The organism is Neorhizobium petrolearium, assembly GCF_017873175.1.
GTDB classification, from domain to species: Bacteria; Pseudomonadota; Alphaproteobacteria; order Rhizobiales; family Rhizobiaceae; genus Neorhizobium; species Neorhizobium petrolearium.
In genome coordinates this window covers 1-222626 of the sequence record NZ_JAGGJW010000009.1, presented here as the reverse complement: position 1 = coordinate 222626, position 222626 = coordinate 1, and the positions used below count along the sequence as shown (strand labels likewise).

General features: G+C 60.7%; 220 protein-coding genes, 1 tRNA gene and 8 pseudogenes (1 of these 229 running past the window's edge). 104 read left to right on the top strand and 125 right to left on the bottom strand.

The genetic code is table 11. The features are described 5' to 3' along the window. Both J2046_RS18685 and argH read right to left on the bottom strand, forming a co-directional pair. Window positions 1-112, bottom strand: the 5' end (the start) of a protein-coding gene (locus tag J2046_RS18685) for an amino acid ABC transporter permease (RefSeq protein WP_210054397.1). It extends 761 nt beyond the left edge of the window; only the first 112 of its 873 coding nucleotides appear in the window; it begins with the start codon at window positions 110-112; its stop codon lies off the left edge, out of view. Further along, window positions 109-1563 carry an argininosuccinate lyase gene (argH, locus tag J2046_RS18680; protein ID WP_210054396.1) on the bottom strand — a complete coding sequence of 485 codons (1455 nt, stop codon included), beginning with the start codon at window positions 1561-1563 and terminating at the stop codon, window positions 109-111. The genes J2046_RS18685 and argH overlap by 4 nt, the downstream gene beginning before the upstream one ends. A gap of 193 nt (window positions 1564-1756) precedes the next feature. Between argH and J2046_RS18675 the strand changes: the two genes are divergently transcribed. Next, complete coding sequence (locus J2046_RS18675) at window positions 1757-2656, top strand: LysR substrate-binding domain-containing protein (RefSeq protein WP_210054394.1); 900 nt, start codon at window positions 1757-1759, stop codon at window positions 2654-2656. A gap of 1 nt (window position 2657) precedes the next feature. On the opposite strand, the gene J2046_RS18670 is transcribed toward J2046_RS18675, so the two are convergent. Together J2046_RS18670 and J2046_RS18665 are read right to left on the bottom strand one after the other, a co-directional pair. Beyond that, the gene (locus tag J2046_RS18670; protein ID WP_210054392.1) at window positions 2658-3164 is read right to left on the bottom strand and encodes a GNAT family N-acetyltransferase; all 507 of its coding nucleotides are present in this window, start codon (window positions 3162-3164) and stop codon (window positions 2658-2660) included. A 460-nt stretch (window positions 3165-3624) separates the two neighbouring features. Beyond that, the gene (locus tag J2046_RS18665; RefSeq protein ID WP_210054391.1) at window positions 3625-6663 is read right to left on the bottom strand and encodes an adenylate/guanylate cyclase domain-containing protein; all 3039 of its coding nucleotides are present in this window, start codon (window positions 6661-6663) and stop codon (window positions 3625-3627) included. A gap of 247 nt (window positions 6664-6910) precedes the next feature. Here J2046_RS18665 and J2046_RS18660 point away from each other — a divergent pair, with 247 nt between their 5' ends. Both J2046_RS18660 and J2046_RS18655 read left to right on the top strand, forming a co-directional pair. Further along, window positions 6911-7501, top strand: a complete 591-nt coding sequence (locus J2046_RS18660; RefSeq protein ID WP_210054390.1) for a nuclear transport factor 2 family protein — start codon at window positions 6911-6913, stop codon at window positions 7499-7501. Continuing rightward, window positions 7498-9396 (top strand): hypothetical protein, encoded by a 1899-nt coding sequence (locus J2046_RS18655; RefSeq protein ID WP_210054388.1) that lies wholly within the window; start codon window positions 7498-7500, stop codon window positions 9394-9396. The genes J2046_RS18660 and J2046_RS18655 overlap by 4 nt, the downstream gene beginning before the upstream one ends. Window positions 9397-9773: 377 nt before the next feature. On the opposite strand, the gene atzF is transcribed toward J2046_RS18655, so the two are convergent. Genes atzF through J2046_RS18610 form a run of 9 tightly spaced genes read right to left on the bottom strand, consistent with a single transcriptional unit; the run spans window position 9774 to window position 19116 of the window. After that, window positions 9774-11594 (bottom strand): allophanate hydrolase, encoded by a 1821-nt coding sequence (gene atzF, locus J2046_RS18650; protein ID WP_210054386.1) that lies wholly within the window; start codon window positions 11592-11594, stop codon window positions 9774-9776. Beyond that, complete coding sequence (locus J2046_RS18645) at window positions 11582-11944, bottom strand: cupin domain-containing protein (RefSeq protein WP_210054384.1); 363 nt, start codon at window positions 11942-11944, stop codon at window positions 11582-11584. The genes atzF and J2046_RS18645 overlap by 13 nt, the downstream gene beginning before the upstream one ends. Further along, the gene (locus J2046_RS18640) at window positions 11937-12620 is read right to left on the bottom strand and encodes a cysteine hydrolase family protein (protein WP_210054383.1); all 684 of its coding nucleotides are present in this window, start codon (window positions 12618-12620) and stop codon (window positions 11937-11939) included. The genes J2046_RS18645 and J2046_RS18640 overlap by 8 nt, the downstream gene beginning before the upstream one ends. Then, entirely contained in the window at window positions 12620-14173 is a 1554-nt protein-coding gene (locus tag J2046_RS18635) for an ABC transporter ATP-binding protein (protein WP_210054381.1), read from the bottom strand. The genes J2046_RS18640 and J2046_RS18635 overlap by 1 nt, the downstream gene beginning before the upstream one ends. Next, window positions 14170-14871, bottom strand: a complete 702-nt coding sequence (gene biuH / locus J2046_RS18630) for a biuret amidohydrolase (protein ID WP_210054379.1) — start codon at window positions 14869-14871, stop codon at window positions 14170-14172. The genes J2046_RS18635 and biuH overlap by 4 nt, the downstream gene beginning before the upstream one ends. Window positions 14872-14882: 11 nt before the next feature. Further along, window positions 14883-15899, bottom strand: a complete 1017-nt coding sequence (locus J2046_RS18625; RefSeq protein ID WP_210054377.1) for a formamidase — start codon at window positions 15897-15899, stop codon at window positions 14883-14885. A 12-nt stretch (window positions 15900-15911) separates the two neighbouring features. Continuing rightward, on the bottom strand, window positions 15912-16838 hold the full coding sequence (locus J2046_RS18620) for an ABC transporter permease (RefSeq protein ID WP_210054375.1): 927 nt from the start codon (window positions 16836-16838) through the stop codon (window positions 15912-15914). Further along, window positions 16838-17968: an ABC transporter permease gene (locus J2046_RS18615; RefSeq protein ID WP_210054373.1), complete on the bottom strand. Its 1131-nt coding sequence runs from the start codon at window positions 17966-17968 to the stop codon at window positions 16838-16840. Before J2046_RS18615 ends, J2046_RS18620 begins: the two co-directional genes overlap by 1 nt. 20 nt (window positions 17969-17988) lie before the next feature. After that, window positions 17989-19116: a BMP family ABC transporter substrate-binding protein gene (locus J2046_RS18610; RefSeq protein ID WP_210054371.1), complete on the bottom strand. Its 1128-nt coding sequence runs from the start codon at window positions 19114-19116 to the stop codon at window positions 17989-17991. 337 nt (window positions 19117-19453) lie between these two features. On the opposite strand from J2046_RS18610, the gene J2046_RS18605 reads away from it, so the two are divergent. Together J2046_RS18605 and J2046_RS18600 are read left to right on the top strand one after the other, a co-directional pair. Beyond that, window positions 19454-20143, top strand: coding sequence for a GntR family transcriptional regulator (locus J2046_RS18605; RefSeq protein ID WP_210054369.1), 690 nt, complete (start codon window positions 19454-19456; stop codon window positions 20141-20143). Between the two features lie 241 nt (window positions 20144-20384). Then, a pseudogene (locus J2046_RS18600) lies at window positions 20385-20712 on the top strand (LacI family DNA-binding transcriptional regulator); the annotation flags it as partial. A gap of 271 nt (window positions 20713-20983) precedes the next feature. Here the strand turns inward: J2046_RS18600 and J2046_RS18595 are convergent. Continuing rightward, entirely contained in the window at window positions 20984-21685 is a 702-nt protein-coding gene (locus J2046_RS18595; protein WP_210054366.1) for a FadR/GntR family transcriptional regulator, read from the bottom strand. A 276-nt stretch (window positions 21686-21961) separates the two neighbouring features. Between J2046_RS18595 and J2046_RS18590 the strand changes: the two genes are divergently transcribed. The 6 genes from J2046_RS18590 (at window position 21962) to J2046_RS18565 (ending at window position 28753) form a co-directional block, all read left to right on the top strand. Then, window positions 21962-23575, top strand: coding sequence for an ABC transporter substrate-binding protein (locus tag J2046_RS18590; protein WP_210054364.1), 1614 nt, complete (start codon window positions 21962-21964; stop codon window positions 23573-23575). Between the two features lie 109 nt (window positions 23576-23684). Beyond that, window positions 23685-24629, top strand: a complete 945-nt coding sequence (locus tag J2046_RS18585; RefSeq protein WP_210054362.1) for an ABC transporter permease — start codon at window positions 23685-23687, stop codon at window positions 24627-24629. A gap of 3 nt (window positions 24630-24632) precedes the next feature. Continuing rightward, window positions 24633-25517, top strand: a complete 885-nt coding sequence (locus tag J2046_RS18580; protein ID WP_210054360.1) for an ABC transporter permease — start codon at window positions 24633-24635, stop codon at window positions 25515-25517. Next, window positions 25504-26553, top strand: coding sequence for an ABC transporter ATP-binding protein (locus J2046_RS18575; RefSeq protein WP_210054358.1), 1050 nt, complete (start codon window positions 25504-25506; stop codon window positions 26551-26553). The genes J2046_RS18580 and J2046_RS18575 overlap by 14 nt, the downstream gene beginning before the upstream one ends. Continuing rightward, window positions 26550-27530, top strand: coding sequence for an ABC transporter ATP-binding protein (locus J2046_RS18570; RefSeq protein WP_210054356.1), 981 nt, complete (start codon window positions 26550-26552; stop codon window positions 27528-27530). Before J2046_RS18575 ends, J2046_RS18570 begins: the two co-directional genes overlap by 4 nt. Window positions 27531-27547: 17 nt before the next feature. Next, on the top strand, window positions 27548-28753 hold the full coding sequence (locus J2046_RS18565) for an amidase (RefSeq protein WP_210054354.1): 1206 nt from the start codon (window positions 27548-27550) through the stop codon (window positions 28751-28753). Here J2046_RS18565 and J2046_RS18560 read toward each other — a convergent pair. Continuing rightward, window positions 28722-29387 carry an aspartate/glutamate racemase family protein gene (locus J2046_RS18560; protein ID WP_210054352.1) on the bottom strand — a complete coding sequence of 222 codons (666 nt, stop codon included), beginning with the start codon at window positions 29385-29387 and terminating at the stop codon, window positions 28722-28724. The two genes, J2046_RS18565 and J2046_RS18560, sit on opposite strands and share 32 nt — an antisense overlap. Window positions 29388-29436: 49 nt before the next feature. On the opposite strand from J2046_RS18560, the gene J2046_RS18555 reads away from it, so the two are divergent. Then, entirely contained in the window at window positions 29437-29928 is a 492-nt protein-coding gene (locus J2046_RS18555) for a RidA family protein (RefSeq protein ID WP_210054350.1), read from the top strand. 252 nt (window positions 29929-30180) lie between these two features. Here the strand turns inward: J2046_RS18555 and J2046_RS34145 are convergent, their stop codons facing one another. The 4 genes and pseudogenes from J2046_RS34145 to J2046_RS34255 form a co-directional block, all read right to left on the bottom strand. Then, window positions 30181-30309: a hypothetical protein gene (locus J2046_RS34145; RefSeq protein WP_267950849.1), complete on the bottom strand. Its 129-nt coding sequence runs from the start codon at window positions 30307-30309 to the stop codon at window positions 30181-30183. A 290-nt stretch (window positions 30310-30599) separates the two neighbouring features. Further along, window positions 30600-30958: pseudogene (locus J2046_RS18550) on the bottom strand (ATP-binding protein); the annotation flags it as partial. Between the two features lie 102 nt (window positions 30959-31060). After that, complete coding sequence (locus J2046_RS18545) at window positions 31061-31270, bottom strand: plasmid pRiA4b ORF-3 family protein (RefSeq protein ID WP_233469983.1); 210 nt, start codon at window positions 31268-31270, stop codon at window positions 31061-31063. A 156-nt stretch (window positions 31271-31426) separates the two neighbouring features. Continuing rightward, a complete protein-coding gene (locus J2046_RS34255) occupies window positions 31427-33652 on the bottom strand; it encodes a methyl-accepting chemotaxis protein (protein ID WP_210054347.1) in 2226 nt (741 codons plus the stop codon). A 284-nt stretch (window positions 33653-33936) separates the two neighbouring features. Between J2046_RS34255 and J2046_RS18535 the strand changes: the two are divergent. Further along, window positions 33937-34038, top strand: a pseudogene (locus tag J2046_RS18535) (IS6 family transposase); the annotation flags it as partial. 209 nt (window positions 34039-34247) lie between these two features. Here the strand turns inward: J2046_RS18535 and J2046_RS18530 are convergent. Continuing rightward, entirely contained in the window at window positions 34248-35033 is a 786-nt protein-coding gene (locus J2046_RS18530) for an AraC family transcriptional regulator (RefSeq protein WP_233469974.1), read from the bottom strand. Between the two features lie 59 nt (window positions 35034-35092). Here J2046_RS18530 and J2046_RS18525 point away from each other — a divergent pair, with 59 nt between their 5' ends. Then, entirely contained in the window at window positions 35093-35629 is a 537-nt protein-coding gene (locus J2046_RS18525) for a peroxiredoxin-like family protein (protein WP_210054343.1), read from the top strand. Here J2046_RS18525 and J2046_RS18520 read toward each other — a convergent pair. Continuing rightward, window positions 35626-35841, bottom strand: a pseudogene (locus J2046_RS18520) (DNA-3-methyladenine glycosylase I); the annotation flags it as partial. The gene J2046_RS18525 and the pseudogene J2046_RS18520 sit on opposite strands and share 4 nt — an antisense overlap. Between J2046_RS18520 and J2046_RS18515 the strand changes: the two are divergent. Continuing rightward, window positions 35841-36016, top strand: a pseudogene (locus tag J2046_RS18515) (DDE-type integrase/transposase/recombinase); the annotation flags it as partial. The pseudogenes J2046_RS18520 and J2046_RS18515 sit on opposite strands and share 1 nt — an antisense overlap. Before the next feature lie 33 nt (window positions 36017-36049). On the opposite strand, the gene J2046_RS18510 reads toward J2046_RS18515, so the two are convergent. From J2046_RS18510 to J2046_RS18500, 3 genes are all read right to left on the bottom strand, one after another. Beyond that, window positions 36050-36646, bottom strand: coding sequence for a mobile mystery protein B (locus J2046_RS18510; protein ID WP_210054341.1), 597 nt, complete (start codon window positions 36644-36646; stop codon window positions 36050-36052). Beyond that, window positions 36643-37104, bottom strand: a complete 462-nt coding sequence (locus J2046_RS18505; RefSeq protein ID WP_210054340.1) for a mobile mystery protein A — start codon at window positions 37102-37104, stop codon at window positions 36643-36645. The genes J2046_RS18510 and J2046_RS18505 overlap by 4 nt, the downstream gene beginning before the upstream one ends. A 294-nt stretch (window positions 37105-37398) precedes the next feature. Continuing rightward, window positions 37399-37983: a GNAT family N-acetyltransferase gene (locus J2046_RS18500; protein WP_210054338.1), complete on the bottom strand. Its 585-nt coding sequence runs from the start codon at window positions 37981-37983 to the stop codon at window positions 37399-37401. A 468-nt stretch (window positions 37984-38451) separates the two neighbouring features. Between J2046_RS18500 and J2046_RS18495 the strand changes: the two genes are divergently transcribed. After that, on the top strand, window positions 38452-38877 hold the full coding sequence (locus tag J2046_RS18495) for a VOC family protein (RefSeq protein WP_210054336.1): 426 nt from the start codon (window positions 38452-38454) through the stop codon (window positions 38875-38877). Window positions 38878-39117: 240 nt separating this feature from the next. Here the strand turns inward: J2046_RS18495 and J2046_RS18490 are convergent, their stop codons facing one another. Genes J2046_RS18490 through J2046_RS34250 form a run of 7 tightly spaced genes read right to left on the bottom strand, consistent with a single transcriptional unit; the run spans window position 39118 to window position 44621 of the window. Then, window positions 39118-39888, bottom strand: coding sequence for an SDR family NAD(P)-dependent oxidoreductase (locus tag J2046_RS18490; protein WP_210054334.1), 771 nt, complete (start codon window positions 39886-39888; stop codon window positions 39118-39120). A 22-nt stretch (window positions 39889-39910) separates the two neighbouring features. Further along, window positions 39911-40879, bottom strand: a complete 969-nt coding sequence (locus J2046_RS18485) for an NAD-dependent epimerase/dehydratase family protein (RefSeq protein WP_210054333.1) — start codon at window positions 40877-40879, stop codon at window positions 39911-39913. Then, the gene (locus J2046_RS18480; protein WP_210054331.1) at window positions 40876-41556 is read right to left on the bottom strand and encodes an amino acid ABC transporter permease; all 681 of its coding nucleotides are present in this window, start codon (window positions 41554-41556) and stop codon (window positions 40876-40878) included. Before J2046_RS18480 ends, J2046_RS18485 begins: the two co-directional genes overlap by 4 nt. Before the next feature lie 9 nt (window positions 41557-41565). Then, window positions 41566-42237 carry an amino acid ABC transporter permease gene (locus tag J2046_RS18475; RefSeq protein ID WP_210054329.1) on the bottom strand — a complete coding sequence of 224 codons (672 nt, stop codon included), beginning with the start codon at window positions 42235-42237 and terminating at the stop codon, window positions 41566-41568. A gap of 55 nt (window positions 42238-42292) precedes the next feature. Beyond that, on the bottom strand, window positions 42293-43156 hold the full coding sequence (locus J2046_RS18470; RefSeq protein ID WP_210054327.1) for a substrate-binding periplasmic protein: 864 nt from the start codon (window positions 43154-43156) through the stop codon (window positions 42293-42295). 32 nt (window positions 43157-43188) lie between these two features. Further along, window positions 43189-44097, bottom strand: coding sequence for a polysaccharide deacetylase family protein (locus tag J2046_RS18465; RefSeq protein ID WP_210054325.1), 909 nt, complete (start codon window positions 44095-44097; stop codon window positions 43189-43191). A gap of 2 nt (window positions 44098-44099) precedes the next feature. Continuing rightward, window positions 44100-44621 carry an ureidoglycolate lyase gene (locus J2046_RS34250; RefSeq protein WP_210054323.1) on the bottom strand — a complete coding sequence of 174 codons (522 nt, stop codon included), beginning with the start codon at window positions 44619-44621 and terminating at the stop codon, window positions 44100-44102. 139 nt (window positions 44622-44760) lie between these two features. Here J2046_RS34250 and J2046_RS18455 point away from each other — a divergent pair, with 139 nt between their 5' ends. Continuing rightward, on the top strand, window positions 44761-45426 hold the full coding sequence (locus tag J2046_RS18455) for a GntR family transcriptional regulator (protein ID WP_210054321.1): 666 nt from the start codon (window positions 44761-44763) through the stop codon (window positions 45424-45426). A gap of 181 nt (window positions 45427-45607) precedes the next feature. Here the strand turns inward: J2046_RS18455 and J2046_RS18450 are convergent. Further along, a pseudogene (locus J2046_RS18450) lies at window positions 45608-45832 on the bottom strand (urocanate hydratase); the annotation flags it as partial. Continuing rightward, a pseudogene (locus J2046_RS18445) lies at window positions 45825-46166 on the bottom strand (N-formylglutamate amidohydrolase); the annotation flags it as partial. The pseudogenes J2046_RS18450 and J2046_RS18445, both read right to left, overlap by 8 nt. A gap of 164 nt (window positions 46167-46330) precedes the next feature. Between J2046_RS18445 and J2046_RS18440 the strand changes: the two are divergent. Both J2046_RS18440 and J2046_RS18435 read left to right on the top strand, forming a co-directional pair. Next, a pseudogene (locus tag J2046_RS18440) lies at window positions 46331-46441 on the top strand (carboxymuconolactone decarboxylase family protein); the annotation flags it as partial. Window positions 46442-46742: 301 nt separating this feature from the next. Then, on the top strand, window positions 46743-47480 hold the full coding sequence (locus J2046_RS18435; RefSeq protein ID WP_210054319.1) for an SDR family oxidoreductase: 738 nt from the start codon (window positions 46743-46745) through the stop codon (window positions 47478-47480). On the opposite strand, the gene J2046_RS18430 is transcribed toward J2046_RS18435, so the two are convergent. Next, window positions 47431-48366: a LysR family transcriptional regulator gene (locus tag J2046_RS18430; RefSeq protein ID WP_210054317.1), complete on the bottom strand. Its 936-nt coding sequence runs from the start codon at window positions 48364-48366 to the stop codon at window positions 47431-47433. The two genes, J2046_RS18435 and J2046_RS18430, sit on opposite strands and share 50 nt — an antisense overlap. 211 nt (window positions 48367-48577) lie before the next feature. Here J2046_RS18430 and J2046_RS18425 point away from each other — a divergent pair, with 211 nt between their 5' ends. After that, window positions 48578-48832, top strand: a complete 255-nt coding sequence (locus tag J2046_RS18425) for a FitA-like ribbon-helix-helix domain-containing protein (RefSeq protein WP_210054315.1) — start codon at window positions 48578-48580, stop codon at window positions 48830-48832. A 715-nt stretch (window positions 48833-49547) separates the two neighbouring features. Further along, entirely contained in the window at window positions 49548-50045 is a 498-nt protein-coding gene (locus tag J2046_RS18420; protein WP_210054313.1) for a hypothetical protein, read from the top strand. Window positions 50046-50406: 361 nt separating this feature from the next. Here the strand turns inward: J2046_RS18420 and J2046_RS18415 are convergent, their stop codons facing one another. Further along, on the bottom strand, window positions 50407-51294 hold the full coding sequence (locus J2046_RS18415; protein WP_210054311.1) for a LysR family transcriptional regulator: 888 nt from the start codon (window positions 51292-51294) through the stop codon (window positions 50407-50409). Window positions 51295-51402: 108 nt separating this feature from the next. Between J2046_RS18415 and J2046_RS18410 the strand changes: the two genes are divergently transcribed. Together J2046_RS18410 and J2046_RS18405 are read left to right on the top strand one after the other, a co-directional pair. Next, window positions 51403-51741, top strand: a complete 339-nt coding sequence (locus J2046_RS18410; protein WP_210054309.1) for an antibiotic biosynthesis monooxygenase — start codon at window positions 51403-51405, stop codon at window positions 51739-51741. Further along, window positions 51738-52907, top strand: a complete 1170-nt coding sequence (locus J2046_RS18405) for an MFS transporter (protein ID WP_210054307.1) — start codon at window positions 51738-51740, stop codon at window positions 52905-52907. The genes J2046_RS18410 and J2046_RS18405 overlap by 4 nt, the downstream gene beginning before the upstream one ends. A gap of 74 nt (window positions 52908-52981) precedes the next feature. Here J2046_RS18405 and J2046_RS18400 read toward each other — a convergent pair whose 3' ends face one another. The 3 genes from J2046_RS18400 to J2046_RS18390 are packed head-to-tail and all read right to left on the bottom strand — an operon-like array spanning window position 52982 to window position 56134. Further along, complete coding sequence (locus J2046_RS18400) at window positions 52982-53869, bottom strand: efflux RND transporter periplasmic adaptor subunit (RefSeq protein WP_210054305.1); 888 nt, start codon at window positions 53867-53869, stop codon at window positions 52982-52984. Next, entirely contained in the window at window positions 53866-54081 is a 216-nt protein-coding gene (locus J2046_RS18395; RefSeq protein ID WP_210054303.1) for a DUF1656 domain-containing protein, read from the bottom strand. Before J2046_RS18395 ends, J2046_RS18400 begins: the two co-directional genes overlap by 4 nt. Then, on the bottom strand, window positions 54071-56134 hold the full coding sequence (locus J2046_RS18390) for an FUSC family protein (protein ID WP_233469968.1): 2064 nt from the start codon (window positions 56132-56134) through the stop codon (window positions 54071-54073). The genes J2046_RS18395 and J2046_RS18390 overlap by 11 nt, the downstream gene beginning before the upstream one ends. Before the next feature lie 116 nt (window positions 56135-56250). Between J2046_RS18390 and J2046_RS18385 the strand changes: the two genes are divergently transcribed. The 6 genes from J2046_RS18385 to J2046_RS18360 all read left to right on the top strand — a co-directional run bounded on the left by J2046_RS18385 (window position 56251) and on the right by J2046_RS18360 (window position 62131). Beyond that, window positions 56251-57087 (top strand): AraC family transcriptional regulator, encoded by an 837-nt coding sequence (locus tag J2046_RS18385; RefSeq protein WP_210054299.1) that lies wholly within the window; start codon window positions 56251-56253, stop codon window positions 57085-57087. A 32-nt stretch (window positions 57088-57119) separates the two neighbouring features. Further along, window positions 57120-57257, top strand: coding sequence for a hypothetical protein (locus tag J2046_RS18380; RefSeq protein ID WP_210054297.1), 138 nt, complete (start codon window positions 57120-57122; stop codon window positions 57255-57257). Between the two features lie 319 nt (window positions 57258-57576). Beyond that, window positions 57577-58668 (top strand): formylglycine-generating enzyme family protein, encoded by a 1092-nt coding sequence (locus J2046_RS18375; protein WP_210054295.1) that lies wholly within the window; start codon window positions 57577-57579, stop codon window positions 58666-58668. 30 nt (window positions 58669-58698) lie between these two features. Further along, on the top strand, window positions 58699-59136 hold the full coding sequence (locus tag J2046_RS18370) for a hypothetical protein (RefSeq protein WP_210054293.1): 438 nt from the start codon (window positions 58699-58701) through the stop codon (window positions 59134-59136). Window positions 59137-59278: 142 nt separating this feature from the next. After that, on the top strand, window positions 59279-61117 hold the full coding sequence (locus J2046_RS18365; RefSeq protein ID WP_210054291.1) for a hypothetical protein: 1839 nt from the start codon (window positions 59279-59281) through the stop codon (window positions 61115-61117). A 117-nt stretch (window positions 61118-61234) separates the two neighbouring features. Beyond that, the gene (locus tag J2046_RS18360; protein ID WP_210054289.1) at window positions 61235-62131 is read left to right on the top strand and encodes a hypothetical protein; all 897 of its coding nucleotides are present in this window, start codon (window positions 61235-61237) and stop codon (window positions 62129-62131) included. Between the two features lie 671 nt (window positions 62132-62802). Here the strand turns inward: J2046_RS18360 and J2046_RS18355 are convergent. The 4 genes from J2046_RS18355 to xylF all read right to left on the bottom strand — a co-directional run bounded on the left by J2046_RS18355 (window position 62803) and on the right by xylF (window position 66423). Further along, window positions 62803-62879, bottom strand: a tRNA-Arg gene (locus J2046_RS18355). 182 nt (window positions 62880-63061) lie between these two features. Next, a complete protein-coding gene (locus J2046_RS18350) occupies window positions 63062-63847 on the bottom strand; it encodes an ATP-binding cassette domain-containing protein (RefSeq protein ID WP_210054287.1) in 786 nt (261 codons plus the stop codon). Between the two features lie 27 nt (window positions 63848-63874). Beyond that, window positions 63875-65200 (bottom strand): sugar ABC transporter permease, encoded by a 1326-nt coding sequence (locus tag J2046_RS18345; RefSeq protein ID WP_210054284.1) that lies wholly within the window; start codon window positions 65198-65200, stop codon window positions 63875-63877. Window positions 65201-65382: 182 nt separating this feature from the next. Next, complete coding sequence (xylF, locus tag J2046_RS18340) at window positions 65383-66423, bottom strand: D-xylose ABC transporter substrate-binding protein (RefSeq protein WP_210054282.1); 1041 nt, start codon at window positions 66421-66423, stop codon at window positions 65383-65385. 202 nt (window positions 66424-66625) lie between these two features. Here xylF and J2046_RS18335 point away from each other — a divergent pair, with 202 nt between their 5' ends. Both J2046_RS18335 and J2046_RS18330 read left to right on the top strand, forming a co-directional pair. Beyond that, a complete protein-coding gene (locus tag J2046_RS18335; RefSeq protein WP_210054281.1) occupies window positions 66626-67852 on the top strand; it encodes an ROK family transcriptional regulator in 1227 nt (408 codons plus the stop codon). Between the two features lie 4 nt (window positions 67853-67856). Next, the gene (locus J2046_RS18330; RefSeq protein ID WP_210054279.1) at window positions 67857-68069 is read left to right on the top strand and encodes a DUF3329 domain-containing protein; all 213 of its coding nucleotides are present in this window, start codon (window positions 67857-67859) and stop codon (window positions 68067-68069) included. A 3-nt stretch (window positions 68070-68072) separates the two neighbouring features. On the opposite strand, the gene J2046_RS18325 is transcribed toward J2046_RS18330, so the two are convergent. The 4 genes from J2046_RS18325 to J2046_RS18310 are packed head-to-tail and all read right to left on the bottom strand — an operon-like array spanning window position 68073 to window position 71835. Further along, window positions 68073-68543, bottom strand: coding sequence for a hypothetical protein (locus tag J2046_RS18325; protein ID WP_210054277.1), 471 nt, complete (start codon window positions 68541-68543; stop codon window positions 68073-68075). Between the two features lie 60 nt (window positions 68544-68603). Then, entirely contained in the window at window positions 68604-69449 is an 846-nt protein-coding gene (locus J2046_RS18320; protein WP_210054275.1) for a transglutaminase family protein, read from the bottom strand. A gap of 16 nt (window positions 69450-69465) precedes the next feature. After that, window positions 69466-70407, bottom strand: a complete 942-nt coding sequence (locus J2046_RS18315) for an alpha-E domain-containing protein (RefSeq protein ID WP_210054273.1) — start codon at window positions 70405-70407, stop codon at window positions 69466-69468. Between the two features lie 18 nt (window positions 70408-70425). Next, window positions 70426-71835: a circularly permuted type 2 ATP-grasp protein gene (locus J2046_RS18310; RefSeq protein WP_210054270.1), complete on the bottom strand. Its 1410-nt coding sequence runs from the start codon at window positions 71833-71835 to the stop codon at window positions 70426-70428. Window positions 71836-72157: 322 nt separating this feature from the next. Between J2046_RS18310 and J2046_RS18305 the strand changes: the two genes are divergently transcribed. After that, window positions 72158-73066: a DMT family transporter gene (locus J2046_RS18305; protein WP_210054268.1), complete on the top strand. Its 909-nt coding sequence runs from the start codon at window positions 72158-72160 to the stop codon at window positions 73064-73066. 40 nt (window positions 73067-73106) lie between these two features. Here the strand turns inward: J2046_RS18305 and J2046_RS18300 are convergent, their stop codons facing one another. From J2046_RS18300 to J2046_RS18290, 3 genes are all read right to left on the bottom strand, one after another. Further along, on the bottom strand, window positions 73107-74867 hold the full coding sequence (locus J2046_RS18300) for a DEAD/DEAH box helicase (RefSeq protein WP_210054265.1): 1761 nt from the start codon (window positions 74865-74867) through the stop codon (window positions 73107-73109). 381 nt (window positions 74868-75248) lie between these two features. After that, entirely contained in the window at window positions 75249-75599 is a 351-nt protein-coding gene (locus tag J2046_RS18295) for a hypothetical protein (RefSeq protein ID WP_210054264.1), read from the bottom strand. A 203-nt stretch (window positions 75600-75802) separates the two neighbouring features. Continuing rightward, a complete protein-coding gene (locus tag J2046_RS18290) occupies window positions 75803-77389 on the bottom strand; it encodes a trimethylamine methyltransferase family protein (protein ID WP_210054262.1) in 1587 nt (528 codons plus the stop codon). Window positions 77390-77641: 252 nt separating this feature from the next. Between J2046_RS18290 and J2046_RS18285 the strand changes: the two genes are divergently transcribed. Next, entirely contained in the window at window positions 77642-81364 is a 3723-nt protein-coding gene (locus J2046_RS18285; RefSeq protein ID WP_210054260.1) for a PAS domain-containing hybrid sensor histidine kinase/response regulator, read from the top strand. A gap of 84 nt (window positions 81365-81448) precedes the next feature. Then, window positions 81449-82222: a pyrroline-5-carboxylate reductase gene (locus J2046_RS18280; protein ID WP_210054258.1), complete on the top strand. Its 774-nt coding sequence runs from the start codon at window positions 81449-81451 to the stop codon at window positions 82220-82222. Window positions 82223-82246: 24 nt separating this feature from the next. On the opposite strand, the gene mnmD is transcribed toward J2046_RS18280, so the two are convergent. Continuing rightward, on the bottom strand, window positions 82247-82987 hold the full coding sequence (gene mnmD / locus J2046_RS18275) for a tRNA (5-methylaminomethyl-2-thiouridine)(34)-methyltransferase MnmD (protein WP_210054255.1): 741 nt from the start codon (window positions 82985-82987) through the stop codon (window positions 82247-82249). Here mnmD and J2046_RS18270 point away from each other — a divergent pair. From J2046_RS18270 to J2046_RS18210, 13 genes are all read left to right on the top strand, one after another. Next, a complete protein-coding gene (locus J2046_RS18270; RefSeq protein ID WP_210054253.1) occupies window positions 82986-84194 on the top strand; it encodes an NAD(P)/FAD-dependent oxidoreductase in 1209 nt (402 codons plus the stop codon). The two genes, mnmD and J2046_RS18270, sit on opposite strands and share 2 nt — an antisense overlap. 122 nt (window positions 84195-84316) lie before the next feature. Next, on the top strand, window positions 84317-85024 hold the full coding sequence (locus tag J2046_RS18265; RefSeq protein ID WP_210054251.1) for a DUF1045 domain-containing protein: 708 nt from the start codon (window positions 84317-84319) through the stop codon (window positions 85022-85024). Between the two features lie 47 nt (window positions 85025-85071). After that, entirely contained in the window at window positions 85072-85929 is an 858-nt protein-coding gene (locus J2046_RS18260) for an AraC family transcriptional regulator (RefSeq protein ID WP_210054249.1), read from the top strand. Between the two features lie 106 nt (window positions 85930-86035). Next, window positions 86036-86704 (top strand): AzlC family ABC transporter permease, encoded by a 669-nt coding sequence (locus tag J2046_RS18255; RefSeq protein WP_210054532.1) that lies wholly within the window; start codon window positions 86036-86038, stop codon window positions 86702-86704. Continuing rightward, the gene (locus J2046_RS18250) at window positions 86701-87003 is read left to right on the top strand and encodes an AzlD family protein (RefSeq protein WP_210054247.1); all 303 of its coding nucleotides are present in this window, start codon (window positions 86701-86703) and stop codon (window positions 87001-87003) included. Before J2046_RS18255 ends, J2046_RS18250 begins: the two co-directional genes overlap by 4 nt. Window positions 87004-87075: 72 nt before the next feature. Beyond that, entirely contained in the window at window positions 87076-88002 is a 927-nt protein-coding gene (gene puuE, locus J2046_RS18245; RefSeq protein WP_210054245.1) for an allantoinase PuuE, read from the top strand. Next, window positions 87999-88496 carry a 2-oxo-4-hydroxy-4-carboxy-5-ureidoimidazoline decarboxylase gene (gene uraD, locus J2046_RS18240; protein ID WP_210054243.1) on the top strand — a complete coding sequence of 166 codons (498 nt, stop codon included), beginning with the start codon at window positions 87999-88001 and terminating at the stop codon, window positions 88494-88496. Before puuE ends, uraD begins: the two co-directional genes overlap by 4 nt. Beyond that, complete coding sequence (gene alc / locus J2046_RS18235; protein ID WP_210054242.1) at window positions 88497-89519, top strand: allantoicase; 1023 nt, start codon at window positions 88497-88499, stop codon at window positions 89517-89519. A 57-nt stretch (window positions 89520-89576) separates the two neighbouring features. Then, window positions 89577-89867, top strand: coding sequence for a nucleotidyltransferase family protein (locus J2046_RS18230; RefSeq protein ID WP_210054240.1), 291 nt, complete (start codon window positions 89577-89579; stop codon window positions 89865-89867). Continuing rightward, on the top strand, window positions 89864-90226 hold the full coding sequence (locus J2046_RS18225) for a HepT-like ribonuclease domain-containing protein (protein WP_210054238.1): 363 nt from the start codon (window positions 89864-89866) through the stop codon (window positions 90224-90226). Before J2046_RS18230 ends, J2046_RS18225 begins: the two co-directional genes overlap by 4 nt. Before the next feature lie 12 nt (window positions 90227-90238). Beyond that, a complete protein-coding gene (locus tag J2046_RS18220; RefSeq protein ID WP_210054235.1) occupies window positions 90239-90739 on the top strand; it encodes an ureidoglycolate lyase in 501 nt (166 codons plus the stop codon). Then, entirely contained in the window at window positions 90736-91092 is a 357-nt protein-coding gene (gene uraH, locus J2046_RS18215; protein ID WP_210054234.1) for a hydroxyisourate hydrolase, read from the top strand. Before J2046_RS18220 ends, uraH begins: the two co-directional genes overlap by 4 nt. Continuing rightward, on the top strand, window positions 91092-91841 hold the full coding sequence (locus J2046_RS18210) for a metallophosphoesterase family protein (protein WP_210054232.1): 750 nt from the start codon (window positions 91092-91094) through the stop codon (window positions 91839-91841). Before uraH ends, J2046_RS18210 begins: the two co-directional genes overlap by 1 nt. A 2-nt stretch (window positions 91842-91843) precedes the next feature. Here the strand turns inward: J2046_RS18210 and J2046_RS18205 are convergent, their stop codons facing one another. Further along, window positions 91844-91954, bottom strand: coding sequence for a type II toxin-antitoxin system HicB family antitoxin (locus J2046_RS18205; protein ID WP_233469965.1), 111 nt, complete (start codon window positions 91952-91954; stop codon window positions 91844-91846). A 75-nt stretch (window positions 91955-92029) separates the two neighbouring features. Between J2046_RS18205 and J2046_RS18200 the strand changes: the two genes are divergently transcribed. After that, window positions 92030-92797, top strand: a complete 768-nt coding sequence (locus tag J2046_RS18200; RefSeq protein WP_210054230.1) for a hypothetical protein — start codon at window positions 92030-92032, stop codon at window positions 92795-92797. Window positions 92798-92806: 9 nt separating this feature from the next. Here J2046_RS18200 and J2046_RS18195 read toward each other — a convergent pair whose 3' ends face one another. From J2046_RS18195 to puuD, 4 genes are all read right to left on the bottom strand, one after another. Continuing rightward, window positions 92807-93952: an alpha-hydroxy acid oxidase gene (locus tag J2046_RS18195; RefSeq protein ID WP_210054228.1), complete on the bottom strand. Its 1146-nt coding sequence runs from the start codon at window positions 93950-93952 to the stop codon at window positions 92807-92809. 107 nt (window positions 93953-94059) lie between these two features. Further along, window positions 94060-94965, bottom strand: coding sequence for an adenylate/guanylate cyclase domain-containing protein (locus J2046_RS18190; protein ID WP_210054226.1), 906 nt, complete (start codon window positions 94963-94965; stop codon window positions 94060-94062). A 35-nt stretch (window positions 94966-95000) separates the two neighbouring features. After that, complete coding sequence (guaD, locus tag J2046_RS18185) at window positions 95001-96308, bottom strand: guanine deaminase (protein ID WP_210054223.1); 1308 nt, start codon at window positions 96306-96308, stop codon at window positions 95001-95003. Next, window positions 96305-97543: a urate hydroxylase PuuD gene (gene puuD / locus J2046_RS18180; protein ID WP_210054221.1), complete on the bottom strand. Its 1239-nt coding sequence runs from the start codon at window positions 97541-97543 to the stop codon at window positions 96305-96307. The genes guaD and puuD overlap by 4 nt, the downstream gene beginning before the upstream one ends. A 300-nt stretch (window positions 97544-97843) precedes the next feature. On the opposite strand from puuD, the gene J2046_RS18175 reads away from it, so the two are divergent. After that, window positions 97844-98203 carry a hypothetical protein gene (locus J2046_RS18175; protein WP_210054219.1) on the top strand — a complete coding sequence of 120 codons (360 nt, stop codon included), beginning with the start codon at window positions 97844-97846 and terminating at the stop codon, window positions 98201-98203. A gap of 64 nt (window positions 98204-98267) precedes the next feature. On the opposite strand, the gene J2046_RS18170 is transcribed toward J2046_RS18175, so the two are convergent. Further along, window positions 98268-99164: a LysR substrate-binding domain-containing protein gene (locus J2046_RS18170; RefSeq protein WP_233469963.1), complete on the bottom strand. Its 897-nt coding sequence runs from the start codon at window positions 99162-99164 to the stop codon at window positions 98268-98270. Window positions 99165-99281: 117 nt separating this feature from the next. On the opposite strand from J2046_RS18170, the gene J2046_RS18165 reads away from it, so the two are divergent. Next, window positions 99282-99509: a hypothetical protein gene (locus J2046_RS18165; protein ID WP_210054215.1), complete on the top strand. Its 228-nt coding sequence runs from the start codon at window positions 99282-99284 to the stop codon at window positions 99507-99509. 14 nt (window positions 99510-99523) lie between these two features. Here J2046_RS18165 and J2046_RS18160 read toward each other — a convergent pair whose 3' ends face one another. Then, the gene (locus tag J2046_RS18160; RefSeq protein WP_210054213.1) at window positions 99524-100456 is read right to left on the bottom strand and encodes a LysR substrate-binding domain-containing protein; all 933 of its coding nucleotides are present in this window, start codon (window positions 100454-100456) and stop codon (window positions 99524-99526) included. 209 nt (window positions 100457-100665) lie between these two features. Here J2046_RS18160 and J2046_RS18155 point away from each other — a divergent pair, with 209 nt between their 5' ends. Continuing rightward, window positions 100666-100914 (top strand): hypothetical protein, encoded by a 249-nt coding sequence (locus tag J2046_RS18155; RefSeq protein WP_210054211.1) that lies wholly within the window; start codon window positions 100666-100668, stop codon window positions 100912-100914. On the opposite strand, the gene xdhC is transcribed toward J2046_RS18155, so the two are convergent. The 5 genes from xdhC to J2046_RS18130 form a co-directional block, all read right to left on the bottom strand. Further along, window positions 100888-101736 (bottom strand): xanthine dehydrogenase accessory protein XdhC, encoded by an 849-nt coding sequence (xdhC, locus tag J2046_RS18150; RefSeq protein WP_210054209.1) that lies wholly within the window; start codon window positions 101734-101736, stop codon window positions 100888-100890. The genes J2046_RS18155 and xdhC overlap by 27 nt on opposite strands. 26 nt (window positions 101737-101762) lie before the next feature. Then, the gene (locus J2046_RS18145; protein WP_210054207.1) at window positions 101763-102278 is read right to left on the bottom strand and encodes a GNAT family N-acetyltransferase; all 516 of its coding nucleotides are present in this window, start codon (window positions 102276-102278) and stop codon (window positions 101763-101765) included. Window positions 102279-102288: 10 nt separating this feature from the next. Next, window positions 102289-104628 carry a xanthine dehydrogenase molybdopterin binding subunit gene (xdhB, locus tag J2046_RS18140; protein WP_210054205.1) on the bottom strand — a complete coding sequence of 780 codons (2340 nt, stop codon included), beginning with the start codon at window positions 104626-104628 and terminating at the stop codon, window positions 102289-102291. Window positions 104629-104630: 2 nt separating this feature from the next. Beyond that, the gene (xdhA, locus tag J2046_RS18135) at window positions 104631-106103 is read right to left on the bottom strand and encodes a xanthine dehydrogenase small subunit (protein ID WP_210054203.1); all 1473 of its coding nucleotides are present in this window, start codon (window positions 106101-106103) and stop codon (window positions 104631-104633) included. Window positions 106104-106166: 63 nt separating this feature from the next. After that, window positions 106167-106943 (bottom strand): 3-hydroxybutyrate dehydrogenase, encoded by a 777-nt coding sequence (locus tag J2046_RS18130; protein WP_210054201.1) that lies wholly within the window; start codon window positions 106941-106943, stop codon window positions 106167-106169. A 184-nt stretch (window positions 106944-107127) separates the two neighbouring features. Here J2046_RS18130 and J2046_RS18125 point away from each other — a divergent pair, with 184 nt between their 5' ends. The 3 genes from J2046_RS18125 (at window position 107128) to J2046_RS18115 (ending at window position 110541) form a co-directional block, all read left to right on the top strand. After that, a complete protein-coding gene (locus J2046_RS18125; RefSeq protein WP_210054200.1) occupies window positions 107128-107610 on the top strand; it encodes a VOC family protein in 483 nt (160 codons plus the stop codon). A 119-nt stretch (window positions 107611-107729) separates the two neighbouring features. After that, window positions 107730-109223 (top strand): glycerol kinase GlpK, encoded by a 1494-nt coding sequence (gene glpK / locus J2046_RS18120; RefSeq protein WP_210054198.1) that lies wholly within the window; start codon window positions 107730-107732, stop codon window positions 109221-109223. A 112-nt stretch (window positions 109224-109335) separates the two neighbouring features. After that, window positions 109336-110541 (top strand): D-alanyl-D-alanine carboxypeptidase, encoded by a 1206-nt coding sequence (locus J2046_RS18115; RefSeq protein ID WP_210054196.1) that lies wholly within the window; start codon window positions 109336-109338, stop codon window positions 110539-110541. 10 nt (window positions 110542-110551) lie between these two features. On the opposite strand, the gene J2046_RS18110 is transcribed toward J2046_RS18115, so the two are convergent. From J2046_RS18110 to J2046_RS18090, 5 genes are all read right to left on the bottom strand, one after another. Continuing rightward, window positions 110552-111124: an SH3 domain-containing protein gene (locus tag J2046_RS18110; RefSeq protein WP_210054193.1), complete on the bottom strand. Its 573-nt coding sequence runs from the start codon at window positions 111122-111124 to the stop codon at window positions 110552-110554. Window positions 111125-111131: 7 nt separating this feature from the next. Then, window positions 111132-111623, bottom strand: coding sequence for an invasion associated locus B family protein (locus tag J2046_RS18105; protein ID WP_210054191.1), 492 nt, complete (start codon window positions 111621-111623; stop codon window positions 111132-111134). Between the two features lie 228 nt (window positions 111624-111851). Beyond that, on the bottom strand, window positions 111852-112283 hold the full coding sequence (locus J2046_RS18100) for a VOC family protein (protein ID WP_210054189.1): 432 nt from the start codon (window positions 112281-112283) through the stop codon (window positions 111852-111854). Window positions 112284-112374: 91 nt separating this feature from the next. Beyond that, window positions 112375-112830, bottom strand: coding sequence for a GFA family protein (locus J2046_RS18095; RefSeq protein ID WP_210054187.1), 456 nt, complete (start codon window positions 112828-112830; stop codon window positions 112375-112377). A gap of 45 nt (window positions 112831-112875) precedes the next feature. Beyond that, a complete protein-coding gene (locus tag J2046_RS18090) occupies window positions 112876-113580 on the bottom strand; it encodes a glutathione S-transferase N-terminal domain-containing protein (RefSeq protein WP_210054186.1) in 705 nt (234 codons plus the stop codon). A gap of 143 nt (window positions 113581-113723) precedes the next feature. Between J2046_RS18090 and J2046_RS18085 the strand changes: the two genes are divergently transcribed. The 4 genes from J2046_RS18085 to J2046_RS18070 all read left to right on the top strand — a co-directional run bounded on the left by J2046_RS18085 (window position 113724) and on the right by J2046_RS18070 (window position 116552). Then, window positions 113724-114098: a YciI family protein gene (locus J2046_RS18085; RefSeq protein ID WP_210054184.1), complete on the top strand. Its 375-nt coding sequence runs from the start codon at window positions 113724-113726 to the stop codon at window positions 114096-114098. After that, window positions 114095-115348, top strand: a complete 1254-nt coding sequence (locus J2046_RS18080; protein WP_210054182.1) for an RNA polymerase sigma factor — start codon at window positions 114095-114097, stop codon at window positions 115346-115348. Before J2046_RS18085 ends, J2046_RS18080 begins: the two co-directional genes overlap by 4 nt. Before the next feature lie 211 nt (window positions 115349-115559). Continuing rightward, window positions 115560-115802: a hypothetical protein gene (locus J2046_RS18075; RefSeq protein WP_210054180.1), complete on the top strand. Its 243-nt coding sequence runs from the start codon at window positions 115560-115562 to the stop codon at window positions 115800-115802. A gap of 279 nt (window positions 115803-116081) precedes the next feature. Beyond that, window positions 116082-116552, top strand: a complete 471-nt coding sequence (locus tag J2046_RS18070; protein WP_210054178.1) for an SRPBCC family protein — start codon at window positions 116082-116084, stop codon at window positions 116550-116552. Between the two features lie 95 nt (window positions 116553-116647). Here J2046_RS18070 and J2046_RS18065 read toward each other — a convergent pair whose 3' ends face one another. Next, entirely contained in the window at window positions 116648-117556 is a 909-nt protein-coding gene (locus J2046_RS18065; protein WP_210054176.1) for a LysR family transcriptional regulator, read from the bottom strand. Between the two features lie 127 nt (window positions 117557-117683). Between J2046_RS18065 and J2046_RS18060 the strand changes: the two genes are divergently transcribed. The 4 genes from J2046_RS18060 to map all read left to right on the top strand — a co-directional run bounded on the left by J2046_RS18060 (window position 117684) and on the right by map (window position 120791). Further along, window positions 117684-118316 (top strand): pyridoxamine 5'-phosphate oxidase family protein, encoded by a 633-nt coding sequence (locus J2046_RS18060; protein WP_210054174.1) that lies wholly within the window; start codon window positions 117684-117686, stop codon window positions 118314-118316. Between the two features lies 1 nt (window position 118317). Then, window positions 118318-118791: a nuclear transport factor 2 family protein gene (locus J2046_RS18055; protein WP_210054172.1), complete on the top strand. Its 474-nt coding sequence runs from the start codon at window positions 118318-118320 to the stop codon at window positions 118789-118791. A 162-nt stretch (window positions 118792-118953) separates the two neighbouring features. Then, a complete protein-coding gene (locus J2046_RS18050; RefSeq protein WP_210054170.1) occupies window positions 118954-120021 on the top strand; it encodes an LLM class flavin-dependent oxidoreductase in 1068 nt (355 codons plus the stop codon). Window positions 120022-120035: 14 nt separating this feature from the next. Next, complete coding sequence (gene map / locus J2046_RS18045) at window positions 120036-120791, top strand: type I methionyl aminopeptidase (protein ID WP_210054168.1); 756 nt, start codon at window positions 120036-120038, stop codon at window positions 120789-120791. Between the two features lie 31 nt (window positions 120792-120822). On the opposite strand, the gene J2046_RS18040 is transcribed toward map, so the two are convergent. Continuing rightward, entirely contained in the window at window positions 120823-121038 is a 216-nt protein-coding gene (locus tag J2046_RS18040; protein WP_210054166.1) for a hypothetical protein, read from the bottom strand. Between the two features lie 197 nt (window positions 121039-121235). Here J2046_RS18040 and J2046_RS18035 point away from each other — a divergent pair, with 197 nt between their 5' ends. Both J2046_RS18035 and sbmA read left to right on the top strand, forming a co-directional pair. Beyond that, a complete protein-coding gene (locus J2046_RS18035; RefSeq protein ID WP_210054164.1) occupies window positions 121236-122411 on the top strand; it encodes a YbfB/YjiJ family MFS transporter in 1176 nt (391 codons plus the stop codon). A 172-nt stretch (window positions 122412-122583) separates the two neighbouring features. After that, window positions 122584-123855 carry a peptide antibiotic transporter SbmA gene (sbmA, locus tag J2046_RS18030; protein WP_210054162.1) on the top strand — a complete coding sequence of 424 codons (1272 nt, stop codon included), beginning with the start codon at window positions 122584-122586 and terminating at the stop codon, window positions 123853-123855. A gap of 391 nt (window positions 123856-124246) precedes the next feature. On the opposite strand, the gene J2046_RS18025 is transcribed toward sbmA, so the two are convergent. Next, window positions 124247-125233, bottom strand: coding sequence for a polysaccharide deacetylase family protein (locus J2046_RS18025; protein ID WP_210054160.1), 987 nt, complete (start codon window positions 125231-125233; stop codon window positions 124247-124249). Window positions 125234-125427: 194 nt separating this feature from the next. Between J2046_RS18025 and J2046_RS18020 the strand changes: the two genes are divergently transcribed. Together J2046_RS18020 and der are read left to right on the top strand one after the other, a co-directional pair. Then, the gene (locus J2046_RS18020) at window positions 125428-126102 is read left to right on the top strand and encodes a tetratricopeptide repeat protein (RefSeq protein ID WP_037148165.1); all 675 of its coding nucleotides are present in this window, start codon (window positions 125428-125430) and stop codon (window positions 126100-126102) included. 31 nt (window positions 126103-126133) lie between these two features. Continuing rightward, window positions 126134-127564: a ribosome biogenesis GTPase Der gene (gene der / locus J2046_RS18015; protein ID WP_210054158.1), complete on the top strand. Its 1431-nt coding sequence runs from the start codon at window positions 126134-126136 to the stop codon at window positions 127562-127564. 209 nt (window positions 127565-127773) lie between these two features. On the opposite strand, the gene J2046_RS18010 is transcribed toward der, so the two are convergent. Beyond that, on the bottom strand, window positions 127774-128838 hold the full coding sequence (locus J2046_RS18010; RefSeq protein ID WP_210054156.1) for a glycosyltransferase family 4 protein: 1065 nt from the start codon (window positions 128836-128838) through the stop codon (window positions 127774-127776). A 166-nt stretch (window positions 128839-129004) separates the two neighbouring features. On the opposite strand from J2046_RS18010, the gene J2046_RS18005 reads away from it, so the two are divergent. Further along, window positions 129005-129427 carry an OsmC family protein gene (locus tag J2046_RS18005; RefSeq protein WP_210054154.1) on the top strand — a complete coding sequence of 141 codons (423 nt, stop codon included), beginning with the start codon at window positions 129005-129007 and terminating at the stop codon, window positions 129425-129427. On the opposite strand, the gene J2046_RS18000 is transcribed toward J2046_RS18005, so the two are convergent. Next, window positions 129402-130316, bottom strand: a complete 915-nt coding sequence (locus J2046_RS18000) for a sugar kinase (protein ID WP_210054153.1) — start codon at window positions 130314-130316, stop codon at window positions 129402-129404. The genes J2046_RS18005 and J2046_RS18000 overlap by 26 nt on opposite strands. A gap of 144 nt (window positions 130317-130460) precedes the next feature. Here J2046_RS18000 and bglA point away from each other — a divergent pair, with 144 nt between their 5' ends. Then, complete coding sequence (bglA, locus tag J2046_RS17995; protein WP_210054151.1) at window positions 130461-132110, top strand: beta-galactosidase BglA; 1650 nt, start codon at window positions 130461-130463, stop codon at window positions 132108-132110. 58 nt (window positions 132111-132168) lie between these two features. On the opposite strand, the gene J2046_RS17990 is transcribed toward bglA, so the two are convergent. Next, window positions 132169-133071 (bottom strand): AraC family transcriptional regulator, encoded by a 903-nt coding sequence (locus tag J2046_RS17990; RefSeq protein WP_210054149.1) that lies wholly within the window; start codon window positions 133069-133071, stop codon window positions 132169-132171. Window positions 133072-133282: 211 nt separating this feature from the next. Here J2046_RS17990 and J2046_RS17985 point away from each other — a divergent pair, with 211 nt between their 5' ends. Together J2046_RS17985 and J2046_RS17980 are read left to right on the top strand one after the other, a co-directional pair. Next, window positions 133283-133420, top strand: a complete 138-nt coding sequence (locus J2046_RS17985; RefSeq protein WP_161784744.1) for a hypothetical protein — start codon at window positions 133283-133285, stop codon at window positions 133418-133420. Then, on the top strand, window positions 133413-133763 hold the full coding sequence (locus J2046_RS17980; RefSeq protein ID WP_210054147.1) for an Atu4866 domain-containing protein: 351 nt from the start codon (window positions 133413-133415) through the stop codon (window positions 133761-133763). The genes J2046_RS17985 and J2046_RS17980 overlap by 8 nt, the downstream gene beginning before the upstream one ends. A 1-nt stretch (window position 133764) precedes the next feature. Here the strand turns inward: J2046_RS17980 and J2046_RS17975 are convergent, their stop codons facing one another. The 3 genes from J2046_RS17975 to J2046_RS17965 form a co-directional block, all read right to left on the bottom strand. Further along, window positions 133765-133932 carry a hypothetical protein gene (locus J2046_RS17975; protein ID WP_210054145.1) on the bottom strand — a complete coding sequence of 56 codons (168 nt, stop codon included), beginning with the start codon at window positions 133930-133932 and terminating at the stop codon, window positions 133765-133767. After that, a complete protein-coding gene (ade, locus tag J2046_RS17970) occupies window positions 133933-135627 on the bottom strand; it encodes an adenine deaminase (protein WP_210054143.1) in 1695 nt (564 codons plus the stop codon). A gap of 92 nt (window positions 135628-135719) precedes the next feature. Further along, entirely contained in the window at window positions 135720-136679 is a 960-nt protein-coding gene (locus J2046_RS17965) for a threonine ammonia-lyase (RefSeq protein WP_210054141.1), read from the bottom strand. Between the two features lie 98 nt (window positions 136680-136777). Here J2046_RS17965 and J2046_RS17960 point away from each other — a divergent pair, with 98 nt between their 5' ends. Continuing rightward, window positions 136778-137239, top strand: coding sequence for an Lrp/AsnC family transcriptional regulator (locus J2046_RS17960; RefSeq protein ID WP_210054138.1), 462 nt, complete (start codon window positions 136778-136780; stop codon window positions 137237-137239). Window positions 137240-137315: 76 nt separating this feature from the next. Here the strand turns inward: J2046_RS17960 and J2046_RS17955 are convergent, their stop codons facing one another. Further along, the gene (locus J2046_RS17955; RefSeq protein WP_210054136.1) at window positions 137316-138422 is read right to left on the bottom strand and encodes a branched-chain amino acid ABC transporter substrate-binding protein; all 1107 of its coding nucleotides are present in this window, start codon (window positions 138420-138422) and stop codon (window positions 137316-137318) included. Window positions 138423-138682: 260 nt separating this feature from the next. Further along, entirely contained in the window at window positions 138683-139129 is a 447-nt protein-coding gene (locus J2046_RS17950) for a MarR family winged helix-turn-helix transcriptional regulator (RefSeq protein ID WP_210054134.1), read from the bottom strand. Between the two features lie 292 nt (window positions 139130-139421). On the opposite strand from J2046_RS17950, the gene J2046_RS17945 reads away from it, so the two are divergent. Continuing rightward, window positions 139422-140261 (top strand): alpha/beta fold hydrolase, encoded by an 840-nt coding sequence (locus tag J2046_RS17945; protein WP_210054133.1) that lies wholly within the window; start codon window positions 139422-139424, stop codon window positions 140259-140261. Window positions 140262-140326: 65 nt separating this feature from the next. Here J2046_RS17945 and aptA read toward each other — a convergent pair whose 3' ends face one another. The 7 genes from aptA to J2046_RS17910 all read right to left on the bottom strand — a co-directional run bounded on the left by aptA (window position 140327) and on the right by J2046_RS17910 (window position 146927). After that, the gene (aptA, locus tag J2046_RS17940) at window positions 140327-141655 is read right to left on the bottom strand and encodes an omega-aminotransferase AptA (protein WP_210054131.1); all 1329 of its coding nucleotides are present in this window, start codon (window positions 141653-141655) and stop codon (window positions 140327-140329) included. A gap of 282 nt (window positions 141656-141937) precedes the next feature. Further along, on the bottom strand, window positions 141938-142258 hold the full coding sequence (locus tag J2046_RS17935; protein WP_037148133.1) for an ArsR/SmtB family transcription factor: 321 nt from the start codon (window positions 142256-142258) through the stop codon (window positions 141938-141940). Window positions 142259-142378: 120 nt separating this feature from the next. Beyond that, a complete protein-coding gene (locus J2046_RS17930; protein ID WP_210054129.1) occupies window positions 142379-143128 on the bottom strand; it encodes a HugZ family pyridoxamine 5'-phosphate oxidase in 750 nt (249 codons plus the stop codon). 99 nt (window positions 143129-143227) lie between these two features. Next, window positions 143228-144292, bottom strand: a complete 1065-nt coding sequence (gene choV, locus J2046_RS17925; protein WP_210054127.1) for a choline ABC transporter ATP-binding protein — start codon at window positions 144290-144292, stop codon at window positions 143228-143230. Further along, complete coding sequence (choW, locus tag J2046_RS17920; protein ID WP_210054125.1) at window positions 144289-145149, bottom strand: choline ABC transporter permease subunit; 861 nt, start codon at window positions 145147-145149, stop codon at window positions 144289-144291. The genes choV and choW overlap by 4 nt, the downstream gene beginning before the upstream one ends. Before the next feature lie 72 nt (window positions 145150-145221). After that, window positions 145222-146175: a choline ABC transporter substrate-binding protein gene (locus J2046_RS17915; RefSeq protein ID WP_210054123.1), complete on the bottom strand. Its 954-nt coding sequence runs from the start codon at window positions 146173-146175 to the stop codon at window positions 145222-145224. A gap of 293 nt (window positions 146176-146468) precedes the next feature. Next, complete coding sequence (locus tag J2046_RS17910) at window positions 146469-146927, bottom strand: carboxymuconolactone decarboxylase family protein (protein WP_210054121.1); 459 nt, start codon at window positions 146925-146927, stop codon at window positions 146469-146471. 223 nt (window positions 146928-147150) lie between these two features. Between J2046_RS17910 and J2046_RS17905 the strand changes: the two genes are divergently transcribed. The 4 genes from J2046_RS17905 (at window position 147151) to J2046_RS17890 (ending at window position 150626) form a co-directional block, all read left to right on the top strand. Further along, window positions 147151-147732, top strand: a complete 582-nt coding sequence (locus J2046_RS17905) for a thymidine kinase (protein WP_210054119.1) — start codon at window positions 147151-147153, stop codon at window positions 147730-147732. Between the two features lie 139 nt (window positions 147733-147871). Continuing rightward, a complete protein-coding gene (locus J2046_RS17900) occupies window positions 147872-148321 on the top strand; it encodes a pseudoazurin (protein WP_210054117.1) in 450 nt (149 codons plus the stop codon). Window positions 148322-148416: 95 nt separating this feature from the next. Beyond that, entirely contained in the window at window positions 148417-149358 is a 942-nt protein-coding gene (locus J2046_RS17895; RefSeq protein WP_210054115.1) for a hypothetical protein, read from the top strand. 119 nt (window positions 149359-149477) lie between these two features. Next, window positions 149478-150626 (top strand): DUF2333 family protein, encoded by a 1149-nt coding sequence (locus J2046_RS17890; RefSeq protein ID WP_210054113.1) that lies wholly within the window; start codon window positions 149478-149480, stop codon window positions 150624-150626. Window positions 150627-150642: 16 nt separating this feature from the next. Here the strand turns inward: J2046_RS17890 and J2046_RS17885 are convergent, their stop codons facing one another. From J2046_RS17885 to J2046_RS17875, 3 genes are all read right to left on the bottom strand, one after another. Further along, window positions 150643-151104: a PAS domain-containing protein gene (locus J2046_RS17885; protein WP_210054111.1), complete on the bottom strand. Its 462-nt coding sequence runs from the start codon at window positions 151102-151104 to the stop codon at window positions 150643-150645. Between the two features lie 37 nt (window positions 151105-151141). Then, window positions 151142-151867 (bottom strand): helix-turn-helix transcriptional regulator, encoded by a 726-nt coding sequence (locus tag J2046_RS17880; protein WP_210054109.1) that lies wholly within the window; start codon window positions 151865-151867, stop codon window positions 151142-151144. Between the two features lie 158 nt (window positions 151868-152025). After that, window positions 152026-152487 (bottom strand): Lrp/AsnC ligand binding domain-containing protein, encoded by a 462-nt coding sequence (locus J2046_RS17875; RefSeq protein WP_037148112.1) that lies wholly within the window; start codon window positions 152485-152487, stop codon window positions 152026-152028. A 110-nt stretch (window positions 152488-152597) separates the two neighbouring features. Here J2046_RS17875 and putA point away from each other — a divergent pair, with 110 nt between their 5' ends. Then, on the top strand, window positions 152598-155720 hold the full coding sequence (putA, locus tag J2046_RS17870) for a bifunctional proline dehydrogenase/L-glutamate gamma-semialdehyde dehydrogenase PutA (RefSeq protein ID WP_210054107.1): 3123 nt from the start codon (window positions 152598-152600) through the stop codon (window positions 155718-155720). An 89-nt stretch (window positions 155721-155809) separates the two neighbouring features. On the opposite strand, the gene J2046_RS17865 is transcribed toward putA, so the two are convergent. The 3 genes from J2046_RS17865 to J2046_RS17855 form a co-directional block, all read right to left on the bottom strand. Beyond that, window positions 155810-156277 carry a hypothetical protein gene (locus J2046_RS17865; RefSeq protein WP_210054106.1) on the bottom strand — a complete coding sequence of 156 codons (468 nt, stop codon included), beginning with the start codon at window positions 156275-156277 and terminating at the stop codon, window positions 155810-155812. Continuing rightward, complete coding sequence (locus J2046_RS17860) at window positions 156278-157459, bottom strand: hypothetical protein (protein WP_210054104.1); 1182 nt, start codon at window positions 157457-157459, stop codon at window positions 156278-156280. Between the two features lie 233 nt (window positions 157460-157692). Then, entirely contained in the window at window positions 157693-159924 is a 2232-nt protein-coding gene (locus tag J2046_RS17855) for a TonB-dependent hemoglobin/transferrin/lactoferrin family receptor (RefSeq protein ID WP_210054102.1), read from the bottom strand. Window positions 159925-160275: 351 nt separating this feature from the next. Here J2046_RS17855 and J2046_RS17850 point away from each other — a divergent pair, with 351 nt between their 5' ends. Beyond that, entirely contained in the window at window positions 160276-161955 is a 1680-nt protein-coding gene (locus tag J2046_RS17850) for a formate--tetrahydrofolate ligase (RefSeq protein ID WP_210054100.1), read from the top strand. Window positions 161956-161982: 27 nt separating this feature from the next. On the opposite strand, the gene J2046_RS17845 is transcribed toward J2046_RS17850, so the two are convergent. Then, window positions 161983-162885, bottom strand: coding sequence for an extensin-like domain-containing protein (locus tag J2046_RS17845; protein ID WP_210054098.1), 903 nt, complete (start codon window positions 162883-162885; stop codon window positions 161983-161985). Window positions 162886-163162: 277 nt separating this feature from the next. Between J2046_RS17845 and J2046_RS17840 the strand changes: the two genes are divergently transcribed. The 5 genes from J2046_RS17840 to queF all read left to right on the top strand — a co-directional run bounded on the left by J2046_RS17840 (window position 163163) and on the right by queF (window position 168099). Next, a complete protein-coding gene (locus J2046_RS17840; protein WP_210054096.1) occupies window positions 163163-165352 on the top strand; it encodes an anthranilate synthase in 2190 nt (729 codons plus the stop codon). A 2-nt stretch (window positions 165353-165354) separates the two neighbouring features. Further along, on the top strand, window positions 165355-165858 hold the full coding sequence (locus J2046_RS17835; protein ID WP_210054094.1) for a GNAT family N-acetyltransferase: 504 nt from the start codon (window positions 165355-165357) through the stop codon (window positions 165856-165858). Window positions 165859-165914: 56 nt separating this feature from the next. After that, window positions 165915-166523 (top strand): LysE family translocator, encoded by a 609-nt coding sequence (locus J2046_RS17830; protein ID WP_210054092.1) that lies wholly within the window; start codon window positions 165915-165917, stop codon window positions 166521-166523. Between the two features lie 194 nt (window positions 166524-166717). Further along, window positions 166718-167638 carry a cation diffusion facilitator family transporter gene (locus J2046_RS17825; RefSeq protein WP_210054090.1) on the top strand — a complete coding sequence of 307 codons (921 nt, stop codon included), beginning with the start codon at window positions 166718-166720 and terminating at the stop codon, window positions 167636-167638. Next, on the top strand, window positions 167635-168099 hold the full coding sequence (queF, locus tag J2046_RS17820) for a preQ(1) synthase (RefSeq protein ID WP_210054088.1): 465 nt from the start codon (window positions 167635-167637) through the stop codon (window positions 168097-168099). The genes J2046_RS17825 and queF overlap by 4 nt, the downstream gene beginning before the upstream one ends. On the opposite strand, the gene J2046_RS17815 is transcribed toward queF, so the two are convergent. Next, complete coding sequence (locus tag J2046_RS17815; RefSeq protein WP_210054086.1) at window positions 168100-168909, bottom strand: DUF2076 domain-containing protein; 810 nt, start codon at window positions 168907-168909, stop codon at window positions 168100-168102. A gap of 96 nt (window positions 168910-169005) precedes the next feature. Then, window positions 169006-169593, bottom strand: coding sequence for a HupE/UreJ family protein (locus J2046_RS17810; protein WP_210054084.1), 588 nt, complete (start codon window positions 169591-169593; stop codon window positions 169006-169008). Window positions 169594-169812: 219 nt separating this feature from the next. On the opposite strand from J2046_RS17810, the gene J2046_RS17805 reads away from it, so the two are divergent. After that, window positions 169813-170400, top strand: a complete 588-nt coding sequence (locus tag J2046_RS17805) for an ATP-dependent Clp protease proteolytic subunit (RefSeq protein WP_210054082.1) — start codon at window positions 169813-169815, stop codon at window positions 170398-170400. 65 nt (window positions 170401-170465) lie between these two features. Here J2046_RS17805 and J2046_RS17800 read toward each other — a convergent pair whose 3' ends face one another. Then, window positions 170466-171500, bottom strand: a complete 1035-nt coding sequence (locus J2046_RS17800; protein ID WP_210054080.1) for a MerR family transcriptional regulator — start codon at window positions 171498-171500, stop codon at window positions 170466-170468. 218 nt (window positions 171501-171718) lie between these two features. Here J2046_RS17800 and J2046_RS17795 point away from each other — a divergent pair, with 218 nt between their 5' ends. From J2046_RS17795 to J2046_RS17785, 3 genes are all read left to right on the top strand, one after another. Beyond that, complete coding sequence (locus J2046_RS17795; protein WP_210054078.1) at window positions 171719-172903, top strand: benzoate/H(+) symporter BenE family transporter; 1185 nt, start codon at window positions 171719-171721, stop codon at window positions 172901-172903. A gap of 325 nt (window positions 172904-173228) precedes the next feature. After that, a complete protein-coding gene (gene leuA / locus J2046_RS17790; RefSeq protein ID WP_210054076.1) occupies window positions 173229-174965 on the top strand; it encodes a 2-isopropylmalate synthase in 1737 nt (578 codons plus the stop codon). Window positions 174966-175189: 224 nt separating this feature from the next. Continuing rightward, window positions 175190-176344 carry a M20 aminoacylase family protein gene (locus J2046_RS17785; RefSeq protein ID WP_233469950.1) on the top strand — a complete coding sequence of 385 codons (1155 nt, stop codon included), beginning with the start codon at window positions 175190-175192 and terminating at the stop codon, window positions 176342-176344. A gap of 33 nt (window positions 176345-176377) precedes the next feature. On the opposite strand, the gene J2046_RS17780 is transcribed toward J2046_RS17785, so the two are convergent. The 3 genes from J2046_RS17780 to J2046_RS17770 all read right to left on the bottom strand — a co-directional run bounded on the left by J2046_RS17780 (window position 176378) and on the right by J2046_RS17770 (window position 178752). Beyond that, window positions 176378-177223, bottom strand: coding sequence for an anti-sigma factor family protein (locus J2046_RS17780; RefSeq protein WP_210054072.1), 846 nt, complete (start codon window positions 177221-177223; stop codon window positions 176378-176380). 2 nt (window positions 177224-177225) lie between these two features. Then, entirely contained in the window at window positions 177226-177702 is a 477-nt protein-coding gene (locus J2046_RS17775) for an RNA polymerase sigma factor (protein WP_210054070.1), read from the bottom strand. A gap of 96 nt (window positions 177703-177798) precedes the next feature. Further along, the gene (locus J2046_RS17770; protein ID WP_210054068.1) at window positions 177799-178752 is read right to left on the bottom strand and encodes a metallophosphoesterase family protein; all 954 of its coding nucleotides are present in this window, start codon (window positions 178750-178752) and stop codon (window positions 177799-177801) included. A gap of 66 nt (window positions 178753-178818) precedes the next feature. Between J2046_RS17770 and J2046_RS17765 the strand changes: the two genes are divergently transcribed. Then, a complete protein-coding gene (locus tag J2046_RS17765; RefSeq protein ID WP_210054066.1) occupies window positions 178819-179307 on the top strand; it encodes an NUDIX domain-containing protein in 489 nt (162 codons plus the stop codon). 12 nt (window positions 179308-179319) lie between these two features. Here the strand turns inward: J2046_RS17765 and J2046_RS17760 are convergent, their stop codons facing one another. Continuing rightward, window positions 179320-180309 carry a glutathione S-transferase family protein gene (locus J2046_RS17760; protein ID WP_210054064.1) on the bottom strand — a complete coding sequence of 330 codons (990 nt, stop codon included), beginning with the start codon at window positions 180307-180309 and terminating at the stop codon, window positions 179320-179322. 282 nt (window positions 180310-180591) lie between these two features. Between J2046_RS17760 and J2046_RS17755 the strand changes: the two genes are divergently transcribed. Then, window positions 180592-181092 (top strand): GNAT family N-acetyltransferase, encoded by a 501-nt coding sequence (locus tag J2046_RS17755; RefSeq protein WP_210054530.1) that lies wholly within the window; start codon window positions 180592-180594, stop codon window positions 181090-181092. 122 nt (window positions 181093-181214) lie between these two features. Beyond that, window positions 181215-182528 carry an MFS transporter gene (locus J2046_RS17750; RefSeq protein ID WP_210054062.1) on the top strand — a complete coding sequence of 438 codons (1314 nt, stop codon included), beginning with the start codon at window positions 181215-181217 and terminating at the stop codon, window positions 182526-182528. Between the two features lie 17 nt (window positions 182529-182545). Here J2046_RS17750 and J2046_RS17745 read toward each other — a convergent pair whose 3' ends face one another. From J2046_RS17745 to J2046_RS17720, 6 genes are read right to left on the bottom strand one after another with little or no spacing between them, the layout of a single operon-like run. After that, the gene (locus J2046_RS17745) at window positions 182546-182965 is read right to left on the bottom strand and encodes a GNAT family N-acetyltransferase (RefSeq protein ID WP_210054059.1); all 420 of its coding nucleotides are present in this window, start codon (window positions 182963-182965) and stop codon (window positions 182546-182548) included. 38 nt (window positions 182966-183003) lie between these two features. Next, window positions 183004-183420, bottom strand: coding sequence for a GNAT family N-acetyltransferase (locus J2046_RS17740; RefSeq protein WP_210054057.1), 417 nt, complete (start codon window positions 183418-183420; stop codon window positions 183004-183006). A 4-nt stretch (window positions 183421-183424) separates the two neighbouring features. After that, window positions 183425-185491: a hypothetical protein gene (locus tag J2046_RS17735; RefSeq protein WP_210054055.1), complete on the bottom strand. Its 2067-nt coding sequence runs from the start codon at window positions 185489-185491 to the stop codon at window positions 183425-183427. Window positions 185492-185503: 12 nt separating this feature from the next. Continuing rightward, complete coding sequence (locus J2046_RS17730; RefSeq protein ID WP_210054529.1) at window positions 185504-188347, bottom strand: DUF4159 domain-containing protein; 2844 nt, start codon at window positions 188345-188347, stop codon at window positions 185504-185506. Continuing rightward, window positions 188347-189282, bottom strand: coding sequence for a DUF58 domain-containing protein (locus J2046_RS17725; protein WP_210054053.1), 936 nt, complete (start codon window positions 189280-189282; stop codon window positions 188347-188349). The genes J2046_RS17730 and J2046_RS17725 overlap by 1 nt, the downstream gene beginning before the upstream one ends. 27 nt (window positions 189283-189309) lie before the next feature. Continuing rightward, the gene (locus J2046_RS17720) at window positions 189310-190323 is read right to left on the bottom strand and encodes an AAA family ATPase (protein WP_037148063.1); all 1014 of its coding nucleotides are present in this window, start codon (window positions 190321-190323) and stop codon (window positions 189310-189312) included. A 200-nt stretch (window positions 190324-190523) separates the two neighbouring features. On the opposite strand from J2046_RS17720, the gene J2046_RS17715 reads away from it, so the two are divergent. Genes J2046_RS17715 through J2046_RS17705 form a run of 3 tightly spaced genes read left to right on the top strand, consistent with a single transcriptional unit; the run spans window position 190524 to window position 193053 of the window. Further along, window positions 190524-191147, top strand: a complete 624-nt coding sequence (locus J2046_RS17715) for a DUF1285 domain-containing protein (protein ID WP_210054051.1) — start codon at window positions 190524-190526, stop codon at window positions 191145-191147. Then, window positions 191144-191779, top strand: a complete 636-nt coding sequence (locus tag J2046_RS17710) for a CoA pyrophosphatase (protein ID WP_233469947.1) — start codon at window positions 191144-191146, stop codon at window positions 191777-191779. Before J2046_RS17715 ends, J2046_RS17710 begins: the two co-directional genes overlap by 4 nt. A gap of 8 nt (window positions 191780-191787) precedes the next feature. Next, on the top strand, window positions 191788-193053 hold the full coding sequence (locus tag J2046_RS17705; protein ID WP_210054526.1) for a CCA tRNA nucleotidyltransferase: 1266 nt from the start codon (window positions 191788-191790) through the stop codon (window positions 193051-193053). Window positions 193054-193070: 17 nt separating this feature from the next. Here the strand turns inward: J2046_RS17705 and J2046_RS17700 are convergent, their stop codons facing one another. The 3 genes from J2046_RS17700 to hemF all read right to left on the bottom strand — a co-directional run bounded on the left by J2046_RS17700 (window position 193071) and on the right by hemF (window position 194688). Then, window positions 193071-193262: a DUF1059 domain-containing protein gene (locus J2046_RS17700; RefSeq protein ID WP_210054049.1), complete on the bottom strand. Its 192-nt coding sequence runs from the start codon at window positions 193260-193262 to the stop codon at window positions 193071-193073. Window positions 193263-193366: 104 nt separating this feature from the next. Further along, window positions 193367-193636: a hypothetical protein gene (locus J2046_RS17695; RefSeq protein WP_233469944.1), complete on the bottom strand. Its 270-nt coding sequence runs from the start codon at window positions 193634-193636 to the stop codon at window positions 193367-193369. A gap of 137 nt (window positions 193637-193773) precedes the next feature. Beyond that, a complete protein-coding gene (gene hemF, locus J2046_RS17690) occupies window positions 193774-194688 on the bottom strand; it encodes an oxygen-dependent coproporphyrinogen oxidase (RefSeq protein WP_210054047.1) in 915 nt (304 codons plus the stop codon). A 176-nt stretch (window positions 194689-194864) separates the two neighbouring features. Here hemF and J2046_RS17685 point away from each other — a divergent pair, with 176 nt between their 5' ends. After that, window positions 194865-195122 (top strand): hypothetical protein, encoded by a 258-nt coding sequence (locus tag J2046_RS17685; protein ID WP_037148052.1) that lies wholly within the window; start codon window positions 194865-194867, stop codon window positions 195120-195122. Between the two features lie 80 nt (window positions 195123-195202). Here the strand turns inward: J2046_RS17685 and J2046_RS17680 are convergent, their stop codons facing one another. Both J2046_RS17680 and soxR read right to left on the bottom strand, forming a co-directional pair. Beyond that, window positions 195203-196357: a hypothetical protein gene (locus tag J2046_RS17680; RefSeq protein WP_210054046.1), complete on the bottom strand. Its 1155-nt coding sequence runs from the start codon at window positions 196355-196357 to the stop codon at window positions 195203-195205. 117 nt (window positions 196358-196474) lie between these two features. Further along, entirely contained in the window at window positions 196475-196933 is a 459-nt protein-coding gene (soxR, locus tag J2046_RS17675) for a redox-sensitive transcriptional activator SoxR (protein ID WP_233470017.1), read from the bottom strand. Between the two features lie 77 nt (window positions 196934-197010). On the opposite strand from soxR, the gene J2046_RS17670 reads away from it, so the two are divergent. Both J2046_RS17670 and J2046_RS17665 read left to right on the top strand, forming a co-directional pair. Further along, complete coding sequence (locus J2046_RS17670; protein WP_210054042.1) at window positions 197011-197580, top strand: NADPH-dependent FMN reductase; 570 nt, start codon at window positions 197011-197013, stop codon at window positions 197578-197580. Continuing rightward, on the top strand, window positions 197580-198806 hold the full coding sequence (locus tag J2046_RS17665; RefSeq protein WP_210054040.1) for an MFS transporter: 1227 nt from the start codon (window positions 197580-197582) through the stop codon (window positions 198804-198806). Before J2046_RS17670 ends, J2046_RS17665 begins: the two co-directional genes overlap by 1 nt. A gap of 11 nt (window positions 198807-198817) precedes the next feature. On the opposite strand, the gene J2046_RS17660 is transcribed toward J2046_RS17665, so the two are convergent. After that, window positions 198818-200470: a Na/Pi cotransporter family protein gene (locus J2046_RS17660; protein WP_210054037.1), complete on the bottom strand. Its 1653-nt coding sequence runs from the start codon at window positions 200468-200470 to the stop codon at window positions 198818-198820. A gap of 124 nt (window positions 200471-200594) precedes the next feature. Continuing rightward, window positions 200595-201080, bottom strand: a complete 486-nt coding sequence (locus J2046_RS17655) for a tRNA (cytidine(34)-2'-O)-methyltransferase (protein WP_210054036.1) — start codon at window positions 201078-201080, stop codon at window positions 200595-200597. 384 nt (window positions 201081-201464) lie between these two features. Between J2046_RS17655 and J2046_RS17650 the strand changes: the two genes are divergently transcribed. Continuing rightward, complete coding sequence (locus J2046_RS17650; protein ID WP_210054034.1) at window positions 201465-203318, top strand: ABC transporter ATP-binding protein; 1854 nt, start codon at window positions 201465-201467, stop codon at window positions 203316-203318. Between the two features lie 113 nt (window positions 203319-203431). After that, window positions 203432-205294 carry an ABC transporter ATP-binding protein gene (locus tag J2046_RS17645; protein ID WP_210054032.1) on the top strand — a complete coding sequence of 621 codons (1863 nt, stop codon included), beginning with the start codon at window positions 203432-203434 and terminating at the stop codon, window positions 205292-205294. A gap of 2 nt (window positions 205295-205296) precedes the next feature. Here the strand turns inward: J2046_RS17645 and J2046_RS17640 are convergent, their stop codons facing one another. Continuing rightward, window positions 205297-206247: an endonuclease/exonuclease/phosphatase family protein gene (locus J2046_RS17640; protein ID WP_210054030.1), complete on the bottom strand. Its 951-nt coding sequence runs from the start codon at window positions 206245-206247 to the stop codon at window positions 205297-205299. Between the two features lie 391 nt (window positions 206248-206638). On the opposite strand from J2046_RS17640, the gene petA reads away from it, so the two are divergent. The 4 genes from petA (at window position 206639) to J2046_RS17620 (ending at window position 210044) form a co-directional block, all read left to right on the top strand. Beyond that, on the top strand, window positions 206639-207217 hold the full coding sequence (gene petA, locus J2046_RS17635) for a ubiquinol-cytochrome c reductase iron-sulfur subunit (protein ID WP_210054028.1): 579 nt from the start codon (window positions 206639-206641) through the stop codon (window positions 207215-207217). 13 nt (window positions 207218-207230) lie between these two features. Further along, the gene (locus J2046_RS17630) at window positions 207231-208484 is read left to right on the top strand and encodes a cytochrome b (protein ID WP_210054026.1); all 1254 of its coding nucleotides are present in this window, start codon (window positions 207231-207233) and stop codon (window positions 208482-208484) included. A gap of 28 nt (window positions 208485-208512) precedes the next feature. After that, window positions 208513-209388, top strand: coding sequence for a cytochrome c1 (locus J2046_RS17625; RefSeq protein WP_210054024.1), 876 nt, complete (start codon window positions 208513-208515; stop codon window positions 209386-209388). A 116-nt stretch (window positions 209389-209504) separates the two neighbouring features. Beyond that, a complete protein-coding gene (locus J2046_RS17620; RefSeq protein ID WP_210054022.1) occupies window positions 209505-210044 on the top strand; it encodes an adenine phosphoribosyltransferase in 540 nt (179 codons plus the stop codon). Window positions 210045-210083: 39 nt separating this feature from the next. Here the strand turns inward: J2046_RS17620 and J2046_RS17615 are convergent, their stop codons facing one another. From J2046_RS17615 to ychF, 3 genes are read right to left on the bottom strand one after another with little or no spacing between them, the layout of a single operon-like run. Beyond that, on the bottom strand, window positions 210084-210551 hold the full coding sequence (locus tag J2046_RS17615; protein ID WP_210054020.1) for a MaoC family dehydratase: 468 nt from the start codon (window positions 210549-210551) through the stop codon (window positions 210084-210086). Next, the gene (locus J2046_RS17610; RefSeq protein ID WP_210054018.1) at window positions 210548-211018 is read right to left on the bottom strand and encodes a MaoC family dehydratase; all 471 of its coding nucleotides are present in this window, start codon (window positions 211016-211018) and stop codon (window positions 210548-210550) included. The genes J2046_RS17615 and J2046_RS17610 overlap by 4 nt, the downstream gene beginning before the upstream one ends. A gap of 20 nt (window positions 211019-211038) precedes the next feature. Next, window positions 211039-212142 (bottom strand): redox-regulated ATPase YchF, encoded by a 1104-nt coding sequence (gene ychF / locus J2046_RS17605; RefSeq protein WP_210054016.1) that lies wholly within the window; start codon window positions 212140-212142, stop codon window positions 211039-211041. Window positions 212143-212323: 181 nt separating this feature from the next. Here ychF and clpS point away from each other — a divergent pair, with 181 nt between their 5' ends. Further along, entirely contained in the window at window positions 212324-212632 is a 309-nt protein-coding gene (clpS, locus tag J2046_RS17600; protein ID WP_210054014.1) for an ATP-dependent Clp protease adapter ClpS, read from the top strand. 31 nt (window positions 212633-212663) lie between these two features. Here clpS and prmB read toward each other — a convergent pair whose 3' ends face one another. The 5 genes from prmB to J2046_RS17575 all read right to left on the bottom strand — a co-directional run bounded on the left by prmB (window position 212664) and on the right by J2046_RS17575 (window position 218466). Beyond that, on the bottom strand, window positions 212664-213605 hold the full coding sequence (gene prmB, locus J2046_RS17595; RefSeq protein ID WP_210054013.1) for a 50S ribosomal protein L3 N(5)-glutamine methyltransferase: 942 nt from the start codon (window positions 213603-213605) through the stop codon (window positions 212664-212666). Between the two features lie 45 nt (window positions 213606-213650). After that, window positions 213651-214379 carry an aminoacyl-tRNA hydrolase gene (gene pth, locus J2046_RS17590; protein ID WP_210054011.1) on the bottom strand — a complete coding sequence of 243 codons (729 nt, stop codon included), beginning with the start codon at window positions 214377-214379 and terminating at the stop codon, window positions 213651-213653. Window positions 214380-214459: 80 nt separating this feature from the next. Further along, a complete protein-coding gene (locus tag J2046_RS17585) occupies window positions 214460-215185 on the bottom strand; it encodes a substrate-binding periplasmic protein (protein ID WP_210054010.1) in 726 nt (241 codons plus the stop codon). A 66-nt stretch (window positions 215186-215251) separates the two neighbouring features. Next, the gene (locus J2046_RS17580; protein WP_210054007.1) at window positions 215252-217630 is read right to left on the bottom strand and encodes an EAL domain-containing protein; all 2379 of its coding nucleotides are present in this window, start codon (window positions 217628-217630) and stop codon (window positions 215252-215254) included. 221 nt (window positions 217631-217851) lie between these two features. Next, complete coding sequence (locus J2046_RS17575) at window positions 217852-218466, bottom strand: 50S ribosomal protein L25/general stress protein Ctc (RefSeq protein WP_210054006.1); 615 nt, start codon at window positions 218464-218466, stop codon at window positions 217852-217854. Between the two features lie 239 nt (window positions 218467-218705). Here J2046_RS17575 and J2046_RS17570 point away from each other — a divergent pair, with 239 nt between their 5' ends. Beyond that, a complete protein-coding gene (locus J2046_RS17570; protein WP_210054004.1) occupies window positions 218706-220151 on the top strand; it encodes a hypothetical protein in 1446 nt (481 codons plus the stop codon). 16 nt (window positions 220152-220167) lie between these two features. Here the strand turns inward: J2046_RS17570 and J2046_RS17565 are convergent, their stop codons facing one another. From J2046_RS17565 to J2046_RS17550, 4 genes are all read right to left on the bottom strand, one after another. After that, window positions 220168-220425, bottom strand: coding sequence for a hypothetical protein (locus J2046_RS17565; protein ID WP_210054002.1), 258 nt, complete (start codon window positions 220423-220425; stop codon window positions 220168-220170). Between the two features lie 114 nt (window positions 220426-220539). Continuing rightward, the gene (locus J2046_RS17560; protein ID WP_233470011.1) at window positions 220540-220893 is read right to left on the bottom strand and encodes a Kazal-type serine protease inhibitor domain-containing protein; all 354 of its coding nucleotides are present in this window, start codon (window positions 220891-220893) and stop codon (window positions 220540-220542) included. 211 nt (window positions 220894-221104) lie between these two features. Further along, window positions 221105-222037 (bottom strand): ribose-phosphate pyrophosphokinase, encoded by a 933-nt coding sequence (locus J2046_RS17555; RefSeq protein WP_037148006.1) that lies wholly within the window; start codon window positions 222035-222037, stop codon window positions 221105-221107. A gap of 144 nt (window positions 222038-222181) precedes the next feature. Continuing rightward, a partial coding sequence (locus J2046_RS17550) for a transposase (protein WP_210054000.1) occupies window positions 222182-222626 on the bottom strand: 445 nt, incomplete at its 5' end.

Below are 222626 nucleotides of genomic sequence, written 5' to 3'. Positions count from 1 at the left end.
GCACCACGGCGGCTGCGACGGTTCGGCCGATGTGCCGTTTGGGCACCAGCGTGAGATGGGCAATCTCGTATTTGCCGATATCACCTGTGGTCCTGATCGTCGTGGCATTCATCGGGCGACCTGCTCCTTTCCCACCTTGTCGCCACGCGGAGACGGCGATGCGGCGGCGAAGGCGCGGCAGGTTTCGAGCGTCTCGGAGAAACGGTCGATCTGCTCCCGCACCCGTTGCGGTGCGGTCGAGCCGTAGCCGGTCCGGCTGGCGAGTGCATGTTCGAGCGTGACGGCTTTCAGCATATCAGGCGTCAGCCGCGGATCGATGTTCGGAAGATCTTCCGCAGTCAGGCCGGAGAGATCGTGGCCGCGCTCTTCACAATAGCGAACCACGGCGCCGGTGATCTCGTGCGCCTCGGCGAACGGGACGTTCTGTCCGACAAGCCAGTCGGCAACTTCGGTTGCCAGCGTGAAGCCGCGAGGCGCTTCCTGCCTAAGCCTGTCCACCTGGAAGTCCAGCGTTTCGACCATTCCGGCAAAGGCCGGCAGGATGAGTTGCAGGACGTCGATGGTCTCGAAGAGGGCGCGCTTGTCTTCCGCCAGGTCGCGATTGTAGGCAAGCGGCATAGCCTTCATCGTTGCCAGGAAGCCCGCGATGTTGCCGATCAGCGTCCCCGACATGCCGCGCGTGAGTTCGGCGATGTCGGGGTTCTTCTTCTGCGGCATGATGGATGAGCCGGTCGAATACGAATCGTGCAGGCGGACCCAGCTGAACTGTTTGGAGCTCCAGATGCAGATTTCCTCGGCGAGCCGCGACAGATCGACCGCGACGAGCGAGCAGATGAACAGGAATTCCGCCACGACGTCGCGCGAGGCGACGGCATCGATCGAGTTCTCGCACGCTGCCGAATAGCCGAGTTCAATGGCTGACAGGTCAGGGCGGCAGGCAATGCCGGAGCCGGCAAGCGCTGCAGCGCCGAGCGGCGACCGATCGAAGCGGCGGTCGAAATCGATGAAGCGCTGCAGGTCCCGAAGCAGCGACTGGGCATGCGCCATCAGGTGATGGCCGAGCACGACGGGCTGCGCCGGCTGCAGGTGGGTAAAGCCGGGCATCACCGTTTCGGTGTGCAGTATCGCCTGCTTCCGGATCGCCTCTTCGACAGCGATGATGCCGGCGCTCAACTCGCGCGCCATCCGGCGCAGGTAGAGGCGGGTGTTGTTGGCCGTCTGGTCGTTGCGCGAGCGGCCGGCCCTAAGCTTGCCACCGAGCGTGCCGAGGCGTGCCATGAGGAGGCGTTCGAGGAACGTGTGAACGTCCTCATCCCCCGGGATCGGTGTTTCGCGTCCTGCGGTAACGTCTGCTTCGATATCGTCGAGCGCCTTGCGGATCGCGGCAAATTCGCTTTCGTCCAGAACGCCGGCCCGCTTCAGCTCGGAAGCATGGGCTCGCGACCCTGCAATGTCTTCGCGGTAGAGGCGGAAATAGGAGACAGGTGCCCGAGACAGATTCGCCAAGGCTTCGGATGGTCCGGATTTGAAGCGTCCGCCCCAGAGCTGCGTGGGTTCAGCCATTCATCTTCCCCTGTTTGTCTAAACTTTTGGCAAGGCTTGCACGTGCTCCTTTGTTGAACAAGCGAAGTTATTTCGTGGTCCCTATGACGAAAGCGACTAGCTCCAATATGCCATTCGGCCTACTGTGATCCTTGGACGGATTTCCCTTGAGACGACGGAAGACGGCACGGGCAGACATGGCGTGGAGACAGGAATGACTTCGGGGCGGCAACTGCCTTCAACGACGGCGCTGAGGGTCCTGCTGGCGGTCGCGGAGCGCGGTTCGACCAGTGCTGCCGCAGACAGCACGAACCTTACGCAAAGCGCAGTCAGTAAACAGCTGTTATCGCTCGAGAGGCTGATCGGCAGTCCGGCTTTCGTCCGGACACCGCGTGGTATGGTTCCGACGGAGGTGGGAACCATCTATATCGAGCATGCGCGCACGGCGCTGAAAGCGATGGAGGATGCGGCGCTTAGGGTTGCGCGGCTGAAGCCCGGCCCGCGCGTCCTGCGCCTGCAAGTGCCGCCGATCTTCGGTGATCGCTGGCTCCTGCCGCGTTTTGCCGGATTTACCGCAGCCCATCCCGAAATCGAGGTGCAGTTCACGACCTTCGTGTCGCCGACACAGTCGGAAGTCCCTGACGGCATATTCCGTTTTCTCACCCAACCCTTGCCGGGCGAACACACACGCTACCTTTTTGGTCGCGACGTCCTGCTCGTGAGCGCGCCGTCCTACTGGCAACAGGTTGGGCACCCGCATACTATCGAGGAACTGGCGAACGGCGTCATGTTGGAGCATCCGCAGACGCCGCTGCATTGGCGCCATTTTGCGGCAAGCTCCGGCTATCCGGGGCTTGAAGTGCGGCATACGACAAGGTTTGGCTATTATACCATGGTCATCCGAGCGGCACTCGCGGGGCAGGGGATGGCGCTCATTCCCCGCGGCCTGATTCTCGAAGACCTCGCCGCCGGCCGGTTCGTCAATCCGCATGGATTCGCCTATCGAAGCGACTACGGTTACTGGTTCGCACGACCCGAAAACATCGCCTCGAGCGAATCCATGTGCATCTTCGAAAAATGGTTAGGCGCGATCGCGGAGGATATGCAGGACTAAGTTATGCTCGTTGTCTCTTTTCTGAATCGACGGCAAGGCCCGCGAGGTCATCTAGCGCCGATCCGTCGAGGCGATAGAACAGCTTATCGGGTTTTCGGGCTCCGCCGATGTCGTCGTAGAAAGACAGGAGTCTGAGGTTTTCCGGATCCGCCGTCCAGTCGATACGGGAAAGTCCCCGATCGCGGGCTATGCTGGCCAGGGCCTGCATGATGAGGCGACCAAAGCCCTTACCTCTATGCCGGTTGCCGACATAGAGTTCCTTCAGGAACAGGCCTGGCCGCAGGTACGGGCCAGGATAGATTCCGGAAAAAGCCGCGAAGCCGACAAGAGCGTCGTTTTCAGCTGCGATCAGGATTTCCGCCCCAGGCGGCCTTCCCTCAATGCCGGCGACTATTTCCGGATAGGCAGGGCTGGGTACCTGGTAGTGGTCCTGCATCTCCTGCATAACCGCGGCCAAGCTTGAGATGAAAGTATCTCCGGGCTCCAGCAAACGAATGACGACGGACATCGCGTCTCCTCCTGAGCAGTTTCGATTGTAACAGGAGGCCGGGTATTGCATTACCCTGCAGCCATCATGTCTCACTGAGGTCGGTACTGCTACCCTTGGCGCGGGCGAGGCGCAACCTGTCAAGTCGGACAGATCTGTCATCATCGACTACCAGCCAACTGTCGAGGTGATTTATGAGCTGTTCGATGTAGCGCGGGCGCAAATTCAGGTAGGCTGGTGAGAATTGCCGTCAGTTAATCAGCATGGTACACGAGCGATCACATCCATGACCGCACCTACTATCCAAGGCTTCAAGCAGAGCCTCATGATCGAGCCGGAGACTGCGTCCGAGATGAACAATGCTGGTTTCCTTGCGGCACCGCCGCGAAGAGGTCGGTTATCCAGCACAACCTCGGTCTCCGGCGGCGCGAGTCGCAGGCAGACAAGAATGTCCGTATCGGCCAAAATAGGTTGCCGAGGTTCAAGAGGTATCGCTTAGCTTTAACTCGCCCCTCAAGCGCAACAGTTCGGCGAAATAGTATCGCTCGCCCGTTTTCTTTGCGAGAGCAAGGGCCTGTTGCACCGTATCTGACGCTTCCGCAATCCGACCCAATCTAAGATAGGTTTCGGCAAGGACACCTAGATAACAGGTTTTATCGATCTCCTGCTCGCCCATGTTGTCGCAGATGTGCCGCATTTGATCGAGGCCAGATGCATCCTGGCGAGTCACCACGAGCATCCAGCCCTGAAAGAACGTCGCCATGTTCAGCCAGAGCTGAAATCCATTCTTTCTCGCCAACGGTATCAGTTCGTTGATCATCGGTTCGAGCATTGTGGCATCATGACGAAGGGCCATGAGGATACAGCCGTTGCCGAGACATGCCGCAAGTCGGTAGTCGGTTTGCTGACGTGCCTGCGCTTCGGCCTGCTGGAAGAGCGCCAAGGCTTCCTTTCCCTCGCCAAGAAGCTGCAGTGTCCAAGATAGATAGATCATCGACATGCTGGGGAAGTCGCTTCCTATCTCTTCGGCGGCCGCCTGATATGCCAGTGCTTGCTCCAGATATGGCCGGGCCTTATCGAACCGCCCCCGTGAGAATGCACACATGCCCAGAAACTGCATGCCCAGAACAAGGGCTCTGATGTTTTGCCGGTTTCTCCCTATGTCGACTAGCTGATTGCTTGCCCATTCTGCGTCATTGAAGCGGGCAGAATTAAATGCGGTGCCGAATAAACCATCCAATGCTCGGATAGCGGCCTCCGCGTCACCCAATGCCTCGCTAAGCCGCATCACATTGCGGTAGGCGGCACTTCCCTCGCGCGTGACGTACCCATATGTCGCATACAACACATCGCCGCGTTCTAGCTCCAACCGCAGTTCCCTGCGATCTCGATCGCTGGACGGCGGTAGCTTTTGCAGACAAGCCAGTCCTTTGGCAAACATGTTCGCAGCTTCAACTTTCGCCCACGTCTGCCCGAGTTTCAGTCCTGCATGCAGCCACTGATCGGCGGCGCGCTCGAATTGCCCCGCCTCATATAAATGCTGCGCCAGTACCTCCGGATGTTCAATGGCAGTGCTTGGCTCCGTTTCTTCGATTGTCTGGGCGACCCGCGCGTGAAGTAGTCGCCGCTTCTCGCGGAGCAGCGCTCCGCAGGCAGCCTCCTGCAACAATACATGTGTGAATGCGTATCTCGGCCAGTCGGCGAAGGGCTGCGGTGATATCAGGCCAACCTCGGTCAAACGTTCCAGTTGCAGCTTCAGCGCGTCCACAGATACATTGGCAACTCGTGACAGCATCCTCATGTCAAACTCGCGCCCGATAACCGCGGCAACCTGTGCGATTGTCTTTCCCTGTCCAAGTTTGTCGAGTCTCGCGAGCAGGGCGGACTGAAGATTGTTGGGAACCTCAATGGGAGTGTCGCTTGCGTTCGCTGGGGCGCCAGAGGCTGTTAGCTCCGCAGCAGATCTTGCAAGCTCTTCCACGTATAGCGGCACCCCTTCCGCCTTCCTGAGCAGCGATTGGGTTACCGCCGATGCGAGCTTGATGCCTTGGGTGGCGCTTTCGATGAGCGCACCGGTTTCTTCGCGGCTGAGGCGTCCGAGTTTCAGGCAATCTATGGCCGGTCGCCGATCCCCGAAACTCACCACGTCGTTACGCGAGGTTATCAGCACAAGCGCAGGAAAATCGCCGGCCTTGAAAAGCCCATCCAGGAGGTTGCTTGAAGAGGGGTCAATCCACTGCGCGTCCTCGATGGCCAGCAAGAGCGGACCTTGCAGCGTCATGTGGCGGAGCCAATCCACAAAGACCTGGCTGACGATCGACTGCTGCTCGCTCGATGTGAGTTCGGAGGGCGGATAGTCCATCTGCTCGAGGAAGAGCAGCCTGGCAAATATCGGAAACGAGACTGACAATGGAACGCCGCTCGTCACGAGGGCGGTTTCCAGCCTTCTCGCGGCATCGGCTGGCGGCAGCGCATTGGTGATACCGGCTTCTTGTCTGAGCAGTTGCAGGAAAGGGAAAAGGGCGCTGTTGCTGTAAGCGGCGGAACACTGCGCAATTAACGTCTTTTTCGCCTGTATTCTCTTGGCGACTTCGAATAGGAGCCTTGATTTCCCAATTCCAGGTTCTCCGCAGATCAGCAGCCAGCGCGCGACACCTTGCTTGGTGATCAGCCTCCAAAGAGCAAGAACCTGCTCGATCTCGCTCCTTCGCCCGATCAGTCGCGTAATCCGGGCTTTGCTAAATCTGTCGCTGCTCGGCAGGGCCTTGCTGGCACGCCAGATGTGGATCGGCTCGGCAAAGCCCTTCACAACTGTAGCGCCAAGATCTTGAAATTCGTAGGCGCGACGGGCCGATGCGTATGTGCTCTGATCGACGAGGATCGTCTGCGGAGGCGCCAGCATTTGTAATCGCTGTGCGAGATTGGGTACCGGTCCGAAAGCCACGGTGGGCAAACCAGGCGGTGCCCCCTCGACGTCGCCCATGACGACCAGTCCGCTGGCGATCCCAATCCGAATGTTCAGCGGCGTTTGATCAGGGACCTCGATCCGAGGAACTGCCAGCAACAGGTCGAACGCAAGATCGAGAGCGCGCTCCCCATCATTCTCTTCCGCGACTGGATAACCGAACAGAACCTGGAGGGCATCGCCAGCGTAGTTGGCGACGAAGCCGCCATGCGATCTGGCAAGACCACCGCACCGGGTAAGGTAGCTCTGTGTCAGATCGCTGAAATCTTCCGGATCAAGCCGCGCCGCATATTCTGTCGATCCCACCATGTCGCAAAACAGAATGGTCACCTGGCGACGCTCTGGCGGACTGCGTTGCGCTTTCGCATCGCCCGGCTGCTCCATTGCCGCAATAGCCGCCACCAGCTTCCGCCTCGGGCCCATCGGGATTCGCAACTCGCGTAAATCTTTGTCGTTGAGCAACCTCAGGCTATCGAGATCGATCTGAGCGCGAGCGAACTTCTGCGCAAGTTGCGCTAATCCCACGGCGGTCAGCCATTTTTCAATGTCGTTCACAGTGCCTCCTTCATAGGGATGAAGGTTGCTAACTTAATTGCGCTCTAGATAGCCTCACGCTACATTAGTAAATTGAGATATCCAAGAAGTAGGGCCGGCGTGCCAAGTCTATAGCGAGCGCACAACACTTCGCACGCTCGGCCGCCACTGTACTGACGCAGCACACGATCATCACACGGCAGATTATCATCTGAACTCGCAGCTTTTCAAATCTGCAATCGATAGACGCTATGGAAGAGGTGTTCGAATGTGGGAGTTAGTCAAAGTCGCGATATTCGCGACCTTTATCGCTATCATTGCGCCTCGGATTCTCCTGGCGCAGGAATGTCCAACCCAGGATGAGAAAATTTGGGCGGAATTCTCAGGCGTGGGTTCAAGCTATCGGCCCGTAACCATGGAGGAGCGCAATGCTGTCATGGATACTCTGGCCCGATATGCATGGGCAATGGATAATAGAGATTCCGCCATGCTTGCGCAGGTCTTCACCGAAGACGCGGAATACTATCTTTGCGGCCTCGATTCGGCCTCTGCGCAGGACCGCGCCGAGCTCTTGAAGGGCATCTCAAGCCATTTTGGTGGCGTGTTTGCAAGGCTGGATGTGGGACATGCGCTGGCTCGCAGATTGTTTACAAACGCTCTGATGGGTAAGAAAGCGGATGGCGACATCGATGTAATCGTATCGGTCGTTGTCTTCATCCAATCTCTGAACATCAGCAGCCCGCAAGTCGACTACACGGCGAACCTAATCGCCACGCTTCGACAGATCCAAGGGATCTGGAAGATTAGGATTCTGAAGGTGATCACAGACGACACGGGCATCAGGATACGAGCGAGATGAAGCCCGCATCGGCCGTAACCCATGGCCGACCCCCGCCTACGACACGCCGTACTCCAGTAGCAATCGCCGGCCTGTTTTCTGTTCTCGTCGTTACAGGAAGCCCCGCGACGGCCGCATCGGTGGGCGACGAGATCGGAACCAGTGTCTTTGCGCCCGAAGACAATCGGCGCTTTGGCGAGATTGTCGAAGCATGGAATGCCGACATCCTTTGGGAACCGGCCGCGGTTAGCCAGGACCCGATCACGAAATTTGGAGACGAAGCCAGAGCGGTGTTTGGGCCTATTCCGCCAGGCGACTGCAATGCCCCGGATTCAAGGCGTCTGATCCTGGAGGTTGATGGCAACAGCGTGGATCTGGCACCGAATCTGAGCAAGCCCGGACTTCCCCTGGAGTTCGAACACAGGGATGTCTACGGCAATCTGGTCAGAAGAACGACAAGCCTGCCAAAGTGTGACAAGCCCTCGCTGGCGGCGTCAGCCTACTGTGCCATGAACTCCCGGCTGGCCCGTGTAAGCCTTAATCACGTCTCGTGGACGTTCCTGTGCAGGAAGTCTTCAAGCAGTCTGGAAGTGGACAACATCGAATATTGGAGGTCCACCGATCCCAAATTCGCGCTCTACGGTGCAATCGGCTTCAACGATCTGACGGGAGAGATCGCGTTCATCGATGGAAGAAAAGATCGAGACACCTTCGATTGGTCGACGCCTTTTGTTCCTCCAGGAGGACAGTCCTACTCGGATGCAGCCGGTCGTGCTAGCGCTCGGGAACTTTACGACAGGACATTTAAGGTCGACTGTCATGCGTGCCACGACAACAAGAAGCCCTATGTCATAGATCCGCATGTCAAGCAGGCCAGGGTCGCGTACGCGTCTGGCGATGCAGACGGCAGGGCTGCGGCATTTGCACAAGGTGAATTTCTTCCGGGACGCACCGCCAGGGCCGAGGCACCTTTTCGGGTTATCGGCTCCGGCTACACTGCCGGACGTGCGTTCGAGATGACGCGGGCGAAAGCGGTGGGTTTTCCAGGGCATCCATGCACATCCTGCCATAGTCTTACGACATTAGAGACCGGGCGCCGTTTTGCTGCGGACGCGGCGGGGAAAATGCCGATGATCGCTCGTCCTACTCCAGGACAGTTGGACGCCTTGTTCGAGCAGAAGGTGCTTCTCACCAACGTCAAGAACCACCGCACTGATTGGGCCCTCCGCTCAGGAACAGGCAAGCTTTACCCATGGATGCCTCCGGTAAACGGGGGCGAGCTGTCAACGCTGTCGCCGGAAATCAGCGATGAAGAGTGGAACCGCTTGAGCCAGTGCCTTTGGGATGCGGGAGGAGAAGAATGTGGCTATCAGTCGCTTTACACCGCTTGCCCTGCTCCTGGCAAAAGTGGTGACGGGTTCGACGCGAAGGATTTCACGACGGAGGTGAGCTGGCAGCCGCAAGACCGCGAGCACCCGGCGCTTCACTTGAAATGGCGATACCGGAACGGTTATGGAGAGGTGCCAACACGTGACGACGTTCGCTTCAACGTCGCTATGATTATAGCCGATCCGCCTACGGATGCGCGCCTGCCTTTCGATTCTGAGTTTCCATCAGTGTCTGCAGCGAGAGGAAGTCAGTTTACCAACACGCGCGGAGAGGTCGGCGTCTCCGGTTCGGCGATCGTCTTGAAGAACGCGTCGTTTGCAGGACACAAGAAGTGGACTGATCCTTCACCAGCCATCGCCATGCGAGATTATGCGATTGATGTACCAGCCGTCTGCGGCAAGAGATACCTCTTCCGAGTGATGCCAAAGCGCTTCTGCTTCGACTATAGCGGGGTTGTGTATGGCGCCGGCTACACGGTTCACGCGGATATTGTATGCGGAGGCAGCGCATCGCCACTCAAACCGTGATACCGATCGAAGTGAAACAAAAAAGCGTGTCGCTCCGCCCAAGCGCGACATCGAGGATGCTCGATGAAAGTTGGCAGGTTCTGATACTCCAGGGAAAACGGCCTCATTGCGGCTGCGCGTGCTTGAGCGCGCCTTCTGCACAGTTCTACGACGCCAAGAGGCGTGATGCCTCTGTTGATCTGGAATTTCCGTGTCATGCATTGCTGAGGCCAGGCCGTGCGCGACTGCTTATCCGGACGTAACCCTACGTCTGATCCACGATCCGGCGGCCCGCCACAGCATCGATGAAAATCGCCTCTACACGACGGGCAATCGGGCGGCTGTATGGCGTCCATCGCGCTCAATGCCAAATGTCCGGGATTTCTTCGTCCGGGAGTTCAATGGGTCGTGAAGGCCAGGTTCTTACAATATGCTCTCCACCCGCTAAAGGCGGTGATGTCGAGGGCATTCTTCAGCCCGAGCGGCTCGGCGAGGAAGCCCTTGGCCGAAGTCCCATCCGACAACGTCACCGTGCCGATACTCAGCGGGGCCGGGATGGCCGCAACGAACAGCCCGAAAGCCGCTGGCGTCAGCTTCCAGACTTCCACCTCGATCTCGCCGCCTTCGCCTTCTTCTACGCGAATGATGCCGGGTTTCGGCGGCGTGGTGTCCGCCAGCGCATAGAGCCTGTAAGCTGCCGATGTCCGTGCGACGCGGGAGAATTTGCCCTCGAGTTCGGTGAGTTGATGGTTTAGCGGCATGCCGGAAAGATGTGCGCCGATCACGACAATATCGATCAACTGGTTGTCTTCAGGTGCCGAGATGATTTCCGCCGCTTCCGGTTGCGGCCAGCCGGTAGCACCGAGCGTCAAGCCGCTCGCCTGATGGAGATCGCGGGCGAGCGAGGCAGTCAGCCCGTCGCGGCCGGAGAGAGCCAAAAGCGTGATACTGGCCGGCAGGCGGTCGGCGCGGGTGCCGGCCGGTACGGCGATGCCACACATGTCGAGCAGGTTGACGAAATTTGTATAGGTGCCGAGGCGGGAGTTCTCCCGGATCGGTTCCGCTTCCAGATCGGCAAGGGTGTAATGTGTCGGAGCCGTCGGAACACAGAACAGATCGACCGAGGCGACCCGCGGTTCGATCTTCTTCTTCAGCGCCTGCAGGGCATAGAAACCATTGAAGGCGTCGGCCGCCGAGAGTGTCTTGGCGCCACCGTAGATCTTGCGCGTCACCGGATGGAGGCTGGCTTCATTCTCATCGAAGAACGGCTTGATTGCCGCATAACGCTCCGCCACCCAAGCGCCCTCATAAAGCAGGTTTGCGACCTTATAGAAATCGCCGAACGGTACTTCGATCAGTTTGTGGCCGAGCCTCGCGAGTGTCGAAAGTGCGTCGAAATAGGCTGCCTCCATTGCCGCATCGCCGAAGAATTGCAGGTCTGTCTTGACCGGCACGCCGATCGTCAGCATTGGCGGGGTCGGGCCGTAGCCTGTGGCGGGGATGGATTTCGAATAGGCGTCGGTCTCGTCATATTTCGATGCAACGGAGAAGGCCTTCCAGGCATCGTCCACCGTCAGTGCGAAGATCGAGACGCAATCCAGTGTACGGCAGGCGGGAATGACGCCGGTGGTGGAGAGCGCACCGACGCTTGGCTTCAAGCCGACGATGTTGTTGAGCCCCGCGGGAATGCGGCCCGAACCGGCGGTATCTGTGCCAAGCGCGAAGCTGACGATGCCTTGGGCCGCCGCCACTGCCGAGCCGGAGGACGAGCCACCGGGGACCAGGCCGGGATCGATGGCATTCTTCGGGATCGGGTAGGGCGAGCGGACGCCTACAAGGCCCGTGGCGAACTGGTCGAGATTGGTCTTGCCGATGACGAGCGCGCCCGCTTGCTTCAGCAGCCGGACGACGGTCGCATCCTTTTCAGGCAGATAGGAATAGTCGGGGCACGCAGCGGTGGTCGGCATGCCGGCGACGTCGATATTGTCCTTTACCGCGAAGGGGATGCCGAAGAGCGGTTTTTCCAGATCGAAACCGCCAAGTTTGGCCGCTTCCGCAAGGACCGCGTCCTTCTGTGCCAGATGGATGAAGATGCCGGGATCGTTCACCTCCGCGATGCGGGCGAAGACACTCTCGACAATGTCGGCGACGCTGCCGCCATCCCTGTAGAAGGCGTGCAGCGAGGCGATGTCAAAAGCCGGTGTCGCTAGCGGGGGCATGGCATTTCCTCTTCGAGTATTTTCACGGGCCGGTCCCACTGGATCAGCACGACGCAGCCGGTATCACTCCAGACCGAATGTTCGCTGCCGGGCGCGTTGACGATGTAGCTGCCGCGGCCATAGTCGCCGGCCTCGTCGGATTGCACGCCGTCGAGCACCAGGATGGTTTCGAGCCCTTCATGGCGATGACGTGGCACGGAAGCTCCGGCTTCGTACTTCAGCAGTGCCACGCCCGGCTGATTGCCCTCGAAGGAGCGGATCCAGTGGATGGTGACCTCGCCGCGGAAGGGTTCGAATTCCAAGTCTTTCCAGCCGCCTAGCGTCAGAAGTTCGCGAGTTGATTCAGGCATTGGCCATCCCCTTTGGCGCGATCCCTTCCAGAATGTCGTCAACATGGGCGGTCCAGCCGACGATCGCACCCTGGGCGCGGATCATGGCCATGGCCGCCGCCTTGAACTCGGGAAAGTAACTCTCCGTCGCCTCCTCGGCGAGCAGGCATTCATAACCCCGGTCATTCGCCTCGCGCATGGTGGTCTGGACGCAGACTTCCGTGGTGACGCCGGCAAAGACGAGCTGCCTGATGCCCTTTGCCTTCAGCACGTCGCCGAGCTCCGTGGCGTAGAAAGCGCCCTTGCCGGGCTTTTCGATCACCACTTCGCCATCGATTGGCGCAAGTTCCGGCAGGATTTCGGTGCCTCTCTCGCCGGAGATCAAAATGCGGCCCATTGGGCCTTCGTCGCCGATTCGGAGCGAAGGGTTGCCGCGATCCCGTTTTGCGGGCGGCAGATCGGAGAGGTCAGGCCTGTGGCACTCCATCGTGTGGATGACCGGTAGACTGGCGGCTCGAAAGCCCTCGATCAGGCGTTTCACCTCCGGCACAATCCTGGTGATGCGGGAAACATCGTTGCCAAGGCTGGCGCCGAAGCCGCCGGGTTCTGCGAAATCCCGCTGCATGTCGATGACGATCAGCGCCAGTGCTTCCGGTATCGCCGGGAAGGTGAAGGGTTCCGCCTTGATATCGCCCATCAGTGATGCCCCGCCATATGCGCGCCGATGACGCCGACATCCGCCCCGAGGGCCGACGTTTCGTAGACCAGTTTACCCTCCGAGATGACCATGATGCGGTCCGACATTTCGAGCAGTTCGTCGAGGTCTTCGGAAAGCAGCAGCACGGCCGTGCCGGAATTGCGGGCCTTCATGATGCGGGCACGGACCTCCGCCACGGCGGAAAAGTCGAGGCCGAAACAGGGGTTGGAGACGATCAGCAGATCGACGTCGCCGGTCAGCTCGCGGGCGAGTACGGCGCGCTGCACATTGCCGCCGGAAAGGGCAGCAATCGGCGACGAGGAGGAGGCCGTCTTCACCTTGAAATCCGAAATGAGCGCAGCCGCCCGTTTCTTCATTGCGCCCCTGGAAAGCCAGATCGCGTCCTTGCCATTCGGCTTGAGATCGAAGGTGCGGAAGGCGAGGTTCTCGCTCACCGTCATTTTGGGCGCGCAGGCGTTCTGCAACGGCTCTTCCGGGATGAAGCGGACGTTGTTCTTGCGGGTCTCCGAACGAGTGGCGCCATAGGTCTCACCGTTGACGACGACGCGGCCCGTGTCGGTCGGCCTCTGACCGGCGAGGATTTCGGTCAGTTCCTTCTGGCCATTGCCGGAAATGCCGGCAATGCCGACGATCTCGCCGGACCGCACCGTCAGGTCCTCGATCTCGATCGTCTTGAGGCCCGAACGATCCGGCGCCTTGACCTTCTCGACTGTCAGCACGGGTCTTGCCGCTTCCGGGACGGGCAGGCGGCTGTCGAGTTCGGCGAGCCTCACGTCACCGATCATCATTGCCGCCATGTCGGTTGTCGAAAGTTCGCCGATCTTGCCGGTGCCGACCAGTCTTCCACGGCGCAGGATCGAGACCGCATCGGTGAACTTGGTCACCTCATGGAACTTGTGGGAGATCATCAGCACAGTCAGTTCGCCGCGCTCGGTCATGCCGCGTACGAGGCCGAGCATTTCGTCAGCTTCCGCCGGCGTCAGAACCGAGGTCGGTTCGTCGAGTACGAGGAAGGAGCGGCCGAGATAGAGCTGCTTGACGATTTCGAGCTTCTGCTTTTCGCCGGCGGCGAGCTCGCTCACCGGCCGATCGAGCGGGATGTTGAACGGCATGCGCTCCATGAAGGCTGCAAGATCCTTCCGCTCCTTTGCCCAGTTGATCACGGCCGGTACCTCGGGGCGGCTGATGACGAGGTTTTCCGCGCCGGTCAGCGACGGGACCAACGTGAAATGCTGATAAACCATACCGAGTCCGTAGGTCGCGGCATCCTTAGGCGAGGCGATCGCCACTTCGCGGCCATCGACCGACAGCGAGCCTGAGGTTGCATGGTAGAAGCCCATGATGCATTTGACGAGCGTCGACTTGCCGGCGCCGTTTTCGCCGAGCAGCGCATGGAAGGAACAGGCCGGCACGCTGATCGAGACATTGTCGAGTGCGGTGAACGAGCCGAAGCGCATGGTCATGCCAAGCGTTTCGACGCCGATCGCCTTGCCGGTCTGAGGGAGGGGCGTATCGCGGACGATATTGCTCATGGAAGCTGGCTCACCAAGGTTTCGGAATTGGAGACGGAGCCGAAGACGCCGCCCTGCATCTTCACCATCTTGATGGCGGCCAGGTGGTTGCCGTAATCGGTCGCGCCGCAGCAATCTTCGAGAAGCAGGCATTCGAAGCCGCGGTCGTTCGCCTCGCGCATCGTGGTCGAGACGCAGACGTCGGTGGTGATGCCGGTCAGGATGATGTTCTCGATGCGCTTCTGGTTGAGGATCAGCTCCAGATCGGTGGAGCAGAAGGAGCCCTTGCCGGGCTTGTCGATAATCGCCTCGCCCTCGATAGGATAGAGCTCGGGGATGATGTCCCAGCCGGGCTCGCCGCGGATCAGGATGCGGCCGCAGGGGCCGGGGTCGCCGATGCCGGCGCCGATGCGCTGCGAGCGCCAGCGTTTGTTCGCCGGCAGGTCGGCAAGATCCGGCCGGTGTCCCTCGCGGGTATGGATGATGTAGTAGCCCTTGGCCCGCATGGCAGAGAGGACTTGTCTGATCGGCTCGATCGGCGCCTGCACCAGCGACAGGTCATAGCCCATGTGGTCGACATAACCGCCCTTGCCGCAGAAATCGGTCTGCATGTCGATGATGATCAGCGCCGTGTTGTCGGATCGGAGCTTGCCGTTGTAGGGCCATGGATAGGGATCGGCGTCGATAAAATGCTCTTTGGTCTCGACCATCGCGTCCATCGTCGTGTCTCCTATTCCGCAGCGGGTTTCAGGGTTTTGCCGTAACAGCGCACCGGCTTGCCGAAACCGCAGGAGGTGCCGTCGGTCACCTTCACCTCGGCCTCCCAGGGCAGCCTGTATTTCCCGGCGATGAGGTCGTGCATGTAGCTGTAGGGCGCATCGCCCGCGCCGCCGGCGACGGCGACGTACCCGCGATGGCCGAACTGGTAGATGTTGTTCTCTACGCCCCAGCCGAGCCGCGCTTCACGAACGAGGTCCGGCCGTACTTCGGCGGTGATGATTTCGTTCACCCGGCCGGACGTGCCGTGAGCGATGATCGTGCCGTCGAAATTGCAGATCATGCCTTCGCCCATCGAATCGAACGTGCCGTCAGAACCGCACATGCAGACGCTTGCCGTCACCATCAGATTGCAGAAGGCGTTGGACTGGTTGGTGAAACGCCAGGCCTCGCGGATCGGCGCCGTGTAACCCGCCGTTCGGATCATGATCTCGGCGCCCTTATAGGCGCATTCGCGCGCCATTTCCGGGAACATGCCGTCATGGCAAATGATCAGTGCCAGCTTGGCGCCTTTCGGCCCGTCGATGACCGGGATGCCGAGATCACCCGGCTCCCAGGGTTCGACCGGCACCCATGGGTGCATCTTGCGGTAATAGAGCTTCAGCTCGCCCTGCTCGTCGATGACGATGCCGGAATTGTAGGGCATGCCGCCGGGGTTCAGCTCCATGATCGAGAAGCAGCCCCAGATGGCGTTATCCTTGCAGGCTTGTCTGAACGCGGCGACCTCCGGCCCGTCGAGCGTGCACATGATTTCCGGGTTGGTGTCCATGGAAAGCCCGTGCAGCGCATATTCGGGAAAGACGACGAGATCCATGCCGGGCTGGTTGCGCCGCGCCTTGCCGACGAGATCAACGATAACGTGCGTCTGCCTGGTGAGATCCGCCTTGGTGATGGTCACCGGCAACTGGAGCTGGACGAGACCAATGCCGACGCCGTGTTCGGATTTGTTGAGGCCGCCAAGTCCGTTCATCGGGGAACTCCTTTATTTTGTCAGTGACAGTACGCCAGGCGCGCCCGCCAGCGAGCGGGTCGGTGAGGAGGTGATGATCAAGATGATGAGGGTGAGCACGTAGGGTGCCGCATAGAAGAGGTAATAGCCCTGCGTGACGCCGACCGATTGCAGCGCCGGACCGAGCGCGCCGGCGCCGCCGAAGAGCAAGGCCGCGAGGAAGCAGCCGATCGGGTTCCAGCGGGCGAAGATCACGAGCGCCACGGCCATTAACCCTTGGCCCGAGGAAATTCCCTCGTTCCAGGAGCCGGGATAATAGAGCGAGAGATAGGCGCCGCCGACCGCTGCCAATGAGCTGCCAACGGCGGTCGCCAGCAGGCGCACCGTATCCGGACTGAGACCCATGGCGCGCGCCGCATCGGTACTGTCTCCGACGACCCGCAGGGTGAGGCCGATGCGGGTGTTTTTGAAGGCCCAGAAGAGGAACACCGCCAAACTCGCGCCGATGAAGAAGAGCACATTGATGTTGAGCGCTGCCTGTACCTGTGGAATGCCGGACCAGCCGCCGAGCAGAATGGAGGGCAGTTTCGGGGCAGCCGGCTGGATGAACGGCTTGCCGAGGAAGAAGGCAAGGCCGAGGCCGAACTGCATCATAGCGATACCGATCGCAATGTCGTTCACCTTCGGGAACTTGCAGATCCAGCCATGGACCAGGCCGAAGACGGCGCCCGTGGCCATCGCGGCGAGCACGCCGAGCCAGGGCGAGCTGGTCAGCACCGTGACCGCATAGGCGCTCATGGCGCCGAAGACGAGTGTGCCTTCAAGCCCGAGATTGATGCGGCCGGAGCGTTCGGTGATCGTCTCGCCAAGCGAGACGAAGATGAAGGGAGTGGAGACGCGGATGGCGCCGGCGAAGATCGCGAGAGGCACGCCCCAGAAACCGATACCTGACTCGTCCATCATGCGCTCCTTTTCCAGAGGTCGGGATCGAAGATCCTGAAGCGGCCGTAGAAGGTTTCGCAGAAGAGAATGACGATGAAGAGCGTGCCCTGCAGGACCAGCACGGTGGCATCCGGCAGGCCCATGCGCCGCTGGATGAGGCCGCCCGAGGCATCGATGCCGCCGAGCAGGATGGCGACCGGGATGATCGCCAGCGGATTGTGGCGGGCGAGGAAGGCCACGAGAATGCCGGTATAACCGTAGCCGGCCGCCAGCGAGGCATTGGCGCTGCCCTGCACGGCAGCCACTTCCACCATCCCGGCAAGTCCGGCGAAACTGCCTGCTATGGCGGTAAAGCCCGTGATCAGCTTGCCGACCGGCAAGCCTTGAATCTGCGCGGCCCGTACATTGCCGCCGGCGATGCGGGCCGCGAAACCATAGCTCGTCGCCTCCATCAGGATCCAGGAGAGGATGCAGGCGAGGATGCCGATAATGAGGCCCCAATGGACGTCCATGCCGGGAATGTCGCCCATCATGTACTCGGCCGGCAGCGGCCTGGTGGAGGGCTTGTTGAGGCTTGCCGGGTCGCGCAGCGGCCCTTCGACGAACTGGTTCATCAGGGCGATTGCGATATAGGCCAAGAGCAACGAGGAGATCGTCTCGTTGACGCCGCGATAGTGGCGCAGGAAACCGGCGAGCCCGATCCAGAGCCCGCCGATCACCATGGCGGCAAGCCCCATGAAGACGAACAGCACGGCCGGCGGAACGAGGCCGAGCAACGGCATGGCTGCCGCTGCCGCAGCGACGCCGCCGAGCACCACCGCACCTTCACCGCCGATGATGACGAGGCCGAGGCGGGCGGGCAGGGCGACGCAGAGCGCCGTCAGAAGCAGGGGGGCGGCGCGTGAAAGACTGTTCTGGACCGAGAACCAGCTTCCAAAACCGCCCGTGTACATGAGTTGGAAGAGGGTGACCGGCGACTTGCCGATCACCAGGATGAAGAGGGAAAAGAGCGCCAGGCCGATCAGGATCGCGACGAGCCCGATCGCCACAGCTTCCGCCCGCCGCGCGAACCACTCGAGAAGGGGCCGTATCCGGGTACCGCTTCCCGCCGATATGGATAGCCCGGGATCGTTCGCTTGAACCGTCATGGCGCTTCTCCCGCGGTCCGTTACGAGGTCGACCCGACGACACCCTCGACGAGATAGGCCATGCTTTCGAGATCGATTGCATCTTCTGCATAGGCCTTGTCCGCGGTGATCACGACATTGCCTTTGTTGTCCTTGAGCGGCCCCTTGAAGACGGAGAGCTTACCGGCCGTGGCTTCGGCGAGCGTCGCCTCGAACTTCTTGCGGGCCTCGGCGGAAACGGCCGGGCCAAGCGGGCTCATCTTGACGAAACCGTCCTTCAGGCCGCCGCGGACGAAATTGCCGAGCTTGCCGCCGCTCTGGGCCGCCTTGATGAAATTCGTGTAGACATTGCCCCAGGCCCATTCCGCGCCGGTCAGGTACTTGTCCTTGGCGAGCGCGCTTTGGTTGGCATGGTACCCGCAGACGAAGGCACCGCGGCCGGCGGCGGTTTCGACCACCACCTTCGGGCCGTCGACATGGCAGGTGATGACATCGGAGCCCTGGTCGATCAGCGCGTTGGTGGCTTCCGCTTCCTTGACCGCGAGCGACCATTCACCCGTGAAAATAACCTGGCAGGTGATGGCCGGATCGACGGATCGGGCGCCGAGGAGGAAAGCATTGATGTTCTGCAGCACCTGTGGGATGGGCTTGGCGGCGACGAAGCCTATCTTCTTGCTCTTCGAGGCATAGCCGGCAGCGATGCCATTCAGGTATTGGCCCTGATGGATATAGCCGAAATAGGAGCCGGTATTGGCCGGGTGTTTGCCTTCCTGCCACAGGCCGCCGCAATGGCGGAATTCCACATCCGGGTATTTTGCTGCCATGGCCAGCATGTGGGGGTCGAAATACCCGAAGGAAGTCGGGAAGAGCAGGGCGGCACCATCGAGATTGATCATCGACTCCATCGTCTTCTGAACGTCGACGGTCTCGGGGACGTTTTCTTCCTCGACCAGGGTAATGCCCGGCATGGCCTTGATAACGGCAGCACCTTCGGCATGCGCTTGGTTATAGCCGTAGTCGTCCTTCGGCCCGACATAGATGAAGCCGATAGTGAGCGCGGTCTGGGCGGACACGGGTGATCCGGCCAGGCCCGGCATCATGCCGGCCAGCGCGCCGGCGGCGGAAGTCTGAAGGAAATTGCGGCGATTCATGGAAAGGAGTTTGGTCATTGGGAATCTCCTTCGGCGTCTGGCCGGTTTTGAGCGGATACACAAAAGTGCATGCAATGTGCGTGCCAAAATTCAAGGTATTGTTTTCGTTTCAGAAAATTTTATTTCGATTCATATCTTATGGAAAGTGCATACAGATTGCCCATGATTTCGATCAATAAGTGAACAATGATTATAATTTAGCCGGTCTATTGACATCCCGATGATACGGCAGAGGCCAAATGCGGAATTGCGTGATTACAAAGTTGAAAATTACCAGTGCTTTCTGGACGTTATTTGACTTATCAGCTGCGGAACGGCATCTGTATGCAGAATGTCGAATCGAGCAGAGAGTAGCGTGAGGCAGGTCAGACGCAGGGAAATCATCCGAACCGGAACCACTGTCGAGCAGATGGTGCGGGCGATCGCTGACATGATTGTCACCGGTGCGATGCTGCCGGGCGAGAGGCTCGACGAGGTTTCACTTGCCACCCGGTTCGAGGTATCGCGAACACCTGTGCGGGAAGCCCTGCGGGAACTTGGGGCGATGGGCCTGGTGGCCCGCGAACCGAACCACAGCGCCGTTGTCACCAATGTCACCGAGACCTATCTGCATTCGATGTTCGAAGCGATGGCTGAGCTCGAAGCGATCTGCGCAAGGCTTTCGGCTGAGCGGATGACCGTCGACGAAAGGCGGGCATTGGAACTCGACCATCGGGCATCCATAAAGCTGGTGCATGCCGGCGCGGAAGAGGACTATTCGGCACACAACACCGAATTCCATACGCGCCTCTATCGTGGCGCGCACAATGAGCACGTTTTCGAGCTGGTGACGCAGACCCGTGCCCGGCTGGCTCCGTTCCGCCGGGCGCAATTTCGTCTGCCGGGACGCCTTGCAAGGTCTTATGAGGAGCACGACGCGATCGTCACCGCGATCCTGCGAGCGGACGGTGCGGCCGCGGGCCAGACGGCTTATTCGCATGTTGCCATCGTCAGCGATGCCAGCACGGTCTTCGCGGTTGCGAAGACAGGCAATCGGCATGTGTGACTGGGCGAGGGGCGCGGCTAACTGGTTTTCGTCGAGTCTGGTTCTCCGGGTGGAATTCGGTGCCGCGCATAGTTTGCGGATTGGGACGGCAGCCTGATGGAACGACGGCTTGCTTGAGGATGCTGCCGAAGCCTGCAATGAAATTGGCGCAACTACTGCAACCCGCGCGCTCCGTCTTCTAGAACATCATCTACCAGACTGCGGCCGGCACCTCCGCTGTTGCGCGTTGAGCGGGGTAAACGTGAAAGCGAAAATCGGATTGAAGGACGTCGCCCTTGATGACGGCGTATCTCTGAGCACAGCCTCGCATGTCCTGAACGGAACTGCTCCGATTTCCATTGGGGTGCGCAACCGCGTGCCGGGTTCGGCGCAATGGCTGGGATATCTGGAAAAGCGCAGAAGCCGGGCCACCATCGCGACATTGCGCACGGTCCTCCTGGCGATCATAAGCGATGCCGCTCCCCACAGCGACCTCAACCTTCGTAAGCTGGACGATGATCAACGGCTTGCGCCACGAATGCGAGCGGCGCAGCATCCGCATCGTTCTCTTCGTCAGCACGGATATCCGGACCATCTGGACATCCTCATCCATAACTACTGCTGCTGGGCACTTCGAGCGTAGCGGACGAAGAGATTTCGAATTGCGGAAGGAGCACTGGTGAAGCGTTGTGGTGATCCTGGCGAGTGAAACTGTTGCATCAGCCGTTCCGTTTTCGCAGAGGCAAATGCGAATTTTCCACGCGATGATTGTTCAGTCCTGTGTGGGATCGATGCTTGACCGTGGGTGTGATCCGGCGTCGTGCGGCACCGTTGGTATGCTTCAACACCGGCGAGCCTCGTTCATATGCCGCAGCGATGCGCTGCTGCATCGATATGGGCGACGAGCGCCGCGCAGGCGCCGGTGATGTCCTTGGCCTCCAGCGCCTCGACGATTCGCATGTGCTCGCGCGCCGTGTCGGTCATCATTTCGAGAATGACCATCGGCACCCACTGACTGCTGCGGATTGCTTCTCCCATTCGGTCATGTATTTCCTGGAAGATGCGGTTGCCGCAGTGATCGTAGATCATGGCATGGAACAGCGTGTCCTGTTCTGCCGCCTTCACCGAATTGCCGGTGCGGGCATGGCTCGCCAGCGCCTCGGCGGAGGCGCGCAGGGCTGCAATGTCCTCCTGCGAGAAGCGGGAGGCGGCCATTGCCAGCGCCACAGGCTCTACGGTGCGGCGGTATTCATAGACTTCCTGCAGCGAATAGCCGGTGGAAAAGCGCCACCGGTCGAGTGGCGAGAAAGTCTTCGGTTCCGCGACAAAGGCGCCGCGTCCAACTTCGACCTGCAGGAGCCCGAGGGTCTCCAGCATGGAAATGCCCTCGCGTACCGAAGCGCGCGAAGCGTTCAGCATCACGGCCAGCAAGCGTTCCGAGGGAATCTTGTCCCCGGTCTTCAGTTTCTCCTCGGCGATGACCCGCTGGATGGCTTCCGCAACCCGCACGGGTACCGACCGCTTCGTTCGCTCGGCGGGCATTTCGCGCGGCATGCTCAGCATGGAGGCTCCTAGTCTGCTGTTTTGCCTAATATATAGGCTTGCCTAAACAAAGGGCGCTTGTTATTGAATGGTCTGGCCGGTCAGACCACGCCCATTTTTCAGGAAAGGCGAAAAACAGTCAACGGCGGACGGGCCGAATGGCGGGAAATGCCCGGAGCGGTCGGATACCCCCGGGTGGAAGGGACGTCCCGCAAAGGTCGCCGTTCCATTTGACGGAAACACGCAATTTGCGTGCCGAAACAAGACAAGCCGAAACAAGACAAGGGGAACAGTTCAATGCTGAAGAAATTCGTGAGGGCGGCCGCATTGGCCGCGGCGATCCCGTTGGCCGCAATGGTCATGGGTGCTCAGAACGCCAACGCCGGCGGCACGCTGCGCATCGGCATGACGGCCGCCGATATTCCGCTGACCACCGGCCAGACCGATCAGGGGGGGGAAGGCCAGCGGTTCATGGGGTATACGGTCTACGATTCGCTGATCGAGTGGGACCTGGCGAACGCCGACAAGCCGTCGGGCCTTGTTCCGGGCCTTGCCACGGAATGGAAGGTCGATGGGGCTGACCAGACCAAGTGGACCTTCAAGATCCGTGAAGGCGTGACCTTCCATGACGGCTCGAAGTTCACCGCCAGTGACGTCGTGTGGAATCTCGACAAACTGCTGAAGCCCGATGCCGAGCAATATGATCAGCGCCAGTCCGCCCAGGGCAAGTCGCGTATTCCGGCAGTCGCCTCCTACAAGGCCATCGATGACACCACGCTCGAAATCATCACCAAGACGCCGGATGCGACGCTGCCCTATCAACTCTCCTGGATCGTCATATCATCCAAGGCGAACTGGGAGGCCAAAGGCAAGAGCTGGGATGAAGTCGCCAAGGCTCCGTCCGGCACCGGTCCGTGGAAGCTGACCAGCTTTGTACCGCGCGAGCGCGCCGAACTCGTCCCGAACCCCGACTATTGGGACAAGACCCGGATGCCGAAGCTCGACAAACTTGTGCTGATCCCGCTGCCGGAGCCGAATGCCCGCTCCGCCGCGCTGATGTCTGGCCAGGTCGACTGGATCGAAGCGCCGGCCCCCGATACCATCCCGGCGATCAAGGGCGCCGGTTACGAGATCGTCTCGAACGCCTATCCACATAATTGGACCTGGCACCTCTCGCGCCTGCCTGATTCCCCGTGGAACGATATCCGCGTCCGCAAGGCCGCCAACCTCGCCATCGACCGCGACGGCATGAAAGAACTTCTCGGCGGTCTCATGATCCCGGCCAAGGGCTTCTTCCCCCCGTCCAGCCAGTGGTTCGGCAAGCCGACCTTCGAGGTCAAGTACGATCTCCCGGCCGCCCAGGCGCTGATGAAGGAAGCCGGTTACGGTCCCGACAAGCACCTGAAGGTGAAGGCGCTGATTTCGCCGTCGGGTTCCGGCCAGATGCTGCCCTTGCCGATGAACGAATACATCCAGCAGAGCCTCGCAGAAATCTGGATCGACGTCGATTTCGTCGTCGTGGAATGGAACCAGATGATCAACCTGTGGCGCGCTGGTGCCGCCGATGCAGGCGTACAGGGAGCACAATCGATCAACTTTACCTATTTCATCCAGGACCCGTTCACCGGCCTCATCCGCCATCTGGCATGCGACCTGAAGGCTCCGAATGGCACCAACTGGGGCGCCTATTGCGATCCAGACATGGAAGAACTGTTTAAACAGATCAAGACCACCTTCGATCCGGCAGCGCAGGATGAAGTCATGCGCAAAACGCATGAGAAATTCGTCAATGACGCCCTGTTCCTGATGGTTACTCACGACGTCGCACCCCGTGCCATGAGCAAGAAGGTCAAGGGGTTCGTTCAGGCGCAGAACTGGTTCCAGAACTTCTCCAGTATCACTATGGAGTGATGGGGAGGAGCCGGGGCGAAATCCATGCCTTCGGTTCTGCCCGACGATCCGCTTTCCGGCGTCGCATGACGACGCCGGAACCCTGTCAGTCCGATCAACAGGCGTGCTGATGCTGGTCTATCTCCTCCGTCGATTGCTCTATGTCTGTCCTGTCGCCATTGGCGTCAGCGCCATCTGTTTTATGCTGGTGCATGTCGCACCGGGCGATCCGTTGACGGCCATCATGGCCGTCGATGCGACGGCTCAGGAACAGGAGGCGATGCGTGCCGCCTACGGTCTCGACAAGCCGCTTCCCACCCAATACGTCATCTGGCTCGGCAAGGCCGTGCAGGGCGATCTCGGCAAATCCATCGCCTCGGGCCGACCGGTCGCCGGCGAGGTGATTGGCGCCGTGCAGAATTCCCTGGTTCTGGCCTTTGCCGCCAGCCTGATCGCTTTTCCGCTCGGCATCTTCTTAGGCTTTCTGGCCGGCTATTTCCGCGACAGCTGGATCGACCGCGCCGTCACGACCGTCGCGATTGCCGGAGTTTCACTGCCGAACTATTGGCTCGGCATCGTGCTAGTGATCATCTTCTCCGTCACGCTTGGCTGGCTGCCGGCCATGGGCGCGGGGGATGGCGCCTGGATGTGGGATTTTACGCATCTGAGCCATATTATCCTGCCGGCGATCACCCTTTCGGTCGTTCCCATCGGCATCGTCGCGCGCACGATGCGCGCCCTGGTCGGGGAAATCTATTCGATGGATTTCGTGCAGGCGCTTTATGCCAAAGGCCTCCATCGCGGCGACGTATTGCGTCACGTCGTGCGCAACGCGGCACCGACCGGGCTTTCGGTCATGGGTATCCAGCTCGGTTACTTGCTCGGCGGCTCGATCCTGATCGAGACAGTGTTCAACTGGCCGGGCACGGGCTTCCTGCTTTCCAACGCGATCTTCCAGCGCGATCTGCCTCTGCTTCAGGGGACGATCCTGGTGCTCGCCCTGTTCTTCGTCCTCGTCAACCTGACGGTGGATGTGGCGCAAGCAATCATCGACCCCCGTATCAAGAGGAGCTGAACCATGAGCACGGCAATCGCTCTCGCAGCTTCCGCATCGACCTCAGGACGGCGCGGTTATTGGAGTGGCGTTCTCAAGCGTTTTTCACGCGATCCGGTTGCGGTCGGCTGCACCGTCATTCTCCTTGTTCTGATCCTCGCTGCGATTTTCGCGCCCTATCTCGATCTCGCCGATCCCTATAAGGGCAGCATGATCAAACGCCTGCGGCCGGTCGGCACCGAAGGCTTGCCGCTCGGCACCGACGAGCAGGGTCGCGACATGCTTGCCCGTCTGATCTATGGCGGGCGGCTGACCCTTTATGTCGGCCTGATGCCGGTTGTCTTCGCCTTCTTCATCGGTGCTGCGCTCGGCGTCACTGCCGGTTATGTCGGCGGTTTCGTCAACACCGTCATCATGCGCGTTGTCGACATATTCTTTGCCTTTCCTTCCGTGCTTCTGGCGATTGCCATTTCCGGCGCGCTCGGGGCGGGCATCGTCAACAGCCTCGTTTCGCTCACCATCGTCTTCATTCCGCCGATCACGCGTGTCGCCGAAAGCGTGACGTCGAGCGTGCGCTCGCTCGATTACATCGATGCGGCGAAGGCCTCCGGCGGCGATGCGTTTACCATTGTGCGCGTGCATGTGCTCGGCAATGTTCTAGGCCCTGTTTTCGTCTATGCCACCAGCCTCACCAGCGTTTGCATGATCCTGGCCGCGGGCCTTTCATTCCTCGGCATCGGCGTCAAGCCGCCGGAGCCGGAATGGGGCCTGATGCTGAACACGCTGCGTACAGCCATCTACGTCAATCCCGTGGTGGCGGCGCTGCCGGGGATCATGATTTTCATCACTTCGCTCTGCCTCAACCTGTTGAGCGACGGACTGAGGAGCGCCATGAATGTCAGAGACTGACACCTTGCGGGACAACCGCGACCGTGGCGGCCCGGCCCAGCCACTCGTTCTCGCCCAGAACCTGACAAAGCATTTCCCAATCCGTTCGGGCCTGCTCAACCGACAAACGGCCACGGTCCATGCTGTGGATGGCGTTTCCTTCGCAGTCCACAAGGGAGAAACGCTCGGCATCGTCGGCGAATCTGGCTGCGGCAAGTCAACCACGGCCCGGCTCCTGATCGGCCTGATCGAGTTGGATGACGGCACCATCGTCTTTGACGGCGATGCGCTCGGCTCGGCCATTTCGCTGAGGGACATGCGCAAATCCGTGCAGATGGTGTTCCAGGACAGCTACGCGTCGCTCAATCCGCGGCTCACCATAGAAGAAACCATCGCCTTCGGTCCGAAGGTGCAGGGGCTTGCCGATCCGCTCGGCCGGGCCCGTGACCTGCTCGGCAAGGTCGGGCTTGATCCGAACCGCTTTGCTCACCGCTATCCGCATGAGCTTTCTGGCGGCCAGCGCCAACGCGTCAATATTGCCCGCGCACTTGCCATGTCGCCGCGCCTCGTCATTCTCGATGAAGCCGTCTCGGCGCTCGACAAGTCGGTCGAAGCACAGGTGCTGAACCTGCTCTGCGACCTCAAGGACGAGTTCGGCCTGACCTATGTGTTCATCTCGCACGACCTCAACGTCGTGCGCTTCATCTCCGATCGCGTGCTGGTCATGTATCTCGGCGAAGTCGTGGAAGTGGGACCTGTCGAGGCGATTTACGGAAAACAGGCGCATCCCTATACCGCTTCGTTGTTTTCCGCCATGCCATCCATGGACCCGGACAACCGCACGATGGAACCGCCGCTTTCCGGCGATCCGCCGAACCCGGTCAATCCGCCCTCGGGCTGTCGCTTCCACACCCGCTGCCGTTTCGCCGAGGATGTCTGCTCCGGCGCAAAGCCTGCGCTTGCGACTTTCGGCAACCATCCGGATCATCTGGCGGCATGCCACATGCATGATCCGGCTTCGGGCCATTCCCTCGCCGGCGCGGAGGCCAGTGCATGACCGACACTCCCCTTCTGGAGATCAGCGATCTCAACGTTCGCTTTGATGGCGAGCGAACGGTTCATGCCATCAACGGCCTCAATCTCTCGCTCGGACAGGGCGAAATGCTCGGTCTGCTCGGTGAATCCGGTTCCGGCAAGAGTGTGACCCTGAAGGCGCTGCTGAGGCTTCTTCCGCCAAAGCGGACGCAAATCGACGGTTCGATTCGCGTCAACGGCGCGGATATCATGACGCTTTCCGGCAGGCGCTTGTCGAGCTATCGCGGCGGCGAGGTCTCGATGGTGTTCCAGGAGCCGGCGCTGGCGCTCGATCCGGTCTATACGATCGGCGACCAGATCGCAGAGACCGTGATGCGCCATCGTGGCATCGGCCGGAAAGCGGCGATGGAAGTCGCGCTCGACATGCTGATGAAGGTACGCATTCCTTCGCCCGAACGGCGGCTGAAGAACTATCCGCACGAGATGTCGGGCGGTATGCGGCAGCGAGCGATGATCGCGCTTGCCCTGTCCTGCCGGCCAAAGCTCCTGCTCGCCGATGAGCCGACCACCGCGCTCGATGCGACGGTACAGATCCAGATCCTGCTTCTACTGCGCGAACTTCAGCGCGAATTCGGCATGGGCATCATCTTCGTAACCCACGATATCGGCGTTGCGGTGGAAATCTCCGAGCGTGTGGCCATCATGTATGCCGGCAACATCGTGGAAGAGGGGTCGACGCGCGATATCATCCGCGACGCGCGCCATCCCTACACGCGCGGCCTGCTTTCAGCCAATCTGCATAATGTTGCCAAGGGAACCCGGCTCGAAGCCATTGCGGGCGCGCCACCTTCCCTCGAAACCGAACCGGTCACCTGCCAGTTCGCGCCGCGTTGCCCGAACGCCCTGCCAGCCTGCGAAAAAGGGTTGCCGCCCTTCTTCGTGCCTGGCCCGGGTCGTCGCGTTGCCTGCCTTCTTGAAAACGGCGCTACAGCCGATTGAATACAAAGGAAAAATGCATGTTGCTGAAAAGCGACCCCGTTCGAGCCTTCATGCCTTATCCGGCCGTCGAAGTCCCCAATACGGCAGAAGGACCGCTTGCCGGCCTGACATTCGCCGTAAAGGACCTCTTCGACGTTGCGGGGTATCGCACCGGCTGCGGTTGCCCGATGAAGCTTGCCGAAAGCGACGTGAAGGGCGCAAACGCACCCCCCGTACAACGCCTGCTCGATGCCGGCGCGCGTTTCGTCGGCAAGACCCATACGGACGAACTCGCCTGGTCGCTTTACGGCATGAACGCGCATTTCGGCACACCGATAAACTCTGCTGCGTCCGACCGCATTCCGGGCGGTTCCTCCTCCGGTTCGGCGGCGGCGGTCGCCGCCGGCCTGGCCGATATCGGCATAGGCACGGATACCGGCGGTTCGGTGCGCGCGCCGTCGAGCTTTTGCGGTCTGTGGGGACTGCGTCCTACACACGGACGCATACCGCTCGATGGCTGCATGGAACTGGCAGCAAGCTTCGACACCTGCGGCTTTTTCGCGCGCGACGCTGGAACATTCATCCGCGCCGGCGCTGTCTTGCTTGGCGATGACACGGTAACCCTGCCGGACGACCCGCGCTTCCTGAGACCGGCCGATATGGTCGAACGGCTCGGCCCTAGACAGCGCGCCGTCTATGACGACATGTTCGGCGGGCTGGAGGCTGCGTCGGCTTCAGTCTATCCCGAAGGCGGGGCGGATGCCCTTTACGAAGCCTACCGCATTCTGCAAGGCTGCGATGCCAAGCGCTCCATCGTGCCTTATATAGAGAAAAGCGGCATGCCGTTGGCGCGCGGCATAGACAGCCGCTACGCTCATGCCCGGTCCCTTACGGATGCGGACGAAGAAGCGGGGGGACGTGTTCGCGCAACGTTCCGTGCCCATCTCGATGCCCTGCTTGGCATCGATGGCGTTTTGCTGGCACCCGTGGTCCATGACGCACCCTTCAAGCTCGACGCAGCGGATGATGTGTTCGAAAGCTTCCGGCACCTTGCCATGCGCCTGCTCTGCGTCAGTGGCATGTCCGGCCTGCCACAGGTCGTGCTGCCTGCCGGCCGCATCGATGGCGCACCCTATGGCGTTTCACTGATCGGCCCGCGCGGTTGCGACCAATCGTTGATCGCGCTCGCTGCGCGTCTGGCGAAAGGCGGCCTCAGCCCTTTGCCGCGATCCGTGCCGATATGAGCCGTGCCGCTGCCGGAACGGGTTCGATGATCGCAAGGGCATGGCGCGAGCTCAGGGCGGCCGCGGCACGCGCCAGCGGTCCGCCGCCGATGATGACTGCTTCCGCACCCGCCCGTACGGCCTTGACAACGGTATCGCTCAAGAGATCGACCAGCAGGGCCGGATCGGCGACTGCCGAAAACGGGTCGCTTGGTGTGAAGAAGCTGCCGAGAAACAGGTCGCTCAGCCCGGTTGTTGCCACTGCCTCCGCGATGGACGTTTCGAGTGCCGGTGTGGTCGTCGCCACGGCGAAGCGGCGCCCGCCTGCCGCCGCTTCGAGAAAGCTCGCCTCGCCGATGCCGCAGACGGCAATGCCGCACCGAACCACCTCCGGATGGATACGCATTTCGGCAAGCCCCGGATCTCCGAAGGCGGCGACGATGATGCCATCGACGGGCTCCGGCCCGGCCAGCGCCTCGTCCAGCAGCGTAAGGACGGCTTTCGCGCCGACCGCAAGCGCTTTCGGCTCAACGATCATCGAAGCGCCGAAGGCCGCCGTGCGCCCCTCGACGGCAAGGCCAATCGTAGAGGCGATGTCCACCATCGACGCCGTGGTTTCGGCATTGGTGTTCGGGTTGAACAGAAGAACCGGCATAACCCTCTCTATCGTTTGAGAGGCCAAAAGAAGAGAAGGAACGGCTAACATGAGCACCGGAACCGATCAAGTCGAACATAAACTGAGGACGCTCGGGCTGGAATTGCCGGCTTCCTCGCCTTCGCGCGCCAATTTCCTGCCCTACAAGCGCAGTGGCAATCTCCTGTTCCTGGCCGGGCAGATCTGCGAATGGAATGGCGTGCCGCAATATTTCGGTCCGGTGCGGGAAGGCTACGATCTTGCCGAAGCCAAGAAGGCTGCGGAAATGTGCGCGCTGAACCTCCTGTTCAATATCCGCGCCGCAACCGGCTCTCTGGACCGCGTTGCCGGCGTGGTAAGGCTCGGCGCCTTCATCTCCGCCCCCGCTGGTTTTCCTGACGGCCCAAAGATCGCCGATGGGGCGTCCGAGCTTTTCATCCATCTCTACGGCGAGGCGGGCCGGCACGCTCGCACGGCGGTCTGCGTGTCGAGCCTGCCGGCCAACGGTCTGGTCGAGATTGATGCCATCGTCGAGCTTGGTGCGCTATCCAAGCCGCGGTGAGGCCTCCTCTTGCGTCCTTCAAAAATACAGGGATGCGCAATGCGATCCAGCACCTTCATCCGTTTAACGATGAAGGTAGCCGGGATAGCTGCCCGAGCGATGCTCAACGTCGAAATGGCGACCGTCCAAAGTATGGTGCGGAAGGTCAACTGGCGTCCTGACGGGAATCCCGGCAGATTCGGTAGAGCAATAAACCGCTCCAACTTTGAGATGGGGTAGTGATCCCCCCACGCGTCCGCGGCCCGGGTCGCATCATGCCACGCGGGCTTCACGCCTGGTGCGAACCCAATCCGGCAGCCAGTCGCCATGGGCGGCCAGAAGATCGTCGACCAGGGACCAAATCTGGTCGAGATCGAGTTCGGCCGCTGTATGGGGATCCATCAGCGCCGTTAGCTGCGGCGAAGTGGGTAGTTGATCTAACGGCCACAATCGAACAGCTGTTTGAAGTCGCTCGAACATGCGGACGACAAAGGAGACCGCCGGAGCTATCATAGAGCTGCCTACTTCAGGGGCGGGAAATGCGCATTGTCGTCGCTGGAGAAATGAACCCGCAAGAGGCTTGACTAGCGCCGCGAACCCGAAATCGGAGCGGCGTCATTCCGAAACTGTCAACGGCAGAGTAAAAACCGGCCACGGGCGGAGCAAAAGTCGGCGGTTTTTTAAGGAGGATTTCAGCCAGCCTCTCGGGCGCGGCTCTGGGCGAAACGATAGCTGTCGCCGTTCATTTCAAGGATATTGACGTAGTGGGTGATGCGATCGAGCAGAGCGCCGGTTAAACGCTCGGATCCCAGAGTTTCCGTCCATTCGTCGAAGGGAAGATTGCTGGTGATCAGGGTGGCAGTGCGCTCATAGCGCTGAGAGATCAGCTCGAATAGCAGCTCCGCCCCGGTTTTGACAGAGGCACGAACCCCAGTTCGTCTATGATCAGCAGCTTGTAGGCTGCCATCTGCTTCTGGAACCGGAAAAGACGCCGCTCATCACACGCCTCCATCATCTCGCTGACCAGCGCGGCCGCCGTGGTGAAGCCGACGCAAGCAGTGGGCCAGGGTGCCGGCACGATCCGGACGACCAGCTAAGCCATTGCTTACCAATAGTCCCGCAACGGCCTGATGCCCAGTCATGCCGGTATCCCCTAATGCACGGCGTGGATGCGAAACTGATAAAGGTGAAGGCTGCACCACCCCAGCACCACCTGAAAGACGCCATGCACTTCCTTCAACGTCATGGCTGCCGGCATCAGGACACGCCTCCAGACCATCGAGCTCATATCGAGCAGGCGGACCTTCAGTTGCAGGATCGAACCGCTGGCTCCACCCGATGAGCCGATTTCGGCGTCAGGCATGCTCCAATCCAATCCGGTACAGTGGGCTACCGCGACAAGTCTATCGCCGTTCTCTCAGTCGGACTACCAGTAACACCCCACGCTTTTTCTTTCTCTCCTTGTTGGCCCTATCGTGCCTAATTCTGAAGGCATAAAGTTTGCTGAGTGAGATCGTTATCAGAACTCCTGCCACTCATCACCGGTAGTGTCGACGGCGGCATTACCTGAGAAGGCTAAAGCAATCTTACGGCCGAGTGCCCGGACGGGAGAAGTGTTAGGAGCGGCGTGAGCGGTGATGGGGCGGATCGAGGGTGCGGATGACTGATAACCGCTTTCCGTCAGCCGGAACTGCGCGAGCAACTCATTAAGTGAGGCGACCTCAGCTGCAAGCGTATGGCTGGCAGCGGTGGTTTCCTCGACCATGGCAGCGTTCTTCTGCGTGTCTTGGTCCATCTGGTTGACAGCTGTGTTGATCTGCTGAAGACCGGCCGACTGCTCCTGCGCCGCTTCGACAATGGCGGCCACATGCCGGTTGATCTCCTGGACCTCCGACACGATCGTCTCCAACGCCCTGCCTGTCTGGCCGACAAGTTGCACGCCTTCCTCGACCTGCCCGTTGGAGGTCGTGATCAGTGCCTTGATCTCTTTTGCGGCATTCGCCGAGCGTTGTGCAAGTTCACGGACCTCTTGCGCGACAACAGCAAATCCCTTGCCGGCCTCGCCGGCGCGGGCGGCTTCAACGCCGGCATTCAGTGCAAGAAGATTGGTCTGAAATGCAATCTCGTCGATGACGCCGATGATGTTGGAGATTTCAGATGAGGACTTTTCGATCCGTTCCATGGCGCCGACGGCCCTACGGACGATATCACCCGACTGCTCAGCGCCGGCCTTGGTGCGTGCGACCAGTTCGCTTGCCTCCTGCGCCCGCTTCGTGGAATCCTTCACCGTGGTGGTGATCTCCTCGAGAGCAGCGGCTGTTTCCTCTACGGCGGCGGCCTGCTGTTCGGTCCGCTTTGCCAGACCATCGGCGGCGGACTTGATCTCATTGGCACCCGCTTCGATACCCCGAGCGTTCTGAGCAACGCGGGTGAGAGCTTCCTCCAGTTTTTCCGCTGACCTATTGAAATCGTTACGCACGCCGTCAAGGGTGTCGGAGAAGGTTTGATTGATCCGGTAGGACACATCGCCGTCGGCAAGCTTCTCCAGACCCGCAGCCAGATTGTCGACGGCGAACTGCACCGCGGCACCCTGCTTTGCCTTTTCCTGTTCGCGCTCGATCCGCTCGTGCTCCGAGAGACTGCGGTTCGTCTCCGTTTCTTCTTCGAGCCGGATGCGCTCGATGGCGTTCTGGCGGAAGACCTCGACCGCACCCGCCATGGCGCCGATCTCATCGGGGCGCCCTTGCCCCTCGACCTTCACGGATGTGTCCCCTGATGCAAGCTTGGCCATGATATCGGTGACCTTGCGAATAGCGCCTGCAAGCGAACGAGCAAACAGAAGAAAACCGCACAGTGACAGCAGGGAGACCACGACGGTAGCGACGACTGTCATCCACAGCGCCTGCTGTGAGGCCTCAACGATTGGTGTCACATCCGAGGCGATCTCAAGCGCGCCGATCGTCTTTCCGGAAAAGTCTTTGAACGGCACTGCGGCGATCTCGTAGTCCACGCCGTTGCGTAGCGCACGGACACGAATCTTCTCTCCGTTCGCTGCGGCCTCGAGTTGCTGCTCCGACAGGATCGGCTTGTCGGGAAAAGTCGAAGCCTGAACGGTGAACTTTCCCTCCTGAATGATATGTACGGCGACCTCGGCATTGACGGAATCCGCAAGCGGCTTGAAGTAATCGTTGGCAAGTGCCGTGCCGACGTCGACCACACCCACCGCCTTAGTAGCCTTCATTACCGGCGCGGAGGCAAACATATTGACAGAGGTGCGGCCAGGCTCGATGCCGGCCACAAGCGTGCCGGCAAGCGCTGCCACGATCATCTTACGGCGGCCCCGGATATCGTCGCCAAAGGTTTCGGGCGAGTGGACTCGGGCCAAAGCGACACCGCCGGAATTGCTGAAAGTGATCAGCTGCAGACCTTGCTGTTTTACGGCAGGCAGGCTTGCCGCGTATTTTGCAAGCAGGGCAGGGCGGTCATTGTTGATGATGAGATCGGCGATCTGCGGATCGCCGGCCAAAGCTAAGGCGAGCGAGGCGGCTGCGCGTTTTTGTGCATCCATGTCGGTCTGGATGACATGCAAGTCAGCGGTCAATTCCTTCTCAAGTGATTTCTCGCTCGACATGCTTTGCCGGTACCATGCAAGCCCACCGATGGTGACGCTCGCAAACAATACCGCTGCAAACCCATATAACGTGATGCGGATCCAGATCGGCCGCTTGATGTTTCCGTTGCTCATTGTTGTTTCCCCAACCTCTTCGAGTAAACAAAAGTAGAGCGTCGAAAACTTTGAGTTTTACTTAATTTTGAACGAAGAATCTTTGCCACTATCCCGATCGGCTTATCCGGTAGGCTTTAGGCCTTATCTGACAGTATCGCGCCGGTCCGCTCTGTCATAGCGTTCCGGATCCTCATCGATTGTGCTGAAGCGCGCAGCACGGCCAGGCGAAGAAAGCAGCAATAGCTCACGAAGCGGGGCCGTAAAGTTAACCAGTCGGCGATCGGCCTGTGCGATCTTTCGGCATGACCCAATTCACTCGTGATCGCCTTTGTCGCCGCCACCGGTTTCCAGCTGAAGTGATTGCTCAAGCCGTGTGGCTCTATTTTCGTTTTCCACTCAGTCTGTCCCTGCAGCTTTCAGGCGTAGAGCCTGAACAATCCCTGCGGGAGTGGATGGCCTCGCACAAGCTTGTTTTGGCAAGTGCGCGTGATCTAAGGGGCTTCGGTTCGACACTTATCAAGGCGGCGGAGCTTGGACGCAACGAAACAACCTCTGCAACCTTGGTCCCCAGATGGCACGCTAAGACCAGCGGTGCCGGCAACCTCAATCGTGCCTACGACCGGACTGACGGCCAGTCCCCGAATTTCCGAAAGAATGCGCGAGAAAAGGCCGCTGCGCTGCCAAAGCCGACTTGACGTGCCACTGCCTTAACCTTTGCTCCTCCGGCGAGCTTTCGGCGAGCAAGAATGAGACGCCATCCGGTCAGATAAGCCTGCGGCGTCGTGCCGACCACGTCGCGAAACAGGGCCATGAAATGGCTTCGTGACATCCCCGCCGCCACAGCAAGGTCATTGCTGTTCCAGGCTTGCGCTGGCGCATTATGCATTGCCGCCAACGCCCGGTGTAACGCGGGGTGGGACAGACCCGCGAGCAAACCTGGTCCGGTCGCTCCGCGGTCGATCGCCGACCTCAAGATAAGCAGGACGATGACTTCGCAAAGCCGGTTGAGGGCGGCGCTGCGGCCGCAACGCAATTCCAGCGCCTCCGCCATGAAGGCGGCCGCGGTGTCACGGAGGGTAGGAATGTCACTGACGACAACGACGACCCGGTCCGGCAAGGCGTTCATCAGCGGGTTATGCGCCCCCTCGAAATCGACCGCCGCGGTTATCAAGGCCGACGGCTCGGGGGGCGTGTCGCTGCGTGGGTGAAGGACGATCCGTTCGACAGGGCCACCTGGTTTTCCAATCACAAACAGCCGGGCACGGCCATCGCTGATCGGCGGCGGTTCCAGCGAGATTTCCAGCTCGAACGCGTCGAAGAAGGCCGTTAGGCGGTCGACTTTCGGGAGAGTTTTCGGACTTTCGATCATAATTTCCGGACCAATAATGATCGTGATCATGGAATGATGAGACTGTGGCGTCAACATGGCGTCGGAAAATTCACCTGAAGGAGCTATCGATGTTGGTCCCGAGGACACTGGCCCCCAATTTGACCGTCAAGACTCTTCAGCATGGAGAGTTCGACCTCACGAGTGAAAACCCATCGCTCATGACGCTCGTGTGCTTCTACCGCGGCCTTCATTGCCCCATCTGTGCAAATTACCTCAAAGAGCTGGAACGGCTGACGCCAGCCTTCCAAGAGCGCGGCGTGCGCACAATTGCGATCAGTTCCGACGGAGAGGAACGCGCCCGGCAAATGGCCGACAAGATTGGTGCCGAACACCTGCGCATCGGTTACGGCCTGTCCTTGAGCGTGGCCCGGCAATGGGGTCTTTATATTTCCGCCTCGCGCGGAAAGACGTCGATCGGCATCGAGGAACCTGAGCTTTTCTCAGAACCGGGTGTATTCTTGATCAGGCCGGACCAAACCGTCTATTGGCTCTCGGTGCAATCCATGCCGTTTGCGCGGCCGAATTTCGCCGAGATGGTGCAGGCGTTGGACTTCGTGATCAAGAACGACTATCCGGCGAGAGGCGAATATACGGGTGCGGTTTAAGTCCTCCTGGTCGCAGTCGGACGCCGAAAGGCTGCCCTGGCTGCCTTGTCTCTGATGACACAGCTCTCCGCGTGATCGTTGATCAGGCCTATCGCCTGTTTGAAAGCATAGAGGGTGGTGGAGCCGACGAAGGACCAACCGCGCCTCTTGAGATCTTTCAACATGGCGATAGACGGGGTCGACACCGACGCCGCCTGTGGAGGTGAACGCTCATATCCTGGACGACTTCAACCACGAGGGGCTTGGCATCGAGGCGGATTTCTCGCTGCCTGCCGAGCGCGTCATCCGCAGCCTGAACCAGATCATCGAATGACGCGGCAAGCCGATGGCGATCAGGGTCGATAATGGGCCGAATACGTCAGCGGCAACCTGATGGAATGGGCGGAGATGAAACAGACGGAAACTGGGAATTTTTTGTGCTCAGCTGCGCGCGAATTCCAGAAGCGGAGCGATGTCATGATTGTCGGCGGCGCGTAATGCCGCGACGTAGCGTGCCCGCAATTCGCCAACGTTGGCCAGACTGCCACCGCCCCAAGTAAAAGGTTCACCGCCAAGCCGCTCCATCAGGAGGTCGGCCGCGAGACGTGCGTGCCGTCCATTTCCGTTCGGAAACGGGTGAATGGCGACGAGGCGATGATGGAATCTGATTGCTATCTCATCCGGCGGAAAAGTTTTGTGTTCAATCCAGTAACGGATGTCGCTCAATAAGCTCGCGAGCTCCATTGCAATACGATAAGCCTGAACGCCGATGTTGCGCTCCGTCGTCCGGAACGTGCCGGCCCACTGCCAGACATCACCGAACATCCGCTTATGTAATGTCCGCATGAAGTCTTCGCTGAGCATCCGCTCGGGTGGCAAGCGCCGCCGGCCACGCGCCCAAGCCACACCCTCGACAATGTTTTCTTCTTCCGCTTCGTTGAGGTCGCGGCGGTGAGTGATCCAGGTCTGGAGCAAACCCTCTCGTTCCTGCGGCTCAAGCGGCGTCGCGTCTTCAGGTTCCCGGAAAAGATCTGTCATACTTCGTTCCAGAGATCGCGCTCAGAGAGCCTGTCGCGGATGTATGCCTGGACGCGAGATTCGAAATCCGCATTGTCCGTTCCCTGGGCTTCCAAACGCATCGTGTGCGCGACGCGCTGGAGTTCGCGTATTGCAATCTTGCGCGCCCGCGTCTCGACAACGGTTTCAAGCGAGCTGTTGGGAACAAGGGCATAGACGAGCGTGCAATCCAGTGCCTCGGCGGCGCGGCGCAGGGTATTGAGTTGGATCGTTCCGGCTGCTTCCGACTTTTCGATTGCTTCAACTGTTTGCGGCCGGACTCCAATGCGCGCGCCCAACTGCGCACCCGTCATGCCGAGGGCGTCGCGTAGCGCTCGTATCCATCCCTTCGGCGGTGCCCGAAACCGATCAATTGGTTGGAGCGCCTGAAGTCTTTCGTCGAGCCGTCCCCGTGCTCTTTTGCGAGTGTCATTTTTCATTTTTCAGCCTACAAACTGATCTTAATTCAGCTTTATCATCTTATAGGCTGATTTTCAACTCCTCTATATCAACCTGTGGGCTGCTTAAGTTTCTTATGGTAGCAGTCTGTAGTCTGATTTCTATCCATTCGTATCAGTCCCTAGCCTGATCCGTATCGTTAACCGTCGGCTAATCTGCCAAAGTCGCGTTAGGCGCCCGCCGGCAAACGGTCTCGCCGGTCTGTTCCATCTTCATTTCGCAGCTATGCCGCACGCTAGGCCCGTATGCCACAGACTATCTGATCAAACTCAGGCTCAACGAGGGCCCCGTAGCATCGGGACGAGCGTCGGCGACGAACCGACCTGGATCGCGCCGAGCAGTTCGAAGCCGTAGCGTCGGTAGAACGGAATGTTGCGCGGGTTGGAGGATTCCAAATAGGCTGGCGCGTGATCGCGATCGCACCGCGCGAGCGCGTACGCCATCAAGGCGCCGCCGTGACCTTCGCCTTGATGCGCCGGGTCGACGCCGATCAGGGGCAGGTACCAATGTGGTTCGGTCGGGTGGTAGGTCGCCATCTGCTCGAATATGGCCGTGGTTTCGGGGGCAAGAGAGCGCGCAACCGTGCTCTCGAGTACTGCACCAAGCTCTTCCTCATCGGAATGCACGCCGGGCGATAGCCACAGCGCCGTCCCGGCGCAGCCGTCGGTGCAAAAGGCACTTCCGTTGGAGAACGCGCTGCCCCCGAAGGCCCGGATCATTCGCGGCATGGCTGCAAGGTACTGGTGTGCATGCGGCCAGGTCCATCGCGCCATGGGATCCGTTGCAAACGCCAGCATGACCGTTTCGATCGCCAGATCTTCCTCGGCCGCGGCCATAACTCTCGCTGTTGGCGATTTCACGCTGCCCTCCTGACGTGGTTGGTCCCGACGAGGCGTCTGCGTCTGTTGTCAGCTACGCATTGTAACCCGGATGGCGTGGGAGCGATACCGGTTGCTGTTGGCTCAGCGGCTCCAGGTTCGCTTCGGTCCATTCTGGCTTTCGGCAGGAGCCAAGAGAAGTCGTTGGGATGGCTGGTTGGCATGTTTCGGGCGATTTTGACAACCCGGGTTACGGTAGCCGGACCTGCGAACAGCGATGTGGTCCATTCCGCTTTATCATAAGCTTGAGCATGGATCTTCGGCTCATGTCCTTGACATTTGCGCTTGGGCTGCTTGGCTTTCGGTCGGGCTGGTGGACGGAATGCTGAAGTAGCAGAGACAGGTGTTGGGCGGGTTGAAGAAATATTCGAATTGCCCCAATCGCCGCTTGTTTGCGCATCTGGGGGCCTGTCGAAGGCGGTATATTTTAATTGAAGGAGCGTAAAGCGCATGTTGCGTTGTACACCATTTCTTCTTTTCGATGGAAATTGTGCTGAGGCAATGACCTTCTATCATAAATGCCTTGGCGGCGAGCTGACGTTGACCAAGCTGGGTGACAGTCCCATGAGGGATCATTTGCCGCCGGAGAAGCACGATAGAGTCATCAATGCGCATCTAATGAGCGGGAATATTGAGATATCGGCTACTGACTGGATGGCCTCCCCGGAATTTGATCCGATACAGGGAAATACCTTCGCGATATTCGTCAACGGCGACGACTGCGACGAGATGAAAGCCGTGTTTGACAAACTCAAGGATGGTAAAAATAACGAAAGACTGCAAGAATTGCACGATTTTCCAATCGGGACGTACGGGCAGTTCTACGACAAATTTGGCGTTCAGTGGATCTTCATTTCTCGTCAAAGAAAAAGTTGATATCTCTCCCGGTTTCGCTCTAAAGCCTAATCGGGACCCTGAATATCGTTCCCGGCATCGCCGCACACACCATTCAGGATCAGCACTCTTCTCTGTCGTGGCTCGGCTTGTCGCGATTTTTTAGACGTCATGGCCCTCAGTTCGCATCCTTCAAGAGTTTCGAGGTGTTCTCAAAAGAATTGCAACCCCTTCGCAACTCGCTCGCAAGGGGATTGCCAAGGTTTCGGTGGCCTCTAAAAATCAAGCCGCCATCCATCCGCCATCGACGAGCAGATTGTGGCCAGTGATGTAGGTGCACTCGTTGCTCGCCAGAAACAAAGCTGCATTGGCCACGTCGGCTGGCGTTCCCAAACGCGGCATTGGAGTGCGCTGACGCGAATATTCGAGCATTTCAGGCAGGACGGCGCGGCCGCCTTTGCCGGTCAGTATCTTGCCCGGGGCAACCGCGTTGCAGATGATGTTCTGCGCAGCGTAATCCGCGGCGATCTGCTTCGTCATATAGGCGATGCCGGCCTTGCTGACACCATAGGCAAAATCGCCCGGAGCCGACACCATGCCATGCTGGGAGGAGATATTTACGATCCTGCCGCGCGCTTCATCGACAATCTCCTGCTCGAGCATGATGCGAACCGCACCGCGGCTGCACAGGAATGCGCCCTTCAAATTGACGTCCATGACCCGATCCCATTCGGCCTCGTCGGTTTCGGCAAGCGGTGTCGGAGCGTGAATGGCGGCATTGTTGACGAGCACGTCGATTCTGCCGAAGCAGGTTTGCGCCTCGGCGAAAACCCGCCCGACATCGGCGGATCTTGCGACATCACCCCGCAGGAAAATGGCGTTCCCTCCGATCGCATGCAGCGCCTCGATAACGGGTCTGCCGCCTTCGACGACATCCGTCGAAATATCGACCGCGACGATGTTGGCGCCTTCTTCCATGAAACGGATGGCGATGGCGCGACCGATTCCGGAGGACGCGCCCGTTATAATGGCCGTTTTGTTTGCAAGACGCATGAGCTTTACCCGTTCTGAATATCTAGCCGTTCACCGAGGATAGCCAGCGGAGATAATCTTCCGTAACCGGGCGACCGGAAAGCGCCGGGCGGAAACCCGTATCCGCCGCAAGCCGTTCGATATCGAGAGGGGCGCGATCCGCGGCCAGTCCGAACGTCAGGTTAGGCCTCTCGCCAATATCCGCGATCTTCCAGTCGCGGCGACCAGGAAGAGACTGTAGGTCCTCGCACCAGTCCGCAACGCTGCTTATCTTGCCGCCGCCGAGATTGTAGACGGTGTGGTTGAGTGCCTTCGCGCCGAGAATGGCGGCGATGCCGGCGCCGGCGTCCCGGCTGTAAAGCCAGTCACCCTTCAGGGCACGCGGCAAGACGACATTTTCGCCCTGCTGCCATAGTTCGACGACCTGGGCATGCGGACTGAGGACCGGGCGCAAGCCGGTCTTGTATTCCCAGGGGCCGTAGACGGGGCCAAGCCGGACAATCGTCAGATCGATCTCGTATAGCTTTGCCAGCCGTATGGCGGTCGCCTCCGCGGCAAGTTTGGTGATGCCGTAAAGGCTGATCGGCGAGGGTATGAATTCGTCTTCCCGATAGGTGCCCGTTTGGGGTGCGGCTTCGCCGTATACCGCAACACTGCTTGCGAGGATCAGGCGCGGGCGCGGTGACAGGCGCGCGATCGATCGCATGAGATTGGCCGTTCCCGCGACATTGACGGCGATCACGGCGGCGGGATCGTTTATCTCCGCTTCGCGGTCCGGGGTGACGGCGGCCAGATGGATGACGGCTTGCGTCTCGGTGGATGCAAACAATCGGTCGATATCGCCAGAATTTGTAACATCCCCCGCTACGAAAGGGACGTTGCCGAATTCCGCCGAGAAGCGTGCGGGAACGGCACCGCATCCGAACAGCACCACCTCGTAATTCGCTTGTTTCAGGGCCTCGGTGACTGCGAGGCCGACGAAGCCCGTGCCACCGGTGATGACGACGCTCATCTCTGATTGCTCCCGATGATGGCACGTCTCTCCATTCGGGATACCCAATGGGAGAAGGGCCACAGCATGACGAAGAAGATGACGGCCGCGGCCGTCAGCGGCGTTGGGTTGTAGGTCTGCTCTTGAGCGACGCGTGCCGACCGCAGCAGTTCGGGAAGTGCCACCATCGAGGCGATCGAGGTGGTCTTGATGAGTTCCAGCGAGTTGCTGGCCAGCGGCGCAAGCACCTTTTTCAGGACCTGGGGCAAGATGATGAGCATCATGGTGTGACCGCGATGCAGGCCTAGGGCTGCCGCGGCTTCGTGCTGTCCCTTTGAAATAGACTGCAGCCCGGCACGAAATATCTCGCCGAAATATCCCGTATTGTTGATGGTCAGTGCAACCACGACGGCGGTGAAATTGCCGAGCCTGATCCCGAAGAACGGAAGACTGTAAAAAATGAGGATCAATAGAACGATGACCGGGAACGATCGCAGCAGGTCGATTAGCAGGATCGTGAGGCGCCGGACAAGTGAGCCGCCGAAGCTGTAGATGATCGCGACTGCGAGACCGGTCGCGATGGATAATGGCAGGGTGACCAGCGCCAGAAGGACGGTCAGTTCAAGGCCCTGCAACAACAGAGGATAGATCTGCTGCAAGGATGCGAGGCTGGCGAAATTCTCAAGAAAAAGGTCCATGGCAGCGTCTCACTGTGACCGGGAAAAACGTTTTTCCAGGACCCGGCTTAACCAGACCAAGGGAATGAAGAACGCCAGATAGAAGCCGGCAGCGAGCGTCAGGGGCGAAGGATTGGCATGGATCGACATGGCGCTCTGCGCGCTACCCAACGCTTCGGGCAGCGAGATGGCGGCGCCGAGCGCTGTGCCTTTGGTTATGGCGATCGCCCTGTTGGTGATGAGCGGAATGGCAAGTCGGATGGCTTGTGGAAGGATCACCATTCGCATCGTTACGAGACGCGAGACGCCCAATGCGTGGGCCGCCTCCCACTGCCCCTTCGGTACCGCCATGATCGTTGCCCAGAAGATCTCGGCCGAAAAGGCCGCGAGCACGGCTGCGAGCGCGAGCGAGGTTGCGAAAAAGGGTGAGAACACGATGCCCATATAAGGCAAGCCGAAGTAGATGAAGATGATGATGACCAACTGCGGCAGGGTCCGGAAAACCTCGACGTAGATTGTGACGAGCGCATTGAGAACCCGATTGCGGGTAGCGCGCAGCAAGGCAAAGAACAAACCCGTCGCCACGCCAATGACGATGACGCAGGCCGCGACTTGAACTGTTATGAGAAAGCCCCGCAAGACGTCCGGAAAGGCTTGTGCCATGACCGTGAGGTTGAAGTAGTTCTCAAGGATCTGATCCATCTAGTCCTCGCAATGAAGCCCGGCGCGGTATGTGCCGCGCCGGGCTTGCGGCAGGTCAATTGCAGGATAGATCGTGTGGCTTTTCATCGTGGCCTTTGAACCCGGGCGCGCCGTATCCCACGTAGACCGTGGTGAGAGGCGTTCCTTCCGCCGGCTTTTCGCCGTACCACTTTTCGTAGAGCCGAGCCATCGTGCCGTCCTTCTTCAGGCATTCGATGGCCGCCTCGACCTTGTCGCGATAGGCCTCGTCGCCAATCCGGAAGGCATAGCCGAAGTTGCGCCCGTTAAAGTCCTTGAAGCCGACTTCGATCGCCGGGTTCTTGCTGGCTGCGTAGACGGTCGTCGGAATTTCGTTCAGGGCGGTGAAGGCGCGGCGGGTGATGACGGCCTGGACGGAGTCGGGGAAGGTTTCGTAGCGCTGGACTTCGAAACCATATTTTTCGGCATTCTGCGTGGCCCAGGTATCGGAGATGGTACCGCGATTGACGGCGACCGTCTTGCCCTTCAACCCTTCGAAGCCATCAAGCTTGGTGCCCTTGGCGACGATGAAGCCGTTGCCGGTCGCGAAGAAGGGCTCGGTGTAGAGCATTTTCTCCGACCGCTCCTGGGTGATGTTCAGCGGGTTGACGGTAAATTCGATGCGGTTGGCAAACAGCGCTGCAAACAGGCCCGAGAAGTTGATGTCCTGGATGTCGACGGAGGGCCGGCCTACCTTCTTCGAAATCGCCGTGATGAGATCGACGCCGAAACCTTCCGGGCCGTTGGTGCCACGCACCATCCATGGCGCGACGCCGAAATCCGAGCCTACGACAAGAGGCTTGTCCTGCGGATGGTCCTGGGCAAGGGCGGATGGGCCTGAAAACCCGAGGGCCGTCAGGGCGGTTACGAGCGCGATCGGACTGATTGTTCTGCTTTTCATTGGATTCCCCTTTTTCTATCTGGTGTTGATCATCATGACGGTTGATGGTGCTGATGCCAGTGTCTGGCGATGTCGCCGCGGCGGCAGACCCAGACACCGTCGTGGCGAGAGACGTGATCGAAAAAGCGCTGGACTCCTGCCGCTCTCCCTGGATGGCCCGCGACGCGCAAATGCAGCCCGACCGACATCATTTTCGGCCTGTGCTTGCCCTCGGCGTAGAGAACATCGAATGCGTCGCGCAGGAACTGGAAGAATTGGTCCCCGGTCGCGACCGCACCGCGCATGAATTTCGCGTCGTTGTTGGTCAGGCTGTAAGGAACGACAAGATGATTGCGCTCGCCGACTTTCACCCAGTAGGGCAATTCCTCATTGTAGGCGTCGCTGTCGTAGGAAAAGCCCCCGTGTTCGACCAGCAGACTGCGCGTGTTGAGGCTGGGGCCATATCGGCAATACCAGCCGTCGGGGGCCGTGCCGGTCAGGGCTTTTATGCTATGCACGGTCTTGGCGATGCGGTCGCGTTCTTCCTCCAGCGACAGGCCTCGATGGTGCTCCCAGCGCCAACCGTGCGCGCAGACGTCGAACTGGCTCGTGCGCAAATAGTCGGCGATCTCGGGGTTGCGCTGCAGCGCTACAGCACATGCCATGGCCGTTGCCGGCAGGCCGCGCTCTTCCAGCATTCCCGCAAGACGCCAAAAACCAACGCGGCTTCCGTATTCGAACATCGATTCCGCGGCGAGGTCGCGACCTTCAAACGAACCCGAGCCACCTTCCGTGAGCGCCGCCTCGCTGGTTGGATCGCCATCCGGAACGGAAGGCTCCGATCCTTCTTCGACATTGAGCACGATGTTCAAAGCCAAGCGGGCATCATTTGGCCATCTCGGATCATAGCCCTTGGCTCCGTAGCCGACGAAATCCCGTGTCATGTGACTTGCGGAAGCCATATTCAAGCCTCCCGGTCCAGCGCAATCGGGATCGGCAGTTCATAGAATTCATCATTGGCCGCCCTGTCGGTAACCCCCATGGTGACGAAAAACTCCGCAGGGGCCGTGAATGCGGAAAGCGGCGCATGCCAGACATTGCGCTTATACGTGACGCCCTGTCCTGGACCGGCTTCATACGCGCGCAAGCCTTCCAAATCCGGGCTGCCGTCCGCATTGCTGGGGCAGGTCACGACGAGGAAACGGGTATCGCGGAGCGGCACAAACGCCTGATCGGAATAGGGATGCCGCTCCATGAACTTTATCTGCGCGGGAAGATGCGTCGCCTCAACGACCTTGGAAACCCAAAACGCACGATGGATGTCGGCACGGTCTTTGGTGAAGTCGATTGAGAGCGGGCTCCGGCGCTGATCGCCGCGATGCTCGATGACGTCGCCAAATTCCGAGAAATCAGTTTGATTGAGCTTTTTAACAATCCGGATCACACAACGCCCCCAATAGATCCCACTGGGATACCAGCGGGACACGAGGCAAATGTAGGGATAAAAAGTTCTTTTTGTAAAGGGGAAATCACCAGGAAATATACCAATGGGATCCCAGTGGATTGCTTGATGGGCTCCTATCGTCTAAGAGGATCTTGGCGAGGAAAAATCTCAAGGATTGAATGTGAAGGACGATGCAATTCCCACTTCCGGGCGGGATCAGACGAAAATATCCGAACAGGCCTATCAATATCTGAGGAGCCTCATCCTGGCTCGTGAACTTGGTCCCGGAGATGTGTTCACCGAACGTAAGCTTGCCGAACAGATCAATGCTTCGCGGACGCCGTTGAGGGCCGCCATCAACCGCCTTGTCGGCGAGGGACTGGTATCGCGCCTGTCCAATGGCAGTATCGTCATCAGGCAGGTCGCAGTCGAAGAGTTAATGGAAATCCTAGTCATCCGTCGGCTCCTCGAAGGGGAGGCGGCCGCGCAAGCCGCTCATCGCAGCTCGCCCGGAAGCGTCGACGCGCTTTTGGAAAAGAGCCGGGCGGTCGCCGCGGATCCGGGCTTGGACTTCGATCCCTTCTGGGAATATGACGACGAGTTCCACCTCTTCGTTGCTTACGCCAGCGGCAAGCCGATGCTCGCTCAGTACATCCGCAATCTGCGCGACAAGGCAAGGATGGCGCATGTCGTGCGCATGGAGAAAAACTTCGAGCAACAGGCGCTCGAACATATAGCCGTGTTGCAGGCGATCGCCGAGAAGAAACCCGACGAGGCGCGCGAGGCAATGTCCAACCATATCGATCGCGTCCGCGAACGTTTCATGCGCTGGCTCTTCACCGATTGATGCAGGGTAATCCCGTAAACAAGAGCCTTAACTCAACCTGATTCATGCGATGGATGGTGAGCCTTTCCACGGGTCAAACCCGAGCTAGGCTCTCGGCTTCCTGCGCCGGACCCCGTCTCTCCCTTGCCGTTTTTCCAAGGCATGCGCTTGTAGTCTGCGGTGCGAAGGATATGCATCGGGGTCAGTTGTCGAGAATGCCGGGAAGCCGCAGGCCTTTTTCCCTGGCGCAATCGAGCGCGATCTCGTAACCCGCATCCGCGTGACGCATGACACCGGTCGCCGGGTCGTTTCAGAGCACGTGTTCGAGACGGCGATCGGCATCTTCGGAACCGCCGCAGCAGATCACCATGCCGGAATGCTGAGAAAAACCCATTCCGACTCCGCCGCCGTGATGCAGCGAGATGAATGCGCAGATTGTCTGCCTCTTCGCCATCATAGCCGAAGGGCGTCGCTTCTGTTGCAAGATGCTGGGATTGCGCCAACTCCATCTGGATGGCGTGGACGCCGGTTTCCGGCCTGCCGTAATGGCGTGTCGTCCAGCCACCTTTGAAGCGGCCGTTCAGGATGCTGTCGTAGCCCGCCGCAGCCGAGGCGACGGAGACGGTCGCCTGCTCGATCGCCGGGTCGCAGGTCTTGCCCATATCCGTTCCGATATTGAAATCCGGCAGCTTGCCTTCGAAGGGGAAGGGGATGTGCGAGCGGATGGAGTGGCAATCATAAAGTACGGCGACGCCGTGGATGCAAGCTGCTTCTACCTTTCCTTGTCGTAGGCGCGGATCGCTTCGATCATCTCGAAGTGTTTGCGAGACGACAGGCGAGCACGAGCCATATGAGGTCATTGCGACGTCGGGGAGGCGGGCACGTACGCCTCACTCACTGACAGCGGGTTTATGTGACAACACCCATGATCCAGATGGCGGTCTATGCCGGCTTTCCTGCAGCACTCAACGGGCTGTTTGCGGCCAAGGAAGTTTTCGCCGCCCGGTTTGCCGGCCAGAATGGGCAAGCGGCGTGATCAACCTCTCCGATCCTTGATCCGCGGCCGGTGCTTTCACCGCGATTCCCGGTCGCCAGATCGTGGTTCCGACTGGAACGGGCGCCCATCCTGCTAGCGCCGTCCCCAAAGACATGCCTCGCCTGCGGGCATCGCCATCGATGCTACAGACGCGGCATTCAGCGCAATGACGGTCCTCGCAGTGGCCGCATCGTCATTCCGCATGGTCACGATCGGAGAAACCGATTGCACCATCGATTTCTTCCGTTTTTTCCGCCGCCTCGCATCAGTCATTTACTCCTCTCCAACAAGGAGATCGCAGATGACGGAAATCAAGATAAAGGGTGCGGAGATATTAGTCGTAGGCGGAAGTTCCGGCATGGGGCTTGCGCTTGCGCGCCGGCTCCTGGCCGAGGGAGCGGACGTCACGATTGCCGGACGAAACATCGCGAAGCTGGACGCCGCGCGTCGCAGCCTCGGCAATCACGCAAACCTGAAAACGGCCGCCCTCGACCTGACCCAGGAAGAGGACATAGCCCGCTTCTTTCGCGATCAGGGGTCGCTTGATCATATTGTCAGCACGGCAGCGGACATCGAGGGCGCCTACCAGTTCCTGCCGGACTTGAAGATTTCGGCGGCGCAGCGCATGGTCGAGAGCAAGTTCTACGGGCCGCTGCTGCTGGCCAAATACGGCGCGCCGCACCTGCCTCCATTGGGGTCGATCGTCTACACATCCGGCGTGGCAGCCTATCGGCCGGCAGCGCGCGGGTCCGTCGTGGCGGCCATCAATGCCGCATTAGAGGGATTGGTGAGGGCCTTGGCAGTCGAGCTTGCACCGCTACGCATCAATGCAGTGTCGCCAGGATGGGTCGATACTCCCATTTGGAATTTCGTTGCCGGTGACGCCAAGCAGGCGACGCTGGACGCAATGGCGAAGCGCCTGCCTGCCGGCCGCGTCGGGCGGCCAGAAGACATAGCCGATGCGATCTGCTTCCTGATCGGCAACGGCTTTACGACAGGGACTGTCCTTCATGTTGAAGGCGGTCATCGGCTGGTCTGAGCGAACGAAGGCCGTCGCTTGCCGCAGACACCAGGTGGGAAAGTGCCGGCGGCTGAATCCGCCGGCGGCGCCAAACCATGGTCATAGAAGCTGTCGGCACGACGCCGGGCCAGGGAAGCTCGATGATGTCGGCGCGCCTGTCGTCGCTGCCAAGTGCCAGGCGAGGCACAAGCCCGCATCCAACGCCTGATGCAACGAGGCGGATGATCGTGGCGATGCTGTCGGCCTGGGTCACGACCTTCGGCGCGCCGACGCCGGCTTCATCGAAGGCGGTGTCGAAGAGACGGCGATAGACGCAACCGGTCTCCGTCGCAATGAAGGGTAGGCAAGCCAGATCTTCAATATTCTCAGGCGAGGTTACGCTGGCATTGACGGCTGCGATCAGCGCCAGCGGTTCGCGCGAAAGAAGGCGGCTGACAAAGCGCTTGTCTGTGCCGCCACGATCGAAGGTGATGGCGACATCGATCAAGCCTTCCTCAAGGCGGCGCTGCAGTTCGCCGCTGCCAGCGATTTTTAACGTAAGAACAAGGTCCGGATGGAGGTGCCGGAACCGAGCCAGGAAGGGAGTGAGTCTTTCGGCGGCAATTGTCTCCAGCGTGCCGATTGTCAGCGTTGGCGTCCCTGCACAAGAAACTGCTCGGATCGCTGTCTTCGCGTCTTCGTTCAGCGCCAGTATTTCCTCAGCATAGGCCTTGAGCACTTCGCCTGACGGTGTAAGGACGACGCCTTGTCGGGAGCGCAGGAGCAACTGTGTTCCGAGTTCCGCCTCGAGCGCCTGAACCTGGTCGCTGAGGCTCGATTGAGCGAGATTCGCCTCGCTGGCGGCGCGGGTCAGGTTTCCGTGCCGGGCAATGGCGAGGAAGGTTTTCAACTGGCGGGGGTGCATCGCAGGCTCCGGAGTCTCGGGCATCGTGGAGGCATTGGCGCAATTCTACTGTCACGACGATTCGAAAAATAGCTAAGTCGATAGCGCCAATCCCATCAAGGCAGAATACCTGAACAGATAGGGTTTTCGTCCTCGTTAATGAACCTCTTGAAAGCTGGTGTCAGCCGGCATGTTTTGACATCAATGCATCATTTCTATGGAGATGATATCAATGCCTGCAGTCACTATTCGAAATCTTTCTGACGAAACACATCGTACCTTGCGGGTGCGAGCGGCTCATCATGGCCGAAGCACCGAGGCCGAGATCCGTGACATTATTGAGGCCACTGTTCGTCTCCCCGAACGTGTTAAGCTTGGCTCTTTACTGACGGCTATTAGTCGTGACGCCGAGCTTTCCGACAGCGACTTCGAGGCCCTGCAGAAAAGTCGCGACAAGACGCCTGCTGAACCCATGACCTTCGAATGATCTTGGACACCAACATTATATCCGAGCCTTGGAAACCGGCTCCTGATGAGGCAGTGGTCGCCTTGAACGGGCTGTGACCAAAGATGAAGACAAGGGGCAACCCGTCGCCTCACTTTGGGGCCTGCCATGATTTTGGATTCCTATCTGATTGGTGGAAATGACGCTGAGGGGAAAGTGATGTTGCAGGAGGAGCTTTCAAGCTTCGCCAAGGAAGCTGGGAGAAAGTGCGAGGTGCTTGTGATAGCGGATTTAATGGAGCGAATAGCGGAAAACCGGGAGTGTATGCGCCGATCCGCAAATCGGTAAGCGCTACTGTATGTCGAAACCCGCGTTTTCCTCAGGTTCCTGTTTCTCCCCGTCTCGGCAGAACCTTACCGACCTCCTAAAGTAGCGTACGGCCGTCGGCAGCTGAAGTATTCTACGGCCTTTAAAAATCCGGCGATTAAATCAGCTACGGGAGAGACTAAGCCGCATGCCCATTCAGCTTCAAGAGCGCCTTTCCGAATTTTCATATGGATATGGCCCCCCGCGAAACCGAGGACGAGGCCGAGAGCCAGTCCAGCGATGGCAATCATGCAAAACCGACAATTGTCGCCATTAATAAATAAGTGAAGTCGTTGGTCATGGGGATGACGCATGAATAATAGAAGAGGCAACGCCAACACGACTCGAATATCGAGCCCTCGGTGTACTCTCGTGGTTGGAGGGTGTCTCAATGAAAATCGATGAATTTATCAATTCAAGGCTTCTCGGCAAATTGTGGCATGTAACCAGCCATGAGCGATATCAGCTCATCATGTCAGATGGTGTTATCCGGCCTGAACCAGCCATAGGCAACGAACAGCGCTGGAGCACTCGGGAGGGACCACGCTGGTATCCGTTTGTCCGTCACATCGGAGGTTTTTCACTCTTCGACTTTCCGGAGGATTTCAATCTTGATCGATACCGCCAGAGGTGTCCTTCCTCGTCGCTCGAAGCCCTAATCCCCTATCGTCCTGAGTGGAGCCACTCTGTCTGGCTCGAAATCGACCACGTGGCTCAAGCGGCCTCACTGTTGAGTGGAGATGTTGTTTGGGAGCAGTGCAAGAAGGAAGGACGAGGAAGGCGTTGCATGCCCCACGTCGAAGCAGCCCATATCGGTAATATGCCGACTAGTTCAATAGCTGCGGCCTATCTGTTCACGGAGGGCGACACTGATTGGCGAGCCGTTTAATATTGCGCGGATAAGGGTGCCCAGACACAACTCGGTGGTTGCTTGGACAAAAGTACCGGAGCAAATGGCCCACATAACCGCTCACAGGGACGAACCTAGGGAGCGCAATCAAGTCCGCATTTATGTGGCGATCAAGAATCGGCGGTATTTGGCGCGCCGCGCCGGGTGAAGACGAGAACTATGTCTACGCTATAGCCCTCCCTTAAGCTGGGTTCGAATCCTCTCCGTTCCGCTGATTCTACGCTATGACGCGATACCGTGCGCGATAGCTACGCAAACGCCGCCGATTTCCGTGCCGCGCGCCAAGCCGCCGCAGCTCCGCCCACCACCAAAACAGCCGCATCGACATGATCTGCTGCGCCTATTGCGGCTGCAGATGCTCGGCCATAAAGTCGACGAACGCCCTCAGTTTGGGCGTGATCTGGCGGCTGGCCGGCCAGAGCACATTGAACTGATCGGTCTCTTCTACCCACTCGTCCAAAATCGACACGAGACGGCCGTCAGCGATCTCGCCACGGATCGCAAAGGGCGGAAGACAGGCAATCCCCAGGCCCTCAATTGCCAGCTCGATCAGAGGATCGACCGCCGTCGCGCTCATCCGTTCGGGCAGGATGATCTTCGCCTGCCTTTCCGCACGAGCAAACGGCCAGGGCCGTAGCTTGCCGGTGCTGGGCGAACGCTGGTGAAGACACTGGTGGCGCACCAGATCGTCAGGGGTTTCCGGCACGCCACATCTTGCCAGATAGTCGGGCGAGGCGACGATTTTCAGTTTGAACCGCCCGACATTGCGGCTCATTAGGCGGCTGTCCGATGGTTGCCCGGTGCGAATGACGGCATCGAACCCTTCCTCCACCACGTCCACCAACCGGTCGCTGAAATCCAGGTCTAGCTGCACCTCCGGCCAGGCGCGCATGAACTTGGCCATAACCGGTGTCAGCAGCATGCCGACCAGCGGCAGACTGACCCGCAGTCGCCCTCTCGGCGTCCGATTGGATCGGGCAAGCTCGGCTTCCGCTGCCTCGACCTCCTCGAAGATGCGGCGGCAGCGTTCGAGGAACAGCCGCCCCTCTTCGGTGAGCGTCATGTTGCGCGTGTTGCGATGGAACAGGCGCACATCCAGCCGTTGTTCCAGGCGGACCACCGCCTTGCCAACCGCAGAAGCGGAAAGGCCGAGCTTGCGGCCAGCCGCCACGTAGCTGCCGGTTTCAGCCGATTGCACGAAGGCATCGAATGCCGTGAGTTTGTCCATCCCTCGATCTTTACAGGAATTGTGCTCCGTAGTCACCGGAACAATGGCCTATTTTTCCGTAGCAATCCGTCCGCTATCCCTTGGCCTTCCAAAACCAAGGAGACGCACATGATCCCCGCCTTCACGACCCAGCCCACCCCGACGACTTTCATCGTTAACGTGATCCACGTTCATCCTGGCAAGCAGGACGAGGCTTTCAGGTTGATCCAGGATGTCGTCCACTATGTCGCCGAGCGGAAGCCTGGCTTTCTGTGGAGCAACCTCGCCAAGAGTACGGATGGGCTGACGGTCGTGAATATCGAGGCGATCTCCGACCCCGGCGACGTCGAGATTTTCTTTTCCGATCCGGTATTCCTCGAAAAGTTCCACAAGCTCGACACCGTCTCGTCCAGCGAGTTTCACACCTACACCGTTGGCGACCTGGTGCTGCCGAAGGCCTCAGCGTGACGACGCAGGTCGAACGGCTGCCGGTAGCGGGGCTATGCGCTCTGGCGGTTGCCGGTTTCGTCACCATCCTGACGGAGGCCCTGCCCGCCGGTCTGCTCCCGCAGATCGGAGGGGCGCTCGGGGTGAGCGAGGCCATGGCGGGACAATGGATCAGTATCTATGCGCTGGGATCGCTGCTTGCCGCGATCCCGCTGACGGCAGCAACGCGAAGCTGGCGCAGGCGACCGCTCCTGCTCGGCGCCGTCATCGGCTTCGCTATCGCCAATCTGATTACGGCCGTTACGGCGAGTTACATCGTCGCGATGGCGGCACGTTTCGTCGGCGGTGTATCGGCTGGCCTTCTGTGGGCGTTGCTGGCCGGCTATGCTGTTCGCATGGCGCCGCCCGGCCTCGCGGGCCGGGCCATGGCCATTGCGATGGCGGGGACGCCGTTGGCGCTCTCCATCGGCATCCCGGCCGGCACATTTATCGGCAACCTCGCCGGTTGGCGACTGACCTTCGGATTGCTCAGCGTGATCGCGTTGCTGCTGGCTGGCTGGACCATCGCGAAGGTGCCGGATTTCGCCGGCGAGCCTGAAACGCAACGCCCTTCCTTGGCCCAGGTCTTTGCGGTTCCGGGCGTGCGCCCGGTGCTGGCGATGACGCTCTGCTTCGTCCTGGCCCACAACCTCCTCTACACCTACATCGCACCACTTCTGGCCGGTAACGGCTTGGCCGACCAAATCGACGGCGTCCTTCTGGTCTTCGGGGGGGCCGCACTTGTCAGTATCGGTCTGACGGGCGTGTTGATCGACAAATGGCTGCGACCATTGACCTTCACCGGCATCGGCCTGTTTCTTGTAGCGGTCTTGATACTTGCGGTGACGACCGGAGCACCGTTGGCGATCTACGGGGCCGCACTTATCTGGGGACTGGCCTTTGGCGGGTCGGCGACGCTCTTTCAGACCGCATCAGCGCATGCTGCCGGTCCTGCGGCCGACGTGGCCCAGGCGATGATCGTCACGGCATGGAACATCGCCATTTTTGGCGGGGCCGTCATGGGCGGTGTTATTCTCGAAACAGCAGGAGCAGGCGGGTTGTCGTGGGCAGGTCTCGCCCTGCTTGTCGGTGCTGCCGGATCATCGCTGTGCATGGGGTGCCGCGCTGGCGCAGAACGCATGACTTGACGAAGCGCGATTCAAGCTTTGGTCCGGATTGTCGCCTTGTGCGGCGTTAGAGTGCTATAGCGTAGACATAGTGATCATCTTCGTCCGGGCTTGGCGGTCGCGGGGATGATCTCGACGGTCGCGGTCATGCCCGCCGCGAGTTCGACGCCAGACGGCACCCGATCGATATGGATGCGCACCGGAATGCGCTGGGCAAGACGCACCCAGGAAAATGTCGCCGCCACATTGGGCAGGCCGAAATGACCGGGCGCGTCGTTGCTGTTCTCGATCCCGCGACCGAGGCTTTCGATATGGCCAGAAACTGGCTGATCAAAGCCCATCAGCATGATCAGCACCGGATCGCCAACGCGGATCTGCCGGATATTCGTCTCCTCGAAATAGCCCGTGATCCAGAAGCTGGCGGCGTCAAGGATGGCGACCTTCGTTACGCCGGCCGTCGCATAGTCGCCCGGACGCAGCCTCAGATTGGTGACATAGCCATCGACCGGTGAGCGGACGGTCGAGCGGGCAAGGTTGAGCTTGGCCAGATCGAGCGCCGCCACCGCTGACTGATAGGCGGCGCTGGCGACAGCGGCCGCTCCGCCCGATTGCTGGACGGCTTCCTGGGAGACGACATCCTTGAGCTGGCTGTGCCGCCGCGCCGTCGCCTGACGAACGATCATATCCTGACGTTTTGCTTCGACCTCAGCCTCAGCCAATGCCACTGCGAGCCGCAGCCGCTCGGGGTCGATCTCGTAAAGAATGTCGCCCCGGCGCACATATTGATTGTCAACCACGGGAACAGCGCTGACCGTGCCGGAGACCTCCGGCGCGATCTGCACGACATTGACGCCAACCCGTCCGTCGCGGGTCCAGGGCGTCCGCTCGTAATGGCTCCACGCCTTCAGCGCGATAAAAGCGGATACAGCGACGAGGCAAAGGGTCAGGGCATAGCGGCCAAGCAGGGATAGAAAAGGCTTCAAGGCAAGAGTCCGATCGATGGCAGGTACTGCACGAGCAGACCGTAGATGATGACGAAGGTGGCGAGCTCGACGAGCGGCCGATAAGCGAACAGGCGATAGAGGCCGGCGGCGGCGAACAGGCGGAGCGTCGCCATTGTGGCGACCAGCGCGATGAACGCGAGCACCACCAAACCGGGGATGAGGACACCCCCGACATTGAGATCAACGATCATGAGTTGTGGCCCTCCTGTCTGCTGGGGAGCTGAGCGCGAACCGCAGGTCAATGAGCAGGTCGACAATCCGCAGGCGGTTCCCGAGCGCGCTGCTCGCCGTAGTCTCGATCAAGGTCTGGATGCGCCGATCGAGGTAGAGGAGGTCGGCAGGCGTTGACGACTTCCTGCCACTGAAGCGCCCGGCGATCGCGGATAGAAGTTCGCTCAGTTCGACGCCGGCCTCACCCTTGATCTGCGGGATCGTCTTGCGAAGCTGTCCGGCAACATGACCGATACGAAGATGGTGCAGCGTATCGTCGAGTACATTCGAATAGGCTTTTGCAGACACCCGCAACCTTGGCAGCAGCAGGGCTGTCCGATCGATCATCAGGCTCGCCCAGCGCGCTTCGTTGGGCGCAGCGCCGAGCGCGCGCCGGCCGACGTCCCGGCGGCTCAAGCGAAGCAAGCGGTTGATCGCCGCATCGACCGGCACGGTCTGGAACAGGGACATGCTCACCGCCCCGAATCCCACCGCCGCAAAGAGCGCGATCACACTGTTGAGGGAGGCGGCGAAGTCGCCGGTGTAATGGGTGCCCAGACCCGAGAGGATCGGAACGGTCAGCGTGATGCCGAGCGCCATGAAGGTCATCGGCAGGCGTGCCTGGAGAGACCCGGCGAACAGGAACGCCGGGGCGAGCACCGCAACAAGAACCCGGAAGTCCGCAACCTGGGGCAGGATGACGAAGCTGTAGACGAGGCTGATTACGACCCCGAAGATCGTGCCGAGGATATATTTGACGACAAATGGCACTGGCGCATCAAAATTGCCGAATAGGGTGCAGCACACGCCGAGAATGGAGACGGCCATTCCGCCCTCCGGCCAGGCCGACCAGATCCAGAAGGCGCAGCCGATGAGGATGCCGACGACGGCGCCGACCGTGGTGCGAGCCGCCATCCACGGATCGCGGTGATAGACGTAGCCCTTCGCCCACTTCGGCCCATAAATCGACCTGGTATCTCGCAATCGCCCGGTCGCCGCGATGTTCCGCCCCAGTCTGTCGCAGTCCTGAAGCATACCGATCATCTCGGCCAAGTGACCGGCGAGATTGGCGGCAAGCCTGTCGCCGGGCGTCGCGGCGTCTGAGCCAAAGCGCTTCTGGACTGATCGCGCGCGCGCGATCAGTTGGGCTGCGCCAACCTCCCGGTCTTCCGTCACAACATTTGCGATCCAGGCCCCGACGTCGCCGACCAATGCGATCAGTTCGTCGGGCGCATCGCCGTCGCCTGTGCCAAGGGCCTCAATCCGGCCTTCGATCTCGGCCGCGAGCGGGAGCAAGCGGGCGAGCCGGTCATGAATGAGTTGCCGCGTCTGGCGTCGTGGCGTGGGGGCTGGATCATAGGGCAGATGCGTCGCAAGCCCCTGGATGGCAAGCAGGTTCGCTGCGAGTTGGTGGCGGTCGCGACGGTTTTGTCCTGGTGTTCCATTGAGCGCGTCGCCCGCCAGGCGACGGGCGTCCCGCAGCGTAGCCCACAGCTTGCCGGTGAATTGGCCGGTCATGTGTTTCGGCAGGACGTAACGATGGATCAGGACCGCGCACAGAATTCCGATCGAGATTTCCTGGACGCGCACGGACGCAGTCTCGAAAACCGCGCCCGGATCGAGCACGCTCGGGAACCCGATCAGGCTCGCGGTATAGCCGGCGAGAACGAAGGCATAGGCGCGCGGCGTGCGATCGAGCAGCGAGAAAAACAGGCACAGACCGATCCAGCCCGTAAGCAGCGCGCTGCACACGATCGGGTCGTTCACGAAATTCGGGACGATCGCGACCGTCGCGATCGCGCCGAGAAGCGTCCCGGCAAAGCGATACACGCCACGACTGAGTGACGCTCCGGCGGAGGTCTGCGAGACGATGTAGACGGTGACGATGGCCCAGAACGGCTTGGGAAGCCCTATCCGCAGCGAAATGTAATAGGCCAGCATCGCGGCGGCGAAGCTCTTCGCTGAAAAGAGGATCGCGTCCGCATCCGCCTTCAGGGCCGGCGTGCGAAGGAAGCTCGTTCCAGCTTTAAACATGGCTGCAACGGTCTTGCTTGAGGGGGTGTTTATGGGCTGCGCGGTGTTCATGCCGCTAGTTGTGATCGATTTGCAAAAGCAAATAAATTCGGTATCCTGACAAAAAATCCCTAAATATGACCATCCTTATCCCCATGCCCCGATCCGCCGTTTCCGTTTCCGATCCCGACCTCACGCCGCTGCCGGCGGTTGCCTATCAGCTCGACTTCGCCGATCATGAGGCGGAAATACCTTTGCATGTGCATCGAAAGGGCCAGTTGATCCTCGCCTTGCGCGGCGCCGTCACCTGCATCGCGGGCAACGAGATCTGGATCGTGCCCCCCAATTGCGGGGTCTGGATTCCCGGTGGCATGCCGCATAGCGCCCGAGCAACTGCGAATGCACGGCTCAACTATCTGTTCGTGGAACCCGGAGTTGCGAACCTGCCGGAGAATAATTGTACGCTTTCGGTTTCCCCGATGATCCGCGAGATGGTCGATCGGCTTGCTCGCGAGCATGCGAACTATCTTGCCGACAGCCATGCCGCTCGGATCGCGCGGGTGATCCTCGACGAACTTGCGCAGATGCCGCATGAGCGGTTCAACCTCCCGATCTCCAACCATCCGAAGATCCGGGCGATGGCAGACGCCCTGACGATCGAGCCTTCAGACCGCAGTACACTGAGCGATTGGGCGAAGCGGGTCGCAATGAGCGAGCGGTCGCTGGCGCGACTGTTGACTCGCGAGACGGGACTGACGTTCGGGCGCTGGCGGCAGCAACTCCACCTTGTCGTCGCGCTTCGTGAACTGGCCAGCGGCGAGACGGTGCAAAATGTTGCCGCCGAACTGGGATACGAGTCGATCAATGCGTTCATCACGATGTTCAAGAAGGCGTTGGGCAGTACGCCGGCACAGTATTTCGCGCAACGCAGGGCGACGCTGCTCACAGCTCCGAAACCGGCGCTTAAAGAATAACTGATTTTTGTATTGTCGGTCGATGCTCCCGGATGGCCGATGATGGGCGCAAAGCGGACGAATATGCGGGCTTTTCCTTCGGCCAAAATACGTCGTTCGGCCGCAAACGATTCGAACTTTTCACCGCCGATCACCGCCGTTATTACGCTTTTCGCCTCTCGGCTATTTGACGCTCCTCGCGCGGACACAATTCTAGCGGCAATGGGTGGCAATTTTCGGTGTTGACATCTTGGAAATGGCAAATTTGGCGCGCCGGAGAGGATGAAACTGGGCACTCTTATGTGATTGTTTCTGCTATCTAACTGTGTGACGATTGTTCGCAATATCCCTGCCCTGTGAATCTGCGAACTGCCTAACAAGCAAAAGTCCGACCGGTGCCAACAGCTGAGAGGACGGACTATACCGGGCGAAGCGGTTTTAATGGCTGTGCGGAGCGTACCATTTTGCTCATCTCATGTTAGTATGCTTGGGAAATAAGAGCGGGAAATCATGTTGAACGCATGGAAGATCGGTCGGACAAAAAAGGCAGTCTCTTTGCTTTGTCTATTGCCAGCGTTTTTTCTGCCGCTGCCACCCTCCATCGCAGCCGAATTGGACCCTCTGTCGACCTTCGAGGGATGCGAGCGATGCCCGGAGATGGTCGTGATCCCGCCGGGAAGTTTCCTGATGGGAGCGAGTGAACGCGATATCGAACTGCTTGGTTTCAGCGATTGGATCGTTCCGCAGCATCGTGTCGAGATCGCCTACGCCTTTGCACTTGGTCGGTTCGAGGTCACCGTCGACGAGTTTGCTGCGTATGTCGCGGAGACGCAGGCGAAGGTCGGCGGCAACTGCGCAATCCGGATGGCGGAATCAGGCGAGTGGGGAATGAAGTATCAGGGAACGCTTCATCCCAAGAGCGACGAAGCACGTGACAGTGCCTTTTTCGTGTTCATCACTGACGGCTCCTATGCCCAGCCGGGGCTGCCCGTGACGGGAAAGCAACCTGCCGTATGCGTCTCGCGACAAGAAATCAGCGACTATCTCGATTGGTTGAGTGACAGGACCGGCCAGCGCTACCGGCTCCCGACCGAAGCCGAGTGGGAGTACGCCTACCGAGCCGGTACGGAAACGTTCGCCTACTGGGGCGACGATCTGTCCAGAACGTGCGACTTCGCAAACTTTGCCGATCGGAAGTCGGGCTATCAGATGGGCTTGGCGGCGCGGTGCGCCGAGAAGAAAAGTCTCGTTTGGACGGCCGATGTCGGCAGCTTTCAACCTAACGCCTGGGGCCTTCACGATATGGCCGGCAATGTGCAGGAGATAGTCGAGGATTGCTTGCATGTGAGCTACGACGGAGCGCCTACCGATGGTTCGCCGTGGGCAGAAGACGACTGCTTTGTTTTCGTCGCGCGTGGAGGCGACTATGCACATCCCAGCTATGGCATGGGAGCTGCGCCACGTGAGTTGCTGGGCTTCGTTGAAGGCCCCGGCAGCCCAGGCCCCGTTTGGGAAAAAGATACGGCGTGGAGCGTGCGAGCCAATGTCGTCGGCTTTCGCGTTGCGGTTTCGTTGGACGACAGAAGTTGGGACCGGCAGTGACGTTATAAACGGCCTGTGGGGAGAGTTGACATGGCTTGGCACTGGATTTTTCTGGTCGTGGGACTTTCAATGGTTTCATCCTTCCCATCCCCTGCGGCAGCTGGTTTTGCCGAGGATTGTGAGAGGCTCGCCGCCGATCCTGAGGAGCCCAACAAAAGAGGTGCCGGCGTCGCGCTGGAAGACATTGAATCCAGAGCCGCCTGGATGGCCTGTGCCCAGGCGGTGAGAGGGCCGATCGGCGGCAAACCCGGAAGCAGGCGGGAGCGAGAACCGGAACCGGAAACCACGTATCGCTTCATTCGGGCCTCCCTGGCTGAAGGTCCGGCTCAGGATATATGGCAAGCGATCAACGCGTCTCGTCGGATTGCGGGCGAAGCAAAAAATGCGCCTGATAAGGGACGGCCCAGCCCTGAAGCGGTCGGGTGGTATGTTGAGAGAGGACGACAATACTATCGGAGACCTATCTGAAGGATGCGGAGGCCGGTAACGCCGGAGCGCAGATGGCGCTCTATCATATGAGTCGGTCACCTAGAGTCCGGGGTTTGATGGTCCTTGACTGAGGCCGACGATCGTCGATAGTGGCAGAGACGGGTCTACTGAGGCAAGATCTATGAGAGTTTTTCTGGTCGTTGCGTCAATAATTCTATCTTCCCTTCCGGCCGCCACGGCAGCCGACAGCTTGGGATTTTTGACGACGGGCAATCTCGTCAAACATCAAGACGTTTTCGGAACCCCCGCGCCACTCTTCCGTATGGTGGAAGTCAACAAGGACTTAACGCTGGTCGTGCAGCCGGACGGAACCATCGATCTGCGTCTGTTCGCATGCTCGGCAGATGGTTGCTTCGTCACAAGGTGTTCGCATCCTGATTGCAAAGAGAAAACGAAGGCTGGCTTTCGCCGCATGGAGTACCTGATTCCTGGCGACGGCATTCTGAAAGGGAAGAGGGATTGGCTGATAATAGAGGATGAGATGGCCGATGACGCAGGCCGGTTGTCCATGATGGTTGCGGAAAAAGGGTATGCGCGCGAAATGTCGGCACCCTATGCTAATGATCCTCGCCTCTTGCCCGCGCTGAAAGACGAGCCCGATGTGATGGCCGCGAGGGCGGGCAACGTTTTCATCTTCGATGATCAGCGAGTCGCACGACGCGCGATGGGTGTACTTTTCGATAAGGAGATTTACGGGCCTGACAAACTCTATCGCATCGAATTAGCCGGAAATAGAATGAGCGACCTCAAGTCGGAATACGACGCCGCGACGAGTTCGACCGGCTCGCCGGCATCCGCCGATGCCGAATCGATTGTTGCCGCTGGAATTGATCTTGACGGCATCCTCACGGGTCGTATTCAGTCACACATTTCGGCCCCGATAGACCATCCGGACGAATTCGCTCTGGGGTTCGACGTGCTGGACCACATGCTTCGATCCTGCTGGAAAGACACCGAGAAACTTTCCGCAAATCGGGATAAGATGTGGACCGTCATAATCCAGTATTACAATATCTATTACCCGCCCGGCCGGATAAGCGTTCCAGATGGCATGACCTATGGGAAGTTCATTCTTGATCATGCGGCCTGGTCGTTGCAACAGCTGAGCAAGGTAACAGCGGCAAGATCACGGTACAAACAGGAGCCCGGGAAAATCGCAGACGCGATCCTCGCGAAATATGGCGGGTGTGGCAGCGATGAGGCATTCCATCTTGTCCAGAACCTGCTTGATTTCGTTATGATGGGCACGATGGAGACGTCATCTGACTATACGGACGCTCCCTTGATCGAAACGTACAAGTCGCTCGACAACAATGGCCTGTTCTGCGTCTATGACGACGATCCTGCCGACTTCTCGGCCCGGGAACAGAGGTATTACGTCTCTACCCCACTGATGATTCAGTTGTACACATCGCAGTTGGGGCTGAAGAATTTGCCACCGAGAGGCGAAAAGGTCCCGATGATACGAGCAGGGTGCCCAGCAGTCCCGGACCCGAATTTCGATCTCATCGAAGTCAGCCGAAAGCCCGTGCTCGACGCGCCTCACGTCACGGGCGATACGCGCATCGAGCGAGTCGCCGATTATTTTGCCAGCGTCTATGCGCCCGCCCTTTTGAAGGACAGGCCTGACCTTGCCTACGATGACGAAATGATGGCGATGATCCGACGCTTCATTGTTGACTGGGAAGGCATCAATGTAACCCAGGCAGAGCGAGACGCTGTCCGCCAGGCGGAGATCAACGAGTTGAAGGCGGGCGGACATGACTCGAAAATCTTCATTTCAGGCGATGCTTCGCATCCGGGTGATCGATTTGATGACCGGGCCCGGTGGCGGAAGTACGAAGATTTGTATGGGCCTGCCTTACCGAAAGAGGAACTCAGAACACAACGGGACAAGACATTTTCTATGTTAATATCAAACTACCAGATGAACCGATCGTCTTTCGCGTCCATAAAGTGATCGCGATGAGAATGATAATTGGCTTGAATAACTTTGTCCGTTCGATTGCATCATCAGAAAATCCGAATACGGCGCTGCTTTTCTAAACGGCGCATCATTTTTTGGGGGAGCATTGCAATGGCGACCGTTTCATTACATCGGTTCTTGGTGCTGCTCTTGGGAGCGGGTGCGATGATTCTTGGCCCGGTATCATTTTCAGTCGCACAAAGTAGCGAAGCGTGGACGGCCTTTGCCCAAGCGGACCCACCGAGCGTACAGGTCAGCAATACCGCAACGAACGGCCGAACGATCTTCCTGGGAGGTTGCAACAAACTGTTGGGTGCCGGGTTTACGGGGTCATTCTCGCGTTATGAAGGCGACGCACTGCAAAGAATCGACGATCAAAGTGAGGTCGTCAGCTTCGACATTGAGGGGCGCAATGGAACGGAAAGTTTCGCGGGGAAGCTCCATTATTACGCGCCCGACAAATCATGGGTTATATCGGAGCTTCTGTCGGCGGCTTTTGTCAGCGCGTTTGGCCGGGGCAATATTCTGAAAATCCGTAACGCAAAGAGCGAAGACGTAGTATCTTTTGAGCTGAAAGGATCATCAAAAGCGGCCAAGACCATGCGTCAGGTTTGCGGCCTCACGGTCGCCCCATCCGCGCTCGCACAGGATCGATGGAGCGCCATGAGCACGACCGCCATTGCGATCACCGGCGACATTCAGATTTCAGCAGAGGAAATCCAGTTTGAAAATGGTGCGATGTTGCAACTGGCTCTCACCGATCGCCCGGGCGTTTTTCGTGTTGAGAGACAGGCAAACCCGACTCTAAAAAACGAGAATCTGCTGTGCGGACAGGAGCCACCAACCTTCGTGGTCTTCGGACACGACGAGAACACGGAAAGCCTGGACAGGTCTTCGGTGCTCTATCTCAAGATTTATAACGGTAAGCAGCAACCGCCTGCGGCCGACGCCGTGGGAATGGACGGCAGGGGAGCCGGTTTCTGCGCGCTCTTCAATTATACGCGGTGAATCTCTTGGCCTTAACTGCTGGATAGAGGGAGAAATCGTGAGACGTCGGCACCCGGGACGCATCACTCTCTTCGGCCAGATAATTGTCTTTGGGATGGTTTTTCTATGCCTACCCTTCGGTTCGGCGCGTGCCTGCATCGTCAGAATGGATCCACAGACGCATAGTCCCGAACATTATGGAAAATATTTGCCGGCGAAGTGCTATCTGTTGCGATAGCGGAAAAGCGACAAGGTGCTTTGCCATTCGGATATTCGCCTATACACAGCCTGCTCATAAGGGTCATCGACGTCTTTAAAGGTCAGGTCGAGACAGGGGTTCGGCTGGATCACCTTACGGGCTGCTCGATGCCAGTGCCGCGTGAGGGATCATTCGGTGTTTTCTTCGTCTCCCCGAATGGTCGCGTAGACCCTATGTATTTTCCCGCATCCGGAGAGGCAACCGCAGTTCTGACACGGATGAGGGAGCAGCGATAAGGTCATGACCTGTCGCCCACCCGCCGGTGCAGGGGAAGGCGTTGCGGGGTCCTTGGCTGACGAGCCCGGGAACCTCCGGCTCGATCTCGATGACGCAGTCAGTGACAGTCGGCTCGCCGACCAACGCGAAAACTTCGATGCGGCGGCGGGGCGGCTCCGGCAGGAGTGCCCAGTTTTGTTCTGGAATGGTGGGAATTTGGCGCACCCGACAGGATTCGAACCTGTGACCTTTGGAATCGGAATCCAACACTCTATCCAGCTGAGCTACGGGTGCTAACCGTGCGACGCGATGACTCGCCGCATCCGATGGCTGGTTCTTAACCCAGGATGACGGTCGCATCAATCGCCAATTTCAGGAGAATGGGCGGAACCGGAAAAGATCACCGGTTCCGCCTTGCCCCGCCCTTCCGCGGCGGTGGATCGGGAAGGGGAGGCGCTGCAGCGTTTTCAGATCGATCACGCCATCTTCATGGCGCCCGGTCCCGGGCTGGCGCCAGGCGGTACCTTGCCGAGGATGATCATGCCGAGCACTTCGTCCTTGGTGACGTCCCCGGTGCGGGCGTGGCCCACCACCTTGCCGTTCTTCATCACGAAGACGCGGTCGGCGAGATCGAAGACATCGTGGATGTCGTGGCTGATCAGGAAGATGCCGATTCCCTCGCGCTTCAGCTGCTTGATGAGATCGCCCACCTGGGCCGTTTCCTGCGGTCCGAGCGCAGCCGTCGGCTCGTCCATGATCAGGATGCGGGCGTCGAAGAGGATCGCGCGGGCAATCGCCACCGATTGCCGCTGACCGCCAGAGAGCGCCTTCACGGGCTCCTTGAAACGCCTGAAGTTGGGGTTCAAGCGCCCCATCACCTCGCGGGTGCTCGCCTCCATGGCGACGTCGTCGAGCGTGCCCCATTTCGTCCTGAGTTCGCGGCCAAGATAGAGGTTGGCTGCGGCGTCAACGTTATCGGCAACCGCGAGCGTCTGATAGATCGTCTCGATGCCGTATTTTTTCGCGTCGCGTGGATTGCGGATATCGGCAGGCTCGCCGTTGATCAGGATTTCACCCTCGTCGCGCCGGTAGGCGCCGGAGAGAATCTTGATCAGCGTCGATTTGCCCGCGCCGTTATGGCCGAGCAGCGCCACGACCTCGCCGGGAAAGAGATCGACCGAGGCGTTCTCGACCGCATGAATCCCGCCGAAGGAGATGGAAATGTTCTTCATTTCCACGAGCGGAGTGGTTTGTTCCGTCACGATGAAAACTCCTATCTATTTGGCCCGTTACTTGGCTTTGGCGCGGTAGACGGTGTCGAGCCAGACGGCGAGCACGAGCACGGCGCCGACGACGATGCGCTGGAAGGGCGTGTCGATGCCGAGCAGCACCATGCCGGATTGCAGTGATTGCATGAGAAGCGCGCCGAGCATGGCGCCCGCAATCGTACCGACGCCGCCGGAAAGAGACGTGCCGCCGATCACGGCCGCGGCGATGGTGTAGAGTTCGTCGAGCTCACCTTGCGCATTGGTCGCGGCGTTGAGACGGGCCGTGGAGATCGCCGCGGCGATGGCGCAGAGAATGCCCATCAGGGCGAAGATCTTGACGGTCACCCAGCGGGTCTTGATGCCGGCAAGCTCGGCCGCTTCCGGATTGCCGCCGATCGCGAAGACATAGCGACCGAAGCGGAGCCTTGTGGCGATGAACGTCATGACGATGCCGGCGGCGATCGCGATCAGCACCGGCACGGCGATGCCGTGGGAGATAAAGAGCCCGCTCTCCGGCCAGGGGATACTGTTTGCTTCCGCATAACGGCGGGCGATGTTGATCGGCCAATAATAGTCGTTGGCGATCGAAACGACACCGAGCACGATGATGCAACCCAATGCCGCCAGCACGTATTCGGCCCAGATTGGCCGGCGCGGAAAGTGGAAGCGTTTGCGCTGGCGTCGGCCGTTGATGATCGCGGCGACGATCGCCAAACAGGCAAGGATACCGACGATCCAGCTCCAGGTGGCGCCGATCGAACCGTCCGCGCCACCGCCCATCAGGCGGAAATTGGCATCCATCGGCGCGACGGTCTGGCCGCTCGTCACGTACCATGTCGCGCCGCGCCAGACGAGCAGACCACCGAGAGTGACGATGAAGGAGGGGACATTGAGAAAGGCAATGATCGCGCCCTGGAAGGCACCGATCAGGCCGCCGACGATCAGGCCGCCGGCGAGCGCGATCGCCCAGGTGGCCGGATGGTTGAAGCCGAGCACCTGGGGCAGGAACTGCGCCTGCAGGACCCCCATGATCATGCCGGTGAAGCCGAGGATGGAGCCGACGGACAGGTCGATGTTGCGGGTGACGATGACCAGCACCATGCCGGTCGCCATGACGGCGACGGAAGCGGTCTGCACCGAGAGGAACCAGAGGTTCCGGGGTGTCAGGAACAACCCGCCGGTCATAATGTGAAAGCCCACCCAGATGATCAGCAGTGCGCCGATCATGCCGAGCAGACGCGTATCGATCTCGGTTGCTCGGAAGAAACGTGCGACGAGGTTGCCATCGGCCTGTCCTGTTCCTCCCGATGTCGTGGAATTCGTTGTGGAATGTGCCGTGTCGGCCATGTCTTGCCGTTCTCCACCGTTCTTGAGGCCTCGTGGTCTGGACTGACGTCCGACCGAGCCTCCGGATGACGCTCCGCCGCTTCTTTCTCGTCTCGTGCGACTGCGCCATTTTACGCCGAAAACCGGCGCCGCGGCAGGGGGGCTGCGGCGCCGGACTATTTTATCGGCCCGAAATAGCCTGCTTAGTTGCAGGCGGCGACTGTGCCGGCCTTGACGCCCTGGCAGGCTTCCGCCTTGCTGATCCAGCCGGCCTCGATGACGACGTTCAGGTTATCCTGGGTGATCGGCAGCGGTTTGAGGAAGACCGACTGCATCGGCTGCTTCTTCGGTCCGCCGTTGAAGGTCTGGACGTTCGGAATCTCCGTCATCTTCTTGCCGGAGGCCAGTGCAAGCGCGATCTCGGCGGCAGTCTTGCCGAGTTCACGCGAGTCTTTCCAGACGGAGACCGTCTGGGTGCCGAGCGCCACGCGGTTCAGCGCTGCCTTGTCGGCGTCCTGGCCGGAGACCGGAACGGAGCCTGCAAGCCCCTGAGCGTCGAGCGCTGCGATCGCTCCGCCGGCCGTGCCGTCGTTCGAAGCCACGACTGCATCGACCTTGTTGTTGTTCTTGGTCAGGAACTGTTCCATATTTTTCTGGGCATTTTCCGGCTTCCAGCCGTCCGTATAGGCTTCGCCGACATTCTTGATCTTGCCCGCGTCGATTGCCGGCTTCAGCACTTCCATCTGGCCCGAAAACAGGAAGTCCGCATTCGGATCGGCGGAGTTGCCCTTGATGAAGACGTAGTTGCCTTCCGGCTTCACCTTGAACACGCCCTCGGCCTGCATGCGGCCGACTTCCTTGTTGTCGAAGGTGATATAGAAGGCTTCCGGATTTTCGATCAGGCGGTCGTAGCCCACGACCGGGATACCTTCGGCGGCCGCCTTTTCGATCGCCGGCCCGATCGCATCGCTATCTTGAGCCAGAACGATCAGCGCATTGGCCCCCTGAGAGATCAGCGACTCGACGTCGGTGAGCTGCTTGGAGGCAGAAGACTGGGCGTCGGCGGAAATATACTTCGCCCCGGCGGCTTCGAGCGCCTTCTTGATGGCTGCTTCGTCGGTCTTCCAGCGTTCTTCCTGGAAGTTCGACCAGGATACGCCGACGACGACCTGCTGCGCCATGGCGACGGTGTGCATGGAAACGAGGATGGCCGCGCCGGCCATTAACTTTACAAACGATCTCATCATGTCCTCCCGAGTGACGGCGGATGGGCCTCAAGCCTCCGTGCTCTCCCCCCGCCAGATTACCTGCCAGAAAAACGCCAGCGCTTTTTTCTCGACAGTCGAGAAATCAGATGTCAGAGATTCAAAGGGCTGTCAATCGGCACTTGTGGAGGACGAGGCACTGCCGTATCGACAGAATGAGCGAGGAGGAACAGCGGGGTCCATGCTGGCGAAATCGAGCACGGAATTGGTCCGGCAGCAGAACAGTGCGCTTGTGCTGGCTGCGTTGCGTCGCCGTGGCCGGCTGGCCCACACGGAAATCTCCGATGCGACGGGTCTAGCCTCGGCAACCATTTCTGCCATCACCGCCGATCTCGAGCGTGCCCGCATCATCGAGAAGAGCGAGCAGCAGGCAACGGCCGGTCGTGGCAGGCCGCGCGTGCTCTTCAGCCAGCGGCGCACCTGCGGATATCTTGTCGTCATCAGCATCTCCTCCGATTCCATCCAGTATTCCCTGGTTGATTACGCCGGCACTCTGCTTGACCGGTTTGCCGAGCCGCGCGGGGAGGGCGGCACAGACGCTTTCGTAGCTTCCATCTCCGCGGCGCTCGAACGCGTGGTTGCGCGATCGAGCATCGATCACGACAGCGTGCTGCTCGTCTCGGTCAGTAGCAAGGGATTGGTTCATCCGGGCAAGCCCGTTCTTGTCTGGTCGCCGGTCTTCGGACTGCAGCCGGTGGATTTTACCGAGGTGCTGGGTCGCGGATGGCCGGCCAGGGTCATCCTCAACAACGAGACTCTGCTGGTGGCAGGTGCGCTGCTTGAGCGTGAGGCGAAGAAGGAGGGCGGCGGTGAGCGGGCGCTTGCTGCACTTTCTCTCGGTCACAGCATCGGTCTCGGTATCGCCCGCCGGAATGCCGCCGGCGTTGCGGAAATTTCTGCGCCGAATTTCGGGCATATGCTGCATATTCCCAATGGCGGGCTCTGTCGTTGCGGCGCGCGCGGGTGCATCGAGGCCTATGCGGGCTTCTATGCGATTCTTCGCATGGCCTTCGAAGTGCCGATGGATACGATCCCGGCGAAATTCGTGCCGATTGCGGAGATCGACAAGATCGCTGCTCAAGCCCGACAGGGCAACCGCATGGCTCAGTTCGCCTTCCGCCAGGCGGGCGTGGCGCTTGGCAACGGGCTGTCGCGTCTGCTCAGTCTCCACGGCCATATGCCGGTCTTCATCACCGGACCGGGAACGAGGCATCAGGATCTTCTGCAGGCCGGCATCGAGGAGGGGCTATCCCAGACCCAGGTCGTGCGGCTCGAAGGCATGCCGGCACTCTCCGTCGTGCCGGATGAACCTTCGCTGGTCTTCGAAGGTCATCTCAACCTTGCGTTTTCCATCATCGATCAGGATATTATTCTCTCGAGGCCCCATATAAGGGCAGCTGGAGAATGATGTCATGATCGATCCGAACCATCCCTTCTACGAGCCGCTCTGGCGACGGTTGCTGATCCCGGTGATCTGCGCCATCTGGGCAGCATTCGAGCTTTATACGGGCGAGCCGTTCTGGGCGATCATCGTTGGGGCCATGGGTCTATATGCGACCTACAAACTGTTCCTGGAAAAGCGCAAACCAGGTGTCCGGAACCCCACGGAGGAGCCGAAGGAGTAGGCTCTAGCGCCAGAAGAGCCCTTTGATCGCAGTATCGATCAGCAGGTTCGCCGTTTTCATGCGGATATTGGCGTTATCGCGGAGTTCCGGTGCGAATCCATCGGGATGGTTGGCCTTGGCGAACTGCCGCCGCTTTTCGGCGAGTGTCGCTTCGGTGTCGGCCGCGGTGATTGCGAGTTCCTCGGCGATCTCTTTCTCCGTCAGCCGGAGCAGACGAGCGGGAATTTGGGGCGCCGACTTTGATTCTTCCGCTTCCGTGAGGGGCAGGTCGAACTCAGGCAGTTCCGGCAGGAAGGCAAGATAGGCTTCCGTTCCGGTTGCGGCCAATGCCTGTCCTTCATCCGTCGGCGCAACGAAGCCCATGCCAAGCCCCTTGATGCGGAAGCTTGCCTCCGTCTCTTCGGCTTCTTCCTCGCCGCGTTCTTCCTCCAGCCGGGTCAGCACCGACTGGAAGACCGATTGTCCGAACAGCATGCTTCATCCTTTTGCCTCGAGGAGGACGAGAGCACGCGGAGATGGTGCAGGGCTTGCGGCTTACTCCTGGCCTTGCGTTTGCCCCTGGCTTTGCTTCTGGCTCTGAGTCTGCATTTGCGCCACGGTCAGCGACACCTTAAGGTTTTCTCCCGCCGGGCCGATACGCATGCCCGAGACCGGCGCACAGTCGCGGTAGCAAAGGCCGGAGGCGATCCGCACGTACCTGTCGTCCGGGCAGAGCTTGTTCGCCGGGTCGAAGCCGACCCAGCCGAGACCCGGCAGATGCACTTCCGCCCAGGCGTGGGTGGCGACCTGTTCGGTCGCGCCTTCCATCAGCAGATAGCCGGAAACGTAGCGTGCCGGGATATCCAGGAAGCGCGCCGCCGAAACGAATATATGCGCATGGTCCTGGCAGACGCCAGTCTTCGCCGCCAGCGCTTCTTCGGCGGTCGTTTCGCTGTTTGTCGAGCCGGGCGTATAGGCTACCGTTTCGTGGATCGCTTCCATCAGCGCATGCATCAGGGCAAGCTCGCTGTCACCCTTGACGCTCCTTGCGAGTTCCCGGACGAGCTTGCCAGGCTTGGTGCGCTGCGTGTCGCGCAGGAAAAGCCAGAGCGGGCAGAAACCCTGATGCTGTCCATAGACGCCGGCGCGGTCCTCGGTCTCGACCTCGCCGGAGGCCACGATGCGGATTATATGCTCGGCGCCCTCCACGGAGACGAGCTCGGTGCGGTTGCCGAACTGGTCGGCGTAACCCGCCTCGATCTTGGCGCCGTCGACGGTGATCGACCAGTTCAGCACTTTTTGGCCCGGCCTATCGACCGGCGTAAGCCGCAAGCGCTGCAGGGAGTAGGATACCGGAGCGTCATAGAGATATTCGGTCGTGTGAGAAATCTTCAGCCGCATGTGCGGTTATCCTGCCCTACTGATAGAAACGGTAGCCTTCGGTGATCTCGGCACTAAGCTGGTTGTTGCGGCTGACGAAATCCTCCAGGAATTCGTGCAGGCCCTGATCCATGATGTCGGTGATCGTGCCGCGCTTCAGCGTCGAGCGGATGGCATCGGCTGTTTCGTGCGCTTTCAGCCGCTCGCCGTAGTCCTCGGCGATATACCCGAGATTGCTGACGATCTTCTCGTAGCAATAGGCGAGCGAACGGGGCATCTGCACCTTGAGGATCAGGAAGTCCGCGATATTGGCAGCCTGATATTCCCCGTCATAGACCCATCCGTAGGAGCGCTGGGCGGAGACCGATCGCAGGATCGATTCCCACTGAAAATTGTCGAGCGCCGATCCGACCTGGCTCACCGACGGGAGCAGCACGTAGTATTTCACGTCGAGGATGCGGCTCGTGTTGTCCGCCCTTTCGATGAACGTGCCGATGCGCGAGAAATTGTAGAGGTCGTTTCTCAGCATGGAACCGTGGAAGGCGCCGCGGATCAGGCCGCAGCGATGCTTGATGACGTCGATCAGCTCCGGCAGGTCGGCAGGCTTCAGCTTGCGGGAAAGCCGGGCCTTCAGGTCGATCCAGCATTCGTTGGTGGCTTCCCAGGTCTCGCGGGTCAGCGCCGTGCGCACCATGCGGGCGTTGTTGCGCCCGAATTCGATGCAGGACATGACACTCGACGGATTGGACTGGTCGCGCAGGAGATAGTCGATCGCATCCGCCGCCGTCAGTTCGGCATGCACTTCCGAATAGGTTTCGCGCACGCCGGCGCTTTCCAGCACACCGTGCCAGTCCTCGTCCGAAGAGCCGGCGCGGGTCAGCGAGACGCGCAGGCCGGCATCGACAAGGCGGGCGATATTTTCGGCTCTCTCGATATAGCGGAACATCCAGTAGAGGCCGTTTGCAGTTCTTCCGAGCATATGATTACGACCTCGACCTCAATCTTCCAGAACCCAGGTGTCCTTGGTGCCGCCGCCCTGGCTGGAATTGACCACCAGCGACCCCTGTTTCAGCGCCACGCGGGTCAGTCCGCCCGGAATGATCTGCACCTTGTCGGAGACGAGTACATAGGGACGCAGGTCGACGTGACGCGGCGCGATGCCCTTGTTGACGAAGATCGGTACGGTCGAGAGCGCCAGCGTCGGCTGGGCGATGTAGTTGTTCGGCTTGGCCGCGAGTTTTTCCGCGAATTCAGCACGTTCCTTCTTCGTCGCTGTCGGGCCGACCAGCATGCCGTAGCCGCCGGAACCGTGCACTTCCTTGATGACCAGTTCCTCGATGTGCTCCAGCACGTATTTGAGGCTTGCCGGCTCCGAACAGCGCCAGGTCGGCACGTTTTCCAGCATCGCCTTGCGGCCGGTATAGAACTCGACGATCTCCGGCATATAGGAATAGATCGCCTTGTCGTCGGAAATGCCAGTACCGGGAGCATTGGCGATGGTGATGTTGCCGGCCCGGTAGACGTCCATGATTCCGGGAACGCCGAGTGCAGATTCCGGCCGGAAGGTGAGCGGATCGAGAAAGTCGTCGTCGACGCGGCGGTAGAGCACGTCGATTGCCTCGTAGCCGCGGGTCGTACGCATCTTCACGCGGCCATCGATGACGCGCAGGTCGCCGCCTTCCACCAGTTCGACGCCCATCTGATCGGCGAGGAAGGAATGTTCGTAATAGGCGGAATTGTAAATGCCGGGGGTGAGTACAGCGACGCGCGGCTTCCCCTTGCAGCCGGGCGGGGCGAGCGAAGCGAGCGACTGGCGTAGAAGCCGCGGATAGTCCTCGACGCGCTGCACCTTGTTCAGCGTGAAGAGTTCCGGGAACATCTGCATCATGGTTTCCCGGTTCTCCAGCATGTAGCTGACGCCGGACGGGGTGCGGGCATTGTCCTCCAGCACGTAGAACTGATCCTCGCCGGTGCGGACGATATCTGTGCCGACGATATGGGTATAGACGCCGCCCGGCGGCTTGAAACCGATCATCTGCGGCAGGAAAGCGCTGTTCTTTTCAATCAGTTCGCGGGGGATGCGGCCCGCCTTGATGATCTCCTGCTTGTGATAGATGTCGTCGAGGAAGGCGTTGAGGGCGAGAACCCGCTGTTCGATGCCCTGGGCGAGCTTGCGCCATTCTCGGGCGGAAATGATGCGGGGGATGATGTCGAAGGGTATGAGCTTTTCGGAGCTGTCGGCGTGTCCATAGACCGCGAAGGTGATGCCCGTCTTTCTGAATATGTTTTCCGCATCCTGGGTTTTGCGGATCAGGTGGGCGGCATCCTGGTTGGTATACCACTCGTGATAGGTCTTGTATGGCAGTCGCGGATGGCTTTCCGCGGTCAACATTTCATCAAATGCCAAAGGCGCGTTCCCCGATTTTTTGACCATAAGAGTACAATGCAGATAGCAATGCAAGAACCATGCACAGTTGCCGGAACGGATTCGAAGCATCAGAAAATCGTCGTCTCGAAACACCCTTCCTGCCTGAAGGTAGTATTTGCGGTGCTGGACAAGGCGGCTACCGGAAGGTGTCTTCCGTCCCTCTGCCTGCAAAAACGCCAACTGCCCAACTGTTGTTCAAGTGCCATTCAATGCAGCCATCAGTTTTTCTGTTTTGACCATCAAACTGACTGTGCATAGACAAGCGCGACCTGCCCTTTGTCAAAACCTGCCGGAATCAAGCATGCTCGATCGACTGGCTCCGGCCCTTTTTGTCCTCCTCTGGTCCACGGGCTGGATCGTCGCGAAATACGCGGCGGCGCATGCCGATCCCATCACTTTTCTTGCCGTGCGGCATACGCTCGCGGCGATCGCCTTCTTGGCGGTGTGTTTCGTCATGGGGGCGAAATGGCCGAAGAGTCGCGGTCAGTTCGGCCATGCGATCCTGTCCGGCGTCTTCCTGCACGGGTTTTATCTGGTCGGCGTCTGGTATGCGATCGGGCAGGGGGTGCCTGCTGGCCTGTCTGGCATCATTGCCGGTCTTCAACCGCTGCTGACGGCGATGGTTGCGCCGCTTTTTATTGGCGAACGGCTGCAGCCGGCCCAGAAACTGGGCCTGGTGCTCGGTTTCGCCGGCATCCTGATCGCGATTTCGCCGCAGCTTCTCGACGTTTTCGATCGCGGCCTTGCAGGCCTTGCCTTTCCGGTGCTGATCAACCTTGTGGCGATGACCTCGGTCACCTACGGCACGCTTTACCAGAAGCGGCACCTGCAGGAGGGCGACCTTTTTTCGATCGCGACGCTGCAGTTCGTCGGCGCGCTGATCGTCACCGTGCCGTTTGCGCTCGTGCTTGAAGACCTCCGCTTCGACTGGACCCATCAGGCGGTATTGGCCATGGCCTGGTCAGTCTTCGGCATTTCCATGGGCGCGGTCGGGCTCCTCCTCTACCTCATCCGACGCGGACAGGTGTCGCGGGCAGCCTCACTCATCTATCTGATGCCGCCTGTCGTGGCGGTCGAGGCGGCGATCCTGTTCGGCGAGCCGCTGACGCTCCCGATGATCGTCGGCACGGTAATCGTCGTGGCGGGCGTCTATCTGGTGAATCGGAGGAGCGCCGGGCTTTCTCCCGAACAAAAGAAAAGAGCGGCCTGAAAGCCGCTCTCCATCTCAATAGTCGCGTTAGTTACTTTGTTTAGGCCGGGCGGCGCTTGCGACCCTGCTGACCGCCGGAGCGGTTGTCGTTGCCGAACCGTACCGGACCACGATTTTCGCCATGCTCTTGAGCCGTTTGACCATGCGAGGGACGGCCGTGGCCGTTGCGTGCATTGCGCTCACGACCTGGCTCATGGGCGCCGTGCGCTGCATGGCCGTTCTGACCACCATTGCCTTTGCGGTGCTCCTTGCGGGCCGGCCGGTTTTCTGCTCCGTTCTGCGACCCGAACTGCTTCTTGGCCGGACGGAAATCCGAGGTGGTTGCCAGATCGTTGTCGGCTTCAAAGCGCGGTGCTTCTTCACCACGACGCTGGCCGCGGAAATCCTCATTGCGGCGGTTGTCACGGTTGGGACGATCGCCCTGACGACGATCACCATGGGGCCGGTCACCATGCGCATGCTGCGGACGTTCGCGACGCTCGCCGCGTTCTTCCGAACGGGGGCCTGCTTCCGCGCCTTCCGCCGCGAAGAACGGCTTTCGGGCCGGACGTTCGCGACGCTCCGGACGGCCGTCGCCATTGCTCCGGCCACGGCCCTGGCCGTTGCCGCCACGGCTGCGATTGCCGCCGCGATTGTTGTTGCCGCCGCGCGACGGACGGCTCATGCCCTCCGGGCGCTCACCCGAGGCGGTGGCAATCTCGATGCCCATCAGGCGCTCGATGTCGCGCAGCAGGCCGGCTTCGTCCGGTGCGCAGAAGGCGATTGCGATTCCGTCGCGGCCGGCGCGAGCGGTGCGGCCGATACGATGGACGTAAGCGTCCGGCACTTCCGGCAGGTCATAGTTGAAGACGTGCGTTACGCCCGGAATATCGATGCCGCGGGCGGCGACGTCGGTCGCGACGAGAACGCGGATATCGCCTTCGCGGAAGGCCTTCAAGGCGCGTTCGCGCTGGCCCTGGCTCTTGTTGCCGTGGATCGAGGCGACTTCGAACTCGAGGTGCTCCAGGTGTTTGGCGAGCTTTTCGGCGCCGTGCTTGGTGCGCAGGAAGACCATGGCGCGGCCATTGGGGTTTTCCTCGAGCGAGGCCTTCAGGAGCTCGGTCTTGTCGTTCTTGCCGGCGACGAAATGGACATACTGCTCGACCTTGTCGGCAGCCTTGCCCGGAGGCGTCACTTCCACCTTGATCGGATCGGTCAGGTAGTCGCTGGCAAGGTCAGCGATCGCTTTCGGCATGGTGGCCGAAAAGAGCAGCGTCTGGCGCTTGGCCGGCACCATCTTGGAGATCTTGCGCAGGTCGTGGATGAACCCGAGGTCGAGCATCTGGTCGGCCTCGTCGAGGACAAGATGCGTCACCTGGCTAAGCGAAATGGCACGGCGGCTGATGAGGTCCAGCAGGCGCCCCGGGGTTGCGACGAGGATGTCGGTCCCACGTTCGAGCTGGAGCTGCTGTTTGTTGATGGAAGCGCCGCCGACGACGGTGTTGACCTTGAGCGGTGTTTTCCTGATGAAATTCTTCAGGTTGACCGCGATCTGATTGACCAGTTCGCGAGTCGGAGCGAGAACAAGCGTGCGCGTGGTGCGGTTGTCGGGACGCTTGGCTTCCTTCAGCAGCATTTCGATGATGGGGAGACCGAAGGCGGCGGTCTTGCCGGTGCCGGTCTGGGCAAGGCCGATCATGTCGCGGCCTTTCAGAAGTTCGGGGATCGCCTGCGCCTGGATCGGCGTCGGCGTTTCGTAACCAAGCTGGGAGAGAGTGGCTACGATCTGCTTGGTGAGACCAAGCTCATGAAAATTCGTCAAGTCGAATACCTTTTCGGGGCGCCAAAAGATATCGTCCGGGTCAGCACCATGCTGTCCGGCTTGCCTTTGGCGTCAAGAACCCCGCGTGAAGTGGGAACTTGTAAGTTGGAAATTGCTTTCCAGCGCTTAAACCCTCGAGGGTCGAGGGCGATCTATCTGTGCGCCTTGTTCCTTCTTCGCGGTTCTATTGACGCGGGGCCAGCTCACGCGGCGGCCGGAAGGTGAAAGCTAGAGCGCATTTGGTAGGTTTCAGGGCAAATGTCAAGTAAATGTTTCGCAACTGCGAAAACAGAATTCATCGAGGGTTGAGCGCGTGAACAAAAGAAAGACCCGCCTCCGGATTGGCGGAGGCGGGTCACTTTGACGGCATGATCGGCCGGTTCAGTAGCGCGGGCAGACGCGGGCGCGATAAGCATCGCCCCATTCGTTCTCGACCCACTCGTAATGGCAGCGCGGTACATACTCCGTACGATAATAGGTGCGGTGGTAGACCGGCGGGGGCGGAGGCGGGGCGTATTCGTATTCAGGCTCGACGTAGACGGGCCGTTGGGATCCCGAGACGATCGCGCCGCCGATAATGCCGCCCGCAAGTCCGGCTGCGACGCCGGCCCAGACGTCGCCACGATGATGATGGCGGTCGCGCGCTTGCGCGGCTGGGGCGATTGCGGTCAGTGCGCCTGCGACGGTGAGAGCGATAAGGCCCGCGGAAACGCTTTTATGCAGTACGGACATGGTCTTGTTCCTTTCCCTTTATTCTTCAAGGGCACGAAGAAAGGGTCGCGTGCAAAGGCGGCGGATTGATGAAGAACATCATGAAGTTGTCTGAACGGCTGTTCAGACTGGCACCGCCCTCGATTGAGTCTTTGAAAGATAAAACAATCTCCGGGGGTGGTTTTGTCCAAAAGATGGCAAAATGCCGACGAAAGCAGGGTGGATCAAAAATCCGTCGGCACGCCGCCCTCTGCTTTGCGCCTCGCCACGAACGAATCGAGCTCTTCCTCTATCGCCGGGTCTAGCGGGGGCTGCTCGTAGGCGGTAAGCGCCTGCTTGAAGACACGGTTGGCGTGGTCGTAGGTGGTCGGGCGCCCGGCCTCGGTCCAGGTCTCGAAGTTACGCCAATCGGAGAGGATCGGCGAGTAGAAGGCGCTCTCGTAACGCGCCAGCGTATGTGCGGTGCCGAAATAATGACCGCCCGGGCCGACGTCGCGTACGGCCTCCAGCGCCAGCGCATCCGCGCTGACATCAAGGGGCGAGAGAAATTCCGCCACCATCTGCAGCATGTCCACGTCGAGGATGAATTTCTCGAAGGAAGCCGTCAGTCCGCCTTCGGTCCAGCCCGCGGCATGCAGTACGAAATTGCCGCCGCCCTGCGTCAGGGCCCATAGCGACATCATCGATTCATAAGCCGCCTGTGCGTCGAGCGTGTTGGCTGCATTGGTGTTGGAGGTGCGGTAAGGCACGCCATATTTTCGCGCCAGTTGCCCACCGGCGATCACCGCCTTCATATATTCCGGAGTACCGAAGGCCGGTGCCCCCGTCTTCATGTCGACATTCGAGGTAAAGCCGCCGTACATGACCGGTGCGCCTTTCCTCACCATCTGGGTGAAGGCGATGCCGCAGAGCGCCTCGGCGTTCTGCTGGACGAGGGCGCCTGCGATCGTTACCGGGGCCATGGCGCCGGCGAGCGTGAAAGGCGTCATGATGACGACCTGGTTGCGGGACGACATCTCAATGATCCCCTGCAGCATCGGGCCGTCAAGGCGAAGCGGGGAGGACGAGTTGACGACGGTAAAGAGCGAAGGTTCGCGTTCCATTTGCTCCACGGAAATCCCGCGGCCGATCCGGGCGATCTCCAGCGCGTCGAGATTGCGTTGTTTCCCGAGCGAATAGCAGTGGAACACCTTGTCGGTAAACTTCACTAGATCGGAGAGACAGTCGAGATGGCGCACCGAGGCGTGGATATCGACCGGCTCGACCGGATAGCCACCGGTCGTGTGGATCACCTCGTAATGCTGGGCGAGCTTGACGAGCTTTCGGAAGTCTTCCCGGTTGCCGACGCGGCGGCCACCGTCGCGGTCGGCCACGAATGGCGCGCTGGCAACCTGGGCGAAGACGAGGTTGTTGCCGCCGATTTCGACATTCCTTGCGGGGTTGCGGGCGAACATGGTGAAGCAAGAGGGAGCCGACGCGATCATCTCCAGGATCAGCCCACGATCGAAGCGTACGCGTTGCTCGCCCGGCGTCACGTCCGCGCCAGACGTTTTCATCCTTTCCCGCGCCTCGGGCAGGATGATGTCCATGCCCACCTCTTCCAGCACGGTGAGCGATGCTTGGTGGATATCCTCCAGCGCCTCCGGCGGCAGGATCTCGGTGCGTGCGAGAGTGTTGGCGAGCTTTGCGTATCGGCTACCGGATGATCGGGCTCGCTGCCGTTCAGCCCCGCGGCGTCCTGGGCGGCGATGATGTGCCGCATCTTCTGGTTGTTTTTTTGGGTCGACCGAGGGTGTCGTAATCTCGCTCATGATCGTTCCATCTGCGTCATGTCTTGCGAAATCTGTCAGACTTCCGCCGTCTTCGCCCCTGCTATTTGCGACTATTGGCCGCCTCTTGTGGGATAGCGCCGGGGTAGGTTTCCGCCGGAATGATCAAAATAGCGGAAATTGTGAACCTTTGCCTTTCGTCAACAATACGTTGTTAACGCTCGCCATGGTGTTATCAATTGATGGGGAAAACGAATCGAACGGTGACGGGCCGGCACGACGGAGTGGGGGAAGGTGGAGACGGAAAGCGAACTCTTGAAAACGGCGTGCGAGCGGATCAACGATCTCGCCGATCCCGCCTTCATCAAGGACAGCGCCCTCGCTTACGTGGCGGTGAATGCGGCCTATGCGTGCCTCTTTGGTCTGGATCCGAGCGAATTCGCCGGCACGGTGAGCCGCAGTCTCTCCGGCGCGGCGGAAGACGCCGACCGTAGGGAAAAGGAATGCCGAGCGATCGTCTTCGGTACGGACGAAACGGCGCTCTGCTTCGATCGCTCCGGTTCAGTGCGCCATGAGATCCACATCGAGCGTTTTCTGACGGAAAACGATCATACCTATCTGTTCGGCACGTTCTCTGCGGTTTCGGACCCGGGATCGGCCTTCGAGCGCGAGCACGATGCCGTGCCCTTCAATGGAAGGGACATGGAGCCGATTTCATTCTTTAATAACGCGCTTCTCGACGACGCCCTCGACATGCTTGAGATGGGCATCGGCATCTACGACAAGAACGATGCTCTCCTTTACTGCAATTCCCAACTCATCGATTATCTGTCGTCCATTTCGGTGGACATCAAGCCCGGTATCACGCTCAGAGAAGTTCTCGGTTATGCCTATGACCGGCGGCAACGCCTGTCCCCCCAGAGCCTGGGCGCCAACCCGCCGGACAAGGCGGCTTGGATCGCCGAACGGATGAAGCCCTTTGAGCTTCCCTATTCGGAAAGCGTCGACCAGCTTTCCGACGGGCGATGGCTTCGCAGCATCAACAAGCGGCTGGAAAACGGCCTTCTGATCGCTATCCGCCACGACGTGACGGAGTTCAAGGAGCAGGAAATGCTCCTGCGCACGCAGGTTTCGGAGACGGGCCTGTTCCGGGCCGTGCTCGAGGATCTGCCGGTGCCGGTCTTCGTTCGCAACAGCGACCGTCAGCTCACCTATGCGAACGCCGCCTACGAGACGATGTTGGGCAGCCCGCGAGAACATTTCCTCGGCAAGACCGAGACGGAGATGTTCCCGGACGCGGCCGATCGCTTCCGTCTTGAAAACGACCGGGTCATGCAAGGCGAGGACATCGACAAGTCGGAGGACGTCAGGTTTCCCGATGGCTCCACGATCCCCGTCATCACCCGCCTGCGCCGTATCACCACCCAGGACGGTGCGCATCATCTCGTCGGCTCCCGCACGGATGTTTCCCTCATCAAGGAGGCGCAGAAAAAGGCGGAGAAGCTCGGCCGGGACCTGCAGACGATCCTGCATGCCATACCGGTCGGTATCGCGATACTCGATGACAAGTTCCTGTTCGAATATGCCAACCCGGCCTTCTATTCTTTCTGGGACGCCGGAGAACAGGTAGACCTGCCGGGGCGCTCTTATCGTGAGTTCCTCAAGATCAATTTCGACCACGGCATTTATGCCGGTTCGACTCAAAGTTTCGACGAGATCTACGAAGAGCGCGTCGCTGCGCTGAGGGAAAATCACGAGGGGCCGCCGATCGAGGTAAAGAGCCGCAACAGCCGTACCCTCGTTATCTCGCACACACGGCTCTCCGGCGACAAGACGCTGCTCACCTATATGGACATTACCGCCATCCGCAGGCGCGAGCAGGAGATTCACGAGGCTCGCGCCGCGCTCGAACAGCACGGCGCGCTGATGCGCGATGCGACAAGCGCTATGTCGCAGGGGCTGCTCATCCTGCACGATGGCGAAATCATCTTCTCCAACGATGCTCTGCCCCACATGCTCGATATGCCGGCCGATATGGCCGCGCCGGGAAGGCAGTGGCGCGAGATCTTCCGCTATTGCGTCAAGCGCGGCGATCTCGGCTCGCCGGAGGAAGCAGCGGAAACGCTGAGGTCGTGGGACGAAAATGTCTCAGCCGGCCGGCCGGTTCACGCCTCCTTCCGGATCGACGGCCGCAAGTGGATTCAGGTGGAGGCGAACATCACCGGCAGTGATCATTGGCTGGCGATCTTCACCGATGTCACCGAGATGAAGGAACGGGAAGAGGACCTGACGCGGCTCCTGCAGCGGGCCGAAGCGGCCGATCGGGCGAAGTCCGAATTCCTCGCCAATATGAGCCACGAAATCCGCACGCCCATGAACGGCGTGCTCGGCATGGCGGAGCTGCTCGCAAAGTCCAATCTCGACACCCGTCAGAAGACTTTTATCGACATCATCGTCAAGTCCGGCAATGCGCTGCTCACCATCATCAACGATATTCTGGACTTCTCCAAGATCGACGCCGGACAGATGAAGCTGAGGAAAGCTCCATTCGATCCGGTCGAGGCGATCGAGGATGTGGCAACGCTGCTCTCCTCGTCCGCCGCCGAGAAGGATATCGAGCTCATCGTCCGCGGCGATGTTTCCGTCCGCGAGACGGTTCTGGGCGATGCCGGCCGTTTCCGCCAGATCATCACCAATCTCGTCGGCAATGCGGTGAAGTTCACCGAAAAGGGCCACGTCTTTATCGACCTGATGTCGAAACCGATCGGGCCGGGCGAGATGATGCTCTCGGTCCGCATCGAGGATACCGGCCTCGGTATTCCCGGCGAGAAGTTGAAGTCGGTTTTCGAGAAGTTTTCTCAGGTGGATTCGTCCTCCACTCGCCGCCACGAAGGCACTGGCCTCGGGCTTGCCATCACCGCCGGCCTCACGGAGCTGTTCGGCGGTCATATCGAGGTGGAGAGCGAACTCGGTCGCGGATCGGTCTTTACGGTGCATCTGCCGTTCCAGGTGGTCAGCGAACGTAACATCCAGACATCGCTGCCGATCAACACGAGCGGCGCGCGCGTTCTCGTGGTCGACGACAATGCCGTCAACCGCCGCATCCTGACGGAGCAGCTCAGCATGTGGGGCTTCGACACGGTCGCCACCGAGAGCGGAGCCGAGGGGCTGGCGATCATCCGGGAAGCCGCCCGGATTGGCTTTGTCCTGGATGTCATCGTGCTCGACTATCACATGCCGGAGATGAACGGCCTCGATTTCGCGCGCCATATGCGACGCGATCCGCGCTTCGACGGCACCGGCGTCATCTTCCTGACTTCGATGGACATGGCTGGCGACGACAGCATGTTCGCCGCGCTCAACATCCAGGCCCATCTGATGAAGCCGGCCCGCGCCAACCTCCTGCGCAGCACGATCATCGACGTGGTCCGCTCGATCCGCACCAAACGGCGCGCATTGGAGAATCTGCCGGTCTCCGCCCGGCCGAGGCCAGCCGCAGCCGTTACGTCGGTCGCGCAGACCTCAACGGCCGCTAGCGATCCCGCTTCGGTATCGGCATCCTCTTCGAAACCGGTGTTTACCGAGGAGCCGGTTTCCACCTCGCCGGTGCACCCGACCGCGACGCTCGACGTGCTGGTCGCCGAGGACAACGAGGTCAACCAGATCGTCTTCACACAGATCCTGCAGACGACGGGCTGGCTTTTCCAGATTGTCAAGAACGGAGCGGAAGCGGTGAATGCCTGGAAGGAGCATGATCCGGCGGTGATCCTCATGGACGTGTCCATGCCCGTCATGAACGGCCATCAGGCGACCCGGAAGATCCGTGAAATGGAACAGGAAACCGGCACCCATACGCCGATCATCGGGGTTACGGCGCATGCGCTCGAAAGCGACCGGGAACTCTGCCTGCAGGCAGGCATGGACGACTATCTTTCCAAGCCGATCAGCCCGGAAGCGCTGGAAGCCAAGATCCGCAGCTGGCTTGGCGGGGCGGTGGTGACGTCGGTTTCGAACTGACGGAAGTTCCAGCTCTTGCCGGCGATGCGGCTGGTACTATTGTTGGCCGACGACGATCCGGAAACCAACACTGCAGGATATCCCATGAAACTCGGCTTCATCGGCACAGGCGCGCTCACATCAGCGATCGTCACCGGGCTAAAATCAGTACCCGACAATTCCGTATCGGTTCTCTTGTCGCCTCGTAATGAGGAGATCGCGGCCAATCTGGCTTCTCGCTATCCGGATGTGCGGGTTGCGACCGACAATCAGGCCGTGCTCGACAACTGCGATACTGTCATGCTGGCGGTCCGGCCGCAGATTGCGCGTGACGTCCTTTCTAAGTTGCGGTTCCGTCCCGATCACCATGTCGTCAGCTTGATCGCCACCATGTCCCGCGAGGAAATCACGGCTTTGATCGCGCCTGTCGCGCAGGTTACGAAGGCGCTTCCCATGCCCATGATCGCTCACCGCCAGGGGGCGACGATCATTTATCCGCCCGATCCTCGCGCGGCGTCATTGTTCGGCATCCTGGCAAAGGTAATTGAAGTTGAGGAGCCGAGCGAATTCGATGCGCTCAGCGTGGTTACCGCGACATTCGCCACCTATTTCAAATATCTCGACACGATCCACGCCTGGCTGACCGACCGTGGCGTTGCGGATTCGAGCGCGCGCGATTATGTCGTCACGCTCTACAAGGCTCTGGCAAACGCTCCAGAAACAGCGCCGGATGCAGGTTTCATGCATCTCGCTGAGGAATATGCAACGCGCGGCGGGATCAACGAGCAGATCCTGCGCGAACTCATCGCCCGGGACGTCTTCGATATATTCGCAGAAAGCCTGGATGGCGTGCACCGGCGCATTACGGTGCGCGATTAAAATCCGGTTCCCCGCGCGGGAAGATCATTTCTTCCCGCACAGCATTTCACGCTTGCCTGCGAAGCCCGGACGGCGTTCAACCGTAAAACCGGCAGCCTGAAGGTTGCGCCGTACGAAACCGGCCGCGGCATAGGTGCCGAAAGTACCGCCGGGCGCGGTCTTCTCATGGAGCGCCTGTATCAGTTCTGGCGACCACATGTCGCGATTGCGCGAAGGTGCGAAACCGTCGAGGAACCAGGCGTTGAAGCCGGGTTCGGCGCCTTTGACGCCTTCGAACGCCGGACCGCAGATCACCGTCAGTCGCGTTTGGTCATCCATCTGGAGATCGACATTACCGGTCGGAGCATCCGGCCAAGCGGCGGCGAGCGCCTGGCGCTCCGCATCGATCTCCGGCCAGCGGGAAAGCGCCCGGTCGATCTCCTCGCGTTTCATCGGATAGAGCTCGAAGGACATGAAATGCAGCCGCGCGCCCGGTGTGCGGAAGAGTTTCCACTGCCGCCAGGTCTCGCAGAAGTTCAAGCCGGTGCCGAAACCGAGCTCTCCGATACGAAAGTCCCCCTCCGGTGACTTTTCCTGCGACCAGCGTTCCGGCAAGCCATTGCCGGCGAGGAAGACGTGACCGCATTCCAGCCTGCCGTCGGTGCGGCAATAAAAGTGATCGCCAAACTCTTTCGAATACGGCATATCGCCGTCGTGCCAGTCCAGCGTCTGAAAGTCCGGCGCCTGGCCGGCGGTAACAAGCATTTCGGGATCACGGTCGCTCATGGGACATGCGGATAATCCTGCCGGCTCAAGGGGTCAATCGCGTTTTGACGGTCAATCTTGTGATATTCCTCCACGCGCCGATCTCGTCATTCTCGGCGGCGGCATCATGGGCCTCTGGGCGGCGATGAAGGCCGAACGGCTGGGCATCGAGACCGTGCTTGTCGATGCCGGCCGATTGGGGCAGGGGGCGAGCGGCGGGCTGCTCGGCGCGCTGATGCCGCATATGCCGGACAGGTGGAACGACAAGAAGCAGTTCCAGTTCGACGCGCTGCTTTCCCTCGAAGGCGAGATCGCCCGGATCGAGGCGGCGACCGGCATCGCCTGCGGCTACCGCCGTTGCGGCCGGCTGATCCCGCTGCCGAAACCGCATCTGCGGACGATCGCACTCCGCCACTCGCAGGACGCCGAAACCGCATGGCATCATGGCGACCGCCGTTTCCACTGGCATGTCATCGATCGTCCACAGCTGGAAGGCTGGCCGGATGCCTCCTTTACCGAGGCAGGCCTCGTCCACGACACGTTTGCGGCGCGCGTTTCGCCCCGCAACCTGACCTCGGCGCTTGTCACCTTTCTGCGTTCCGCAAGACATGTCCGGATCGTCGAGGGCGTCGGCGCGGAGTTGATCGAACCCGCGATGAGCAAAATTGTCTTCACGGGCGGCGAAAGCATCACCTTCGGCCATTGCATCGTTGCCGCTGGCCATCGGTCCTTCCCGCTCATCGAAGCGATCTCGCCGCCGCTGCCACGTCCGATCGGCCAGCCGGTCAAGGGGCAGGCGGCGCTGCTTGCGGCCGATATCGACCCTGCGCTGCCGGTCATTTTCCTGAACGGCCTCTATGTCGTCGCCCATGAAGGCGGCCATGTTGCGGTCGGCAGCACCAGCGAAGAGACGTTCGAGGACGCTTTTGCGACCGATGCGCTGCTCGACGATCTTATCGTCCGCGCCCGGGCGCTCGTACCGGCCTTGAAGGATGCGCCGGTGATCGAGCGCTGGGCGGGGCTGCGCCCCAAGGCGATCGATCGCGATCCCATGCTCGGGCCGCACCCCGACCATCCGAACGTGATTGCTCTCACAGGTGGTTTCAAGGTGAGCTTCGGGCTCGCTCATGGACTGGCGGAAGCGGCGCTCGACGCCGCGAGTTCCCGTGAAATGCGGATTCCTGCGTCATTTACGCTCACCAGTCATCTCGAAATGGCTTCGCGTTAAACGCGAACTTTTCGTCGTCCTCGTCGTTAATCTGTCACGCAAATCACTTAACCCCTCCGCAGGGATTGTTGAGCAATGCGTAAAACAGCAGGGTCCGGGAAGGAAGCACGAGAAGGTGACGCATGCGCTATGCCATTCATTTCACACCCCCGGCTCATGATCCGCTGACGCTGGCCGCGGCACAGTGGCTCGGCCGCAACGCCTTCTCCGGCGAGGCGATGGAGCCGCCTGCGATCCGCGGTATCGGCATCCACGACATCGCCTTCAACACGGCGCTGCCGCGCCGCTACGGTTTCCATGCGACGCTGAAAGCGCCGTTCCGACTCGCTCCCGGCATCACCGAACCGATGCTGCTGCGGCACCTGATGCGTTTTGCTGGCGCGCACAGTCCGTTCGAACTGCCCGGGCTGGAAGTGGTGCGCCTGGGGAATTTCTTCGGCCTGGCGCCGGTGGTCCCGTCGGAAGCTATGCGCTTCCTCGCCGCGTCCGTGGTACAGGAATTCGACGTCTTTCGCGCACCGCTTTCAGAAGCCGAGCTGGAGCGCAGCGATCCCGGCGATCTCTCCGCGTCGCAATTCGCCAACCTCCACCGTTGGGGCTACCCTTACGTCATGGACGAGTTCCGCTTTCATATGACGCTCACCGGTCCGCTTTCGGCTGCCGACCTGCCGCGTTTCGAACGGGCGCTGCGCGACTATTTCGATCCCTACCTGAAGAGGCTGGTCGAGGTCGTCAATCTCGCGCTTTTCATCGAGGAAGAGCCGGGTGCCCCTTTCCTGGTGCATTCGCTGCATCCGATGGGCCGGGTGAGTGCGCGCAAGATCGCCTGATCACTTTTGTTCAAGAAGCGGGCGGGCGGATCTGTTATGTTTCTCCGATGGAGAATATCTCGCAGCAACAGGCCGCCGATTACATGCCGCTGGCGAAAGCGGAGACAACCCGCTTCTGGCGGGACAACCGTTTTGGCGGCATGGAATGCCTGAGCGCGACGTTCCTGACCCATGAATTCGCCCCGCATGCGCATGATACTTTCAGCATAGGCGCGATCGAGAAAGGCATGCAGATCGCTACCATCGGCGGCACGCGCGAAGCCTCGGGGCCTGGCGACCTCTATCTCATCAATCCCGGCGAGATCCATGACGGCGCACCGAAGGACGGTGGCTATCGCTACCGTATGATCTATCCGGACATGTCGCTTTTCCGTGAAGTCCTGGAGGATGTTACGGGAAAACCCTTCAATGGCACACCCGCCTTTGGCAAGCAGATCCTGCATGATCAGGCACTGGCAGACGCTTTCCATGAAGCACATCGCACACTGGAGGAGGGAGCCGGTGCGCTGGAGACGAGCCAGCCGATGTTCATCGTGCTCGATGCCATGTTCCGCCGGCACGGCAGTTCGATCATTGTCCCGACCGATACATCCGAACGGTCCGCCGTACACCAGGCCCGCGATTATCTGGTGGAACATTATGCGACCGATATCGGCCTCGAAGAGCTTGCCGCCGTCGCAGGCCTCAGCCGCGCGCACCTGATCCGGGCCTTCCGCAGAGAGTTCCATATCACGCCGCATTCCTTCCTGACTGACATCCGCATCCGCGAGGCGCGCAAGCGCTTGCAGGAAGGCGGGCAGCCAGCCGAGATCGCGCTCGAATGCGGTTTCGCCGACCAGGCCCATTTCACCCGGCATTTCAAGGCACGCACGGGTTTGACACCGGGGCAATATCGCGCTCGCTGATCACTTTCGTTCAAGACGGCTCTTTGCCACGATTCTATCACCTTCGCTCCCATCGGAGGTTTTGGACGTGAATGAGAATGCCAGGCTTCAGCAGTTCTTCGGCGGCATGCGGGCGATATCGCCGCTGATCGCCGCGGTGATCCCGATCGGCCTCGTCTTCGGCGCGGTGGCGGCCACCAAGGGCCTGACGCCCGCCGAAGCTGGCCTCATGAGTGCGTTGGTTTTCGCCGGCGGTTCGCAATTCGTAGCGATGGACATCTGGACGCATCCGGCCTCCTGGGCGGGCGTCGGGTTCGCGGCGCTGCTCGTCAATATCCGCCATGTGCTGATGAGCGCTTCGCTCGGCACCAAGATGGGAGAATTCGGCCCGCGTGCGCGATATGTCGCGATGCTGTTCCTCGCCGACGAAATCTGGGCCATGGCGGAATTCCGGGCCGGCGCCGCGAGACTTACGCCTTTCTGGTTCGCCGGCCTTGTCGCGCCTTTCTATCTCGCCTGGATTTTTTCCGGTATCGCCGGTGCGGCGCTCGGGGCTTTCCTCGGCGATCCGGTGACGCTCGGGCTCGACTTCGCGTTCCCGGCAGTCTTCATCGTGCTGATCATGGGCTTCTGGAAGGGATCGGAGACAGGCGCAGTCCTGCTCGCCAGCGGCGCTGCCGCCGTCTTCACCCAGCATTTCGTCCCGGGCGTGTGGTACATCGCGGCGGGTGCGGTTGCGGGCTTGCTTGCCGCCATCGTCAACGGGGGCCGCCGTGGCGTGGAGGCAATGCCATGACTGTCGATTTCGCGACCCTTCTTGCTATCCTGGCTATGGCTGCGGCGACCGTTCTAACCCGCGTCAGCGGCCTTCTCCTGCTCCGTCATGTCCCGCTCGGAGGCAATGCCAGAAAGGCGATCGAATCGATTCCGCCCGCCGTGCTGATGGCGGTGGTCGCGCCGACCGCTTTCGCCACGGGAATTGCCGAAACAATCGCCTGTGCCGTGACTGCTTTTGCGGCATTGCGCCTGCCGATGCTCGTTTCCGTGGCACTCGGTGTCGCCTCGGTCGCTATCCTCCGGGCGGTCGGCACCTGATGGACGTTTCGGTCTCGACATCCGCGGAAAGGGTGCGCTACCGTCCGGCATCACATGTCCGGGGTGAATTCGATGCAGGCAAAAGACTATCCGCGCGACCTCGTCGGCTATGGCCGCAATATTCCCGATCCGAAATGGCCGGGCGGCGCCAATATCGCCGTTCAGTTCGTGATCAATTACGAAGAAGGCGGCGAAAGCTCGATCCTCGACGGCGATCCGGCATCGGAATCGCTGCTGTCGGAAATCGTTGGCGCCGCACCATGGCCCGGCCAGCGCAACCTCAACATGGAATCGATCTACGAATACGGCTCGCGCGCCGGCTTCTGGCGGCTGTGGCGCCTGTTCACCGAACTTAAGGTGCAGGCGACTGTCTATGGCGTGACGCTCGCCATGGCCCGTAACCCGGAAGCGGTCGCCGCCATGAAGGAAGCGGGCTGGGAAATCGCCAGCCATGGCTACCGCTGGCTCGAATACAAGGATTTCCCTGAGGATGTCGAGCGCCAGCATATTACCGAAGCCGTACGGCTGCATACCGAGCTCACCGGCGAACGTCCCTACGGCCTGTACCAGGGCAAGCCGTCTGGCAACACGCTCAGGCTCGTCATGGAGGAGGGGGGCTTCCTCTATTCCTCCGACAGCTATGCGGACGATCTGCCCTATTGGGTGCCGGGGCCGGACGGCAAGCCGTTTCTCATCATCCCCTACGCGCTCGAAACCAACGACATGCGCTTTGCGACGCCGCAGGGCTTCAATGCCGGCGATCAGTTCTTCAACTACCTGAAGGATGCCTTCGACGTGCTTTATCGGGAGGGCAGTGAAGGCAGCCCGAAGATGATGAATATCGGCCTGCACTGCCGCCTCGTCGGCCGGCCGGGCCGCGTGGCAGCACTTCGCCGCTTCATGGAATACGTGCTTTCCCATGACAAGGTCTGGATACCGCAGCGCATCGAGATTGCCAGACATTGGCATGAGCACCACAAGCCGGCAGGTGCCCTGTGAGCGCGCGTGCCGATTTTATTGCCAAGTTCGGCGGTGTCTTCGAACATTCGCCTTTCATCGCCGAGCGCGCCTATGACGCCGGCTTGATCCTGGTGCCATTGACCGCCAAGGGCATCCACGATGCGTTTGTCTCGATCTTCCGCAAGGCGAGCCATGAGGAGCGGCTCGGCGTATTGCGCGCTCATCCAGATCTTGCCGGAAAGCTTGCCATCGCCGGCGACCTGACCGAGGACAGCAGGCAGGAACAGGCGGGCGCCGGGCTCGATCGCCTCACCGCTGCCGAACACGCCCGCTTCACCGAACTCAACAATGCCTATACGGAAAAATTCGGCTTTCCCTTCATCATCGCCGTAAAGGGCCTGGACAGGCACGACATCCTTGCCGCCTTCGAAAAACGCATCCACAACAGCGCCGAGGAGGAGTTCGCGACCGCCACGGCTCAGGTCGAGCGAATTGCGCTTCTGCGCCTGCAATCCATGTTTCCGGAGAAATGAATGACCGAGACGACCGACAACAGCCTGCCATCCTTCGCGATCGGCGCGATCAACCTCGCCTCAGCGCGTCTCGGCGCCAAGGGTCTCTACACGACCGACGAATTCTTCGCGCCGCTGGAGCGCATGCTTCAGGACGCGCCGGCGAGTTTCGACCCGGACCTTTACGACGACAACGGCAAATACATGGACGGCTGGGAAAGCCGCCGCAAGCGCGTGCCCGGCCACGACTTCGCGATCGTGAGACTTGCAATGCCCGGCCGCATCTTCGGCTTCGACGTCGACACCAGCTATTTCACCGGCAACTATCCGCCACATTGCTCGATCGAGGCGGCATATGTCGGGGACGGTGATCCGACCGATGCGACCATCTGGACGGAAATCCTGGCAAAGTCGCCGCTCGGGCCGAGCGCGCATCATTTCTTCGAGAATGCCGGCAAGGAGAAGATCTGGACGCATTTGCGTTTGCATATCTATCCTGACGGCGGGATCGCTCGGTTGCGCGTCTACGGTTCGGCGCATTTCGATTGGGCCAAGGTCGGCACGACGCAAGAGATCGACCTGGCCTACATTTTCCATGGCGCAAAATCGCTCGCCTGGTCGGACGCCCATTACGGCCACCCGGACAAGATGCTGGGGCCGGGGCGTGGCGACAACATGGGCGACGGCTGGGAAACCAAGCGCCGCCGTGGACCGGGTCACGACTGGGCGGTCATCCGCCTCGGCCATCCGGGCATCGTCAAGCGCATCATTGTCGACACGCATTTCTTCAAAGGCAATTTCCCGGATACGTGTGAACTGCTCGGCGCTTACCTGCCGGAGTTAGGCGACACGCTTTCCGAGGCGGAGATTGCCGCATCTGAGAACTGGAAGCCGATCCTGCCACGGCAGAAGCTGCAGATGGATCATATCCACGAATATGGCGCGGGCGTCGTTGCTGATATCGGCCCGGTTACCCATGTGCGCTACGCCATGCATCCGGACGGCGGGACGATGCGGCTCAGGCTCTACGGCACGAAGGCGTGAGTTCTTTCCTCGATATCTTCCGTAGCCTATATTGACGGCGTCAGGAGTGACGCCGTCATGAGACCATCGGAAGTGCTGGAAAAGAACCGGGAGGCGATCCGCGAAGCGACGAAGCGCTTCAACGCGGCAAACCCGCGCGTCTTCGGTTCAGTGGCGCGGGGAGAGGACCGACCGGACAGCGACCTCGATATCCTCGTGGATGCGCTTCCGGGAACGACATTGTTCGATCTGGGTGGTTTGCAGGACACGTTGGAGACGCTTCTCCGTGTGAAGGTCGATCTCGTGACCTCGGGTGGCATCCGGAAATCCATGCGGGACCGGATTCTGTTGGAAGCCAGAGCCATATGAGTGGGGATCGTCTGAAGGAATATCTCGAACAGATGCGATCCGCCGCCCTTCAGGCCTGCGAGTTCGTGGCCGGCATGGAAAGGGAGGCATTCCTCATCGATGTGCGAACGCAGATGGCCGTTGGCATGGCATTGATCCTGATCGGCGAAAGTGCTTCGAGAATCATGGCACATCATCCGGACTTCCCTGTCGATCATCCGGAAATTCCCTGGTCGAAGATCAGAGGCATGCGCAATTTCGTCGTCCATGACTACTACGAGCTGGAACTCCCCATTGTCTTCGACACCGTGAAGATCTCTCTGCCAGTATTGATTTCCCAGCTCGATTCTCTCCACAACTGGCATGCGCAGGGCGAATAACGAGGGAATGAATTGACCGAATATCTCGAAATCCACCCCCTCACCAAAGACGCCTTCGCGCCCTTCGGCGATGTAATCGAGCCAGATCCGGCGACCCTGAAAATGATCAACAACGGCACGACCGAGCGCTATCATGCGCTGGCGACCCCAGTGGTTTCAGGTGAGGGCTCGCATGTTGTGATCAGCCTTTTCCGGGCTCAGCCACGGCAATTCCCCTACGCGATCACCATGATGGAGCGGCATCCTCTCGGCAGCCAGAGCTTTTCGCCGCTGTCCGGCAAGCCGTTTCTCCTTGCGGTCTCGGAAGACGTCGAGGGACGGCCAGGTATGCCGAAAGTGTTTCTCGCCAAGGCCGGGCAGGGCATCAACTATGGCATCAATATCTGGCACCATCCGCTGATGGCGCTTGGCGCGGTCAGCGATTTCCTGGTGGCGGACCGGGACGGTCCCGGCAACAATCTGGAAGAGTTCTTCTTCGACACACCTTTCCTCATTGCGGAGCCCAGCCTATGACCGGCCTCACCACCCATGTGCTCGATACCGCGCGCGGCACGCCTGCCGAGGGATTGACGATCGATCTCTACCGGCTGACGGACGACAGACGCGAGAAGATCAGGACGGTGACGACAAATTCTGACGGTCGTGTCGACGGCGGGCCGATTCTGGTTGGTGAGACTTTTGTCGCCGGCGAATACGAGCTTGTGTTTCACGCAGGCGACTATCTTCGCGCTGGCGGCGCGAAGCTTACCGAACCTGCCTTCCTCGACGTGATCCCGATCCGCTTCGGCATTTCGGACACGACGGCGCATTACCATGTGCCGCTGCTCCTTTCGCCCTACGGGTATTCGACCTATCGGGGAAGCTGATGCGTTTTGCCGCGATTGCCGACATTCATGGAAATTGCGCGGCGCTGCAGGCGGTGCTGGAAGATATCGCCGTGCTCGGCATCCGGGACATCGTCAACCTCGGCGACTGCTTCAGCGGTCCCCTGGAGGCAGGACAAACCGCCGATCTGATGTTGCTGCTCGACATGAATGCCGCCCTGACGGTGCGGGGCAATCACGACCGCTATCTCATCGAAACGCCGGCCGTTGCTCTTGCGCCTTCGGATGCCCATGCGCACGCGCAGCTTGCGCATCGCCATCTCGATTGGCTACGCAAGCTGCCGTTCAGTACCATCTACTTGGACGAGGTTTTCCTCTGCCATGCGACGCCGCGGGACGACAATGTCTATTGGCTGGAACAGGTGTCGCCGGCGGGCCATATCTTCCTGAAACCGCTCGAAGAGATCGAGGCCTTGGCCGATGGCATTGAGCAACCGCTGATTCTCTGCGGCCACAGCCATATCCCCCGTGCGGTCCATCTTTCGGACGGCCGGCTGATCGTCAATCCCGGCAGCGTCGGCTGCCCGGCCTATGATGACGACAAGCCGTTCTTCCACAAGGTGGAGACAGGCCATGCCATGGCCTCCTACGCCGTTTTGGAAAAGACCGCATCTGGCTGGGTGCCGCAGTTCCACAACGTACCGTACGACCATATGGCGATGTCGCGGCTTGCGGCGGAGAACGACCGTCCCGACTGGGCCATGGCGCTGGCCTTGGGGCGCGTGGGGTAAGGTCAGGCAGCCGTGCCGCGCTCGATTTCGTGTCGGGCGGCGCGTGCCGGAAAGCCGGAGCGGGAAAGGCCGTTCGCCTCTGCAAAGCGATCGATCAACTGCACGGTTTTCACGGCGTATCGTTTGATGAAACCTTTCGGCAACCCTTGCTCATGATACTTCTCTCCGATTCGACAGGAGAGATTCTGATGGCCCAATCGCGCGGAAAATCCGGTTCACGGCGCAAAGGCGGCAAGCGCGCGTCGAAAAGCTCAGGCTCGTCGCTCTGGCCGTGGCTGTCCGCACTTCTGGTGGTCGGCGGCGGCATCGCGCTTTACGACAATTCGGCTGCCGCGCGGCGGTTCGTCGCCAGCCTGACGTCCGGGAAACCGGTGCAAGTTGCTGCGAAGCCCGCATCGGCGCCCGCTAGGCCGGAGCCGCCGAAGCCAGTGGCCGTAGTTGCTCACCGGCCGGTGACATCGAAGCCGGCGATGTTGCCGGATGAAAACCATACGGCCGCGATCATTCCGCCGGCGCCGATCGGCAAGCCTACGGCAAGTGACGTGCCCAGAACGACCGAAGCACCGAAAACAGGCGAAGAGCTCGCCGGCGCCTATGAGGCGAAATTCTATCTCTGCGGCACGGCCAAACAAGACGATTGCGTCGTCTCCGCCGATCGTTTCGTCTTCCATGGGCAGAAGATCCGCCTCGTCGGCATCGAGGTGCCGGACATCAAGAAGCCGAACTGCGAGGAGGAGCGGATCAAAGCCAGCGATGCGGAACTGCGCGTGCGCGCCTTCCTCGATTCCGGGCCGTTCGAGCTTGTCACCTGGCAAGGCAATAACGCGGAGGTCGACGGCCATAAGCTGCGGCAGGTCACACGGAACGGTATTTCGCTATCGGACATTCTCGTCCGAGAGGGCCTTGCGCGCCGGCCGGGAACCAGGGGTGGGTGGTGCTCGACCGGTCGCTCGTAAAGCCGGGGATCAGAAAGGGACGTTTGCCAGAATACTGCGGTCCACAGTCTGGATGTCCCGCTTGCCGCAAAGCGCCATGGTGATATCCAACTCGTTACGGATGATATCGAGCGCGGCGGTGACGCCGTCCTTGCCCATGGCACCGAGACCATAGAGGAAGGGGCGGCCGATATAGGTGCCCCGTGCGCCAAGCGCTACGGCTTTCAGAACGTCCTGGCCCGAGCGGATGCCGCCGTCCACGTGGACTTCGATCCGGTCGCCGACGGCATCGACGATCTTCGGCAACATGCTGATCGAGGAGGGAGCGCCGTCGAGCTGGCGGCCGCCATGGTTGGAGACGATGATCGCGTCCGCCCCGGTATCGGCTGCGGCGCGCGCATCCTCTTCATCGAGAATGCCCTTGATGATCAGCTTGCCGCCCCACAGGTCCTTGATCCAGCGGATGTCGTCCCAGGAGAGCTTTGGATCGAACTGTTCGGCAGTCCAGGCACCGAGCGAGGAGAGGTCGGAGACGTTGCTTGCATGGCCGACGATATTGCCGAATTCGCGGCGCTTGGTGCCGAGCATTTCCAGGCACCATTGCGGGCGGGTGGCAAGCTGCATGAAGCTCTTCAGCGTCCATTTCGGCGGCGCCGCCAGGCCGTTGCGCAGGTCCTTGTGGCGTTGGCCGAGGATCTGCAAGTCGGCGGTAACGACCAGTGCAGAGCACTTTGCGGCCTTGGCACGGCCGATCAGCCGCTCCACGAAACCGCGATCCTTCATCACGTAGAGCTGAAACCAGAACGGCTTGGACGTCACGGAAGCAACGTCCTCGATCGAGCAAATGCTCATCGTCGAAAGCGTGAACGGAACGCCAAATTCCTCCGCGGCCTTCGCAGCCAGCATTTCACCGTCGGCATGCTGCATGCCGGTCATGCCGGTCGGGGCCAGCGCCACGGGCATCATTGCCTTTTCGCCGATCATCGTGGTTTCGAGCGTACGGTTGGTCATGTCGACCAGCACGCGCTGGCGCAGCTTGATCTTTGCAAAGTCGTCCTCGTTGGCCCGGTACGTGCTCTCTGTCCAGGCGCCGCTGTCCGCATAATCGAAGAACATCTTTGGCACGCGCCGACGGGCCAGGATTTTCAGATCTGCGATGGTCAGCGGTTTGGACATGGTTTGAACTTCCTCCGGAATGTTCCGGAGAACTATCACATCCGAAGCCCATCGCCAGCGGAAACATCAGCTTGATACCGGATTTCCAACCTTTGCAGCGGCCTGTTTCAGTTGCGCATGACCCAGCGGATCGCCGCGACGGTGGCAAAGCCCATCAGCGGCCAGATTGCCCAGAAAGTTCCCTGCCATGACAGGAGGTTAATGCCGACAAGGCCGATGCCGATGATCGCCAGGCTTGTCATGTGCTGGTCAAAGCGGTCCTGCAGCCGCGCCATGATCACACCGGCGGTGACGGCGAGGGCGAGGATCGGCCAGGCGGCCCAGAAGACGCCTTGCCAGGTGAGTGCGTTGACGATGACCAGGACTGCCGCGGCGATGGCGAAAATGCTGAGACGCTTGCCGACCTTCGACGGTGACGTGGTTGGCCGCGGTCCGTGATCGATTGCGGCGGCGGCAGTTTGCCGGGCGGCGGATGCCGGCGGCGCCGCTGCTTCGCCGATGCGGACGGAGTAGCTCGGGATCGCTTCCGAGACATTCTTCACCGTCAACGGGCCGAGAAAATCGAAGCCGACCGGCACCTTGTTGCGGACCTGATCATAGACGGTGCTGGAAATGACGATGCCGCCGGCTGGCGCGGAGGCCTGCAGGCGGGCTGCGATATTGACGCCATCGCCGTAGATGTCCGTCCCCTCGAGGATAACGTCGCCGAGATTGATGCCGATGCGGAAAAGCATCTGTTCCGCAGCCGGTTTTGCGGCATTGAAGCCTGAAAGCTCCGTCTGCACGTCGACTGCGGTGCGCACTGCCTCGACCACGCTCGGAAAGTCGGCAATCAACCCATCGCCCCAGGTATTGACGATGCGGCCGCCATGGGCCGCGATCAGGCCGGACATGGCATCGCGGTAGCGCTTCAGCGTCGCAAGCGTGCCTTCCTCGTCGGAACCCATCAGGCGGGTGTAGTCCTGCACGTCGGCGGAGAAGATGGTTGTCAACTTGCGCTGCGTCTCACTCATGCTTCCTCCGCATCACATGGGCACTCCGCGTGCCGTCAGAGCGCCGTCTTCATCGCATTGCCTGCCACATAGGTCTGGACCACGGCGCGGTCGTCGCCCATGGTCTGGAGCAGGAAAAGTTCTTCCGGCAGGGTCTTCACCGTTTCCATGCGCAGCTTCATCGCCGGCGTCGCGGTAGCGTCCAGGACGATGAGGTCGGCTGCCGTGCCGGGCTCCAGCGTGCCGATATCTCCCACCATGGACAGTGCCTCTGCATTGCCGCGTGTCACCAGGTAGAAGCTTTCCAGCGGATTGAGGCGTTCGCCAAGCAACTGCTGGATCTTATAGGCCTCATCCATCGTTCGCAGCATCGAATAGCTCGACCCGCCGCCGATATCGGTCGCCACCGCCACGCGCACCGGCTTTTCGCGCCGCATCAGCGCCTTCATGGGAAAGAGGCCGGAGCCGAGGAAGAGGTTCGAGGTCGGACAGTGGACCGCCACCGCGCCAGCCTCAGACAGCGCATCCGCTTCGCGCTCGGAGAGGTGGATCGCGTGACCGAGCAACGTTTTCGACCCGAGCAATCCGTAATGGGCGTAGACGTCCGTATAGTCCTTCGCCTGTGGATAGAGTTCCAGCGTATAGCGAATCTCGTCGTGGTTCTCGGAAAGATGCGTCTGGATGTGAAGGTCCGGAAATTCTTCGGCCAGCGCCTGCGCCGCTCTCATCTGCGCCGGCGTCGAGGTGATCGCGAAACGCGGCGTGATCGCCACGTGGTTTCGCCCCTTGCCGTGCCAGTCGGCGATCACAGCCCGAGTCTCGTCATAACTCATCTCGGGCGTGTCGAGCAGGCCCTGAGGGGCGTTGCGGTCCATCATCACCTTGCCGCCGACCATGCACATTCCGCGCTTCAGCGCTTGAGCGAAGAAGGCGTCCGCTGAGGTTTTATGGACCGAGCAATAGGCGACGGCCGTCGTCGTGCCGTGGCGGATGAGCTCATCGTAGAAGTGGGTTGCGATCCGTGCCGCATGGTCGGTTTCCACGAACCGGCACTCCTCCGGGAAAGTATAGCTGTTCAGCCATTCGAGCAGGTTTGCGGCATAGGAGGCGATCACCTGCATTTGCGGAAAATGCAGGTGCATGTCGATGAAACCCGGCAGGATGAGATGCGGCCGGTGGTCGATCTCCTCGATGCCTTCAGGTGCGCTCGACCTCACCGCAGCATAGTCGCCGAAGGCTGCAATCCTGCCATCCGTGACCAACAGTGCGCCGTCGTGCTCATAAGCATAACTCTCCGTGTCGGTGAGGCTGAGCGGTGCCCGCTTGAAGGAGATGAGCCGCCCGCGGATCAGCTTTTCGGTCATTCGGATATCGCGCTTTCGTACCAGGCCGTGATGAGCTTCCGCTCCTCCGGCGAAATATCGGTGACATTGCCGGGCGGCATGGCATGGCTCCGGCCTGCCTGGATATAGATTTCCCGTGCGTGGGTGGCAATCTCCCGGTCGGTTTCAAGCTTCACGGATTTCGGCGTGAAATTGATACCCTCCCAGACAGGTTCGGCCGCATGACACATGGAACATCGCGCCTGCACGACATCGCGGGCAGCACCGAAATGGGCATTGGACGCAAATCTCTGTTCCATGGATGTCATGGGGGGCGTCATCGAAGTTTCCGTCTCGCCGGTCAGCACCTTCGGCACGGTCGAGAGCCAGATGATTGCGATGAAGAGGATCACCGTCACCAGCCAGGTCCAGGTCGGCTTGCCCTTCCGTGCATGGGTCGTGTTGAACCAGTGCCTTATCGTCACGCCCATCAGGAAGACGAGTGCCGCGATCACCCAGTTGAATGCGGTCGCAAAGGCCAGCGGATAGTGGTTCGACAGCATGAAGAAGATGACGGGCAGCGTCAGGTAGTTGTTGTGGAGCGAGCGCTGCTTGGCGATCACGCCGTATTTCGGATCGGGCGTGCGGCCGGCGATCAGGTCCGCCACCACTACCTTCTGGTTCGGGATGATGATGAAGAAGACGTTGGCTGACATGATTGTCGCCGTGAAGGCGCCGAGATGCAGGAAGGCGGCCCGGCCGGAGAAGACCTGCGTATAGCCCCAGGCCATGGCGACCAGCGCCACATAAAGCACCGCCATCAGGCCCCAGGTGTTCCGGCCGATCGGCGATTTGCAGAGCTGGTCGTAGAAGATCCAGCCGACCGCCAGCGAGGCGAGCGAGAGCGCGATCGCCTGCCAGGGCGCAAGCTCCATCACCGTGCGGTCGATCAGGAAAAGGTCGGCACCGCCGTAATAGACGATACAGAGCATCAGGAAACCGGAAAGCCAGGTGAAATAGCTCTCGTATTTGAACCAGGTGAGATGTTCCGGCATTTCGGCCGGTGCCACCAGGTATTTCTGGACATGGTAGAAACCGCCGCCATGCACCTGCCATTCCTCGCCATGGACGCCGGCCGGCAGGTGGGGGCGCTTCACCAGGCCGAGGTCGAGTGCGATGAAATAGAAGGAGGAGCCGATCCAGGCGATCCCCGTGATGACATGGAACCAGCGGGCGGCGAAGCTCAGCCACTCCCAGGCGACGGCATATTCATACATTCAGTCTTCCCCTTTTTGCCCCCCGACTCATAACCTTGCGAGAAAAAACGGAAAGAGGAAAGCGGTTCTCGCGGAACATTTTTGTCCGGTCGGGAACCTGATGGGACGAAACCGAGTTTTCCGCGCACGCCCTCAGAATTTCACAATTGTCGAATGTACTTATTTGTGCATTGCAAAATTTGGGGGTTAGCCGGCTAAGGCGACTCACGTAATTTAGCAAATGCGAGTCAACCGGCGGTGTCCGGGTATTGCGTGAAGGGCTCTCGCCGGGGATGGCATTCATCAACGGAGACTAAGCTCATGCGTGGTATTCTGATGGGTATGGTGATTGCGTTTGTGTCTTGTGTATATGCCGGATCGGCAGCAGCCCACGAGGCGCATAGCCCGAAGGGCGTGACTTGGAAATATGACGGATTCTGCTGCAACGGGGACAATATGACCGGCGATTGCCAGATGATTTCGACCAAGAACGTCAAGATCATCAAGGGTGGTTATGAAATCTCTCTCGGGCCGGGCGACCACCGGCTGATCACCCGGCCGCATCATTTCATGCTGCCTCAGAGCCAGGCGCGCCGCAGCCAGGATGAAGAATATCACCTCTGCCTTTATCCGACCGAGGACACGTTACGGTGCTTCTATGCGCCTGACATGAGTTACTGAAAGGGCGAATTTGCGGGTGTGACGCGGTTTGCACCCGAAAATTGCACTGGTGAAAAACTGACCGCTAGTCCCTGAAGGTCGGCATGGTCTTTCGCATGAAATCGCGGAAGGCGCGGATTTTCCGGGAGTTCCTGCGGGTTTGCGGATAAACGAGCCAGTAGTCGGTTCCGTCATCACTCAACAGATCGAACGGCTGGATCAGTCTGCCGAGCGCCACATCGTCGGTGTAGAATTCAGGTTTGAGAATGGCGACGCCATGGCCGGCGATCGCTGCTGCCGCCTCGAAGGCCTGCGCGCCGAACTTGCTGCTGGGACGGCCGCCGAGATCGACATCAGGCATGCCTGCTGCCGTAAACCAGATGCGCCACCACGGATCGCCGGGATCGATGATCCTGAGCTTCAGCAGATCCTCTGGCGTTTTTACCCCTCCGATCGTCGCCGCAAGCTCCGGGCTCAGCATCGGCGAAAAATGGCTCTTCATCAGGGAATGCGACCTCAGGCCCGGCCAATCGCCCTTGCCGGTGCGGATTGCAACGTCGGCTTCGGTTCTTGCGAAATCGATCATCTCGTGTGACGTCTCGAGTCTGACCGCGATGCCGGGATTTTCCAACTGGAACGTTCCCAGATGTCGCGCCAGCCAGCGTGCGGCAAAGGTCGCGGTCGAATGGATGATCAGCGTGCCTTCCGAAGTGTCCCTAAGGTTGGTGATCGCCTCGCTCATGATGCCGAAGGCCTCGGTGATCCTCGGAGCCAGGCGTTCGCCTGCTTCCGTCAGCGTCACCTGCCGCGGCCGGCGCAGAAAGAGCGGCTCGCCGATCGTGTCCTCCAGAAGCTTGATCTGGTAACTCACCGCTGTCTGGGTGAGGCCCAGTTCCTCGCCGGCCTTGGTGAAGCTCATCTGCCGGGCAGCGGATTCGAATACGCGCAAGGCATTCAGCGGGAACTGCTTTGACATCTTCATGGATGAGTTCTCTTGATCCATAGAGGCGGTAATTCGATTGGATTACCGTCATCCCATGGCGCACATTACCTCCACAACGAACCTATGGAAACGGGTTTATCCTGTTGGAGGTCAACAATGTTTTCTATAACCCACATGCATTTCGGGCGGTTTCTGCCGCATGTTTCTCTTAGCGAGCTGATCAGCCGCAGGCTTTCCACGCATCAAAACAATGTCGATTTGGACGAGATGCCGGAAAGCTGGAAGCGCGATATCGGTATGCTCGATGGTCGGGACCGCCGCGGCCCACCGGACGAAGGCGCGTTCCAGGCAACGCGGATGATATACACGCAGCGGAGCCTATGAGACATGGCGGCAGATCATCGTGCCGCCGGTGGAGCAAGGTCGCCCGGCGCGGCGGCCAGATCCCGCGCGACGGCCGCCTGCAGCCAGGCGGTGAAGGCCTTGACCTTGGCCGTGTTCTTTCGCGCCGGAGGATAACAGAGCCAGTAGGTCTTGGTGTCGCTGAGAGCGAGATCGAAGGGCTGCACCAGGCGTCCCGAGGTCAGCTCGGCCTTGAAGAGGAAGGGACTCAGCATCGCAACCCCATGGCCGGCAATCGCCGCATTCGCCTCCAGATCGAGCGCACCATAGGCGTCGAGCTGCATCTGCCGGATCCCGACTGGATCAAGGCCGGCGGCCTGGAACCAATCGTTCCACAGGCCTTTGCCGTTCGAGATCCAGGGCGGCTTCATCAGGTCAGCGGGAGTGTTTATGCCCCCGACACTCTCGGCGAGCTGCGGATTGAGCATCGGCGCATAGGTCAGGCGCAATATCGGGTGGCAGATCAATCCGTCCCATGGGTTTGCGCCGATGCGAATGGCGACGTCGCTTGGTTGCGGATATTCCGCATCCGGAGCGCCGCCGCGCACGAGACGTACGGCGATATGCGGATGTTCGAGCTGAAACTCTCCGATATGGCGCGCCAGCCAGTGAGAGGCGAAGGTCGGCGGGGAGTGGATTTCGAGCGTTTCTTCCGTCGCGCCACGCGCCGCTTGCACCGCTTCCGACAGAAGCGAAAAGGCTTCCGAGACTTTTGGCAGCAGGCCGCGGCCGGTTTCGGTGAGCTGCAATGCCCGCGGCGTGCGGATGAAAACCGCGTCGCCGAGATAGTCTTCGAGAAGCTTGATCTGGTAGCTGACGGCGGTCTGGGTCATCCCGAGTTCTTCCGCCGCGCGGGTGAAATTTTCCAGGCGGGCGACCACCTCGAAGACCCGGAGCGCATTCAGCGGAAAACGTCGCGACAGTTTCATCGATAAGCTCTCTTTATCGCTACCCACCGTATTTGAATTGGAATTCATCGGCAATCCGTCGCATCTATCATTCCATCCAGGAGCGCAATGCATCCGAACGGGTGCGCCAGAGCCGCTCTCATCCTCTGAACCGAGGCATCGTGCCTGCGGGAATTCATCCCGGTTTCCGGCCGATGTCGAGCAACCTTATTTATGATGTGGAGCAAACCATGCTGTCCGCAAGCGTTCAAACTGCGTCCTTGAAACCCGACCCTCTGCAGTCCGGCGGGTTTGATATCCTGTGGCGCGCGATCGGTCGTTTCATCCGGCGCGTCGTCCACTGCGGCGCACGGCGCGCGCCGGCTTTGCCGGAGGAGCTGCACGGCGACGTCGGGTTTGGCGAGAGCCTGCCTTTCGATCGCGAAGCCGCTTTCTGGGAGGCCCGGCGGCGCTCAGGCGCTCGGGATCTGCCGCTTTGATGTTTGTTGCCTTGAGACCTGCGGCTCCTTTGTGGCATAGGTTTCCAGCAGCTCGGCCGCGACCAGGGCCGCGATGACGGCGGGACGCTTGTCCTTCACCGCATCGCCGCCGATCGGCAGCACGAGGCGCGAGAGCATTTTCTCGTCACCGCCCTCCCGCTTCAGCCAGTTCGCAAACGTGGCGCGCTTGGTGGCCGAGCCGATCATGCCGACATAGGCGAGATCGGGTCGGGCAAGCGCTTCCTTGGCGATCAGGAAATCCAGCGCATGGTCATGGGTGAGGATGATCGCCGCACCGCCTTCGGGAATGGTTTTCACGAAGGCTTCCGGCATGGCGGTCAGATGTTTTGTGGCGTCCTCGGCCAGGTCTTCCAGCGCCTCGGCGCGGGTCTCGATCACCGTCACGGCAAAGGGCAGGGGCGACAGCGCCCTGGCAAGCGCCTGGCCCACATGGCCGGAGCCGAACAGGACGATCGACGGCCGTTCTTCTTCCTCGTTACGCAGTTTTCGTTCGAGCTTTTCGATGATCTGGGATGTGACGGGCGTGAAGGAAAGCTTGGTCCGCCCGCCGCAACATTGGCCGATCTCGGGGCCGAGCGGGATATCCATCATCGCCTCTCCACCATCCGACAGCATCGCGCGGGCGTTGTCGATCGCCATATATTCGAACTGCCCGCCGCCGATCGTCCCCCAGATCGCCGTCTCCGCCACCAGCATGAAGGCACCCACCTCCCGTGGCGTAGAACCCTTCGTCTCTGTGACCTCGACCAGGATCGTGCGGGGGTGAGTGGTGATGAAGTCGGAGAGGGGGAGGTCATGCATGGTTGAGCCGAGTTCCCAAATGAAGCTTACGAACCAGGCTGATCAGCGCCTGCCTCGAACGCATCGGCAAATTTTAATACACCGTGCGGCGATGGGCCAGAGAACACAATTCGCTGCACGTAGCGGCGATCCAGATCGCCATAAGCGAGCAGGCCATCACTCTCAAAACCGGACCCCCGATAGACTTCGGGATTGCCGATCAAAGCGCAACCGGCCGCACCGCGTTCCTTCAACCTCTTCAATCCTTCAATGATAAGTGCCTTTCCGATGCCCTGGCGCTGTCTTTCCGGCTGCACGGATATCGGGCCAAGACCAAACCAGCCTCCATGGACACCATCGATGGTGACCGGCGAGAAGGCGACATGGCCTATGACCACGCCACCCTCTTCGGCAACCAGAGACAAAGTGAGGTCACCCGAACTGCGCAGCGCGCGAATGATCGGAGCCTCCGATCCGTTGCTGTATGGCATCGGTGCGAAAGCCGTTGCCGTCAACTCGTGGATCGCGTCTTCGTCGCTGGGGAGCTCGGCCCGGATCAGCAAGGTCTGTGTCTCACTCCATCGCCTTCAGCCGTTCGACCGCCATCAGTACGCGTTCGGGCGTGGCCGGTGCGTCGAGGCGCGGGCAGACGGAATAGTCAGCGACGCTTGCCACCGCCATAGAGATCGCCTCGAGGACCGAGATTGCCAGCATGAAGGGCGGCTCGCCGACCGCCTTGGAGCGGCCGATCGTCGGTTCGGTATTCTCCGACCACTCCGCGAGCTTCACGTTAAAGATCTTCGGCCGGTCGGAGGCGAGCGGGATCTTGTAGGTCGACGGCGCATGGGTCCTCAGCCGCCCCCTTGCATCCCACCACAGTTCCTCGGTCGTCAGCCAGCCCATGCCCTGTATGAATCCACCCTCGATCTGGCCGATGTCGATCGCCGGGTTCAAGGATTTGCCGACATCGTGGAGGATGTCGGTACGCTCGACGAGATATTCGCCGGTCAGCGTGTCGACCGACACTTCCGAAGCCGCGGCGCCATAAGCGAAATAGTAGAAAGGCCGGCCGCGCCCGGCCTGGCGGTCCCAGTGAATCTTGGGCGTCTTGTAGAAGCCCGTGGCGGAAAGCTGCACACGGTCGTAATAGGCGGCCCGAACGAGCGTGTCGAAGGGTACGATTTCGCTGCCGATCCGCACCCGGTTCGGAAGGAACTCGATCTGTTCACGCGCCACTTTCCATTGCCGCACGGCGAACTGGATCAGCCGCTCCTTGAGCTGGCGCGCTGCATCATAGGCTGCCATGCCGTTGAGATCCGAGCCGGAAGAGGCGGCGGTGGCAGAGGTGTTCGGCACCTTGCCGGTCGTCGTTGCGGTGATCTTCACCCGGTCGATATCGACCTGGAACGTGTTGGCCACCACCTGAGCCACCTTGGTGTAGAGGCCCTGGCCCATTTCGGTGCCGCCATGGTTCAGATGGATCGAACCGTCGTTATAGATATGCACCAGCGCGCCCGCCTGATTATAGGCGGTCATGGTGAATGAAATGCCGAATTTCACCGGCGTCAGCGCAATGCCCTTGCGGATCACCGGGCTGTTTTCATTGAACTCGAGGATTGCCTGTCGCCGGGCCTGATAATCGGACGAGGCCTCCAGCTCCTCGACAATGCGGGCGACAATATTGTCTTCGACTTCCTGATGGTAGGGGGTTACCGTCCGCCCGGAACCCCGCTGGCCGTAGAAATTCAGCTTGCGGATCTCAAGCGGGTCCTTGCCGACGGCATAGGCGATCTCCTCGATGATCCGCTCGCCGCCGACCATGCCCTGCGGGCCGCCGAAACCGCGGAACGCGGTATTGGAGACAGTGTGGGTCTTGAGCGGCTGCGAGGTGAGGCGAACATGCGGATAATAGTAGCTGGAATCCGCGTGGAAGAGGGCGCGGTCGGTCACGGGGCCGGAGAGGTCGGCGGAAAAGCCGCAACGTGCCGTGTAGGTGGCGTCGACGGCGTGGATCAGTCCCTCTTCGCTAAAGGCGACGTCATAGTCGACGCGGAAATCGTGCCGCTTGCCGGTGATCGACATATCCTCGTCGCGGTCGGGACGGAATTTCACCGCCCGCTTCAGTTTCCTGGCGGCGACCGCCGCAAGTGCGGCAAACTGGTTTCCCTGCGTTTCCTTGCCGCCGAAACCGCCGCCCATGCGCCGGGTCTGGACCGTCACCGCATTGTTGGCGACGCCCAAAACATGCGCCACCATGTGCTGTACCTCGCTCGGATGCTGGGTGGAGGACCAGACGGTCACTTCGTCGTCTTCGCCGGGTATCGCCATGGCGATATGGCTTTCCAGGTAAAAATGTTCCTGGCCGCCGATATACATGTGACCCTGGACGCGCAGCGGCGCCTTCTCGATCTCCGTTTCCGGCTCGCCACGTTTCAGCGTCATCGGTTCGATGACGTTTGGCGCGTTGTTCGCGCGGGCGGTGTCGATATCGGTCCAGTGCGGCAGGTCGCGATATTCGATATGGGCAAGCTTTACGGCCCGGCGGGCCTGGTCGCGTGTCTCCGCGATGACGGCAAAGATCGGCTGGCCGTGGAACTGCACCTCGGCCGTGGCAAGCAGGGGCTCGTCATGCTGGCCAGTGGAGGCGACGTCGTTGAAGCCCGGGATGTCTTCTGCCGTCATCACCCAGACGACACCCGGTGCGGCCTTCACGGCGGAAAGGTCGATCGAGACGATTTCCGCATGCGCCCGGTCGGAGAGGCCGAGGCCACCGTGCAGTGTGCCCGCAGGTTCCGGAATATCATCGATATATTCGGCACTTCCGGTGACATGCTTATGTGCGGAGTCATGTTTCAGCGCCGCATGCATCGGGCCGTTGATGACAGATTTGGTCTCGAAGGTCGACTTGTCCATCATTACGCCTCCTCCAGCTCGAAGCGACGCAGTTCCTGGGGCTGGCCGGCGGTTTCCAGGAAGAAGCGGGTAAGCAAATTCTTGGCTGCGAGGCTGCGATATGCCGCCGTCGCCCGCCAGTCCGTGAGCGGCGTATAGTCTTCGTCGAAAATATCGCGCACTGCCGAGATGACGCCCCAGCTCCAGGTCTTGCCGAGAAGCGCCTCCTCCACATGCCTCGCCCGTTTCGGGGTGGCCGCCATGCCGCCGAATGCGATGCGGATGTTTTCAACCTTGCCGTCGCCGTCGAGCATCAGGCTGAAGGCGCCGCAGAGCGCGGATATATCCTCGTCGCGGCGCTTGGAGACCTTGTAGACGGCGAAATGGCCGTCTTCGGCCGGACGCGGTACGAAGACCTTCTCCACGAATTCGCCCGGCAGCCGGTCCTGCTTACCATAGGCCAGAAAAAAGTCCTCGAGCGGGACGGTGCGCCGGCCGGCGTGAGTGCGGAGCGTCAGTTCGGCGCCCAGGACGATCAGCGCGGGCGGCGTGTCGCCGATCGGAGAGCCGTTTGCGATATTGCCGCCGATCGTGCCCATGTTGCGCACCTGCTGTCCGCCGATCCGGTCGATCAGCCGGCCGAAGGCGGGCAGTTCATCCGAGAGCGTATCGAGGGCCTGGGTATAGCTCACACCGGCGCCGATGGCGATGCCGGTCTCGTCCGAGACGATCGACTGGAGTTCGGTGAGGTGATTGATGAAGATCACAGGGTCGAGATGCCGCATCTGCTTGGTGACCCACAGGCCGACATCGGTGGCGCCCGCAACGATCGTCGCGTCCGGCTCTTCCGCCAGGATATCCGTCAAGGCAGAGACCGAAGCCGGCACGATCGAATGCGCGCCGTCCTTCTTCACCACGATCGTCTCCATCTCGGAACGGATCGACCAGAGTTTCGCCATGATCTCGGTTCGGTCGCGTTCCAGCGGGTCGAAGAGTGCGCTCGGCCGGTTTGCTGAGACCTGTTCGGCGGCCTTCACGATCGGCTCGTAACCGGTACAGCGACAGAGATTGCCCTGCAGCGCGCTTTCGATATCGGCCCGCGTCGGGGCGGCGTTGGAAAGCCAGAGGCCATAGAGCGACATCACGAAGCCGGGGGTACAGAAGCCGCATTGCGAGCCGTGGCAATCGACCATGGCCTGCTGGACGGGATGCAGCGTGCCGTCATCGCCGGCGAGATGCTCGACGGTTACCACGTGCGTGCCGTGCAGGGAGCCCAGAAAACGGATGCAGGCATTGACGCTTTCGTAGCGCAGGCCCAGTTCCGTCAGTCGTCCGACCAGTACCGTGCAGGCGCCGCAGTCGCCTTCGGCACAGCCTTCCTTGGTTCCCGTCAGCCGCCGCCTCAGGCGCAAGTAATCGAGAAGGGTCTCTGTCGGCCCGAAATCTCCAAGGGTGACGTCTTCTCCGTTCAGGATGAAGCGGATGGCTTCGTGCATTTGTCTCCTTCGTCCGCCGTTGCCGGCTACAGGTTGATCTCGGCAGGGTTCCAACCGGTCATATTACTGCGCCGTCCAGCCGCCGTCGATGGATATATGCGTGCCGGTTATGCTCCGTGCCGCATCGCTTGCGAGATAGAGTGCTGCGGCCGCCACTTCTTCGATGCCGACGAATTCCTTCGTCGCCTGCAACCGCAGCATGATCTGATCCTTCACCTCGTCCTCGCTGATGCCCTTCTCGCGGGCCTGATCCGGGATCTGCTTTTCCACCAGCGGCGTCCAGACAAAACCGGGGCAGATGGCGTTCACGGTAATCCCCGACTGCGCAAGTTCCAGCGCCGCCGTCTTCGTCAAACCCATGACACCATGCTTGGCTGCGACATAGGCGGCTTTGAACGGCGAGGCGACCAGCCCGTGCGCGGATGCGATGTTGATGATGCGGCCCTTGCCTGCTTTCTTCATCAGCGGGATCGTGTGGCGCATGGTATGGAAGGCCGAGGACAGCAAGATGGCGATCAGCTGGTCCCATCTTTCCGGCGGGAACTCCTCGATCTTCGCCACGTGCTGGATGCCGGCATTGTTGACGAGCACGTCGACGGTGCCGAAATTCTTCACCGCCGTGGCGATCAGATCCTCGATCTCGGCGGGTTTGGTCATGTCGGCACCGTGATAGAGGACAGCGCCGCCGCCCAAGCCGTCGAGTTGCTTGCGCGTCGTCTCGATCTCGTCCGCCGGCCCGAAACCGTTGATAACGACATTGGCGCCCTCGGTCGCGAATGCCTTCGCGATGCCGAGTCCGATGCCGCTTGTTGAGCCGGTGACGACGACGGTTCTGGTCATGCCGATATCTCCCTGAAACTGCAGCTTTCTTGTGCGCCGCAACCAACGGCAGGTTATGCGCAAATCGGCGTGAATGGCAATCGGGCCTGAAAATTTGCGGGTGCCGAGCGTCATGCTGTCGGAAATGGCGAAGCTCGATCGTCCTTCGACGGCAAGATGCGTTCACCAGACGAAGGAGAGACACATGACTCGAGTCGTTTCGAATCTTTGGTTCGAGAAAGAGGTCACCAAGGCCGTCGACTTCTATACGTCGATTATCCCGAATTCCGGCATCACTCGGACGACGTCTCTGGCGGCGGAGACTTACAGCGGGCCGCCCGGCAGCGTCATCATCATAGAGTTTACACTGGGCGGGCAGAATTTCCTGGCTTTCGAAGCCGGCGCCATGGATCGGTTCAATCACGCCTTTTCCATCGGCGTGGAATTCGACACGCAGGAGGAGATCGATCGCGTCTGGAATGCGTTTCTCGACAATGGCGGCGCGGCGGCGCAGTGCGGATGGCTGAAGGACCGCTGGGGCCTGTCCTGGCAGATCCTGCCACGCGTGCTTGCCGACATGACCGCCGATCCCGACCGGGAAAAGGCCAGGCGCACCACCGAAGCCATGCTCAAGATGGTCAAGCTTGATATCGCGACCCTGCAACGGGCCTTTAACGGGCAGGAGTGAACACTGTTATTTTCGCGGCATTGGCCGAGCCGAGCGCCAGCGTTTTCGTTTGACAGTCGGCGGCGCCTTCTGTTCAAACCCTGAGCCAAGAAATTTCGCATGGCTCAGGGAGGATTGGCATGGCGGGTTATGTTCTGGCGATCGATCAGGGAACGACCTCAACGCGGGCGATCGTTTTCGACGGCGACATGAAGATCGCCGGCATCGGCCAGAAGGAATTCACCCAGATATTCCCGAAATCCGGCTGGGTGGAGCATGATCCGGAGGAAATCTGGGAAAGCGTGCTTTGGACCGTCGGCCAAGCGTTCAAGGAAGCACGTGTCGAGGCCAAGGACATCGCCGCGATCGGCATCACCAACCAGCGCGAGACTGTCGTTGTCTGGGAGCGCGAGACCGGCAAGCCGATCCACAATGCCATCGTCTGGCAGGATCGCCGTACTGCAAGCTATTGCGAGAAGCTGAAGCGGCAGGGGCTGGAAAAGCTCTTCACCCGCCGCACCGGTCTGTTGCTCGACCCTTATTTCTCAGGCACCAAGCTCTCCTGGATGCTTGCCAATGTGAAGGGCACGCGGGCGAGGGCTGCCAAGGGCGAACTCTGCTTCGGCACGATCGATACGTTCCTCATCTGGCGGCTCACCGGCGGCCGCAGCTTCGTCACCGATGCGACCAACGCGTCGCGCACGCTGATCTACAACATCGCCGACAATTGTTGGGACGAAGACCTGCTCGAAATCCTGCGCATCCCCGTTGCCATGCTGCCGGAGGTCAAGGACTGCGCCGACGACTTCGGTATCACCGACGAAAGCCTGTTCGGCGCTGCGATCCCTATCCTCGGCGTTGCCGGTGACCAGCAGGCGGCGACCATCGGTCAGGCCTGTTTCGAACCGGGCATGATGAAATCCACTTACGGCACCGGGTGCTTTGCGGTGCTCAATACCGGGGTTGACCTGGTGCGCTCGAAGAACCGGCTGCTCACGACAATCGCCTACCGCCTCGACGGTGAGACGACCTACGCGCTGGAGGGTTCGATCTTCATCGCCGGCGCCGCCGTGCAATGGTTGCGCGACGGGCTTGGCGTCATCGAAAAGGCTTCCCAGTCGGGCGACCTGGCCGCCGAGGCCGATCCGCTTCAGGACGTCTATCTCGTGCCGGCCTTCACCGGGCTTGGCGCGCCCTATTGGGACGCGGAGGCGCGCGGCGCGATCTTCGGCCTGACGCGGGCAACCGGCCCGGCGGAACTCTCCCGTGCGGCGCTGGAAGCCGTCTGCTACCAGACCCGTGACCTGCTCGATGCGATGCAGAAGGACTGGCGCTCCTTCGACGGGGCGACGGTGCTGCGCGTCGATGGCGGCATGGTCGCCTCGGACTGGACGATGCAGCGCCTTTCCGACCTGCTCGATGCGCCGGTCGATCGTCCGACCATCCTTGAAACCACTGCTCTCGGCGCAGCATGGCTTGCGGGTTCGAGGGCAGGTGTCTGGCCGGATAAACAGGCTTTCGCAAAGAGCTGGGCGCGGTCTCGACGATTCGAACCTGAAATGGACGAAAAGACGCGCGCAACGAAGATTCGCGGCTGGAAGGATGCGGTGAGACGGACGCTGGTCGGAGGCTGATTCTTTAAACTTGATTAACTATCGGGCGAAAACTTGAATTAAATCCAAGCGGCGTCATTTTCGCACCACCTTCCTTGTCATATTCTTCGCGGTAAATTGGAGAGGGTGAAAGATGTTTCGTATCCGGCGGGTTTTGACGCTCCTGTCCCTGGCTGTCATCTTCCTTGGCACAGTCCGGGCGGCCGAGGCGGGCTACGCGCATTTCATCTACGATGCGAAGAGCGGCAAAGTTCTGGCGTCGGAGAATGCCGACGTCATCAATCACCCGGCATCGCTGACCAAGATGATGACGCTCTACATGACCTTCGAAGCGCTGCGCGACCGGCGTCTCTCGTGGAATGAGGAGATCGTCATGACGCCGAATGCAGCGCGCAAGGTTCCGTTCAAGCTCGGCGTGCCGGCTGGCCAGACGATCACGGTTCGTGAGGCGGTCCTTGCCATGGCGGTGCGGTCGGCCAATGACGCGGCCGCGGCGATGGCCGATCACCTCGGCGGTTCGGAAGCGCGTTTCGGAGAGATGATGACGAAGAAAGCCCGCGCGCTCGGCATGAGACGGACGGTGTTCCGCAATGCCTCCGGTCTGCCGGACAAGGCGCAGGTAACGACGGCGCGCGACATGGCAATGCTGGCGCTGGCGCTCATCCGGGATTTCCCCAAGGAATATCAACTGTTTTCGCTGCGATCCTTCGAGTTCCGCGGCAAGAAGATCCCCGGCCACAACAACCTCATGTACCGCTATCCGGGCATGGATGGAATCAAGACCGGTTATATCGGTGCATCCGGTTTCAACATCGCGAGCGCCGTGAACGTCAACGGAAGACGGGTGATCGGCGTCGTCCTCGGAGGCAAGACCGCGCGCAAGCGCGACGATCGGATGGCGGAGCTTCTCGATCAGTATGTACCGGGAACCGGTACGGCTCCCGGCGGCCTCGTGGCTTTCGAGACCCAGAAGCGGCCGGCGAAAGGTACTGTTCCGCTCGCGTTCGCCACTCCGCCGAAGGAGATCACCCTTGGTGCTCCGCCGGCCAAGGCTTCGATCGCCAGTCTCTCCGCGACGCCGCGGGAACCCATGGGACCGCTCTGGCGCATCCAGATCGCCGCGGCCGGCAGCCGGGAGGCGGCCTCCACCCTCCTCGAAAAGGCACTGCCGCTGCTTTCGTCGGATTTCGGTCAGATAGCGCCGAGCGTCGAGAGTTATGCAGATAGCGGCAAGGAGTTCTTCCGCGCCCGCTTCGTCGGTTTTGCCGACCAGACGGCGGCCGCGCGGGCCTGTTCGGTTCTGCAGTCGAAAGCGATGAACTGCTTCGTCGTGCAGTAAGTGCTTTGCGCTATTTCACCGTCTCGCCAGGATAAACACCCCAGAGCGAACCCTGTTCGACAAAGCCGCTCAGGTGTCGCTTCTGCAGCGAGACTTCGCACCAGCTTCCGTCGCAGTGGTCAAGGTCGAGCCGGACTTCGGCGGACAGGCGGGCGATTATGCGCGCGTTTCGCGACGGAGCGGATCGCAGCGGGATGGGCTGCTTTATCCACGGACCGACGACGGCTGTGCGGCGGCTCGAGAGTAAAGGGGCGAACATCCATCCTGTCACTCCGTCCGGATCTCGGACGCGCCGCCAGTTTCCGTATTCCTCGGTAATTTCCACGGGCAGGCCGCGGGCCGAATAGATCCAGACCGTCGCATAATCGGTGGAAGGACCGACGCGCATATGCGCCTTGGAAGCTTTCAGGGATACGAAGCGCGGGATCGGGAATCCCGTCTCGCGGCCTTTCCTGAACCCTGCCACAAGGTTGGCGGCGGTCGCATCCCGATCCGCATGCGCCTCATGTGCGGCAAGGCCAAGGATGAGGCACAGGGAAAGCAGGGACGTGGGCAGGAGCCAGCCGGTGCTGAACCGTCTCATGCGCCAGTCAACGGCACTTGCGGACTTCCTGGAGAGCGGCCGTCACGCCGCGAAGTGAATAGGAATAGCTTGTATTGGTGCCGCGGCGGGAGATCGCTTCAAGCGTCATGTTGCTTCCGCCGCGCATGGCATCGACGAGAACCGGCTCGCGGCTCTGGTCGCGCACCCAGGCGATGTTGTCCTTCGGTGCCAGGCGGAAGGTATCATTGCCGACGCTCACACTGACTTCCGAGCCTTCCCTGAGAGGATATCCCATGATGGCCTGGGGCGTGTAGCCCGATGATCCTTGAGGGGCGAGCAGAAAGAAGTTGTCGCCATGGTCCACGTTGGAGGGTTTCGACGTCACCGGGACGGAGAGCGCATAGCAGGTCCTCTGGCCGCCATCCGCGTAGGAATAGACGCCCCAGGCGTCGAACTGTGCGACCCGGGTCGGTTGGGCAGCGGCTGCTGTCGAAGCGAAGGCGAAGGAAAGAGCAAGGGCGAGGGGCGTGATCTGCATGATATCTCCACAACAGCAAAAAGACCCGGGAGATGGGCCTCATTTTAGGACGGCGTCATTGAAGTTTCGATGGGTTATTGAAAGGTTAATATCTGTGTCAAACTGGTGATGGTCGCGGTCACAAAGGGTTGATGCTCGCGTGTACGGCGTCCCTTCAAATCAGGCGATGCGGCCGGAAACAGCCGCATCAAGGGCTTTCGCTGCGTGAAGTGATCCGAGTCCGGTTGGTTATTTCACCGGCGCGTTCATCGCCCAGGATACGCCGAACGGATCGCGGAGCTGGCCGTAGCGGTCGCCCCAGAACATCACCTGCAGTTCCGTGACGACCTCGAGCCCGGCATCGACGGCCCGCTTCCACCAGAAATCGATGGCGTCGCTCGACAAGGGCAGCATCATGGTGAAGGCGGCCGGCTTTTCCAACGGATGGCCGTAGTCCGGATAGGCGTCGCCGAGCATGAGGGAGCTGCCGTTGAGATAGAGGTGGACGTGCATCGTCCGGCCTTTTTCGTCGAGCGGATGGAAGGCCTCGATCGTGGCGCCGAATGCCTTTTGGTAAAATTCCGCCGCCTTCATCGCACCGTCGACCTGGAGATAGGCGACCAGCCCGCCGCAAACGGGCGGTTGGATCTGTGCATTGGCGGTTTCGGTCGTCGCATCCATGGAAATTCTCTCCTTTTCTATGACCGGTTCCGATCGAACCGGTCATAGGACGAGGAAGAGAAAGACATTCCGACAAGGCGGAGAAGAATTTTTAGTTCCGTTCCGCGAATTCCTTCACCAGTCCCTCATAGTCTTCGAAAGGCGGAAACTTTTCGTAGGAGTGGATTGCGGGAGTGGTTGCCCAGGAGAGCTTTTCCGACGTGTAGGTTTCGATGAAGGGCGAGAACCATTGTGCGTCGTCGAGCATGGTGGGGCGCAGATTGACGAACCAGTCCATGCCTTCGGGGCGGGTAAACATCCAGCTCTTGCAGTGCGGGCAATGGTAGTGGTGGGCGTCGGCCCCATGCAGGCCGCCGATCACCGGCTCGCCCTGGATGACCTCGAAACCTTCCGCGGGAATCGCGGCTGAAAGCGAATAGGCACTGGCGCTCATCTTCTGGCAGCCGGTGCAGTGGCAGGCCATGGTGAGGATCGGCTGCGCGCTGATCCTCAGGCGAACCTGTCCGCAGCGGCATCCGCCTTCGATCGGGAGATTGGGCTTGGGCATGTGAAACTCCGTTTCCGCGTCACGTAGCATTGCTGCGACCTTTGGTCAGGGCCGCTTCGGTATTTCGAGACCACGCTGCACCGCCGGGCGGGCAAGGCCACGCTCCAGCCATTGCGGGACGCGCTTCAACTCACCGTACTCGACGAGTTCTCCGGCGCCGTAGAAGCCGATCAGGTTGCGCACCCAGCCGAGCATCGAAATATCGGCGATCGTGTATTCGTCGCCCATGATCCAGTCGCGGCCTTCGAGCCTGTTTTCGATCACCCGGATCAGGCGGTGCGATTCCTTGGCGTAACGGTCGCGCGGACGCTTGTCCTCGATGTCCTTGCCGGCAAACTTGTGAAAGAAGCCGAGCTGGCCAAACATCGGCCCGAGGCCTGCCATCTGGAAGAACACCCACTGGATCGTCTCATAACGCTTCGCCGGGTCGGTCGGCAGGAGTTTGCTGGTCTTTTCGGCAAGGTAGAGGAGGATGGCGCCGGATTCGAAGAGACCGAGTGGCTTATCACCCGGGCCGTTGGGATCGATGATCGCCGGGATCTTCCCGTTCGGGTTCAAGGACAGGAATTCCGGCCCCCAGGTCTCGTTCTCGCCGATGTTGATGAAATGCGGCTCGTAAGGAAGGCCGATCTCTTCCAGCATGATCGATACCTTCACGCCGTTCGGCGTCGGGGTCGAATAAAGTTGCAGCACGTTCGGATCTGTGGCTGGCCATTTCTTGGTGATGGGGAAGGCGGAAAGATCGGCCATGGGATTTCCTTTGAAGGGATTTGTTGCGGGGCGACTATAGCCAGCGGAGCGGGATGTGCCAGACGTGCAAGGTTGACATTTTTTGATGCGTCCTGTCGGTTCTGCGGTTACTCCTTCGTCTTCAACAGGAGAAGGAGACAGACATGCTTTATGCCATCCTTTGCTACGCCCATGAGGAAACCGTCTTTGCATGGTCCAAGGAGGAGGAGGATGCTGTCATGGCCAGACTGCATGCCGTCCAGGAACCGATGGCGAGAGCCGGAAAGCTTGGTCCCACCGGCCGGTTGATGCCGACCACGGCCGCCACCACGGTCCGCAAGGGCAAGGACGAGCCGCTGGTGCTCGACGGACCCTTTGCCGAAACCAAGGAAGCGCTGCTCGGCTTCTACACAGTCGATGTCGATACGCTGGATGAAGCGATCGCCTTTTCCAAGCAGCTTTCCGCAGTCAATCCGGGCTCGACGTCTTATGAGATCCGGCCCTTTTACGTCTTTCATCCGGGAGAAATGAAAACATGACAGATATCGCCTGGATCGAACTTGCGCTGACGGCGGCCCGACCGCAGGCACTTGGCGCCCTGCTTCGCTACTTCCGCGATCTCGATACGGCGGAAGAAGCCTTTCAGGAGGCTTGTCTTCGCGCCATCCGCACTTGGCCTGACAAGGGGGCGCCGCGCGATCCCGCCGCCTGGCTGATCTTCGTCGGCCGCAACAGCGGCATCGATGCGGTCCGCAAGCGTTCCAAGAATGACCCTCTGCCGGAGGAGACCGCCTTTTCCGATCTCTCCGATGCCGAGAATGACCTTGCCGACCGGCTCGACAACTCCAATTACCGCGACGATATCCTGCGGCTGATGTTCATCTGCTGTCATCCGGACCTGCCGAACACCCAGCAGATCGCGCTTGCGCTCAGGATCGTTTCGGGCCTGACCGTGCCGCAGATCGCCCGCGCCTTTCTCGTCAGCGAGGCGGCCATGGAGCAGCGCATCACCCGTGCCAAGGCACGCGTCGCAAAGGCCGGCGTTCCCTTCGAGACGCCGGGACCGGCAGAGCGGGCCGAGCGTCTCGGCATCGTGGCGGCGATGATCTATCTCGTGTTCAACGAGGGTTATTCCGCCGGCATCACCAATCCGGACAACGCCGCCTTCTGCGAGGAGGCGATAAGGCTCGGCCGGCTTCTGCTCCGCATCTTTCCGGCCGAGCCGGAGATCATGGGGCTTACTGCGTTGATGATGCTGCAGCATTCGCGCGCCAGGGCGCGGTTCGACGGGCAGGGTCAGATCATCCTGCTCGACGATCAGGACCGCAGCCTATGGGACCGCAAACTGATCGGCGAGGCGCTGGTCTTGCTCGACAAGGCGATCCGCCACCGGCAGCCCGGTCCCTATCAGGTGCAGGCGGCGATCTCGGCTCTGCATGCGCGCGCCGCCCGGCCGGAGGATACAGACTGGAAGGAGATCGACATGCTTTACGGCCTGCTCGAACGAATCCAGCCATCGCCGGTCGTGACCCTCAACCGGGCCGTCGCGGTCTCGAAGCTGGAGGGACCGGAGGCTGCGCTCGATTTGATCGCACCGCTTGCCGAAAAACTCGACGGCTACTTCTATTTCCATGGCGTCAGGGGAGGGCTTCTGATGCAGGCCGGCCGTAATGGAGAGGCCCGCGTCGCCTTCGACCGGGCGATCGCGCTTGCCAATTCACCAGCCGAATGCGCCCATATCCGCCAGCAGATCGACAAGCTCGGCGCCGTCGCCTCTCCGGCGGAGTGACCGCGACTAATCAAGGCCCATGGACCAGCAATCCGGAAGTCCCGAGTACGATCTCATCGACGGGAGAGCGTTCAGGATGACGGCTGCTACCTCGATCGACAGAGAGACCTACTCCCTAAGCGCAACTACGCTTTAGGCAGGCATGCTGCTATAAAGCGGATGCTGTACCGAATTCAGCAGGCAATACGAATCCGACTATCGGAGGTAGGTCATGACCGGCAAGCTTCCTGCAAACGCTCTGCTCGCCGTCCTATGCTCGTCCTGCGCTGCAACTGGTAGTAACGGCACCTATGAAATCCCCACCTATTCCTACAATACGGGGGGTGGCTGTGATCGAGGCGCTCCCGCGGGAAAGCTCGACCGTCTGTGCAGCGTCCCCGTCCTCGGCTACCATGGCTTTGTTGATCCCACGATCGGCGTCCAGTCGGGAGCGCCCGGAGGTTTCGGTCTCTAGTCTCCGCACCCCTCCGGCGAAGAGCCGCTAGCTCTCATCGGCAAACTTGGGTTCGAAACCCGATTTCCAAACGAAGTCTGGCGCAGTCCAGTCACCCGAATACCCATCTGGTGGTAGCGTGATGTGTGCTTTCAACAGCGTCCGCCGCCGGCCGCCTCGTGGAACCTCTTCCGCAAGGCGAAAAATTCCGGGCCACGGTTGTCGGATCTTGTGCCGTTTATACGTCCTAGGTTCAACATCGGATGAGATGTTGTTCAAAACCCAAGGGAGACAGCAAAAATGAATGCCAATGCCGCCAAGCACTCGCTGCAACTCGTTCGTGAAATGGACGTTCCGGCCGACAAGCTCTACAAGGCCTGGACCACGCCCGAGCGGATGGGTGAATGGTTCTGCCCGAAACCATGGAAGGTTACCGAAGCCCGCATGGACATCCGTCCCGGCGGATCGAGTTATATCCTGATGGAAGGGCCGGAGGGCGAGAAGATTCCCAATTACGGCATCTATCTGGAAGTGGTGCCGAACAAGAAGCTCGTCTTTACCGATGCCTATACGAGCGCCTGGGTGCCGTCCGAAAAGCCGTTCATGACCGCTGTCGTGGAGTTCGAGGATCTCGGCAACGGCCGCACGAAATATACTGCGACGGCCTTGCACTGGACGGAAGAGGACAGAAAAGCTCATGAGGAAATGGGCTTTCATGAAGGTTGGGGCATCGTTGCCGGCCAGCTCGAAGAGATCGCCAAGACATTCTGAGGTTGCCCGAAATGCGAATCGAATCGGGGGGATGGCGCCATCTCCTCGATTTTTGATTCAATCTGCGACAGTCCCTTTTCAAAGGTATGCCGCGGTCACCGCGAAATCTCGTCCAGGCGCCGGCGCAGTCGGGGTGCTGCAAAATCGATGAAGCTGCGCATCTTGAAGGGTAGTGTTCCCTGCATCTGGTGCAGCAGGTAGACGGGCAGCGCGGGCGGCTCGAAATCCGCGAGCACGACCTGCAACAATCCCTCCCTGACGGGGCCGGCGGCCTGGTAGGAGAGGACACGGGTAATTCCGACGCCGGCGACCGCCGCGTCGAGGGCTGCTTCCGCCGTATTGACCGAAAGCCTCGTTCGGACTTCGATACTCTGCTTGCGTCCCTTACCGGACCGCGTGAAGGCCCATGTCATCGGCCCCAGCGCATCGAAGCTGACGCCGGGCTTGCCCGCAAGATCGTTCGGGCTGGCGGGCAAACCGTATTTTCCGAAAAACGCCGGACTGCCGCAGACAACGCGCCGAACCTCGCCGACCTTTGTCGCCACCATCGAACTGTCGGGCAGCCGGCTGATCCGCACGGCAAGATCGACCTGGTTCTCCAGCAGGTCGATATTCCGGTCCGAAAGCACGAGCCGGACGTTGATTTCCGGATAGAGCGACAGGAAATCGTTGACGACCGGCAGGACGTGAAGCCGTCCGAAGACGACCGGCGCGGTGACGACGAGATCGCCGCGCGGCGCGCTCTGCTCTCCTGCTGCCGTCCGTTCCGCGTCGCCCACCTCGTCAAGAATGCGTTTGCAGGACTGGAAATAGGCGCTGCCGGCATCGGTCAATGCAAGATGTCGCGTCGTGCGGGCAAGCAATCGGGTGCCGAGATGGGCTTCCAGTTCGGCAAGCTTGCGGCTGACCGTCGGCAAGGGGATGTTCAGCTTGCGGCTCGCCGCCGTAAGGCTACCCGTTTCCACCGCCGCCACCAGGATAGACATCGCTTCGAACCGGTCCATGATCCTCTCATTTTTCGAGACAATATCTTTCGAGAATAGGAGATTATTCAAAATTTCAAAAGAAGCTATCTTCAGTGCATTCCACATCCCGGCGGCGGGGTGCGATGGCGTGTGCCAAGGAGGTGACATGGCTTACACATTTCTCGACCTTGTCTCGACGCCGAGCGTCAAGGCGGCCCAGGAGGCGAACGGCAGCCGGGACTATTTCGAGGTTGCTGGCAAGGACCGCAGCTTCGACCGGTTCACCCCGTCGGAAGCCGCATTCATCGCGGCGCGCGACAGTTTCTATATGGCGACGGTCTCCGAAAACGGCTGGCCCTATGTGCAGCATCGCGGCGGGCCGGCGGGTTTCCTGCAGGTACTCGACCCGACGACATTCGCCTGCGCCGACTTCCGGGGCAACCGGCAGTACATTTCCGTTGGAAACCTCGGGGCCAGCGATCGGGTGTCGCTCATTCTCATGGACTATCCGAACCGCAGCCGCCTGAAGATTTTCGCCCATGCCGAGATTTCCACCGATCCCGCAATCCTCGCCAAAGTGGCCGTGCCGGATTATCGGGCGAAGGTGGAGCGAGCGTTGGTGTTTCACCTTGAAGCCTTCGACTGGAACTGCCCGCAGCACATAACGCCGCGCTTCACCATGGCCGATATCGAAGAGGGTATTGCCGCCCTGCATCAGAGGATAGCCCTGCTCGAAACCGAGAATGCGGCCCTCAAGGCCAACGCCCCTTCCGCCAACGCCTCTTCCCAAGGAGAATGACATGGAACCCGCCGATCGTCCGCCGCTGCCGCCGTTCACGCTCGAAACCGCTGCCCAGAAGGCGCGGCTCGCGGAAGATGCCTGGAACAGCCGCGACCCCGCCCGCGTGGCGCTCGCCTATACCGTCGACAGCCAATGGCGCAACCGTGCCGAGTTCATCAAGGGGCGTGCCGAGATCGAAGCCTTCCTGACGCGCAAGTGGGAGCGGGAGCTGGATTACAGGCTCATCAAGGAGATCTGGGCCTTCCACGAGAACCGCATCGCCGTCCGCTTTGCCTATGAATGGCATGACGACAGCGGCAACTGGTTCCGCTCCTACGGCAACGAGAACTGGGAATTCGACGCACACGGGCTGATGCGCCGGCGGATCGCCAGCATCAACGATGCGCCGATCGTCGAGGCGGAGCGCAGGTTTCACTGGCCGCTTGGCCGCCGGCCGAATGACCATCCGGGGCTGAGTGCGCTCGGCTTGTGAGGTTTTGCAGCCGCGCCACCTTCGGCCCGGGGGGGCGGTTGCACCTGCGGCTATCCAATCCATCGAACGGTTCCTTCGAAAGATTAGCGTTTGCGCGAACGATGTCACGTCACTATCTGACGGACACATTCTCAAGGCATCAACCAAACGGATCTTTCGACCATGGAACTCGGCCTGCATACTTTCGGTGACGTCGATGCCACGGCGCTCGACAAGGGCGCAGAAGGCGCGCGCCGGATCAGAAACCTCCTCGAGGAGATTGAGCTTGCCGATCAGGTCGGACTCGATGTCTTCGGGCTCGGTGAGCATCACCGTCCGGACTATGTGATTTCCTCGCCTGCGACGGTTCTCGCCGCCGCGGCTGCCCGGACGAAAAACATCCGCCTGACGAGTGCCGTCTCCGTTCTCTCCTCCGACGATCCGGTGCGCGTCTTCCAGCAGTTCGCAACCCTCGACCTCATCTCGAACGGTCGGGCTGAGATCATGGCGGGCCGCGGCTCGTTCATCGAATCCTTCCCGCTGTTCGGCTACGATCTTGGTGATTACGACCAGCTTTTCGAGGAAAAGCTGGACCTGTTGCTCGCCATCCGCGACAGGGAAATCGTCACCTGGGAAGGCGAGAAGCGTGCGCCTATCCACGGCCGCGGCGTCTATCCGCGCCCATTGCAGGACCCGCTGCCGGTGTGGATCGCGGTCGGCGGTACGCCGCAGTCGGTCGCGCGGGCAGGGGCTTATGGCCTGCCGCTTGCGGTCGCGATCATCGGCGGCGAGTATCCGCGTTTCGCTCCGTTCTTCAACCTCTATCGCGAGGCGGCGCGCCGCGCAGGCCACGATCCGGCGGTGTTGAAGACCAGCATCAACGTGCACGGGTTCATCGCCGACACGACGGAAGCCGCCGCCGACCAGTTCTACGGCCCGCAGGCGGAGGTGATGAACCGCATCGGCCGCGAGCGCGGCTGGGGACCGACCAGCCGGGCGCATTTCGACGCCTCGCGCAGGCCGCTCGGCAATCTCTTCGTCGGCGAGCCGGAACTGGTCGCCGAAAAGATTGTCGCAGCGCACAAGGTGTTCGGCATGGACCGGTTCCTCCTTCAGATGGCCATCGGGCCCATGCCGCACGATCAGATCATGCGCGGCATCGAGCTTTACGGCACGAAAGTCGCCCCCATCGTCAGAAAAGAATTGACGGGCTCGGCCGATGGCGCGAAACCGGCCGCTCAACAGGCATAAGGAACGGGCAGGCCATGGTCATCTCCACCGAACATGAACTCGCGAGGCTGAAGGACATCGGCCGGCTCTGCGCACAGGCGGTGGAGACCATGGCCAAGGCGCTGGAGCCCGGCATCACGACCCGCGAACTCGACGATATCGGCCGCAAGGTCCTGGAGGACAACGGCGCGCAGTCCGCACCGGAGACCTGCTACAAGTTTCCGGCGGCGACCTGCATCAGCGTCAACGAGGAAGTGGCGCACGGCATTCCGGGCGACCGGGTGATCAAGGCGGGCGATCTCGTCAATATCGACGTGTCGGCGGTGAAGGACGGGTTCTTCGGAGATACGGGCGCTTCTTACGCCGTGCCGCCGGTCAAACGCGAGATCGAGAAACTTTGCCGCGACGGCCGCCGGGCGCTGTGGACCGGCCTGCAGCAGGTCAAGACCGGCAAGCCGATCGCCGGCATCGGCAATGCGATCGGCGCGTTCGCGAAGAAGAACCGCTATACGCTGATCACCAATCTTTCGAGCCATGGCATCGGGCTGACGTTGCACGACGAGCCGAAGGAAATTCCGACCTGGCCCGATCCCGGCGAGAGGCGCGTCATGCAGGAAGGGCTGGTCTTCACCGTGGAACCCTTCCTGTCGCTCGGCGCCGACTGGGCCGAGGACGGCGGCAACGGCGATGTCTGGACGCTCTACAGCGACCCGCAGGCGCCGACCGTCCAATACGAGCACACGGTAGTCGTGACCCGCAACGGACCGGTAATTTTGACGCTGGCTGCGTAGGCGTTCCATTTCCGCCGGGCGGGAATGAGGATTAAATCAGCCTGTTCTTCTCCGACAGGGTAATCATCCGGTCATAAAAGGCATCTACGCGTTCTTCATGCAGATGAGCCACGAGCCGGCGCTTATTGACGCGGGCGGCGCTCTCCATCAATTGCGCGAAAGCGGCATATCCGACATGGTCGGCCTCGCGCAACTGGGCGATCAGCGGATCGACAAGCACTTCCGATAGGGTCAGATCCTGTTCCATGGCTCAACCTCCACGGCCCCGATGGTAACTATGGGCAGGAGAGTGTGCTTCATTCATGTCAGCAACAAGACAAAAGTCGCATTGCACCGCATCAAATCGTTGCGGCAACTGCGTGATAATCCGTTATCAGCGTTGTTCATCGCAGCGATGACAATTCCTCATTTGTCGGTTGATGCTGCGGCTGCGATAAGAGAACCATGCTGCAGATGAACACGAGCTATTCCGGCAGGCCTCTGCTGATCGGTTTTGCCGGCGCCCTTGCGATGGCCGCGGCCATGGGGTTCGGGCGCTTCTTCTACACGCCGATCCTGCCGGGCATGATGACGGGTATTCCGCTTTCGGCTGCCGATGCGGGTACTATCGCCGCCGGCAATTTCGCCGGTTATCTGGCGGGCGCGATCCTGTCGGCCTATGGCTGGGCGACCGGGCGCGAGCGGCAGGTCGCGCTTGGCGGCTTGCTCGCGACGGCGATCCTGCTGGCGGCCATGGCCGCGACGACATCGGTCTTCGCTTTCACCGTGATCCGGTTCCTGGCAGGCGTCGCGAGCGCGTTCTCCATGATTTTTTCCTCGTCGATCGTGCTGCCTTATGCCGCCGGACGCGACAATGTGAACGTGCTGCATTTCGGCGGTGTCGGCCTGGGGATTGCGCTCTCGTCGGCATTGGTACTCGCCGTCAACACGATGGCCGGAGACGGCGCGCATGGCTGGCGTCTGAACTGGATTGCCGGTGCCGCCATCGTGCTTGTCGCGCTCGCCGTTGTCTTCTGGCTCCTGCCGCGGCCGACCTTCGGCAAAGCACCCGTCGTCGAGCCGCCCCTTGAATGGCGCATGCCGCTTACGCTGCTCACCGCCTCTTACGGGCTGTTCGGCTTCGGTTACGTGATCACCGCGACCTTTCTTGTCGCCATTGCGCGGATGGGGGCGGCGGGGCCGATCGTCGAATTCCTCGCCTGGTTCCTGACGGGAACGGCGGCAGCGGTTTCGCTCATTGTCTGGCGGCCGGTGGTCAAACGGCGCGGGCTCGGCAAGGCCTATGTCGCCGCGCTTGCGGTCCAGGCGGTCGGCGTGGCGGGCTCCGTCTTGCTGCCGCCCGTGGCCGGCGCGCTTGTCGGCGGGCTGCTGCTCGGCGCGACCTTCATGGTCGTCACGGCTTACGGGCTGCAGATTGCCCGGACGTTGTCTCCTGAAAGCCCGCGCCGCGCACTCGCCTTCATGACGGCCGCCTTCGGCACTGGTCAGATCATCGGCCCGCTGGTGGCGGGCTGGGTGGCGGAGCGGACCGGCAGTTTTGCTACCGCGACCCTGCTTGCCGCAGGAGCCCTTGTCGTATGCATCCTGCTCGCCCTGCCGGTCGCGCGGCGGCCGGACTGAACGTCCCGGATTACGGTTTTCCGAGCGCTCAATTACCGTTGCCTGAACACGCGGTTACAATTGTGTAACGATGGCGTGCGGCCATTGCCGCTCCCTTGGAACTGCCTTAGTTTCGCGCTCTACAGTCGTTCCCGACCTTCAGAGATCTCGAACTCAGGAAAGCCAAAGCTCCGTGTTCCACTCCTTCTTTCCCCGACCGAAACTGTTTTTTATCTCGGCCTTGTTATGGGCTATCGTAGTCATAGGGTCCTGGTATGCGGGTGGAAGCGCAATTGGACCAGCCATCGGTTTCGCTCCGCGTGATGCCAATGCAGCTGTGGACGTCTCGCTTTTCTGGTCGGGGCCGTTCCTTTGGTTCTATTTATATTACGCCGTGGCCACTGCGATCTTTGCTGCCTTCTGGTTTTTGTACGCGCCTCATCGGTGGCAGTATTGGTCGGTGCTGGGAAGCGCACTGATCGTATTCGTTACCTATTTTTCTGTGCAGGTGAGCGTGGCGTTCAACGCCTGGTACGGACCTTACTACGACCTGGTTCAGCAGGCGCTTGCGAAAACCGCCCCGGTTACGGCAGAGCAGCTTTATACCGGGCTTCTAGGCATCACCGGTATTGCCTTTGTTTCCATCACCGTCAGTGTGCTGAACCTTTTCTTTGTCAGCCATTACATCTTTCGTTGGCGCACGGCGATGAACGACTTTTACATGGCGAACTGGTTCAAGCTGCGCCACATCGAGGGCGCCTCGCAGCGCGTGCAGGAAGATACGATGCGCTTTTCCTTGACTGTCGAGGGACTGGGCGTTGGTTTCGTCAGGGCGATTATGACGCTGATCGCCTTCATGCCGGTGCTGTTTTCCTTCTCAAATACGATCAATGAACTGCCGATTGTTGGCGAAATCCCACATGCGCTGGTCTGGGCGGCGATCCTGTGGTCGCTGTTTGGTACCCTTTTCCTGGCGCTCGTGGGAATCAAGCTGCCTGGCCTTGAGTTCCGCAATCAGCGCGTCGAGGCTGCGTACCGTAAGGAACTGGTTTACGGTGAAGATCATGAGGATCGCGCCCAGCCGGCGACCGTGGCGGAGCTTTTCGCGAATGTGCGGAAAAACTATTTCCGTCTTTATTTCCACTATCTCTATTTCAATATTGCCCGCTTCTTCTACCTGCGCGCGGACGATCTCTACAGCCTGCTCGTGCTGATCCCGTCCATCGCGGCCGGGAAAGTTACGCTGGGCATCTTTACCCAGGTAGGCAATGTCTTCGATCAGGTGCGTACATCATTCCAATACCTCATCAATTCCTGGACGACGATCGTCGAGCTGATGTCGATCTACAAGCGTCTCAAGGCCTTCGAAGCGGCGATTTATGACGAGCCGCTGCCAGAGATCGACAAGCACTATCTGGAGCGCGAGGCCGAAGTCGGCGAGCTTGCGGCCGACCGGCCGTACTGACCCTTTCTCAACGCAGCACGTTTGGCCGCGCCGGATGTCATGTCCGGTGCGGTTTTGGTGGGAAAAAGGGCAGACGGGCATTTCAACGGCATTGGGCATTCAGGCTTTCCGCCTGCCCCGATCGCGTCTTACGGTTTTGAAAGAGGTGTCAGTTCTTCCGCTGCCGCCTGGGCACGACCATCACCGGAAACCGGACCCTTCGAGCCAGATGAGGAGGCCGGTTCTAGAACCCGGTTTCCCATCCGATGACGGGGAGCATTATGCGCCCGGTTTAAAAGATGGGGACGAGGCGGGGAAATGAAGGCCGCTAAGTGGTTGAGAGATTGAGGGAAGATCTCTCGCGGTAACGAATCCATCCCCTCTAGCGGCAGGCAGGAGGGGCGTCCCGAGATCAAAGCCCCGATGTTTCTTGTTGCTTCCCGCGTTCCTTCAGCATCGCGATCGCTTCCGAATAGCTGACGCAGGCGACGTCCTCCTTTCCGCAGACGTCCGTCACCAGCCGTTCCATGGCCTGCCAGTAGGCGCCTCCATTCATCTCCACGAAATGCAGGCCGATCTGGAGCGGGATGCGATTGCCGTCATATTGCCGGTCGAAGGCGGCCCTGAAGGCGGAATAGGCGCGTTCCTCGAACTCCGCCGAACGGCTCGGATTCTCGATGCCGGCCGAATGGCGGATGAAGAGATTGTAGTCCATGGCGATGATCGGCCGGTTCGACGGGCCTTCCGGGATGAGCGGCAGGCCGAAGCGGATGAGCCCGTCCTTTTCCTCGGGCATGGCCGGGCCCTTGGTGACGAGGCTCGCGTCATATCGGAAACCGGCTTTCCTCTCCGCCTCGACCATGCCGGGGCTGACGGAGAAATAGGGTGCGCGGAAGCCGCCGATGCCGTTTCTGACAAAATCCTTCCAGCCGGCAGGCTCCTCGGCCTCCGCGCCGGCCATTTTCCAGGCGTCGGTCAGAACATTATGAAAGGTCGTGAATTCGGTTTCCCAATCGGCCGCCGTCCAGTCCTTGCCGTCGAAATGGCCGCAGGTATGGCTCGATATATCATGGCCTTCGAGATGCGCTTGCCAGACGTGAGCAAGCCTGCCGCGAGCTTCCTCAGCGGTCTGCGCAAAGCCGATATTGGATTTGCCGCGTCTCTGGTGCGGCCCCTGGTAGCTCTTCGCATTGGCGCGATCGATCACCAGCGTGCAGGAGAGAAAATAGGTGAAATGCGCGTTGGTGCGGTTGGCGAGATCGCGGCTTCTCTGCCACAGCGCGTTGTCGCCCGCCCCGTCGAAGGAGATTATCACCGATTGCTTCGGCTTTTGCGTTGCGTTTGCGCTGAAGGGGCTTAGCGAAAGACAGAGGGCGAGGGGGAGGGCGGAGAAACGCATCAATGAAAACCTGAATCGCACGGAAAGGAAGCTTGCTTCATGAAGACCGAATGAGGCGAAGCTTTGAACAGGCCATCCGGGACATCACCGTTAACAAGCTTTCCGAGATTTGTGAGAAGGGCCTTACATCTTCGGGAAAATAGGCTAGAAGGCGCTTTCTTCTTGAGATTGAGGCCGCCGGGCCGGAGACTTTGATGACGCAGCACGACGATAGCTTTATCCGCGAGGTGAATGAGGAGCTTCGCTCCGATCAGGTGAAATATGCCTGGAAGCGCTTCCGGCCTCTGGTGATTGCGATCGTTGTGCTGATCGTCGGGGGCGCCATTGCCAAGGAGAGCTACGAGTGGTGGGATACGCACAGTTCCTCCCAGTCCGGCGACAAATTCCTGGCGGCGCTGAAACTCGCGTCGGAGAACAAGCAAGACGAGGCGCTTGCGGCTTTCGAGGCACTGGAGAAGGACGGTACCGGCGCCTATCCGGTACTCGCCAAGATGCGCGCTGCCTCCGTCCAGCAGGCAAAGGGTGACACGGCGGCTGCCATCGCAGCTTTCTCCGAGGTCGGCAAGGACGGACAGGCGCCGCAGGCGATGCGAGACCTTGCCAAGATGCGCGCCGCCTGGCTGCTCATCGATACCGGCACCTATGAACAGGTTGCGGCGGAAGTGGAATCCATGGCCGTTCCGGCCAATCCGCTCGCCAATTCCGCCCGTGAGGCGCTCGGGCTTTCCGCCTACAAGGCCGGCGACATGAAAAAAGCCAAGGAATGGTTCCAGCAGATCGCCAACGACGCTGCAGCGCCGCGCAACATTGCAAACCGCGCGCAGATCATGCTCGACAACATAACCGCCTCCGGCAAAGCATCCTCTTAATTCTTTGCCTGCAGGTCTTTAAGGAAACAGGATGAGCTTTACCGTCGCCATCGTTGGACGCCCGAATGTCGGCAAGTCCACGCTTTTCAACCGGCTGGTCGGAAAGAAGCTGGCGCTTGTCGACGATACGCCGGGAGTGACCCGCGATCGCCGTCCGGGCGATGCGAAGCTCATCGACCTCAGGTTCCGCATCGTCGACACAGCGGGTCTGGAAGAGGCGGGGCCTGAGACGCTCCAGGGCCGCATGCGGGCGCAGACCGAGGCGGCGATCGACGAGGCGGATCTTTCGCTTTTCGTGGTCGATGCCAAGACGGGGCTGACGCCGGTGGACCAGGCGCTCGCCGGGATGCTGAGGAGGCGCGGCAAGCCGGTGGTGCTCGTCGCCAACAAGTCGGAAGCCCGCGGCTCCGATGCCGGTTTCTACGATGCCTTCACGCTGGGCCTGGGCGAGCCGGTGCCGATCTCGGCCGAACACGGCGAGGGCATGCTCGATTTGCGCGACGCGATCGTTGAGGCGATCGGCGAGGAGAAGGCCTTTCCCGAGTCGGACGAAGAGGCCGAGACGAATGTCGATGTGCGGCTTCCCGGCGGCGAAGGCGAGGGAGATGAGGAGGACGCCGAGCCCGCCTATGACGAAACGAAGCCGCTGCGCGTGGCGATCGTCGGGCGTCCGAATGCCGGCAAGTCGACCCTGATCAACCGCTTTCTCGGCGAGGACCGACTCTTGACGGGGCCGGAAGCGGGGATTACCCGCGACTCGATCTCGGTCGAATGGGACTGGCGCGGCCGCACCATCAAGATGTTCGATACGGCCGGCATGCGCCGCAAGGCGAGGGTGCAGGAGAAGCTGGAGAAGCTTTCCGTCGCCGATGCGCTGCGCGCCATCCGCTTCGCGGAGACGGTGGTGATCGTCTTCGATGCGACCATACCCTTCGAGAAACAGGACCTGCAGATCGTCGATCTCGTCATCCGCGAGGGTCGCGCGGCGGTGCTCGCCTTCAACAAATGGGACCTTGTCGAGGATGTGCAGGCGACACTTGCCGACCTGCGCGAAAAGACGGAACGGCTGCTGCCGCAGGCGCGCGGCATCCGCGCCGTGCCGATCTCCGGCCAGACGGGCTACGGGCTCGACAAGCTGATGCAGAACATCATCGAGACCGACCGGGTGTGGAACAAGCGCATCTCGACGGCGAAGCTCAACCGCTGGCTCGACGGCGTGCAGGTGCAGCATCCGCCGCCAGCGGTTTCCGGCCGCCGCGTCAGACTGAAATACATGACGCAGGTGAAAACCCGCCCGCCGGCCTTCATGATCTCCTGCACGCGTCCGGAGGCTCTGCCGGAAAGCTACGTGCGTTATCTGGTGAACGGCCTGCGCAACGATTTCCAGATGCCAGGCGTGCCGATCCGCGTGCATTTCAGGGCGGGCGAAAACCCGTTCGAGGGACGGAAGAAGAAGCGCTAACGGCATCCCTTCAGAGTTTGTCAGGCAAGCTTGCTTTTATTTCCGCCACGTGATCGACTGCGACATTATCGCGCGGTCGGGAGTTTTCGCGCGTGGGAGGAGATATTCATGATCATCGTCGGCCTTGCCGCATCCGTCTGTCTTGCAATCGGCAGCATCGCTTTTTTCGTCTGGCGCGACAAACGGGCCGGCTGACTGCCGACGCCAGCTCAGGCTGTTGACGGCCGGGTGCCGGTCGAGGGGCCTTTGAGGCGCGGCGTGCGGCCCTGCGCAATCAGGACGTTGTTGAGGAATTGCTTTGATGCCGCTTCCCAGGTGAAGTTGCGGGCAAGCTTTCGCGCATTCTCGCGGGAGCATTTCAGCGCCGCAAGGCAGGCCTCGCGCAGATCCTCGGAGAGCGCTCCGGCGCCGGACCCTTCCTCGATGATATCGATCGGCCCGGTCACGGGATAAGCGGCGACTGGAACGCCACTTGCGAGGGCCTCCAGGATCGTGTTGCCGAATGTATCGGTCTTCGATGGGAAGACGAAAACATCGGCCTGCGCATAGGCGTGGGCGAGGTCCTCGCCCGTCTTCATGCCGGTGAAGAGCACGTTCGGATACCGCCTCTGAAGATCGGCGCGGGCCGGCCCGTCGCCGACCACGACCTTCGAGCCGGGCAGGTCGATGTCGAGAAAGGCCGGCAGGTTCTTTTCAACCGCCACCCGGCCGACCGTCAGGAAGATCGGGCGCGGCAGGTTGAACGGGCGCTCGTCGAGCGCCATCGGGTGGAACACCGTCTGGTCGATGCCGCGGCTCCAGCGGAGCAGGTTCTGGATGCCGAGCTTGGAAAGCTCCCGTTCCAGGCTGGCGGTCGCCACCATGCAGCCGTTGCCGGCATTGTGGAACCAGCGCACGAAGGCGTGCAGCCAGCGCAGCGGAACCGGGAAACGGGCGGCCACATATTCCGGGAACCGCGTATGGTAGCTGGTCGAGAAGGGCACGTGCTTCTTCAGGCACCAGCGGCGGGCGAGAAGTCCGAGCGGGCCTTCGGTGGCGATGTGGACGGCGGTCGGCTGCGTCGCTTCGATCGCGGCGGCCACCCGCCCATAGCTTGCAACGGAAAGGCGGATTTCCGGATAGGTGGGGCAGGGGACGCTGGCGAAATCCTGCGGCGTCACCATCATCACCTCGACGCCCATGCGATCGAGTTCCCGATTGGTGTTCTCGATGGAGCGGACGACGCCGTTCACCTGAGGATACCAGGCATCCGTCACGATGGTGATTCTGGTCATGCGAGGCCCAGCCCGATTGCCGCTCCGTCGGCGACTCAGGTTGCCACGGATACGTTTCGGCCCTCTATCGTAAAGGATTGTTACAGGAGGATGAAGGGGCGGGGAGGCCTGTTGATTGAACGCCGCACCGATTGATGGAATGATATGTCTTGTTTGGGAGGGTGTCATGGTCTCTTCGCTCATAGAGCTTCGCAATGTCGCCGGAACCGAGGCGGCGATGGGATGGGCCGGCAGTCATACGCTTGTCGTTGACCGGCCCGACGGAAAGGCCGGAGGGCAGGGGTTGGGTTTCAACGGCGGACAGCTTCTGGCGCTTGCGATCGGCGGTTGCTTCTGCAACGACCTGCGCTATGTCGCGCACGACATGGGCGCCGAGATCGACGAGATCGCCGTGCGCGTCACTCTGCAGCTTGAGGGGACGCCGCTTATCGCTGTAGGCGCGGAGATCGACGTCACCTGCACGTCGAGCGACGGCTCCGATACGGGCGTTCTGATCGATCGTGCCAGAAACGTGTGCACGGTCGCGAACTCCGTGATGAAGGGATTTCCTGTTTCGTTTCGGATCACCCCGGCAGCAACGCCGGGCTGATCAGCGCGCCATGGTGGCCGATAACGACGGAGGCGATGCTCGCGCCATAGGTCGCGGCTTCCGCAGGCGAGACGCCCCGCACGAGGCGCGACAGAAACGCGCCGTTGAAGCTGTCCCCGGCGCTGGTCGTGTCGACGATCTGCAGGGTCGGCACGGCCGGAACGTGGATTGCCGCGGAACCGCCGAAGCTCAAGGTAATGCCTTCTGCGCCGTTCTTCACGACGACGTTCTCGACTCCCAGCGCATGATAGCGGGCGATGGTATCGGCGACGGTGATGTCGCCGAAATGGGTCGTCTCGTCGTCGAAGCTCGGCAGCACCAGATTGGCAGCACGGGCGCCGGCCTCGATCGTCTTCAGCATCGTGTCCCTCTCCGTCCAGAGGCGCGAGCGGATGTTTGGATCGAAAGCCACCTGTTTGCCCGCCGCCCTGGCGCGGCGCAGTTCGGAAAGCAGGGTTTCTACCGCTTGCCGGTCGAGTATGCCGAGCGTTATGCCCGAGAAATAGATGATGTCGGCGGCCTCGATTGCTGCCCGGAGATGGTCTGGATCATCGGCAAGCTTCCTGGCGGCCGCCGTATCGCGCCAGTAGCTGAAAGTGCGTTCGCCGTTCTTCAGCGTGATAAGGTAAAGGCCTAGCGTCTTACCTTCGATACGGCGGATATGGCCGGTGCCGATGCCGGCCTCCTTCATGAAGACGAGCATTTCGGACGAGAGCGGATCGTCACCAAGCGCGGTGAAATATTCCACCGTCCACTCTGCCGGAAGGCAGGCACGCGCATACCAGGCGGTGTTGAACGTGTCACCGGCAAAACCCTTGCGCAGCAGTCCTTCGCCTGCCTGCGACAGTTCCACCATGCATTCGCCGATCGAAAGAAGCCGCCCGCCCATTTTCGTTCCCTCCGGTATCTCGACCAAGTCGCATAGGCCGAAGTGCCGAAGATGGCAAGAGCGGTCAGGGCCTTGCTTTTGCGTTGTCTTTTGTTCCGGGGGCACTAGGTTGGGCGGGAACAAAGGAGAAAGGAGAGTCGAGACATGGCGACTGAAGCGGTGAACAGAACCGACGCGAATTGGTGGCGCGGCGCAGTGATCTACCAGATCTATCCGCGTTCCTTCCAGGACACGAGCGGCGATGGACTCGGCGACATCAAGGGGATCACCGCCCGTCTGCCGCATATCGCCTCCCTCGGCGTCGACGCCATCTGGCTGTCGCCGTTCTTCACCTCGCCGATGGCGGACATGGGATACGACGTTTCCGATTACTGCAATGTCGATCCGATGTTCGGCACGCTGGCGGACTTCGACGAGATGATGATTGAAGCCCATCGTCTGGGACTGAAAGTGATCATCGACCAGGTCATCAGCCATACGTCCGACCGGCATCCCTGGTTTGTCGAAAGCCGCTCAAGCCGCACCAATCCCAAGGCGGACTGGTATGTCTGGGCGGACCCCAAGGCAGATGGGACGGTGCCCAACAATTGGCTTTCGATCTTCGGAGGCCCCGGTTGGGAATGGGACGGAGTGCGCAAGCAATATTACATGCACAACTTCCTGATCTCCCAACCGGACCTCAATTACCACAACCCGGAGGTCCAGGAGGCGGTGCTGGACACGGTGAAGTTCTGGCTGGACCGCGGCGTGGACGGGTTCCGGCTCGATACCGTCAACTACTATTTCCACGACAAGCAACTTCGCAACAATCCGCCGATGGTCTATGACACCGAAGGGGCGGGCATGGAGACGGACACCAATCCCTATTCCATGCAAAATCACCTCTACGACAAGAGCCAGCCGGAAAATATCGGGTTCCTGAAGCGGTTGAGGGCGTTGCTCGACAGCTATGAGGGGCGAGCGACCGTGGGCGAAGTGGGCGATGGACCGCGTTCACTGACGACGCTGGCGATCTATACGAGCGGCAACGACAAGCTGCACATGTGCTACACGTTCGATCTGCTCGGTCCGGCCTTCTCCGCGGCCTATATCCGCAAGGTGATGACGACCGTGCAGGACACGGTCACCAACGGTTGGGTCTGCTGGGCCTTTTCCAACCACGACGTGGTGCGGCACGTCACCCGCTTCATCGAGGCGCCGGAAGAACAGGACCGCGTCGCAAAGCTGTCGATCACGCTTCTTTCGGTGCTGCGCGGTTCGATCTGCCTCTATCAGGGGGAGGAACTGGGGCTGACAGAGGCGGAACTTTCCTACGAGGATCTGCGCGACCCCTATGGCATCCGCTTCTGGCCGGCCTTCAAGGGACGCGACGGATGCCGTACGCCGATGGTATGGGAGGCGGGTGCGCCGCATGCCGGCTTCACGGAGGGAGCCAAGACCTGGCTTCCGGTACCGCGCGAACACGCCGCGCGCGCCGTCGACGTGCAGGAGGCCGATCCGGCTTCCGTGCTCCACCATTACCGGGCGACGCTGGCCTTCCGAAAGGCGCACCCGCCGCTCACTGATGGGGACATGACTTTCCTCGACACCAATCAGGACCTGCTCGCCTTTGTGAGGGAGAAGGGTGGTGAAAGCCTGCTCTTCGTCTTCAATCTGACACGCATGCCGCAGGATTACACGCTGCCCAAGCGGCTCGGCGATTGCCTGCCGGTATCGCCACCTGGCTTTGCGTCGCGGCTTGAAAAGGGCGTGGTGAGGCTCGATGCCTTGGACATGTTCTGCGCGCGGGTGTGATCAATCTTGATGTCCATGTCGTCATCCCAAGACGGGCGGCCGCCTTTGGCGGCATGTATCAAGCCTGGGCGTAGCGGGCAGGCTCGCTTCTCAGCCGCGCTATGTCCTTGATCGGCGGAGCGCCGAAGAGACGGCGGTATTCGCGGCTGAACTGCGAAGGGCTGTCATAACCGACGCTGTGAGCGGCAGTCGCGGCATCCATCGCGTTGCCGAGGATCAGCCGGCGGGCCTCCTGCAGGCGAAGCTGCTTCTGGTATTGCAGCGGGCTCATCGCCGTCACCTCGCGAAAATGCTGGTGCAGCGAGGATGTGCTCATGCGCGCCTCCGTGGCGACCTGCTCGATCGAGAAGGGAGCGGCGAAATTCTGGCGGATCCAGGCAATCGCGCGGTTGACCTGCTGCAGCCGGCTTTCCGGCGCGAGCATCTGGCGGATCATCTCCGCCTGACCGCCGCGCAGCATGCGGAACATCAGCTCGCGCTCGATGAGCGGCGCAAGAAAGGCGATCTCGTCAGGCCGGTCGAGGAGCTGCGCCATCCGGATCGCGGCGTCCAGGAATTCCTGCGTGGTTTCGCAAACGCCCACACATTTGCAGGGGGACGCGGATGAGCCGAAGGCATGCGGCATCTCGACCAGCATATCGCTCAGGAGCTTCATGTCGAGATCGAGCCGGAGGCAGAGATAGGGCTTGTCCTCGCTCGCCTCGATGACCTGTCCGGTGACGGGCATATCGGCCGAGACGACCAGATACCGGCCGGGGCTGTAACGGAAGATCTGGTCGGCCAGCATGACCTGCTTTGCCCCTTGCGCGATGATGCAGACCGATGGCTGATGGATGGCATGCAACGGCTCGGTCGGCTTCGACATGCGGATGACCGAAAGGCGCGGGATGGCGGTTTCGAGAACTCCATCGCCTTCGGTGTTTTGTGCAATCAGTTCGGCAAGTTTGGCGATCTTGTCCATCTGGTGGCTCTCTCTTGTCCTGGAAATACCCGAAATCGACGGTCCTGCTTGTCGGGCGCAAAGTCCATATGGGTGGCGTGCGCGGCCATTTCAAATCATCTTCGGAGGATCGTGCAATCATGCCGGAGGACTGGTCTACCACCTCGACCTCGGTTTCCGCCATATTCCATCTCGTCCGATTGACAGAACCCGGACGGAAAAGGAGACGGTGATGAGCAACTTCCAGCGCTTACTCGAAAGCCCCTTTCATTGGGCCGCCGGTTTCGCCGGCACCTTCTTCAAGCGGTTGGGCCTGGCAGACCGCGGCCGCCGCGAACGGTGGCTGAGACGGGAATATCTCAATGGTTGACCGGTGTTTCGGGCGGCTGTTCGCGTTTGCCGCCTGTGCTGCGGCATTCGCCTTCATCGCGACCTTTACCGCGTTCGCGCATGAGATCAAAGACGAGGAGAAGACCATGAGCGACCACCGCTATGTCGGCATGCGGGTGACCGAGGACAATCATATCCGCCACGAACTCCCGCCGAACGCTCGTTATGTCGAGGCGCGCGGCTCACGTGAGAAGGCCTATGAGGGCCGGTATTGGGCGACCGGCGACCATATCGACTACAAGGATGACACCGGCTTTACCGCCGACGGCGATTTCCGCGACGGTGTTCTCTATCACGCAGGGATGGTGCTGAGGCGGAGGTAGGTCAGTTGGTCAGTCTGTCATAATCGGCATGCGAGCGGAAATCTGCGAGCGCCCCGTCAGCGAGAGCATCGAGCTTGCCGGCTGCGGAGTCGGCTTCGATCTGCTCATCCCAGCGCGCAACTTGAAACTCCTCGAACCATGCCGAAAAGCTTTCGAGTGCAAAGCACATTCAAATCAACGCAAACCGATCGACATCCACCAGGCCCATGTCAGAGATCTTCAGGTGCGGGATGACGGGCAGCGGCAGGAAGGCGACCTGCAGGAAGGGTTCTTGGAGCGTCGTGCCGAGTGCATAGGCCGCTTTCCTGAGGTGGTGCAAAGTGTCGCGCACGGTCTCATAGGGTTCGAGGCTCATGAGGCCGGCTATGGGAAGCGCAATCTCGCCGGTCACCTTGCCGCCTTCGACCACGACAAACCCCCCGTGGATTTCGCCAAGGCGATTGGCGGCATGCGCCATGTCTTCCTCGTCGACGCCGACAACGCAGATATTGTGGCTGTCGTGCCCGACGGTCGAGGCGATCGCGCCCTTCCTCAGCCCGAAACCCTGCACGAAGCCGTTGGCGTGGTTGCCGTTCTTGCCGTGGCGTTCGATCACGGCGACCTTGATGATGTCGCGGTCGAGATCGATGCCGGTCTCGTTGCCGAAGGACGGGAGTTCGTAGCGGCGATGCTCGGTGATGATCTTGCCCGGCAGGACGCCGATGACCGATGTTTCGCCCTGGGTGGCAGGTACGACGAAATGGGCAGCTTCGACCGACCTAGCCTTGACGCTGTCGAGGCCGACCGCCGCCACCGGCTTACGGGTCGCAAAAAGCTCGTCCGTCACCTTGCGACCGGCCGAGAAGACCATTTCCGCCTTGCAGTTCCTGAGGCTGTCGATGACGACGAGATCGGCCCGCCAGCCGGGCGCCACGAGGCCGCGGTCGCGAAGCCCGAAGGCGCGCGCGGCGGAGATCGAGGCAGCGCGATAGATGGCGAGCGGTTCGATGCCGTTGGCGATCGCCGTGCGGATCATGTAGTCCAGATGGCCCTGTTCGGCGATGTCGAGCGGGTTGCGGTCGTCGGTGCAGAGCGCCAGAAAGGGCGACAGCCGCTCGGTGATGATCGGCATCAGCGCATGCAGGTCCTTTGAGACCGAGCCTTCGCGCACGAGGATGTGCATGCCCTTGCGGATCTTTTCGAGAGCTTCTTCGGCGGTGGTGCATTCATGCTCGGTGCGGATGCCGGCGGCAAGATAGCCATTCAGGTCGTTGCCGCCGAGCAGCGGGGCGTGGCCGTCGATATGGTCGCCGTAAAAGGCGTCGAGCTTGGCGAGGCAGACCGGGTCCTTGTGGATGACGCCCGGGAAGTTCATGAATTCGGCGAGCCCGATGACCTTCGGGTGATTCCGGAAGGGGAGCAGTTTTTCGATCGGCAGGTCGGCTCCGGCGGTTTCCAGATGCGTTGCCGGCACGCAGGAGGAAAGCTGGACGCGGATATCCATGATGGTTTCGAGCGAGGAATCCAGGAAAAACCGGATACCTTCCGTGCCGATGACATTGGCGATCTCATGAGGATCGCAGATCGCCGTCGTCACCCCATAGGGCAGCACGCAACGGTCGAATTCGTGCGGGGTGACCAGCGAGCTTTCGATGTGGAGATGCGTGTCGATGAAGCCCGGCACGACGAGCCTTCCCGAAATGTCGATCTCTTCGTTGCCCTTGTAGGAACCGCAGGTGCCGACGATGCGATCCCGGCAGATGGCGATGTCGGAAGCGACGATTTCGCCGGTGACGAGGTCGAAGAACCTCCCGCCCTTCAGGACGATATCGGCGGGCTCGCGACCCGTGCCCTGGTCGATCAAGGTTTCGAGGCGGCTGGTCATGGCAGGCTCCTGGCGTTGAATCGGTCCAGACCAGCTTAACTGGATACCGGCCGGACGCAAAAGAGCCAAGAGAGGCGCAAGCCCGCTAATCTCTACGCGATATCGATCCTGACATTGGCGCCGCAGAGAATGGTGGCGACGTTGGCGCCGGCAAGCGCCTTCCCATGTTCCAGAAGCCCCGCAATGCCGGCGGCACCCGCTTCCTCCACGACGAGGCCGTAGTGGAGGCGGCAGAAATCCCGCGCCTGCCGGATCGCTGTTTCTCCGGTCTCCCAGACGTCATCGACGGTCGTCTTCATGCAGTCGAGCGCATAGGGAACGCATTCGCGCACGGCGATGCCGTCGGCTGCGGTCGCTGCGGTTTCTGTCGAGATGATCCTGCCGCTCTCCCAGGAGCGTTTCATCGCGGGGGCATTTGCGGCGACCACACCGATGACCTCGCATCCCGGCGCATTCGCCCTGATCCAGGTGCCGATGCCTGTCAGCAGGGCACCATTGCCGAGCGGCACGACGATGGCTTGCAGCGAAACGCCATCGCGGCCAAGCCGCTCGGTGATTTCAAGCGCTATTGTGCCGGCGCCTTCGGCGATTTCCTTCAGCGCGCCGTCTTCCACGAAGGAATAGCCATGGGTTTTAGCATAGGCGCGCGCGGCGGCCTTTGCCTGGTCGAAATCGTCACCCTCCAGAAAGACCTCGGCGCCGAGGCGGCGCATCGCTTCGATCTTGGCGGGATTGGCCGTTCTTGCGGAAAAGATCACCACCCTGCGGCCCTGAGCGCGGCCGGCATAGGCCAGTCCCTGGCCGAAATTACCGGCGGATGCCGAAACGATTGCGCTGTCACCTGCCGGCTGGTTCTTGAGCCACCAGTCGGTGCCGCGACCCTTGAAGGAGCGGATCGGATTCAGCGTTTCGACCTTGGCGAACAGGCGAAGGCCGAGAGCCGTATTGGCGGTCTGCTGCTCGACCAGCGGACTATTGACGAAAAGCCTGTCGATGCGGGCGGAAGCGTCAAGAATGCCGGCGGCGGAGGGAAATGGCTGGTTTGTCGTCATGCGGCTAAACTGCCTGTAAAACACGGGTAAGGTTTCCGAATTTTACGGAAATGCCGGGTAGATTTTGCATTATTGCGCAGACAACGGGAGTTTTCATCATGGCGCTGACGAAGACGGATCGCGAGATTCTCAAGCTCATGCAACAGGATGCGACCATTACGCTCGGTGAGCTCGCGCATCGCACGGGCCTGTCTGCGTCGTCGGCGCAGAGGCGGCTCCAGAAGCTCAGGGAAGACAAGGTGATCCTGCGGGACGTCTCGATCGTCGATCCCAAGAAGGTCGGCGCCAGCGTCTCCATGCTCGTGGAGGTCGAGCTGGAGCGCGACCGGCCGGAGCTTCTTCCGCCTTTCATGCGCTGGGTGGCGGAAACGCCGGAAGTCCAGGAGGCCTGGGGGACGTCCGGGCGGGGCGATTACACGCTCGTCGTTCTCGCGCGCTCGGTCGAGCATTTCGACGAACTTGCCGACCGGATGATGGAGCTCAACCCGAATATCCGCAAATTCACCACCAGCGTTGTGTTGAAGACGCTCAAGCGGACGCTGGCGGTCCATGTCGAGTGAACGGACGCCATTGGCACATGCGCCCGATACAGAACAGGCGCCGGAAGGCGCCCGTCAGAATGCTATCTGAAACGCCTCACTCGGCGGCGACGATCTTGCCGTCTTCCCACTTGAAGAGCGAGAAGCTTTGCGACGTGAGGTCGCCGGTCTCGCCATAGGTGAGCTTGCCGATGGCGGTTGCGATCGGTTCGCCTGACTTGATGGCCGCGGCGACCGCTTCCACATCTTCAGCACTGCCTGCCTTTTCGATGCCTGCCTTGAGAACTTCGACAGCGGCATAGGCATTCAGGGTGAAGGCTTCCGCCGGAATGTTGCGGGCGGCGAGCGCGTCGGCCGCAGCCTTGGAATCCGGGTTCTTCGTGGCGTCGGAAGCATTCGTGAAGACGGTCCCTGCGGCGGCGCTGGTGCCGATGTTCCAGAATTCGCTGTTCGAGAGGCCGTCGCCGCCGATGATCGTCGCCTTGACGCCGAGATCGGAAAGCTGGCGCGCGAGAAGGCCGCCTTCGGGATGGTAGCCGCCGAAATAGATGAGGTCGACATTTTCAGCCTTGAGGCGCGTGGTCAGCGCGCTGAAATCCTTGTCGCCCGGCGTCACCGCATCATCGAGCACTTCCTTCATGCCTCCGGCGTTTAGCGTGGCCTTGAAAGCGTCCGCCAGCCCTTTGCCATAGGCGCCCTTGTCGTTGATGATGGCGACCTTGCTGTCCTTGAAATGTTCCAGCACATATTTCGCGGCGACTTCCGCCTGCTGGTCGTCGCGGCCGCAGGTGCGAAGCACGTTGGTGAGGCCGCGGGTGGTGAGTTCCGGTGTGGTCGCGGTCGGGGTGACCATCAGCACGCCGTTTTCGGCCAGAACATCCGAGGCGGGCATGGCGACGCCCGACGTCACCGGACCGACGACGAAGCGGATGCCTTCACCGACGATCTGGTTTGCGGCGGAGACACCCTGCTTGGGTTCGCCGGCGTCGTCAGCAGCCTTCAGGACGACCTGCTCGCCAAGAATGCCGCCGTTCTTGTTGATCTCCGCGACAGCCGTTTCGGCGCCGTTCTTGACCTGGTCGCCATAGGCGGCAACGGGACCGGTGAGCGGCGCGATCAGACCGATGACGATTTCGGCATGGGCAAGCGGTGCGAAAGTGAGGGAGGCGAGGGCCGTCGCTCCCAGAAGCGTCTTGAGGTTCATTTCGGTTCTCCTTGGATGGGGCTCAACGAGCCCGCGGTCAACGCCGCATCTCACTCCTGCCGTCTCCAATGCCGTTCGGACATATCGCGCCAAGTTGACGGTAAGGCGATGCGGTCGGTGCCGTGCCGAGCCATATTTGGCTTTCAGCAGCCAGCAGGCAATTCTGTAGGAATTTGCCCGAGATTCCGCAAGAAGATAACAAAACCGGTGCAATCTTTGTCGATTTCGCGAGAAAACAGGCCCGAATCCGCAAGCGGGGCCTATGCGGCCTCTTTGCCCGCCAGCGCATCGAGAAAGGTATGGACCTTTTGGTTGAAAGCCTGAAACTCTTCCAGCGTCATGCCCGACCGCTCGATCAGCGTATCGCCGAGACATTTTGCCTGTTGGACCAGGTCTCTGCCGGCCTCGGTCAGCCAGACATGCACCTGCCGTTCGTCCGCGGTGCTGCGCCGCCGCTCGACCAGTCCCGCCTGTTCGAGACGCTTTACCGGCGGGGTGATGGTGCTGGATTCCAGTGAGAGCCGTTCGGCAATCGAACCGATTGTCAGCCCGTCCCGTTCGGCCAGCGCGCTCAAGACGAGATATTGCGGATAGGTGATGCCCATGGCGTCGAGCATCGGCTTGTAGGTCCGGTTGATGGCGATATTGGCCATATAAAGTGAAAAACAGAGCTGACTGTCCAAGGGGACGGGCGGGTGATGCGACATGGCGGACTTCCCAAATGGTCGAGTTGAACTTTGTATACCACGAAAAATGGTATCGCGATAATTTTTCTGTAGACGGGGCTTTCAATAGTGTTTATGCATATCGATATCGCAATAATTAGTGTCGCGATAATTAATGGAGAGCACGGTGAACGATCAGGCTAACAAAACGACACGCAGACGTATTATGATCGCGGGGCTGGGTCTTGCCGCTACGGCTGCGGTCCCGCCCTTCTTTCCAATCAGACAGGCATCCGCACAATCCGCAAACTCTGTTCAGAAGGAAAATAGCACCATGACCAGCAATACCATCACTACCAAGGACGGCACGCAGATTTTCTACAAGGACTGGGGCCCGAAAGATGCGCAGGCCATCGTCTTCCATCACGGCTGGCCGCTTAGCGCCGATGACTGGGACGCCCAGATGCTCTTCTTCCTCGCGCAGGGCTACCGTGTGATCGCTCATGACCGCCGCGGCCATGGCCGTTCCAGCCAGACCGATACCGGCAACGAAATGGACACCTATGCGGCCGATGTCGCCGAGCTTGCCGCGCATCTCGATCTGAAAAACGCCATCCATGTGGGGCATTCGACCGGCGGCGGCGAGGTTACCCGCTACGTGGCGCAATATGGCGGCGGCGGCCGGGTTGCCAAGGCCGTGCTGATCGGTGCCGTGCCGCCGGTCATGGTCAAGTCCGAAAAGAATCCAGGCGGCCTGCCGATCGAGGTGTTCGACGGCTTTCGTGCGGCGCTTGTCGCCAACCGGGCGCAGTTCTTCCGCGATATTCCAGCCGGCCCGTTCTATGGCTTCAACCGGGCAGGCGCCAAGGTTTCCGAGGGCGTGATCGACAACTGGTGGCGCCAGGGCATGATGGGCGGCGCCAAGGCGCATTACGACTGCATCAAAGCCTTCTCGGAAACCGACTTCACCGAAGACCTGAAGAAGATCGAGGTGCCGGTGCTCGTCATGCATGGCGACGACGACCAGATCGTGCCGATCGCCGACTCGGCGCTGCTTTCCCACAAGCTTTTGAAGAACGGGACGCTGAAGGTCTATGAAGGATTGCCGCACGGCATGGCAACCACCCATGCGGATGTGATCAATGCGGACCTGCTGGCCTTCTTCAAGGCCTGAGGTCTTCTGCCTGAAAAAGAAAAGGCGGCCGTGCAGACCGCCTTTTTTCATGTCCGGATGGATTTTCAGATATTGTTCTTCAAAATCTCGCGCAGCTTGCCGAAGATCTCGTCGATATGGTGTTTCTCGACGATCAGCGGCGGCGACATGGCGATGATGTCGCCGGTCGTGCGGATCAGGAGGCCGTTCTCGTAGGCCTTCAGGAAGGCGGAGAAGGCACGCCTGGTCGGTTCGCCGGCGATCGGATCGAGCTCGATCGCGCCGATCAGGCCGATATTGCGGATATCGATGACGTTCGGCAGGTCCTTCAGCGAGTGGAGACCTTCCTCCCAGTAGGGGGCGATCTCCCAGGCCCGCTCGAACAGACCTTCTTCCCTGTAGGTTTCAAGCGTCGCAAGACCGGCAGCCGAGGCGATCGGATTGCCGGAATAGGTATAGCCGTGCATGAACTCGATCAGGTGCTCCGGACCGTTCATGAACGCATCGTGGATTTCGGACGTCACCAGCACCGCCCCCATCGGGATGACACCGTTGGTGAGGCCTTTGGCAGTGGTCATGATGTCCGGAGTGACACCGTAATATTGGGCGGCAAAGGCTGTGCCCATGCGGCCGAAGCCGGTGATGACCTCATCGAAGATAAGAAGGATACCGTGTTTCGTGCAGATCTCGCGCAGCTTCTGCAGATAGCCCTTCGGCGGGATGAGTACGCCGGTGGAGCCGGCGACGGGTTCCACGATCACGGCGGCGATCGTGGATGCGTCATGCAGCGTGACGATGCGCTCCAGCTCGGTGGCGATGTCGCCGCCGTGCTCCGGCTCGCCACGGGTAAAGGCATTCTTGCCGGGCAGGTGGGTGTGCGGCATATGGTCGACGCCGGTGAGCAGCGTGCCGAACATCTTGCGGTTGGCGACGATGCCGCCGACCGAGATGCCGCCGAAATTGACGCCGTGATAGCCACGCTCGCGGCCGATCAGCCGGAAGCGAGAGCCGTTGCCTTTGGCACGGTGGTAGGCGAGGGCGACCTTCAGCGCGGTCTCGACCGATTCCGAGCCGGAATTGGTGTAGAGGACGTGGTTCATGCCTTCCGGCGCGATATCGACCAGGCGGTTGGCGAGTTCGAAGGCCTTCGGATGGCCGAGCTGGAAGGCGGGCGCATAATCCAGTTCGCCGGCCTGCTCGCGGATCGCCTCGGTGATCTTCGGCCGGCAGTGGCCGGCATTGACGCACCAGAGACCTGCCGTGGCGTCGAGCACGTGGCGGCCGTCATGGGTCGTGTAATGCATATCCTTGGCACTGACGAAAAGACGGGGTTCCTTCTTGAACTGGCGATTGGCCGTGAACGGCATCCAGAAAGCCCTCAGATCGTTGGGCGTGGTATTCAGGCGATTGGACATGAGGCTCTCCATGGCCATTCGGATCATCGGGTGGCCATTTCCCGGTCGGCGGTTCCACGCCAAGTTTTGACTGCATGGTCAAATTATCAGGGGAAGCGGGGCCGTCAACCGCATTTGCAGACGAGAGGTAAGTCCATGACGACATCATACTCCGCCGGCAACGATTTCACCGCGGTTCGGATTTGGCAATCATGCGACAAGTCAATAGACAGCCTTACCTTCGGCCATGGATGCCGGAGGCTAAGTCAAGGCAGTAAAGACACTATGTCTGCGTCGTCAGACCTAAGCGGCGGCGGACTTCTTTTGAGCCGGCGCGCAATAAATCTCTTCCAGCGTCTCCAGTATTTTGATCACCGATTCAGATGAACTGGAATAATAAATCGTCTGTGCATCGCGGCGGGTCTTCACCAGTTTCTGAGCGCGCAGCTTGGAAAGATGCTGCGACAGTGCCGACTGGCTGAGACCGACCTGCGAAGCGAGCGCACCGACAGCGACCTCACCTCTTACCAAGCAGCACAGGATCATCAACCGCTTCGGATTGGCCATTGCAGACAATAAGCCTGCCGCTGCGGTGGAATGCTCGGATAGTGCCATCGTGTCCATAAGTTAAAACCCCTCGTCTTTCAAAGCGGCCCCCCGCTTTAAAATTCACCCTTCGTCGTACATGCGAAAATTAACAAGCAGCAAAAGGGATTGTATATCCCTAAATTTCGGGTAACCCGATTATTGAACTTTAGACATGGTAAAAAGATAATCAAGCACGGCCTCCGGCGAGGCCGCAAGCTCATCGAATTCGTGTCTGAGTTGAAGATCGCCATCGACAATGTCGATTCCGGCTCGATCGACACCCGCGAAACGCCAGTTCCTCCCGTTTTTCGCACCAAGGCGGGCGGCAAGTTTCTCTGCTGCATCGATCATATTTTTTAAACTCTTTGAGAGTTCGAGCCATTCCGGAGCGGTTCCCGGCTCGGGAATGATGAGATCGGCTCCTGCCAGGACATAGGCGCGGCCGAATCCTCCGTTGAGCGAAGCGCTTTGCGGAACGATTCGGAAGAAGCGGAAATCGGCGAAATCTGCATACAATGCGGCTTTCGGATGCCGATCGAGGAAACGGCTCCGGATACGGGCGTGGTCGGGCGTATCCCGGACAACGCTTTCGGCAAGCGCCTGTACCGTGATCCTCGGATGGGCGAGCGGATCGCCCTTGCCAGGCTCGCCGGCCAAAAGCGAGCAGCGGGGATCGGCAACAAGCCCTTTGGTATGACCGGAAAGGGCCGAGACGAGGATGACCGGCACGCCGTCGACATCGATGCCGGTCAGCGCCCGACTGACGGAGGGGAAACCGGTTTCCGGATCGAGGACAGCGAGCGCCATATAGCGCGCGCCGCGCACCAGCATGCGGGCGAGGCGGCGAGCGTCGTCGTCTGTCTCGCGCAGCACACTGGGCTTATCGGTCTGGGATTCGTCAGCCATCTCGTCCCTCTGCTTCCGTTGGCCGTCGTTCCCGGCATCGGCAGGACATACCATCTGCGGTGACCGGACGAAAGCCGACCGAATGTCTCAGGTTAGGCGTCAGCCGGTTCGGCGGCGGTGGCGGGTGAGCCCTGCGACCACGTCCTCAGCCGAAATAGTGCCGATGATCGTTCCGTTTTCGACCACGCCAACCGCACCCGGCTGGCGGGAAAGGGCGTCGAGGATATCGATCAGCGGCGTGTCGGAAAGGGCGGTCGCGGAGACCGGGGTCGCGCCGGCCGCGGCGGTGACGCCCGGACGCATCACGTCGCCCGCCGTCAGCATGGCGATCGGGTTCATGTGCTGCACGAAATCGGCGACATACTGGTCGGCCGGGGCACGGACGATTTCCTGCGGCGTACCGCACTGGATAATGCGTCCGCCTTCCATGATGGCGATGCGGTTGCCGATGCGGAAGGCCTCGTCGAGATCGTGGCTGACGAAGAGGATGGTCTTCTTGAGCCGCCGCTGGAATTCCAGAAGCTCGTCCTGAAGCCGGGTGCGGATCAGCGGATCGAGCGCAGAGAAGGGCTCGTCCATCAAAAGGATCGGCGCGCCGGTCGCAAAGGCGCGTGCCAGGCCGACACGCTGCTGCATGCCGCCGGAAAGCTCGCCCACCTTGCGGTCGGCCCATTGCGTCAGATTGACCAGGTCGAGCTGTTCGCCGACGCGCTTCCTGCGTTCCGCCTCCGCGACACCGGCGAGCTCCAGGCCGAAGCCGACATTTTCCGAGACGGTGCGCCAGGGAAGCAGGCCGAATTGCTGAAAGACCATGGAGACCGTATGCATGCGCAGATCACGCAGGACCTTTGTGCCTGCCCTGTAGGGATCGACCGGCCCCGACGGGGTCGCGACGCTGACCGAGCCGCGCACGACCGGGGCAAGCCCGTTGACGGCGCGCAGAAGCGTCGACTTGCCGGAGCCGGACAGGCCCATCAGCACCAGGATTTCCCCCTCGTGAATCGTCAGCGAAGCATCCGCGACGCCGAGCACGATGCCGGTTGCAGCGCTGATCTCATCGCGGCTCTTGCCCTGGTCCATCAGCGGCAGTGCACGCTCCGGATCGTCGCCGAAGATGATGTCGACGTGGTCGAAGACGACGCAATCTGTCTTCCGGGCAATCATGCACCATCTCCCTTGGATGTCCGGAACATGCGGTCGAGGATGATCGCCAGGATGACGATGCACAAGCCTGCTTCGAAGCCTCGGGCGATGTTGACGGTGTTGAGCGCCCGTACGACGGGCACGCCCAGGCCATTGGCGCCGACAAGGGCTGCGATCACCACCATGGAAAGCGACAGCATGATCGTCTGGGTGAGACCGGCCATGATCTGCGGCATGGCGAAGGGCAGTTCCACCTTGCGCAGCACTTGGCCGCGCGTCGCGCCGAAAGCAACTGCCGCTTCGGTCAAGGCACCGGGCGTTGAGACGATGCCGAGGCGGGTCAGCCGGATCGGCGCTGGAATGGCGAAGATGACGGTGGCGATGAGGCCGGGCACCATGCCGAGACCGAAGAGGATGAGCGCCGGGATCAGGTACACGAAGGTCGGGATGGTCTGCATCAGGTCGAGGATCGGCCGCATGATCTCGTAGACCCAGGCGCGGCGGGCCGCGGCAATGCCGAGCGGTACGCCCACCGCCATGCTGACGGCAGTCGAGGCAAGCACCAGCGCCAGCGTTTCGATCGTTTCCTTCCAGTAACCCTGGTTATAGATGAGGAGCAGCCCGAGACAGGTGAAGAGCGTGATACCCGCCGAACGGCGCAGCCACCAGGCGAGCGCGGTGATAAGAGCAACCAGCACATAGGCGTTCGGCCATTGCAGGACAAAAAGCAGGGCGTCGATGACGCTCGACAGTACGGCCGACAGCCAGTCAAAGAACCAGTCGGCGTTGGCGGTCAGCCAGTCAACGAAATCCTTTGCCCAGTTGCCGAGGCGTATCTTTCCGCCGGAATCCACCAGCCATTCGGGAAGCCAATTCACGTCTATGCCTGCCTGATTCGGAGGGAACTATCGGTGAGGGCATGCGGGCCGGGAGACCGGCCCGTCCGATGATCAGAGGCCGAGTTCGGACTTGACCGCTTCGAGGCCAGGCTTGCCGTCCTTGGTGGTGACGCCGGCGAGCCATGGTTCGATTGCCGCGCCATTCGCCTTCAGCCATTTGGTGGCGGCGTCTTCCGGCTCATCACCGTCATTCAAGATGCCGCCCATGATCTCGTTTTCCATGGCCAGCGAGAATTTCAGGTTCTTGATGAAAGCGCCGACGTTCGCGCACTCTTCCGTGAAGCCGGCGCGCACATTGGTGAATACCTCGGCGCCGCCAAAATTCGGCCCGAAGATATCGTCGCCGCCGGAGAGATAGGTCAGCTTGAAGTTGCTGTTCATCGGATGCGGTTCCCAGCCGAGGAAGACGACCGGCTGACCGGCCTTGTCGGCGCGGGCGACCTGGGCAAGCATGCCCTGTTCGGAGGATTCCACCACTTCGAACCCCTTGAGCTCAAAGGTGTTGCTCTCCACCATGTCGAGGATGAGACGATTGCCGTCATTGCCCGGCTCGATGCCGTAGATCTTGCCTTCGAGCGCATCCTTTTGCTTGGCGATATCCTTGAAATCCTTGATGCCGAGCTCGGCGCCCCTGGCGTTGGTGGCAAGCGTGTATTTGGCGCCCGTCAGATTCGGCCCAAACGATTCGACCGATTTGTCGTTAAGGTAAGGGCGAACGTCCGCCTCCTGGGTCGGCATCCAGTTGCCGAGGAAGACGTCGATATCCTTGTTCTTCAGCGAGCTGTAGGTGACCGGGACGGAAAGGACCTTTACATCGGTCTCGTAGCCGAGTGCCTTGAGGAGGACACTTGCGGTGGCCGTCGTGGCGGTGATGTCGGTCCAGCCGACATCGGAGAATCGGACCGTGCCGCAGGCTTCCGGCTCGGCGGCGGAGGCGCCCGTCGCAAGCACCAGCATGGAGGCGGCGGCTGCGAGCGTGATCTTCAGCGAGGTGGTGATGCGCATGACTTGCTCCCCTGTCTTTCTGGTTCCCGCCATTATCAATATCTGTTGAGGCGAGGCAAGCGCGTGCATTCGCGGCGGGACATGGGGGCCATTTGCGACATTTTCGATGATCCTGCTGCCATTCTCCTGTGCCGCAGGCGATATCCGATTTGTTCGCGAGTCGGGGCGGATCCCGGAGGGGTTCAAACGCGCGTCCCGTATGCGCGAACGGCCGAGCATTCGCAGACTGTATCGGGGGAATTCGGACGCAAGCACAGTGCGTGCGTCCGAGTGCCGATTCGATCTGACGGCTCTCAGGCCGCCTTTTTCCGTTCGGCAGGGTGAAACCTGCGGAAGCCGATGTTGATCCGGTTCCAGGCGTTGGTTTGCGCGATCAGCAGAGTGAGGTTTATCTGTTCGTCCGCAGTAAAGTGCTCGTTCAAGACTTCGTAGACATCATCCGGAGCATGGGTTTCGGAAACCAGCGTCAGGGCTTCGGTCCAGGCGAGGGCGGCTCGCTCCCGGTCGGAATAAAGCGTGGATTCGCGCCATGCGCTGAGAAGGTGAAGCCGGTCTTCCGTCTCTCCGTGCTTGCGGGCATCCGCAATGTGGTGGTGGATGCAGAAGGTGCAGCCGTTTATCTGCGCCGCCCGCGTCATGACGAGCTCTCTCAAAAGCGGCTCAAGGCCGTTGGTCTGAATCGTCTTTCCCAGCTCGATCCACGGCTGCATTGCAGCGGGGCTTGTGGTGAAGGGGTTCAATCTCTGTGTCATCGTCGTCTCCTTTCAATCATTTTTCGATCAATACGAAAACATGACGACCGGAAACTGCCGGATGTGACATGACGTCGAATTTCTGCTGCCAAACAAGAGCCGGGCTATGCGAGATATCTCCTGGCCGATTCTCCCGGCATGTTGCCGCAGCCGCGTTCGAGTTTCCTGTGGTTATCGGCTTCGCCCGCTTTCCTCGAATCCCGATCGCGAGCAGAAGCGGGGCATGGCCAAGCTCTATTTCCACTACGCGACGATGAATGCCGGCAAGTCGACCATGCTTTTGCAGGCCTCCTACAATTATCAGGAGCGCGGCATGCGCACGGCGATCTTCATCGCTGCGCTCGACGACAGAGCGGGCGAGGGGCGGGTCGCGTCCAGGATCGGCCTTTCCTCCGATGCGATCCCTTTCGGGTCGTCCGACGATCTCTTTTCGGCGATCGAAGCCATGCATGCGCAAGAAGAGATCGCCTGCGTTTTCGTGGACGAGGCACAGTTCCTGTCCGCCGAGCAAGTGTGGCAGCTCGCACGTGTCTCCGACCGGATCGGAATTCCGGTCATGGCCTACGGACTGAGGACCGATTTCCAGGGCAAGCTCTTTCCCGGCTCGCTGGAGCTCCTGGCGATCGCCGACGAACTGCGGGAAGTGCGCACTATCTGCTTCTGCGGCCGCAAGGCAACCATGGTGGTGCGGCTCGACGCGGAGGGCAATCTGGTGCGCGAGGGCGCACAGGTCGACGTCGGCGGAAACGAGAAATATGTGTCGCTTTGCCGCCGGCATTGGGAAGACAGGATGCGCTGCGACTGATCGCGGTTTGATCTTCGTTGGCTATCTGAGACGGAAAGCCGCGGCAGTGCGACGAGATTGACTCTGGTCAAAGCCGGCAATGGGGATGATGAGTAGGCATTCTGGCCATTAAAAGTCATGTTTTTTCAGGAGTGCTTACATGCGCAGAAACGCGACAAAGACCTTCACCCTTGCTGCAACGCTTGCTCTTCTCGCCCTTCCGGCCTTCGGTGCCGAGATCGAAGTGAAGATGCTCAATAAAGGAAGCGATGGTCAGGCCATGGTGTTCGAACCGGCGGCGGTGAAGGTGCAGCCCGGCGACACAATCAAATTCGTCGCGGTCGACAAAGGGCACGATGTCGTCTCTATGCCGGGCCTCGTGCCGGAGGGCGTCGCCCCTATCAAAGGTAAGATCAGCGAGGGCGTTTCGTTCACCGCCGACAAGCCGGGCGCCTACGTGTTCAAATGCACGCCGCATTACGGCATGGGCATGGTGGCTCTGGTCGTGGTGGGCGACGCACCTGCCAATATCGACGCTGTGAAGGCCACGAAGATGCCGAAGAAGGCGAAGGAAAGGCTGGAGGCGGAAATCGCCAAGCTCGGGCTCTGATCTTTCTCCGGTCTTTTCCTGTCCATTGTCGCTGCGCCGCCGTGGCATAATTTCCCGGCGGCGCTATCTTGTCTGCGACCGGCAGGAGAAGCGGCGTGGCGGAAACCCAAGCTTTCGACAGCGAAATGGAGCGCATCGGCGACGCGTTGGTGGCAATGCGCGAAGCGTTTGAGCCGCCGGCGTCGATGCTTGCCGAAGCGGTTGAGGGCCTCATTCTTCCCGAGGAAGCGAAGCTTGCGATCGAAGCGGAACGCTTCAAGGCGAGCGGGCCTGGACGGCAGGCGGTCGAAGCCGCCTTGGCACATCTCGTGGCGGGGCTTGCGGCCGAGATCGAGTTCCGGGCCTGCGAATTCGACATGCGTGAGGTTCCGACGCGATTCGAGAAGCTGATCGGCCTCGTATCGAGGAGCGCGATGCGCCGCCGTCAGTTGGCGCGTTCGCGCAGGTCGGTGTCGCTTGACCATCTTGCCGAGCTGCTGAGGCGCGCCGACCGGCTTGCCGCGCTCGTGCGGGCAGAGCGCGTAACTCTCCTTGCACAGCGCAGCAAGGGCGAAGCCGATCTGAAGGCCTTCATCGACCACCGGCCGGACATCATTGAAAAACTGCATGGGGAGAACGGAGAGGCGATGACGGGCGTCGAGGCTGCGCGCCGGACGGAACATTTCGTCGCGGTGTTCCAGACCTTCATCGATGGGCTCAATGCCGGCGTCGGCACTTGCAATGTGCTGATGCACAAGCTCCTGATCGACGTGGAGGACCTGCTCATCCTCTACCAGGTCTTTTCCGAGGTCGTGTCGCGGTACGGCGACAAAGACCTAAGGCCTGAAGACTTTCCGAACCTGTTTCCTGAAATCGAGCGTTTCTCCAAGGGTATGCTGAGCGTCCACGGTCTCGACCGGCGCAGGGACCTCGCCAATGAGGCCTTTGCCGAGCGGTTTCCGGCCGAAGCTGTCAGACAGGCGGCTGCCGTGGCACATCCGGCAGGGGCGGGTTGGCGGTTGCCGGCGATCTCCGATCTCAAATTCATCCGGCCCTGACCGCGACGAAACGCCCCTTCCGATTCCAAAACATCCCACAGTTGATTTTTGTCCTTGTCTTCGGCAGCCGAGCCAATATGTGTTGAGCAAATCCGATGCCCGCCCGACAGGAGACTGCGATGCTCGACGGAATTACCGCCTTCTTCCAACGGATCGGCCAGGCCGTCGGTAGAGGCATCGGGCTTCTGGTCGCCTGGCTCATCTGGCCGTTCATGGCGGCGCATGGCTGGTATGGCCGGCGTCACTGGATGGTGAAGGGGCCGATCCTCGCTGTTCTCGCGCTTCTCATCGGCTTTTACGGCTACTTCTTCTGGCAGACGCAGATCTGGAGCGGCTTCAACCCGAATTTCGTCGACAGTTATCGCTGGTCGGAACGCACCACGCCGGCCGGACAGGAGCTACCGGCCGCAGCCTCCGCCGACGGCAGCGCGACCGCAGCCGCCACGAACGCCAGGCAGTGCCAGTCGTCGGCGATCGTCGATGCTGTTGCCGACCTCACCGACATGAACGTCAATCAGAACGCCTGGATATCCTCGATGCTGCTCTATCGGCTCGGCTTCTTCGGCGTCGACTGGGATCACACTCCGTTCCTCGACAACAAGGCCTCGTTCCAGCGCGGCGTGAACCAGGCCGTGCGGCGCACCTCGAGCGAACTCGTCGACACGCTGGGGCGGGTTCGCGGCACATCCGGCATCAACAGCAACCTGCAGGACGCGCGCGGCAATCTGCAGTTTGACGAATATTCCTGGTATTTCGGGCTCGATCCCTTCGGCTTCAAGACACCGACGCCGGCCTATTATCGAACTGCGATCGAGAAGCTGAGGACCTTCAACAGGGATCTTTCAGCCTGCAACGCGACCTTCGACACTCGGGCCGACAACCTGATCCAGTTCATCGACCGGATCGCCAACGACCTCGGGGGAACGGCGGCGATCCTGCGCGATCGTTCGGAAAATCACGGAGGCGGCTGGTTCGACACGCGTGCGGACGACAGATTCTGGTTCGCCTACGGTCAGCTTTACGGTTATTACGCCGTGCTTTCGGGTGCCGGCGCCGACTTTTCCCAGGTGATCCGCGAGCGCAATCTCGGGCAGATATGGAATGAAACGCTCAACCGGTTCCGTGCCGCGTTGCGAATCCAGCCGTCGATCGTCTCCAATGGGCGCGAGGACGGACTGATCATGCCGAGCCATCTCGCCGTCATGGGCTTTCATACCCTGATGGTCCGCTCGAACCTCGTGGAAGTGCGCTCGGTGTTGGATCGGTAGGTTGGGAAACCACCAGTCAAGGGTTGGGCTCGTCGAGAAAAAACGTGGCGCCGGGGCGTTGAGCGAAGAACTCGTAGGTGAGACCGACGACTTCGCCACCGGTGCCCGGCCTGTCGCGAAACTTGCCGACGGTGCGGACATATTTATAGTCCTCGGCGTCGGCCCTCACACGATAGATATTGTGGTAGATCAGCTTCTCGGCGCTGGCTCGCTCGAAGGTTTCCATCAATTGCGGCATGTCGTCTGGATGGATACGGGCGGTGATGGCCATCAGGTTCACAGGTCCATCCTGCGGCTCCAAACCGAAGAGGCGACAGAGGTCCTCGGTCGCGAAAAAATGGCCAGTGTCCAGATCGATCCGCCAGAAGCCGTATAGACGGAATGCCGAGGCGAGTTCAACCACCTCGTCAGGCGAGAGGCCAACTTCCTGATATTGAGTATTGACGCGTTTTTCGGTGTGTTGAACCCAAAACGGCAATCTCTTCCTCCCCCAGGCCGGGAAGGTGTTCCCGGGCTTACATTATCAGTCTCAGCCTGAGCGCCTTAGCTACCAACTGGGTGCGGTTGACGCAATCCAGTTTCTTGATGGCATTGGTCATGTAGGCGTTCACCGTATGATCCGATAACGAAAGAATGCGGCCAATTTCAGCAGAGGTCTTGCCTTGCGCCGTCCAGCGGACGACCTCCAGTTCACGACTGGAAAGCGGGCCGGCGCCCACCGTTTTGGCGCTGCGGCGGATCTTGTCGAAGACATCGAAGGCATGCAGCACGATCATGCCGATCTCGTTGAGTTCCACCTGGGTCAGCCGCAGCCGAGTGCCATCGAAACGCAGCAGGAAGCGGTCGCCGTCGATCGAATTCAGGGCCATGGCGACGCTGGTAATCAACTTGTAGCGGCGCTGCAATTCCTCCATGGCTGCGGGGATCGCAAAACCGCGTACGTTCTCGGACTCTTCGAGAGACCAGCAATAGGGCAGAACCGATCTGGAGATGATCGGCGCGACCGGGCAGAGACGCAGGAGGCGGCGGCGGTCGAACTCCTGGATATAGGCGGGAGGCAGCGTCGTCTCGACGATCATCCGCGATACCAGAATCTCATCCGGCGAGCCTGCGGCAAAAAGCGTGACGTGCCGGAACCCGAACTCATGGGCGACGCGCTTCATCGCCGCAAAGATTTCCCCTGGCGAATCCGCTGTGGAAATCTCGCTGTTCAAGATCGACTGCCGTTCCAGAGTGATCATACGAGCAAAGCTGACAGGTGTTTATGTTATGGTTAACAAATATATAAATCTGTTTGAATGACCAACAAAATTTCGTGCAATGCAGCAGATATTCGCCCGTTTTATGATAGTCAATCAGTTTCTTTTTGCTATTTCAGGAGCTTAGCGGGAAGGTTTTTTTAGACCGGGATATATCCGGTTCCCTTAATCTCCTCCATCACCGCATAGGTATGGGTTTCCCGGACGCCCGGAAGCGGGAGAATCACCTCCGAGAGGAATTGCCGGTAAGCTTCCATTCCTGCCACCCGCGCCTTCACCAGATAGTCGAAACCGCCGGCCACCATATGGCATTCCATCACGTCGTCACTGCGTTTGACGGCGGCTGCGAATGCGTCAAAAACGTCAGGAGTCGTGCGATCGAGCTTGACCTGGACGAAGACGAGCAGGTTGCGGCCGAGCTTCTCCGGCGAAAGCTGTGCGCTATAACCGAGGATATAGCCCTCGCGGGTCAGCCGCTTGACGCGCTCGGCCGTCGCCGTCGGCGAAAGGCTGACGCGATCTGCGAGCTCTATATTGCTCAGACGCCCCTCTTTCTGGAGCGCCCGGAGGATCTTGCGGTCGAGACGGTCGAGTTCCTTCATGTTCCGCTACAAATCGAGGAAAGCGCAGTTTTATTTCCAGTAAATATCATGAAAATCCGCTGAAACAACCAGAGAATTCCCGCTATGTGGAGAATGAAACGGAGATGCCCATGAGCGACCATGTCCCTGCCGAACGCTTCATTCCCTTTAACGCGCCCTATGCCGGAGATGACGACCGGCTGATCCGACAGTTTGCGGCCCGCACAAGCTTTTCGCCCGCACAGGATGCGGCGATCGACCAGCGGGCCAAGCGGATGATCAATGCCATCCGCGATGGCGGGGGCAAGGTCGGCGGCGTCGAGGATTTTCTGCGGGAATACGGCCTTTCGACGCGGGAAGGGTTGGCGCTGATGGTGCTCGCGGAGGCGCTTCTGCGCGTGCCGGACGCGCTGACCCAGGACCGCCTCATCGAGGACAAGTTGCGCGAGGGCGGCTGGAGCGCCCATGAAGCCTCCGGCGAAAGCTGGTTCGTATCGGCTTCCGCCTGGGCGCTTGCCGTTTCGGCCCGTGTCATCGGCCCCGGCGAGACGCCGGAAGGAATCTTGCGCGGTCTCGTCAAGCGTGTCGGCTTGCCGACGGTGCGCAGCGCGACGAAGCAGGCGATGCGTTTCCTCGGCCATCATTTCGTGCTGGGCGAAACGATGAAGGACGCACTTTCCCGCGCCGCCAAAAGCGAGGAGAAGGGATACCGCCATTCCTTCGACATGCTGGGCGAGGGCGCCCGCACGGCCGAGGATGCCAAGCGCTATTTCCGCTCCTATGCCGACGCGATCCAGGCGATCGGTGCGCATATGGCGAAGCATGGCAAGGGCAAGCAGCTTCCCGACCGGATGGGCATTTCGGTCAAGCTCTCGGCGCTGCATCCGCGCTATCTCGCTACCCATCGCGACCGGGTGATGAAGGAACTCGTCCCCGCGCTCACCGACCTTGCCCGCATGGCCAAGGAACATCAGCTCAATTTCACCGTCGATGCGGAAGAGGCCGACCGGCTGGAACTGTCGCTCGACGTCATCGCTGCCGTCTTCTCCGACCCGTCGCTTTCCGGCTGGGACGGCTTCGGTCTCGCCATCCAGGCCTATCAGAAGCGTGCGGCTGCCGTGATCGACTATATCGATCAGCTCTGCACGACGCTTGGCCGGCGCATGATGGTGCGGCTCGTCAAGGGCGCCTATTGGGATACGGAGGTGAAGCGTGCGCAGGAACGCGGGCTCGAGGACTATCCGGTCTGGACGCGCAAGCCGGCGACCGATCTTTCCTATCTCGCCTGCGCACAGCAGCTTCTTTCCAAGCGTGCACGCATCTTCCCGCAGTTCGCAACCCACAATGCGTTGACCGTCTCGACCATTCTGGAACTTGCAGGCCCGGATCGCACCGGCTTCGAATTCCAGCGGCTGCATGGCATGGGCGAGGCGCTCTATGACGACCTGCTCGAAAGCAACGACCGGATCGCCTGCCGCATCTATGCGCCGGTCGGCGGCTATCGCGACCTGCTCGCCTATCTGGTGCGGCGGCTGCTGGAAAACGGCGCCAACTCCTCCTTCGTGGCGGTTGCCGGTGACAAGCAGGTTCCGGTCGAAAAACTGCTGGAAAGGCCGGCGGCGCGGCTCGGTCTCGACGACGGCATCAGCGCCCGGCACAAACAGATCCCGCTGCCCTCCGATATCTATGGCCGTCGCAAGAACAGTGCCGGTTTCGAGTTCGGCCATCGCGAAAGTCTCGACAGGTTGATGGGGGATTTGTCGAAGCCGCTGCCGGAGGTGAAGGCCGGGCCGCTCGTCGCCGGTGTGACCTCCAGGGCGGAGGAAAAGCGGGTCACGTCGCCGGCCGACCGGTCGAAGGCCGTCGGTACGGTGAAGGAGGCCACGCCTGCGGATGTGGATGCTGCGTTCATTGCAGCCGGCAAGGCGTTCAAGGCCTGGTCGCGCCAGCCGGTGGATACGCGCGCTGCGTGCCTGGAACGCATGGCAGGTCTGCTCGAAGAAAACCGCAACCGGCTGCTGGCATTGCTCGCCGCGGAAGCCGGCAAGACGCTGGACGACGGTATTGCGGAAATCCGCGAGGCGGTGGATTTCTGCCGCTACTATGCCGACAAGGGGCGCGAGCTTTTCGGTGCGCCGGTGCAGATGCCGGGGCCGACGGGTGAGGACAATCGTCACCTCTGGCGCGGCCGCGGCGTATTTGGCTGCATCTCTCCCTGGAATTTTCCGCTGGCGATCTTCCTGGGTCAGATCTCGGCCGCGCTGGTCGCCGGCAACACGGTCGTCGCCAAGCCTGCGCCGCAGACGCCGCTGATCGCCTATGAGGCCATCAAGCTCTTTCACCAGGCGGGCGTGCCGGCAGAAGCGCTGACGCTCTTACCGGGTGGGCCGGATGTCGGTTCTGCCATCACGGCGCATCCGAGGCTCGCCGGTGTTGCCTTCACCGGTTCCACGAAGACGGCATGGGCGATCAACCGGGCGCTTGCCGCCAAGGACGGTCCGATCGTGCCGCTGATCGCAGAAACCGGCGGCATCAATGCGATGATCGTCGATGCAACCGCCCTTTCCGAACAGGTGGCGGACGATGTGGTCATGTCGGCGTTCCGTTCGGCGGGCCAGCGCTGCTCGGCGCTGAGGCTGCTCTTCCTGCAGGAGGACGTGGCGGACGGCATGCTGAAGATGATCGAGGGAGCGGCGGCCGAGCTCAATCTCGGGGAGCCTTCGAAGCAGAATACCGATGTCGGGCCGATCATCGATGAGAACCAGCGGCAGATGCTCGCCGACCACGTGGCCGAGATGCGCGTGAAGCAGAAGGTGCGTTATGCGGGCAACGTGCCGGAGAAGGGCAATTTCTTTGCGCCTCACGTCATCGAACTCGACAGCCCCGCGGCGCTCACCAGAGAAGTGTTTGGCCCGGTGCTGCATGTGGTGCGCTGGAAGGCGAAAGAGTTGGACAAGGTGCTTTCCGCGATCGACGCAACCGGCTACGGGCTGACGCTTGGCGTCCACAGCCGCATCGAATCCACCATTCGCAAGGTGACCGAAGCGCTCGATACCGGCAATGTCTACATCAACCGCAACATGATCGGCGCGGTGGTGGGCACCCAGCCCTTCGGCGGATCAAAACTTTCCGGCACCGGCTTCAAGGCGGGCGGCCCGGCCTATCTGATGCGGTTTGCCGAGGAGCAGGTGATTTCGGTGAACACGGCGGCGGCTGGCGGCAATGCCAGCCTGATCGCGATCGGCGAGGGGTGAGGAACGGTCCGGCGAAGCCGGAGCAATCGATCCGGTGAATCGATTGCAATGACGAACGCGCTGAGCGAAAGCGAAGCGCCGGGAGACGATCACCCCCCGTTGGCCGGTACCACCGGTGCCGGTTCTACGATGTTGGTCTTTTTCTCGATAGAGCCGAACAGGTTTTCCATGATGAGTGCAAATGCGGCGCCCAGAATCGTCTCTACTGCCCCCAGTCCACGTTTGAGCGAGGTAATCGTGGAGATGATGCCAATCTCGTATGAGCGCAGGAGCCAGAAGATCGATACGAAGAAGCTGAGGACGATCACGATCGAAAAAACGTAGAAAAGGCCGTTGGCCCTTTCGGTTTTGACGACGATGTCCCGCTGCTGGTTCCTGATCACGAAAAGGAGCGCGCTGATGAAATAGGCGGCGGTCAGAGGCGCCACAACGAGCACTGTGTCGATCCGCTCGTCATATGTCAGCCTGTTGTCTCCCGCAAAAATATAGCCGGCAAATCCGATATGGCCAAACAATATGGCAAGCGACGTAAATATGATGAGATACCCTTTCGGCATTTATTCCTCCATCGTTGTCCTTGGGTATTTCGTGATTATGTGCGATGTCACTTCGCTCTGGAATGTTTCTATGCAGTAAGTCGCCGTTTTGGTGTTGTTGTGTTCGGAATTGTATTTGTCGGCCGTCGGCGGATTTTCTTTTTTTCCGGACGCTGCCAGCGTATCGTTTTCTATATAGACGACCTGAAGCTGATCGTTCTGCAGCGGGGGACCCAGGCGAAAGGTCACCAGGGTCTTGATCCAAAAGTGTTCGCTCATGGAATAGCCGAAGGTGTCCGAGTGATAGGTACAGGTCGCGGCGATCAGCATCGGCCTTGGCGGGTGCATCCTGCAATCCCGGCCCGCGAAAAGCGACATGAACTCCGTGCTATCCTCCTGTGCGAGAACCCCTTGGCTGTAAAGCGTGTGGAACACATTCCTGACGGGAATTCTCGCGGTCTTCGTCGATTGCGGGAAGATCGATGGCGGCGGTTCCATCGGAATGCCGCTGTTTTGAAGGATCGTCGGTGTCAGGTCGTTGGTGAGCAGGGCATCCGGCACCGAGATCATGGCGATGTCGTTGCCGGTGCCGAGCGTCTGGATGCCGGCAGTCTCGTCCAGTGCCAGGCTGGTTGCGACCTGCCAGCGTGAATAGTTGCGGCGGCTGTCGATAATGCCCACCGTCTCGCTGAACGCTTCGGGAGAATAGGCCTCGCCAAAGGCTTCCTTCAAAAGTTCCTGCTTCTCAAGGAGATAGGCTCGATAAGCCGCCAGGCCGTAGCTCGTCAGATTCGACCTGTACCACTGCTTTGCGAGATCGGCGGCCGCAGCCGTTGCGACCGCCAGCGGCGCGGTCATTTCGGTTTCACGGTTCGGCAACTCTCCGGAAACGGTCTTCCATGTACGGAAGCCGTCGGTGTCGCCGGTCTTCTTGAGTTGAACCGCCTTCGTATGCCCTCCGAAATCGAAGTTGAGATCGAACACGCCCTCGGTCGGATTGGCGCCCTTGATTGGCACTTCAAAGCGCGAGCCTTGTTTCGTAAACCCCTTGTACGAACCGATCAGGGTTCCGTCGTCTTGTACGCTTAGGTCAACAATGCCGTTCTCGGATGTATAGAACGACCAGTCGGCGGCAGATGCGGCCGTTGCCGATGTCGCAACAATATATGCCGTTGCCGATAGTCTGCCGATCTTCCGCAACATGGCACCCCAGCCTGTTACTCGTTGCTCAACCAATGGTAATTGATGGCGGAAATATTGCAATCATATTTATCCGCGAGCAATTCCGCGGAATGATATGTGGAATCACAGTGACCGCCGGCAGAGCTATCGCATGATCTTACGGAATCCGAATTTGCAGCAGTAAGGCGCGAATATTTCAAAGAAGAACGCCGCACCTTGGTGGCACGGCGTTTCCGGTCTCGGGTAGGGAATGATCAGAACTTCTTGCTGATGGAGACTTTGAAGGTTCGGCCCGGCTCGCTGTAGTAGTCGCGGCTGGCGATGGTCGTGCCGTCCGGTACGCTGACGGCGTCCCAGTATTTCTTGTCGAACACGTTGAAGACACCTGCCTGCACCTTCAGGCCCTTGACGTCTACGTCACCGATCTGTTCGGGAGCCCACCAGGCGGACAGATCGACAATGCCGTAGCCCGGAGCTTCGAAGCCGCTGCCGCTAACCTTATCGCGGTCCGCCGCCATGGTGAGCGAGACGTCCGTGCCCCATGTTTCCTGCGCATATCCCAAGCCGACGATCGCACGCAGCGGAGCGACCGAGTTCAGGTAGGCGCCCGTTCCGGTATCACGTCCGTTGGTCCAGGCGAGCGAGCCCCAAGTGCGCCAGTTCGGATGGAACTGCCATTCGCCCGCAAGCTCAATGCCGTAGATGCGGACCTTGTCGAGGTTTTCGTAGCCGGTGATGCCGGCGATCGGATAGATGTTGCCGGGATCCGGAAGAGAGACTGTATCGATGAAGTTGCGATAGTAATTATTGAACAGGGTTGCCGAGACGGAATAGTCGGTTCCGACGTACTTGGCGCCGATCTCGAAGCCGTTGCTGGTTTCAGTTTCCAGATCGGGATTACCGATGCGGGCATAGGAGCCCGGCTGACCGTAATTCTGGTAGAGTTCCAGAGCAGTCGGCGCACGGAAGCCGCGGGCGTATTGCGCGAACAGTTCGAGTTCCTTGGTCGCCTGCCATGCGATGCGGAGCTTCGGAGAAATGCCGAAGTCCTCCGCCGAATTCAGATAGGACGGGTCGTAGTTCGGGCTTCGCTCGAAGGCCGCCGTGGATTTGGGATCGTAGCTGTACCAGTCGACGCGGACGCCGGGCGTCACCGTCAGGCGATTATCCATCAGCTTGATATCGTCTTCGACGAATGCGCCGAAAATGAAACCGTCGACATCCGGCATGTCGGAAGCGTTGGAATGCAGGAACCGGCACGCCTGCGGGCCAAACGGGTCGGGGATCGTCGTCCAGTCGACATCCGGGCAATTGTCGACACCGGCGGAATATTGATGGGTCTTCTGCCAGTAGAGTTCGCCGCCGAACCGGAATTCATGCGTCGCTCCGCCGATCTGCAATTCCTTCCGGGCATCGCCGGTGATGCCGTAGGAGGTCTGCTCGATCATGTTGTCGCGTTTGTAGACGCCGTAGGGAGGCCCATACAAGAAGGGGTCGCCCGGAATGATAAAGCTTCGGCCGTCGCGCAGCCGGATCGCGTCCGTCGTATTGTTCAGCTTTTCCTTCTGCCAGTAGATGTTGACGCTTGCCTGGTCGACGATATCAGTGCCGTCCGGCGAAATGAAATCGTAGGAGCCGGAGAAGCGCTTGCGATCGACTTCCTCGCCGGACTTGAAGCTGCCCTGCTCATAGCTGGACGTCGTGCCGCGCATGTTGTCGAAGTCCTCGTCGCGGTTGAAGAGGTCCGCCGTCAGCCCGAAGCGGTGACCGCCTTCCAGATACTGATGGAACTTCACGAGGAGATTCTTCTGAACGAAGTCGGCTGGATTAGCTTCCGTGCGGCTCGTGCCATAACCGCCGATGTACCCCTGGTTCTCGGTCTCGTGGCCCTTCTTGTAACCGCCCTGGACGAGCAACCAGCTATCGTTGAACCTGCCTGCGATCGCGGCATTGCCGCCCACGCTCTGGTCCGCGCTGTCATAGGTGGTTTTGGTGAGTGCGCCGAAATTCTTGCCTTCCTCGATCAGGTCCTCCGGATTGAGGGTGCGCAGTTCCACGACGCCGCCGAGCGCGCCGGAGCCGTAACGGCTGGAATCGGCTCCCTTGGTGATGTCGACCGACGACAGGCTGTCAAAGTCGAAGGAATTGATGCCGCCCTGGGCGCTGTCGCGCGGGTCGGTCAACCAGGGCAGGCGGATGCCGTCGATCGTCGTCAGGACGCGCTGGTCCTGCAGACCGCGGATATTGACGCTCTTGGTGTTGCTGTTGAAATTCACGCCGGCATCGATGCGGCGGGCGAAATCCTTGAAATCGGTGACCATGCGCTCCTGGATCTTTGCGCGCTCGGTGGTCTGCGTCAGGGGGGAATCGGCAACCCGTCCGCCTTTCTCCGCCGTCAGCACGATCGGTTTCAGTTCCGTCGACGGGTCGTCCGTCGTCGCCTCCTGTGCATAGGCCGTGGAGGTGATACCCAGTGCAACGACCATGGCAGTTCCAGCCCAAAGATGCTGGTGTCGTAAAAAGCGCGAACCCATGAAAGCCCCCTTTAAAAAGCATGCGGCAACGTCGCGCGCCGTTCATTGCCCAACGCGCGGAAAAGAATTCGGATTTGTCGATTTCCGCTCAGCGGAAGCCCCGGCGGCGAGAATTAAAAATCTAAACAAAAGGAGTCAAGTTTGAATCTGACTTTTTTAGTCAAGTTATCGTGTGATGCGTAAAAGCCACACCTCGGGAGGCTTCCCTTCCCATCACCGCCATTCCCACATTACGTTTCCTTCGCTATTCATAACCGCACGGGCATATTCGAACTCTACAGAACGAACGGGAGCGGGGAACGCATGGCAGCCGTCAAATCGGATATCGAGATTGCGCGCGCCGCGAAGAAAAAGCCGATCGTCGAAATCGGCGCGCGGCTGGGGATACCGGCGGATGCGCTGGCGCCCTATGGTTACGACAAGGCGAAGGTCGGGGCCGATTTTATCGCCTCGCTTTCAGCTCGTCAGGACGGCAAGCTTATCCTCGTCACAGCGATCAATCCGACGCCGGCGGGCGAGGGCAAGACCACGACGACCGTGGGTTTGGGCGACGGGCTCAACCGCATCGGCAAAAAGGCCGTGATCTGCGTCCGCGAGCCGTCGCTCGGGCCCTGCTTCGGCACGAAAGGTGGAGCGGCCGGCGGCGGTTATGCCCAAGTCGTGCCGATGGAAGATATCAACTTGCACTTCACCGGCGATTTCCACGCCATCACGGCGGCGCACAACCTGCTCGCCGCGATGATCGACAACCACGTCTATTGGGGGAACGCCGAGAACATCGACGTGCGGCGCATCACCTGGCGGCGGGTGATGGACATGAACGACCGGGCTCTGCGCCAGATGGTTGCCTCGCTCGGTGGTGTGGCCAACGGTTTCCCGCGGGAGAGCGGGTTTGATATCACCGTCGCCTCGGAAGTCATGGCGATCCTCTGCCTGGCGTCGGACCTCAACGACCTCGAACGGCGGCTCGGCGACATCGTCGTCGGATACCGGTTCGACAGGACGCCGGTGTTTGCGCGCGACATCAAGGCCCACCGGGCGATGACGGTGCTGCTCAAGGACGCGATGCAGCCGAACCTCGTGCAGACGCTCGAAAACAATCCGGCCTTCGTGCATGGCGGGCCTTTCGCCAATATCGCGCATGGCTGCAATTCGGTGATCGCCACCAGGACGGCGCTGAAGCTCGGCGATTACGTGGTGACGGAAGCGGGTTTCGGGGCCGATCTCGGGGCGGAGAAATTCTTCGACATCAAGTGCCGCAAGGCTGGTCTGAAGCCTCACGCGGCGGTGATCGTCGCAACCGTCAGGGCGCTCAAGATGAACGGCGGGGTGAGGAAGGACGATCTTTCCGCTGAAAACGTCGAGGCGCTGCAGCGCGGATGCGCCAATCTCGGCCGTCACATCGCAAATGTGCGGAAATTCGGCGTGCCGGTGGTCGTCGCCATCAACCATTTCACGTCGGATACCGATGCCGAAATCGCTGCCGTGAAGGATTATGTGGCGCGGCACGGATCCGACGCCATTCTCTGCCGCCACTGGGCAGAGGGTTCGGCGGGCATCGAGGAACTGGCGGAAAAGGTGGTCGAGCTTGCCGAGGGTGGTCAGGCGAAATTCCAGCCGCTCTATCCCGACCATCTGCCACTGATGGAGAAGATCGAGATCATTGCTTCGAAAATCTATCATGCCGGCGAGGTGACGTCCGACAGGGGCGTGCAGGACCAGTTGAAAGCCTGGGAGGAACAGGGCTACGGCGACCTGCCGATCTGCGTCGCCAAGACGCAATATTCCTTCTCCACCGATCCCAACCTGCGCGGCGCGCCGGAAGGGCATGTCGTGCATGTGCGCGAGGTCAGGCTTTCGGCCGGCGCCGGCTTTGTCGTCGCCATCACCGGCGAGATCATGACCATGCCGGGCCTGCCGCGCGTGCCTTCGGCCGAGCGGATTTTCCTGAATGACGAGGGGTTCGTGGAAGGGTTGTTCTGATAGATTTCCGGCAGTGCCCAATCTGATTCACCGGCAATATCTGTAGCCGTCTTTCCTTTCGAGCACGTCGAGATGCAGGTGGTTCTGGTGTGCAGCGTCGCTGCCCGGTGACAGGACGGTCGTGAAGTGCAGGCAGGCGCCGGCGGTCGCGGTGCGCTGGAATGCTCCTTCGAGTGTGGAATCCTCGTCGCGTGACTTCATCTCCATCGTCTCGCCATTGTCGAGCCTGAAGGCGGCGACATCGATGGCGTTGCCGCGGGCGTGCTCGGAAATCTTGCCGGTCGACGCGCCGTTTCGCAAACGGCAGGCATAAGTGGAGCCGGGCGCAATGCCGACGATCTTCCGCCCCGGCATCGCGATGTTCATCGCAGGCTGGACGGTGTCCTTCAGCCAGTGCGCCATGGTCGCCGCGGTTTTGCATCGCATGGTGGCGCCGCCGAGGTCGACGCCTGGCAGGACTTCCGCGATCTCGACCGGATGTTCGATGCCGCAGCCATTGCCGTCGTCGATCGGATCGCCCGCCTCGAATTTCGCGCCGAGTGCGGAAAGTTCAGCCAGGCAGGCTTTCAGTTCTTCCGGATCCTCCTTGACGAGCGGGGGCGGAGGTGGTGGAGCTTCGGCCTCGTCTTCCTCCTTTTCCTTACCGTCGGGCTTTGGCCCATCATTCGGGGTGATCGTGGTGGCAGGCGCTTGCCGCGCCGGTTTTTCTTCAGGCTTTGGCAAAGGTGCGGGAACTTCGGCGGCCCCGGGCTGTTCGGATTTCATTGCGGGGGCTTCGGGTTCCGCGCTCCGAACGTCGGGCGCCGCAGCCTCCGGTGCCGGCTCGGTCCTTTCGGCCGGCTTTGCGGATGGAACAGGGCCGTGCTCCGGCAGGGTGGCGCCGAGCAAAAGCGGTATGCTCATCGCAAGCAGGCAAAGGGATCGCTTCATGCTTCTGGCTTCCTCCGGCAGGTTGGCGGAGGAGCAACGCATTTCCCTTCCGTTTGGTCGCATCGTGAGCCGAAGAAATTCGCTTGCGCGTAGCCGCGAGCCAAGCTAACAATTCCGCCCATGACGATTTCGATGAACATCGGTAACTGGTGGCCGGCACGCTTCACGCGGCCTTGACCAGTCATGTCCATCGACAAGACCAAAGCCGCCCGAGAACCGAGGCGGCTTTTTTATTGGCCGCACGGGGATCGGCGAACCAGATCGGAGAGACAGGACAATGGTAACGATCATTCGGGATGACGGTTCGGAAGTCTACGAGACCCGGGGAGGGATCACCGTCAGCCGGCAGCGGCGTGCGGCCGACTATGCGACGGCGATTTCCTCCTATGTCGACCGGCTCGACGAGCGGCGGGGCGCGGTCTTTTCCTCCAACTACGAATATCCGGGCCGCTATACCCGCTGGGATACGGCGATCGCCGATCCGCCGCTCGGGATTTCCTGCAACGGCCGCAGGGTGTGGATCGAAGCCTATAACGAGCGGGGCGAGGTGCTGCTCGGTTTCGTCGCCGACAAGCTGAAGACGGTTGCCGACCTGACGCTGGGTGAACAGACCGCTCGCCGGCTTGACCTTGCCGTCAACGAGCCGACGCGCGTCTTCACCGAGGAGGAGCGCTCCAAGATGCCGACGGTCTTCTCCGTGCTGCGGGCGATCGTCGATCTTTTTTATTCGGAAGCGGACTCGGCGATCGGCCTGTTCGGCGCCTTCGGCTACGACCTTGCCTTCCAGTTCGATGCCATCAAGCTCTCCATGGCGCGACCGGAAGACCAGCGCGACATGGTGCTTTTCCTGCCCGACGAGATCCTGGTCGTCGACCATCACGCGGCCAAGGCCTGGATCGACCGCTATGATTTTTCAAAGGATGGCGCCACGACCGAAGGCAAGTCGGCCGATATCGCGCCGGAACCTTTCCAGCGGACGACCACGACTCCACCGAAGGGCGACCATAAGCCAGGCGAATATGCCGAGCTTGTGGTGAAGGCGAAGGAGAGCTTCCGGCGCGGCGACCTGTTCGAGGTCGTGCCCGGCCAGAAATTCATGGAGCGGTGCGACTCGAAGCCGTCGGAGATTTCCAACCGGCTGAAGGCGATCAATCCGTCGCCCTATTCCTTCTTCATCAATCTCGGAAACCAGGAATACCTGATCGGCGCCTCGCCGGAAATGTTCGTGCGGGTCTCCGGCCGGCGCATCGAGACCTGCCCGATCTCCGGCACGATCAAGCGCGGCGAGGATGCGATCTCGGATTCGGAGCAGATCCTGAAGCTGCTCAATTCCAAGAAGGATGAATCCGAGCTCACCATGTGCTCGGATGTCGACCGGAACGACAAGTCGCGCGTCTGCGAGCCGGGGTCGGTGAAGGTGATCGGCCGGCGGCAGATCGAGATGTATTCGCGTCTCATCCATACGGTCGACCATATCGAAGGACGCTTGCGGGAGGACATGGACGCCTTCGACGGTTTTCTCTCCCACGCCTGGGCCGTCACGGTCACCGGTGCGCCGAAGCTCTGGGCGATGCGCTTCATCGAGAACCACGAGAAGAGCCCGCGTGCCTGGTATGGCGGGGCGATTGGTATGGTCGGCTTCAACGGCGACATGAACACGGGGCTGACGCTACGCACCATCCGCGTGAAAGACGGTATCGCGGAAGTGCGGGCTGGTGCGACGCTGCTCAATGATTCCGATCCGCATGAGGAGGAGGCCGAGACCGAGCTCAAGGCATCCGCCATGATCGCTGCGATCCGCGATGCCCGCACCGGCAATACGGCGAAGGCCGGCCGCGACGTGGCGCGGGTCGGGCAAGGGGTGAAGATCCTGCTCGTCGATCATGAGGACAGTTTCGTCCATACGCTCGCCAACTATTTCCGCCAGACGGGTGCCACCGTGTCGACGGTGCGCTCCCCGGTGGCGGAAGAGGTGTTCGACCGCTTCGATCCGGACCTCGTGGTGCTGTCGCCGGGTCCTGGCAATCCGAAGGATTTCGACTGCAAGGCGACGATCAAAAAGGCGAGGGCAAGAAACCTGCCGATCTTCGGCGTCTGCCTCGGCTTGCAGGCGCTGGCGGAGGCCTATGGCGGGGAACTCCGGCATCTGGCGCTGCCGATGCACGGCAAGCCGTCACGCATCCGCGTGCTGGAGCCGGGTATCGTCTTTTCCGGCCTTGCTAAGGAAGTGACGGTCGGTCGTTACCACTCGATCTTCGCCGATCCGAAGACGCTGCATCCGGATTTCATCATCACGGCGGAAAGCGAGGACGGCACGATCATGGGCATCGAACATGCCAAGGAACCGGTCGCGGCGGTGCAGTTCCATCCGGAATCGATCATGACGCTTGGAGGCGATGCCGGCATGCGGATGATCGAGAACGTCGTGGCGCATTTGTCGCGCAAGGCCAAAATCAAGGCGGCGTAAGAGTGTCTTCCGAGATCATTACGATCGAGCGCATTCGCGAAGAACATATCGAGAGCTTTCATAAGGCTCTCGATATGGTCTCTCGTGAGCGTAAATATCTGACCTTTCTGGAGGCGCCGCCGCTCGAGAGCACGAGAGAATTCGTGCTCGACATGATCGAGGGCGGCCATCCGCAAGTCGTGGCGGTGATGGGGGGTAAGGTGGTCGGCTGGTGCGATATCCGCCGCCATGCCCGCGAGACGCATGCCCATTGCGGAGCTCTCGGCATGGGCATCATTCCCGGGTATCGCGACAAGGGGCTCGGCAAGCGGCTGATCTGCGCCGCGTTGGAACTCGCGTGCGAGCGGGGCTTCCACCGCGTCGAACTGCATGTGCATGCGGACAATCCGCGAGCGATCGCGCTTTACGAAAAGGTCGGCTTCGTGCGGGAAGGCGTGGCGCGCGATGCAGTCAAGATCGACGGGCGGTTTATCGATGCGATACAGATGGCGGTGATTTTCGGGTAGGCTTTCGCGGACGTAGATATTGGAAGCTGCACCGGAGGCTTTTCGGGGAGGAACTCGTGACAGGTTGGGATGCGGTCTGGTTTTTCATCATATCCTTCACGATCGCGGCCGCTCTTCCGGGGGCAGGCCAGGGTGCGCTGATCGCTCAGGTCATGTCCCGCGGCGGCCGCAATGCTGCTCCGTTCGCGATCGGTATGGTGTCCGGCAATTTCCTGTGGTTGACAGCCGCCGTGCTGGGCCTTTCGCAATTGGCGGTGCGCTTCGAGCCGGTATTTATTGCGGTGAAATGGCTTGGTGTCTGCTATCTGATTTTCCTCGCCTTCAAGCTCTGGAATGCCGGGGCAATGCCCTCGGTTCCGCGCGAGGCCGACAAGGCGCAAGGCTTTCTTTCCGGGGCCTTCCTGACGATCGGAAATCCGAAAGCAGTGGTCTTTTTCGGTGCCATCCTGCCGCACGCCTTCGATATGGGCGCGCTGTCCCTCCAGCAGTTGAGCTTCATCCTGATCGGCGGCGTGTCCATCGATCTTGCCGTTCAGACCGTATATGTCCTAGTGGCCGAGCGAGCCCGCCGACTGGTGCAATCAGAACGCCACATGAGGATCGTCAATCGCTGCTCCGCCGGAATCATCACGGGCTCGGCCGTCATGATCGCTTCGAGAACGTGAGGATGAGCGCTGAGCCAATCGTGGCGCAAAAAAGGTGATTGAGCGGGGCTGATATCGCCTTTGACAAACCTTTCCGCCTGAGTCATACACCCCGCCATTCGAAACCGCCGGAGCGAGACGTCCTCGCTCCGGCGGTTTCGGCGTTTTGGATCTCAGGTCCTGCAAATCGTTCGCATGCGCATAAGGAATTGGTGATGGTATCGGTAAGGGTTGACCCGATCGTCGAGCGGCTTGCCTTCTGGGGCATTCCCATGTCCTTCGCCGTCATGGGGCTGAAGCTGCTTGCCTGGTGGGTGACGGGCTCGGTGGCGTTGCTTTCGGACGGGCTGGAATCGACCGTCAACGTGGTTGCCGCCTTCATCGCCTATTTCGTCATCCGCTATGCGCAGCGCCCGGCCGACGAGGATCACCAGTTCGGCCATTACAAGGCGGAATATTTCTCGGCTGTGATCGAAGGCGCCCTCATTATCGTGGCGGCGCTGCTGATCATCCAGGAGGCATGGGGCGCGTTGTTTTCGCCGAAGCTTCTGGATGCGCCGGTGCTTGGTCTGGCGATCAACGGGTTGGCGGCGCTCGTCAACGCCGGCTGGGCGACATTGCTGATCAGGGTCGGCAAGGCGCATCGCTCGCCGGCGCTGACGGCGGACGGCCATCACGTCATGTCGGACGTGGTAACGTCTGCGGGCGTGTTTGTCGGCCTTATCCTCGCCGTCATGACGGGCTACGCGCTTCTCGATCCGGTGCTCGCCATCCTGGTTGCCTGCAACATCCTGTTCCAGGGATACAGGGTGATTTCGCAGTCGGTCGGCGGGCTGATGGACCGGGCGCTCGAGCCGGACGAAGAGGCGGCGGTGCGCGAGGCGATCACGACTCATTCGGAAGGCGCACTCGGCGTACATGATCTCAAATCGCGGCGCGCCGGGGCGGCCGCCTTCATCGATTTCCATCTGGTCGTGCCGGCCGGCATGAGCGTCGATGAGGCACATCGGATCTGCGACCGCTTGGAAGATGCGATCAAAACGATTATTCCCGAGGCCACATTGGCGATCCATGTGGAGCCCGAAGGCGAGCGCGCCCATGGACAGAAGGTAGACGTCGAAGGAACTGGCAAATGACGATGACGGATGTGAGCGGGCTTTCGCAGCTCGGATCGAAAGTCGAGGCACCGCAGAGCCCGGAAGCCGCGGTTCTCGAAAAGGTGCCGAACGGCAACCAGGGCACCGACTATGTGGTGCGCTTCACCGCGCCGGAATTCACCTCGCTCTGCCCGATGACCGGTCAGCCGGATTTCGCGCATATCGTGATCGACTACATTCCGGACGGGTATCTGGTGGAATCGAAGTCGCTCAAGCTCTTCCTGCATTCCTTCCGCAACCACGGCGCCTTCCATGAGGACTGCTCGATCTATATCGCCAGGCGGATCGTCGACCTCCTCCAGCCGAAATGGCTGAGGATCGGCGCCTACTGGTATCCGCGCGGCGGCATTCCGATCGACGTCTTCTGGCAAACCGGAGAAGCGCCGGCCGGCGTCTGGCTGCCGGAGCAGGGCGTGCCGACCTATCGGGGGCGTGGTTAGTTACACGTCCATCGAATCGTCGGTATCGAAGTCGCCGTTGTCGAAGTCCTGCTGGTCATCGGCCAAATCATCGCTGCCGTAATCGGCCTGCTGCCATCCGTCGTTTGAATTGGCGTCGTTGGTGTCGCGGTCACCGGTATTATCGCTGTCAGAAGCTTCCCGGATCGCATCATCACCGTAATAGTTGTTGATGACGGTTTCCCCAGTCGGGGTGTTGCCGAAGGGATTGGCGCCTTCCGAAGGCGAACCCCAGCCAAGCGACGACATGTGGCTGCCAAAGATGCCTGAAAGCGAATTGGCGAGCAGCATGCCGCCCGCAACGCCGGCTGCGGTGCTGAGCGCGCCGCGCAGAAAGCCGCCGCCGGCGGAAGATGCAAGGGCCTGGCTTCCCCAGGGGCCGGAAGATGGCGGCGGGACGCGATAGCCATCGTCTTGGTCCCGGTTCGTCCGGTAGCTTTGCCGGGGCGCATGGCTCCACGGGCCGGAAGAGGGGCCGGGCGCGGGATGTTGGGATTGGCTCGAACCGAAGACGGAACTCAGGAAACCGCCGCCTTGTTCGGCGCGATGATGTTCGCTCTCGCCGGCTTCGAGCTCATGGATCCGCTCTTCGAGTTCCTTGATGCGGTTGGCTGCGGCTTCCAGGCCCTTTTCCTGCACGATGACGGCCTGGGCCAGATAGTAGGTGGCATAGGGCTGTTCACGGGTTGCCTGATCGATGAAGCCTTCCGCTTCGCGATCGCGTGGTGTTGCAGATGCCGTCCGCACACGATCGAAAAGGGTGGTGAGAAGCTGGCGTTCTTCCGGTGACATATCTGCCTCCTTGAGGGCGGTTGCCATGATCAGGGAGGTAGAAAGCGATTTCGGCTTTTCCAAGCCAAAATCGCTTAAATCCTTGTAATCTTCCGCTCAGCCGAAGACCAGCGAGAGGCCGGCAAGCGCGGTGAGGCCGCCCAGCATGCGGGTAAGATTGGGCGCGAAGCGGGAGATGCTCAGGCCGAGCGCGATGCCGGCCACATGCAGGAGCGCAGTGGCGACAACGAAGCCGACCCCGAACTGCAATGCGCCGGCAGAACCAAGCTCTCCGCCATGCGCATGGCCGTGGAAGAGTGCAAAGAGGCCAACGATCACAGCGCCGACCACGGTCGGCAGGTGCGACGCCATGGCGACCAGCAGGCCAAGTGCGATGACGGATGCCAGGATGGCCGGCTCGACGAAGGGAAGCGCCACGCCTGCAAGGGCGAGCACAAAGCCGACGGCCATGGTGCCGACGAAAGCGGAGGGGACGGTCCACAGCGCCTTGTTGCTCTGGTCTTGCCGGGCGATCTGCGCCGCCCAGAGGCCGACCGCGACCATGACCAGAATATGATCCACGCCGAACAGCGGATGGGAAACGCCCGCCATGAAGGAGCCGTGCTCCACAGGATCGAGATGGGCGAGGGCGGGTGCCGCGGCGGCTGCAAAAATGGCGGCGGTGAGTGAAAGGCGTTTCAGCATCGTGATCCCCTTGAAATTATGAGTATGCGAAATGACATCGGAGGATAGGCAAGCCTCTTCCGCGTGTCTATCGCCAATTGGCTATCCTGGAGCGCTCGGGATACGTCATTCACCTTAGCTATCAGAAGGTGGGAGTCTTAGACTTCCTCTCCATTGTCTTACGGCGGCGAACACATTATGTCCCGTATCATGAATCCCATGCAGGAGACTGTGACCGTGATGAACGACGAAGACGAAAACGACGAAAAGACGAAAGAATTGCCGCTCGGCAAGGAGACGGAGGCGAATCTTTTCAAGTCGCGTTCGATCTTCATCTATGGACCGATCACCCAGGAACTGGCTCAGAAGGTCTGCACGCAGCTCGTGGCACTCTCCGCCGCCAGCGACGATGACATCCGCATCTATGTGAACTCGCCCGGCGGGCACGTGGAATCGGGCGATTCGATCCATGACATGATCAAGTTCATCAAGCCGAAGGTCTGGATGATCGGCACGGGTTGGGTGGCATCGGCCGGTGCACTGATCTATGTCGCCGCGCCGAAGGAGCGTCGTCTCGCGCTGCCGAATACCCGCTTCCTGCTGCACCAACCGTCCGGCGGCACGCGGGGCATGGCATCCGATATCGAGATCCAGGCGCGCGAGATCATCAAGATGAACGAGCGGCTGATCAAGATCTTCTCCAAGGCCACAGGCCAGTCGGAGGACAAGATCGCCAAGGATATCGACCGCGACTACTGGCTCGGCGCAGAAGAGGCCAAGGACTACGGCCTTGTGTCTCGGATCATCACCTCACAGAACGAAATCTGACGCGTTTGAATTCCTAAAGACGGAGCCCCGCCGGTATTGCCGGCGGGGCTTTTTTGTCTCAGAGGTTAGGCCACCTGCGGCCGCCAGGCGATGACGCCTTCGGTGCGGGCTCGAATCTCAGGTGAAGCAAGGCAGGTCGCGACGGCTTCAAAGCCCGGCGCGCCCGGATAGGGCATCACCCGGACCGGCGGATTGTGGTTGGCCGGGCAGTGGATGATCGCCTCGTCAGGGCCGACGGCGGCGAGATCGAGGATAGCCGACGAGCGCGTCAGCATGAAGAGCGGGCATGCATCGGATCTGCGACTGCGCAGATGCGCGATGACGGCCTCCTGCGTGGCCTGATCCAGTCCCTGTTCGATCATATCAATGACCAGGATGGCCGCATCGTCGGCTTCCAATGCGGCGACGAGCTCGATCAAGGCCGGCGATATCGTTGCGCCGTCCTCGACAAGCCACGCCAGCGCTTGCTCGACCCGGGCCTTCAGCGCAGGATCGGCTTCCATTCGTGCCCGTGCCCCGGCTGCGTTGTCCGCGGCGCGATCGAGATCGAGAAAGACGGTGTTGGGAAGGTGTTCAGCAATCGCCTTGGCGAGCCGCGTCTTGCCGCTGCCGAGCGGGCCGATGATGTAGTTCAGCGGCTTGATGTCCGTGAGCTCGAACCGTTCCCCGCCCCAGGGCCAGGGCAGGTCGAAGGCGGCGACCACCTCGGCTGCTGGTTTGGTCAGCCGCACGAGTTCGTTGAGCTTTGGCGGATGGCCTTCGGCCAGATCGGTGCGGAGTGTGCGAACCGTCCGGACCGTCTCGGCGATACGGCGGGCTTCGGTTTCAAGTCGTATCTGGTGCGCGGCAAGCACCGGTTCCAGGCCTTGCGGATCGCCCTTCAGAATCCGCGCCACCTGGGTGAGGCTGAGGCCGAGCGCTCTCAGTGCTGCGATCTCGGCGGCACGAGCCAATTCGGCAGGGCTATAGGTCCGCCAGCCGGCTGACGTGCGGACCGGCGAAACCAGGCCGCGCTGTTCGTAAAGGCGGAGCGCCTTTGGAGATATGCCGAGCCGCTCGGCGGCCTTGGACGCATTCAGATATTGTGCGGTAGACGTCAAGGAATCACCTCGTAGGTTGTTGACCGCTTCTCTATCGGGGCAGCCCCAAGGGCCGGGTCAACCCTGTTTGTGAGGACACGGCGGATTATCGATCGCCGCCATTCATTTCGCCCATGACTTTTCGCCGACTGCCGTACCCTTATGCCGCAAACGCGCCTTGCCTTTCCCGCAGGGCTTATGCTCGATAGCGATTTTCGTGTTCACGAGTCCCGCCCGAGATGTTCAAGGATTTTTCCGTATCCGCCCTGATGATGGGCCTGCTTACCGCCTTCGTCGGTTTCGTCAGTTCCTTTGCCGTCATCATGCAGGGATTGCAGGCGATGGGCGCGACCTCACCGGAGATCGCTTCGGCGCTGCTTGCGCAATCCGTCTCGATGGGCCTGCTGGCGATCGTCTTCTCAGCCTGGTTCCGCATGCCGATCAGCATCGCCTGGTCGACGCCGGGTGCCGCGCTGCTTGCCGGCATCAGCGTGATCGAGGGCGGATTTCCCGCAGTCGTTGGCGCTTTCGTCGTCTGCGGTGCGTTGATCGTGCTCTCGGGCCTCTTCCGGCCGCTTGGCCGGGTGATCCGCATGATCCCGGCGCCGCTCGCCAACGCCATGCTTGCCGGGATTCTGCTGAGCCTTTGTCTCGCGCCGGTGAAGGCGGTGGCGTTCAATGCCGCGCTCGGCCTGCCGATCGTGCTCACATGGATGGTGGTGGTTTCGCGCTGGCGGCTCTGGGCCGTGCCGGCGGCACTCGTTGCACTCGTGCTGGTGCTGATCTTTGGGGTCGAACTGCCGGCGGATACGATGGAACAGATCGGTGCGGCGATCCATCCGGACCTCACTTTCATCGAGCCTGTCTTCACCTGGAGCGGGATCGTTTCCGTCGCAGTGCCGCTTTTCATCGTCACCATGGCGTCCCAGAACATTCCGGGCATCGCGATCCTCAAGGTGCATCATTACGAGCCGCCGCCGGGTTTGCTGTTTGCCGGCACGGGCATCTTCTCGATCCTCGGCGGGCTCACCGGCGGCGTGCCGGTCAACATGGCGGCGATCACCGCTGCCATGTGCGCCAGCGAGGATGCCCATCCCGATCCCGCAAAACGATACTGGGCGGCGATTGTCGGCGGTTTCGGCTATATCGGACTCGGTCTTGTCGCCGGTGGCATCATAGCCTTCGTGTCGCTGGCGCCGCCGATTCTGCTGCAGGCGGTAGCAGGGTTAGGTCTTGTCAATGCTTTCTCTAGCGCGGCCTTCGCAGCCTATCGGGAACCGGAAACGCGTGAGGCTGCGGCGATCACCTTCCTCGTTACCGCCTCGGGAACCTCGTTTGCCGGCATTTCCGGTGCGTTCTGGGGGCTGGTCGCCGGCGGTGCGATGATGGCGCTCAAGCATTTCATGCAATCGCCGAAAAAATAATCGGGCACTTGCCTCAAAATCCGGTCGCGGCTATACATCCGCCCATGACCATGACAGGCGCAATCATGTCTGACCGTTTGCCGACCAGCCGCATCGCGGCCGGGGCAACGGTTATTGCGCTTTCCTCGCTTCTTAGCCTCGACCTTACGCGCGGTTGCCGGGTCCGTTGAGGAGCGCCCGGCGGCCGATCAAGCCCGCCGGCGTAAGAGCTCCTCTCACAAACGTTCAAGACCGATCCACATCAGACCGTTAAAGGTCCGCATTGACAATGGCTTTGCCCCGGAGGGCGCCAAGCGATGCGTGAAGCGAGAAGAGACTCCAGATCATGGACGCCAAGACCCAATCTCCTGAAATGCCGACCGTGAAACACGGCATGCCGGAAGCGGCGATGAAATACCGCGCCTATCCGACAATCAACATTCCCGACCGCACCTGGCCGTCGAAAACCATCACGAAGGCGCCGATCTGGTGCTCCGTCGACTTGCGCGACGGCAACCAGTCGCTGGTCAATCCGATGGGCCACGACCGCAAGGCCCGCATGTTCCGCCTGCTGCTCGACATGGGCTTCAAGGAGATCGAGGTCGGCTTTCCCTCCGCTTCGCAGACTGATTTCGACTTTGCACGCTGGTGTGTGGAACAGGGCGGTGTGCCGGAAGACGTTTCCATGCAGGTGCTGGTGCAGTGCCGGCCGGAGCTGATCACCCGTACCTTCGAGGCGCTGGAAGGCGCACACCAGCCAATCATCCATTTCTACAATTCCACCAGCGAGCTGCAGCGCCGCGTGGTGTTCGCCAAGGACGTCGCCGGCATCAAGCAGATCGCCGTCGATGCGGCGAAGATGATTACCGACATGGCTGCAAAAGCAGGTGGCGGCTATCGCTTCCAGTATTCGCCGGAGAGTTTTACCGGCACCGAGCTGGACGTGGCCCTCGAGATCTGTAACGCTGTGATCGAGGTAGTGAAGCCGACCGCCGACAACAAGCTGATCATCAACCTGCCGTCGACCGTCGAGATGGCGACGCCGAACATCTATGCCGACCAGATCGAATGGATGTGCCGCAACATCGACAACCGCGAGAACATCATCATCTCGCTGCATCCGCATAACGACCGCGGCACCGGCATCGCGGCGACGGAACTGGGATTGATGGCGGGCGCAGACCGCGTCGAAGGTACTCTGTTCGGCAATGGCGAACGCACCGGCAATGTCGATATCGTTACGCTGGCGCTCAACATGTTTACCCAGGGCGTCGATCCGGAACTGGATTGCTCGGATATCGAGCGGATCAAGGCCGTCTATGAATATTCAAACGAGATGAAGATCCCGGAGCGCCACCCTTACGTTGGAGAACTGGTCTACACGGCCTTTTCCGGCTCGCACCAAGACGCGATCAACAAGGGTATGAAGGCGATCAGGCAGGCCAACGACCCCCATTGGGAGGTACCCTACCTGCCGATCGACCCGCGCGATGTCGGCCGTTCTTACGAGGCGATCATCCGCATCAACTCGCAGTCCGGCAAGGGGGGCATCGCCTATATCCTGCAGGAGGATTACGGACTGAACCTGCCGCGCAACCTGCAGGTCGAATTCCGCGAGGACATCCAGCGGATCACCGACGAAGAGGGCGTGGAGCTTCCTTCCAAGCGCATCTATGACCGTTTCATCGAGCGCTACGTGGAACAGCCCGGCGCGCGGCTGAAATTCGTCGACCATCACACCTATCCGGCGGGCGCGGAACACAAGGGGATTCGGATCGTGGCAGCCGAGATCACCGATCGCGGCGAGACGAAGCGCATCGAGGGGAAGGGGACGGGGCCGATCGACGGATTTATCAATGCGCTCTCGACCTATCTCGGCATTGACATGTCAGTCGCGGATTATTCCGAGCACTCGCTGCAGCACGGCTCCAACGCTTCGGCCATCGCCTATGTGGAAATTGAGTATCCGGGCGGTAAGCTGTTCGGCGCCGGCATCAACACGAACATCGTCGCGGCTTCGCTGGAGGCGATCGTTTCGGCGGCGAACCGGGTGCTGGCGACGAAGGGACAGGCCATCACCTGATCGGCCGCAAGGCCGTGCAAAGGTCGCCTTGAAGGGTGGCCCTTGTGGCTCCCGACCACTCAACGGTTCAACCTCGCTTCCGACAGCCGGGGCGCGGGTGGCATTTGTGTCGCCGGTATCACGCCCTATTCGGTCTGTGCGCCTGTCGAAGCTTCAGCACAACCGACGCTTGTGCGCAACGGCTGCAGGCAGGTTCGTGAACGGCACTCAGGCGGAGCATGACCATGAAATCAGAAGAGGATTACAGCGAAGTCGTTGAATGGCGGCGCGACCTGCACGTCCATCCGGAACTGCTCTACGACGTTCACAGAACCGCTTCGTTCGTCGCAACGAAACTCGAGGAATTTGGGTGCGACGAGATCGCCACTGGAATCGGCCGGACCGGCGTTGTCGGTGTCATCAACGGGCAGAGGCGGACAAGCGGCAAGGTCATCGGGCTGAGGGCCGACATGGATGCCTTGCCGATGGAGGAAATGACGGGCCTGCCCTGGGCCTCGAGAACCCAAGGCAGAATGCATGCCTGCGGTCACGACGGCCACACCGCCATGCTGCTCGGGGCTGCGAGGGAACTGGCGGGGACGCGTCGTTTCGATGGCACCGCAGCCGTCATCTTCCAGCCGGCCGAAGAAGGCGGCGCGGGCGCAAAGGCGATGATCGACGACGGGCTGATATCCCGGTTCGGTATCGATGAAGTTTATGCCATGCATACCGAGCCCGGGCTGCCGGTCGGTCATTTCGCGACCGCCAGCGGACCGATCGGAGCATCTGCGGACGGTTTTCGCATCCGCATCGAAGGCAAGGGCGCACATGGTGCTTCGCCGCATGCGAGCATCGATCCGCTCGTCGTCGGAGCCAACATCGTTCTGGCGCTTCAGACCATCGTGTCGCGGAATATCGATCCGATGAAATGTGCCGTGGTGACCGTCGGCGCTCTGAACGGCGGCAAGGCCGGCAACGTCATCCCGCAATTCGCTGAGCTCACCGGCACGACAAGGACTTTCGACCCGTCGCTGCGGGGTCTCATCGAGACACGGGTAATCACCATAGCCGAGAAGGTGGCGGAAGCCTACGAGGCGAAGGCCAGCATACGCTACAGGCGGATGTATCCGCCGACGGTGAACCACGTTCGCGAGACGCTGTTTGCGATCAATGTGGCAACGGCCCTAGTCGGGGAGGCGCATGTGGACGGCGAGCTTACGCCGCTCATGGGATCGGAGGATTTCGCGTTCATGCTGGAGGAGGCGCCGGGCAACATCATGCTCATCGGCAACGGTGAGACTGCTTCAGTCCACGATCCACGCTACGACTTCAACGATGCGGCGATCCCGTACGGCGTGGCCTATTTCAGATCATTAATAGAGGACGGAATGCCGCTGTAGGGAGCAAGACAAGCCAAGTTCGACAAGACTGCCCTAAATCAGCCCCGCAGCCTTGGCTGCGATGTCGTCCAGATCGGCGGCGGAGGAGGGGCCGACGACCATGTAGGTCGCAAGCGGGGTCACCCAGGAAACGAGGCCCGTGTCATTGCGGATCTCCTCGATCGAGCGGTTGCCTTCCAGCCGGGTCTTGGTGAAGGAAATGGCGACCACGTCGCCGTCCCCATCGCCATCGGTGCGCCGGTAGAGAAGCTGGCCGACCGGCACGTCGCCGGCGGCGAACAGACGTGCCCCCTGAAAGGTCAAGCCGCTGTCGCTGAGATCGGGAATACGGAAGCCGACGCCGGTATTGGTCGTCAGCCATTCGAGAATATCGGCCGGCCTTTCAGCGGGTATCTCCGCAAGATGATCGGTCTGCCTCGCATAGAGCCGATAATGGGCTATGATATCGTCCAGCCAGTCGCGGCCGTTCGCAGCAGTCGCTGAAATCAGTTCAGTCTCCGATGCGACGGGGCGGGCGCCAACGAGGTATCCGATCCCGCCACCAAGGAGGAAAAGAACAAGGCAGGTGGCGGCGATCTGGGGGCCGGAGGGCTTGAACGAAAGTGTCGGATGGGGCGCGTGCGGCAGGCGGATGGCCTTGCGCGGCAGCGCCGCATTCCTGATGGCGCGGACGAGATCGAGCGGCACCGGTTCCTTCAGCATGTCTTCGAAGGCGCGCCGGCCGGTTTCGGCCCCATGCTTCAGCGCGTCGTGCAGCGCCCGGGCCTGCGGGTCGTTGACCAGCAATTCCTCGACATCCTGCCGGTCGCGTTCGTTGGCCTGTCCGTCGATATAGGCGGAGAGCTGCAGCTCAAGCGGCGACGGTTTGAAAGTTCCCATAATCAGGCTCGACGCTCGCTTGTTGCTGTGCCGACCGAGGAAAGCTTCAGACGGGCGGCACAGAGCCGGGCCACGAACTGATCGGTCGGGATGCTGAGGATCGCAGCCCCCTCGGCATAGGTAAAACCCTCCACGTCCGCCAGCAGCAGGGCGCTCGCGAACCCTTCCGGCATGGACAGAAGCGCATTCGATGAGTTGTGATTTCCGGGGGCGTTTCCGCTATCGGCCGCATCCGGATCCACCCGTTTGCGCTTGCGTGCTTCGTCCGCACGGCTGCGCATCATGCTGAAGAGCCAGTTCTCCAGCCGGTCTTCGCCTTTCCAGTGATGACTCTTCTGGATTGCCCGGTCGGCGACCTCGCGTACCAAAGCATCCGCTTCCGGCGCATTTCCCGTCAGCGTCAGCGCGAAACGGCGCAGGCGCGGCAGGAGGGCGACGAGGTCGCGCCGAATATCGGTCGATAAGCTCGCTTGGTTCATGGACGAGGACGCTCTCGCGGTTGCGTTACAATGACGGCTGCAAGCTACTAGCTATGACCCGATTGTGGCGATTCCGCAACAATCATAACATTGATTCTACAACATTCTGGCCGCTTCGGGAATCGATGCCGTAGCCGGGAGTTCGCCGTAGAGAAGCCGGCTGTTGTCGAGTGCGACGCCATCGCCGTTCTCCGTCAGGCTGTGACGCTCGCACAGAAGATTCCAGGCGCCTGGTTCTCCCGACAGCGTGAAGAGGTTGTAGGCCGCGCGCGGCTTGTGGCCTCCCGGGCCTTGCGAGGCGGAGGCTATACCGACGACCGGTACCTGGCCGTGATGGCTCGTCAGCCAGTAGAGCGTGTTGAGATGTGTGTGGCCGTGCAGGACCAGTTCGGCCCCGCCGGTGGAGATGGCGGCAGCGAAGCGCCGGATACCGATCATGCGCTTGTGCGAGGACGTGGCGCGATGGATCGGTGGGTGGTGGATCAGCACGACGCGGAACAGGCCTTCCTCGCCGGCTTTCTTAAGGAGGTCTACCGTCTCGCGCGCCTGCCGGGGACTGTAGTATCCCGAAGCGGAAAAGGGGGGCGTGGCGTTCGAGGTGGAGCAGCCGATGATCGCGACCGGCCCGCGCCGGCGGAAGGTGGGGAAGACGTGGTCGTCTTCCGGCCATTCCGCGGGCCCGTCATCGCTCCTGATGAAGGGATACCAGGCCTTGACCGACTTGTCGTGCGCGCCCGGCACATAGGCGTCGTGATTGCCAGGTACGACAGTGGTCTCGATCGGGTCGCCGATCGTCTCCAGCCATTCACCGGCAAGCCTGATTTCGATACTGGTTGCAAGATTGACAAGGTCGCCGGTTACGACCAGATGATCCGCTTCATGCGTCTTCAAATCGCTTAAAAGCAGGTCGAGGGTGTTGACGAAAAGGTGCTTGCGCCGGTTGCGATGCCAGTTCACAAAACCTGTAATACGCTTCGAGAAAAGCTCGCGGAGCGAAAGTCTTGGAAGCGGTCCCAAATGGATATCGGAAATATGCGCGAATTTGAACATGGCGCACACATAACGCATCGTCGGGGGAATCGTTATCGATTTCTCCGGCTGCTCTCGGAGTTATGAATGAGTGAAGAGGGCATTCCGGAGATCCGCGGTTTTCGGAGCAGAGCGATGGTCTGGCTGGCGCATCGGTTCTTTATCCTGAAGCGCGGCATGACGCTCGGCGTGCGCGCCGCCTGCTTCGATGCGGAAGGCCGTATCTTCCTTGTCCGCCACACCTATGTCGCGGGATGGTATATGCCGGGCGGCGGCATGGAACGGCATGAGACCGCGCTCGCGGCACTTCGCAAGGAATTGCGCGAAGAAGGCAATCTTGAAATCTGCGGAGAGCCCGAGCTTTTCCACGTCTACTACAATCGCAACACCGGCCGGCGCGACCATGTCCTGTTTTATCAGGTGACGGTGAAGCAGACCGAACCGCGTATGCCCGACATCGAGATCGCCGAAAGCGGCTTTTTCGCACTGGATGCGCTGCCAAAGGATGCGACGGTGGCAACGCGAAGGCGTATCAAGGAGTTAAGCGGAGAGGCTGAGAAATCGGATTATTGGTGAGGGGCAGGTTATTCACGCCGCTTTCTTCAATTTCTCCCGTCCATGCGGCGTATCGAGATCGATCGTCGGGCCTACGGGTACGATGCCGGTCGGGTTGATGGTCCGATGGCTGCCGTAATAGTGATGCTTGATATGGAAGAGGTTGCAGGTCTCGGCCACGCCCGGATGCTGGTAGAGGTCGCGCAGGTAGCCGGAGAGGTTGGGGTAATCGGCGATGCGGCGGATGTTGCACTTGAAGTGGCCGACATAGACGGGATCGAAGCGCAGCAGGGTGGTGAAGAGCCGCCAGTCGGCTTCGGTCAGGCGGTCGCCGAAGAGGTAACGGCTGCCGGCAAGCCGCTTTTCCAGTGTATCGAGCGTTTCGAACAGGCGATTGACGGCCTGTTCATAGGCGTCCTGCGCGGTGGCGAAGCCGGCCTTGTAGACGCCGTTATTGACCGTGTCGTAGACAAGGGCGTTCAACTTGTCGATCTCGTCGCGCAGATCTTTCGGATAGAAGTCCGCCATTGAGCCAGTGAGGGCGTCAAAGGCGCTGTTGAACATGCGGATGATTTCCGAGCTCTCGTTCGAGACGATCGTCTGCTGCTGCTTGTCCCACAGGACCGGCACGGTGACACGACCAGAATAGTTCGGATCGGCTTTCAGATAGACCTGATAGAGATAATCCGAGCCGAAGAGATCGTCGCCCGTGGCGCCTTCGTGTTTCTTGAACTCCCAGCCGTTCTCCAGCATCAGGTAATCGACGACAGAAACGGAGATCAGGTCCTCCAGTTCTTTCAGCTTGCGGAAAATCAGCGTGCGGTGCGCCCACGGACAGGCATAGGAGACATAGAGGTGGTAGCGCCCGGCTTCCGCCTTGAAGCCGCTCCGGCCGGAGGGGCCGGCGGAACCATCGGCCGTTACCCAGTTGCGGAACTGCGACGCGGCGCGTTTGAAATGGCCCTTGCTTTCTTTCGTATCGTACCAGACGTCCTGCCATTTTCCATCGACGAGCATGCCCATGGCGGTCTCCTTCGGTTCCTTTGTGGCAATAGATACGCAGACGGCGGAAGATTGCGAGGCATGAATTTATGAACGCTGCGTTTTTGCATTGGACGAGCGGAAAATTTCCTGATACGTGCGTTTCCGCAAATTTGGAGACTGTTTTTCCCAATGGCTGAAGCACGAGCACTGCGACGACGTTGATCTTTTGACAAGGCGCCTTTGAAGGGCGTCATCGAGATTGTCTGTCCTGTCCGCTCCTTTTTCTACGGCTTCGGTCCATCCATGTCCCAGCACGAACTTCTGCATAAACACGAACTTGTCTATCTCACCGAGGACGCATCCCACGATGACGTCATTGAGCTGATCAATGCCGAGGCCTTCGGCCCGGGGCGGCATGCCCGCGCCGCCGCACGTATCCGCGAGCAGGGGCCGCATGACCGTTCACTTTCGTTCGTCTGCACCGACGACGGCGAGACGATCGCGTCGGTGCGGATGACGCCGGTCCTCGCGGGCGGCGTGAGGGGCCATCTCCTTGGACCGCTCGCGGTTCGTCCATCGCACAAGAACCGCGGCATCGGGCGGGAACTGGTGCGGATTGCCATCGAAGCGGCCAAGCGCAAGGGTTCGGAAGCGGTGATCCTGGTCGGCGACCCTCCCTATTATGGCCCGCTCGGCTTCGAAAAGGTCGCGTACAACGCGCTCGAATTCCCGGGACCTGTCGATCCGGGCCGCGTTCTGGTCGTTCCCATTTCAGCAGATGTGCATGCGCGTCTCAGGGGAACGATCGGCTGGCGTCCATAGGACAATTCCATTAAGCCTCTACCGGTGCGTCGGCTGTGACAGACGGCGAGATTCGGCAGAACGCATTCCGTGTCCTGAAACCGCCGCGTGTTTCGGGACATGCAGGGCTAGGGGGCAAATGCATGACGGCTATCACGATGGATGAGGCACTCGACCGTGCGGGCGCGGGGACCTACCAGCGACGACTGATGGCAATCTTTGGCCTTGTTTGGACTGCGGATGCGATGCAGGTCCTGGCGGTCGGCTTCACCGCGGCGTCGATCGCAGCGACCTTTGGTCTCACCGTGCCGCAGGCGCTGCAGACCGGTACGGTCTTCTTCCTTGGCATGCTGCTTGGCGCCATGGGCTTCGGCAGGCTTGCCGACCGGATCGGCCGTCGCCGGGTGCTGATCGCCACCGTAGCCTGCGACGCTTTGTTCGGCACGCTTTCCGTCTTCGCGCCCGATTTCACCATCCTGCTCGTGCTTCGCTTCCTGACCGGGGCGGCAGTCGGCGGCACGCTGCCGGTCGATTACGCAATGATGGCGGAGTTCCTGCCCGCCAGGAACCGCGGCCGCTGGCTGGTTCTGCTGGAAGGCTTCTGGGCGATCGGAACGCTGATCGTAGCACTCGCCGCATGGGCGGCCAGCCTTGCCGGTGTTGCGGATGCCTGGCGCTATATCTTCGCGGTGACGGCCATTCCTGCGCTCGCCGGTGTCGGCCTTCGTTTCCTCGTACCGGAATCTCCGCTCTACCTGGTGCGTTCCGGCCGCAGCGACGAAGCCAGAGCGATCGTCGATCGAATGCTCGTCGTCAATGGTCATCCGCAGCTTGCTTCTGGCACCAGTCTCGTTCAGCCGCCTCCTGTCGCGGCGACCAGTATCTTTTCCCCGGAACTGCGCCAGCGCAGCATCATGATCCTGGCGATCTGGTTCCTCGTTTCGGTTTCCTATTACGGCGTCTTCACCTGGATGCCGGCCAGGCTCGCCAGCGAAGGGTTCGGCTTTGTGCGCGGCTACGGATTCCTCGTGCTGGTCGCGTTGGCGCAACTGCCGGGATACGCACTCGCCGCCCACGGTGTCGAAAAATGGGGGCGCAAGCCGACGCTGATCGGTTTCTGCCTGCTTTCAGCGCTCGGCTGCCTGCTTTTCGTCATGGCACCTTTCGCCCTCCTGATCGGGATCGCCCTGCTGCTGATGAGTTTCGCGCTGCTCGGCACCTGGGGTGCGCTCTACGCCTATACGCCGGAACTCTATCCGACGACCTCGCGAGCGACCGGTATGGGAGCGGCGGGCGCCATGGCGCGACTCGGCGGCCTGCTTGCTCCTTCGCTGGTGGGTTATGTCGTCGCCCAGGGGCTTGGTCTGACGATCGGCATATTCGCCGGCCTCCTGGTGATCGCCGCCGTGGCAGCCCAGCTGATCGATACGGAAACGCGTCAAGCTTCCCTGGCCTGAAGCGTTTCCGGATCCGATCAGAACCGCTTTTCCAGCCAAGTCACCGAATGGCCTCCCGTGAGGCCCTTCAGACTGCCGATCTCGCTGTAGCCCTGCTTCCGATATAACTTGAGCGCCTGCGGGTTCATGGTGTCGATATAGGCACCGACGCAGCCACGGGCGTGGGCTTCGGCTTCCGCCATTTCCAGCATCCGGCCGGCAAGGCCTCGGCCGCGCAACTCCTCGGGGATATAGAGCATCGAAATGTAGAGCCAGCCGCGACCGGTATAGCCCGTCAACCCTCCGACGAGTTTGCCGTCCGGATCATAAAGCGGCACGGCAAGCTCTCGGCGGTCGCTTCGCCCGAAGGTCGCGACGTTATACTCCCTGAGCCGGTCGAGGATGATCTCCTCGTCCTCCGGCGTGACACCTTCGATAAGTTTCAGTTCGATATCCATGGGGCTACGCCTGCTCGTCCTAGGCGCGAATCGATAACTTAAAGCTCTTTCTTTAGGAAGATGCGCGTGCGACCCTTGGGAAAATCGGGCAACTCACCGAAAATCTCGTAACCCTGGCGCATATAGGCCTTGCGGGCGACCGGGCTGAACGTGTCGATCCAGGCGCCGTGACAGCCGCGGGCGCGGGCCTCCCGTTCGGCCTCCGTCAGGAGCTTGCCGGCCATTCCTCCGCCGCGCAGCGCGTCGGGAATGAAGAGCCACTGGGTGAAGAGCCAGCCCCAGGCGGTATAGCCGGAAAGGCCGCCGATCACCTTGCCCTCGATATCGCGGATCAGAACAGCGAGCGGCTTGCGCTCGGACGGGCCGACGTCAGCATCGTTGAAGGCAGCAAGTCCTTCGCCGATCGCAGCCAAATCCTCGGCGCGAGGCGAGGCGGTCACTTCGAGCTGAGACATCCGTCTACCGACCCTCGCGCCACCACATGGCCGAAACCGCAAGGAGCAGGCCGGCAAGGCCGGCGAACCCGGCAAATAGCGGCAGCGTGTTGATGCCGCGCAGCACCGTCTCGTCCGTCAGACGGATCACCAGGCGGTCGGGGTCATTGACGCGCACCTCGCCGCGGACGGGCAGGATGTCCGGCAACGAAACACTGTCTCCCGACGCGACACGGGTAACGAGGCCATGGGTCTTGTCGGCATAGGGTTTCAGAGTCTCCTCGGTCGAGATCATCGCCTTGAATTCCGGGGCGTCGACCGCACCGACATGGACAAGGGTCGAAAACTGGCCATTGGTCACCTCGAAAAGGCCGGTTTCCTCCATGCGACGCTCCAGCCGATATTCACCGGGACCGGCGGCCGTCATCGGCACGGATTCGGTTCGGCCTGACGGATATCTGATCGTCGCAGGTCCCGGGTCGTCACCAATCGTCTGGCGCGTCGCTTCCAATGTGCGACCGACGGCACGGGCTGTCAGCGCCTCTTCCTCCAGCTCTGGCTCCTTCATCAGCCAGTGGGCGATGCGGCGGTAGAGCGAGACGTGCGGACCGCCCCCTTCGAAACCGCGCGCCCACAGCCAGCCCTGGTCGGAGAGCAGCATGGCGACACGGCCTTCGCCCTGGCGGTTCAGGACGAGAAGCGGACGGTTGCCGTCGCCTTCCATCACTGTCTGACCCTGCGGCGTATCGACGTCGATAGTACGGAACCAGCGGCCCCAGGAGGGCGGGGTTTGGTTCGAACCGTCGAGCCCTCGGGTGACCGGATGCTTCTGTCCCGCTTCCGACAAATGCGGATAGAAACCGGCATTGTGGACCTCGCCGGTCGGGGCGGCGGGCAGGACCTGTTCGAGTGGCGTCGAGGCGATCGAATCCTCGCCGGCATGCTCGGGGCCGGCGGCAATCAGCAGTGCACCGCCGTTCTGCACATACTGCGCGATGTAATCGTAATAGAGGATCGGCAACACGCCCCGATGCTTGTAACGGTCGAAGATGATCAGATCGAAATCCTTGATCTTTTCGACGAAGAGCTCGCGGGTCGGGAAGGCGATCAGCGACAGTTCGTTGATCGGCGTACCGTCCTGCTTTTCCGGTGGACGCAGGATGGTGAAGTGGACGAGGTCAACCGAAGCGTCGGATTTCAGGAGGTTGCGCCAGGCGCGCTCGCCCGCATGCGGTTCGCCCGAGACAAGCAGGACGCGAAGATTCTGGCGGATGCCGTCGATGACGTGGACGGCGCGGTTGTTGGCGGTAGTCACTTCACCGGGAAGCTCGGCGACCGAGAATTCCATGACGTTGTTGCCGCCGCGCGGGACAGTGAAGGGGAAGGGCGTTTCCGCACCAGGTGTTGCCTGCAGCGTGGCGATCTGCTGGCCGTTCATCCGCACCGTCACCTGCGCGGTGCCGCCATTGGAGCGGCCGTCATCGAAGACGCGGAGCGTGAGTTCCTGTTCCTCGCCGACAATGCCGAAACGCGGCGCCCGTACCACTTCGACGCGGCGGTCGAACTCGTCCGGCTGGCCGGTGATCAGGCCGTGGACAGGGGCGTTGAAGCCGAGATCCTGATTGATGCCGGGAAGATCGTGGATCTGGCCATCGGTGAGGAAAACCGTGCCGCCGATGCGAGCCGGGGGGACATCGGAAATCGCGGAGCGCAGAGCGGTGAAGAGCTTTGTCGACGGTGTGTCGGAATCGCCGTCATCGGCAACTTCGACGACACGGGTTTCGATGCGCGGGTAACGGGAGAAGCGGTCCTGCAGGCTCGCAAGCGCTTCATCCGTCTGTTCTTTCCGCCCAGCGGTATCCTGGCTTTGGGAGCGGTCGACGATGATCGGCACGACGGTCGAGAGCTGCTCGCGGTCTTCCTGCATCAGCGTCGGATTGGCAAGCGCCAGAAGCAGGGCGGCGAGCGCCAGCGTGCGCAGCGTCGCCCCGCGCACGCCGCGCCAGAAGGCAAGCGCAGCGAGGACGACGGCGAGCACGCCGAGACCGGCAAGGATCGGCCAGGGGAAGAAGGGGGCGAATTCGATGGTCATCGTCACCTCTCCTTATTGGCCGAGTCGTTCGAGGAGCGCCGGCACATGCACCTGGTCGGCTTTGTAGTTGCCGGTCAGCATATACATCATGATGTTGACGCCGGCGCGGTAAGCGTATTCGCGCTGCATCTCGTCCGGCGGTACGGTCGGCATGACGGGTGCCCCTTGTGTGTCGATCGCCCAGGCACCGGCGAAATCATTGCCGGTGATGAGGAGGGGCGTCACGCCATCACCGCTGGAGGAAAGCTGCGCGCCGGTATTCCTGGCCTCCTGCCGTGCCTCGACCCAGAGCGGGCTGCCGGTATAGCGGCCGGGGAAATTGGTGAGCAGGTAGAAGGAACGGGTCAGCACGTGGTCGCTCGGCGTCGGCTCCAGCGGCGGGATATCGATATTGGCAAGGATTGCCTGAAGTCGCTCGCCGTTGGGCGTCGTGCCTCCGCCATCGAGCGCGGAATACTGGTCGCGTGTATCGAAAAGCACCGTGCCGCCATTGCGCATATAGGCGTCGATGCGGGAGATCGTGGCTTGAGACGGCATCGGCGCATTGGCGGAAATCGGCCAGTAGATGATCGGATAGAAGGAAAGTTCGTCCTTGGAGATGTCGAGGCCGACCGGTGCGCCGGGCTCCAGCGTCGTGCGGTAGGTGAGGAACTGGCTTAAGCCCTCCATGCCCTGTTCGGATAGACGATCGACATCCGCCTCGCCGGTGACGACGTAGGCGAGATGGGTGGTGTCCAACCGTTCGAGGATCTGTTCGTCGCCAGGCTTGGCGCCAGAACCGGGCGGCATTTCCTGCGCCAGGGGCTGGCCGGGCACAAAGGCGACAAGGCCGAAGGCAAGGGCGGCGATCGCAGCGGCGGCAGCCCCGCGGCTCGGTCGTGGGCCGCGCGGAATGCGGGAGAAGACACCGTTCATGAAGAGCACGACGAGACTATCCAGTACCAGCAGTGCAAAGGCGGCGGCAAAGAGTGCCGGCCGAAGTGACACGGCCTCTCCGCCGGCCAGACCCTCGCGGACGACCGGCCTGCCGGCGGCAGCCGCATCGAAGGGGGCGATCACAGCTTTCGGCGCAAGAAGGTTGACGGCGGTGAATCCGTCCTCCGTGCCATAGAGGCCCGGTGGATGATCGAAGCTTGCGACCGGTGTCTCGCCGGCTGCGATCGGGATCGGCCGTGCCGTGCCGGTTTCCGTCGTCAAGATGCCGTCGGCGGTCAGCAGCCGGTAGGGCGGCAGCGTCACGGCCGCGCCATCGGTGCCGGTTCCCGAAGACGCCGCACCTCCGGCACGGGCAAGCTGGACGAGGCGGCGCAGCATCTCGACGAAATTACCGGAGAGCGGCAGGTTCGACCAGGTCGCCTCCGCGCTTGTGTGGAAGAGCACGATGCGGCCGGCCTCGACCTCCTTCTCCGTAATCAGCGGCGTGCCGTCCGCGAGGCTTGCCCAGGTGCGTTCGGCAAGGGCCGGGGTCGGTTCGGCCAGAACCTGGCGGGTCACGGTAATATCGGCGGCACGCGGCATGCCGGCAAAGGGGCCGAAGCTCGGGAAGTCTGCAAGCGACTGGGGTTCGGACCACGACATGGCTCCGCCAAGCGCTCGTTCGCCTTGGCGAAGGATGACCGGTACCAACGGATCGTCGGCAGGAGCGGCGGCGAGGCGCGGGCCGGCAAAACGGATCAGCGTGCCGCCACGGGAAATCCATTGCTGCAGCGGCGCATAGGTTTCGGCCGGCAAGCGGCCGATATCGGCCATGATGATGGCGGAGGGATTGCCCTCGAGGATTTGTGGAATGGAGACGGACAGATCGGCGGTGTTCGGCTGAATGATGTCCGCATAAGGCTGCAGCGCGCGGCTGATGTAATAGAGCGGCTGAAGAAGCGGCTGGAAATCGCTGCCGCTTTCGCCAGCCAGCAGCGCAATCCGGCGGCGCTTGAAACCGTCATCGAGTAGGTGTGCCGAGCCGGCCGTCGCAAGGCCCTCGATGTTCAGCCGCGCGAAATCGTTGCGCAATTCAAAGGGGGAGGCAATCTCGGCGGTGGCGGTCGCCGCACCGGCGGCAAATTCGAGCACGCCGGAGGCAAGCGCGCGGCCCTGGGTGTCGAGTGCGTTGACGGTCAACAGCTGCTGCGCCGAGGTCGAAAGGCGTGTCGCCGTGACAGACATGGCGCCGGCATTGTTGACTGCATCGGTCAGCGCGACGGCGCTGTGGCCGTCGCCCTCGATCAGGCGCATATCGGTGGGAGAGAGGGCGGCAAGTGCCGACAGGGCTTCATTGTCCCCTGCGGCTGCCATGCCGTCGGAAAGGATGACAAGCGTACCGGGGCGGGTGCCGTTCATGGCCTCGCTGACGGCTTCAGCGGCGCGGGCGCGATCCGGCACCAGCGGTTTGGGGCTTGCGGCGGCGAGCTTGTCACGGGCAGCCGCAGCCGTGCCGGGCACAGGTTCGTGGCTCGCATCGGCGGTAAAGGCGATCGAGACGGGTACATCGGCGCTTTCCGCATCGTCGATCAGGAGGTCGGCGGTCTCGACGCGGCGCTCCCAATCGGCAGCGGTCGCCCAGCCGTTGTCGATGACGAGCACCAGCGGCCCGCCGGCATTCAACGAGTTGGCACGCGGATTCATGACCGGGTCGGCGATCGCCAGGATGACCGCGGCCGCGAGCAGCATCCTGAGAAGCGTCAGCCACCAGGGGCTCTTTGAGGGCGTCTCCTCGCGTTTCAGCACGCTCGCCAGGATCCTCAGCGGCGGAAAGACCTCCGTCTTCGGGCGGGGCGGGGTCAGCCGCAGCAGCCACCAGATAATCGGCAGTGCGATCAGGCCGAAGAGAATGGCCGGGTTTGCAAAGGCGAGTGCGCTCATCATGGCATGCCTCCGCCCGATTGCAGCCCGCCTGGCTTCTGGGCCGGCATGCCGGAGAGATAGCCATGCACGGCTGCCAGCGCCTCGGATGCGAGATGGTCGGTCCGGTGGAAGACGAAGCTCCAGCCAAGGCGGCGCAGTGCTTCACCCAGAGCCTCGCGACGGGCAAGATAGGCGCGCTGATAATCCTCGCGGATCATCTCTGCGCGGCCGGAAACGAGTTTCTCACCGGTTTCCGGATCGGTGAATTCCGTGCGGCCGGCATAAGGGAAGGTTTCCTCGGCGGGATCGGCGATCTCGACGACATGACCGCGCAGGCCGCGGCGGCCAAGCGGAGCGATGCGTTCCATGACCTTGTCGGCGTCATCGAGGAAATCGCCGATCAGGACGATATCGCTCTGGCCGCGGATCATGCTGGTCTCCGGCAGTCCGGTTGTCAGCGGTGCGTGCATGATGGCGGCGGCCAGCCGCTCGGCGGCATTTCGTGCAGAAACAGGTTCCATGATGCCAGGACACCCAATACGCTCGCCGGAGCGGGCGAGGATTTCGGCAAGCGCCAGCATCAGCACCAATGCGCGGCTTTCCTTGGAGACGTGCGCGAACGTCGATCTATACATCATCGACGGCGACATGTCGGCCCAGAGCCACACGGTATGGGCAGCCTCCCATTCGCGGTCCCGGACATAGGTATGGTCGTCGCGAGCAGAACGGCGCCAGTCGATGCGCGACAGGCTCTCGCCCTCAGCATAGGGCCGGAACTGCCAGAAATTCTCGCCCATGCCGCGCTTGCGGCGGCCATGCCAGCCGGCGATCACCGTGTTGGCTATGCGCTTTGCCTCCACCATGCAGTCCGGGACCAGTGCGGCACGCGCCTGGGCGCGGGAGAGAACTTCGCTACTCGGTGTCTGCTCTACGATCTGGCCGATGGATGCCACGCATTGTCCTTTCTGAGCCGCCGGACGTTACCCACGGGCCTGCTTTACCAGGCCGGCGATGACGTCGCGCACCGACATTCCTTCGGCTCGCGCTGCAAAGGTCAGCGCCATGCGGTGTTCGAGCACGGGTTCGGCAAGCGCGTAGATATCGTCGAGCGAGGGGGCCAGGCGGCCTTCGTAGAGCGCGCGGGCGCGGGCCGTCAGCATCAGCGATTGGCCGGCACGCGGGCCAGGACCCCAGGCTACGTTCTTGTCCGTCGTCGCATTGCCGTGACCGGGGCGAGCGGAGCGTACCAGCGAGAGGATGGCGTCGACCACCTTGTCACTTACGGGCATCTGGCGGACGAGCATCTGGATTTCCTGAAGGCGGGCCGCATCGATAATGCCGCGCGGCTTGGCTTCCGAAAGGCCGGTGGTTTCAAGCAGAATCTGCCGCTCGGCGGCGAGTTCCGGATAGAGGACATCGACTTGCAGCAGGAAGCGGTCAAGCTGGGCTTCCGGCAGGGGATAGGTGCCTTCCTGCTCCAACGGGTTCTGGGTCGCGAGCACGTGGAAGGGGGCCGGCAGGTCGTAGCGCTGGCCGGCGACCGTGATGTGATATTCCTGCATGGACTGCAGCAGCGCCGACTGCGTGCGCGGCGAGGCGCGGTTGATCTCGTCGGCCATCAGGAGTTGGGCGAAGACCGGGCCCTTGACGAAGCGGAAGGAGCGGCGGCCGGTATCGTCGGTATCCATGACTTCCGAGCCAAGAATGTCGGAAGGCATCAGGTCCGGCGTGAACTGGATACGGTTGGAGCCGAGGCCGAGAACCGCGCCGAGCGTCGCGACAAGCTTGGTCTTGGCGAGGCCGGGCACGCCGACGAGCAGCGCATGGCCGCCGGAGAGCACGGCGAGCAGCGTGTTTTCGACCACTTTTTCCTGGCCGAAAATCACTTTTGCGACTTCGGCACGGATAGCGGCGATATCGGAGAGGGCATTTTCGGCAGCGGCGATGACGGCTTTCTCATCGAGAACGGTTTCGGTGGAATTCATCATGCCCATATCGCTCTCCATCAAATCAGGACTGGCAGGCCTTTCAAGACCGGGGTTCATCTCCCCGGGGGCGAATCGCTGCGCCGCAGCACGCACCTCATCCGATCAAACTTATTCCCCGAAATATGGCTGACAAGCACGTTTCGAATGACTATCTCGTGAGGGACGATTGCTTCCTTGAATGATTACGGTCGAACCGGGACTGAAAGATGGCGGCGCAGACGATAAATTCGGCATCCGATGCTGCGGGGCTCGCAGCCCTGATTTCGCGTGCTTCAGAGCACGCCGGTGCGGAAAAGCGCGGCCTGCCACCGGTGGAGAAATGGAATCCACCCTTTTGCGGCGAGATAGACATGGAAATCCGCGCGGACGGCACGTGGTTCTACATGGGGACACCGATCGGGCGGGCCCCGCTCGTCAGGCTCTTTTCGACCGTTCTACGCAAGGATGAGGACGGCAAAACCTACCTCGTAACACCTGTGGAAAAAGTCGGCATCAGGGTCGTGGATGCCCCCTTCCTCGCCGTCGAGATGCAGGTCACGCAGCGTGAGGGAGACCAGGTCCTCACGTTTCGAACAAATGTCGGTGACGTGGTGGAGGCAGGGGCTGAGCATCCGCTGCGCTTTGCGATCGCCGGCGAGAACCGGGAGCTCAAACCGTACCTCCTCGTGCGCGGCCGGCTGGAGGCACTCGTCTCGCGGCCGGTGATGTATGATCTCGTGGAACTTGGCGAGACGATTGTAGTAGACGGCGTGCCGATGTTTTCCGTCCGCTCGGGGAAAAAGGTTTTTCCTGTCATGCCCGAGGCTGAATTGGACGCGTTATCACGATGAAGGAATACCCTCTTTATTCCGCCGGTGAGTTCCGTCGCCGGGCGCTGAACCAGAACGGTGGTCCGATCGACCATGCCTGGCGCGACCATGGCGATCATCTGCTCAATCCAACACTGGTCGATCTTGCGGCAGAGCTGAAGCTGAAGGATGCGGCCGTGCTGGTGCCGGTCGTCGACGATGGCGATGAGGCTCACGTGATCCTCACGCAGCGGACATCGAACCTCAGGAAACATTCCGGCCAGATCGCCTTTCCCGGCGGAGCGATCGATCCGGAGGACGTTTCTCCGGAACAGGCAGCTTTGCGCGAGGCGGAGGAGGAGATCGGCCTCGACCGGTCCTTCGTCGAACCGCTGTCGAGGCTGCCTACCTATTATGCGGCGACCGGCTTTCGTATCACGCCGGTGCTTTCGGTGGTGCGGCGCGGCTTCGAGCTGAAGCCCAATCCGGCCGAGGTGGACGACGTTTTCGAAGTGCCGCTTTCCTTCCTGATGAACGAGGCGAACCACCAGCGCGGCAGCCGCGAATGGAACGGCACAGAACGGCATTTCTATCTCATGCCCTATGAGGAGCGGAACATCTGGGGTATTACCGCCGGCATTCTGCGCACGCTATATGAAAGGCTGTATGCATGACCTTGGGCATGACCTCCGTCGCGGGCGAGGCCTGGTTCCAGGATCAGGCCCTGCTGCGCGTTCTTGCTATGCTCAATATCGATGGCGGCGAGGCGCGCGTTGCGGGCGGCGCAGTGCGTAACGCGTTGATGGGCCTGCCGGTCGCCGATATCGACATCGCGACCACGCTTCTGCCGGGAGACGTTGTAGAGCGCGCAAAAAAAACCGGTATCAAAACGGTGCCGACCGGCATCGAGCACGGCACGGTGACACTGGTGGTCGACCACCACGCCTTCGAGGTGACGACGCTGCGCCGGGACGTGGAGACCGATGGCCGGCGCGCCAAGGTCGCCTTCGGCACCGACTGGCGGGAGGATGCCGAGCGCCGGGACCTGACGATCAATGCACTTTACGCGACCGCGGACGGTACGGTGATCGACCTCGTCGGTGGCCTGCCGGACATCAAGACGCGGACGATAAGGTTCATCGGTGATGCGGGGCAGCGGATCGCCGAGGATTATCTTCGCATTCTGCGCTTCTTCCGATTTTTCGCCCATTATGGTTCCGGCCGGCCGGATGCGGATGGTTTGCGTGCCTGCGCGCGTGCCAAGGACAAGCTCTCGACGCTGTCGGCCGAACGCATCTGGTCGGAGACGAAGAAACTGCTTTCGGCCGCCGATCCTTCCCGGGCGCTTCTGTGGATGCGGCAGGTCGGGGTGCTCACAGAAATTCTTCCCGAGACGGAGAAGTGGGGCATCGACAACATTCACGGCCTCGTATCGGTTGAACAGGCCCTCGGTTGGGGCCTCGACCCCATGCTCAGGCTTGCGGCGATCGTTCCGCCCGATGCCGAGCGGCTGGAGGCCATGGCAAAGCGACTTAGGATGTCGAATGCGGAGGCGGCGCGCTTGACGAACTGGGCCAGCACGCCCATGCCGCCGGACGAGATAGCGGATGTGGCGTTCGACCGGCTGCTTTACCGCCACGGCGCGGAAGGCGTGATCATGCGGCTGAAGCTGGGTCTCTCGATCGAGCGGGCAGGCGCAAAGAGCGGCGATCCGGCGGCAATGCGCAGATCGGCGCGGCTCTCGACACTTCTGGAAAGAGCGGAGAAATATGAAAAGCCGAACTTTCCCTTGAGTGGTTCCGATATCGTCTCGGCTGGGGTGCAGCCGGGCAAACGGGTCGGGGAATTCCTGAAGAACTTGGAAGATTTCTGGGTCGAGCGTAACTTCAAGCCAGACCGGGCAGCGCTTGCCGCCCGGCTCGGTGAGATGATCCGCAATTCGCCTTAAGTCAGCTTCGCCATCCGTCAGGCCGCCGCAGCTCCGCCTTCATCGCGGATGCGTGCCTTGATGTTCTCGACCATGTTTTCGCGGATGATCTGCTCGCCATGGGCTATGCGCATATGCTCTACAGCGCGGCGGACCACTTCGGCGTCCTCATCGGCGCGGGTATGCCACTGGCAACCGGGCACAAGAGTGCCGCATTCGAACAGTCGCATCGTATTTCCTCCTGCTATCGTTGGACCTGGAGACGGCAGGAGCTCCTCTTTTCCTCCCGCCTCGATCCCCATAACTCCACAAAGGGACGGACCGTTCCCTCCTTCTATTCGGAGAGAGCCCAGGCGTGAAAGACGGAGGGCTGTTCCGGCGACTTCATCTGTGCCGGCTCGTCATTGGCGGCCGAAGCTTTGAGGGACTTGCCCGAGAGCTGGCGTTTCACCTGCTCGACACAGTAGGAAAGGGGAAGCTCACTGCCGCTTTTCACCCGCATCTCGACGGCGAGCCGGTCGATCATTTCAGGGGTATCGAGGGGACGGGACATATCCTTGGCGATGGACATATCTGGAATTGGCATGCTGTTCGGCGTGGTCATGGCGATCCTCCTCCGTGCAACCGGAAAGAAGGTAACACCTGCGAACCAATTCGGATATCGCATTTATCAATTGTGAGATGTCGGGGCGGCTTGAATATCCGAAAGTTGATCCCCTGTGATTTCCCGACCAGGGGCGTCTAAGGCCACCTTACAACCGGAGGCAGCGAAGAGAGGATGGACTCCACGTTGCCGCCGGTCTTCAATCCGAAGATCGTGCCGCGGTCATAAAGCAGGTTGAATTCCACATAGCGGCCGCGTCGGATGAGCTGCTCGTCGCGATCCTCTTCGGTCCAGGGTTGGTTGAAATTGGAACGCACGATCCTTGGATAGACGAGATTGAAGGCCCGGCCGACATCCTGCACGAAAGCGAAATCCGCGCTCCAACCGCCTTTTTCCTCTTCCGAATGAAGCCAGTCGAAGAAGATGCCGCCGATGCCGCGCGGTTCGTTGCGGTGCTTCAGGAAGAAATAGTCGTCGCACCACGCCTTGTAGCGGCCGTAATCGGCGACATCCGCATGGCGGCTGCAGGTGATTTCCATCACCCGATGGAAGAGAGTGCTGTCCGGGTCCGTCTGAGTGCGGCGACGGTCGAGCACCGGCGTCAGGTCCGCGCCGCCGCCGAACCACTGGCTGGACGTCACCACCATGCGGGTATTCATATGCACGGCAGGAACATTGGGATTGACCGGATGGGCGATCAGCGAGATGCCGGAAGCCCAGAAACTCGGGTCCTCTTCCGCGCCGGGGATCTGGGTGCGGAAGTCGGGCGAGAATTCGCCATGGACGGTGGATGTATGGACGCCGACCTTTTCGAAGACGCGGCCTTCCATCATCGACATCCGGCCGCCGCCACCAGCACCGCCTTCGCGCAGCCAGTCCTTTTTCGTGAAGCGGCCGGGCTCCAGATCCGAAAGGGGGCCGGCTAGTTCATCCTCCAGCGTTTCAAAGGATGCGCAGATCGTGTCGCGCAGGCTCTCGAACCAAGCTTTGGCTGTCGCCTTCTTCTCCTCGATGTCTTCAGGCAACCCCTTGGGAAGTACCGGCCGTTCCATGTCGTCGATTCCTTTCGCCATCCCCTTGGCGATTCGCGCTTTTCCTTCGTCAGGCATTAGCAGTTATGGCTTTCGCAAACCATTCCATTGCTTATCGCGGATGGAAAATCAGACTCGCAAAGCATGTTCTTAAACACTATCCTAACTCTCTGGATAGGTGCGGATCAGAGGCTTTTATGGCGAAATTCACACCCCCGCCGCTCGACGGGCTGAAACGCAGGATCGAACGACACCGGAAGGAGAAGGCCGGCGAGCGTTCGGGGATGTTCGTGCGGGAAACCTTCCTGCTGTCGCGGGAGGAAGCGCGCCAAAAGGCACGTGAGTGGTTCGATGCATTTCCGAAAGCTGCCTATTGGACCGAGGTGGAAAGCTGGCGCCAGGTCGATGGCGACCGCATTGAATTCACAATGCGGCGTCTGCCGAGCGCGGATTGATATCACCACCTGGAAATCGGTCACCGGCGTGTGCCGGTTGCTCGCGATATTTCCCTGACAGATCTGACTAAACCAGTTTCTCAGCTCGGCTTGGAACGGGTCCGCCGGTTCTGCCGTGATGTCCGGTGCAGCGTTGAAACCGGACGCCGCGCTGTTGAGTTCATGGCCGGAGTTGCCGGCGGGGGCTCTTCCGGCGTTTCTTCGGCAGCGGACGGCTGGACCGCGCCGGCTCGTTCTTCGATCGACACCGCTTGTTCCGGCGGAGCGGGTTCGACGGTTTTCTTCCTGTCCGCCGCCGCCATTCGAGCCAAAATCTCTCGAAGGACAGCCGTGACCGGCAGATGGTTCGGCAGATCCGTATTGGTGTGATGCCAGGCCTGCGGGATCACTTCGTCGTTGGCGATGAAAGCACGGGAATTGATCTCGCCGAACCAGTCCCATTCGCCCATCACGTCGATAACGTCGGAAAACAGTGGCGGCATGGCGATCCGGGCGCTGAAGGTGACGATCTTTGCCTGACGCGCGAGCTTTTCCGCCGCCGGCCGATCGGTTTTCTGAAGATCGTACAGCGCTTCGGAAAGCACCAGGTTGCCCTTCGAATGGCCGGTCAGCAGGCGGAAGGAGAGACGGGGATCGCCCAGCATGGCTCTGACCGTTTGCGTGTCGAGACTACTGCCGGTCAGTCGCTCACCGCTGAGATACGGCGCGGCCCCGAATTTAGGCCTTCCTGAGAATTCGTCCAGTATTTCAAATGAATGGCGGATGTTGTTCAAGTAACCAAACAGGAAATGGCCGCCGAGCGCTTCCGTCACCACGTCGGCTAAACCGTAGCCTGACACGACGACGGCTGCAGACCGGCCCGCGGCATCTGCAATATTGCGGGCAAAGGCAGCCGAACCGAGGGCGGAACTGCCGACGCCCGCGACGGCGAGGATGTCGATTTCCAGCCCGCCGTCGAGGATGAATTCGTCGAGCGTGTCATAGAGTTTCAGGGGCGCGCCGCCCGACGGCGGGACGAGCAGGATCGCCCCTTCGGCCGCAAGCGAGTCGCTGATGTAGAAAGCTTCCTCGGGCGTCACGGTCTTGACGTCGTAGAAGAGGGAGTCGAGCGTCGTGTTTCGCTGACGCAGCGGTTCCAGCGACAGGTTGCGAAACGGTGTCTTCTCCAGACGCTCGGGAAAGCTCAGCGTTCGCGCAAACTGCGTCAGGTTATGGGTGAATGCGGTAGGGAACATGGTGGCCTCGCCCGGTTGCCGTTCGCTCGTGACATGCATTCAAAGCCAAGCTTCTCATAAACATGCTGCAGTGCCAACTGCAATTTCAGGCTGCGACAAAAGGTTCTCGAGCTAAATTTACAGTTCCAGCAGGACCGGACCTGCCCCTTTCTCGCCGAGTTCATCATGGGGATTCCTGAGGGGGCAGTCCTGCATCGACAGGCAGCCGCAGCCGATGCAGCCGGTCAGCTGGTCGCGCAGCGCGGTGAGGCTGGCAATGCGCTGGTCGAGTTGCTGCTTCCAGGTTTGCGAAAGGCGCTGCCAATCCTTCGCTGTCAGCGGCCGGTCATGCGGCAGGACGGACAAGGCCGCGGCTATATCGGCAAGCGGAATACCCGTTCTCTGCGCCACCTTGATAACGGCGACCCGGCGCAGCACCACGCGGGGATAACGCCGCTGGTTGCCGCGGTTGCGCCAGCTTTTGATCAGCCCCTTGGTCTCGTAGAAGTGCAGCGTGGAAACTGCCACGCCACTGCGTTCGGCGACTTCGCCGACCGTCAGCTCAAGGGAAATGCGTCCGTCCGGGTTTTTCTTCATCACCGCTATTGACCTCAATATTACTTGAGGTTTTATAGCAGATGCTCCCTCGAACCGAAACCCGGGAGCATTGTCTGATGAAGACAAAATTCATTCTGGCGCTAATCTATGGCAGCGCCCGCGAAGGCCGTTTCTGCGATACGGTTGTCGACTGGATTCTTTCGCAACTGCCGGACATGATTGCCGCCGATATCGTCCTTATCGATCCGGCCGATCTGATTGCGGAATCCCGCATTGTCAGAGCCGAAGCCGAAAACCGGATTGCGCGCGGTCTTGCCCGGGCCGATGCGTTTCTCATCGTGACGCCGGAATACAACCACGGTTATACAGCCGCGCTGAAGGAACTGATCGACAGCTTCCATCGGCCGTGGTGGGGAAAACCGGTCGCCTTCGTCTCTTATGGCGGCATTTCCGGCGGGTTGCGCGCGATCGAGCAGTTGCGGCAGGTCTTTGCCGAGCTCGGTGCCGCGACCATCCGCGAAACCCTCAGCTTCGCGCATGCCGTGGAGCGGTTTGACGAAAACGGCAATGTCCGCGATCCGGAGCGGACGATCCGCCAGCTTGAACGCCTGGCAAAGCAGCTCTCCTGGTGGGCGGTGACGCTCAAGGCGGGGCGGGAAACGGTGGTTCTGGAGGAGGTCGCGTAATGCTTGCCCGCCCCAACACGTCTTCGGTCGTACCGCCGGTCTCGGAACTCGGCCGCAACGCAACACTGCTTTCGGTCAGCACGCTGACGATCATGTCAGGTGCGACGATCTCTGCCTCGCTGCCAGGGATCGCCACTCACTTCGCCGACATGCCGAATGTCGAACTGCTCAGCCGGCTGGTATTGACCTTGCCGGCACTGTTCATCGCGGTCTTCTCGCCGGTTGCGGGTCTTGTCATCGACCGTCACGGCCGCAAGCCGATGTTGGTCGCCGGCCTTGTGTTCTTTGCGCTTGCCGGCTGCTCCGGGCTTGCCGCCGACAGCCTGACGGGCCTGCTGATCGGCCGGGCAATCCTCGGCATCGCGGTCGGAGGAATCATGACGACGGGCACGGCGCTGGTCGGTGATTACTTCGCAGGCCTCGCCCGCGACCGCTACATGGGCCTGCAGCAGGCCTTTGTCGGCATCGGCGGCACGATCTTCCTGACCGGGGGCGGATTTCTCGCCGAGCTTCACTGGCGGGCACCATTCCTGATCTATGCGCTGGCCTTCCTGCTCCTGCCGGCGGCGCTCTTCTTCATCCGCGAACCGGTGCGTATGGTCGCGGGGCAGGCGGCGATGCCGCGGGATGAGCTCGGACCGCGTCGGGCCATGCTGCTTACGACCCTGCTTGCCGGGGCGATCTTCAACATGATCTGCTTTTACATGATCCCGACACAGCTTCCCTTCTATCTAAAATCGATGGGGCTCGAAGCTCCCAGTCTCGCCGGCATGGCGATCGGCCTCGGGCAACTGGTCGGCATCGTCGCTTCGCTGGTCTTTGCCCGGTTCCGGCAGGCTTTCGGCGTGATGGGCGTTTTCGCGCTCGCCTTCGGATCGATGGGGTCTGCCTTCGTCCTGCTGTCCTTTGCGGAAGGTTATAACGGCATCCTGTTCGCGATGGCGGTCTCGGGGATCGGCATGGGCACAATCATGCCAAATTTTGCCGGTGCCGCGATGATGATCGCGCCGCCGCATCTGAGAGGCCGGATATCGGGCCTGCTCGTCGCAAGCATTTTCAGCGGCCAGTTCCTGTCGCCGATCCTTTCGCAGCCGGCCATCGGCTGGAACGGCTTTGCAGCCACCTATGCTCTGGCGGGCGTCGCGATGCTGGTTGCAGCTTTCGCTTCCTTGGCTGCGAGACTTACGCCGCGGATTCCACTGAGAGCCGAGGGAGGCCGCTCATGACTTCCAGAACCTCAATTGTGCGGTTCGGCGTAGCGCAGCCGGCTTTCGATCAGCACGCCGCTGTCATCGAGAATCGGGTGGGCGACCGAGACGATATGGGCGTTGATGCGCTTCAGGTCGCGCAGCATGTCGAGATGCAAAGAACTGGTCTGGAGACTTTCCATCTTCCCGTCGCGCAGACGCTCCAGATGCCGCTCGGAGGAGCGTTTCTCCAGCCGGCGGACGTCCACCTTGATCTCCATGAGCTGGCGGGCGAGGTTGAAGTCGCCCGTCACGATGATGGTCTGGGCGGTGCGCAGGTTGTCGATCGTCAGGTTGAACAGGCTCTCGAGCTCCTGGTACCCGTCCTCGGAAAATTTGAGGCCACTCGTGACCTTCTTGCTCACCTGCTCGCACACTCCCTTCTCGATGATGTCGCCGATATGTTCGAGATTGATGGCATAGTCGATAATGGCGATGGACCGGCGCGCGCTCTCATCGTCGAGGCCCTGGCGACCGAGCTTCGAGAGGTAGATCTTCACCTCCTGCTGGAGGCGATCGACGCGCTTCTCAAGCACGGCAATCTCGGTAAGCGGGGCAAGGTCGTTGTGCTTGAAGGCGTTTTCCGCCCGGATCAGCATGCGTTCTATCACGTCGCCGACGCCGAGCACTTCGCGGGTCGCATTGGCGAGCGCCATGACGGGATTTTCGAGTGCTTGCGGATCGAGGAAACGCGGTCCGTCTTCGACTTCCGGATCGGCCGGGACGAGACGCGTGGTCAGACCCGACAGCAGGCCTGAGAAAGGCCAGGCGACCAGCGCCAGCAGGACGTTAAAGGCCAGGTGAGCATCGACCGGCAGCTTTTCCGGCGAAAGCGGTAGGGATTGCAGGATATCGGCGCCAAAGCCGGCAAGCGGGAGCGCGATCGCGCAGCCGATGGCCCGAACGATCAGGTTCCCAAGCGTGATGCGCCTTGCTGCTGCGGGACCGGAAAGCGTGGCGATGACCGGCGGGACGGCGCCGCCGAGATTGGCGCCGAGAACCAGCACGATGACGAGGCCGGTTGAGAGGATTCCCGTCGATGCCAGTGACAGGATCAGGACGATCGTCGCGAGGCTGGACGAGGAAACGAAGGCAAGAGCTGCGGAGACGATGAGTGCGACGGGCCAAGCATTGTCGAGGAGGCCGATGAAGGCGCCAAGCGCCGGCGACTGGCGCATGGGTTCGGTCGCAAGCCCAAGCAGGTGCAGCGACAGCAGCATAAGGCCGACACCGATGAGCGCCGTACCGGCGCCCTGCCGCGAGCCGGAGTTGCCGCGACGGAGAACGAGGCCGATAAGGATGATCAGCGGCGAAAGCCATTCGATGCCGGTCGCGACCAGCCAGGCGGTAATTGCGGTTCCGACATTGGCACCGAGCAGCACGATTTGCGCCATGCGCGGGCGGATCAGATCGCGCTCGGCGAAAGAGGCGACGGTGAGCGCGGTGGCCGTGGAGCTTTGCAGGGCGATCGTGGCCACAAGACCCGAGACGAAGGAGCGTAAACCGCTGCGGGTGCCGGTGGCGAGACTGCTCCTCAGCCGGGCGCCGAAAGCCCGCGTCACGCCATCCTTCACCTGTGCGAGGCCGAAGAGCAGCAGGGCGACTGCACCCAGGAGATTGATAATGACGATGGTGGATTCCACGCAGATGCTCCTCATTCAACGGCGAACGGGCAGCGATTTTCAGTTGCCGGCTAATGAATATAAGTCGCTTGAACGCCCGTGCACAGGGCCGCTCGCGACAGTTTCTTACCGGAAATCGGCCGTTTTAGTTCCAGCACGTTTGCTTGAGCGCTTCACCGGCAATCATTGCCGCGGACATGGCGACGTTGATGGAACGCTGTCCTGCCATCATCGGAATCAGGACGCGGGCATCAGCCGTTTCGTGTACGTGGTCCGGCACGCCGGCGCTCTCGCGGCCGAAGAGCAGGATGTCGTCGGGACGGAACTCGAAATGCGTATAGGGCAGGGCGGCCTTCGTGGAGGCAAGCACGAGACGGCGTTCGTTCTCGCGGCGCCATTCATCGAAGCGCTGCCAGTTGACGTGGCGGGTGAGGGCGACGCTCGCCAGGTAGTCCATGCCGGAACGCTTCAAATTGCGGTCGGAAATATCGAAGCCGGCTGGCTCGATGATATCGACGCTGAGGCCCAGGCAGGCGGCCAGCCTGAGGATTGTACCCGTGTTGCCGGGAATGTCAGGCTGGTAGAGGGCGATGCGAAGCCCAGGAGGAGCAGCATTGGAGGTGTCGTTCATGGCCGGTCTTTACGGGAAAGAGGAGGACAGCCTCAAGCTTTTTCGATACGCGCCGTGGCTGTGACGATCGGGCAACAGGAAAGGCTCAAGCATGTTTTCGCGTCGATTTGGCCTTTTCAATTCGCCCGCAAACGGTTAGAAAGACTGCGCATCTTAACGCCAATCTCAGGAGGCCTACATGGATATGACCGTGCTCTCGCGCCTCCGCAGCCAGAACATTTGGCGTCTGGCTTAGGCGTTTCGCGGTTTCACGCAAACTCTTCCTTTTCTGATCCATTACGTGGCCGACACGCGGCCATGCTGTCTTGAATTTTCGCCGTCCGGCCCAAGGTTCGCATTGTGCGCACGGGGCAGGACGGTCGTCCGATTTACGGAGCTATTTCCATGTTCTCGTGGTTCGAACGGCGTATCAATCCCTATCCGGACGAAACGCCTGCGCTGCCGCCCTCCGGCCTCTTGGCCTTCCTTTGGCATTATACCAGACCGGTCTGGCCGTGGCTGGTCCTGATGTCGATCCTCACGACGTTGATTGCCGTCGGGGAAGTGGCGCTCTTCCAGTTCCTCGGCGATATCGTCGACTGGCTGTCAACTGCCGATCGCGAGACTTTCCTCGCGACCGAATGGCCGCGGCTGCTGATGATGGGGCTCGTCGTACTGATCGGCCTGCCGGTCGTGGCGGGTCTCAACGCGCTCATCATGCACCAGATCCTGATGGGTAATTTTCCGATGATCGCCCGCTGGCAGATGCATCGTTTTCTGCTGCGTCATTCGATGACGTTCTTCGCCAACGAGTTTGCAGGCCGCGTCTCCACCAAGGTGATGCAGACGTCGCTCGCCATTCGCGAGACGGTGATGAAGGTGCTCGACGTCTTTGTGTACGTCGCGATCTACTTCATCTCAATGATCATAGTCGTTGCCAATGCCGACTGGCGGCTCGTCATCCCGCTGGTCGTCTGGATGATCCTCTATGCCGCGATCGTGGCCTATTACGTGCCGCGGCTGAGGACGATTTCGGCCGAGCAGGCGGATGCCCGCTCGCTCATGACCGGCCGCGTGGTCGACAGCTACACCAACATCGCCACGGTCAAGCTGTTTTCCCATGCCGGTCGCGAGGAGAGCTACGCCAAGGATGCGATGAACAGCTTTCTGGAGACGGTGCACCGGCAGATGCGCAAGGTCACCAATTTCCAGGTGCTGGTCTACCTCATCAACTGCGTGGCGCTCTTCGTTGTCGCGGGCATGTCCATCTGGTTCTGGTTGGCGAGTGCGATTTCGACCGGCGCCATCGCGATCGCGATCGGGCTCACGATGCGCATCAACGGCATGTCGCAGTGGATCATGTGGGAAGTCTCGGCCTTGTTCGAGAATATCGGCACGGTCTATGACGGCATGGCGATGATGACCAAGCCGCATGATGTGGTGGATCGGCCGGATGCTGCGGGCCTCGCCGCGAAGAAGGGGCATATCCGCTACGAGAACATCCGCTTCCACTACGGCAAGACGAAGGGGGTTATCGACGACCTCAGTCTCGACATCCCCGCTGGTCAGAAGGTCGGTCTTGTCGGGCGCTCCGGCGCCGGAAAGACGACACTGATGAACCTTCTCTTGCGCTTCTACGATCTGGAGGGCGGCCGCATCACCATCGACGGCCGGGATATTTCGACAGTGACGCAGGACAGCCTGCGCGCGCTGATCGGGGTGGTCACGCAGGATGCTTCGCTCCTGCACCGGTCGATCCGCGACAACATCGCCTACGGCAAGCCGGAGGCGAGCGATGCGGAAGTGATCGAGGCGGCAAAGCGGGCGAACGCGTGGGACTTCATCGAAGGGCTCGTGGACATGCAGGGACGCAAGGGTCTCGACGCGCATGTCGGCGAACGCGGCGTGAAACTCTCTGGCGGCCAGCGGCAGCGCATCGCGATTGCCCGCGTCTTCCTGAAGGACGCGCCGATCCTGGTGCTCGACGAGGCGACTTCGGCGCTCGACAGCGAAGTGGAAGCGGCGATCCAGGAAAACCTCTTCGCCCTGATGCAGGGCAAGACGGTGATCGCGATCGCCCACCGGCTGTCGACGCTCACTGAGATGGACCGGCTTATCGTGCTTGATCGGGGCCGGATCATCGAGACCGGCACGCATCAGGAACTGGTCGCGTCGGGCGGCATCTATGCCGACCTCTGGAATCGCCAGTCGGGTGGGTTCATCGGCCATGAGGTGCCGGAAGAAGAGGCGGCGGAGTAATCCGCCGCCGTTTCGATTGTTCATCTCAAAGGGTCAGCCGACGTTAAAAAAATGTAACCCGCCATCCTCCCCTTTTGCTTTGCCGGTTGCCGGAATCCGCCTATATCCGAGCTATGACAAGCTGGCTGTTCCGCACGTTCGAGAACTGGATCAAACCATTTGACAGGCGGGACGATCTCAAGCCGCCTGAAAACGTATTCGCATTCATCTGGTTCTATATTTCCCAAGCCAAGGCTCCGTTCCTGGTCATGCTCGTCCTTGGCGGGCTCACGGCTGCGATCGAAGCCGCGTTGTTCTGGTTCGTGGGCCGTCTCGTCGATATTCTCGCGACGGTGAAACCCGGTGACGGTTGGCATGGATTGCTTGCACAGCATGGAGCCGAACTGTTCGGCATGCTTGTGCTGATCGGCGTCATCCGCTTCCTGGTCACGCTTCTGACGGCATTGACGGATCAGCAGATCATAACGCCCGGGTTTTACAACCTCGTGCGTTGGCAGTCCTATCTGCATGTCGCGCGGCAATCGCTGACGTTCTTCCAGAACGATTTTTCCGGGCGGATCGTCACCAAGGTCTGGTCCGGTGGTCAGGCGGTGGGCGATCTGGTGACGTCGCTGATGGAAAGTGTCTGGTTCGTCTGCATCTATTCGGTTTCCATGCTGTTGCTCGTCGGCGGCCTGGACTGGCGGCTGGCCGTGGTCGTTTGCCTCTGGGTGTTCATCTTTTCGCTGCTCGCCCGTTATTTCGTTCCGCGCATACGTTATCATTCCCGTGAGACAGCCGAAGCGGCCTCGATGCTGAATGGGCGCATGGTGGACGCCTACAGCAATATCCAGACGCTGCGTCTCTTCGGTCGCGACGAGGCCAATGACCGCTATATGCGACAGGGCTTCGATATCTATCAGCGCACGCTGATCATGTTCACGCGCTTCATCACCGGAGTGCGGGCCTCGATGGCGCTTCTGTCCGGCGTGATGATTACCAGCATGGCAGCGCTCTGCATTCACCTGTGGCTTTCAGGCAAAATCAGCGCGGGCGCCGTGGCCTTCACCCTGGCGCTGGTGCTACGTCTCAACTTCCTGCTCGGAAGACTCATGACGCAGTTCAACGGCATCATGCGCAATTTCGGAACGGTGCAAAACGCCGCCGAGCTTATTTCGCAGCCGATCGGGCTTGTGGATGCGCCGAACGCGACCGAACTTGTCGTCAAGCGGCCGGAGATCCGCTTCGAAAACGTCAGCTTCCACTATGGCAGGAAGGGAGGCGTGATCGACAATCTCTCCCTCACCATCCGGCCGGGCGAGAAAATCGGCATTATCGGGCGCTCAGGGGCCGGCAAGTCGACGCTCGTCAACCTGTTGTTGCGCTTCTACGACCTTGAAGGCGGGCGCATTCTGATCGACGGGCAGGATATTTCAGAGGTCACACAGGAATCCTTGCGCGCCCGGATCGGCATGGTGACGCAGGATGCATCGCTGCTGCATCGCTCAATCCGCGACAATATCCTGTTCGGTCGGCCGGATGCGACGGAAGCGCAATTGCTCGACGCCGCAAGCAAAGCAGAAGCCGATAAATTCATCGCTGCGCTTGAAGATCAGCGTGGCCGCAAGGGTTTCGACGCACATGTGGGCGAGCGGGGCGTCAAGTTGTCGGGCGGCCAGCGTCAGCGTATCGCAATCGCCCGCGTCATGCTCAAGGATGCGCCCATCCTGGTGCTGGACGAGGCGACCTCGGCGCTCGATTCCGAAGTGGAAGCCGCAATCCAGTCCAATCTCGAACGGCTGATGCAGGGCAAGACCGTCATGGCGATCGCCCACAGGCTTTCCACCATCGCCGCCCTCGACCGACTCATCGTTATGGACGAAGGCCGGATCATCGAGGAAGGCAGCCATGACGAACTCATTGCGCGAGGCGGGCTTTATGCCGAGCTCTGGGCGAGGCAGTCGGGCGGTTTCCTCGCCGCCGATGCGGCGCAATAGGTCTAATCCCCGCTGCCGGCGCCGGTGATGGCGATTTCGGCTATGAGCCCGTAATGGTTCGAGCCATGTGCATCGGGAATCTGTGTCACCGACTTTATCTTCAACGGCGTCCGAACATAGACGTGGTCGATCGGCACGCCGAGCCTGCCGGCTCTGATCGGCCAGGTGGGCGGTTCCCATCCCCCGGTCTTGAGCGTCGTGATGCGCAGAAAACGGCGCATGTTCGGCGCTAGGCTCGACGCATTGAAATCACCGGAAAGAAGCAGGGGACCGGTCGTTTCGGCAATTGCCAGAGCGGCCCGGTTCAGTTCGAGCGAGTGGAAGTTGTCGAAATATGGCTTGGTCGTATGGATGCCGACAAAATTGATCGTCCGGCCTGCGACGGTGACCTTCGCCAGGATGAAACGTTCCGGGAAGATATCGCTGAGCGTCCGCACCTGAGGCGACTCAATCGGGACCTTGGACAGCATAAGCTGGTCGCAATCCTGGATGAGGATGCCGCATCCGATCCGGTAGGGATAGGTTTGCGCGAGTTCATTCATATGAACGCGCAGCGGGGCCGCCTCCATGATATTCACCAGATCAGCACCCGACGACAGGATCGTGCGGGTGATATTTTCTGCATTTTCATAATTGTCGTTGAGGATGTTGAAGGACATTAGCCGGAAGGTCGGCGCAGCGGCGTCGGACGCGGTCATCGGCTCTGCGAACTCGCGACTGATCAGCACGGCATGGCCCGTGAAGAGCAGTGCTGCAGCAAAAAGCAGCCAGACGAGGAAGTGCCGTTTCACAACAAGGGCAATCAGCATCGCGACGACACACATTGCCGCCGCGTGCAGCTGCAGGCTGTAGAGCGTGGCCAGAATCCAATGGGGATGGATGTAACGGGTGCCGATCGCGGCAAGCACAAGCGACACGATGACGCAGATGGCAACCGATATTGCTTGTCTCATTCAGGTCTGTCCGGAACGGCCGCCTCTTGTCGTGCGCCCGACCTATCACGAGGCCCGGTTTGTTGCAATGCGGCATCCCGCGATGCGGTTAACGCTGGACGCTGCATTTCTGCGTTTTTTTTGGCTCGGCCTGTCTTTGCGGGGCCAGGTGCCAGATTTTCGCCTCGCTTGCGAGGCTCTCCACACCCACGTTTCCTGCGGATTGGAAAGCCCTGGGTTTTCCTGCGATAAACTGGCTTCAGGCCCTTGCCAAGGCTGGACATATTTTGCGATCAAGCATAGAAGGCGCCGGATTGCCGGGGAATCTGTGTTGGAATTGTGTTCAGACGAGATTCGCCGGCCTTTCGGGGGCTATGCGATTTCGCGAATTGCGTGAGAGGATGATTGAGCCGTGAGCGAGCACGACACACATAGCGAAACACTGGGCGAGCCTACTCGCCGTGATTTCCTTTACCTGACGACAGGCATGGCCGGCGTCGTCGGCGCGGTTTCGGTTGCCTGGCCGTTCATCGACCAGATGCGGCCCGATGCTTCCACGCTCGCGCTCGCTTCGATCGAGGTGAATGTCGGCGCTATCGAGCCGGGCATGTCGCTGACCGTCAAATGGCGCGGCAAGCCGGTCTTCATCCGCAATCGCACGCCCGAGGAAGTCGCGGCCGCTGCGTCCGTTCCGCTTAGCGAACTCAAGGACCCGATCGCGCGCAACGCCAACCTGCCCGCCGACGCTCCAGCCACTGGTGCCGACCGCTCGGGCGGCGAGGGCAAGGAGAACTGGATCGTCATGATCGGCTCCTGCACTCATCTCGGCTGTATCCCGCTCGGCCAGTCCGGCGAATACAATGGGTGGTTCTGTCCGTGCCACGGGTCGGTCTACGATACGGCCGGCCGTATTCGCAAAGGTCCGGCTCCGGAGAATCTCGCCATTCCGAATTTCGCGTTTAAGTCCGACACAGTCATTCAGATCGGGTGAGGGGTTCTTATAAATGAGCGGTCATTCCACATATCAGCCGTCGACCGGCATCGAGAAATGGATCGACTCGCGGCTTCCGCTGCCGCGCATGGTCCATGACAGCTTTGTCTCCTATCCCGTTCCCCGGAACCTGAACTACGCCTATACTTTCGGCGCCATGCTGTCGGTCATGCTGGTGGTGCAGATCCTCACAGGCGTGGTTCTGGCCATGCACTATGCAGCCTCGACCGGCCTCGCCTTCGACAGCGTCGAAAAGATCATGCGCGACGTCAATCACGGCTGGCTACTGCGTTACATGCATGCCAACGGTGCATCGTTCTTCTTCGTCGCCGTCTATCTGCATATCGCCCGCGGCCTCTACTACGGCTCCTACAAGGCGCCTCGCGAGATATTGTGGATCCTCGGCGTGGTGATCTACCTGCTGATGATGGCGACCGGCTTTATGGGCTACGTGCTCCCCTGGGGCCAGATGTCCTTCTGGGGCGCCACCGTCATCACCGGCTTCTTCTCGGCCTTCCCGCTGGTCGGCGAGTGGATACAGCAGTTCCTGCTCGGCGGCTTTGCCGTCGACCAGCCGACGCTCAACCGCTTCTTCTCGCTGCATTACCTCCTGCCCTTCATGATCGCGGGGGTCGTCGTCCTGCATGTCTGGGCGCTGCATGTCACTGGTCAGACCAACCCGACCGGCGTCGAAGTGAAGACCAAGACGGATACTGTCGCCTTCACCCCCTACGCGACGCTGAAGGACGCACTCGGCGTGTCGGTCTTCCTGATCGCCTATGCCTGGTTCATCTTCTACATGCCGAACTTCCTCGGCCATCCGGACAACTACATCCCGGCTGACGCACTGAAGACACCGGCCCATATCGTTCCGGAATGGTACTATCTGCCGTTCTACGCGATGCTGCGCGCCATCACCTTCAATGTCGGACCGATCGATTCGAAGCTTGGCGGCGTGCTGGTGATGTTCGGTTCGATCATCATCCTGTTCTTCCTGCCCTGGCTCGACACCTCGAAGGTCCGCTCGGCTGTCTACCGTCCCTGGTACAAGCTGTTCTTTTGGCTCTTCGTCGCCGACTGCATCATGCTCGGCTGGCTGGGCTCGCGCACGCCGACCGACCTCTACACCCTGATGGCCCAATTAGGTACCCTGTACTATTTCGGCTTCTTCCTCGTGATCATGCCCCTGCTCGGCCTCTTCGAGACCCCGCGGCGCATCCCGAATTCGATTACCGAGGCGGTTCTCGAAAAGAACGCCAAGGCTTGACGATCCGCGCCGAAAAGGAATTGAGACAATGAAGAAGCTTGTGACAAGCATCGCGCTGATCGCCGCCCTGGGCTTTGGCGCAGGTTCCGCGGCTGCCGCCGAAGAGGGCGATCTCGCCGCCGCCGTCCACCATGCGGCGGAGGCCGGCCACTATCCGATCCTCAAGCCGGTTAGCCAGGATTGGTCCTTCGCCGGTCCGTTCGGCAAATACGACAAGGCTCAGCTGCAGCGCGGCCTCAAGGTCTACAAGGAAGTCTGTTCCGCCTGTCATTCGATGAAGCTGGTGGCTTTCCGCACACTGGAAGATCTCGGCTACTCGGAAGAGCAGGTGAAGGCTTTCGCAGGCGAATACGAAGTGCAGGACGGCCCGAATGGCGAAGGGGAGATGTTCACCCGCAAGGCCATCCCGTCCGACTACTTCCCGTCGCCGTTCCCGAACAACGAGGCTGCCGCTGCCGCCAATAACGGTGCCGCACCACCGGACATGTCACTGCTTGCCAAGGCACGCGGCGTCGAGCGTGGTTTCCCGCAGTTCATCTTCGACATGTTCACGCAGTATCAGGAAGGCGGTCCGGACTACATCTATTCGCTGCTGACCGGCTACCAGGAGCCGCCGGAAGGTGTGACCGTTGCCGAAGGCACGCACTTCAACCCGCATTTCGCCGGTGCCGCGGCACTTGCCATGGCTCCGCCGATCAGCGCCGACCAGGTGACGTATGATGATGGTGCTCCGCAGACGCTCGACCAGTACGCCAAGGACGTGTCGGCCTTCCTGATGTGGACCGCCGAGCCGCATCTCGAAGAGCGAAAGCGCACGGGCTTCATGGTCATGGTGTTCCTGGTGATCTTCACCGGCCTGATCTATCTGACGAAGAAGTCGGTCTACGCCAACAAGGAACACTGAGGCTTCGTTCTCAGAACTAAAAAGGCGGTCGCGAGACCGCCTTTTTTATTGGGTGAGGGGGCTCGAATTGATAGGATCGTCCTTCATCATCGTCCCATCAATCGTCCCAGGGTCTCATGTCTTTCAGAACAGATCTCGCCGCTTCCATCCGGTCGATTCCGGACTATCCGAAACCCGGCATCATTTTCCGTGACATCACGACATTGCTGGGTGACGCTGCAGCCTTCCGTCAGGCTGTGGACGAACTGGTCAAGCCCTATGTCGGCCTGGGCGTCGACAAGATCGCCGGCATCGAGGCACGCGGCTTCATCCTGGGAGGCGCGCTGGCGCATCAACTCTCGGCGGGCTTCGTGCCGATCCGCAAGAAGGGCAAGCTGCCGCATGAGACCGTCCGGATGGCCTACAGTCTCGAATACGGCACGGACGAAATGGAGATGCACGTCGATGCGCTGAAGCCCGGCGAGAAGGTGATCCTGACCGACGACCTGATTGCCACGGGCGGCACGGCAGAAGGCGCAGTCAGGCTGCTCAGGCAGCTGGGCGCGGAGATCGTCTCGGCTTGTTTCGTCATCGACCTGCCGGATCTTGGCGGCCGCAAGAAACTCGAAGCGCTTGGGGTTGAGGTCAGAACACTGGTGGAATTCGCCGGCCATTGAGAATTGGGCGGGCGAAGGCGCCTGCCGGCATACGCGCGCCTAGTCGAATTCCAGTACAGTGCCTTCATACCGCATCACGACGTCGCCATGCTGGTTCACGCCGTCGTTGACGGTCATGTTGATCCAGGTGCCGGGGCGCGAGGCCAGCGGGCGGCTTTCCGTCACGGAAATGGAATAGGTGATGCTGTCGCCGGCATAGACGGGCTTCAGCCACTGCAGCTTCTTGAAACCGGCAGAGGGGCCGAGTTTGGGCGGAGAGATCCCCTCGCTTTCGAGACGTGCTGCTTCCTTCGTCCAATAGGCGATGTAGGTCTTCATCCAACCGGCGCAGGTATGCCACCCGGACGCACAGAGACCGCCGAAGACGTAATTCCTTGCCGCGTCCGCATCGACATGGAAGGGTTGCGGATCGAATTTCTTCGCAAAGCGGATGATATCCTCGGCGGTGAAGGCGAGGGTGCCGGTGATGATCTTGCGGCCCGGCGGGGAGAGTTCGATCAGTCTCACGCCGCGTTCTCCTGTGCCTCGCGGAGCCGCATCATGATCGGGTTTTCGCCGCGCATCACCACCTCGCCGTGCTGGTTCTCCACCTCGTGCAGGAATTTCACAAGGCCGATGCCGGGGCGGGAGCGGAGAGGGCGGGATTCGAGCACCGTGGAACGGCCGGAAAGTGTGTCGCCGGCCAGTACCGGCTTCTTCCATTGCATGAATTCGATGCCGGGCGAGCCCTCCGACGACGAACGCGACAGCCAGCCGTCGAACATCATGCGCATGAACATGCTCGCCGTATGCCAGCCGGAGGCCGACAGACCGCCGAGGATGCTGGCCTTGCCCGCCGCCTCGTCGAGATGCATGGGCTGAGGATCGAACTCGGCTGCGAATTCGATGATCTCTTCGGCCGTCACCCGTTTCGTCGCGAGCGGGAAAACGCGGCCCTCAGCGAAATCCTCGAAGAAATACCGTTCCTCCATCATCGGCACCTCCGCCTCCCAGGTCAGGTGTTGAAGCGGAAATGGATGACGTCGCCATCCTGCACGACGTATTCCTTGCCTTCGTCGCGCGCCTTGCCGGCCTCCTTGGCGCCTACCTCGCCGCCATAGGCGATATAGTCGTCGTAGGCGATGGTAAAGGCGCGGATGAAGCCGCGCTCGAAGTCGGTATGGATAACGCCTGCGGCGGCAGGTGCCTTGGTGCCGCGTACGATCGTCCAGGCGCGGGTTTCCTTTGGGCCGACGGTGAAATAGGTGATCAGGTCGAGGAGGTGGTACCCGGCGCGGATGAGGCGGTCGAGGCCCGCTTCTTCAAGCCCGAGAGCAGACAGGAACTCCTTCGCCTCGTCTTCCGGAAGCTGCGCGACCTCGGACTCGATCGCAGCCGAGATGATCACACATTCGGCGCCCTGTTCCTTTGCCATGGCGGCGACGGCTTCGGTGTGCTTGTTGCCCGTCGAGGCGTCTGCCTCCGCGACGTTGCAGACGTAGAGAACCGGATGCGAGGTCAGAAGGTTGAGATCCTTCAGGATGCCAACCTCCTCGGTTGAAAGGGTCTTCAGGAGCAGCCGGGCGGGCTTGCCGTCGTTCAGAAGCTTGATCACGGCTTCCATCACCGGCAGTTGCGCCATGGAATCCTTGTCCTTGCCGGTGGCGCGCTTGCGGGTCTGCTCGACGCGGCGCTCAAGGCTCTCCAGATCGGCGAGCATCAGTTCTGTCTCGATCGTGTCGGCATCTCCGACCGGATCTATCCGTCCTTCGACATGGGTGATGTCGTCGTCCTCGAAGCAGCGCAGCACATGCACCACCGCATCGACTTCGCGGATATTGGCGAGGAACTTGTTGCCGAGGCCCTCACCCTTGGACGCGCCGCGCACCAGGCCGGCGATGTCCACGAAGGAGATGCGGGTCGGGATGATTTCCTTGGAGCCTGCGACCGCCGCAAGCTTCTGCATGCGCGGATCGGGAACCGCAACTTCGCCGGTATTCGGTTCGATTGTGCAGAAGGGATAATTGGCCGCCTGCGCCGCGGCCGTCTTGGTGAGAGCATTGAAGAGCGTGGACTTGCCGACATTCGGCAGGCCCACGATACCGCATTTGAAACCCATGGGTCCGGACCCTGTATCTTTGAAATTTTCGTTGCTGTGGCTATGGGGGAATGGGCGTGCCGGGTCAAGGGTTCGGCGGCAATAGAACATTCGATCACGCCGCGGTTGCTTGAAATATTCCGGTTGCGGTGCGATATAGCTCGCATGTCTCTTGTCAGGCGGACGTCATCAGGAGAAGCCGATGGCCGAAGACATCATCCTCAAACCAAAGACGATCACCAAGCCCAAGCTGGAGCGGCCGAAGCTCTACAAGGTCATTCTGGTGAACGACGACTATACGCCGCGTGAATTCGTCATCATGGTGCTGAAGGCCGTGTTCCGCATGAGCGAGGAGACCGGCTACCGCGTGATGATGACCGCCCACCGCATGGGCACATCCGTGGTCGTGGTCTGCGCCAGGGATATTGCCGAGACCAAGTCCAAGGAAGCGATGGACCTCGCCAAGGAGGCCGGCTTTCCGCTGATGTTCACGACCGAGCCTGAAGAATAAACAGGCTTGCGACGGCGAGGGGCGTGCTTGCCTATTTCTTCTTCACCCTGACGCCGAGCGATTCGGCAGTGATCCAGAAAACCGCATCCTGGGATTCGGCGGTTTCCAGCCACAGGAAGTCGAGATCGGGAAATTCCTCTTCCAGGATTTCACGGCCGGAGCCGATCTCGCAAATCATGCCGCCATCGGGATTGAGGTGTTTCGGCGCTTCCGCCAGCAGGCTGCGGACGATGTCGAGCCCGTCTTCACCGCCGTCGAAGGCCATGGCCGGCTCGGCTTGAAACTCCTCCGGAAATGCCGCCATCGCCTCGTGATCGACATAGGGCGGGTTGGTGATGATCAGGTCGTATTTCTTCTTTCCGAGCGGTGCGAAGAGGTCGCCCTGATGAAGGGTCACCTGGTCCTCGACATTATGTTCCGCGAGATTGAGCGCGGCGACTTGCAGCGCATCAAAGGAGAGGTCGACGGCATCCACCTCCGCATTCGGGAAAAATTTTGCGGCAAGCACCGCGAGGCATCCAGACCCCGTGCAGATGTCGACGGCGCTTTCGACGCTCAGCGGATCGGGCAGGAAGGAGGAGCCGTTCTCGCCGAGATATTCAGTGAACAGGATTTCACCGATATGGGAGCGGGGCACGATGACCCGTTCATCGACATGAAAGCGAACGCCCTGGATGTAAGCGCGACCGGTCAGATAGGAAGAGGGCTTTCTGGTGGTTACGCGCATCTCGATGCGTTCGGCCAGCAGCTTGCGCTCCGACGGCAGCAGGCGCGCATCGAGAAAAGGATCGAGCGCATCGATCGGCAGGTCGAGGGAGTCGAGGATCAGGAAAGCGGCATCGTCGCCGGCTGTCGTCGTGCCGTGGCCGAAGCTCAGGTTCGCCGCGTTGAAGCGGGAGATCGCATAGCGCCAGTAGTCGCGCAGCGTGACCAGTTCGGCAGCTATGTTATCCGTGTCGAGAGCGTTATTCATCTGGTGCTTTTCAGTTTCCGTCTTGCGTTGGGGGCTCGTAACCCCTCACTCACCCTTGCTGCCGAACATCTTCTTCAGCATCTCGGCCATGGGGCCGGTGGTCGGGATATTCGGTTTTGCGCCGCCGCGTGCCTGGTGGATGTGCGATTTACCAACAGGTTTCGGTTGCGGCGACTTCTCAGCTTTCGGCTTATCCTCGTCTGGCTTGCCACCGATCGCGAGCGCCAGCTTGTTCATGAGCTGCGAATCCTCTTGCCTCACCAGCATCTCGACATTGTCGGCCACCGCGTCGAGGAGGGGGGTGACCCAGGTCTGGTCGACCTTGGCGAAATCGCCGAGCACGTGGTTGTGCACGAGCTCCTTGGCCCCGGGATGACCGATGCCGAGACGCAGGCGGCGATAGTCCTTGCCCAGATGGGCATCCAGCGATTTGATTCCGTTGTGGCCGCCATGGCCGCCGCCCGTCTTGATGCGGGCCTTGCCGGGCGGCAGGTCGAGTTCGTCATAGATGGCGACGACATTTTGCGGGCCGAGCTTGTAGAAGCGCATGGCTTCGCCGACCGCCTCGCCGGAGAGGTTCATGAAGGTCTGCGGCTTCATCAGCAAGACTTTCTCGCCACCCAGTTCGCCTTCGGAAATCTCCGCCTTGAATTTTTTCGACCAAGGCGAGAATCCGGGTCGCCGCTGGATCGCGTCGACGGCCATGAAGCCGATATTGTGGCGGTTGCCCGCATATTTGGAGCCGGGATTGCCGAGACCTGCGATGATAAGCATGGAGAAATCCGTTCTGCGCTGATCGCCTTCACCAACGCGAAACGCCGGCAAAGTCAACCTGTTTCCGTGAGCGGCGTCGTCTATTGCGGTTCATCTATGCCGTAGCGCCTGAATATGGTGTCCTGAGCGCCTTTCCTGATCATCTCGTCGAGGTTTGCCTGCATCTTCGATATCAGCTCGTCCGGAACGTCCTTGTTGCAGGCTATGCCCAGACGCTGGTCGGAAAAGATCATGACTTTCTCGATCGGTGTTCCTTCCGCTTTCAGTTTCTCGTAGACGCCTTGCGACATCGGCATCATGTCGATGCGGTCACCGAGCAGTTTTCGGAGCGTAGTATCGAAGTCGGCACTCAGGTCGATCCGGGGAAAGCCGGAGTTCCTCAACAGAGCTTCCGTATAGTCTCCCCGATGGGTGCCGACCGTATATTGCCTGGCTTCCTCGATCGTGCTGGCATCGACCTTGGAGCCGGTATGCCGGATGAGAATGTTGCGGTCGATGAAAAGCGGCATCACCCATTTGAAACGAGGCTCGCGCTCCGGTGTGCGGGCGGCAGCGAAGACACAATGCATGGGCTGCGTCTCGGCAAGCATGATTGCGCGGGCCCAGGGCATGATCTCCATCACGAAGGGCGTTTCGACACCATGCATGATGATCTCGATCTGGTCGACGCCGGCGCCACGATAACTGCCGTCGGGCTCCCGATAGCTGAATGGCGGATAGGATTCGGTCGAAAACATGATGGGTTGTTGGGCAATGGCAGCCGGCGCGAAGCTGAGGCCGGCAAGAAGCAGCGATGCAGTCTTCATCTTTCCCCTCCAGACAAGCATGTAGCCATTTCTGACCCAGCATCTCGTCCGGGAAGGCGCTGGCCGCTAACCTGCCATGAACCTTGCTTCGGCCTGCCGGGCTGATAGGACCGAGAGCAGTTCGGAAATTTCCCGGGGCTTCGAAAAGAGATAGCCCTGAGCATAATCGATGCCCATCTGTCTCAGCAAGGCGCGCTGTTCTTCGGTTTCTACGCCTTCGGCGACGACCTTGCAGTTCATCTTATGGGAAATGGCGCTGATGCCTTCGATCAGCATCCGGTTCTTGCTGCCGATATCATCCGCCTTGTCGGTGAGCGAACGGACAAAAGACTGGTCGATCTTGACGATATCGACCGGGAAACGGCTCATATAGCTCAGTGACGAATAGCCGGTGCCAAAATCGTCAAGCGCAATACGGCAGCCGAAATGATGAAGCTCGTTGAGTATGGTGCGGATTTCCGGGTTGTCGTGCATCAACACCGCTTCGGTGATCTCTATCACAAGGCGCGACGGTTGCATGCCGTAATGACCAAGCAGGCCTGTCAGTCGCGCCAGCAAACCGGGCTCGAATTGCAGTGGCGAGAAATTCACCGCGACATATGCTTCTTCCATGCCGGGGAGACGAGAGACGCGCGCGAGGTTGGCCATCGCGTCTTCAAGGATGAGGTTGCCGATCTGACTGATCGAGCCGGTTTCCTCGGCAACGCTGATGATGCCGGCCGGTGACATCAGCCCCTTGCGCGGATGACGCATGCGCATGAGGGCCTCGAAGCCGGAAGGAATGCCGGTGTCGATATCGACGATCGGCTGGAAATGTGCCTCGAACCAGCTTGCGGCGATGGCGACCTCAATGTCGCTCTCGATCTCCGCGCGTTCACGCGTCTGGTCGAGGATTGCCGGGTCATAGACCTGTGCCCCGTTCTTGCCGTCGCGCTTGCGGGCATACATGGCCATGTCCGCTTTCTGCAGAAGTTCGGCGGCGCTGGCGGCGTGGCTGGGGTAGAAGGCGAGGCCGATGCTGGCGCTGAGCCGCACGCCGGTGCCCTGGATGCGGAAAGGCGCCTCGAACGTGTCGACGATCTTCTGGGCAAGCTCGGTCGCGCGGCGCTCGGTGCTTTCGCCAGCGATCAGTATGGCGAATTCGTCGCCGCCGAGGCGCGAGGCGCTGTCCGTATGGCGCAGCAGGGGGCGTGTCCGCTCGACGAACTGGCAAAGAACGCTGTCTCCGGCTGCATGTCCTAGATTGTCGTTGATTGCCTTAAAGCGGTCGAGGTCGACAAAGAGGCAGGCGACTTCCGTCCTGGTCTTGTCAGCTTCGCTGATCTTCCGGTCGAGCATGGCTTCGAAACCCTGGCGGTTCAGAAGTCCGGTCAGATGGTCGGAGATCGCCTGCTGATGGTTGCGCAGTTCCGACTGCTTGAGTTCGGTAACATCGGTCATGACGCTGAGCGAACCGGGCATGCTGGCTCCCGCAGCGCCCAGTTCCGTTTCGACAATCAGCACGTCCATCAGGCGGCCGTCGGCGCAAAGGAAGCGGACGGTGACTTCCATCGCCGGACCGTTTGATTTCCCCTGTGCCTTCCGCTGCCGATAGGTCTCCCGATCTGCGAAATCGACGAGATCCGGGAATGGGCGGCCGATGACGTCCTCGCGGCTATAGCCGGTGGCAAGAAGCCAGTAATCGCTGACCGCCGCGATCTGATCGTGGGGCGTGAGCGAAAACAGCATGGCCGGCGTCAGGTTATAGATTTCCGTCGTCTGCTGATGTGCCCGCTTGAGCTCGCGTTCCTCGCGTTCCAGCAGCGTCTGCATCTCGTTGAAACTTTTCGCCAGGCGCCCCATCTCGTCGTTCGAACGCCAGTCGACGTGGTGGCGCGAGCCTAGCCGCCGTGTCGCCTCGATCGCGGCCGTCAGCCGCAGCAGGGGCTTGATCACCATTACGCGGTTACCGAGGATCGCCACACCGAAAACCGTCAGAATGGCGATGATGAAGATGGAGATGAAGGCCATTTCCATCTGGTGTAGCGCCGAGAACCATCCGAGTTCGGGCACATAGACGGTAATATTGCCGACATCCCGCATGCCCTGCGGCGACTTGTAGACGATAGGCTCGGAGATCGATTTCAGACCGCGGAAATCAGCGGGATTCACATCCACTTCGGAAATATTCAGCTTGCCCGTGCTGTCGTTGATCTGCACCCCCTGAATAGCAGGGTCGGCAACGAGCATGGATGCGATCTGGTGGATGCTATCCGTATCGAGTTCCCAGAGCGGCTTGCCAAGCGCCTGAGAATTGGTGACCAGCACGAGATTGACGTGCTCGCTGAGGTTTTTGGCAGCCTGTTGCGAGGAAAGCGCCAGAAACAGCGTGAACAGCGGTGCGACGACGACCAGAAGCGCGCCAGAAATGATCGCGATAAAACGGCTCTCAACGGAACGACTCATCCGTCTTCCCTGCAATATATCTTCCGGTTGATGCCGGATTGTCCCCTCATACTGAAGCAGTGAGCATAGTTTCACGTATTCATTAAACTTCACTGAAACGAATATGCCAAGATTTGAAAGAGTTGCGGAAATAGCGTTGCGATATTTTGTTTTGCGACCAATAGAAAACCCGCCTTCTCGCGAAGGCGGGTTTCAAGATCAAACATTTTGCTTTGATTTGCTTATTCAGCTTCGGAAGCAGATGTTTCTTCCTGGGCTTCCTCAACGCCGCCGGCCGGAGCAACGATGGTCGCGATGGTGAAATCGCGATCGGCGATGACCGGGCGAACACCCTTCGGCAGGTTGACGGCGGAAATATGGATGCTGTCGCCGATCTTGGCGCCGGTGAGGTCAACCGTGATGAATTCCGGGATGGCGTTTGCCGGGCAATGGAATTCGACCGCGTGACGAACGATGTTGAGAACGCCGCCGATCTTGACTGCGGACTTCTCCTCGTTGACGAAGTGAACCGGCACTTCGACGGTGACGTCTGTATCGCCGGAGACGCGCAGGAAATCCACGTGCATGGTGAAATCACGGACCGGATCGAGCTGGTAGTCTTTCGGCAGGACCTGAATCTTCTGGCCGTTGACATCGATCGTTGCAATGGTGGTCATGAAACCGCCGGCATGGATGCGCTTCGTCACTTCATTGGTCGAGAGTGCGATCGCGAGGGGGGCCTGCTTGTCACCATAGATGACAGCGGGAATGAAACCGTTGCGGCGAAGTTCACGGGAGGACCCCTTACCTACCCGTTCGCGCGCCTCGGCCTTGAGCTCGTAAGATGCGTGGCTCATGGCATGTCCTTTCGAGGTTGTTTGGAGAGTTTTCCGCAAGCGCTGGCCGCTGCGTCAAACCGAAGGCACCAGGTGCACTTCATCCGCGTTGCCTCCAAGGGTGTCTACGCGGACGGGCGGGCTATAATACAACAGGGTTTGGAGTGCAAGCTTTTCAGCCCGGAAAGGCACGGGCTCAACTTGACTTCCCGAACCCATCTTCCAAATTGGCCCGTGATTGAACAAGGGAAGGGCTGTGCATGAAAAGAACCTTGATCGCGACCGGTTTGGTAGCGGCGTTTTCGATCTATCCCGTGCAAGCGGCGGAGATCGACGATCGGGGCGCCCGCATGCTCAAGGACAATCTGAGCCATTTCCTGCCGGATTCCGTGCGCGGGGGCGGCTTTCTGACCGTGAGGCCGGCCGGTGACCGTTACGAGGTCACCTACGACATCGCCAGGCTTATTGAGGCGATCGACAAGAAAAATTTCACAGTCTCGGGCCTGACGCCGTTCACTCTCTTCGCGGCGCCACTTAATAATGGCCAGTGGAAGCTGAACAGCGACAGCAACATGAATTTCTCCGTGCAGGGCAGGGCGCCCGACGGGAAGCCGACCAGCTTGACCTATTCCGTCACGGATGCCGTGTTTTCCGGCATTTTCGATCCGGCAATCAGCTATCTGCGCTCGGGCGAGGCGACATCCGGTCCGATCCGCATGGTGTCGAAAAGCGGAACGGAAGAGATCGAAGCAAGCTTTGCGGGCATGAACTATTCCCTCGGTGCGATGAATAGCGCGACCGCCGGAGCTACGGATTTTCACGGCACAGGGTCGTTTTCGAGGTTCTACGAGCGGATCGCCACTCCACAGGCGCCTCCGATGCAGATACGCGCCGAGAGCCTCGATTTCGATGTCGGTGTCGAGGGCGTGGTCGCGCAAAATATCCAGAAACTCATCTCTTTCACGCTGGAACTGGTCAAGGATGAACGGCCCTCGGAAGCCGAGATCACAGAGCTGAAGGAACTCATCCGCAGTGCGATGCCGTTCTTCACGTCGCTTTCGGAGAAAATCGCGTTCAACAAGTTCACCGTGGCAAGCCAGGTCGGTGATATCGGCGTCGATAAGCTCAACTATTCGCTGACGGTGACGGAGCCCTCCGAGGCGACGCGCATCGGCATCGGTCTTGGCGTGGAGAAGATTTCTACACCGTCCGGTCTTGTCCCGGAAGTCTATGCCCGGCTGGTGCCTGATATGGCCGAGATGGAAGTCGGGATCGCCGCTCTCAATTTCACGCGCTTTGTGGATACCTTGATGGAGATGGATCTCTCGAAGCCTGGACCATTGCCGGAGGCAGAAAGCGAGCGTCTGGGCAAGGCGATCCTCGATGACGGCCAGCTCACGATCGATTTTCCGAAAATCGTTGCCAGATCGTCGCTCTACGATGTCGAGGCGTCAGGTGAGATCAGCGGCTACCCGGACCAGAAGGACCGCTACAATCTCGAAACCTCGATCCTCGCCCGCGATATCGACAGATTGATCCAGTATTTCCAGGGGGCAGCCAAGGTCGATCCACAGTTCAACCAGGTTTCCTTCGCCATCATGATGGCAAAAGGAATGGCGAAAACCGAGCCGGACGGGCGGCTGCGCTGGGATATCGCGTTCGAAGACGGCAAGACGCTCAGCGTCAACGGCCAGCCGATCCAGTAAGTCAGGTATTCGCGGCTTATCGCCGGGGCTCTCCACCCGGCGCATAGACGCTTTTCTGCTCGAAGCGGAATTTGTGGCCGCATTGGCCGCAGCGCAGCATGTATTTGCGCGGGTCGGTGGAGGCGAACTCCGTGAAGAAGCCAAGCGGCAATTCATCGATATGGAAATCGCGATTGCCCTGCCGCTTGTCATCCGTTTCGGAGACTTCGGCAAAACCGGTGTTGCCGCACTGGGAACATTCGAGTTTTCGGGAATAGCGGTCGCGTGCGGCCATACGGAACTCCTTGGAACGGCGCTTAACTAACCGAAGCCGCGCCGCAAAGCAAAACGCCGGAACAGCTGTTCCGACGTTTTGCCGATCAATTTTTCACTTGCTCCTTGTCCGCTTTCAGCGGCGGCACTCGCCGGAAGCAACAACGCCAAATCCGGCATTGGCAGCTTCGCAGGCATTCGGAAAAGTCTGTGTCCGCGATCCCCTTTGACCGCAGACCGGGCGGTATTCGCGCGTGCAGAAGCCGGACTGTTCAGGCCTTCCGGGACGATCCGGCCTGTCGGGACGACCAGGCTGGTTCCAATCCGGGCGATCAGGACGATCAGGGCGGCCCGGCGGAGGAAGCGGTCCCGGCTGGCGACGGCATTCGCCGGAGCTCACGATACGGTAGCCGCGCCCACGCGCCTGGCAGGCATTGCCGAAGGTTTCAAAGCGCCCGCCGCGCTCGCCGCAGACCGGCCGATATTCCATCGTGCACATTTGCGGTTGCGGCTCGGGTCGTGGGGGCCGCGGCGGAGGATAATAACCTCCGGGTCCCAGGCCGCCCTCGACGCAGCCTGAAAGCATCGGAATAAGCAGGAACAGGGCCAATCTCCTCGATTGTCCGGAAAAGGAAACCATAGCGACTCACTCCTCGTTGTGCGCACGAGGAGCTTATCGGAACATGTTTTACCGAAAAAGGTCAGTCGAACAGGCTGGAGACTGACGATTCCATCGCCGTGCGGTTGATCGCTTCGCCAAGCAGGCTGGCGGTGGTGATGACACGGATATTGGGAGCCGATTGCACCGCGGTCGTCGGCTGGATGGAGTCGGTGATTACCAGTTCGCGCAGCTTGGAAGCGGCGATACGGGCAACCGCGCCGCCCGACAGAACGCCATGGGTAATATAGGCCGTGACGCTGGTAGCGCCGTTCTTCAGCAGCGCCTCGGCAGCGTTGCAGAGCGTGCCACCGGAATCGACGATGTCGTCGATCAGCAGACAGTCCTTGCCGGAGACGTCACCAATGACGTTCATGACTTCGGATTCACCGGCACGCTCGCGGCGCTTGTCGACGATGGCAAGCTGACATTCTATACGCTTGGCGAGCGCACGGGCACGCACGACGCCGCCGACATCCGGCGAAACGACCATGACGTTGTTCAGGTCATAGTGTTCCTTGACGTCGCGGGCGAGGATCGGCACCGCGAAGAGGTTGTCGGTCGGGATATCGAAGAAGCCCTGGATCTGGCCGGCATGCAGGTCGAGCGTCAGCACGCGATCGGCACCGGCCTCGGTGATCAGGTTGGCGACGAGCTTGGCGGAAATCGGCGTGCGGGGGCCGGCCTTGCGGTCCTGGCGGGCATAGCCGAAATAGGGGAGGACGGCGGTGATGCGCTTGGCGGAAGACCGCCGGAACGCATCGATCATGATCAGCAGTTCCATCAGGTGGTCGTTGGTCGGAAAGGACGTCGACTGGATGACGAAAACGTCTTCCCCGCGTACATTCTCCTGGATTTCAACGAAGATTTCCTGGTCTGCAAATCGCCTTACACTGGCTTTTCCGACTGGAACATTGAGATAGCTGCAGATCGCGTCGGCGAGGTGCCGGTTCGAATTGCCTGCGAAAACCTTCATTGCGGTCCGCCTGTTTTGAAGCTGGATGCGGGCCTTTTACCGCTGCCCGCCCCGAATGCAATAGCGTTTTGTGCCTCACCACGGTTTTTTGTGAAGAAACTATGACCGGTTGCTTATAGAGCCACTAGTGTGACGTCCCAGAGATTATGACTCGTTGAGCAAAGGTATTGGATAAGACTTTGCCATCTTTTCGCGGGCTTGGTCTGTCGAGAACATCCATCGGATTTGAGCGCCACTTTCGGTTCGACGCCGCTCCCAGGCGTCAACCTCGGATTTGAGCAAGTCGCGGTTGTCGATACGGCGGTCAAGACACTGTCGGCGCATGACGCCGATCTCGATCTCGGCCATATTGAGCCAGCTCGCGTGGCGGGGCGTGTAGTGGAATTCCAGACGTCGCAAGATCCGACGCGCCTCGGCGGCCGGGAAGGTCTGATAGACAGCGGAGGCCGTGTGGGTTGATAGGTTATCCATCACGACACGGACCCGGTTGGCGCCGGGATAATCGAGGTCGACCAGGTCGCGCATGCAGACGGCGAAGTCCTCGTTGGCGCGCCGATCAGTGACCTTGACCTTGCGCCATGACCTATTG

What these genes read in the sequence shown, in the direction of transcription:
- argH (WP_210054396.1), bottom strand. Translation starts at nt 1,563, where the DNA reads ATGGCTGAACCCACGCAGCTCTGGGGCGGACGCTTCAAATCCGGACCA.
- J2046_RS18675 (WP_210054394.1), top strand. Translation starts at nt 1,757, where the DNA reads ATGACTTCGGGGCGGCAACTGCCTTCAACGACGGCGCTGAGGGTCCTG.
- J2046_RS18670 (WP_210054392.1), bottom strand. Translation starts at nt 3,164, where the DNA reads ATGTCCGTCGTCATTCGTTTGCTGGAGCCCGGAGATACTTTCATCTCA.
- J2046_RS18660 (WP_210054390.1), top strand. Translation starts at nt 6,911, where the DNA reads ATGTGGGAGTTAGTCAAAGTCGCGATATTCGCGACCTTTATCGCTATC.
- J2046_RS18655 (WP_210054388.1), top strand. Translation starts at nt 7,498, where the DNA reads ATGAAGCCCGCATCGGCCGTAACCCATGGCCGACCCCCGCCTACGACA.
- atzF (WP_210054386.1), bottom strand. Translation starts at nt 11,594, where the DNA reads ATGCCCCCGCTAGCGACACCGGCTTTTGACATCGCCTCGCTGCACGCC.
- J2046_RS18645 (WP_210054384.1), bottom strand. Translation starts at nt 11,944, where the DNA reads ATGCCTGAATCAACTCGCGAACTTCTGACGCTAGGCGGCTGGAAAGAC.
- J2046_RS18640 (WP_210054383.1), bottom strand. Translation starts at nt 12,620, where the DNA reads ATGGGCGATATCAAGGCGGAACCCTTCACCTTCCCGGCGATACCGGAA.
- J2046_RS18635 (WP_210054381.1), bottom strand. Translation starts at nt 14,173, where the DNA reads ATGAGCAATATCGTCCGCGATACGCCCCTCCCTCAGACCGGCAAGGCG.
- biuH (WP_210054379.1), bottom strand. Translation starts at nt 14,871, where the DNA reads ATGGACGCGATGGTCGAGACCAAAGAGCATTTTATCGACGCCGATCCC.
- J2046_RS18625 (WP_210054377.1), bottom strand. Translation starts at nt 15,899, where the DNA reads ATGAACGGACTTGGCGGCCTCAACAAATCCGAACACGGCGTCGGCATT.
- J2046_RS18620 (WP_210054375.1), bottom strand. Translation starts at nt 16,838, where the DNA reads ATGGACGAGTCAGGTATCGGTTTCTGGGGCGTGCCTCTCGCGATCTTC.
- J2046_RS18615 (WP_210054373.1), bottom strand. Translation starts at nt 17,968, where the DNA reads ATGACGGTTCAAGCGAACGATCCCGGGCTATCCATATCGGCGGGAAGC.
- J2046_RS18610 (WP_210054371.1), bottom strand. Translation starts at nt 19,116, where the DNA reads ATGACCAAACTCCTTTCCATGAATCGCCGCAATTTCCTTCAGACTTCC.
- J2046_RS18595 (WP_210054366.1), bottom strand. Translation starts at nt 21,685, where the DNA reads ATGCTGAGCATGCCGCGCGAAATGCCCGCCGAGCGAACGAAGCGGTCG.
- J2046_RS18590 (WP_210054364.1), top strand. Translation starts at nt 21,962, where the DNA reads ATGCTGAAGAAATTCGTGAGGGCGGCCGCATTGGCCGCGGCGATCCCG.
- J2046_RS18585 (WP_210054362.1), top strand. Translation starts at nt 23,685, where the DNA reads ATGCTGGTCTATCTCCTCCGTCGATTGCTCTATGTCTGTCCTGTCGCC.
- J2046_RS18580 (WP_210054360.1), top strand. Translation starts at nt 24,633, where the DNA reads ATGAGCACGGCAATCGCTCTCGCAGCTTCCGCATCGACCTCAGGACGG.
- J2046_RS18575 (WP_210054358.1), top strand. Translation starts at nt 25,504, where the DNA reads ATGTCAGAGACTGACACCTTGCGGGACAACCGCGACCGTGGCGGCCCG.
- J2046_RS18570 (WP_210054356.1), top strand. Translation starts at nt 26,550, where the DNA reads ATGACCGACACTCCCCTTCTGGAGATCAGCGATCTCAACGTTCGCTTT.
- J2046_RS18565 (WP_210054354.1), top strand. Translation starts at nt 27,548, where the DNA reads ATGTTGCTGAAAAGCGACCCCGTTCGAGCCTTCATGCCTTATCCGGCC.
- J2046_RS18560 (WP_210054352.1), bottom strand. Translation starts at nt 29,387, where the DNA reads ATGCCGGTTCTTCTGTTCAACCCGAACACCAATGCCGAAACCACGGCG.
- J2046_RS18555 (WP_210054350.1), top strand. Translation starts at nt 29,437, where the DNA reads ATGAGCACCGGAACCGATCAAGTCGAACATAAACTGAGGACGCTCGGG.
- J2046_RS34145 (WP_267950849.1), bottom strand. Translation starts at nt 30,309, where the DNA reads ATGGATCCCCATACAGCGGCCGAACTCGATCTCGACCAGATTTGGTCC.
- J2046_RS18545 (WP_233469983.1), bottom strand. Translation starts at nt 31,270, where the DNA reads ATGCCTGACGCCGAAATCGGCTCATCGGGTGGAGCCAGCGGTTCGATC.
- J2046_RS34255 (WP_210054347.1), bottom strand. Translation starts at nt 33,652, where the DNA reads ATGAGCAACGGAAACATCAAGCGGCCGATCTGGATCCGCATCACGTTA.
- J2046_RS18530 (WP_233469974.1), bottom strand. Translation starts at nt 35,033, where the DNA reads ATGATCACGATCATTATTGGTCCGGAAATTATGATCGAAAGTCCGAAA.
- J2046_RS18525 (WP_210054343.1), top strand. Translation starts at nt 35,093, where the DNA reads ATGTTGGTCCCGAGGACACTGGCCCCCAATTTGACCGTCAAGACTCTT.
- J2046_RS18510 (WP_210054341.1), bottom strand. Translation starts at nt 36,646, where the DNA reads ATGACAGATCTTTTCCGGGAACCTGAAGACGCGACGCCGCTTGAGCCG.
- J2046_RS18505 (WP_210054340.1), bottom strand. Translation starts at nt 37,104, where the DNA reads ATGAAAAATGACACTCGCAAAAGAGCACGGGGACGGCTCGACGAAAGA.
- J2046_RS18495 (WP_210054336.1), top strand. Translation starts at nt 38,452, where the DNA reads ATGTTGCGTTGTACACCATTTCTTCTTTTCGATGGAAATTGTGCTGAG.
- J2046_RS18490 (WP_210054334.1), bottom strand. Translation starts at nt 39,888, where the DNA reads ATGCGTCTTGCAAACAAAACGGCCATTATAACGGGCGCGTCCTCCGGA.
- J2046_RS18485 (WP_210054333.1), bottom strand. Translation starts at nt 40,879, where the DNA reads ATGAGCGTCGTCATCACCGGTGGCACGGGCTTCGTCGGCCTCGCAGTC.
- J2046_RS18480 (WP_210054331.1), bottom strand. Translation starts at nt 41,556, where the DNA reads ATGGACCTTTTTCTTGAGAATTTCGCCAGCCTCGCATCCTTGCAGCAG.
- J2046_RS18475 (WP_210054329.1), bottom strand. Translation starts at nt 42,237, where the DNA reads ATGGATCAGATCCTTGAGAACTACTTCAACCTCACGGTCATGGCACAA.
- J2046_RS18470 (WP_210054327.1), bottom strand. Translation starts at nt 43,156, where the DNA reads ATGAAAAGCAGAACAATCAGTCCGATCGCGCTCGTAACCGCCCTGACG.
- J2046_RS18465 (WP_210054325.1), bottom strand. Translation starts at nt 44,097, where the DNA reads ATGGCTTCCGCAAGTCACATGACACGGGATTTCGTCGGCTACGGAGCC.
- J2046_RS18435 (WP_210054319.1), top strand. Translation starts at nt 46,743, where the DNA reads ATGACGGAAATCAAGATAAAGGGTGCGGAGATATTAGTCGTAGGCGGA.
- J2046_RS18430 (WP_210054317.1), bottom strand. Translation starts at nt 48,366, where the DNA reads ATGCACCCCCGCCAGTTGAAAACCTTCCTCGCCATTGCCCGGCACGGA.
- J2046_RS18425 (WP_210054315.1), top strand. Translation starts at nt 48,578, where the DNA reads ATGCCTGCAGTCACTATTCGAAATCTTTCTGACGAAACACATCGTACC.
- J2046_RS18420 (WP_210054313.1), top strand. Translation starts at nt 49,548, where the DNA reads ATGAAAATCGATGAATTTATCAATTCAAGGCTTCTCGGCAAATTGTGG.
- J2046_RS18415 (WP_210054311.1), bottom strand. Translation starts at nt 51,294, where the DNA reads ATGGACAAACTCACGGCATTCGATGCCTTCGTGCAATCGGCTGAAACC.
- J2046_RS18410 (WP_210054309.1), top strand. Translation starts at nt 51,403, where the DNA reads ATGATCCCCGCCTTCACGACCCAGCCCACCCCGACGACTTTCATCGTT.
- J2046_RS18395 (WP_210054303.1), bottom strand. Translation starts at nt 54,081, where the DNA reads ATGATCGTTGATCTCAATGTCGGGGGTGTCCTCATCCCCGGTTTGGTG.
- J2046_RS18390 (WP_233469968.1), bottom strand. Translation starts at nt 56,134, where the DNA reads ATGTTTAAAGCTGGAACGAGCTTCCTTCGCACGCCGGCCCTGAAGGCG.
- J2046_RS18385 (WP_210054299.1), top strand. Translation starts at nt 56,251, where the DNA reads ATGACCATCCTTATCCCCATGCCCCGATCCGCCGTTTCCGTTTCCGAT.
- J2046_RS18380 (WP_210054297.1), top strand. Translation starts at nt 57,120, where the DNA reads ATGGCCGATGATGGGCGCAAAGCGGACGAATATGCGGGCTTTTCCTTC.
- J2046_RS18375 (WP_210054295.1), top strand. Translation starts at nt 57,577, where the DNA reads ATGTTGAACGCATGGAAGATCGGTCGGACAAAAAAGGCAGTCTCTTTG.
- J2046_RS18370 (WP_210054293.1), top strand. Translation starts at nt 58,699, where the DNA reads ATGGCTTGGCACTGGATTTTTCTGGTCGTGGGACTTTCAATGGTTTCA.
- J2046_RS18365 (WP_210054291.1), top strand. Translation starts at nt 59,279, where the DNA reads ATGAGAGTTTTTCTGGTCGTTGCGTCAATAATTCTATCTTCCCTTCCG.
- J2046_RS18360 (WP_210054289.1), top strand. Translation starts at nt 61,235, where the DNA reads ATGGCGACCGTTTCATTACATCGGTTCTTGGTGCTGCTCTTGGGAGCG.
- J2046_RS18345 (WP_210054284.1), bottom strand. Translation starts at nt 65,200, where the DNA reads ATGGCCGACACGGCACATTCCACAACGAATTCCACGACATCGGGAGGA.
- xylF (WP_210054282.1), bottom strand. Translation starts at nt 66,423, where the DNA reads ATGAGATCGTTTGTAAAGTTAATGGCCGGCGCGGCCATCCTCGTTTCC.
- J2046_RS18335 (WP_210054281.1), top strand. Translation starts at nt 66,626, where the DNA reads ATGCTGGCGAAATCGAGCACGGAATTGGTCCGGCAGCAGAACAGTGCG.
- J2046_RS18330 (WP_210054279.1), top strand. Translation starts at nt 67,857, where the DNA reads ATGATCGATCCGAACCATCCCTTCTACGAGCCGCTCTGGCGACGGTTG.
- J2046_RS18325 (WP_210054277.1), bottom strand. Translation starts at nt 68,543, where the DNA reads ATGCTGTTCGGACAATCGGTCTTCCAGTCGGTGCTGACCCGGCTGGAG.
- J2046_RS18320 (WP_210054275.1), bottom strand. Translation starts at nt 69,449, where the DNA reads ATGCGGCTGAAGATTTCTCACACGACCGAATATCTCTATGACGCTCCG.
- J2046_RS18315 (WP_210054273.1), bottom strand. Translation starts at nt 70,407, where the DNA reads ATGCTCGGAAGAACTGCAAACGGCCTCTACTGGATGTTCCGCTATATC.
- J2046_RS18305 (WP_210054268.1), top strand. Translation starts at nt 72,158, where the DNA reads ATGCTCGATCGACTGGCTCCGGCCCTTTTTGTCCTCCTCTGGTCCACG.
- J2046_RS18295 (WP_210054264.1), bottom strand. Translation starts at nt 75,599, where the DNA reads ATGTCCGTACTGCATAAAAGCGTTTCCGCGGGCCTTATCGCTCTCACC.
- J2046_RS18290 (WP_210054262.1), bottom strand. Translation starts at nt 77,389, where the DNA reads ATGAGCGAGATTACGACACCCTCGGTCGACCCAAAAAAACAACCAGAA.
- J2046_RS18280 (WP_210054258.1), top strand. Translation starts at nt 81,449, where the DNA reads ATGAAACTCGGCTTCATCGGCACAGGCGCGCTCACATCAGCGATCGTC.
- J2046_RS18270 (WP_210054253.1), top strand. Translation starts at nt 82,986, where the DNA reads ATGGGACATGCGGATAATCCTGCCGGCTCAAGGGGTCAATCGCGTTTT.
- mnmD (WP_210054255.1), bottom strand. Translation starts at nt 82,987, where the DNA reads ATGAGCGACCGTGATCCCGAAATGCTTGTTACCGCCGGCCAGGCGCCG.
- J2046_RS18265 (WP_210054251.1), top strand. Translation starts at nt 84,317, where the DNA reads ATGCGCTATGCCATTCATTTCACACCCCCGGCTCATGATCCGCTGACG.
- J2046_RS18260 (WP_210054249.1), top strand. Translation starts at nt 85,072, where the DNA reads ATGGAGAATATCTCGCAGCAACAGGCCGCCGATTACATGCCGCTGGCG.
- J2046_RS18255 (WP_210054532.1), top strand. Translation starts at nt 86,036, where the DNA reads ATGCGGGCGATATCGCCGCTGATCGCCGCGGTGATCCCGATCGGCCTC.
- J2046_RS18250 (WP_210054247.1), top strand. Translation starts at nt 86,701, where the DNA reads ATGACTGTCGATTTCGCGACCCTTCTTGCTATCCTGGCTATGGCTGCG.
- puuE (WP_210054245.1), top strand. Translation starts at nt 87,076, where the DNA reads ATGCAGGCAAAAGACTATCCGCGCGACCTCGTCGGCTATGGCCGCAAT.
- alc (WP_210054242.1), top strand. Translation starts at nt 88,497, where the DNA reads ATGACCGAGACGACCGACAACAGCCTGCCATCCTTCGCGATCGGCGCG.
- J2046_RS18230 (WP_210054240.1), top strand. Translation starts at nt 89,577, where the DNA reads ATGAGACCATCGGAAGTGCTGGAAAAGAACCGGGAGGCGATCCGCGAA.
- J2046_RS18225 (WP_210054238.1), top strand. Translation starts at nt 89,864, where the DNA reads ATGAGTGGGGATCGTCTGAAGGAATATCTCGAACAGATGCGATCCGCC.
- uraH (WP_210054234.1), top strand. Translation starts at nt 90,736, where the DNA reads ATGACCGGCCTCACCACCCATGTGCTCGATACCGCGCGCGGCACGCCT.
- J2046_RS18210 (WP_210054232.1), top strand. Translation starts at nt 91,092, where the DNA reads ATGCGTTTTGCCGCGATTGCCGACATTCATGGAAATTGCGCGGCGCTG.
- J2046_RS18200 (WP_210054230.1), top strand. Translation starts at nt 92,030, where the DNA reads ATGGCCCAATCGCGCGGAAAATCCGGTTCACGGCGCAAAGGCGGCAAG.
- J2046_RS18195 (WP_210054228.1), bottom strand. Translation starts at nt 93,952, where the DNA reads ATGTCCAAACCGCTGACCATCGCAGATCTGAAAATCCTGGCCCGTCGG.
- J2046_RS18190 (WP_210054226.1), bottom strand. Translation starts at nt 94,965, where the DNA reads ATGAGTGAGACGCAGCGCAAGTTGACAACCATCTTCTCCGCCGACGTG.
- guaD (WP_210054223.1), bottom strand. Translation starts at nt 96,308, where the DNA reads ATGACCGAAAAGCTGATCCGCGGGCGGCTCATCTCCTTCAAGCGGGCA.
- puuD (WP_210054221.1), bottom strand. Translation starts at nt 97,543, where the DNA reads ATGTATGAATATGCCGTCGCCTGGGAGTGGCTGAGCTTCGCCGCCCGC.
- J2046_RS18175 (WP_210054219.1), top strand. Translation starts at nt 97,844, where the DNA reads ATGCGTGGTATTCTGATGGGTATGGTGATTGCGTTTGTGTCTTGTGTA.
- J2046_RS18170 (WP_233469963.1), bottom strand. Translation starts at nt 99,164, where the DNA reads ATGAAGATGTCAAAGCAGTTCCCGCTGAATGCCTTGCGCGTATTCGAA.
- J2046_RS18165 (WP_210054215.1), top strand. Translation starts at nt 99,282, where the DNA reads ATGTTTTCTATAACCCACATGCATTTCGGGCGGTTTCTGCCGCATGTT.
- J2046_RS18160 (WP_210054213.1), bottom strand. Translation starts at nt 100,456, where the DNA reads ATGAAACTGTCGCGACGTTTTCCGCTGAATGCGCTCCGGGTCTTCGAG.
- J2046_RS18155 (WP_210054211.1), top strand. Translation starts at nt 100,666, where the DNA reads ATGCTGTCCGCAAGCGTTCAAACTGCGTCCTTGAAACCCGACCCTCTG.
- xdhC (WP_210054209.1), bottom strand. Translation starts at nt 101,736, where the DNA reads ATGCATGACCTCCCCCTCTCCGACTTCATCACCACTCACCCCCGCACG.
- xdhB (WP_210054205.1), bottom strand. Translation starts at nt 104,628, where the DNA reads ATGGACAAGTCGACCTTCGAGACCAAATCTGTCATCAACGGCCCGATG.
- xdhA (WP_210054203.1), bottom strand. Translation starts at nt 106,103, where the DNA reads ATGCACGAAGCCATCCGCTTCATCCTGAACGGAGAAGACGTCACCCTT.
- J2046_RS18130 (WP_210054201.1), bottom strand. Translation starts at nt 106,943, where the DNA reads ATGACCAGAACCGTCGTCGTCACCGGCTCAACAAGCGGCATCGGACTC.
- J2046_RS18125 (WP_210054200.1), top strand. Translation starts at nt 107,128, where the DNA reads ATGACTCGAGTCGTTTCGAATCTTTGGTTCGAGAAAGAGGTCACCAAG.
- glpK (WP_210054198.1), top strand. Translation starts at nt 107,730, where the DNA reads ATGGCGGGTTATGTTCTGGCGATCGATCAGGGAACGACCTCAACGCGG.
- J2046_RS18115 (WP_210054196.1), top strand. Translation starts at nt 109,336, where the DNA reads ATGTTTCGTATCCGGCGGGTTTTGACGCTCCTGTCCCTGGCTGTCATC.
- J2046_RS18110 (WP_210054193.1), bottom strand. Translation starts at nt 111,124, where the DNA reads ATGAGACGGTTCAGCACCGGCTGGCTCCTGCCCACGTCCCTGCTTTCC.
- J2046_RS18105 (WP_210054191.1), bottom strand. Translation starts at nt 111,623, where the DNA reads ATGCAGATCACGCCCCTCGCCCTTGCTCTTTCCTTCGCCTTCGCTTCG.
- J2046_RS18100 (WP_210054189.1), bottom strand. Translation starts at nt 112,283, where the DNA reads ATGGATGCGACGACCGAAACCGCCAATGCACAGATCCAACCGCCCGTT.
- J2046_RS18095 (WP_210054187.1), bottom strand. Translation starts at nt 112,830, where the DNA reads ATGCCCAAGCCCAATCTCCCGATCGAAGGCGGATGCCGCTGCGGACAG.
- J2046_RS18090 (WP_210054186.1), bottom strand. Translation starts at nt 113,580, where the DNA reads ATGGCCGATCTTTCCGCCTTCCCCATCACCAAGAAATGGCCAGCCACA.
- J2046_RS18085 (WP_210054184.1), top strand. Translation starts at nt 113,724, where the DNA reads ATGCTTTATGCCATCCTTTGCTACGCCCATGAGGAAACCGTCTTTGCA.
- J2046_RS18080 (WP_210054182.1), top strand. Translation starts at nt 114,095, where the DNA reads ATGACAGATATCGCCTGGATCGAACTTGCGCTGACGGCGGCCCGACCG.
- J2046_RS18075 (WP_210054180.1), top strand. Translation starts at nt 115,560, where the DNA reads ATGACCGGCAAGCTTCCTGCAAACGCTCTGCTCGCCGTCCTATGCTCG.
- J2046_RS18070 (WP_210054178.1), top strand. Translation starts at nt 116,082, where the DNA reads ATGAATGCCAATGCCGCCAAGCACTCGCTGCAACTCGTTCGTGAAATG.
- J2046_RS18065 (WP_210054176.1), bottom strand. Translation starts at nt 117,556, where the DNA reads ATGGACCGGTTCGAAGCGATGTCTATCCTGGTGGCGGCGGTGGAAACG.
- J2046_RS18060 (WP_210054174.1), top strand. Translation starts at nt 117,684, where the DNA reads ATGGCTTACACATTTCTCGACCTTGTCTCGACGCCGAGCGTCAAGGCG.
- J2046_RS18055 (WP_210054172.1), top strand. Translation starts at nt 118,318, where the DNA reads ATGGAACCCGCCGATCGTCCGCCGCTGCCGCCGTTCACGCTCGAAACC.
- J2046_RS18050 (WP_210054170.1), top strand. Translation starts at nt 118,954, where the DNA reads ATGGAACTCGGCCTGCATACTTTCGGTGACGTCGATGCCACGGCGCTC.
- map (WP_210054168.1), top strand. Translation starts at nt 120,036, where the DNA reads ATGGTCATCTCCACCGAACATGAACTCGCGAGGCTGAAGGACATCGGC.
- J2046_RS18040 (WP_210054166.1), bottom strand. Translation starts at nt 121,038, where the DNA reads ATGGAACAGGATCTGACCCTATCGGAAGTGCTTGTCGATCCGCTGATC.
- J2046_RS18035 (WP_210054164.1), top strand. Translation starts at nt 121,236, where the DNA reads ATGCTGCAGATGAACACGAGCTATTCCGGCAGGCCTCTGCTGATCGGT.
- J2046_RS18025 (WP_210054160.1), bottom strand. Translation starts at nt 125,233, where the DNA reads ATGCGTTTCTCCGCCCTCCCCCTCGCCCTCTGTCTTTCGCTAAGCCCC.
- J2046_RS18020 (WP_037148165.1), top strand. Translation starts at nt 125,428, where the DNA reads ATGACGCAGCACGACGATAGCTTTATCCGCGAGGTGAATGAGGAGCTT.
- der (WP_210054158.1), top strand. Translation starts at nt 126,134, where the DNA reads ATGAGCTTTACCGTCGCCATCGTTGGACGCCCGAATGTCGGCAAGTCC.
- J2046_RS18010 (WP_210054156.1), bottom strand. Translation starts at nt 128,838, where the DNA reads ATGACCAGAATCACCATCGTGACGGATGCCTGGTATCCTCAGGTGAAC.
- J2046_RS18005 (WP_210054154.1), top strand. Translation starts at nt 129,005, where the DNA reads ATGGTCTCTTCGCTCATAGAGCTTCGCAATGTCGCCGGAACCGAGGCG.
- J2046_RS18000 (WP_210054153.1), bottom strand. Translation starts at nt 130,316, where the DNA reads ATGGGCGGGCGGCTTCTTTCGATCGGCGAATGCATGGTGGAACTGTCG.
- bglA (WP_210054151.1), top strand. Translation starts at nt 130,461, where the DNA reads ATGGCGACTGAAGCGGTGAACAGAACCGACGCGAATTGGTGGCGCGGC.
- J2046_RS17990 (WP_210054149.1), bottom strand. Translation starts at nt 133,071, where the DNA reads ATGGACAAGATCGCCAAACTTGCCGAACTGATTGCACAAAACACCGAA.
- J2046_RS17985 (WP_161784744.1), top strand. Translation starts at nt 133,283, where the DNA reads ATGAGCAACTTCCAGCGCTTACTCGAAAGCCCCTTTCATTGGGCCGCC.
- J2046_RS17980 (WP_210054147.1), top strand. Translation starts at nt 133,413, where the DNA reads ATGGTTGACCGGTGTTTCGGGCGGCTGTTCGCGTTTGCCGCCTGTGCT.
- J2046_RS17975 (WP_210054145.1), bottom strand. Translation starts at nt 133,932, where the DNA reads ATGTGCTTTGCACTCGAAAGCTTTTCGGCATGGTTCGAGGAGTTTCAA.
- ade (WP_210054143.1), bottom strand. Translation starts at nt 135,627, where the DNA reads ATGACCAGCCGCCTCGAAACCTTGATCGACCAGGGCACGGGTCGCGAG.
- J2046_RS17965 (WP_210054141.1), bottom strand. Translation starts at nt 136,679, where the DNA reads ATGACGACAAACCAGCCATTTCCCTCCGCCGCCGGCATTCTTGACGCT.
- J2046_RS17960 (WP_210054138.1), top strand. Translation starts at nt 136,778, where the DNA reads ATGGCGCTGACGAAGACGGATCGCGAGATTCTCAAGCTCATGCAACAG.
- J2046_RS17955 (WP_210054136.1), bottom strand. Translation starts at nt 138,422, where the DNA reads ATGAACCTCAAGACGCTTCTGGGAGCGACGGCCCTCGCCTCCCTCACT.
- J2046_RS17950 (WP_210054134.1), bottom strand. Translation starts at nt 139,129, where the DNA reads ATGTCGCATCACCCGCCCGTCCCCTTGGACAGTCAGCTCTGTTTTTCA.
- J2046_RS17945 (WP_210054133.1), top strand. Translation starts at nt 139,422, where the DNA reads ATGACCAGCAATACCATCACTACCAAGGACGGCACGCAGATTTTCTAC.
- aptA (WP_210054131.1), bottom strand. Translation starts at nt 141,655, where the DNA reads ATGTCCAATCGCCTGAATACCACGCCCAACGATCTGAGGGCTTTCTGG.
- J2046_RS17935 (WP_037148133.1), bottom strand. Translation starts at nt 142,258, where the DNA reads ATGGACACGATGGCACTATCCGAGCATTCCACCGCAGCGGCAGGCTTA.
- J2046_RS17930 (WP_210054129.1), bottom strand. Translation starts at nt 143,128, where the DNA reads ATGGCTGACGAATCCCAGACCGATAAGCCCAGTGTGCTGCGCGAGACA.
- choV (WP_210054127.1), bottom strand. Translation starts at nt 144,292, where the DNA reads ATGATTGCCCGGAAGACAGATTGCGTCGTCTTCGACCACGTCGACATC.
- J2046_RS17915 (WP_210054123.1), bottom strand. Translation starts at nt 146,175, where the DNA reads ATGCGCATCACCACCTCGCTGAAGATCACGCTCGCAGCCGCCGCCTCC.
- J2046_RS17910 (WP_210054121.1), bottom strand. Translation starts at nt 146,927, where the DNA reads ATGACACAGAGATTGAACCCCTTCACCACAAGCCCCGCTGCAATGCAG.
- J2046_RS17905 (WP_210054119.1), top strand. Translation starts at nt 147,151, where the DNA reads ATGGCCAAGCTCTATTTCCACTACGCGACGATGAATGCCGGCAAGTCG.
- J2046_RS17900 (WP_210054117.1), top strand. Translation starts at nt 147,872, where the DNA reads ATGCGCAGAAACGCGACAAAGACCTTCACCCTTGCTGCAACGCTTGCT.
- J2046_RS17890 (WP_210054113.1), top strand. Translation starts at nt 149,478, where the DNA reads ATGCTCGACGGAATTACCGCCTTCTTCCAACGGATCGGCCAGGCCGTC.
- J2046_RS17880 (WP_210054109.1), bottom strand. Translation starts at nt 151,867, where the DNA reads ATGATCACTCTGGAACGGCAGTCGATCTTGAACAGCGAGATTTCCACA.
- J2046_RS17875 (WP_037148112.1), bottom strand. Translation starts at nt 152,487, where the DNA reads ATGAAGGAACTCGACCGTCTCGACCGCAAGATCCTCCGGGCGCTCCAG.
- putA (WP_210054107.1), top strand. Translation starts at nt 152,598, where the DNA reads ATGAGCGACCATGTCCCTGCCGAACGCTTCATTCCCTTTAACGCGCCC.
- J2046_RS17865 (WP_210054106.1), bottom strand. Translation starts at nt 156,277, where the DNA reads ATGCCGAAAGGGTATCTCATCATATTTACGTCGCTTGCCATATTGTTT.
- J2046_RS17860 (WP_210054104.1), bottom strand. Translation starts at nt 157,459, where the DNA reads ATGTTGCGGAAGATCGGCAGACTATCGGCAACGGCATATATTGTTGCG.
- J2046_RS17855 (WP_210054102.1), bottom strand. Translation starts at nt 159,924, where the DNA reads ATGGTCGTTGCACTGGGTATCACCTCCACGGCCTATGCACAGGAGGCG.
- J2046_RS17850 (WP_210054100.1), top strand. Translation starts at nt 160,276, where the DNA reads ATGGCAGCCGTCAAATCGGATATCGAGATTGCGCGCGCCGCGAAGAAA.
- J2046_RS17845 (WP_210054098.1), bottom strand. Translation starts at nt 162,885, where the DNA reads ATGAAGCGATCCCTTTGCCTGCTTGCGATGAGCATACCGCTTTTGCTC.
- J2046_RS17840 (WP_210054096.1), top strand. Translation starts at nt 163,163, where the DNA reads ATGGTAACGATCATTCGGGATGACGGTTCGGAAGTCTACGAGACCCGG.
- J2046_RS17825 (WP_210054090.1), top strand. Translation starts at nt 166,718, where the DNA reads ATGGTATCGGTAAGGGTTGACCCGATCGTCGAGCGGCTTGCCTTCTGG.
- queF (WP_210054088.1), top strand. Translation starts at nt 167,635, where the DNA reads ATGACGATGACGGATGTGAGCGGGCTTTCGCAGCTCGGATCGAAAGTC.
- J2046_RS17815 (WP_210054086.1), bottom strand. Translation starts at nt 168,909, where the DNA reads ATGTCACCGGAAGAACGCCAGCTTCTCACCACCCTTTTCGATCGTGTG.
- J2046_RS17810 (WP_210054084.1), bottom strand. Translation starts at nt 169,593, where the DNA reads ATGCTGAAACGCCTTTCACTCACCGCCGCCATTTTTGCAGCCGCCGCG.
- J2046_RS17805 (WP_210054082.1), top strand. Translation starts at nt 169,813, where the DNA reads ATGAACGACGAAGACGAAAACGACGAAAAGACGAAAGAATTGCCGCTC.
- J2046_RS17795 (WP_210054078.1), top strand. Translation starts at nt 171,719, where the DNA reads ATGTTCAAGGATTTTTCCGTATCCGCCCTGATGATGGGCCTGCTTACC.
- leuA (WP_210054076.1), top strand. Translation starts at nt 173,229, where the DNA reads ATGGACGCCAAGACCCAATCTCCTGAAATGCCGACCGTGAAACACGGC.
- J2046_RS17785 (WP_233469950.1), top strand. Translation starts at nt 175,190, where the DNA reads ATGAAATCAGAAGAGGATTACAGCGAAGTCGTTGAATGGCGGCGCGAC.
- J2046_RS17780 (WP_210054072.1), bottom strand. Translation starts at nt 177,223, where the DNA reads ATGGGAACTTTCAAACCGTCGCCGCTTGAGCTGCAGCTCTCCGCCTAT.
- J2046_RS17775 (WP_210054070.1), bottom strand. Translation starts at nt 177,702, where the DNA reads ATGAACCAAGCGAGCTTATCGACCGATATTCGGCGCGACCTCGTCGCC.
- J2046_RS17770 (WP_210054068.1), bottom strand. Translation starts at nt 178,752, where the DNA reads ATGTTCAAATTCGCGCATATTTCCGATATCCATTTGGGACCGCTTCCA.
- J2046_RS17765 (WP_210054066.1), top strand. Translation starts at nt 178,819, where the DNA reads ATGAGTGAAGAGGGCATTCCGGAGATCCGCGGTTTTCGGAGCAGAGCG.
- J2046_RS17760 (WP_210054064.1), bottom strand. Translation starts at nt 180,309, where the DNA reads ATGGGCATGCTCGTCGATGGAAAATGGCAGGACGTCTGGTACGATACG.
- J2046_RS17750 (WP_210054062.1), top strand. Translation starts at nt 181,215, where the DNA reads ATGACGGCTATCACGATGGATGAGGCACTCGACCGTGCGGGCGCGGGG.
- J2046_RS17745 (WP_210054059.1), bottom strand. Translation starts at nt 182,965, where the DNA reads ATGGATATCGAACTGAAACTTATCGAAGGTGTCACGCCGGAGGACGAG.
- J2046_RS17740 (WP_210054057.1), bottom strand. Translation starts at nt 183,420, where the DNA reads ATGTCTCAGCTCGAAGTGACCGCCTCGCCTCGCGCCGAGGATTTGGCT.
- J2046_RS17735 (WP_210054055.1), bottom strand. Translation starts at nt 185,491, where the DNA reads ATGACCATCGAATTCGCCCCCTTCTTCCCCTGGCCGATCCTTGCCGGT.
- J2046_RS17730 (WP_210054529.1), bottom strand. Translation starts at nt 188,347, where the DNA reads ATGAGCGCACTCGCCTTTGCAAACCCGGCCATTCTCTTCGGCCTGATC.
- J2046_RS17720 (WP_037148063.1), bottom strand. Translation starts at nt 190,323, where the DNA reads ATGGGCATGATGAATTCCACCGAAACCGTTCTCGATGAGAAAGCCGTC.
- J2046_RS17715 (WP_210054051.1), top strand. Translation starts at nt 190,524, where the DNA reads ATGGCGGCGCAGACGATAAATTCGGCATCCGATGCTGCGGGGCTCGCA.
- J2046_RS17710 (WP_233469947.1), top strand. Translation starts at nt 191,144, where the DNA reads ATGAAGGAATACCCTCTTTATTCCGCCGGTGAGTTCCGTCGCCGGGCG.
- J2046_RS17705 (WP_210054526.1), top strand. Translation starts at nt 191,788, where the DNA reads ATGACCTCCGTCGCGGGCGAGGCCTGGTTCCAGGATCAGGCCCTGCTG.
- J2046_RS17700 (WP_210054049.1), bottom strand. Translation starts at nt 193,262, where the DNA reads ATGCGACTGTTCGAATGCGGCACTCTTGTGCCCGGTTGCCAGTGGCAT.
- J2046_RS17695 (WP_233469944.1), bottom strand. Translation starts at nt 193,636, where the DNA reads ATGACCACGCCGAACAGCATGCCAATTCCAGATATGTCCATCGCCAAG.
- hemF (WP_210054047.1), bottom strand. Translation starts at nt 194,688, where the DNA reads ATGGAACGGCCGGTACTTCCCAAGGGGTTGCCTGAAGACATCGAGGAG.
- J2046_RS17685 (WP_037148052.1), top strand. Translation starts at nt 194,865, where the DNA reads ATGGCGAAATTCACACCCCCGCCGCTCGACGGGCTGAAACGCAGGATC.
- J2046_RS17680 (WP_210054046.1), bottom strand. Translation starts at nt 196,357, where the DNA reads ATGTTCCCTACCGCATTCACCCATAACCTGACGCAGTTTGCGCGAACG.
- soxR (WP_233470017.1), bottom strand. Translation starts at nt 196,933, where the DNA reads ATGAAGAAAAACCCGGACGGACGCATTTCCCTTGAGCTGACGGTCGGC.
- J2046_RS17670 (WP_210054042.1), top strand. Translation starts at nt 197,011, where the DNA reads ATGAAGACAAAATTCATTCTGGCGCTAATCTATGGCAGCGCCCGCGAA.
- J2046_RS17665 (WP_210054040.1), top strand. Translation starts at nt 197,580, where the DNA reads ATGCTTGCCCGCCCCAACACGTCTTCGGTCGTACCGCCGGTCTCGGAA.
- J2046_RS17655 (WP_210054036.1), bottom strand. Translation starts at nt 201,080, where the DNA reads ATGAACGACACCTCCAATGCTGCTCCTCCTGGGCTTCGCATCGCCCTC.
- J2046_RS17650 (WP_210054034.1), top strand. Translation starts at nt 201,465, where the DNA reads ATGTTCTCGTGGTTCGAACGGCGTATCAATCCCTATCCGGACGAAACG.
- J2046_RS17645 (WP_210054032.1), top strand. Translation starts at nt 203,432, where the DNA reads ATGACAAGCTGGCTGTTCCGCACGTTCGAGAACTGGATCAAACCATTT.
- J2046_RS17640 (WP_210054030.1), bottom strand. Translation starts at nt 206,247, where the DNA reads ATGAGACAAGCAATATCGGTTGCCATCTGCGTCATCGTGTCGCTTGTG.
- J2046_RS17630 (WP_210054026.1), top strand. Translation starts at nt 207,231, where the DNA reads ATGAGCGGTCATTCCACATATCAGCCGTCGACCGGCATCGAGAAATGG.
- J2046_RS17625 (WP_210054024.1), top strand. Translation starts at nt 208,513, where the DNA reads ATGAAGAAGCTTGTGACAAGCATCGCGCTGATCGCCGCCCTGGGCTTT.
- J2046_RS17620 (WP_210054022.1), top strand. Translation starts at nt 209,505, where the DNA reads ATGTCTTTCAGAACAGATCTCGCCGCTTCCATCCGGTCGATTCCGGAC.
- J2046_RS17610 (WP_210054018.1), bottom strand. Translation starts at nt 211,018, where the DNA reads ATGATGGAGGAACGGTATTTCTTCGAGGATTTCGCTGAGGGCCGCGTT.
- ychF (WP_210054016.1), bottom strand. Translation starts at nt 212,142, where the DNA reads ATGGGTTTCAAATGCGGTATCGTGGGCCTGCCGAATGTCGGCAAGTCC.
- clpS (WP_210054014.1), top strand. Translation starts at nt 212,324, where the DNA reads ATGGCCGAAGACATCATCCTCAAACCAAAGACGATCACCAAGCCCAAG.
- prmB (WP_210054013.1), bottom strand. Translation starts at nt 213,605, where the DNA reads ATGAATAACGCTCTCGACACGGATAACATAGCTGCCGAACTGGTCACG.
- pth (WP_210054011.1), bottom strand. Translation starts at nt 214,379, where the DNA reads ATGCTTATCATCGCAGGTCTCGGCAATCCCGGCTCCAAATATGCGGGC.
- J2046_RS17585 (WP_210054010.1), bottom strand. Translation starts at nt 215,185, where the DNA reads ATGAAGACTGCATCGCTGCTTCTTGCCGGCCTCAGCTTCGCGCCGGCT.
- J2046_RS17580 (WP_210054007.1), bottom strand. Translation starts at nt 217,630, where the DNA reads ATGAGTCGTTCCGTTGAGAGCCGTTTTATCGCGATCATTTCTGGCGCG.
- J2046_RS17575 (WP_210054006.1), bottom strand. Translation starts at nt 218,466, where the DNA reads ATGAGCCACGCATCTTACGAGCTCAAGGCCGAGGCGCGCGAACGGGTA.
- J2046_RS17570 (WP_210054004.1), top strand. Translation starts at nt 218,706, where the DNA reads ATGAAAAGAACCTTGATCGCGACCGGTTTGGTAGCGGCGTTTTCGATC.
- J2046_RS17565 (WP_210054002.1), bottom strand. Translation starts at nt 220,425, where the DNA reads ATGGCCGCACGCGACCGCTATTCCCGAAAACTCGAATGTTCCCAGTGC.
- J2046_RS17560 (WP_233470011.1), bottom strand. Translation starts at nt 220,893, where the DNA reads ATGGAATATCGGCCGGTCTGCGGCGAGCGCGGCGGGCGCTTTGAAACC.
- J2046_RS17555 (WP_037148006.1), bottom strand. Translation starts at nt 222,037, where the DNA reads ATGAAGGTTTTCGCAGGCAATTCGAACCGGCACCTCGCCGACGCGATC.